The following is a 230292-nucleotide window of genomic DNA, read 5'->3' as shown; positions in this document are numbered from 1 at the left end:
GCCAGAGCAAGAATGGCTATTGGAGCCGGGGGATATGCTTTACCTACCACCTCAATACGCCCATAACGGGGTAGCACTTGAGCCTGGAATGACATATTCGATTGGTTTTCGAGATCCTGATCATCGGCCTGGGCTTGGCCAGTCTGTTTCGTGCATTCTCTGAACTGTTGTTGTCCCGTCAAGAGCTACAGCATGCCAGTGCCCTGTATACCTGGAGCGCCGGCAGCCTGGCGGGGCGCGATCTGACAGCAGCTTTTCCGCTGGCAGTCGGGGTGGTGGCGTTATTGCCATTGGCCTGGTTGAGCGTGCGGCGTCTGTCCTTGCTGCGTTTTGATGCCGACATGGCCGCAACCCTTGGCTTGGCAAGGCAATGGACACAATGGCAAGCCTTGCTGACTGCCGTGGTGCTGGCTGGCCTGGCCATTGGCATTTGCGGCCCGATTGCCTTTGTGGCATTGTCCGCCCCCGTGTTTGCCAGCCGGCTGGCAGGAGAAGGCCGGATGGGGTTGTTACCTGCCGGTTTGATCGGCAGTGTGCTGGTGGTGACCGCTGATACGATCGGGCGCGTGGTGCTGGGGCATGCTGAATTGCCAGCCGGTGTGATTTGTAACCTGCTCGGTGGGCCGTTCCTGTTATGGCTGCTGCTGAGCGATCGTAAAGAGGGTGTGGCATGAGTCGCCTGACCATTCAAGGATTGTGTGCCCATCATCAGCAGCGGCAAGTGCTGCACCAGGTTTCGCTGCAGGTGCTGGCAGGTGAGGTGGCAGTGATCGTGGGCCCCAACGGCTGTGGCAAATCCACCTTGCTGCGTTGCATTGCACGGCTGCACAAACCCAGTCAGGGGAGTGTGCAGATTGATGGCCAGGATGTGTGGCAGTTGCGGCCCAAACAGGCCGCACAGCACTTGGCATTGTTGCCCCAATCACCGCAGGCCCCTGAGGGAATGACGGTCAGCAGCTTGATTCGTCATGGCCGCCATCCGCATCAGGGCTGGTTCCGGCAGTGGTCGACAGATGATGAACGAGCGGTACGAGCAGTGATGCAGGCCACCGGCGTGCTGGAACTGGCGCAACGTCCGCTGGAAGCACTTTCCGGTGGGCAACGACAGCGTTGTTGGCTGGCCATGGCCTTGGCGCAGGAAACCCCGCTGCTGTTGCTGGATGAGCCGACCAGCATGCTGGATCTGGGGCATCAGGTCGAGGTGTTGAACCTGGTGAAAAAGCTGGCTGCGGATGGACGCAGCATCATCATTGTGTTGCATGATCTGATTGCTGCCGCTCGCCATGCTGACCGCCTGATTGCGATGCGTGATGGGCGTATTGTGGCAGCAGGCAATCCACGCGATATCGTGACACCAATGTTGGTCAAGCAGCTTTACGATGTCGAGGCTGATGTGCTGACTGCACCGTCAGACGGTGCACCGGTTGTCGTCCCCGTTTCGTCCAGAATGCAGTCCGGACTGGGATTGGCCAGCTCCATGGTCGCCGATGTGTGCAAATGAACATATCTGCCTACTGACGCCCGCCATCACCCGTCTTGCCTGGAGGTTGCTGGGTTTGGATGCGCTGGTGATCTGTCTGCAATATCTGGTGTGCTGCCACCCCAGGCAGTCGTCCCGATTGACCGCCAACCCGCATGTCAACGGAGCCTGAGGTTGACCAATTCTGTCGGGGCTGGTGATACTGTTGCCCATGCCGTCGGATCGCCTGATTCCGATCACTTCCCATCCTGCCGATTTTCACGGAGCCAACTAGATGAAGCCTTGCCGGTTGTTCGCCTCGTCACTGCTGCTGTCAATTGTTCTATGCCACACCGCCACGGCGGCTACGCTGAAAAAACCTGAGTTGGATGCGCTGATCAGTGCACAGCAAGCCCAACCCGATACCAATCTAATGGCTATGCTGACCGAAGCGGCCAAGGCAGACCCGGCGCTGGCGGCCAGCGTCAAAGGGTATCGAGCCAAAGCGGCATTGGCTGGCGATGATCTGATCAATATCGGCCGCCTGTTGGGGGTGTATAACCGGGTGGTGAATCAAGAGCTGGTCATTCGCACCATCGACAAGATGGTGGCCTTGCGTACGGTACGCAGCGACAAAATTCCACCGCATGAAGATCCCGCGATCATCGAGTTTGGCAAGTTGGTCGAGACGATGGCCAAGGATTTCGGACTATCCTTTCGTAATGCCGATAACCGGGTGTTCGAAGTGAGACTGCCAGGCAAAGGTAAGGAAGAATTCGGTATCCTGACCCATGCCGACGTGGTGCCGGTGGTGGCGGATGAATGGGTGCTGGAAGATGGCACCAGGCTGGACCCGTTCAAGATGACCCGTATCGGTGACAAGTTGTATGGCCGAGGTACGATTGATGACAAAGGCTCGGTGGCGGCCGTGCTGTATGCGATGAAAGTGGTGAAGGAAAGCGGCCTGCCGCTGGAACGCACCATTCGGCTGATGATTGATACCACCGAAGAAACCGGTGGTGATGCGATCAAGTATTATCGTGAGCGAAACGCGTTGCCGGAATACAACATTGTGCTGGACAGCAAATACCCAGCAGTCGTCGCCGAAAAAGGTGCTGGCAATCTGAAGGTCTATTTCCCCATCGAAGCGACCACCGGCCAAGAGACGGCGGTGATTGCCATGACTGCCGCTGCGTCGGCTAACACGGTGCCGGAAACGGCTACTGCACTGTTGCAAGGTGGTGATTTGTCTGCCATCGCCAGCAAACTGGCGGCGGCACGCGACCCATTCATTGCTCGTTACACGCCGCAGGGTGGGGCTTTCCGAATTGATTTCAAACCGGTGGGCGACAGCCTGGAAGTGAAAATGACCGGTGTTTCTGCTCATGGCTCGCGCCCGGAAGAGGGGGTAAATCCTGTCCCCCGGTTGGCCATGTTCCTGCTGTCGTCTGGTATCAAGCTGGAGCCCAACCATTACAGCAAGGCGATTCAGTATATTCACGATCTATATGGCCTGGGTTATCGCGGCGAGAAAATGGGCGTGGCGTATTCGGACGATTTCATGGGGCCGTTGACCATGTCGCCAAACCAGTTACGTGAGCAGGATGGCAAGTTGGAAGTCACCACCAATGTCCGCATGCCGCGTGGCCAGACGCCGGTGGCACTGAGTAAGGCGGTATCGGCAAGGGTGAATCGTTGGGCTGAATCCTACCGGGTCAATCTCGACATCAACCATTCCCAGGGCAACTGGATGGCACGTGATCCGAACGGACCCTGGCTGGCGACATTGCTTAACATCTTTGGCGATACCACCGGGCTGGAAGCCAAACCTGTCTCCACGGCAGGGAGCACCACGGCCAAGCAGATGCCCAACGCAATCAACTTTGGCCCGGCCATGCCCGGCAAGAAGTACACCGCTCATAATGCCAGGGAGTACAAGGAAATCAGCGATCTCGGTACAGATCTGCAAATGTTCACTGAAATGCTGGTGCGGATCGGTAATCTGCAGAAAATGCAATGACCCGGCAGGTGACACCACCCGCAGCGATGGTGGCGGGTGATGTCGGTTGATATGGCATCATAGCTGGCGCTAAGCAGCCACCAGATCGTGATAATGTCGGTTGGCGACATCCGGATGTGAGCGCAGCCGGCCTTTCAGTACATTGCGACCTACCTCATAGAACAAGGCGTTATGTGGATCGCTGGCCGGGCCACGGGCTTCGGCTGCAAGCTGGGGGGGCAGGGTCAGCAGTGGTACCGTGGCATCAAGCTGCGCGGCCATGAAAAATGCACACGATAGCCGTTCTGTTCCCGCAGGTGGTGTGACCACGCGGTGGAGTGTGGCCCGCAAATAGCCATCGGAAGCCAGTTCCAGCAGCTCCCCAATATTCACCACAAATGACCCTGGCTTTGGCGTGGCAGGTACCCACTGTTCGTCAATCAGCACTTCCAGGCCGGGTTGTTCATCTTGTAATACCAATGTCAGATACCCTGAATCCTTGTGCGCACCAACCCCTTGATTGCTGCCTGCCTGATCGCGCCCCGGGTAGCGGATCAGCTTCAGATGCTGAAATGCACCATCGCGAACAGTCTGTTCAAAAGCCCCTTCGGGTTGCGCCAGTGCCAGCGCAAATGCGCGCAGCAAGGTAAGGGTGACCTGGGTCAGCTGGTCTTGCCAGGACAGAATGATCCGCTTCATCTCTGGTAAGGCTGCTGGCCATTGGTTGGGCCCTTGCAATCGGCGCCATGGTTCATGTGGATCATGCTGCGGCCATGCAATGGACTCACGCATCACATCAAATTGTTCGCGCCAGTCTTGTTGTCCACGCGTCAACTCACCGCCAATGCGGGTATAGCCGCGAAAGTGGGGTGAATTGGCCATTTGTACCTGCAGCTTTTCCGATGTGGGTAGCAAAAAGAACTGGCGGCTGATGGCCAGTGCCTGTTGCTGCAAGTCGTCATCGACACCATGACCAGTCAAGTAAAAGAACCCGATGTCACGAGCTGCCGCCCGCAGTTCGGCCAAAAAGCGTGGCCGGGTGGCAGCATGTTGGAAATCAGCAAGATTGAGTGTTGGCAGGTGATGTATCGACATGGTGAATCGTGTTGGATGCAAAGACTTATAGATCATAATGCGATAATAAATAATGTTATAAATAATAATTTGGAATATTAAAAGCGTGGTTGGTTTGCGTGCATCCATCGCTGAGCCGCCAAGTCGGCTACGCCCCAACAATTCAGCGGGTTGGTTGTCGATCACAATGATGGTCGTGAAAAAGCAGCGAACTCCAGCTAGATTGAATAGGGGACATGGCGCTGGTTCATGCGCCAACCCGCTGTTGTGGTAAGGGAGCAAGGCTGACGGCTCAGTCCCGGACCATGTCGCATTCCGTGCCAGGAGAGCAGACAATGCTGGATAACATGTCGGTAAAAAGCCGTTTGGCGGTATTGGTCGCGTTGTTGTCTGTTGTGATGATACTGGTGGGTGTGATTGGTCTCAGGGGCATGATGCAGACTCGTGATCGTCTGCAGACGGTCTATGCCGATCGGGCGGTACCTTTGGTTCAGCTGGCCTCCATTCTTGATAACCTGCACCTGGCCCGTGGCCGGGTGTTGATGTCAACGTTGGCCGAGGACCCAGGCAAGGCAGCGCAGGAGATGGGCGGCGTGCCAGCATTTGTGGCCGGTATCGACAAGGAATGGTCGACTTATATGGCTACCTATCTAACAGAAGAAGAAAAACGATTGGCAGCCAATTTTGCCGAGAATTACAAAAACTTTCGGGGGGCGCTGGATGCAACGATTCCCGCTGCCAACGCAGGTGACCGGGCTGCCACCTTACAGTCGATGGTACAAAGCAAATTTCGTGAACACTTTGATGCCACACGCGATAGCCTGTCCAAATTGATTGAATTGCAGGCAACCGTAGCCAAGGCAGAATATGAGGCAGCCACTGAGGATTATGCCTGGGCACGTAATTTGTCCAGCGGTAGTATTGTGCTGGGCCTGTTGACGGGTCTGGGATTGGCCTGGTGGATCATTCGTTCCATCACGACACCATTGGGCTTGGCGGTCGGCATTGCCCAGCGTATTGCGGCGGGTGAGTTGACCAATACCATTCCAAAGGGGGCCTTGAGTGAACCGGGGCAACTACTGACAGCGCTGAACCATATGCAGGATGAGTTGAAACAGGTTGCAGGCCAGATCAAGCACAGTGCGGATGATTTGGCGGTGGCCTCGGGTGAGCTGGCCACTTCCTCGGTCGAGATCTCGAAATCGGCCACGGTACAAAGCGAGGCATCTTCCTCAATTGCGGCGGCGGTTGAACAGATGACTGTCAGCATCAGTCATATCCACAATACCGCAGATGACACCCGGCGCGTCACTGTTGAAGCTGGCGAGTTATCGGCGCAGGGGGCCAATGTGACCGACCAGGCGGCGGGCCGGATGCGGTTGATCGCTGATACGGTCAATCGATCCTCCGGCCAGTTGGAGGAATTAAGCCGTTTGATTGATCAGGTTTCCGGTATTGTCACGGTCATCAAATCGGTGGCGGACCAAACCAATCTGCTGGCACTGAATGCAGCCATCGAAGCTGCCCGTGCGGGTGAGCACGGGCGCGGTTTCGCCGTGGTTGCGGATGAAGTGCGTAGTCTGGCTGAACGGACTGCCGGCGCCACCAAAGAGATCGGTGGCATGATTCGCCAGATTCTGGATAGTGTTGCGGTGGTAGTTGCCAGCATGCAGGAAAGCGTAGAGCTGGTTGATCACGGTGTAGCGTTGTCTGCAGAGGCTGGCCAGGTGATTGCGGATATCTTGAACAGCACACGGCAGGTGGTCAGTGCCGTGAACGATATCTCTGCGGCATTGAGTGAGCAGAGCGTAGCCAGTCAGGATATTGCTCGCCAGATTGAACGTATCGCGCAGTCCACTGAGGAAAACAATGCAGCCATCGGGCAGATGGCCAGTTCCTCCAAGCATCTGAACCAATTGGGGGCCTCGCTACTACAGTCGGCATCCCGGTTCAAATTCAATTGAAGCGAGTGTAACGGAAAACGAACAGGCGGCCCGGTCGGCCGCCTGTGCAAACCATCAAACGATGTTCATGCATTGCATGGAAGATCGCAGTCAGTGTTTGCCTTTTGAGGCCACTACTGTTTTGGGTTGAGTAATGAACGGTGTGGCAGGTACCACCGCCTGTTTCGGTTTCTTGGGTTTCTTCGGCTCACGATTGCCGCGCAGTTGGCCTTTTGCCATGGTGGTCTCCTTGCGATGTCGGCATGTTGAAAAACGGATCACCTGAAACGTGGATGACCGGCCGGATCGGCTTGAGGCATCGGCCAGCAACCATGATTGATCATAGGCCGATTGGGTAGGAAAGCCAGTCTTTTCTCCGCCTTTGCGTGCCGCCATCACAATGTCAGTTCAGTTTGACCAGATAATCCTCGACTTCACCAGAGATGGTGCCATTGCAGCCGGGCACTGCACCGCCATGATTCATGATGACCCGCATCCGGTAGCTGCCAGCGGGTCTGGATGAGAAAATATTCAGCGCTGTTTTCAGCGGCCCTGTGCCTTGGGTGGCGGTCACGATTTCGTCCTGACTGAATCTGCCGTCACGATTGAAATCGATCCAGACCTGCCATGATTCACTCGCGGTAGGTTGTCTTGTCCAGTAACCCGGTGTCAGCACCATCGAGTTATGACCACGTTGCAAATTCAGCGCAGGGTGTGCAATGACGCCATCGAAATACCCCCAGTCATTCCCAGCTGCCCGCCCTTGGCCATTCACTGTCACACTTTGAATATGTTCATGCTGGATATTGCCAACGGCACTGCAGGCGGCAATCGCCGGCTTCACTTGCACGGTGGTACTTGTCATGCTTGTCTGGCCTGCTTGATCTGTCACTTGAGCCTTGAGTACATGCAGGCCCACCGGCAAACTGACATTCACTGCGCCACCTGTACCCAAGTTGTCTGTTTGATCATCCAAAGACCAGCGAATCAGGCTGGACAGGTCGCTGTCTTCCCGATCTGTTGCGACGGCAATCAACGTTGCGGGTGCATTTTCCTGCAGCAATGCGCCAGTTGTCGGAGCCTGGATTTGAACAATGGGATGATAGTTTGTCGGCATGTCATTGTATTGCACGCGCAGCCTTACCGGTGAGCCAATGTTCACCATATCGTTCCAGTAAGTCATGCCCAGTAGAAAGCCAATCGATGTATTGGCGCCACCGCGCATGGCCTTGATAGCAGATGTCACATCAACCGGAAAGGTTGCATTGACGGTCATCTTGTTGGGATCGATGACGATGGCGGAGTGCTGGGTCTTTGCAAAATCAGCCAGTTCCACTTTGTCGTTACCGCTAAATGGATGTAGCAACATCTGACTCAGCAGGCCGGTGTCGCCGCCCCATTTGCCGATGATGGGCAATTCAAGCGTGGCGCTTGCAATCTGGGTATCGTTGCTGATCAATATTGCAGGCAGCTTGAATTCGTAAACGCTACGACGGTCTGTCAATTGTGTGAAGTTGAGCGACCGGACTTTGCGAACATAGGCAATGCCTTTGGTCTGTTGTGCGGGGATAAGCAAATCGAACTTGCCATCTGCCTTCCAGTTACCTGCTTCGCCACCATCAATGCCATCTGCGGCAGCACTGGGGCTCAAAGCCAATTCAGCGGCATTACCTGGCAAGGAAAAGAGGGCGGTCATCAAACCAGTAATGAGGAGATAGGCAGGAGAGGGTTTTGGCATCAAGGGTTCCTTCAAGGTTGATAGGGAATGCAACAAAAGGAACAACCATGATAGTGATTGGCTGTAAATAAATATAGTAAAGAGATTTAAGAAATGATGTGGCTACCAGCTGTCAGCGAGGTGAAGTGCGGTGCAAAAACCAGAAGATATGGGTGAAACCTGAGGATGTTGAGCAGCACGTGAGCCCCGATCGCGGTCGCGCAATAAGACATTGAACAGGTCTTAAGAACCTGGGCTGCGATTCGCCAGACCTTGTAGCCGGATCGTCAGTACTTGGGCTAGGTGGGCGTCGGCCTCCATACCAACAGGTTACCTTGCGGGAACGCAGCCTTGCCCCATCCACAAGGCCAATAGCCGGCAGCATAGGCTGCCATGATCGTTTCCCAAAGCGCATCGCCCACCTTGAAATGGTGGTTGACGCAGCCATGAAACAGGTCTGCCTCCACGTCTGCGATCAGTTCTGGATGGCCTTTGGATGTCAAATAGTCTTCCAGCACGTCATAATCATGTGTGCTCCAATGCTCGTATGCGCCTACCAGATCAGGCAGCATCGCAGCATGTTTTTCACGCAGGTCAGTCCATACTTCGACCAATGTTTCATCAGCATGCCAAGCATGGTGTTTTGCCTGCCTGATATCGACCAGATATTGCCAGATGTCTGGTTGTGCAGGCGAGGTATGGCGCGTATCCAGCAGCCTTCCTTGCTCAACCAGGGATCGAGCGGGTTGGAAAAGGGTGTCAAATTCGTTCATATTGTGCTGCCTCCTTTGGCGCCAACGGTGTAGGGAAGGTATGAAAGAGTGCGTGTATTGGCGGCAGTCACGTGATCAGATCTTAACAATGAGTGCAATATAGGGTGGTCATGGATAGTTTTCGCGAATTATACGAACAAGCTGTCAATTATGATGGCGATACCTTGTTTACGGATATCTTGCTACCCAACCTGAGCACTGCAAAGGATTGGATGCAATCGCTCGATCATTGCCGAGCGCTTCGCCATGCGCTGCCGGGGCAGGTTGCAGCAGAAGACTTGTGGTCCTGGTTTGCGTTGTCGGTGCTGAATGATCACTTGTTGACACCGTTGCGGGTATCGCTGGGGGAGTATCGACGTTTTTTCACCGAGTTGGGTTTTGAATGTTTTGATGGCCAGTCAGGCTTCAACCCTGTGCTGTGTGAAATAGTGGGTATGGGTAATTGGCCTGCCCTGGCCGAAGGCATTGTTGTGGGCACCACGCACTGGCCAGGTTTGCGTTTGGGCGAGCTGGTGTTCTCAAGATGCGCTGTCGATGTGTATGCCCATCCATCCTGGGGCATGATTGAAGGCATCGCGGATCGCAGCACGCTTTATTTCACTCATCACCGGTTCCGCCGCAAGACCAATCATCCGGCCCATGGGTGGGGTTCCAATTCAAGATGGCGCTCCCGTTTCTATCGAAACTATCTGACGGACCGGTTTGCCTTGCTCAACGTCGATGGCAGCTTCGATCTGGCGACTGCAGAGCCGACCGCCATCGAACTGGATGACGTTACGGTCGAGACTGCTCAGGAACTGCTCATCCATCGTGGCCTGGTGCAAACGCCAGACCACGCAGATCACTACCCATACGACTGGAAAATGGCCATCCGGCATACCTCGTCACTCTGGCCAATTGATCCGACACATGTCATTCCTTTCGATCATGCCTTGCAAGCATTACAGATCTGACACCGTGACCGTTATCGGCCAAGCGGTGGTGTCATGTTGAAAAGCAGACAGGGCGCCAGTATTTCATGCATGGACGGCATAGTGCGACTGCATTGATCGACTGGTGTTGCGATGCTGCCCAGGAGCGGGCGATGGACATTGCCGCATTGCCTGGGGCCAGGTTGATGTGGGCACCCCAAATCAATCAGGGGCTGTTGCGTTTTACACCCCAGCTACCCTGCAGTGATGAAGCCGTATTCAGTAACGCGACCAGGCTTGGTCGGCGCTGCAAGCAGGTGTCCATCTGTCATTGGCAGACCAGCTCGCGTTGTGTGGCACGTGCTGTAGCTGCCCTTGCACAGGTCTTGCGAGCACTCAAGCGCCAGGCACTGAGACTACGCGCCCACTTCACTGCTGAATGATGAGTTGTTTGTCACCACTCGTCCACTCAATAGCCTATTCTGGTATCCGCTTTTCTGTTTAAACATGGTTTTCGATGTTGAATTGCCGGTCATTTCTGCCTGAATTGATGTTCTGCTCCGTTTTGTCTGCTGTCGATTTATTCTTGTTGTGGAAAATGTGTGTGCGACATGACTATTTGTGATCGACCGTATTTGATGATTCATGATTGGTGTTGATGGATGCTTTGACGCTTGGGTTGGGTGGAATTTTTTATTTTCATGGTTTTGAATGGAGGTAAGTCATTTATCATCGCTGTATATTCACCAGGTCATGCCGGTTGTGGATGGCAGGTGGCTTGTCAGACCCGATCTGAATGGTTGAGCTGATTTTTCTTGATGGGGCTGAGGGTATGATGGATTTGGCATTGATGACTGCCGTATATCGTAATATTGATCGTGCATAGATTGGTTTTTGTGGTCGTGGATATTTGGGCTTGGTATTGTTTTGTGCTGTTGCAATCGTGATTACATGTATCTATGATGCATTCGGAAATTTTAAAGGTGTAATCGTTTTTTTGGTTGTGAATTGTTGGTTTTGTAAATTGCATGGGCTGGTGTTTGTAAATTCTGAATCATTTTTTCTAATTTGCTTGGAAGGAAATGAAGTGACGAAAGTATCAACTCGCCGTCTTATCCAACATGCATTGATCGTGCTGGCAGGCAGTGCGGTGTCGGCGACAGCTTTTGCTGCTGACACTCGACTGTTATGGGAGGATCTTCCCGCACAGCACGGTGCCCGTTCGCTCAATAAAAATGTCGGCCCGCAGCCAGCCCGTTTTCGGGCCGTGTCGCTTGATTTCGCCGGCCTGAAGGCGGAAATCGCCGCCATTCCCATCAGCGCCGGTGATACGCTTGACAAGGTGGCAGGCCCGAACGTTCGATTATCATTGCCGTTGCCGGAAGGGGGCTTCACCGAATTCATCCTAACCGATTCCGGTGTATTGCCACCCTCGTTGGCACAGCGTTACCCGGAAATTCGCAGCCTGAAAGGAACGGATGGCAAAGGCCGCCATTTGCGTCTGGATGTTTCACCGCAAGGGATGAAAGCCATCGTGTATGAGAAGGATGGCGCTTGGTTGGTGCAACCAGTGGAAACGCTGAGTGGCAAAGCGCTCATCGCGCCACTCAACGGGGCTCAATACTGGAGCTTCCGTCGCAGTGCGTTGCCCGCATCGGTACAGCCATTTCATGAGAAGGGGTTGGAGCGCCTCGCCAACCAACCGGAGTTCGTTGCAAAGACCCGTGACAGACAGGCGATGGCCGCCAGTGGCAACATCCGTCGCAACTACCGTATTGCCGTTGCAGCAACCAGCGCCTATACCAGCAAGTTTGGCGGCACGGTGCCTGGCGGATTGGCTGCAGTCAGCTTCATGATCAATCGTGTCAACGAGATATTCGAAAAGGACATTGGCGTGCATTTGACGCTGGTCGTCAACAATGACCAGATCATTTATACCGATCCCGCCACCGACCCTTACCAGCAGCCGGGCGACATTCTGCTGCAAAACGTTGAAAACGTGAACAAGGTCATTGGTGCCCCCAATTTTGATATCGGCCATGTGGTCGATCTGGGCAGCGGTGGTGTCGTTGGCCGTATCGGCAGTACCTGCATGGATAATCCTGGCCTCGACAACAAGGCTGCCGGTACTACGGGAAGAAACAATCCAGTGGGCGACGCGTTCTATGTCGATTATGTAGCACATGAATTAGGACACCAGTTTGGCGCATGGCACAGCTTCAACCGTTGCAATGGCCGTCGGTCCACGCTGGAGCGTTCCGCGCTGGAGCCAGGTAGTGGTTCTACCATCATGGGGTATGCGGGTATATGTGGGGTGAAGGAAAATCTGCAAAGCAATTCCGATCCTTATTTCCATGCGGTGAATCAGGATCAGATTCAAGCCTGGATCGCATCAAAAGGTGGGGCATGTGCAGTGAAAAGCATCAATGCCAACGATGCGCCGTGGATCGATCCGCAGACCATGCCAGGGGGTGGATTCAAGACATTGACGATTCCAGCGGGCACACCTTTTGTATTGCAAGGCAAGGCAACGGGTAACCCTGACGCTACCTTGACCTACGCTTGGGAGCAACTGGACGCAGGACCAGTACAAGGGGAAGTACTCAAAGACGATGGCAAAGGCCCCCTGTTCCGGTCCTATCTGCCCAATACCAGTGGTGAGCGGGTCTTCCCTCGTCTGGCTGCGGTACTGGGTGACGAACCACTCGGGAATGGCGAAGCCTACCCGGCAATGGATCGCAAGCTGACCTTCCGCCTGACCGTGCGTGACAACTTTGATACACAGGCCACGACTGCCACCGCTGATACGGTACTGGCCGTGCGTAACACGGGCAGCGCGTTTGCCGTCACATTGCCGAAAAAGTTTGATGTACTGACGGGTGGTTCGGTGCAAACGGTTGGATGGGATGTGGCAAAGACCGATGAGGCACCGATCTCATGCAAACAGGTGCGTATCGATCTGTCGTTGAATGGCGGCTATACCTATTTGCCTGATCCGCTGCTTGCTGCAGCACCTAACATCGGGAGCGCGAGCGTCATGTTGCCATCCGTTCCTGATGGAACCTCTCGAGCCAGGATCAAGGTCAGCTGCGCGAACCATGTATTCTTTGCCGTTTCGCCAGGTAACTTCATCATTCGATAAGCATCATCTTGTGGCTGGGCCGGTTCGTTGCCATCGACAGGTAACGGCACATGGTTCAGTATCCAAATCGGTAGCGCCAAGCAGCAAAGCCTCGCAATGCGAGGCCTTTCTGCTGAAGCGGTGAAGTGGCTGCATGAATCACGCAATGTGGTCTGGCCGCTTTCAGTGCCTGTTCAATGTCTGATTGCGCAAACGCGATCAGGGCTGATGTGCTGCTCAACATCTTCATGTGTCACACACCTGTATTCCGGTTTTTGTGTGGCGCATCACCCCGCTGGCAGCCGTTCATGACAGACCTTGAACAGGTTCTCAGAACATGATGCCGTCACCTGGTTAGTTGCGGTGGTCATCATGCTATGCGAGCGTCACTGTCGGGGCCTGGGGGGCTGGGCCTTGACGTGGTGTGAACACAACCCGGCCTGCTTGACGAAGCAGCTCCAAACGCCAGAACAGGAAGCTGTCTGGCACCATGCCCGGATGCTGACCCATGATTTCACCCACCACACGACTGGAGGATTGCGGGCTCAGTTCAGCTGTTTTGGCCAGCAATACTGCATCCAGATGATCCAGCGGGTAATCCACAATCCGGCCATCTGCGTCGATTTCCCGCCAGCCCAATCCCTTTGATTTCCAGTCCGCCCATAGCTGCCCAAGCTCGGTGCGTTCTGTGTCAGAAAGCGGCCGGGGGGCGAGCGGCATGAGCGATTCCGGTGGGCACATGGCGACAGCGTATTGCCCTTCATGATGATAGGGTACGTGTCCGGTGACATCCACGATCGACAGCGGGGTCTGCTCTGGTGTCAGGCTTGCAATCATGGCCAACATGAGTCGGTCATGCGCGTTGTTGCCAATCCAGATGGTAATGGGTTCTGGGGTGGCCAGGGCCGACAGCAGGTGGTGTTGAGATTCGGCGAAATACGCCACCAATTCCGCTTCATATTCTGCTTCGTTGTACCACCATTGCGCGGACCACACGGCTTTCCACCAGTCGGTGCGTAGGGTAGGGGATAACTGGTCCGCGTCCGACAATGGCCCCATCCGGAAATCATCCAGAACTGCAATGATGGCATGGGATTGTCCGGTCAATTTATTCAATTGCTTCAGATTGCCTACAGCACTGTCACCCCAGGCGATGTAACGAGAATGTGTCATGAAACCCAATCAGTCATGGAAATGAAGGGGAGCCTCCCGTTCCGTCAACTTTACATTGCGGATGGGAATGCACGATACGAGCAACAAGTGACACCGCCCGATGTGGAACGTTCGCCATGACGGTCATTTCTCCGATCAAACTTGACCGGGTGTTTCCGATTCGTTCGTGTCTGTAGAATGGGTCGCCTGATTGACTGATGGTGCATAGTAAAGCACGCCCAGTTTGATCCGCTCCCGACCCATCGCAACCCGATGTTGATTGGTATCTCTCAGTGAATAGACGCAGCCACAGTACTCTTGCTGGTAGAACGCTTCCCGCTTGCTGATTTCAATCATGCGTGCGGAACCCCCGCCTTTGCGCCAGTTGTAGTCCCAATACATCAAATCCGGATAATGTGCCGCAGCGCGATGCCCACAATCGTTGATCTGTTGCATATTCTTCCAGCGCGAAATCCCCAGTGAGCTGGTGATGACCGGAAAGTCATGCTCATGTGCATACAATGCGGTGCGTTCAAACCGCATGTCGAAACACATGGTGCAGCGAACGCCGCGTTCTGGCTCGTTCTCCATCCCTTTGGCCCGAGCAAACCAATTGTCCCGATCATAGTCGGCATCAATAAACGGCACGCCAAATTGTTCCGCAAAGCGAATATTCTCGTTCTTGCGTAATTCATATTCTTTACGTGGATGGATATTCGGGTTGTAAAAGAAAATCGTAAAATCGATCCCCGATGCCAGCATTGCTTCCATCACCTCACCACTGCAGGGCGCACAGCATGAATGCAGCAACACCTTGCTCTGGCCATTGGGAAGCGGTAGCGGTGAACGCTTGGTTTCAGTCATATCCTTACCTGGAATGTGTGCTCGCTTGGGCGTGGCATCAATACACAAGCAATGCGGCCGTTTTGCGAAACATTGAAACCCTATATTGTAGGGTTATGCGATTCACGTCTTGCAATGTTAGCCACGTGAAATCTTTTAATGATGAGATGAGAATAGTCGATCGCACAATCCACCCTCTCGCCAGATGGTGGTTGGACGGGAAAGACCGCCATGCCCGCAGTATGACCAACCGGCGGTAGCCGACTGGCCGGTGCAGGTCAAGCTAGCCTGTCATTTGCTCAATGTGTTCGCGTAGTGCTGCGTGGGCAGGTCACGGTACAAATCGCCACCTGCCATGAACTGCACACCTTGAACAAGCTTTACAGCTGCAGCGCCTCCGTTAAATCACCCGGGGGCGTGGCACCTCGTGCCAGAAAGGCTTCATTACGCAGTTTGACACCCTCAAGGTCCGGCAGGTCGAAGCGACGTGACAGGAAGCGGATGATCGAGGTAGTGTCATACAGCGTATGGTCGACATAGCCTTTCTTGGCAAACGGCGAAACGATGATGGCCGGAATGCGGCTGCCCGGGCCCCACCGGTCACCTTTGGGTGGGGCAATATGGTCCCACCATCCACCGTTTTCATCAAAAGTAATGATCACGACCATGTTCTTCCACTGCGGGCTGCTCATCAAGTGTTGCAAGACGTTTGCAACGTGATGATCACCACTTTCTACATCGGAATAGCCCGCGTGCAGATTCAGGTTGCCCTGCGGTTTGTAGAACGTGACTGGCGGTAGTTTTCCCGCCACCACATCGGCCAGAAATTTGTTGCTGATCGGGCTATCTCCCACACCACCGTCACGCAGATGGCGTGTGCGAGCGTCGGTATCAGGAGCGTAACGCTTGAAGTAATTGAACGGCTGATGGTGGTATTGGAAGTTAGGCAGGTGGCCGCCACCCTTGCCATTCAACGCGGTTTGCCAGGCACCGCCATACCAGGCCCAGCTGATACCCTTGGCAGATAACCGATCACCAATGGTGTCATAGGTTTGCGGTGGCAGGGTGGACGGGTCGTTTGGATCAGCATAACGGTCGTCGCCGCCTTCAGCCGGGCGGACGAAACTGGGTTGGTATGGCGGTGCCATGGTGTTGACGGCGAAGCCATCCGGTGTGATGGCACCATTGTTGACAAACTTGGGTGGCCCCGCCAGCGCCGAGTCCGGTGACGCGGGATCTACCGTCAGACGATAACCAGTCGGGCCGTCGTCCAATACTGCAATTTTCTTTTTGGCCGCTGTCTCATGGGCATTGAAGTATTCCGGCGTGCGGGCAGAAATCAGAAACTGATGATTCAGATACGAGCCGCCAAATGCAGCCATGAAGAAGTTGTCGCACAGCGTGAACTGCTGGGCAATCGCCCACAAATTCAGATTCTTGTGGGTCTCGCTGTAGTAACCCATCGGCAAGCCGCCTGAATCGGCCCAGGCCACAAAGCTGTCGTTCTTGCCACCGTTGATCTGCATCTGGTTCTGGTAGAACAGATGCCATAGATCGCGCGTGATGATGGATTCAGGCAGTGGCGCATTGTTTTTATCTTTCAAAACCCAAGGTGCATTGGGCAAGCCTGAAATGTCATCCTCCTTGATCAGATAATGTTGGCCACCCACAGACTGACCACGTTGCACCATTCCCCCCCATACCTTGGGCAAGGTCGTGAGTTCGCTACCATCACGATCTTTCTGAGGCTCAATGCTGGCGTCAGAAAGCGGGGACTTCAGGCCAGGGAAGGCAGCAAACAGATTGTTGAAGCTGCGGTTTTCCAGATAGATCACCACAACATGCTTGACCTTCTCCTTCAGTCTGTTATCAAGCGAACCGGTGCGCGATGTCGCAGCTGCATTGGTGGAAAGTGGCAGCATCGTACTGGCACCAATCGCCGCCAAGCCTTCAAACAGGCGGCGGCGGGATGGGTCGGCAGGCGCATCTGGCCTATTGTCGAGCGGATCAGGGTTACCCGTGCTGGACGCTTTGTTTTTCTTCATTGTGGCGTTTCCTTAAGATGTCAAAACGACGGTCGATAATGTACCCCTCTAGGCTTGTTTGGCTCAATGACAGCTTTGTATCGGCATGGATGACATGGCGTGACTGGCAACGACCTGCTCATATCGGTGCCAAGCATGGCCACTTGCCGTGGATGGACACTGTTTGCCGTTGCAACTATTCTGACTGCTTGATTTTCCAGGGGATGCAGCATGGACCGATTCACAGGTGGCTGCCTTTGCGGCAATGTCCGAATAGTGGCATCGGGACGCCCCTACCGGGTCGGCCTTTGTCACTGCCTCGATTGCCGCAAGCATCATGGCGCGCTTTTTCACGCTTCAGCGGTGTTCCCGCAGGAAGCGGTGACGATTGATGGCGAAACACGTGATTACGCCGGACGGTATTTCTGCCCCCGCTGCGGTTCGCCCGTATTCTCACGCACTGCAGATGAAATCGGAGTCAACCTGGGCACCCTGGATACCCCTGATCAACTGACACCCACCTACGAACTCTGGACTGTCCGTCGTGAGTCCTGGTTGCCGCCGTTTCCGATCACGAGGCGATACGAGCGCGATCGTGACGCCAACAACCGTTTCGAGGCATAGCTGGTACAAACTACGGGTTAGTGGTTAGTTGATTGAAAGTAGCACTGCGCTGCTCAATCGCTCGTCTCGGTCAGTATTTCAATCATGGCTCTCGAGGCAGCAGAAAGACGACGATGCGGTGGGTAGATCAACGAGAAGCGGTTGGCGTAACCGCGTAGTTCGGTCAGGACTTCCACGAGCCGGCCGCTATCAATGCATTCCTTCACCACAAAGTCGTAGATCTGGCAAAGCCCTAGCCCTTGTTCTGCCAGTGATACCACACCCAGCACATCTTCTGAGACTGTGATGGTGGCCGGTGGCAGCCATTCAATGTCTTTGCCGTCAGAACGAAATGTCCAAGGGTTTGGGCGTCCCGTGCTGGGCATCAAAAACGACAAGCATGTGTGCCTTTCCAGCGCTTGCAGACTGGTTGGTTGGCCCGCACGCGCAAGATAAGCGGGCGCTGCCACCACGCATTTCGGTGCGTCCTCCAGCTGACGTGCAACCAACCCACTGTCTGGCTGACGGCCCACGCGGATGGCCATGTCAAAACCTTCGGCGACCAGATCGACATTGCGGTTGGCGATGTGTAGTTCTACTTTGACGTTGGGATAGCGCTCGCGGAACCGGCGTAGTTTTGCCGGCAGCCGATAGTGTCCGTAGGTGGTGGGTGCACTGATCCGCACCAGGCCGGTCAATTCACCATCCTGCCCCTGGATTGCACGTTCAACCTCATCAATCGTCGACAGGGCGATTCGGGCTTGCTCCAGATACATTCTACCTGCGTCCGTCAGGCTCAGTTGGCGCGTGGTACGCCGAAGCAACTGCGTCCCAAGCTTGGCTTCAAGCCGGCTGATGGCCCTGCTGGCGACGGATGGCGTTGTGGAAAGGGCAACCGCACCAGCTGTCAACGAGCCATGTTCCATGACGGTCATAAAGACTTCGACGTCGGCGAGGTGATCGAACTTGCGACTCATTTTGTCCTTTGAGGCACAAATGATTTGGTTGGTAGATAGTTTATCGCTGCAGAAGGGCGGAATAAAGTAGCGGACATCGAGCAGCAGCCCAGGACGATCTTCGTTCAACCATGTGAACGAAAAAGAAGTAGGTCAGCATCTGCTGTGATAAACATTCGGCGTCTTCGCTTCAACTTGGTCGCGGGCGCCATTACTCATCAATATTGAAAGGTAACATCATGAAAATGCTACTGGTCCTGACTTCGCACGACCGCCTGGGCGACACTGGCCACAAAACCGGGTTTTGGCTGGAAGAGTTCGCCGCGCCGTACTATGTGTTCAAGGACGCCGGGGCCACCATGACACTGGCCTCGCCAGCTGGCGGGCAGCCACCGCTTGATCCCAAAAGTGACGAGCCAAATGCGCAAACCGCAGCAACCCAACGGTTCCGCCAAGATCCCACAGCACAGCAACACTTGGCATCGACGCTACCGCTCGCATCCGTCTCCGTCGCAGATTACGACGCGGTCTTCTACCCTGGCGGCCATGGCCCGTTGTGGGATTTGGCCAACGACGCCGCCTCGATCGCATTGATCGAAGCTGCCGATCGTACTGGCAAACCGCTTGGCTTGGTCTGCCATGCCCCGGGGGCATTGATCAAAGCACGCAACGTAAATGGGCAACCGCTGATCGCCGGCCGCAAGGTGACGGGTTTCTCCAACAGCGAGGAGGCCGCCGTGGGGTTGGCTGCTGTCGTACCTTTCCTGATTGAAGACGAATTTCAACGGCTTGGTGGTCACTACGAAAAAGGTGCGGACTGGCACCCACACATCGTGACAGATGGGCGCCTTGTCACCGGACAGAATCCTGCCAGCTCCGAAGGTGTAGCCAAAGCCTTGCTCGCACTGCTGGGCTGAATATTACAGAAAGGATGAGCCACAGATGAGCAAGCGCATGCTCCACGTCGTCTCCAACGTCAGCCATGACGACGATGCCGCGCGCCCCGCCGGTCTGCGGCTATCCGAACTGACACACGCCTATGACGAATTCGCCGCCGAAGGATATGAGCAGCACATTGTCAGCCCATCGGGTGGTGCCATTCCAATCGAGCCGCGCTCGCTCAAATGGCCTTATTTTGATAGCTCGGCACGACGAGGGCAGGTAGACCCGGTCTTGTCCAAAGCACTGGCAATGACCGCGTGGCCTGAAGAAGTCAATGCCAAGGATTACGGCATGATCTACTTCGCCGGCGGCCACGGGGTAATGTGGGATTTTCCAAGCAATGAGGCACTATAGGCCATCACCCGCGACATTTATGAACGTGGCGGCATCGTCTCATCCGTTTGTCACGGCTATAGCGGTCTGCTCAATACCATGTTGTCGGGCGGCACCCTGCTGGTCGTGATGTTAGTCATTCAGCTTATCTCTAATTGGTAGTTCTACTGTTGGGGGCTGCATACTGCAGATCAAGAAAGTACCGTTGGCTCTTGATCATCAGTAGAGAAAGTAGCCTCCGCGGACACATGCGCTGGAACGCTCTGTAATCTCAGCAACTAGCGAACCGTGAGCACCAACTTTCCTTGGATATGTCCACGGGCTACTCTCTCGTGCGCTTGGTACGCATCTGCAAGGGGGTAGATACTGTCAATCACGACACGCACTAGTCCTGTATCAAGCAAGTGTGCGAGCTCCGCCAGTTGCATACCGCTAGATCGAACCTGAGTTGCCGATATCTTGATACCCAACCTCGCTGCCTCATCAGCACCGGCGAAGCCTAAGGGGAAAATTGGGAAGAGCGAACCACCACGTTTGAGTGTGCGAAGGAAACGCTCCGAAGAAGGACCACCAACGGAGTCAATGACTAGATCAACGTCGCGGACAAAGTTCTCTGGAGTCGTCGTGGTGTAGTCGACGAATTGATCTGTGCCGAGTTCACGTAGCAAGGCCTCATGTTTACCGGAAGCTACGGCAATTACACGTGCACCTTTCCACTTGGCCAGTTGCACAGCAAAGTGCCCAACACCGCCAGCGGCGCCATTGACTAGGATAGTCTTTCCCTCAAGAGGTACCGGCTCATGTTTGTTTGGCTGAAGGGGATTGGGCTCGTCATGCCCCAGCTCAATCATGAATTGCCATGCGGTTAGCAAAGACATTGGCACCGCGGCAGCATGCACGTGGTCGATACTGGTTGGCTTAAGCGCTACTTCAGATTCCGGGATGCTGATGTATTCCGCATAGCCCCTACTGTCGCCGGCCATCCCGCTTGGAAAGCGAACCATCGCATACACCTCGTCTCCGACAGAAAAGCGGCTGACGTCATTCGCTACAGATACAACAACGCCGGAAACATCGGTCCCAAGGGTGACTGGGAAATTTACCTTCGGTTGCCACTCGGGAGGCAGCATCTTGTAGCCATCGCGCAGATACCAGTCGGGGGGGTTAATGCCTACGGCGTGAACACGAACAAGTACCTCTCCACTTTTCAGCTCGGGCATCGGGGCATCTTCATAGCGCAGCACATCAGGGCCTCCGAACTCATGCAGACGAACTGCTTTCATGGTCTTGGATAACATGACTTCCTCCTTGGGCGAGAATGAACTAACATTAATGGATCACCGCTCCGCTAAAACGGAGCGGTGATCCAAATATACGGAGCGGTGATCCGATTGTAAAGTCCAAACTATGAGAGCTGATGCAAAAAAAAACTACGACCGCTTGCTTGCGGTCGCTCGTGAAGTCTTCAATGAACAAGGTGTCGAAGCCTCATTACGAGATGTAGCTAGGCGGGCGGATGTGGGCCTAGGCACGCTTTATCGCCACTTTCCAACTCGGGAGGCACTGCTAGAAGTTCTACTGCGTGCGAGTTTCGACGAGCTCACGGCCAAAGCCAAAGAACTTGAAACTGCCGATGCAGTGGATGAGGCTCTTGTGTCATGGCTGCGTGAAACCATCGCGGTCGCTCATAGCCACCGTGGCGTTATTGGTTCGATGACGGCAGCGATTGAAGATCCGGATTCGGCACTTCATGCCTCGTGCCTATCAATGCGAGCTTCTGGTGAGCGGCTACTGAACCGTGCTCAAGCTAAGGGGCTTGCTCGTAATGACATAGATGGTGCAGACCTATTTGCCTTAGTTGGCGCCTTGGCTTGGCTCAATGATCAACCCGCACATACCTCACGGATAGATCATCTCTTCGGTGTAATTGCCAGCTCGATACTGACAAATGGAGTGCCCGTTTCCGTATGATTACATCAATTGGACTGTCTCGGCAGTTGTAGAACTCTTTGAATTGTCGGTCATATTGTTGATGTCTCTACTCGACGTTCACGCAGGGCTAGGGCAGCTTGCATCGGTAATGCCGATGCTTTGGCGGCTTCAATGAATATCTTGGCAGGCGCATCCTGCAAAGACTGAAGCGTTGCCATGCGCCTCTGAAGCCGATGCATGCTCAGGTTTACAGTCGCAAATTCATCAGCACTCAAGGGCCTGTCCTCATCAATCTCTCGAGATAGGTCCAAAAGCTGTAGCGAATACTCGGGGTGCTGCGAAAGGTATCGCTCCAGCACTCCGCATTTCCCCGGTTCGAAGTCCATAGCGAACACACCTAGAACATCTTCTCGGGTAGTCGGCGAATTCTCAGCCATTATCTTCTCCCCTTGCGTTCGAGATGTGACCTCAACGTAGTGAAAGCTTTGTCTCGGTGCGTGCGGATGGTCTTCTCGGTCTTGCCCAAAACCTTGCTGATGGACGAAATCGATGGGTCCTTCGACTCAATGGGAATTTCTTGGCGTAACATCTCGACGATTCTCCGTTGGAATTCAGGCAAGCTGTCAATCGCATCGCCGAGCCACAACCGGTAATATTTTTTGTCGAGTTCGTCGACCTCAAAGGGGTCGTAGTCCCCAGCTGCAGCATCCACTCGGTCGGAAACCTCCACCTCGTCAGAGCCAAGTTCATCGTTCCGATTCTCGTGTGTCCAATGACGAGTGCTAGCGTCTTGCCGATCCCAAGCTATGGCCGAGTTGAAGTTGACTTCGTAGTAGTCGAGGCGGTCGTCATACCCATCCTGGTCGCTCAGCAGAAGATCAACAAAATGGTCACCACATCCTCCCGGATGTTCATTTTGGTGAGAGACATTGCATGACCACCTGCGTCCGTACTCGACGAACTACTCGGTTCAGCAGCTGCTCCGTCAATTTGTCCCGACAAATCCCATCCGGCAGGTTTCGAGCGAAGTAAACCAGCGCCTCAGGAGAAATGAACCCCGGTACGGTGCTTGGCCAAAGGGCTGACCGGCGCTCCAGTTCAGCAGCGCTTAGGGCAATAAGCTCCTGAATCTCAGCCTCAACGGACTGGCACCTATGATAAGGCGTACCATCAGGCTTGGTTTTACATAGGGGGTTTACCTGCACCACGCTAATTCCCGAAACAGGCCCACCTTAGGGGCGGGCCTATCAACAGAACAAAATCCATAGGTTTCGCGTTTCTAGCTGCAGATTTCGCGCCACCTAGCTTTATTAGCCCCAGTTGCGAGGCTTATTGTTGGCAACATAATGAAAAATTGTGTGTCGTCGGGTGAAAAATTATGTGTCGCCCGACGACGGTCAAATCAATCCCAGTTCAGGGCTCCACCTGATTGGTACTCGATCACGCGGGTTTCGAAGAAGTTTTTCTCTTTCTTCAGGTCGATCATTTCGCTCATCCACGGGAAGGGGTTGGTGGCACCGGGGAAGAGCGGGTCGAGGCCGATTTGTTGCATGCGGCGGTTGGCGATGAAGCGCAGGTAGTCTTTGAACATGCTGGCGTTCAGGCCCAGTACGCCACGGGGCATGGTGTCTTCGGCGTAGGCGTATTCCAGTTCCACTGCGTGCTTGAACAGCTCGATGATTTCCGCTTTGAAGCTGTCGGTCCACAGCTGTGGGTTTTCCAGCTTGATGGTGTTGATCAGGTCGATGCCGAAGTTACAGTGCATGGATTCATCACGCAGGATGTACTGGTATTGCTCAGCAGCGCCGGTCATCTTGTTTTGACGGCCCAGGGCCAGGATCTGTACGAAGCCGACATAGAAGAACAGGCCTTCCATGATGCAGGCAAAGACGATGATGGACTTCAACAGCGCTTGGTCAGTTTCCAGGGTGCCGGTTTTGAAGGTCGGGTCGGTCAGGGTGTCGATGAACGGGATCAGGAATTCATCCTTGTCGCGGATCGATTTCACTTCGTGATAGGCATTGAATACTTCGCCTTCATCCAGGCCCAGGCTTTCCACGATGTATTGGTAGGCATGGGTGTGGATGGCTTCTTCAAAGGCTTGGCGCAGCAGGAACTGACGGCATTCTGGTGCGGTGATCTGGCGATAGGTGCCCAGGACGATGTTGTTGGCGGCCAGGCTGTCTGCGGTGACGAAAAAACCCAGGTTACGCTTGACCAGGCGGCGTTCGTCGTCGGTCAAACCATTGGGGTTTTTCCACAGTTCGATGTCGCGCTGCATGTTCACTTCCTGCGGCATCCAGTGGTTGGCGCAGGTGGCCAGGTATTTTTCCCAAGCCCATTTGTATTTGAACGGAACCAGTTGGTTGACGTCGGTGGTGCCGTTGATGATGCGTTTGTCGACAGCGGAAACACGGTTGTTATCTGCAGCAACCATGCTGCCGGCGTGGTGTGGCTGGTTGGACGTGCTGGGGCGGGTGGCTGCCGGGTTGTCGTCAAAATTCAACATGTGCGGTATTCCTTTCTTGTCTATGGACTTTGACCAGTTCATCTGGAAAACAATCCAATCGGTGATTCGGTCAAGCCATTCTTTTTGTGTTTAGCCCTCGGTGCTGGCGGGTACTGCCATCATGGCGAGGCTGAATGAGCAATGCCCATGTTGAAACCGGCTTGTCAGTCGGCTTGAAGATGGACATTGTTTGGCCGCGATTGCGGCCTGTGGCGCAGTGAGCCAGATGCAGTGCACCCGGCAGCATGGGGCAGTCGTGCGACACAGCCCCTGATGACTAAACTGGATAGCTAGCCTGGATATTTCATAAATTGACGCGAGTGCTAGCTTGTCTTTTGATCCATATGAAGATTTTCGTTCTGTCGCGCGTAAGAACCACTACGCGACTCCTTCACGAAATCTCCCTATGAATCAAAATCCTGCACCATCATCTCGCGAATTTGCGAAATATCCAGGCTAAAATGGCGAGTTGTATTCGCACCCTAGCAGTGTTGTATCGGGATGTGTGGTGACGTCCGATGCGGTCAACTTACCTACTTTTTTGATTTCCTTGATGAAAAATACCTTGCTGGGTGTTAACTCAAATTTGGCCAGTTTCAGTTTGGCGCCTACGTTCTCCTTGCTTTCGCCCGGTAACATCAAGCTGATGCCATTGCCGGCCAAGACCAGTTGATCAGATTGGTATTGATTGGCGCGAATGGGTTTATCCAGTTGATAGAGCTTAAGGAAAGGGTTTTTGGATTCCAGCTCTTTGATGCCAGGGAGTTGATCTACTGCCGTGGCGAAATCCAGCAGGTCACCGTACTTGCCTTTGCATTCCAATAGGGTGGTCAGCTTTTTCTCTTCTTTGGCATCCAATGCTTGGCAAAATGGGCTGAACAATAGCAGGGCAGTGGCAAGGGCGGGTACGATTTTCACGCTGGGGTCCTCCAGATCAGGCAGTGGCAAGGTGATTCAATCAGTGCCCCCACTGGCCGGGGAGGCCAGTGGGGGCATCAGTGCTTACTGACACGCCTCGCATTCAGGGTTGTCGATCGAGCAGAACTTCGCCCCTTCCGCAGCGTTGTCACCCGCCGAATAGTTGCTGGCAGGGGCCACGGGTGCTGCCGACAATCCACCATCCACAGGGACTGCATTCAGTTCGCCGCCGCGGCCGGTTGATTTCTCGGCACTGGTGGCAGCCAGGGTGCGCAGATAGTAAGTGGTTTTCAGGCCCTTGATCCACGCATGCTTGTACAACTCGTCCAACTTTTTGCCCGATGCGTTGGACATGTACAGGTTGAGCGACTGCGCCTGGTCAATCCATTTCTGGCGGCGAGAGCCGCATTCCACCAGCCATTTCGGGTCCACTTCAAAGGCGGTTGCGTAAAGTTCGCGCAGGTCTTGCGGTACGCGATCAATACGGCCCAGTGTGCCATCAAAGTACTTCAGGTCAGAGATCATGACTTCGTCCCACAGACCACGTTCTTTCAGATCCTTCACCAGGTATTCGTTGACCACGGTGAATTCGCCAGATAGGTTCGATTTCACGAACAGGTTCTGGTAGGTCGGCTCAATGGAAGCCGATACCCCCACGATGTTGGCGATAGTTGCAGTCGGTGCAATCGCCAGGCAGTTGGAATTACGCATACCGTGCTGTTGAATTCGGCTGCGCAGGGCATCCCAATCCAGGGTGGTGGAGCGATCAACATCCAGATAGCCACCACGTTGCATGGCCAGCAGGTCGATCGAATCCTGCGGCAGTACGCCGCGATCCCACAGGCTGCCCGCATAGCTTGGGTATTTGCCGCGCTCTTCTGCCAGCTCGGTCGATGCCCAGTAGGCGTGGTAGGCGATCAGTTCCATTGAGCGATCGGCAAATTCGACGGCGGCATCCGAACCGTAGGCAATGCGCTGAATATGCAGGCAATCCTGGAAGCCCATCAATCCCATGCCAACCGGGCGATGGCGCAGGTTGGAATTGCGTGCCTTCTTCACGGGGTAGAAGTTGATGTCGATCACATTGTCGAGCATCCGCATGGCCGTCTTGATGGTGCGTTTGAGCTTTTCACTATCCAGTTGGCCATCTTTCATGTGGTTGACCAGATTGACCGAGCCCAGATTGCACACGGCGATTTCGTTGTCATTGGTGTTCAGCGTGATCTCGGTACACAGGTTGGAGCTATGTACCACGCCCATATGCTGTTGTGGGCTGCGAATGTTGCATGGGTCCTTGAAGGTGATCCATGGGTGGCCGGTTTCAAACAGCATGGTCAGGATCTTGCGCCACAGTTGCAGTGCCGGGATACGTTTGTGAACACGCATTTCACCACGGGCGGCTTTCTCTTCATAGCGCAGGTAAGCGTCTTCGAACGCTTGGCCGTACAGGTCATGCAGATCGGGCACTTCAGATGGCGAGAACAGCGACCAGTCTGCATTTTCCATGACGCGTTTCATGAACAGGTCAGGGATCCAGTTGGCGGTGTTCATGTCGTGTGTACGACGGCGATCGTCACCCGTGTTCTTGCGCAGCTCCAAGAATTCTTCAACGTCGGCGTGCCAGGTTTCCAGGTAGGCGCAGACAGCGCCTTTGCGCTTGCCACCTTGGTTGACTGCGACGGCCGTATCGTTCACGACTTTCAGGAAGGGGACGATACCTTGCGATTTGCCATTGGTGCCCTTGATGTGGCTGCCCAATGCGCGGACAGGGGTCCAGTCGTTACCCAGGCCGCCTGCAAATTTGGAGAGCAGGGCATTTTCCTTGAGTGCTTCATAGATGCCGTCCAGGTCATCTGCCACGGTGGTCAGATAGCAACTGGAAAGCTGGCTGCGTTGCGAGCCTGAGTTGAACAATGTGGGGGTCGACGACATGAAATCGAAGGTAGACAGCACGTTGTAGAACTCGATAGCGCGGCTTTCGCGGTCGATTTCGTTGATGGCCAGGCCCATGGCCACACGCATGAAGAACGCCTGCGGCAGTTCGATGCGATCGCCGTGGATGTGCAGGAAGTAACGGTCATACAGGGTTTGCAGGCCAAGGTAACCGAACTGATAGTCACGGTCATGTACAATAGCGGCACCCAGGCGGGCTAAATCGAATTGTTGCAGGGCGGGGTCCAGCAGCTCGGCCTCGACGCCTTTTTTGATGAATGACGGGAAGTATTCGGCATAGCGGGTGGCCATGTCCTCATGGGCGACTTCTTCACCCAGCACCTCGCGGCGCAGGCGGTTCAGCAGCAGGCGGGCAGTCACATAGCTATAGGCGGGATCTTTTTCGATCAACTGACGTGCTGACAATTCAGCTGATTTGCGTACTTCTTCAGCAGGCACGCCGTCGTACAGATTCTTTTGCGTTTCAGTCAGGATGTGTTCTGCATCGGTGAACTGTTCCAATCCCTTGCAGGCTGACTTGATCAGTGCGTTCAGTTTGTTGATGTCCAAGGGTTGGCTGATACCGTTTTCCACCACATTGATGGCGGTAGTGACGTCAACTTCACCGCGCTCTGCGCGCTCGCGGGAACGCATCTCACGGTACAGTACATAGGCACGGGCTACGTCATGTTCGCCCGAACGCATCAGCGCCAGTTCGACCTGATCCTGGATCTCTTCAATATGAATGGCGCCACCTTCAGGTTTGCGGCGCATCAGTTGACGGATCACGATGTCAGTCATTTGCGCGACCAGTTCGCGCACGCGGGCCGACGCGGCGCCTTGGCCACCATGCACCGCCAGGAAAGCCTTGGTCATCGCAACCGAAATTTTCATCGGTTCGAACGGCACCACACTGCCATTACGGCGAATGCATTTGTAGGCCTGGTATTCTTGATGCGAGGCGGTTTCCTGTGGATACCCGCCGGCCGTTGGGGGAACGGCGGCGCTGTATGCCGTGTCGGTGGTGGAGTTGAGCATGCCAGATTCTCCGGTTATTAAGTTGTTGATAGACTGTGGATAGGCTGTTAACAACACAATATATAGTGGTTATACGTGTTCTTTAGGGCGAATTCTAGTGTGCTGACGGAAAATTGCAACAAGAAAAAATAATGCTTGGCATATTGATCTGGGGCTGGTTTTTTGCATGGTCAGCGCTTAGGGCCGGCGGGGAAAACCCTAGCCAATGTGGCGCATCCGCATGTGGCGATTCTGCTAGAATCGGGCAAAAACCAATCGAGTGAGAACCATGAAGAACACAGCGACCCTGTTGATTTCGTGCCCTGACCAGCGCGGACTGGTAGCGGCGATTGCTAATTTTTTGTATACCTATGATGCCAATATCCTGCATGCCGACCAGCATCAGGACGGCGATCAGGGTTTGTTTCTGATGCGTGTGGAGTGGGATCTGTCCGACTTCAAGTTGGCAGTGGATGCATTTTCAGCCGCGTTCCAGCCCATTGCCGACCGCTTCAACATGTACTGGCGTCTTAAGTTGTCGCAGAACAAATCCCGGATGGCGATTTTCGTATCCAAGTATGACCATTGCCTGGAAGACTTGTTGTACCGCTTCCAAAGTGGCGAGTTGCAATGTGAGATTCCGCTCATCATCAGCAATCATGAAGACACCCGTCGCATGGTGGAGTTCCATCGTATCCCGTTTCACTATGTGGATGTGACGCATGAGAACAAGGCCGAGGCGGAAGCTCGGCAGCTGGCGTTGCTGGCGGAACACAAGGTTGACCTGATCGTGCTTGCACGTTATATGCAGGTGCTGTCGGCGGATTTCGTGCGGCATTATCCGCAGCAGATCATCAACATCCACCATTCCTTCCTACCCGCATTCGATGGCGCCAAACCCTACCATCGCGCCCATGCGCGTGGTGTGAAGCTGATTGGTGCAACCGGCCATTACGTGACCGAGGTGCTTGACGACGGGCCAATCATCGAGCAAGGTGTGATCCGCATTTCGCACCGGGATTCGGTTGATGACTTGATCCAAAAAGGACGTGACTTGGAGAAGGCTGTCCTGGCGCGATCTGTACGTTGGCATCTGGAACACCGGATTTTGGAGTACGGCAAGAAAACCGTCATTTTTGACTGATCGATGACCTTGACACCTTATCAACTTATTAACGACATGCTTGATCTGGCGCGGTTTCGTGTAAAACCGCTGCCTGAGTATCAATACCCGCTTTGGCAGATCATGCTGGTGGTCACCCTGATGGGTATTTTCAGTGCGGCAGCCGCGACTGATATCGATGCCCCTGTACCAGCCCGCATTGGCTTTTTTGTAATGTTGGAATGGGTGGAATTGCTGCTGATGAACTGGTTTTTCAATTGGTGGATGCGTCAGGGGGACAACTGGCGTGGCGACGGGGATCTGCTTCCGCTATTTGTCGCTGCCAGTGGTGTGAATTTGCTGACACCATTGTTGAGCTGGTTCACCCGCCCGTTGGTCGATGTGTTGGCTGTCGGCTTGTCTGCCTATAGTGTGGCGATTGTGATTCACGCATTGACCCTGTCGACAGGTGTTCGCCGTACACACGTTATCGGCGGTGTATTGTTGTTTTTGCCGATGGCGATCGCAGGTTATCTGGTGGTGGCGACTTTTGCGGTGCAAGCCGGCTGGATCTCCTTGCCCGCCAAATAAGGCAATCCTATGTCAATGAGCGGGCCAGTGGTCCGCTTGTTGCTTGCTTTGTATTTATCTGAAATCCTGCATTTTTATCAGAATCTATCTACTCCAAGCTCGCGGACAGTAGGTCGCCCCATGTATTCTCCATGTGGCGACCGATACCATCATGATTTTTGTAAGAGCAATGAGGTTTATGCGTAACGTGCTATTTGCATGCCTTGGGAGCGAAAACGGTCTGTCAGGGGGCTTCTTGGGCGGGTTCGGTAAGGCGTGCCATTAGCGTGTGCGCCAGGGCCGATCGTGTCATTTCACATTGAAGTTCAGCGTGAAAGTGGCCGTCACGATAGATGAATAATGCAGGTAGATGAAACAGATTGAATTCTCGCCCGATGGCTGGGTCACGTTGCACATCGACTTTTAGCAGGTGTTGAACCAGCTTGTCCGCTACTACGGGTAATTGTTGTTCTACGTGGCGGCAGGTGCCGCATCCAGGTTGCCCAAATAATACGAGTGCAATGCCAGTCAATTGATGGAGTGTTTGATGGAAGTGGCCACCGTGTAGCGTTTGAAATGCAAGCTGGGCGTTGTCAGACATGGTGTGGGCCGTGCTGAATGGGGTAACCCAAGGCTTGCAACTGTTCGCGCCAAGCCTGCATGGCTTGTTCCGCCACCTTGTTGGGGCCGCGGATGCCGAACTCGATCTGCGGTGGGCGATCAGCGGTGGCAAAGCTGGGCAGGCTGGAGAAGCGGATGGTTGGGTATTGGGCAACAAAAGTTTGCATGGCGGGAATCAGATCACCTTCTTTTGCATTGGGCACAATCAGCGTCAATTCAATAGCAGCTTCAGTTGACGGATTGGAGTAAAAGGTTTCCAGTACCCATGCCATCATGGGCCAAGCCATTTGTGGGAATCCGGGCAAAAAATGATGCTGGCCAACGCAAAACCCGGCGACATTGTTGATTGGGTTCGGGATCAGGGTGCAGCCTGCTGGTAATTCACCCATCAATACCCGGTAGGGGTGTGCCTGTTCACCAAACTGTCGTTCTATCAAGGCGACGGCTTCCGGATGGGGGATAAGTGGAACGTTTGCGGCCAAGGCTGCGGCGTGGCGGGTGTGGTCATCAGGCGTGGCGCCAATACCACCAAAGCAGAGCACAACATCGTCTGTTGTCATCGTGAGCTTCAATGTCTCGACGATTTTTGCACGATCATCCCCCAGGTAGTGCGCCCATGCCAGTTCATGGCCATGTTTACCCAGTTCTGTAATGACTTGCCGCAGATGTTTATCCTCTCGCTTGCCGGAAAGGATCTCATCACCAATGATAATGGCACCGAAAACCATGATTGAACTCCGAAGACAAAACGGAAGCAAATTGGCAGGCATGTAACCTGCTAGTGGCTTGCATCCAAGTTGGGATGCCCTGAGAACCTGTTCAAGGTCTGCGATGAGCGGCCACCAGCAGGGTGAAGCGCAGCGCAAAAACCGGAGTGTAGGTGTGATGCATGAGGATTTTGAGCAGCACATGAGCCCCGGTCGTGGTCACGCAGTAAGACATTGAACAAGTTCTTAGGGGGCGCATGTTCGAGACTGACACGGAGTCATCGAGATGGTCAAGCAGCGCCACGCAAGCGATACCAAAGCAGACCAATGGTTTCATGTAGTGCATAGAAGCTGGTGGCGAGTGCTGCGGCACTGGGGACGAAATCTGTGGCGAGCTGATACTTGGATGGATAAGTAAAAGCAGTCGGCGCAGCAAGGACAGTCAGCCCGGTTTGTTGGAAGCTTGCGACTGCACGTGGCATATGCCAGGCAGTTGTGACCAGTAGAATGCGTTGTCGCCTATCCTGCTTCAGGAGCTTGGCGCTGAACGCGGCATTTTCCGCCGTATTGTATGAATGCTCTTCAGTCCATCTGACAGGAACTTTGAAATCCTGACGCAATACTTGGGCCATTGCCGCTGCTTCGCTGATGGCGCCAGGTCTTCCTGGGCTGCCACCTGTCACCAGAATTGGCAGTCCGGAATGCTGCTGTAAGTAGGCAGCATAGCGTGCCCGTTCCAGAGAAATGCGATTGACAGTAACCCCACCGTATTCCATGCCATATTCATTTACCCCGCCGCATAGTACGACGATGGCGTCAGCGGCAGGCAGGGCATTGAGTGAAAGGGCGGGGTAGGGTTGTAAGCGCCCGATCATCCAATTGGCGACAACGGGAAGTGATAACAAGGCCAATGCCAGTGGGCCAAGGACAATCAGGAATTTGCCCAGGCGAGGGCGGTAGGAAAGAAGCCCCCAGCCAATCAGCATCAGAATCAGCAAATTGGCTGGGGGTAACAGCAGGCTGCCAAGCAGCTTGGCGAGCTGCTCGGTCAATTACTCACCAAGGTAGGCTTGGCGGACCTTGTCATTATGCAGCAAGGCTTGTGCGTCATCAGTCAGGGTGATGCGGCCAGATTCCATGACATAGCCACGGTCACTGATCTGCAAGGCCAGTTTGGCATTCTGCTCGACCAGCAGAATAGTGACCCCTTGCTCCGAAACCTGCTGAATCACATCAAAAATCTTCTGTACGATGATTGGCGCCAAGCCCATGGAAGGTTCATCAAGCAGTAACAGTTTGGGACGACCCATCAGGGCGCGAGCAATGGCAACCATTTGTTGTTCGCCACCCGACAGGGTACCTGCCAATTGCTTGAAACGTTCCTTCAGGCGGGGGAAGATGGTGAACATCTTTTCAAGATCGGTGGCAATGTCGGCTTTATCATTACGATAGTAAGCCCCCATTTGCAGGTTCTCCGTTACGGTCAAACGCGCAAAAATACCACGGCCTTCTGGTACCAAGGCCAAACCACGGGCTACCAAGCTATGGTTGGGGACTGAATTGATATCCAATCCACTGTACAGTACCTTGCCTTCAACAGGCTGTAGCATGCCGGCCAGCGTTTTCAGCGTGGTGGTTTTACCCGCGCCATTGGCTCCGATCAGTGAGACCAGTTCACCTTGTTCAATTTTCAGATTAATGCTTTTGACTGCCTGGATGCCGCCATAGGCAACCGACAGGTTGGTTACTTCAAGCAGACTCATGTTGGCGAGGCTCCCAGGTAGGCTTCAATCACGCGCGGGTCTTTCTGTACGACAGCCGGCACACCTTCGGCAATTTTCTTGCCATAGTCCAGTACCGCAATACGGTCGCACAATCCCATCACCAGCTTCACATCATGCTCAATCAACAGAATGGTGACGCCGTCGCGACGAATCTTGTCCATGAGTTCCCGAAGATCTTCGGTTTCCTTCGGGTTCATGCCGGCAGCAGGTTCGTCCAGTGCGATCAACTGTGGGTCAGTTGCCAATGCGCGCGCAATCTCCAATCGACGCTGGTCACCATAGGACAGGTTGCGTGCCACCGCATTGGCGTGACCGGCGATACCAACATAATCCAGTAATTGCATTGCGCGCTGCCGGGTTTCCGCTTCTTCGCGGCGAGTACTTGGCAAGCGCAGCATGGCGCCCCATACGCCCGATTTGGTACGGGCATGGCGGCCAACCATCACGTTTTCTTGTGCAGTCATGTTGGCGAACAGGCGGATGTTCTGGAACGTACGCGCCATGCCATTTTCCACCATGGTGTAAGGCTTGTGGCCGATCAGTTGCTTGCCATTGAAAAATAGCGTACCTGTATCAGCGATATACAAGCCGGTCAGCACGTTAAACAGCGTGGTCTTGCCTGCACCGTTTGGGCCAATCAGGCCGTAGATTTCTTTTTTGTTGATGGTCAGCGAGACATCGGAGAGCGCTTGCAATCCGCCGAATCGCTTATTGATGCCATCGATTTTCAGCAGGACTTCACTCATGTTTTTTCTCCGCATCTTGCAGGTTGGAATCTTCCTGTTGCTTGATTTTCTCGGTTGCTGGCCTTAATTCAGCACGGCGACGCGAACTTGGCCACAGGCCGGCAGGGCGGAACAACATGATGACAACCATGGCCAGACCGAACAGCAGCATGCGCAGATTTTCGGGGTCAACCAATGGGCGGCCGTCCTGGCTGTGCATCATATTGGCGACATCGCGCAACAGTTCTGGCGTAACCGACAACATGAGCGCACCTAGAATCACACCAGGAATGTGGCCCATGCCGCCCAATACGACCATTGCCAGCACCATGATGGATTCCATCAAGGTGAAGCTTTCTGGGCTGACGAAGCCCTGGAAGCCAGCAAACAAGCCACCAGCTACACCACCAAAGCTTGCACCCATTGCGAATGCAGTCAGCTTGACGTTTCGGGTATTGATGCCCATTGCAGTGGCGGCAATTTCGTCTTCACGAATCGCCACCCAGGCACGGCCAATGCGGGAATCCTGCAAGCGGATCGAAATGATGATGATCAGAATCGCCAGTGCAACGAACAGGTAGTAATACAGGTACGTGCTTTCCAGCGTGATGAAGCCCAGATCCAGCGGTTTATGCAGGTTCAGGCCACCAATCTCGATCGAGCCAACGTTGTTGATGCCTTGCGGGCCATTGGTGATGTTGATCGGGCGATCCAGGTTGTTCATGAACAGGCGGATGATTTCACCAAAGCCCAATGTCACAATGGCCAGATAGTCCCCACGCAGCTTCAATGTGGGCGCACCAAGCAGTACGCCAAACACGCATGCCACCAATGCACCTAGCGGCAACAGGATGTATATCGGTAGATGCAGTCCGAAATGCGGGCTGTTCAGCAATGAGTACATGTACGCGCCAACGGCATAGAAGGCGATGTAGCCTAGATCCAATAGGCCTGCGTAACCGACCACGATATTCAAACCCAGTGCCAACATGGCGTACAACAGTGCAAAGTTAAGTGCACGTACCCATGAATTACCAAATGTCTGACCGATGATGATGGGCAACGCCACCAGCACAGCACCCACCACAATCATCGCAATGGTGGCCGCAATGGGCGACTGCTTCAGTTTCTCGATCAGGTATGGAGAATTGCTCATACCACGTCCCCTATATTCTCGTTATGCACGTTCAGCTACGCGTTCGCCCAACAAGCCGGACGGACGGAAGATCAACACGGCGATCAGCATCATGAAGGCAAAGATGTCTTGATAGTTGCTACCCAGCACATCGCCTGTCAGCGGGCCGATATAGCCTGCCCCCAGGCTTTCCACAATACCAAGCAGAATACCACCGACTACTGCGCCGGCGAGGTTGCCAATGCCACCTAATACTGCTGCAGTAAAGGCCTTCAGGCCGATCATAAAGCCCATGTTGGCATGAGCTTGATCGTAGTTGGCCGCAACCATGACACCTGCAATCGCGCCTAGGCCAGCGCCGAGCACGAAGGTCATGGAGATGATGGTGTTGACGTTGACACCCATTAGTGTGGCTACTTCCGGGTTTTGGGACGTGGCACGCATGGCGCGGCCCAATTTGGTCTTCTCCACGATGCCAACCAGAACACCCATGAATACGATCGCCAGGACGACGATGACGATCTGCAGGTTGGTGATGGTTGCGCCGAAAACATCAATGGTTTCAACTTTAATTACAGAAGGGAATACGACATAACGTTTGCCCCAGATGATCATTGCAACTTGTTGCAGAATGATCGAGATACCAATGGCGGTAATCAGTGGGGCCAACCGTGGCGCCTTGCGCAGTGGCCGATAAGCGATTTTCTCGATGCTGAATGAAAGTAGCATACACATGGCAATGGCCGCACAGGTTGCCAAGCTGATGGTCACAATGCCTGGCAGGCCAAGGTTGAGTTGCAGCAAGACGTTAATCGCAGTGATGGCGACCATGGCGCCAATCATGACGACTTCACCATGTGCGAAGTTGATCAATCCCAGAATGCCATACACCATGGTGTATCCCAAGGCAATCAGGGCGTAGATACTGCCGACGACAAGGCCGTTCAGTATTTGTTGAAGAAAAATATCCATGATGGACCCTGTGTTGATGTTGTCGTGTTGTCAGTGTAGAACCGTTTCTGCCAATGTCGGTAACTATCGGCAGTACGGCTTTTTTTATCGCGATCGGCAATGGGGTGGACCAATCGTTGTCGCCACGTTGCCAGATGCGGCCGCGTCTTGACGTTTCATGACCATCAGTCACTTCGGGTTTTTCCCGATTGCAATTGTTAGTCATAAAAATAGCGGCATCATTGCTGATGCCGCTATTCATCGCCACTTGCGGATTTCCCGAATGGCTAAACTGCTATTTCAGCCTTGCATGGCATGCGACTTCAGGCCTTGTCCAACAAGGCTGGCGAAAGCAGATAATTGGCTTTCGCCAGCGGGTTGATCAGCCGGAAGCTGGCGCCTTTATAGGCATGAATGCAATTGTTAGGACTTGGCTTCTTCAGGTTTGGCTTCCGGCGCTGCTGGAGCCGGTTCTGCAGCGCCTTCCTGCTTCATTTCGCCACCGACAAAGGAGGTGGTTTCCCATTTGCCACCCTTGACAGTGTAAATGGTGATCGAGCCAAATTTGATATCGCCTTTTTCATCAAACGAGACAGGGCCGGTTACACCGTTGTACTGGATTTTGGCCAGCTCAGGCAGGTAAACCTTCGGATCGGACGATTTGGCATTCTGCATTGCTTTTGCCATCAGTTTGGTCGCGTCATAGCAATACGGTGCATAGATCTGAACTGGGCCGTACTTGGCTTCGAATTTTTTCAGGAATTCGGCTCCGCCAGGTAGTTTTTCCTTAGGCAGGCCAGGCGATGAGGCAATGACACCGTCAGCATCATTGCCTGCCATCTTCACGAACTCGGCAGTTTGCGTGCCATCGCCGGACATATACTTGGCCTTCAAACCCAAGCGGCGCATCTGCTTGACCATGGGGCCTGCTTGCGCATCCATGCCGCCATAGAATACCAAGTCAGGAGCCTTACCCTTAATGGAGGTCAGAATGGCTTGGAAGTCAGTAGCATTGTTGCTGGTGAACTCACGTTTGACAATTTCACCGCCGGCAGCTTTGGCAGCCTTTTCGAACTCGTCAGCCAAACCTTGGCCGTAAGCGGTACGGTCGTCAATGATGGCAATCTTTTTGGCGCCAGCACCTTTGACAGCATATTCGCCCAATGCCTTACCTTGTTGAGCATCGTTTGACATGACACGGAATGCAGTCTTGTAGCCCTGAGCGGTATAGGCAACGGCGGTTGCAGAAGCGGAAATTTGCGGAATACCTGCATCGTTGTACAGCTTGGAGGCCGGGATGGTCGTGCCCGAGTTCAAGTGACCGATCACACCATTGACTTTCGCATCAACCAAGCGCTGCGCAACGGTCGTCGCCGTTTTCGGGTCAGCTTGGTCATCCTCAGCAATCAGTTCAAATTTGACTGGTTTGCCGTCGATCTGGAAGTTTTCCGCATTCAACTCGTCGATTGCAAGGCGTACCCCGTTTTCATTGTCCTTGCCCAAGTGTGCAATCGGGCCGGTCAACGGGCCAACGTGGCCAATCTTGACGACAGTTGCTTCAGCCGGCTTGGCTGCTGCTGCAGCTTCTTGTTGGGCCGGTTGTGATGCGGATGCAGCAGGTTCTTCTGGTTTTTTGCCACACGCAGCGAGTGTTGCAATCGCTGCAGCGATAATGCTGAGTCGAGCGATAGTCATTTGGTAGTCCCCTTTACCGTTTTTTAAAAAAGGCGAACTGATTATGCGTAGCGCTCTACCCACTGTCAACGACGCACGCGGATTGTTTCCGACATGCGTGTTTATATTGTCAGGTCAATTTGCTGAATGGTGCCGGTTTTTCCTTTATCTGTCAGATAAAAGCCCGTGCTTTTCAATTCGCCCAAATTGCGGTTCTGGTTGCCGTTCAGCGAATATGAATTATCGAGTTTGCCCAGGAATAGTGCGCCAATTCCTGCCTCTTTCAGGGTCAACTGCCGATCCTTTCCGTCCAGGCCGATCAACCAGATGCGTAGTTTGCTGAAGATGGCGTCGGCTTCGTCGATCCATTGATTGCTATCACTGTCGTATTGGCGCAACTCGGTGAATCCGTCACCCGTTAATGCACCGAACAGCTCCTTGCCATTGTTCACCTTGTTATCGTCATTACGATCCAGTGTGAGATAGCCACTGGCAGGGTCCAGTCTTGCAATATTCTCTTTTTTGCCGTCTCCATCTACATCAAATTTCATGGTGTCCTCAAGCAGTCTGGCTGAGGGTACATCCAGATTGATCACCAGTGGGTCCTTGCGCTGTACTGCGTTGCCTAGTTGTAGCCGGACTGAACTTTCTTGATAGAACTCGCGTTCCAGCTTGAATGAAAATCCGACTTCCAGCGATTGTCCATCTGCGGTGTTGACCGTGGCATTCATGCTGAATTCCAGCGATTCGTATTCGTAATGGCTTTCCTGGTATTGATATTCGGCCCCCCAGTTGGGTTCGGGGGTTGTCATTGCCGTGTTGGCCGACTGATTGGCAGGCGTACTTTCACTGCCATCTGGCATTCGAAATAGTTTGATTTTCTGCCCCGTCATGGCTTCGATGGCGAGTTTCAGCAGATAGAGCTTCGGATCTGTCTGCCTGAGGTCTTCATCGCTAAGTTCAATACCCCGTCTCCGTTGAGGAGCATAAGTCTCTATGGGCGACGTACTGGGGGCTGTTCTTTGTGCTGGGGATGGCATGGTTGGTCGAGCTTCAGGGCGTTGCCCTGTCCAGCTGTGTAATGATTCTTGTGTAGTGTGGCGCGTCTGCATCTGATAAGCCGACGAGAAAGCGACATTGGAGGCGGCGATGCGCATGGTGGACCTCCTGCATGAAGAATGTTACCGATTCTTGATGAATTCGACAGGCAATCGGGTTTGGCAAACAAGGTCAACGTTGTGAGTGCCGTGATGCGAATGTTCAAGAGGCCGCGCTAATGTGAAGCCCGACAATCAGGTGACGACACGCAAAAAGAAGGCGTTGGGACCATGGCTACCCGGTGTAATTGATATCGACGGTGCTTGGTGTAACTTGAGGATAAATCAAAAAAAGTTATCCGATTCAGCGGTGGTGAGGTTGATTGAGGTTCATGATGGTGGCTCGGTGCGGGCTTGATATCAATGAGCTGATAACCGTCAGGCCCGCTACTTGTTGATGAGTTGGCTACTGTTTGGCACCCAATTGCAGCGCGCGCTGACGTGAAGTTTGCCGTTGTGTGTCATCAGGGGAAGAGTCAATCCAGCCCTGCAGGTGATGGGTGACGAGTGCTGACAGCGTCTCTATCCAATCGGGACTGTCATTCAGGCAAGGAAGGTAGTGAAATTCCTTGCCACCAGCCGATAAGAAGGTTGCTTTACCTTCCATGGCGACTTCCTCTAAGGTCTCCAGGCAATCTGCAACAAAGCCGGGGCAAATCACGTCAATCCGTCGCACCTTTTGTTTACCCAATTCGACAAGTCGATTTGCCAAGTAAGGTTGCAACCATTCGGCACGACCGAATCGAGACTGAAAACACACTTCGTAACGGGATGCATCCAGTTGTAACGCCTCGGCAAGCAATCGACCAGTCTTAAGGCACTCACAATGATAGGGGTCACCACGTTCCAGTGCGAATTTGGGAATGCCGTGAAAGCTGAGTACCAGCTTGTCAGGTTGCCCATGTTGGGACCAATAACGCCGGACAGACTGTGCAAGTGCATTGATATAGCTGGCATCATCATGAAAATGTTTGATGGTTCGAATATCCGGTTGATTGCGAATTTGCAGCAGCTGGTGATAGCACGCATCCAAAGCTGAACCGGTACTGCTGGCCGCATACTGAGGGTAGAGCGGTAACAGCAGAATTTGTCCACATCCTTTTTCCTTCAGGTGGGTGAGTGCCTTGCCAATCGACGGATTGCCATAGCGCATGGCGTGGGTAACCAGCACCTGCTTCATGCCTTTTTCACCAAGCGAACCTTGTAGTAATTTGGCCAATCGCTCGGTATGGACTCGCAAGGGTGATCCGTCCTTGGTCCAGATCGTGGCGTACTTTTCTGCCGACTTGGCCGGGCGGGTATTCAGAATAACGCCATGTAGCACCGGCCACCATAGCCAGCGAGGAAGTTCAACAATACGTGGGTCGCTGAGAAACTCCCGCAAGTAGGGTTTCAGCGCTTGTTTGGTCGGCGCATCTGGTGAGCCGAGATTGATCAACAGTACCCCGATACGTTGGGCTTGGCCGTGAGTGTACGGCGGCTCAGCAAGGTAATGGTCTTTCATCGTTTTTGAATCCTGGCAGAGTAGGGTTGAGCTAATTGTTGCATGTTTGCAACAATAGCCAATCATTTTGGCATCGCCGACAGCAGTCAGGTTGACCCGCGCTGTGCTCGTCACTAATCATACAGTCAGCAAGCGCCGCCGGGACGGCTTAACGATTCAAGGCGGACGCGGCGCACTTCTGTTTTTCACCTTAGATAGGGAGTTTTTATGAACAAGAAACTCGTAGCAGCACTGGTTGCTGGTGCATTCGTTGCTCCGCTGGCTCAAGCCGCAGAAGGCAGCAACGTGACTCTGTACGGTATCGCTCAGGTTGCTTTCAGCCATTGGGACAATGGTAGCAGCACCAAGAAACATGGTCTGGAAGATACCGGTTCCCGTATCGGCTTCAAAGGTGAAGAAGTTCTGGGCGGTGGCATGAAGGCTTTCTTCCAGATTGAAAGCTCCGCTAGCCTGGATCAAGGTGGTGGTACATTTGCTAGCCGTGAAGGTTGGGTTGGTTTGAAGGGCGGCTTCGGTGGCGTGCAACTGGGCCGTGGTAAGAGTCTGTTCGACCTGGCACAAGAAGCTTTTGATCCGTTCAACTCGAATTCCACGCTGATCAATACATTGCAAGTTGACGGTACCTATTACCGTGTTAACAACACCATCCGTTACACGCTGCCTGCTTTTGCTGGCTTCAGTGGTGGTGTTGAATATGGCGATATGGAAGGTAAAGGTACCCAGGGTACCCAGGGCGTGAAGCCTGCTTTCTACAGCGCATCGCTGCGCTATGAAAACGGCCCGTTGTTTGTTCAGACTGGTTATGAGCATCTGAAAGAAGTCTCCGGTGGCCCGCAGACTGAGACTGCAGGTGCGATCCCTGGTTTGAAGGGTGATTCCTACATCATCGGCGCGGGTTACACCCTGCCTTTCGGTCTGGGTCTGCAAGCCGCTTACCGCCACATGGAGCGCAAGGTAAGTGGTGCGCCTTACGGTATTAGTGGTACAGCCAAGATCAAGCGTGACACCTTCTTGGCAAACGCTCAGCAATCATTTGGCCCAGTGACATTGAAGTTGGGTTTTGTACAAGCGGGTAACCTGAAGGGTTGTGGGAGTGTTTGCTCCACAGATACCATCGCTGCAGACGGTACCCAGTACAACGTAACCAAGGGTGCGCGTTGGTATACTGCTGCTGCAGAATACGCATTCTCGAAGCGTACTTGGGTATATCTGGAGCATGCTACAGCTGACAACAAGAGCAACAGTGGTCTGTTCAAGACTTCGGCTGGCTCGGTTGCAGTTGACACAGTGGGTGGTGTTGGCCTTGGCGGTAAGGACAACAAGACCACATCGCTGGGTATCATCCACCTGTTCTAATCGACTAAGTTCGATTAAACATGGTCAAAAGCGCCTCTTCGGGGGCGCTTTTTTATTATTGGATGATTTGTACTTTGCGAGTTGGATAATTGATCCAATGTACGGACATGGTGCGTCGCTTGGCATAATTTTCGATCAGTTCGATTTTTTCGTGATCAACTTGGTAGGTGTATCGAGATTGATCATTGGTGGAGTGTGTCGGCATGGCACTGCAGCCGCAGAGCAGCAAGCTGGCACCCAGTGTGAAGCAAATCGGGCGCATGGTGATTCTCCTGAAAAAGGACTGGGTCCCTATTTCAGGATAGCAAAAGTAGCATCAGATGCAGTAGGGTCCGCTTGGGACGAAGCTAGGCGTGATCTCGGTACTCAATGGACAGGATTTCCAACTCCTGTGGGCCGGCTGGTGTCATCAGATTGACGATGTCGCCTTCTCGGGCCTTGAGCAATGCTCGGGCAACGGGGGATATCCAGCTGATATGGCCTTTGGACATATCGATTTCATCCATACCAACAATGGTAATACAACGCTGTTCACCTTCTTCAGTGCAATAGGTAACGGTGGCACCAAAGAAGACCTGATCCTTGTTTTGACGAGCGGGATCTACCACTTCGGCAATTTCAAGCCGTTTGGTCAGAAAACGGATACGGCGATCTATCTCCCGCAGTCGTCGCTTGCCATATATGTAATCGCCATTCTCAGATCGATCTCCATTGGATGCAGCCCAAGAGACGACACTGACGACTTCCGGTCTTTCCACTTTGACGAGGTGGTTAAGCTCCTTGAACAGGCGAGCATGTCCGGCTGGGGTCATGTAATTTTTGCTGCCTTTGGGGAGTTTGAGTTCCGCCGGGATGTCGTCATCGTCTTCGTCGGATTCTTTTACAAACGCTTTGTTCATGTTCGCCTACATGGATTAACCGGAATTTTGCCGCTATTTTACAACAGAGCACGACGTGTTAGCGGAATGGTGAACCCGTGTTAAGGTGCGGTAGTTCAGATTATGGGAATTGCATCATATGACTTATCGACTGAGTACCATTACCACACGAACCGGTGATGGAGGGGAAACGGGGTTGGCAGACGGTAGCCGGCTACAAAAGTCGGATCCGCAGATTCACTTGCTGGGAGAAATCGATGAGCTGAACAGTGTCGTCGGTTTGATTCTGGCGGAATTGGGGGAGGATATTCAACGGACACGACTGTTGGCCCTCCAACATGAGCTGTTTGAGTTGGGGGCGGACGTTGCGGTGCCATTGCGACGAAAGATTGGAGAGGCGCACTTGGCTGCATTGGAACAAGACGTGACCGCATGGAATATGGCCTTGTCCCCTTTAAGGGAATTTATTCTGCCTGGTGGATGTAAAGCTGCAGCTTGGGCGCATTTGGCTCGTACCGTATGCCGGCGTGCTGAACGTGGGGTGGTGATGGCTTTTTCAGATCGACCGGATCTGGATCAGGCTCTACGGTATTTGAATCGGTTGTCCGACTGGCTGTTTGTATTGGCTCGAACGTTGAATGCTGCAGCTGCAATGCCAGATGTGCTTTGGCAGCCGATGCTGCAGGTATCGGATAGTGAATAATCAGTGGGGATGAACAAGCAGGGTTTTATCCCGGCTTGTTCATTACTGTTTCCAGCAAGGTCAGACGCCCAGTTCCTCTACCCAGGCCAAGGCTGCAATGTGATCCCGGTTGAGCATTTCCGGTGAGATATGTAGCTTCTCGGCAATAGGTTTCACATTGGTCATTTCCGGGTCTTCGCAGGCTTCTGCCAGTTCCAGGAATGGACCGTAAATGCCGCTACGGGTAAGCAGGGCATCACAAACGGTTTCCGGTAGCAGCAGATTCTCCAGGATCTTCTCCATCGGCATTTCGAGCATGACATCCAATAAAGAGAACACGCCAACGACAAACAAATTGTCGCGGTCATTCCCCTCCAGGAAGTGGTGCCCAAAGAGCTCGACCAAGCGACCACGGGTAACTGCTGTTTTCATCAGTGCCGGTGGTGTTGAGTTTTCTGCGCCAGCAGTAACCAATAGTAGTGTCAGCCAGCGATAAAGTTTTTGATAACCCAGTATGGTTACCGCATGCCTGAAGGAATTGATTTCGCATGACAGGCCAAAACCAGCCGAATTGATGTAACGCAGCAATTTGAACGACAGTGCCACGTCTTTTTTCAGCGCATTCTCGATTTCCTTGATCTCTGCATTGTTGCGCAGCATGTTCAGGAGATTGAGAATATTGGCGTAAGCTGGGTTGATCACCTTGGCAGTCAGCGTTTCCGGATGCGCGAAATAGTAACCTTGGAAGCAATCGAAGCCCATGTCCCAGCAGGCTTTGAATTCTTCCTTGGTTTCTACCTTCTCGGCTACTTGCATGACCGGGTAACGGCGAATGTCCTTCGACAGTTTGGCGACATTGGGCATGCCCAATTGCTGGATGTCGAGTTTGACATAGTTGGCGATTTCCAGAAATGGTGCACTCTGCGGCGTGAACTCGAAATCGTCCAGCGCAATGCCAAAGCCTTGACCGCGCAGTTCTCTGGCGCGCTCCAATAGCTCCGGTGTGGCTTGGACAGATTCAAGGATTTCCAGTACCACGCGCTGAGGATGCAATAATTCCAGAAAATTGCTCTCCAGCATGGCATGGGCCACGTTGATGAAAGCCAGCTTGTTTCCGACGAGCCATTCGGTGCCCATATTGCTCAGGGTATTCACGAGCACATTGGTACCTGCTTGCAGGTCGCTGGAAAACTCTGCGCTGACCGCGTGTTGGTCGAGCCGGAACAACAGTTCATAACCGATGATTTGTTGCTGGCGGTTGAGAACCGGTTGCCGGCCTATAAATGCATGATCTGGCATATCAATCCGTATCTAAACAGCTGATGGTCATGTTTCTGTTCAGCACAACGCCGGTGACACTGACACTTTAACCGATCAGGTCGCCAATTGCATTATGCCAATGCTCTGGAAAGCAGGGCTTGGGATGTTTCGCTGTTCTCGCTTTCCAGCAGGTCTTCCATGTCGAGGACCAGAACAACGGACCCGTCACCCGACAATGTTGCCCCGGCGATACCTTTGGGGCGAATGTTTTGCAGCGGTTTGATCACAACGTCGTCTCGCCCGACGAAACTATCGATCGCCAGCACAAAAGAGTGTTCGGACGATTGCATCAGTACACCGAATGAGGGCGGGCGTTCTTCCACCCAGCCAATCAGACTGGCGAGTGACCTGACAGAGAGAATTTCGTCGCGTACTACGATGGTGGCCTTGCCAGAGACCTCTTGCACGCCATCCGAACGAATCGGGATGATTTCGCGAACCAAGGCCAGTGGCACTGCAAACGGCTGCTCGCACACTCGTACCACTAGCACTGGCAGAATGGCCAGGGTCAATGGCAGTGAGATGCTGAATTTGGTCCCTTCTCCAACAATGGAGTTGATGTCGATCCGCCCATTGAGTCGCTGAATATTGGTTTTGACCACATCCATGCCAACCCCACGACCGGAAACGCTGGAAATCTGGTCTTTGGTGGAGAAGCCAGGTAGAAAGATGAGCTGCAGACTTTGACGCTCATCCAAGCTGTTGGCTGTTTCTGCGTCAATTAGACCTTTCTCGATGGCTTTGCGGCGAATCACGTCGGGCCGCATGCCACGTCCATCGTCCGAGATTTCGATCAGGATGTGATCACCGACCTGGGTTGCACTGAGTTGCACCAGGCACTTCGGATTTTTTCCAGTGGCAATCCGCTCTGGCTGGGTCTCGATACCATGGTCTATGGCGTTACGGACCAAATGCACCAATGGGTCATTGAGGTCCTCCAGCATGGTCTTGTCCAGTTCAGTTTCTTCCCCGCTGAGTACCAGTTCTACATCCTTGCCAAGCTGACGCGCCAGATCCCGTGCCATCCGTGGATATTTCTGGAACAGACGGCCAATTGGCTGCATGCGCGTCTTCATGACCGCATTCTGCAAGTCGCTTACCAGTAGGTCGAGCTGGCTGATGGCTTCATCCAGTGAGCGTAAAGTATTGGTATCAGTCTTGCCTTGCAGGATATCGGTACGCAGGGTGGTCAGACGGTTCTTGGTCAGGCCGATTTCACCAGACAGGTTCAATACCTGATCCAACCGTACGGTATCGATACGGATGGTGGTTTCTTGCGTAGCCAATTGCTGTGGAGCGGACTGGCTTTTCACCGGCATGGCTGAACTGGTGTTGGGACGGAGCGACTGCATGTCAGCAGCGACTGGTGCTGGCGCCAACGGTGCCACTGATGCTGACACCAAATCTGCGACGGGGGCGTGTGCTGCAGGCGGCGGCGCTGGGGCCGCAGCAGCCGGCATGGGGGCTGGTGTGGCAACGGGTGGTGGAGCAGCTGCCGCGGCAGGCACCGGGGCTGCCGGCGTACTACCCAGCAGTGCATGGTAAAGCCCGTTCCAATCAGGTTCGTCGCTACCAGATTGATGGGTGGCTGAGATGGCAGGGCTGGCTGCTGCAGGTTGAGGAGCCGGTGCAGGTGCTGCCGCAGGGGCAGGTGCAGCAGCAGGCATCGTTCCATTGATGACGGCATCCAGCTGGTTCAGCAGATCGGGTTCTGCTGGCGCCGGGGGGCGGCCTTGTGACAACGAACCAAACATGTCCCGAACGACACCGGTAGCTGCCATGATCACGTCCATGATTTCTGGCGTGAGGGTCATTTCGGCATTGCGCAGTTTGTCAAAAAGGTTCTCTGTGCGGTGGCACAGGTTGACCAGTGCATCCACATTCAAAAAACCGGCGCCACCTTTGATGGTATGGAATCCACGGAAAATATCGTTCAGTAGACCGCGATCATTCGGACGTTTCTCAAGGTCAACCAGCTTGTTGTCCACCTCCGACAATAACTCGGAGGCTTCGGTGAGGAAGTCCTGCAGCAGATCTTCCATTCCCGCGAAATCACTCATGGCCGAAATCCTCGATCAATGTTGACTGCACACGCGACAGCTCAGAAGCCGAGGCTTTCGAGCAGGTCGTCGACCTGTTCCTGGCTGGTGACCACATCGGCGCGGCCTTCTGCGTTGACGACTGGCCCGTTCAGCAAGCTACTGTCTGCTCGCCGATTTTGTGATGCAAACTCGACCAGAAAGCCGAGTAGATGTTGTTCCATATCCTTGGCCATGCCGACAATTTTTTTAATCACCTGCCCAGTCAGGTCCTGAAAGTCTTGTGCCATCATGATTTCCAGCAGCTGGGAACTGGTATCTTTACTGTGCTGGTTGGTTTCGTTCAGGAACTGCCGAGTTTCGTGCGCCAGCACTTTGAATTCCTCAACGGAAAGCTGCTTGTTGAAGAGCTTCTCCCATTTTTCAACTAGTTCGCCGGATCGGTCCTGAATTTTTTCCTGCAGTGGCATCGCCGCGTCTACAGCGTTCAGCGCACGTTCGGCAGCTTGCTCAGTCATGGTGGCAACGTAATTGAGGCGATCCCTGGCATCGGGAATGGCTGCCGCTGCTTCTTCCAGCGACTTGTCATAACCCAGCTCACGCAGCGTATCGTGTAAGTGGCGAGTGAGCTGGCCAATTTTCGAGAACATGGAAGATGCCTGGTCACCCATATCGCTCATGTTGAATACAGCCTTGGCCGGTGCACTCTCTTCGGCGGGCGTGGCCGCCGCAGTGGGAACTGGTGCTGGCGTTGCTGCGGGAGGAGGGGGTTCCACGCTGGATTTGTTTGATTCGACGATACTGTCAAACAGCGCTTGCAATTCGTCGGAGTCACCACTGTCCAAGGCTGCGTTATTCACTTTCTAGGCCTCCTACTTTCCGAGCTTCTCGAAAATCTTGTTGAGTTTTTCGTCCAGGGTTGCTGCGGTAAACGGTTTGACAATGTATCCACTGGCACCTGCGCCTGCCGCTTCGATGATGTTCTCTTTTTTGGCCTCAGCGGTGATCATCAGAAAAGGAAGGTCTTTCAACCCCGGATCGGCTCGAACGGCTTTAAGTAGTTCAATACCGGTCATGTTCGGCATGTTCCAGTCGGACACGACAAAGTCGAACTGTGAGTTCTTGAGTTTATGCAGTGCAACTTGGCCATCTTCGGCTTCGTCGACGTTGCCAAAACCCAGCTCCTTGAGCAGGTTGCGGACGATTCTTCGCATCGTGGAAAAATCGTCAACAACCAAGAACCGCATATTTTTGTCAGCCATCGCTTATATCTCCGCTTTACTCGCGTTCCAGCCATGAGCATCGGCCGGGAAGTTCATCTGAATTGGGTAGGTGTATCTCGTCCAGCCTGTCAGCCCAGTAACAGTGGGCCAAGGGTATCTGCCAGAACGATCGGGTCAAATTTTGCCACATACGCATCGACCCCAACACTACTTCCCATCGCGCGGTTGGCCGCGGAGGAAAGCGAGGAATGCATTACAACCGGAATCCCTCGGAAACGGGTGTCGGACTTGATGTACTTGGTCAGTACATATCCGTCCATTTCCGGCATTTCAGCATCCACGAGGATGACTTTCAGATAATCCCTGAGTGCTTCACCATCTTGCAGTACACGGTTGGCGATGTTTTGCAGTTTGTCCCAGGCTTCCTTGCCATTGTTGGCCTGATAGTATTTGACACCAAGCTTGTCGAGAACCGACACGATCTCTTTGCGTGCGATGGCTGAATCGTCGACAAAAAACATGAATGTTTCCTGTGCTGGCTGTACCGACTGAATATCCGGCACGGCTTTTTCGCCGATGACGCTGGCGAGAATCTGTTCGACATCAAGAATCGATACCAGCTTGCCGTCAGGCAATTCGGTCAGCGCAGTGATCAGGCCCTGGTTACCCGCCAGCATGATTTCCGGTGCGCGGACCTTATCCCAATCCACCCTGATGATCCGGTCGACATCTGCGACCAGAAAAGCTTGGGTATGCTTGCTGAATTCGGTGACGATCATGGTGTCCGAGAATTTGCCTTCCGGGTCACCATTGCCCATGAACTTGGCCAGCGAAATGACCGGAATGATATTGCCGCGCAACGAAATCACCCCTTCCACGCCAAATGGCATATTGGGTGTCTTGGTGATCTTGGGGGTTTGCGACACTTCCCTGACTTTGAAGACGTTGATCCCGAATGTTTCTTTGGTGCCTAACGTGAACAACAGGATTTCCATCTTGTTGGAGCCCGCGAGCTTGGTGCGCGCGTCGATATTCTCCATCAGTGATTCATTGGCACTAAAGTTCATGGTCATCGGCAGTTCCTTGTCTGTCGGTGTGTGGGCTCGGGTTGGTCATTCCCTGATGAGCATTTTGGTGACAGCTTCCGACAGCTTTTGTGGTTCGAACTTGGTGACATAGCCATCTACCCCGACTGATTGCCCCAATTTCTGGTTGGATTGCCCCGACAGTGACGAGTGCATCAAGATGGGAATCCCCTGAAAACGTGAGTCTGACTTGATCATCTTAGTCAACATATAGCCATCCATCTCCGGCATTTCAATGTCGGTCAGGATCAGATCAATTTTGAGGGAGACCAGTTCGCCCATTGCTTCGCACTTGTTGGCAATCTTCTGCAGCTCTTCCCATGCCTTTCGGCCATTGATGGCTGACATATGATGGATGCCCATGACATCCAGCGTTTTGGCAATCTGCTTGCGGGCTATCATCGAATCGTCGGCAAAGAACACGGTCTTGCCTTTGACTTCCTGGGACTTGATGGTGTTGATGTGGATATCGTCGTCAGAGCGGGGCGATGTTTCTGCTAGCACTTTTTCGACGTCCATCATCATGATCAATTTGCCACCTTCCAACTCGGTGACGGCGGTGACCAAGCCACCCATTTCACGTTGCAGCATTTCCGGCGGCACGCGCATTGACGACCAATCCAGGCGCAGAATGGTGTCAACGGCTTCCACCAGAAAACCCTGAGTATGGCCGTTGTACTCGGTTACGATCATGATCTCCGGTTTGGCTGATGTCTGTACGCCGGAATATTTGGCAAGATCGACAACGGGCACCAATTGACCACGCAGACTGACCATGCCTTCTACTGCAGAAGGCATGTCTGGTGCACGGGTGATTTCGGGGGTCCGCATGACCTCACGGACCTTGAACACATTGATGCCAAAGTTTTCACGGCGCTTGGTCCGCTCATCCAGACCAAGGGTAAACAACAGGATTTCCAGCTTGTTGGTGCCAGCCAGTTTGGTACGGGCGTCAATGCTTTTCAGCAGATCTGACACGATTGTCACTCCAAGATAAACGTCAGCATTGTTGCAATTTGCGCATTTCGCTGGCTACCACCGTTTTCGGCACGCCGCCAGGATCGCTACATTTAGTGTAGGTCAAGTTCTGTAGCCGTGCCGAGAATTATATTAGAATTTCATTAAATACTATTTAACTTTTCTTTCCGGCATGTCACTTCATTTATAAACCATCAACCTGAATCAAGCCATGCGCCTTGATCTTACTGCGCGAACCGTGCCTAGACTGTGTATAGTCGGTGTTGGCGCGAATGTCACCTTGATATACGGTTCTTCGAGCGTATACCGCCACTGGCAAGCCACGCTGCTTTGCAGGCTGAATCGAAAACATTGAAATTTCATTGTTTTGTCAAAAGCTTTTGAGCGATATTCCATTTGGTGCGTTTGTCGTCAACAAGGCATACGTGACATGACAATGGGGCTTCTGGTGGAGGTGTGGGTAAGACCGAACAGTACGTCCGACTTAACTCTTAAGGTATGCCGTTATGCCGATCACAACACAACCGATGGATCAGGATCGCAGTGAGTTGGAACAAGCATTTGCGATGTTTACCGAGGCCTCTCGGCAATTGACCGATTCTTATGCCGAGCTGCAGCAGCAGGCGCAACGGTTGACAGATGAGTTGGGTGTTGCCAATGGCGAACTGAAGCGGCAATACGCAGAAAAGGCCAGCTTGTCGGAGCGTTTGGTTGCACTGATGCAGGCGCTACCTGCTGGCGTGGTAGAGTTGGATGATCGGCGCCGGATTGTGGCCCTGAATGCGGCTGCCGATGGCATTCTGGGTAGTGACGTAATGGGTCAGACGTGGGATGCCTTATTGTCAACACGCCTGATTGCGTTGGATACACCTGGCGAGTGGCGTTTGAGCGACGTGCATGATCGGATACTGAATGTCGTTGAAAACGGGCTGGCTGGCTCAGGCGGGTTTATTGTGTTGTTACATGATCTATCCGAGCCGTATCAGATGCGTATACAGCTGGCCAAACAGCAACGTCTGGTCGAGATGGGAAGAATGTCGGCCGCGTTGGCTCATCAATTGCGTACCCCCTTGTCGACAGCCATGCTTTACTGTGCCAACCTGACACGTCCAGCATTGGCTGAAGAAGATCGCAAGCGTTTTTCAAACAAAGCCCTTGAGCGAATGCGGGTGCTGGAGCATTTGATTCAGGATATGTTGCGTTTCGTCAAAGGTGCAGCGGTAGCGGGTACTGAGCAAGTGGCCGTGGCCGAATTGCTGGATGAGGTCGATCAGGTTATGGAGCCTCAAGCATCATTGGCCCAACTGATATTTGTGGTGGATCAATCAGTCGGAGGGGCTATGCTGACATGCGATCGGCAGGCACTGTCGGGGGCATTGTTGAATTTGCTGGATAATGCCATTCGCGCTTGTCAGCCAGGACAGCAGGTACGCCTGGAGGCACGTGTTGCCAATAGCTTGCATGTGACGATCTCGGATGGCGGGTGTGGCATGTCCGAAGAAACGCTTGGTCATTTGTTCGAACCTTTTTTCACGACCCGGACAGATGGTACTGGGCTTGGGCTGGCAATTGTCAAACAGGTAGTGGAAGCGCATGGGGGCCACATCACGGTAGAATCACGTCTTGGCTTGGGCACGAGATTTGCAATTGAGTTGCCACTCGTTGACTCGGTGGCTATTGTTAATAGAAATCAAGCGCGACCAAATTGATCCGTCGGGCTGATTGGATCAGGACAACTCGGAAACCATACTGTTTACACTCGTTGCAGCTGAATTCGGCATGTCGTCTTGTGCGATTGATTGTTGGACCGCTTCGCGTGGAATGAGTGAAGAGCCTGGAATGTCATCAGCGCTCGCTGCACAGGCTGTGTGTTCGAGGCTCCCAACAGGTTGCGCCTCTGGTTGATACTTAAGGTGGAATGAATGAGCCCTAAAGTGGAATACGAAGGCAAGGTAGCGAAGGTGATACTGGCTGGCCAGTTCGATTTCAATTCGCATCGCGATTTTCGGCAGTGTTGCGAAACCGTCATTGCCAATCCGGAAGTGAACGAGGTGCAGATTGATTTTCAGCGTGTGACTTATCTGGATTCTTCAGCATTGGGTATGCTGCTGCTGGTGAAAGAAAAGGTCAATGCTGCAAATAAGAGTCTGGCCTTGGTAAATTGCAAGGATACGGTACGCCAAGTGCTTGAGATTGCCTGCTTCGGCAAGATATTCACCATCCGCTGATCAGAGCCAATCGCGTCTATTATGAAAATCCTGATTGTAGATGACGCAGAAATCATGCTTTTGCTGATGCAAAAGTTCGTCACTGCATTAGGGCATCAGACCGTACTGGCACGAGACGGGCAACAGGCTATCGATTTGTTCGTATCCGAAGTGCCCGATATGGTTCTGATGGATATGATGATGCCCATCATGGACGGGCCTGAGGCAGCCACTCGCATCAAATCGTTGGCCAGGGATCGGTGGGTTCCGATTGTGTTCGTGACTGCGATTGGCGAGGAAAATCGGCTGGCAGATGCAATTGAGCAGGGTGCAGACGATTACCTGCTCAAGCCAATCAATTTCCGTATTCTCGAAGCCAAGATCAAGGCCATCGAGCGTTCTATCGAGTTACATCAAAAGGTACGTGAGCAGTCAGCCAAACTGGCGGATTACTACGAGCGCGCCGAAGAAGAAAAACGCGTTGCCCGGCATCTGATGGAACAAATGGTCAATGCCGATCGCTTGGCTGATCCGGCGCTGACCTATTCGATTACGCCAGCAGAAAGCCTGTCCGGTGATTTGATCGCCGCGGCCCGAACGCCGGGGCATCGGTTTTATGTGATGCTGGCCGATGGCATCGGTCATGGTTTGACAGCTGCGCTTAATGTACTGCCGCTTACCCAACCCTTTTATACAATGACGGAAAAAGGGTTTTCGGTTCCTGAAATTCTCTCTGAAATCAATAGCAAGATCCGTCAGGTATTACCAGTTGGCCGCTTTGTCGCGGTGTCGATTGCTTCGGTTGATCCAGTCAATCGTCAGGTCGAAGTCTGGAATGGTGGTATGCCGGATATTCTGTTCTTTGATTCTCGTGGTAACGAACGGGCACGGTGGAAATCCCATCACCTGCCGCTGGGTATCCTGCCCACCAATGAATTCAATGCAACAACGGCGCATATTAGTTATGACGATGAGGGGTGGCTGTTTTTTTGCTCTGATGGTCTGATTGAGGCGCGCCGTGAAGATGGCAGGCTGTTTGGCATCGAGCCGATTTTTGAAGCCTTCCGTACTTCGCCCGGTAAAGATGCATTTATCAAGTTGCAGTCTGATCTGGGTACCTTCATGCAAGGCACAGCTTTTCATGATGATGTTTCGCTGGCCATGGTGCATTGTGCTGCGGGTGAGTTGCAACCGGCGGCCTCCTACTCGATTCGTAATGACATCGACTCCAGTGTGGCGACTGACCTGCATTGGCGGATTGCACTGACTCTGGGGCCCAACGAACTGAGGCGCTGCAGTGTCGTCCCATTGTTGATGGAGTTTGTGAAGCAGATCGATTATTTGAAGCCTGCACTGTCCGATATTTTCCTGATCCTGTCAGAACTGTTCAACAACGCACTTGATCATGGCTTGTTGGAGGTTCCCTCTGCATTGAAAACGGCAGAAGCGGGTATGGACGAATATTTGCGTATTCGTTCGGAGCGTTTGGAAATGTTGAGTCGTGGCGAGATCGAGCTTGAATTGTCGCAGGTGGATATTCAGGGTAAGCGGGCGTTGCGTATCCATATTCGGGATTCGGGCGCCGGTTTTGACTTTTCCTCACTGGAGAAAAGCCAGGGAACCAGTCGCCTGACCCATGGCCGCGGAATTCGACTGGTGAAATCGTTGGTGTCATATATGCAATACTCGGGAACCGGTAATGAAGTGGTACTCTATTTCGTGCCACGTATGGTTGGGGCGGCATGAAGCCGTGTCTACAAAACCTAGTTGCTGCGTGAAATTGGCTGGGTGAGGTCTGCCACGTAGATATTGAGGGGATTGTCATCGAAGTTCTCCCGTCACACAGTGCAGATGTGGTGCTGCCTCGGCGCACTATAACGCCACCACGTATCGAGCCGTTGATTATCGTGGGGGCATCGACTGGTGGGACAGAAGCAATCAAAGAGTTTCTGTTGCCGATGCCACCTGATTCACCACCGATTCTGATTGCGCAGCATATGCCGCAGATGTTTACCAAGTCATTTGCTGAGCGATTGGATGGCCTATGCCGGATTTCGGTGCGCGAAGCAGAGCATCTGCAGGTCGTGCGCCCAGGTTTCGCATACATTGCGCCTGGCCATTCCCACTTGTTGTTGGGTTGGCATGGAGCCCACTATGTTTGTGACCTGAATCAAGGCCCACCCGTCAATCGCCATCGCCCGTCCGTAGATGTATTATTTCGCTCTGCAGCCAACTTGGGTGGGAAGAATTGTGTCGGCGTCATCCTGACCGGGATGGGCAAAGATGGTGCTGCCTGTATGCTGGAAATGCGTCAAGCTGGCGCGCACAACTTTGCGCAGGATGAAGCATCCTGCGTGGTGTTCGGTATGCCTAAGGAAGCCATTGCGCTTGGTGGTGTGCATGAAGTCGTGCCATTGAAGGAAATGGCTGGTCGTGTACTCGCGTATCTGGCGGGTAAAAGTAAAGCACAAGTCAGCCCTGCTGGTTGATTTCCCCAGTTGCCAACCAGGCGCTGCTGGCTTAGATTCCGCAGCCCTTGAGGTGCGACGATACGATGACACCAATGAAACCCTTGCCTGTACTGGTCGTGGAGGATGATGACGCACTGCGCGAAGCATTGCTTGATACGCTGACGTTATCTGGCTATACGGTCCGTGCGGCGGTAGATGGTAGCGATGCTTTATCCATATTAGGCCGGGAGCCAATCGGATTGATCGTATCTGATGTACAGATGCGCCCGATGGATGGTTACGAATTATTGCTGGCGGTGAAGCGGCAACACCCGCAGGTCCCATTTTTGTTGATGACGGCGTATGGTGATATCCAGCGGGCTGTGCAAGCAATGCGTGATGGCGCCGCGCACTATCTGCTCAAACCATTTGAACCGACTGCATTGTTGTCTGAGCTGGCTCGCTTCATGCTGCCTTCTCGTAGCGATGATGAAGTCGGATTGATTGCGGAGGACGCAAAGTCCATCGTACTGCTGGCTTTGGCCAGGCGAGTGGCGACATCGGATGCAACGGTAATGCTGTCCGGTGAGAGTGGCGTGGGTAAAGAGATGTATGCGCGTTATCTGCATGCACATTCCCTCCGCGCCAAAGGGCCGTTTGTTGCAATCAATTGCGCAGCTATTCCCGAGCAGTTGCTGGAATCCACGCTGTTTGGTCATGAAAAGGGCGCCTTCACAGGTGCGGCCCAGGCCCACGCCGGCAAGTTTGAGCAGGCTGAGGGTGGTACATTGTTGCTGGATGAGATTTCCGAGATGCCGCTGGCTTTGCAGGCCAAATTATTACGTGTTCTGCAGGAGCGCCAGCTGGAGCGTGTAGGTGGCACTCGCCAGATCAAGCTGGATATTCGGGTGCTGGCGACCAGTAATCGGGATATGCTAGTTGAAGTTGCCAACCATCGGTTTCGTGAAGATCTCTTCTACCGGCTGAACGTCTTTCCACTGGTGATACCGCCTTTGCGCCAACGTCCACGCGATATTGTACCGCTGGCCAAACACCTGTTGGAACGTTACGCAGCTCGTGATCACCGGATGTCGGTATGTTTCGATAAAACAGCTGAACAGGCCTTGCAGCAGCATGATTGGCCGGGTAACGTACGAGAGCTGGAAAACGTGGTGCAACGTGCGCTGATCCTATCGCCAACCGGTACAATCAGTCTGGAACACCTGCTGCTTCCCGAACGCGTTGGCAAGGTCGTTGTCGATGCGGAACTCAGCTCGATCTCACCTGACGGAGGTGAAGTGGAAGGTGCGGATATGCGAGCCCATCAGAAACGATTGATTCTGGAAACTCTGGCGGCATCCAATGGTGTGCGTAAGGTAGCCGCAGAAAAGTTGGGTATCAGCGAGCGTACCTTGCGTTACAAATTGCAGCAGTTTCGGGAAGAGGGCGAAGATGTATGAGCTTGAAAAACAGGAAAATTGGCTGCTGACTTACTTTTGCAGCCAATTTGGCTATAATCGCCGAAAGAGGCGAGGAAGATGAGTATCAACGGAATCGACAACATGCTCGGTGAGTTACGTGCAATGTCCGCGAAAGCGGCGGGAGGCATTGCTTCGTCAGCCAACGACCCGGCGCAACCGGTCGATTTCGCGGCCTTGTTGAAATCCAGTCTGGATCAGGTCAGTCAGGCCCAGCAGCAATCACGCGAACTGCAGCAACAGTTTGAGTTGGGTAATCCAGATACCAACCTGCAGGATGTGATGATCGCGATGCAGAAGGCCAGCCTCTCGTTCGAAACCATGGTTCAGGTTCGCAATAAACTGGTGTCCGCCTACCAGGAAATAATGAACATCCAAGTATAAAGACCCTGTACCAGCAGGTTAACCGATGCCAGAAGCCCTGCGGCAATTCCTAGAAAATATCCGGCAGCGCTTTAACAGCCTACCCAACAATCAGAAGATCGCGGTCATTGTCGGTTTGGCAACCGCCATCGCCCTGATTGTGGCCGCGCTATTGTGGACCCAGGCTGCGCCTTACAAAGTGCTGTTCAGCAACGTCTCTGATAAGGATGGCGGTGCGATTACCCAGAGCCTGCAACAGCTCAATATCCCCTATAAGCTGGAAGCGGGTGGGACAGTCAGTGTGCCCGCAGAATTGGTTTACGACACCCGCTTGAAACTGGCCGCACAGGGTTTGCCTAAGGGCGGTACGGTGGGCTTCGAGTTGATGGACAACCAGAAACTGGGTGTCAGTCAGTTTGCCGAGCAAGTCAATTACCAGCGTTCGATCGAAGGTGAACTGGCGCGCTCCATAGAAACCTTGTCTTCCGTACAGGCGGCCCGTGTACACTTGGCCATTCCCAGGCAAACGGTCTTTTTGCGCGAGCAGCAAAAGCCCTCGGCCTCTGTATTGGTGACATTGCATCCGGGCCGGGTGCTGGATGGGGCGCAGGTCGCAGCGGTGGTGCATCTGATTTCCAGCAGCGTACCGGATATGCCGGTCAAGAATGTGACTGTGGTGGATCAGAATGGAGACTTGCTGAGCAAGAATCTGGACGGGATCAACTCCAGTGGTTTGGACCCACGGCAGCTCAGCTATGTACGGCAGATTGAACGGGATTACGTCAAGCGTATTGAGGCGATTCTGGAGCCGATTGTTGGTAAGGGCAATGCCAAGGCCGAGGTGACCGCGGACCTGGACTTTGCTGAGACTGAACAGACCTCTGAAACATTCCGACCGAATTCGCCCCCCGAAAAGTCGGCGATTCGAAGTCAGCAGACTGTTGAGACGGTCAATGGCAGCCCGCAGAATGCTGCAGGGGTGCCTGGAGCGTTTTCGAATCAACCACCAGGCAATGCGACTGCGCCGATTACAGCCCAACCCGGTCAGGGCACCACTGGTACTGCCGCATCGGGGCAAGGCACCAGCCATCGCGAATCGACCATCAATTATGAGGTCGATAAGACCGTACAGCATGTCAAGCAATCGTTGGGCAATGTCAAACGTCTGTCTGCTGCTGTTGTGGTCAATTACAAAGGCGAGAAAGCTGCCGATGGCAAGCTGACCTTCAAGGCCCGACCTGCAAATGAAATGACTCAGATCAACAACCTGGTTCGGGAGGCGATGGGTTACAGCCAACAGCGTGGTGACTCGATCAATGTTGTCAATGCCCCTTTTGCTGATGCCAATGTTGAACCGCCAACCTTGGTTGAACGTCTAACGCAAGAAGCGCAGGCCAACTGGCAACAGATCTTCAAGAACGCCCTGATTTCCTTGGTGGTGTTGTACCTGATCTTCGGTGTGATTCGACCTGCCATCAAGTACATGACACGCGTGCCAGAAACGGCGCCGCATGTACCGCATTATGAGCCTGGTTCACCAGAAGAAGCAGCTGCGCTTGAGGCTGAGGCCGCCGCAGCGGAGGAGGAGGCGGAAGTGGCAAGTAGAATGGCGACCTATGCAGACAATCTTCAAATGGCCAAGGATCTGGCTAAGAATGACCCACGACTGGTGGCTAGTGTGGTTCGTACATGGGTGATGTCCGAAGATGAGTGATATCGGCATGCGCAAAAGCGCCATCCTGCTGTTGTGCCTGGGTGAAGAATCTGCTGTTGAGGTATTCAAGTTCCTTGGGCCCAAAGAGGTGCAAAAGCTGGGCTCAACCATGGCTGCGTTGGAAAACGTCAATCGCCAAGAGATCGAAGAGGTATTGGCCGAGTTTCGTGTCGAGGTGGAGAATCGGGCGAGCCTGGGGGCTGCCGACGAATACTTGCGCAGTGTGCTAACCAAGGCACTGGGTACCGACCGTGCCAATAACTTGCTGGATCGAATTTTACAGGGCAATGAAGCCAATACGGGTATTGAAGGCTTGAAATGGATGGACTCGGCCGCAGTGGCTGAATTGATCAAGAACGAGCACCCACAGATCATTGCTACTGTGCTGGTGCATCTGGAGCAGGATCAGGCTTCGGAGGTATTGTCCTATTTTGTCGAACGCTTACGTAACGATGTCCTGTTGCGTATTGCCACGCTGGAAGGGGTGCAACCACAGGCATTGCGCGAATTGAACGAAGTATTGACGCAATTGCTGTCTGGCACTGACAAGATCAAGAAGAGTGCCATGGGCGGGGTACAGATCACGGCGGAGATCCTGAATTTGATGGGTGGGCAGGTGGAGACTTCAGCCTTGGCCTCGATTCGTGAATACGATCCGGAGCTGGCCCAGCGCATCCAGGACAAGATGTTTGTCTTTGACAACCTACTGGCGTTGGACGACCGTTCGATTCAGGTACTGTTACGTGAGGTGCAGTCCGAGTCGTTGATCATTGCCTTGAAAGGTACGAATCAGGAGCTCAAGGACAAGATTTTCCGCAATATGTCTCAACGTGCTGCGGAGATGCTGCGTGATGACCTGGAGGCAAAAGGCCCGGTACGTTTGTCTGAGGTGGAAGCAGAGCAACGCGAAATTCTGAAGATCGTGCGTCGACTGGCAGATGAAGGCCAGATTGTGATTGCAACCGGAGGAGATGAAGGCCTTGTCGAATAACATCATCCCCAAAGAACAACTGACTGCGTACCAGCGATGGGAGTTGGCTGCATTCGACGAGGAGCGCCTTGAGCAGGTTGGAGCTGAGCCCGCCACAGTGTCAGACGAGCTTGTGATGGTGCCTGTTGAGGAGGTTGTTCAGGATGTGGTGGATGCGCCCGTGCAGGAAAATCTGCCTTATCCAACCGCGGAGGAGATCGAGTCGATCCATCAGCAGGCTTATCAGGAGGCTTATCAGGAGGCTTTCGGAGAGGGGCAGAAGGCAGGGTTCGAACAGGGCTTTGAGCAAGGTCTGAGCGAAGGGCGGCTGACGGGGGCGGCCGAGATAGCACAGCTCAAGCAAGTTATTCATCAAATTAATGCAGTGCGCGAGGCATTCGAGAATGATATTGCTCAGGATGTGCTGACCCTGGTGCTGGAAGTAGCACGGCAAGTACTGCGGCAAAGTATCGCGGTCAAGCCTGAGATGCTGGCGGCAGTGATCCGCGAGGCGGTGGCGAGCCTGCCTGCCATTACGCAAACACCACGTATTGTACTGAACCCCGCTGATTTGGCGGCAGTGGAGGTAGTGTTGGGTAACGAGTTGCAAAGTGGTTGGAACTTGATCCCGGACGAAAGTATCAAGGTCGGCGGTTGTCGAATTCTGGCTGGGAACAGCGAGATTGATGCGGAGATTGCAACTCGCTGGCAACGAGTGATTGCGACCCTTGGGCAGCAGACTGATTGGCTGGATTGACGATGACTTACCCGGTATCGATTGCCTGTTGGAAGCAAGGTGATGTCGTGAGTATTGGCTAATATGTCTGATGTCTTGAACAAATGGGTGCAATTCACAGCACAGTGTCGTGATGTACTAGCCGATGCCCGGCCTTGGCAGGTTGCGGGTAGATTGACACGTGCCGCGGGCTTGGTATTGGAGGCGGCTGGTTTGCGCTTGCCTGTGGGTAGTAGCTGTTACATTCTGATGCCCAATGGTTACTCGGTCGAGGCCGAAGTGGTCGGTTTCGCGGGTGATAAACTGTTCCTGATGCCGGTTTCCGATACCTATGGGCTAGAGCCCGGTGCGCCAGTAGTGCCAGTCGATGCAATTGGATACCGCATTCCGGTTTATGGCGAATCATTCCATCCTGCTCGACGTATTGAGGATAAAGGTCGGCAGGTTGCCGTTGGCGAAGGTATGCTTGGCCGGGTGGTGGATGGGGTAGGGCGACCGTTGGATAAGCTGGGCGCACTCGACGTCCATGAGTATGTGCCGTTGACATCCCGCCCGTTCAATCCAATGGACCGAGCCCCAGTAAGAGAGCCGTTGGATGTTGGCGTACGCGCTATCAATGCATTGTTGACAGTGGGGCGCGGACAACGGCTTGGCCTATTTGCGGGCTCGGGCGTGGGTAAAAGTGTGTTGCTTGGCATGATGGCACGATATACCACGGCTGATATTGTGGTAGTTGGCCTGATTGGTGAGCGCGGGCGGGAAGTCAAGGATTTCATCGAGAATATTCTGGGTGAATCCGGTTTGCGACGTTCAGTGGTGGTGGCTGCGCCAGCCGATTCGCCGCCTTTGTTGCGACTGCATGGCGCATCCTACGCGACATCGATTGCTGAGTATTTCCGCAACAAAGGGTATAACGTACTGCTGATCATGGATTCGCTGACACGTTATGCCATGGCTCAGCGTGAGATCGCCTTGGCAGTGGGGGAGCCTCCTGCAACAAAAGGCTATCCGCCATCGGTATTTGCCAAGTTGCCCCAGTTGGTTGAGCGCGCCGGGAATGGTCGTGAGGGAGGCGGTTCCATCACCGCTTTCTATACAGTGCTGACGGAAGGGGATGACCAGCAGGATCCTATCGCAGATAGTGCCCGTGCCATTCTGGATGGCCATTTTGTCCTTTCCCGTAGCCTTGCCGAGCAGGGTCACTATCCGGCAATTGATGTTGAGGCATCCATCAGTCGGGTGATGACCGATATTCTCGCCCCGTCGGAAGTCGATATCGTGCGCCGCTTCAAATATCTTTATTCGCGTTATCAGCGGAATCGCGATTTGATCAGTGTTGGTGCTTATGTGCGTGGAGCGGATCCTGTACTCGACAAGGCAATTGCGTTGCAGCCCCGAATGGAGGCTTTTCTGGTACAGCTGCTGCATGAGCGCGAAGGTTATGATACCAGCCGACAGATGTTGGCTGAGCTGGCGTTGGAAATGGTCTAGACTCAAAGCGAACATGGCTTTGAGCCGTTGTTGTCTTTTCCTAAGTTACTTAAGTTGTGCTCATGGCCAGACCTTTTCAATTCCAGCTTTTGCTGGATCAGGCTGTACGTCAAAGTGAAGATGCATCCAGAGTGATGATGACTTGTCGTGCCGATTGGCTGAATGCGGAACAAAAACTGCAGCAGCTCGAAGGTTTTCGTCAGGAGTATCGATTGCGGCTCTGCCATACGGAGCAGTCCGGTATCAGTGTCAATCAGTGGCGCGATTATCAGGCATTTATTGCCAAGATTGATGTGGCAATCCGTCAACAGCAAGAAGCGATTAATTTTGCCAAAACCTGTTTTGAACAAGCCAGGGATCGCTGGCAGACTTTGGAAAACCAGGTTGGCGCATATCGGAAACTTGAAACCCGGCATCATCATCAGGAGCAACATCGCGAACTGAAGCGTGAGCAAAAAATGAATGATGAGTTCTCCGCGCGGGCTTCAGGGCAAGCCGCAGCTCGACATGATGATATTGATATGTCATAGTTCGGGTCGTTTTTTGCGGTGCATCATACGCCAATTCATTTTTGACATTCAAATCAGTCCGTTTGAGTCTGTATTCATGTAATGCAACTACCAACGCCAGTTTGCATATCATCAGCCACATGCCAATTCATGATGTTTGAGCATGACTGGACATGCTGAATCAAGCATGAATATTCAAAATGAATTGGAATGGATTTTTTTTGCATGCCGATGTTATCATTGTGGGCGTTTCCCCAAGGGGCGTCACAATGTCGGTGTATGCTTCGGTTATGTGAGCCTTGCGGCAGAATTTAGCAGCTGTCATTTGTCTCAATGTCGATGACGCCCGCGCTTGGTGTCAGCCAATAGCTCGGCTGGCTTTGAAACAAAATTTCGGAGTACTGAATGATCCTCGTCACCGGGGGGGCCGGCTTTATCGGTTCCCATTCTGTTGATGCATTGTTGGCTGCTGGTTTTCAAGTGCGTGTACTTGATAATCTATCCAGCGGCAAACTTAGCAACTTACCCCAACATGCAGCTTTGACATTTATCCAGGGTGATATTTCCGACGTGGATGTTGTTGACCGGGCTATGTCCGGTGCGACGGCGGTATTGAATCTGGCTGCACAGGTTTCAGTACAGGCGTCGATTGAAGCACCCGCTTTTTCGGCGCAGAGCAATATCACTGGCTTTATCAATATCATTGAATCAGCACGACGCCATGGTGTGCAGCGCTTGGTATATGCATCCAGTGCTGCTGTGTACGGTTCACCTGCTTATCTGCCATTGGATGAGCAAGCACCTACGTGTCCAATGTCGCCCTATGGGCTCGAAAAGTTGATCAATGATCAGTATGCCGCGTTGTATCGTGAGTTACATGGCTTTTCCAGCCTGGGAATGCGTTATTTCAATGTGTACGGCCCACGTCAGGACCCCAGATCGCCTTATGCCGGTGTAATTAGCAAATTCATTGATCGACTGAAGCAGAATCAGCCCTTGTCTGTCTTTGGTGATGGTCTTCAGACACGTGATTTTGTCTTTGTGAAAGACGTGGCGCGTGCGAATGTCGCTGCACTTCAGTCTCCATTGCAAGGGGTGTGCAATATTGGTACTGGCCATTGTGTCACGTTACTGCAAATGGTGGATGCACTTGCAGCGGTGGCGGGCAAACAACTGCAGGTTGCGCATTTACCGGCCCGGGATGGCGATATTCGTGAATCTGCTACCTATGTTTCGCGAATGAATGATGAGTTAAGTGTTCGAGCGGCTGTATCACTGCCTGATGGCTTGGCTGCACTGCTCGAGTCCTGCTGAAACAGCAGATTGTCAAATCAATTTAGTGACGGAAAAATCAAGTGAATCGGAAAAAAATCCATCTGATAGGTGGGGCACGCCCCAACTTCATGAAGCTGGCGCCCATTGTACGTGCACTGGATAAACAAAGTGATCAATTCGAATACCGGATTGTGCATACCGGCCAGCATTATGATCGCGAGATGAGTGATGTCTTTTTCGAGGAACTTGGCATTCCCAAGCCGGATTTTTACCTCGAAGCCGGCGGCGGTAGCCATGCTCAGCAAACAGCAAAGATCATGGTTGCTTATGAAACGCTGTGCAACGAACAGGATAAGCCTGACCTTTGCTTGGTTGTTGGTGATGTCAATTCCACGATTGCCTGCTCGTTGGTTGCCAAAAAGCTAGGTGTCGCGGTAGCACACGTTGAAGCGGGCTTGCGTAGTGGTGATCGTGCCATGCCCGAGGAAATTAACCGTCTTGCAACTGATGCCATTTCGGATTATTTCTTCGTGACTGAAGAGAGTGGTGAAGTCAACCTTCTGCGAGAGGGCCAGCCACGTGAAAAAGTCTTCTTCGTTGGCCATGTCATGATTGATAATCTATTTTATCAGCGTGACCAATTGCTATCGCAAAATTTGACTGGGCAATCAGTCGAGCTGAAAAGGCAATTCGGCAAGTATGGCGTTGTCACACTGCATCGCCCATCGAACGTTGATGATAAAGAAGTACTGACCAAATTGGTTGGTGCATTACGTGAGGTTGCGACGGAATTACCGTTAATTTTCCCAGTGCACCCGCGTACGCGTGGGAACATTGAGAAATTCGGGATTGAGTTGGGCGATCGCATCATTGCTACCTCGCCATTGTCCTATATGGATTTTCTCAATCTGTGGAAAGATGCCGCTGTAGTGATGACGGACTCTGGCGGACTACAAGAAGAGACGACAGGGCTTGGTGTGCCATGTTTGACGCTGCGTGAGAATACCGAGCGGCCGGTAACCATTAGCGATGGCACCAATACTTTGGTTGGCACATCCCCTGATGCTATTGTGCGGGAAGCCCGTAAAGTGTTGGCTGGGCAAGGTAAGCAGGGACGTCAGCCCAAATATTGGGATGGTAAGGCTGCGGAACGTATTGTCGAAATCTTGTACCAAGAGCTGACGCGGGGATAGTATCGGGTGCCCGTTTGATTTTGGCCCTGGATAAATGTTTGAAATATCAAGTTTGGAAACAAGTAAGGAAACAATAATGAGCGTGATCGCAGTCGTCGGTTTGGGCTATGTTGGCCTGCCATTGGCCGTTGAATTCGGCAAAAAACATCGGACCATTGGTTTTGACTTGTCTGTAGATAAGATTGAAGCCTACAAGCGTTTTGTTGATCCAACTGGTGAGGTGTCAACCGAAGATCTGAAAGCTTCCACGGGCCTTGAGCCCACGACAGACGCCAGCAAACTGGGCGAAGCTGACTTCATCATTGTGGCTGTGCCAACCCCTGTCGATGATGCACATCGTCCCGATTTTTCACCATTGGTTTCCGCCAGTCGAAGCGTCGGCGCTAATATGAAGCGTGGCGCAATTGTGGTGTATGAATCCACTGTCTATCCTGGTGCTACCGAAGAAGAGTGTGTACCTGTTCTTGAGAAGCATTCCGGTATGAAATGGGGTGTGGATTTCCAAGTTGGCTACTCACCGGAGCGGATCAATCCGGGTGATAAGGAGCACACGCTGACACGTATTGTGAAAGTGGTGTCAGGCGACACACCGGAAACCCTGGAAAAGGTTGCAGCGGTTTACGCGTCGGTCATTACCGCAGGTGTTTACAAGGCATCTTCCATCAAGGTCGCTGAAGCAGCGAAAGTCATCGAAAATACGCAGCGCGACTTGAACATTGCATTGATGAACGAGCTGGCACTGATTTTTGACCGTATTGGTATCGATACGCTAGAGGTACTACAGGCGGCAGGTACCAAATGGAACTTCCTGCCATTCCGCCCAGGCCTGGTCGGTGGTCATTGTATTGGTGTTGACCCCTATTACTTGACCTACAAGGCTGACAAGCTGGGCTACCACCCACAAGTGATTCTGGCCGGTCGTCGTATTAATGATGGTATGGGCAAGTTTGTGGCTGAGCAGACGGTCAAGCACATGATTCATAATGGCTCAGGTGTAAAGGGCGCCAAAGTGATTGTGTTTGGGCTCACTTTCAAGGAAAACTGCCCAGATCTTCGTAATTCCAAGGTGGTGGATATTGTTACGGAACTCAAGAGCTATGGCATAGATGTCATTGTTCATGACCCGGTGCCCGTGGCTGCTGAGGCAGAGCATGAATATGGCTTGTCCTTGACTGAATGGGAGGCACTGCCACAGGCTGATGCTGTGGTGATGGCGGTGGCGCATAAGGAATTCCTGGCTCGCCCACTGTCTGATTTCCAGACCAAGCTTAAGGCAGGTGGCGTGTTTGTAGATGTGAAGAGCCAGTTTGATTTGGCCAAGCTGCGTGAAGCGGGGCTGACTGTTTGGCGTCTGTAAGCGAAGGGTCAACAACATGAGGCTACATCCGGTCATTCTCTGTGGTGGAAGTGGTACCCGACTGTGGCCAATGTCCAGGGCAGCACTGCCAAAGCAGTTTCTGCCTTTGGTATCAGATCGGACTATGCTGCAGGAGACCGTGTTACGCCTGACGGGTTTACCTTCACTTGCGTCACCATTGTTGATTTGCAATGAAGAGCACCGCTTCATGGTTGCTGAACAGATGCGGGAAATTCATTGCCAGCCTGAGGCTATTCTGCTGGAGCCGATAGGTCGTAATACCGCGCCAGCGGTAGCCTTGGCAGCGCTGACTATGCTGCAGCGTGATCCCGATGCCATGTTGTTGGTATTGCCTGCCGATCATGTTATTCGTGATGTGATGGCATTTCATACGGCGATTGTTGAGGCGTATGAAGCTGCTATGACTGGTAGCTTGGTTACTTTTGGGATTGCACCGACTTCACCCCATACTGGCTATGGCTATATTCGGCGGGGAGCGCCGCTCTCCGGTAGTGCCAGTGTATTTTCGGTCTCTCAGTTTGTTGAGAAGCCTGATCTGACCACCGCTCAAGGATTCCTGGCAAGCGGGGATTATGCTTGGAATAGTGGTATGTTCTTGTTCAAGGCGGTGCGTTTTGTTGAAGAGTTGACGCGTTTCCGTCCTGATATTTTAGCGGCTTGCCAAGACGCCTTGTCTGACGTATCGACGGATCTTGATTTTTGCCGGATCAAAGCAGACGCTTTTCGGGCTTGTCCATCTGAGTCGATTGATTATGCCGTGATGGAAAGAACTGAACATGCTGCCGTCGTGCCTGCCAATATTGGGTGGAGTGATGTGGGCTCATGGACGGCGTTGTGGGACGTAGCATCACGGGACATGCAGGGAAATGCGTCGCGAGGGGATGTCTACCTGTCTGACGTGAGCAATAGTTATGTTCGCGCGGACAGTCGAATGGTTGCGGTGATTGGCCTTGATGATGTGGTAGTGGTTGAGACCGCGGATGCAGTACTGGTGGCCCATAAAGATCGTGCGCAAGATGTGAAGCAGGTGGTTGCGACACTGAATGCTGAATCGCGTTCCGAATCTACTTTCCATCGGCGAGTATATCGGCCGTGGGGTAGTTATGAGGGAATTGATGCGGGTAACCGCTATCAAGTCAAGCGAATCACCGTCAGTCCAGGGCAGAAGCTCTCGTTGCAGATGCATCATCATCGTGCAGAGCACTGGGTTGTAGTCAGCGGCACTGCCAGGGTGACGTGTGACAATTCCACACGTTTATTGGCTGAGAATCAGTCAACCTATATTCCTTTGGGCTCAACCCACCGACTGGAGAATCCAGGTAAGCTGCCGCTTGAGATTATCGAGGTGCAGTCGGGAGCATATTTGGGTGAGGATGATATCGTTCGCTTCGAGGATGTCTATCATCGTACAGAGTAAATAGTGTGGTTAATTGGCCAAAACACAAGCCCGGCAGAGCCGGGCTTGTGTTTTGTTGACGTCCAGCGAGGGTATTCGAAATCGGTTAAAATAGCAGTTTGCGAGACCAATACAACGAGGAGTGCATTATGTCGATGGCTGATCGTGACGGCCTGATCTGGTACGACGGCAAAATGGTGCAGTGGTGCGATGCGACCACACATGTGCTGACCCATACGCTGCACTATGGCATGGGTGTATTTGAGGGCGTACGTGCATACAAGACGGCAGAAGGCCCGGCTATTTTCCGTTTGCAGGATCACACTGATCGCCTGTTCCGTTCGGCGCACATCCTGGGTATGAAATTGCCCTTCACCAAGGCGCAACTTAATCAGGCCCAGCTGGATGCCATCAAGCAGAACAGTTTGGAATCTGGTTATATTCGACCTATGGCATTTTACGGTGCCGAAGCCATGGGTATCTCCGCCCGTACCTTGTCAACCCACGTGATTGTGGCGGCTTGGCCGTGGGGGGCATACTTGGGTGCTGAGGCTTTGGAAAAGGGTATTCGCGTAAAGACGTCATCATTCACGCGCCACCATGTCAACATTACCATGTGCAAAGCCAAAGCCAATGGAAACTATATGAATTCCATTCTGGCGAATCGTGAGGCTGAACAGGATGGTTATGACGAGGCATTGTTGCTGGATGTCGATGGTTTCGTGGCAGAAGGATCGGGCGAAAATATTTTCATTGTCCGTAAAGGCAAATTGTATACGCCTGATCTGACATCAGCGCTGGAAGGCATTACTCGTGACACCATCGTGCAGTTGGCTGGTGAGTTGGGTATTGAAGTGGTCGAGAAACGGATTACGCGTGATGAAGTTTACACTGCGGATGAGGCGTTCTTTACCGGTACTGCCGCAGAGGTCACGCCTATTCGTGAGCTGGATAATCGGATGATCGGCGAAGGCAATCGGGGCTCGGTTACCACTCGTTTGCAACAACTGTATTTTGACTGTGTTACCGGTAAGGCGGAGCAGCACCGCGACTGGCTAACGTTTGTTAAGTGAGTTCTCATCATGGCTGAAACCAAAGAACTGAATCAACGCGTTGTCGAAGTTACCGATCAGGATCTGCCATTGCACTGCCCGATGCCGGACATGTTGAAATGGAATGCGCACCCACGTGTTTTCCTGGCAATCGAAAAAACGGGTGAAGCCAAGTGTCCTTACTGCGGTACGGATTACAAGCTGAAAGGCGGCCCCAAGGTGGGCGGCCATCACTGATCTGCAATGCCGGCGCCTTGGGCGCCGGTTTCACTTCCTTCCCTTGTTCGTATGACTCGTATTCTTGTTGTCACCCCGTCGTGGGTAGGTGACTGCGTGATGGCGCAGCCTTTGTATCGCTTATTGGCGATACGCTATCCGGATATGGAGCTGGATGTGCTGGCGCCAGCCTGGACATTGCCGTTGCACGCCAGGATGCCGGAGGTTGCCCAGGCACTGGACAACCCTTTTGCACATGGCCAACTACGATTGCTGGACCGGTTTCGTTTAGGGCAGCAACTGCAAGCTCGTCAATATGATCAGGCGATCGTGTTACCCAACTCCCTGAAGTCTGCGTTAGTGCCTTGGTTTGCTCGTATTCCCAAAAGAACCGGATACCTTGGGGAGCAACGCTATGGCTTGTTGAATGACTGGCGTCGTCTGGATGAGGCAGCGATTCCACGGATGGTAGATCGTTTTGCCAGGCTTGCCGCCCCGGAAAATGAATCAGGCTCGGTTGTGACACCCAACCCGCTATTGACGGCTGATGCACAGCAAGTGCAAGCCAGTATGGGGGACAAGCACCTGACCTGTCACCGCCCAGTCGTTGCTTTTTGTCCAGGTGCAGAATATGGCCCTGCCAAACGCTGGCCGGTTGCTCACTTTGCAGATTTGGGTAAATTGGCAGTAGCCGCAGGTGCGCAAGTCTGGATTTTTGGTTCCTCAAAAGAATTGGAAATTGGCGAGGCAATAGCAAGCGGCATTGGTGACCATGTGTTTAATTTGTGTGGCGGAACCTCGTTGGCGCAAGCAATTGATTTGTTGTCCCTGAGCCGTGCGGTGGTAACGAATGATTCGGGCCTGATGCATGTTGCGGCTGCACTGGGTCGACCTGTATTGGCAGTATATGGTTCTTCCAGCCCAATATTTACGCCACCGTTGAGTGACTCAGCGCAAACTATTTCTTTGAATGTGTCATGCAGCCCCTGTTTCAAGCGGGAATGCCCGTTAGGGCATATGAAATGCCTCAATGATTTGACCGCTGATTACGTATGGCCCCAATTGTTTCGTTACTTGAGCTGAATGAATTCGTTGTATAAAAATGCGGTGAGAAATTGCAATGCTATTTATTTATCGAAGGATTGCGTTTAAGATCAGGTTATAGCCTGATAAATAATAATATTCATTTCTCTGCATTCAAATTTCCTGAAATATTTAAGCGGTTCGGTCTTGGTGTCCTGAAAAAAGTAAAACAACCGAATCTTGCTGTGTCGTGAAGGGTTTATTGCTTTGGCAAGTTGGTTGCCTGACCGTTTCGTGTCAAGGGCAGTGATCAGGCTATCCGTTTTATCGCTAAGAGGTGCATGTTGGCAGCAGCGTTTCGCAGTCGATTGTATTCGGCCTGGGCAGGTAACGCCGGGTGGACTGTGCTATTTGCCATCGGTTTGTTGCTCGGAAGCATGCTGGGACATTGCTTCGGTTACGGAGACCAGTCCATTTCGCTGTTGTGGCCACCCTCAGGTATTGCGCTGGCCGGTTTGTTGTTGGGTGGCATGCGCCTGTTGTGGGTCGTGCCACTTGTCTGTCTAGTACTGGGTTGGCATCAAGGTCAGCCGTGGCCCAGTGCAGTGGCTATTGCGTTGGGTTCTACACTGGGTGCGGGACTGAGCGCGCGATTACTGAGTGTCTATACGGCCAAATCACAAATCCTATCTTCACTACGTGATGTGGGTTTGCTGATTCTGATCGGGGCCGTGTTCAATGCAGCTATTTCGGCAAGTTTTGGTGCGTTGGGGTTGTATTCCCCAAGTACACTCAATACCCATTCACTGAATGAAACCTGGTTGATGTGGTGGTTAGCTGAAGTATCCGGTGTATTGCTGATGACACCGCTGATACTTGCCATTGCGGATCGGGATCGCCAGTTCTGGCGTCGCCGCGGCCCAGAACTCTTCTTGCTTGGATTATTGACAACCGTTATCAGTGGCATCGTGTTTGGCGGAATGGGGTGGGTCACATCATCTCATCTGACACTGCAGTTCGTGATCTTTCCATTGATCGTTTGGGGGGCTGTTCGCTTTGGCCATGTCGGTGCGGGTGTGGTGGCGTTATTGGCCTCAACCATTGCAGCTTGGTCGATGCTGATGGGTGATCCAGATGGCATGCCAGGATTTGAGAAGACCTTCTTCCTGTTTGCCTTCATGTCTGTGATGGCCTGTGCTGGCTTGATTCTCGCCGCAACGATCGAGGAGCGCCGACTGACCGTGGACATGTTACATGAGCACCGTTTGCAGGCGCAGTCGGTATTGAACAACTTGCAAACGTTGTTCTACACCAAAGACCTGGAAGGTCGCTATTTGTTGGTCAACCGAGAATTTGCCGAACTGTTCGGTCTGTCAGAGCGAGATGTTGCGGGCTGTACTGCAGCTGACCTGTTCAGTCATGAGGAAGCGCGCAGTCAGCAGGTAAACGATGCATCAGTACTTGGGTCTGGAAAGAACATTCAGTTTGAGGAGAGTTTTGAGCTGGATGACGTCCAATATACCTTCCTGGTCAACAAGTTTCCTCTCTACGACCGTACTGGCAGGTTGGTGGGACTATGTGCCAACGGCATTGACATTACCGAACGGAAGAAGGCCGAAGCGGAGTCGATTGCAGCGCAAGCACGGTTCAGAGCGCTGGTTGAGTCACCCTTGGCTGGTATTGCCATCATCCAGAATGACAACTTGGTTTATGCCAACCCCGAGCTGGCCAATATGGTTGGTTTTAGTGTCGAGGAGCTTTCCGGTCGTGCGTTTGCGTCGCTGATCTGGCCGGAGGACCGGATCATGCTGCATAAGCAACTTGCTGCAGATGCGCATCATCGTGGTCCGGGGCGGCGTATCGGCGTGAAAGTGCGCCATCGAGATGGCAGTTCTATTGATGTTGAGCTACACACCCGTCGATTTGATTACAACGGTAAAGTAGCCACCTTTGGCTTGTTTCTGGATATGCGCCAGCGGTTGGAGACCGAGCGACAACTGGAACTGTATGGTCGAGTTTTCCAGCATTCCACTGATGCCATCTGCGTGGCTGGCGCAGATGAATGCGTGCAGTCTGTAAATGAGGCTTTTCTGCACATCACGGGATATCGTGATGAGGAGATTCGCGGCCAACCACTTTCGGTCATCACACATGCTGTATCGCAGGTTCAGTGCGAGCAAGTGCGTCTCCAGTTACAGGATCAAGGTTACTGGCATGGCGAATATGCAGTTCGTAACAAGTCGGGGGAGGTATTTCCGGTTTGGTTAAGCGTTTTCGTTCTACGGCAATCGGAAGGACTGATCACCAATGTAGTGTCTATCTTCAGTGATATCTCCGAACTGAAGCGGGCTGAGCAAGCCAAGCAGCAGGCCGAAGGAAAGTTTCGGGCCTTGGTCGAGCTATCGTTGGTGGGTTTTTATATCGTACAGGACGACATCCTGCACTATGCCAATCCTACACTGGCTGAGATGGTGGGTTTTGACCAGCACGCCATCATTGGAATGACGGTGATTGATCTGATCGCGCCGGATGATTGGTCTGTCGTGCAGTTGAATCATCGCCGTCGACTGGTGGGTGAAGTGGATCATGTGCGTTATACCTTTCGTGTACGGCATCGAGATGGGCATTTGATTGATGTGGAGGCCCATGGGCGTCGCTTTGAATTCAATGGGCGGCCAGCCATCATTGGTATGTTGATTGATATTAGCGAACGCGTGAAGCAGGAGCGGCAGTTACGATTGGCTGCCAAGGTATTTGACAATGCTCAGGAAGGCATCCTGATTACTGATGCCAATGCCGAAATCATCGCTACCAACCCGGCATTCAGCCGAATTACTGGTTTTGCTGGAAATGAGACAATTGGCAAGGTATCGAGAATGTTCCGGGAGGGGCATGATTCCGGTGACATCAATCGGGACATCCTGATGAGTTTGGAACTCGCGGGTCACTGGCAAGGGGAGTTGATTGATCGCCGAAGTAGCGGCGAGACTTATCCTGCCTGGATGAGTGTCAGTGCTGTCCGTGATGAACAGGGCCGTATTTCGAATTATGTTGGCGTGTTTTCCGACATCACCAGTCGTAAAGAGGCCGAAGAGCGTCTGCATTTTCTTGCCAATCATGATGTGTTGACTCGCTTGCCCAATCGTGCACGCTTGAATGAGCGTTTGGAGCAGTCTTTGGCTCGCCTATATGGGCATGCACATCAATTGGCCGTACTGTTCATCGATTTGGATCGATTCAAAACCATCAATGATACCTTGGGCCATCAGGCGGGGGATTTGCTGCTGCAAGAGGTGGCATTACGGCTCAAGCGTTGCGTTAAAGAGTGGGATTTGATTGCCCGTCTGGGTGGTGATGAGTTCACTATCGTGATGGAAAGCATTACTGATGTACAACATGTGGCCGGCGTGGCAGAGCGCTTGCTTCACGCGTTGGGGCAGCCGTTCGTGCTGGAAGGGCAGGAGTTGTTTGTCACCGCCAGTATCGGTATTGCAATGGGAGCGGAGGATGGTAATGATGCCGCAACCTTGCTCAAGAACGCCGACATCGCCATGTATCGGGCTAAGGAGTTGGGCAAGAACACTTATCAATTCTTTGCATCGGAGATGAATGCACTGGCGCTGGAGCATCTGGTCATGGAGAACAGCTTGCGTTATGCGCTGGAACGGGGCGAATTCGAGCTCCACTACCAAGCCCAGGTTGAGCTGCTGCAACATCGCATCATTGGCATGGAGGCCTTGATCCGTTGGCGGCATCCCGAATTGGGTTTGGTTGCACCTGTCCGTTTCATTCCGTTGGCTGAAGAGAATGGGCTAATTGTACCGATTGGTGAGTGGGTATTGCTAACGGCCTGTCGGCAAGCCAAGAAATGGCAGGATACCGGGTATCCTCCCATTCGTATGGCGGTCAACCTTTCACCACGTCAATTCAGGCCGTTCAGTCTGGTGCAGTCGGTACGCAATGCATTGGCGCAATCTGGGTTGGAACCGCATTGGCTGGAGTTGGAGATTACCGAGAGCATGATTATGCATGATGCCGAGGAGGCGATTGAGATCATGTCTGAGTTGAAGGCAATGGGTGTGCAATTATCAATCGATGACTTTGGTACAGGATACTCATCGTTGAACAATTTGAAGCACTTCCCAATCCATAATCTGAAAATCGATGGTTCCTTTATTGCTGGGGTGCCGAGAGATGGAGAGGATACTGCCATTACTGAAGTGATCATCGCGATGGCGAAGCGGCTTGGTTTAAGTGTTGTGGCCGAGGGGGTGGAGCGGATGGAGCAGTTGGTATTCCTGCGTGAAAATGGTTGTGATCTGGTGCAGGGCTTCATGTTTAGTGAGCCCAAGCCATCAGAAGAAATCGATTTGTTGTTCACCGCGCTTGGCATTTATCAAGACCAGCGTCACAATGACCATCCTCCTGATCTGAAGCCGAAATCGCTGGAACCCGCTTGAACTCAAAACTTATCTTCGGCTTTCATGCCGTCAATGCGCGTCTGCGCCACTTTCCCGATAGTGTGATGGAGCTCTACTTGCTGACACAGCGGCATGACCCTCGTGCCAAAGATGTCGAGCACGCTGCAACACGCGCCGGGGTTCGTATTATTCCTGTTGACATGCAACGTTTGGATGGCTTGGTTGGAGCTGGGCGGCACCAAGGGGTCGCTGCTCTGATTGACGCAGGCAAAAGCCATGTGACACTTGATGATGTTCTGGACAGTTTGGCGGAGCCGCCGTTGCTGCTGGTGCTGGATGGTGTCACGGATCCTCATAACCTGGGTGCCTGCCTGCGTGTGGCCGATGCCATGGGTGCACATGCGGTAGTGGCCCCCAAGGATAAATCGGTCGGGGTTAATGCGACGGTTTCCAAAGTAGCCTGTGGTGCCGCCGAAGTCATGCCGTATGTGACAGTGACCAATCTTGCGCGAACACTTCGCGATCTGAAAGATCGTGGTATTTGGGTTGCAGGAACGGCTGCTGATGGTGAAACCGACCTATTCCATTTCGAACAGACCGGGCCACTGGCTTGGGTGTTGGGGGCGGAAGGAAGTGGTTTGCGCCGGTTAACCCGTGAGCATTGCGATGTCATGGTGAGCATCCCGATGTTTGGCACGGTTGAAAGCCTGAATGTATCAGTGGCATCCGGTTTATGCCTTGCCGAAAGTCGTCGTCAACGTGTAATGGTGAAACCCAACTCGTGACCGGTCGGCAGGTTGGCCGGGCTAATGTCTAGCCATCCATCGAGTAATCAGCTATACTTTCCCGTTTTCCAACCCCTTGCCTTACCGGAACGCATACGGGAGGCTTTTTCCAAAAGGAGTGTTTAATGCGTCATTACGAGATCGTATTCATCGTTCATCCTGATCAAAGCGAGCAGGTGCCGGCGATGGTCGAGCGTTACAAGAACATGGTCGTGAACGGTGGTGGTACGATTCATCGCCTCGAAGACTGGGGCCGTCGTCAATTGGCCTACCCGATTCAAAAAGTTCACAAGGCACATTATGTGTTGATGAACATCGAATGCGGCCAGGATATCCTGGATGAGCTGGAGCATGCATTCAAGTTCAACGACGCTGTTCTGCGCCACCTGACCCTGAAGAAAACCGGTCCGGTGACTGAGCCTTCTCCGATGATGAAAGAAGAGAAGTCGAAGTCCCTGATGAATCAGGAAGGCAAGGGCGACGCCGCTGCGGCGTAACCTGAGTGAGTTGCAATCACGTTGAATTGGAAGGTGTCATCGCCGAATGCGATACGCTTCGGTATACACCGGCAGGTATTCCGATAATCGGTTTCAATCTGTCTCACATATCCCAACAGCAAGAAGCAGGCGTTACTCGTTCTGTGAAATGTATGATGCCTTCATTGGCATTGGGTGATATTGCTTTAGAAGCAAGTCGTCTGCGGGAGAATGTGAGGGTAAAGTTGTCGGGCTTTCTGGCAATGAAAAACCTGAAAAGTACTCAACTTGTATTGCATGTAACCCGAATCGAATACAGTCAAACGAGGTAATCATGTCCCGCAATTTGTTCAAGCGTCGGAAGTTCTGTCGCTTTACCGCTGAAGGCGTCAAGGAAATCGACTACAAAGATATCGATACGCTGAAGGATTTCGTCACTGAAACTGGCAAGATCATTCCTGCCCGTATCACCGGTACCAAGGCTCGCTATCAGCGTCAGCTGTCGGATGCCATCAAGCGCGCGCGCTTCCTGGCTCTGATGCCTTACACTGATCTGCATTAATCTGGGGGAGTTATCACTATGCAAATCATTCTCCTGGAAAAAGTAGCAAATCTGGGTCAGCTGGGTGACGTCGTTAAGGTTAAGGATGGTTACGCACGTAACTTCCTGATCCCGACTGGTCTGGCTAAGCGTGCAACTGACGCTAACCTGAAAGAGTTTGAAGCACGTCGTGTCGAGCTGGAAAAGGCACAAGCCGAGAAGCTGGTTGAAGCACAGGCTCGTGGTGAGAAACTGGTTGGTGCTCGTGTCGAAATCAGCCAGAAGGCTGGTGTTGACGGCCGCCTGTTTGGTTCTGTTACCAATGCTGATATCGCTGAAGCCATCACCAAGTCTGGTATTCAGGTTGCCAAGGCTGAAGTTCGCCTGCCTGAAGGTCCGTTCAAGACGATTGGTGAATACGCGGTTGACGTTGCATTGCACCATGATGTTGTGATTGAAGTAGCTGTTGTGGTTGTGCCTGAAGTGTAAGCTTAAGTACTGCCAATGAAGCAAAAGGGCTGCTATGCAGCCCTTTTGCTTTTTGTTGTTTGCTGTCAGGTATGGGTGCCGTGACGGGGAACTGTAATAGTTGCCGGCATCACCCGGATTCTGCGTTAAAATGACGGTTCGTCCTGTCGCCCCCGTCTCTGGGGGTTTTGTTTTTCCTTGAGTAGTGATGCGCTATGTCAGACTTTGATTTGGTTCCTGAAGACCGTGAATTGCAAATGATCAAGCTGCCGCCCAATTCTGTGGAGGCCGAGCAATCGGTATTGGGTGGCCTGCTGCTTGATAATAAGGCTTGGGATAATGTGGCTGGGCAGATTTCAGAGGTTGACTTCTATCGACATGATCATCGGTTGATCTTCAAGCATATCTTCAAGATGCTTGAGCTTGGGCAGCCTGCCGATGTGGTGACCATCGCAGAATCATTGGAGAAGTCCAATGAATTGCAGCAAGTCGGTGGTTTGGCATATTTGGCCAGCTTGGCGCAAAACACCCCTAGTGCTGCCAATATTGGCCGCTATGCCCACATCGTGCGTGAGCGCTCGATCATGCGGAAATTGGTGGAAGTAGGCACCGAAATTGCTGATTCGGCCTACAACCCGAATGGTCGGGATGCGGCTGAGCTGCTGGATCAGGCTGAGGCCAAGGTTTTCGAGATCGCCGAAAGCAGTGCCAAAGGACGACAGGATTTCCTGACCATGCCGCAATTGGTGTCGGAAGTGGTTGAAAGGATTGATACCCTATATAACCGTGACAATCCAAATGACATTACCGGTATTCCATCGGGCTTTGCAGATCTGGACAATATGACCTCCGGCTTGCAGCGCGGGGACATGATCATTGTGGCGGGTCGTCCATCAATGGGTAAAACCGCTTTCTCCATTAACGTGGCGGAGAATGTGGCCATCAACACTGGGCAGCCGGTCGCCATCTTTAGTATGGAAATGGGTGGGGCTCAACTGGTCATGCGGATGATCGGTTCCGTCGGCAAGCTTGATCAACATAAGATCAAGACGGGACGACTTGAAGATGAAGACTGGCAGAAGTTGACCTACGCAGTGGGTAAGTTGTCCGAGGCTCCTATTTTCATTGATGAATCCGCCGGCCTGTCCGCATTGGAAGTGCGGGCTCGTTCTCGACGATTGGCCCGACAGCACGGGCAGTTGGGCTTGATTGTCATTGACTATATTCAGCTGATGGCGGGAAACAGTAGCGGGGGGCGTGATCAGAATCGTGCGACGGAAGTGGGTGAAATCTCCCGTTCGCTGAAGAGCCTGGCCAAAGAACTGAAAGTGCCGGTTATTGCACTATCGCAACTGTCGCGTAATGTGGAAAGTCGACCGGATAAGCGGCCTATGATGTCTGACCTGCGCGAATCCGGTGCAATTGAACAAGATGCGGATATTATTATCTTCATGTTCCGAGAGGAATATTATTTCCGGGATAAGGAAGAGTTAAAGGGTAAGGCTGAAGCCATCATCAGCAAGCATCGTAATGGCCCAACCGGCAGTGTGCCACTGACATTCCTGGGGCAATTCTCTCGCTTCGAGAATGCGGCATTTACCCGCACCGGCTGGGAGGGGGAGTAATCACTTTGGGTGATTGACCAGCATGGCGTAATTTTAAAAAGCACCTTACATAAAGGTGCTTTTTCTTTGGTTGAATGGGCCGAGCTGAGCCGTAGCATTGATCCGTTATGGACGGCGGCAATTGGCTTTGAATGATGAAATTGCCAGCACAATGGAGGCAGTGGGTTACTCGATAATGACCTTGCCTAATGCCTTGATGGGCTCACCGTTGTTTTCCACCGCGGTCAGCGTTTGGTCACAGGCATACCACCAGTTGATTGGCATTTCACCATCGACTGCATCCAGTGGTAGTTTTCGTTCCAAAATCAATTGTTGTACGGATTCCACCAGTGCCAGAAAGCTGGCAAGAATCTGGTTGCGATTGATTGGATCGGTGGCGTCGTCAAAATGTAATCGAATGCCTTTTTCACGCGATGCGGTCATCAGGAAAGGCTGTGCCTCTTCAAGGGTAACGGGGAATTCTGTCAAATCAACCGGTAGATTGACACGTGAGATATCGGACTCAATATAGCCTAACTTTTTGAGTAGTAAAGAGAAAGTATAGGTTTCGATCTGATTGATAGCTTGATAGACCTGGCTGATCAGGTGACGCGTGACGGATGGGGTAAAGAATGGCTCAACCTCCGATGGCATCCACATTGTGTAGGTGCCTGGCGGCATATTACCCGGGAGTCGTTTTAGGGAGGTAAGAAAGTCGGACATGGTTGCTCCGTGTTGGTAATGCATTGATTCAATAACGTTACTTGGGTGTTGAATCTAGGCGAAATAGGTTTCAGATATCTTGTCGATGAAGTGGGTACTGGCCATCTTACTGCATCCATGTGGCCTCGGTGGAGGGGCCGCCAACCCGAAGTAGTGATGTTCAGCGATCACGTATTTTACTAAGTTGCGCACAAAATACGCGTATTTTTCAGCATATTCTTGATTGAATTGAGTGCCAATTGGTGGGTTTTGGTGGTACAGCGCAACGAGAAGACCCTGGACAAACAGGGTCTGGGAATCAGATTTTCTTGACGTGCAAACCACATTCCTTGTTGGCGGGATCTTCCCACCACCAGCGCCCCGCTCGAATGTCTTCACCCATGGCAATGGCCCGGGTACAGGGAGCGCAGCCAATTGATGGATAATGCTGGTCATGTAGTGCGTTATACGGCACTGCATTGGCGCGAATATATTCCCAGACCTCTTTTTCGGTCCACTCCACCAGTGGGTTGAATTTTTCTAGACCATTGTCTTTGTCAAATTCGTGTTCTGGTAGGTCGGTACGAGTGGTGGATTGCTGCCGGCGCAGGCCTGTAATCCATGCTTTTTTCCCAGCCAAGGCACGTCGTAATGGTTCGATTTTACGGATGTGGCAACAGGACTTACGTAGTTCAACACTTTGATAAAAACCATTGATCCCGTGTTCGTTGACATACTGCTCAACTGAGTCAGTCTTGGGGAAGTAGATTCTGATTGGAACTGAGGGATAGATCTCAGCGGCTTCTTGAATCAAAGCGTAAGTTTCTGCTGGTAAGCGCCCCGTATCCAGGCTGAATACCTCAATAGTGGTGCCAGATTTGGCAATCAGGTCCGTCAGCACCATATCTTCAGCCCCCAAACTATTGGCGAAGACGGCGGGGCTATAGTCGTGGCTGATGCGTTGCAGCAAAGCCAGGGCTGCATCGATTTTGACTTGCAGACTCATTGTGTACTCCAGAAAACACAGTGTTTGAAACGATAATGTCCAAACCCAAAAACTACATCACCAGCTTGGTGCCGACGACGGCGAGCATCAGGGCCAGTGCCGGGCGTAGATAATGATCGGATACTCCACCGGAGAGTTTGCCGCCAAGATAGATGCCAGGTAACGAGCCGATTAGCAATGCCCCCAGTACCTGCCAATCTATATTACCCAAACCTGCATGTCCGATGCCTGCAACCAATGTCAGCGGTACGGCATGGGCGATTTCCGTACCAACCAGGCGTGATGTCGGGATTAATGGATAAAGCAGGAACAGGGCGACAGTCCCCAACGCACCAGCACCAATCGATGACAACGTGACTACGACACCAAGCGACAGCCCTACTGCCAGGGTAATGCCGCGTCGTTCGCTATCGGGTAAGGCAAGCCAGTCGCCGGCGTGGCGCTGTGCGAATTTCAACAATCTCGATTTCAGGATGATGGCCAGGGCCGTAGCAATCAACGCGATACCCAATGCACGCTTGATCAGTGCGTTCAGGCTTTCGATATCGGTATGAATATGATGCATCGCCCACACCGTCAGCAAAGAGGCGGGAACACTACCCAGCGCTAACCAGAGCGTGATGTGCCAGTCGATGTTGCGGTGTTTTTGATGAACATATACCCCACCTGCTTTGGTGATGGCTGCATATAACAAATCGGTTCCGACGGCGGTGGCTGGGTTGATGCCAAAATAGAGCAGGATCGGCGTCATCAGCGAGCCGCCGCCAACTCCCGTCATTCCGACAATGAAACCGACAACAAGGCCTGACAGCGTGTAAATCCATTCCATGGCGGTGCCTACTCTATTGTGGAGTCATGCTATCGCCAGTTCGACAGCAGGTTGATCATCTTAGCAACCGGGTTTATATGCACAAAAGAATAATGTGTTACTATTTTATAACTTGATGATATTAAAAATAGGTGCTGGTAAGATGAAGCTGCAACAACTTCGCTATCTTGTTGAGGTCGCCAAGCAGGGACTGAATGTCTCGGATGCGGCGGAGAAATTGCACACCTCACAACCAGGTATCAGCAAACAAATTCGGTTGCTGGAGGATGAGCTGGGCGTGCAGGTGTTCATTCGCAACGGTAAGCGTGTGGTGGACGTATCGCCACCTGGCCGTGAAATTCTGCGAATTGCCGAGCGAATCCTTCGTGAGGCGGGTAACCTGAAGCGGGTGGGTGAAGAATATGCCAATGAGTCGGTTGGCAGCTTGACCATTGCTACCACACATACCCAGGCGCGTTACGCGCTTCCCAGTGTGATTCACCGCTTTGTCGAGCTATTCCCGAAAGTGAAGTTGTCCATCAAGCAGGGCAGTCCCACACAGATCTGCGAAATGGTAGTGGCGGGTGAAGCGGATATTGCCATCGCAACGGAAGGTATTGAGTTGTACCCTGAGCTTGCCATGTTGCCCTGCTATACCTGGAACCGCAGCGTCGTGGTGCCAGAAGGCCATCCGTTGCTGTCGTTGGGGCACAATGTGGCGCTTGAAGAGATTGCTACTTATCCCATCATCACCTATGACTTTGCCTTTGCCGGCCGCTCCAAGATCAACAAGGCATTCGAAACGCGTGGCATTACCCCGAATGTCGTGCTGACCGCTATCGATACTGATGTCATCAAGACTTATGTGGCATTGGGTTTGGGGGTTGGTTTGATTGCCAGCATGGCATTTGAACCGGAGCGCGACGTTGGTTTGCGGTCCATTGATGCCAGCCACTTGTTCGAGCCAAGTACAACCCGCATTGGCGTACGTCGTGACGCATATTTGCGTGGCTACACTTATGCATTCATCGAGCTGTTTGCCCCGCACCAGACACGCGTAGCGGTGGAAGAGGCAATGGGTCGTCGTGACGACTGATTGTGAGTCATGTTCCATTCGATTGGATGGGACATGATCATCCCGTGATTTTCCATGTGGCATTTCTGCTGCATTGCACGATCGAAAAATCCCGCTTGATAGGCCTTGAAACGTTGACAGAGGCCCGTTAATCCAAGTACAGTTAATTCACATATTACGTTTACGTTAACGTAATAACTGCTGAAACGCCGCGTCAGACGGTGCATGCTGCAATCAACAATAAAATCAAATATATCCACGCCGTAACATGTCGAAAGAAGCATGTTGTAGCAATGAACGTCATGCGAAACCATAATAAAAACTCGCGACGTACCTGACAGCCTGCTACAACGACCTTGATCAGTCCTCGTTCTTCGTGGAGGCCGATTGAGCTGCTTTGCAGAACAAACGGAAGGATGGATGGAGACATGGATATGCAGCAACCAGCAGGGTTTGCCCGGCCTGCATCTGCAGGTCGGGCTGACACGTTTCCCCGCTTGATGCTTGAACTGGCTGTTCAACATGGCAATCATCCTGCCATTCGTGAAAAAGACCTAGGCATCTGGCAAACCTGGACATGGGCTGAAGTGGCGCAGGAAGTGCGTCTGTTAGCCTGCGGCCTACTTGCTCGTGGCTTCCGGCGTGGTGATCGGCTTGGCGTGATCGGCGACAATCGCCCCCGCCTCTATTGGTCGATGCTGGCAGCCCAGTGCCTGGGCGGCATTCCGGTACCGCTGTATCAGGACGCCGTGGCCGATGAAATGGTCTATGTACTGCAAGATGCTGACATTCATATTGCAGTGGTGGAGGATCAGGAGCAGGTCGACAAGCTGCTTGAAATCCGCGATCGCTGTCCAGGTCTACAAGCCATCGTCTATGACAATCCTCGCGGAATGCGGCACTACACCGATGCCATGTTGCTTGATTATGTCGGGCTGCGCGCTGAAGGGGAGCTGAGCTATCAAGTGCAGCCTGAACAGTTCTCACGGGAAGTCGCCCAAGGGCAATCGAGCGACATTGCCATCATGCTTTATACCTCTGGGACGACTGGCCAGCCGAAGGGCGTCTGTCACACCCATCTGGCTTGCATCACCATGGCGCAGGTCGATGCGGAATTCGATGGGCTGGATCGACACGATGCAGCCGTGGCCTATCTGCCGATGGCCTGGGTCGGGGATCACCTGTTTTCCTACGCGCAGGCTTTGGTAACGGGCTTTACCGTGCATTGCCCAGAGTCATCCGACACGGTGATGAGTGACATGCGCGAAGTTGGGCCAACCTATTTCTTTGCTCCACCGCGAATTTACGAAAGTATTCTCACGCAGGTTTCCATCCGCATGGAGGACGCAAGTTGGATCAAGCGCCGGGTATTTCGCTTTTTCATGGATCAAGCCAAGCTGATTGGCCCACAGATGCTGGATGGTCATCGTGTCTCGTTTGGGCAGCGATTGACCTATTGGCTGGGCAATCTACTGGTGTTTGCGCCCTTGAAAAATGTGCTGGGTTTAAGCCGTGTCAAAGTTGCCTACACCGGCGGTGAAGCCATTGGCCCGGATCTGTTTGATTTCTATCGCTCACTGGGGATCAATCTGAAACAGCTTTATGGCATGACTGAAACATTTGTTTCAGTGTGTATGCATCCCAATGGTGGTGTGAAGCTGGGTACGGTTGGGAAACCGATGAAAGGCGTCGAGATCAAGTTGGATGAGAGCGGCGAGATCATGGTCAAAAGCCCGGGATTGTTGAAGGAATATTTCAAGCGACCGGATGCCACGGCGGAGGCGTTCACGCAGGATGGTTTTTTCCATACGGGTGACGCGGGATATTTCGACGATGAGGGCCACCTGCGTATCATCGATCGTGCCAAAGACGTAGGCAAGATGAACGATGGCACGCTCTTCGCACCGAAATTCATTGAAAACAAGCTCAAATTCTTTCCTTATATCAAGGAAGCAGTGGTCTTCGGTGACAAGCGAGACGAAGCTACTGCCTTTATCAATATCGATATGCAGGCAGTCGGCAACTGGGCGGAACGACATGGCCTGCCTTACTCCGGCTACACCGATCTGGCTGGGCAGGTGGCTGTATACGAGCTGATTCGCGAATGTGTGAAAAAGGTCAACAAAGATCTGTCGCACGATTCAAAACTGGGTGGTTCGCAAATCAAGCGTTTCCTGGTTCTGCACAAAGAGCTGGACGCAGATGACGGTGAATTAACTCGCACGCGCAAAGTGCGGCGTCGTTATATTGCTGAAAAGTACCAAGTGCTGATTGATGCGCTCTATGAAGGCCTGGCTCACTGCGAAGTGGATGCCCAAGTACGCTTCGAGGATGGTCGTACCGGTCACATTCGGGCTGATCTGAAGATATGGGAGGTACGTACCTTCCCAGTCGTTGATATGCGGAAGGAGGCTGCCTGATGGGGCAGGCAATCGGCGATGTGATGCTGAAGGTAGACAACATCTCACTATCGTTTGGTGGGGTGAATGCGCTGACCAATATCAGCCTGGATGTCCGGGAGCACGAGATTCTGTCGATCATCGGCCCGAATGGTGCTGGCAAGAGCTCGATGCTGAATGTGATCAATGGTGTCTATCACCCCCAGCAAGGCAGCATTACCTACAAGGGCAAGACCCGCGCGCAAATGAAACCGCATGAGGCAGCAAAGCAGGGCATCGCTCGTACCTTCCAGAATATTGCCTTGTTCAAGGGTATGAGCGTGCTGGACAACATCATGACCGGCCGAAATTTGAAATTGCGCAGCAGCTTTCTGGCACAAGCGCTGTATTGGGGGCGTGCGCAGCGGGAAGAAATCAGCCATCGCCACAAGGTGGAAGAGATCATCGATTTTCTGGAGATCCAGGCTATTCGCAAAACACCGGTAGGCCGCTTGCCCTATGGACTGCAGAAACGGGTTGAACTGGGGCGTGCATTGGCGGCCGAGCCGGATATGTTGCTGCTGGATGAGCCAATGGCAGGCATGAATGTCGAAGAAAAACAGGATATGTGCCGTTTCATTCTGGATGTGAATGATGAGTTCGGCACCACCATTGTACTGATCGAGCATGACATGGGCGTGGTCATGGATATCTCCCATCGCGTCGTGGTGCTGGATTATGGCAAGAAGATCGGGGATGGACCGCCAGACCAGGTGCGTAGTGACCCGGCTGTGATTGCCGCATACCTCGGTACGACACACTGATTGCAGCGTTATCGGGCTGACAGCCTGATTTTGCGGTAGCCAGGGACAAGGGCATCACCACATTCAGCCAGCAGCCGGTCGCTCCAATGCTGGATTGACCCCTTCGGAAAGTGAGGCTGTGCCATGCAGTTTTTCTTTGAAGTACTGATTGGTGGTTTGCTTTCCGGCGTGATGTATTCGCTGGTGGCGATTGGCTTCGTGCTGATTTACAAAGCATCCGGTGTGTTCAACTTTGCGCAGGGCGCCATGGTACTGTTCGCGGCACTGACTTTTGTCAGTATTCTGGCCAAAGGGGTGCCATTCTGGCTGGCGTTGTTGATCACGTTGGGTGTCATGGTGTTACTGGGATTGGCGATTGAGCGGGTAGTGCTACGCAAGTTGGTGAATCAGCCCCCTATCTCGCTGTTCATGGCCACTATTGGGCTGAGTTTCTTTCTGGAAGGCTTTGGCCAGGCGCTGTGGGGTACCGAGGTACATGGGTTGGATCTGGGTATTACCGATGAACCCGTGGGCTGGTTGCTGGATGAATATAACTTGTCGATTTCCAAGTTCGATCTGTTTGCATCTGGTACGGCAGGGGTGCTGGTAACTACACTGGCGTTGTTCTTTAACCGTACACGTATCGGGCGCGCCTTGCGGGCGGTAGCTGATGATCATCAGGCGGCATTGTCGATCGGCATTCCGCTGCAGCACGTGTGGGCGGTGGTGTGGGGAGTAGCCGGCTTGGTGGCGCTGGTGGCTGGGCTATTGTGGGGATCGCGGCTTGGGGTGCAGTTTGCGTTGACGCTGGTGGTACTGAAGGCATTGCCAGTATTGATTCTGGGCGGGTTTGAATCGATACCCGGAGCCATTGTCGGTGGTTTGATTGTCGGGGCGGGTGAAAAGCTGGCTGAAGTGTATATCGGGCCGCATATCGGTGGGGGCATCGAAAACTGGTTCCCTTACGTACTGGCGCTTGCGTTTCTGCTGGTGCGACCAGAGGGTTTGTTTGGCGAACGCCATATCGAACGGGTATGAGGGAGTGTAAACCATGATCTATCGTGAGGCGGGCCAGTTCAAAACCAGTTACGCAGCCGACTCGGCCATTTTCCCCATCGCGCAGGAACGTTATGCCTTGCTGGTGTTGCTGTTGCTTGCATTCATCGCAGTACCAATGTGGGGGAGCGAATACTTCATTGGCTCGATACTGGTTCCGTTTCTGATTTTAAGCCTGGCCGCCTTGGGACTGAACATCCTGACCGGTTATGCCGGCTTGTTATCTCTGGGGTCGGCGGCTTTCATGGCGGTTGGGGCCTTCGCGGCCTACAACTTCATGTTGCGTGTCCCGGGCATGCCGCTATTACTTGCATTTGTGTTGGCAGGCCTGGTCTCGGCTGGGGTGGGGATTGTATTTGGCCTGCCCAGCCTGCGGATCAAAGGCTTCTATCTGGCGGTGGCGACACTGGCCGCCCAGTTCTTCATCGAGTGGGCATTGACTAAGTTTGGCTGGTTTTCCAATTACAGCTCGTCGGGGGTGATCTCAGCGCCGAAGATGCAAGTATTCGGCATGGCCATCGATACCCCGCAGATGCGTTATCTGCTGACGTTGACGGTGGTGGTGGCATTGACTGTGGCGGCCAAGAACATGATACGCAGTAGCACGGGGCGTGCCTGGATGGCGGTACGGGACATGGATGTGGCTGCCGAAGTGATCGGAATTCCTATCCTTAGAACCAAATTGCTGGCTTTTGCCGTCAGTTCGTTCTATTGCGGGGTGGCGGGCGCGCTGTGGGCATTCATCTTTCTGGGGACGGTCGAACCACAGGCATTTGATCTGCGCCGTAGTTTCGAGATTCTGTTCATGATCATTATCGGAGGGATGGGCACGGTGTTGGGTAGCTTTCTGGGGGCGGCCTTCATTGTGTTGTTGCCGATTTTGCTGAATGTAATGGCGGGATGGCTGCATGGGGCGGTCAGCAGCCAGTTACTGTCGAATCTGGAATACATGGTATTCGGTGCACTGATCATGTTCTTTCTGATCGTGGAACCATTGGGCTTGGCACAGTTGTGGCGGATTGCGAAGGAGAAGCTGCGTTTGTGGCCGTTTCCGCATTAAGCAAACCGAAACCGGAGGAGAAGACAATGAAAACAAAGCATCTGGCAGCAGTGGTGGGCTGTAGCGCGGGGTTACTCGCAACCTCGTTGCTGGCGGCAGGTGAGCAGTTCATTCCCATGCCCAGTTATCGTATTGGACCTTATGCAGCAGGCGGTACTGGGGTGTATGGTGGATTCATTGATTATCTCAACTACATCAATATCAAGGAAGGCGGGGTGGGCGGCGTCAAGCTGACATACGAGGAGTGCGAAACCGAATACAAAGTGGATCGCGGTGTAGAGTGTTATGACCGGTTGAAGGGTAAAGGGCCAACCGGTGCCTCGATGTTCAACTTTCTGTCGACCGGCATTACCTATGCTGTGTTGGAGCGAGCTGCCCAGGACAAGATTCCGATCGTGTCGATTGGCTATGGCCGCACTGACGCTTCCGACGGCAGGGTGTTCCCATGGGTATTTCCATTGCTGACCAATTACTGGAGCCAGAGTACCACCAAGATCAAGTTCATTGGCCAGCGTGAAGGTGGAATGGACAAACTGAAGGGCAAGAAGATCGTCAACCTCTATCATGGCTCGGCTTATGGCAAGGAAACCATCCCGGTATTGGAAGCACAGGCCAAGAAATATGGCTTCGAGCTGTCCAATGTCGAAGTACCGGCCCCTGGTAATGAGCAACAGTCGCAATGGCTGCAAATTCGGCAACTGAAGCCGGACTGGGTGATCCTGCGCGGGTGGGGCGTGATGAGTGCTGCGGCAATCAAGGCCGCTGCCAAGGTGGGCTTCCCGCGGGACAAGATGGTGGGGGTATGGTGGGCAGGGGCTGAAGACGATGTTGTGCCAGCCGGTGGCGTGGCAAAGGGCTATATTGCTGCCGCCTTTGCACCTTCGGGTGCGAATTATCCGGTGGTACAAGACATCAAGAAAGTTATCTATGGCGCGGGTAAAGGCAATATGCAGGACTCGAACCGGGTTGGCCACGCCAACTATAACCGCGGGGTAGTGCATGGCATTTTGAATGTGGAAGCCATTCGTGTGGCACAGGGCAAATTCGGCAAGAAACCGCTGACTGGTGAACAAGTCCGTTGGGGGCTAGAGCACCTCAAGATCGACGACAAGCGCCTGAAAGAGCTTGGCGCAGTGGGATTGGTACCGCCACTGGCGACCAGCTGTATGGATCATGAGGGGGCTGGCATGGTGCGTTTTCAGCAATGGGATGGCACACGCTGGATTCCGATCACCGACTGGGTGGCCGCTGACAAAGGTTTGGTACGGCCGATGATCGAGGCATCAGCGGCAGCCTATGCCAAAGAGAAGGGTGTCACGCCACGTGATTGCAGCAAAGAAAACTGACTTTGGCCGTATCCGTCAATCAAGTACAAGGGACTGACACATGGGCATAGCCGAAAACCCGTATTTGCTGTCGGTGAACAACATCGAGGTGATCTACAACCATGTGATCCTGGTGCTGAAAGGCGTCTCATTCGACGTGCATGAGGGCTCGATTGTCGCGTTACTGGGGGCGAATGGGGCTGGCAAGACCACTACCCTGAAGGCGATCAGTAATCTGCTCAAAGCCGAGCGAGGCGAAGTCACCAAAGGCAGTATCGAGTTTCAGGGCGAACGGGTGGATGTGATGACACCGGCGCAGTTGGTGACGCGGGGAGTGATTCAGGTGATGGAAGGGCGGCACTGTTTTCAGCATTTGACGGTTGAGGAAAACCTGCTGACGGGTGCCTATACCAACAGGTCTGGCAGGGCCGCAATTACACAGGATCTGGAGAAGGTCTACACCTATTTCCCTCGATTGAAAGAACGGCGCAAGAGCGTGGCAGGCTATACATCGGGTGGTGAGCAGCAGATGACTGCTATTGGCAGGGCGTTGATGGCCCGCCCCAGAATGATCCTGCTGGATGAGCCTTCCATGGGGCTGGCACCGCAGATCGTCGAGGAGATCTTCGGTATCGTGAAGGATCTCAACCAGCGGGAGCGTGTATCTTTTCTGTTGGCAGAACAGAACACCATGGTGGCGTTGCGTTATGCCCACTTCGGCTACATTCTGGAAAACGGCAGAGTGGTGATGGATGGCGATGCCCAGTCATTGGCAGCGAATGAAGATGTGAAGGAATTCTACCTGGGCTTGGCCGGTGAAGGCCGCAAAAGCTTCAAGGATGTCAAACACTACCGACGCAGAAAGCGATGGCTGACATGAGTATTGATTTTGACCAATGCCGACAAATCTGTGCCGCCTTGCCATTGAGCGAAGTCGATATCAAATGGGGCACCGCCGAATGCCATTGTGTGGTGGGCAAGATGTATGCCATCTTCGGCACGGAGGGCAGTGTACCGCCCAAGCTGTCCATCAAGGTGGACACGCGCCGGTTTCTGGAGCTGACCGAGGTGCCGGGCATCACGCCTGCTCCTTATCTGGCCCGCCATCACTGGGTGACATTGACAGTTGACTGTCAATTGCCGGCAGACGAGATTGCTGCTTTGATACGCGAATCTTTTCAACTGATTGCGGCGAAGCTGCCCGCCAAGACACGTCAAGCAATCGCCAGTCAATCCGCCATGATGGAGACTCCTTCCACATGAGTGAGCATTTTGACACGCTTGAAACCCGGCCGCCTGGGCAACGTGAATCGGCACTGCTCAATCAGTTGCCCAATTATGTTGAACATGCAATCAAGAATACCGCCTATTACCGTGACGTACTGCAGTCATTCGATCCGCAACAGATCAATTCACGCGATGCGCTGGCCAGGTTGCCGTTGACCCGTAAAGCAGCACTGGTCAGCCTGCAGGCGCAGCAAGCTCCATTTGGTGGCCTGGCTGCTATACCGGTATCGTCGATGGTGCGCGTGTTCCAGTCACCCGGTCCTATCTATGAGCCACAGGGTGAGGCGGGTGACCATTGGCGCATGTCACGTGCATTGTTTGCTGCAGGCGTACGTGCCGGTGAGTTGGTGCATGTCGGTTTCAGTTATCACCTGACCCCAGGAGGGTGGATGGCCGATGCTGCGGCACGTGCCCTGGGTTGTGCGGTGTTCCCGGCCGGGACTGGTAATACCGAGCTGCAACTGGCTGCCATGCAACAATTGCAACCTACCGCCTATTGTGGCACGCCATCGTTGTTGAAGATTTTGATCGACAAGGCTGCAGCGCAAAAGCAGAAGCGGCTCAGTGTCCGGCATGCGCTGGTTTCCGGTGAGGCTTGTTCGCCCAGCCTGAAGGCGTGGTTTGCAGAACATGGTGTCGCGGTTTTTGAATGTTATGCCACGGCTGAATTGGGCCTGATTGCCTATGAAACACCCGCCCGCGAAGGGCTGGTTGTGGACGAAGGGGTATTGCTGGAGCTGGTTGACCCACAGACCGGACAACCTGTGCCAGAAGGTGAGACCGGTGAAATTGCTGTCACGCTGTTCAGCCCGGCCTACCCGCTGATTCGCCTGGCCACTGGCGACCTGTCCGCGGCCTTACCAGGGACTTCACCTTGCGGTCGGACCAATATGCGTATCAAGGGCTGGTTGGGCCGTGCTGACCAAACCGTCAAAGTGCGGGGAATGTTCGTCTACCCGCAGCAGGTGGCGCAAGTGATCAGGCGACACCCGGAGCTGACCCGTGCAAGGCTGATTGTCGGGCAGCAGAACCACCTGGATGAATTGGCAATTCACTGTGAAACCATCTACCCCGGCGATACCTTGGCCCAGGCAGTGGTTGGTAGTGTGCGGGACATCTGCAAACTTCGCGCCGAAGTGGTGTTCTGCCCGCCGGGCAGCATGCCAGACGATGGCAAGCTGATTGACGATCAGCGTCAGTTGAATTGAGCGATCCGGTCAAGGCCAGTCAGCTCAGGAGCTGATGTGATAGCCGGTAGCAGTGTGTTCTGCGGTAGACCGATTCACTGGATAAACACCGGACCAGTTTAACTATGGATGCAAGCGGCTGGAATTGACAGTGTTTGCTGACAAAGCCGACAGATCGCGGTCAAATGAACAGTGAACGACATTCTTTTTAAAAGCTCGCCTCGTTCACAAGATGGGGCGAAATGTGAAGGAAGCCCCAACGAGGCTTCATAAGAAGGAGATGGACGTATGAGTACCCCCACCGTCAAACTGCTGATCAATGGCGAGTTTGTGGAATCCCGCAGCACCAAATGGAAAGATGTGGTCAACCCGGCCACGCAGGAAGTCCTGGCTCGCGTTCCATTTGCCACCCCAGAGGAAATCGATGCTGCTGTAGCCGCCGCCAAAGCGGCCTTCAAGACTTGGCGCAAGACGCCGATCGGTGCCCGGGCTCGTATCTTCCTCAAGCTGCAACAGCTGATTCGTGACAATATGGCTGAACTGGCCGCCACGCTGACGGCGGAGCAGGGCAAGACCCTGGCAGATGCCGAAGGAGATGTGTTCCGGGGATTGGAAGTGGTGGAACATGCAGCCAACATCGGTTCGTTGCAGATGGGCGAATTTGTCGAAAACGTCGGCAATGGCATTGATACCTACACCGTATTGCAGCCCCTTGGGGTTTGTGCAGGTATCACCCCATTCAATTTTCCCGCCATGATTCCATTGTGGATGTTCCCGATGGCCATTGTCACGGGTAATACCTTCGTGCTGAAGCCTTCCGAGCAGGATCCGATGGTAACGATGAAACTGGTCAAACTGGCGGTCGAGGCAGGGATTCCCCCTGGAGTGTTGAATGTGGTGCATGGTGGCGAAGATGCAGTGAATGCCATCTGTGATCACCCGGATATCAAGGCGATCAGCTTTGTGGGCTCTACCAAGGTGGGTACCCATGTTTACAATCGCGCCACCCTCAATGGCAAGCGTGCGCAATGCATGATGGGTGCCAAGAATCACGCCATCGTTCTGCCGGATGCCAATAAGGACCAAACACTCAATGCCTTGGTGGGCGCAGGTTTTGGTGCCGCAGGCCAGCGCTGTATGGCGATCTCGGTGGCAGTGCTGGTGGGCGATGCCAATGACTGGATTCCCGAACTGGTCGCCAAGGCGAAGACGCTTAAAGTTGGCCCCGGCAAGGATAACCTGGATTTGGGGCCGTTGATCTCCTGCGCTGCCAAGGACCGCGTCACCACCCTGATTCAAAAAGGTATCGAGCAGGGTGCCACGCTGGAGCTGGATGGCCGTGATGTGAAGGTACCCGGCCATGATCAGGGTAACTTTGTTGGCCCGACCATTTTCAGCAGCGTCAAGCCTGGTATGGCCGTCTACGATCAGGAAATCTTTGGCCCGGTGTTGTGCATCGTGTCGGTCAACACACTGGATGAGGCCATCGAGCTCATCAACGCCAACCCCAATGGCAATGGGACTGCGATCTTTACCCAAAGCGGTGCAGCGGCACGTCGTTTCCAGCAGGATATCGATGTGGGACAGGTCGGGGTCAATGTACCGATTCCAGTACCGGTGCCCTTGTTCAGCTTCACCGGTTCGCGTGGTTCCAAGCTGGGTGATCTGGGGCCTTACGGCAAGCAGGTGGTGATGTTCTATACCCAGACCAAGACCATTACCGAACGCTGGTTCGATGATGCGGTGACCGCTGGCAAGGTGAATACCACCATTTCGCTGCACTGATCCATATGGTGATCACGCCTGCCGATCCACATTTCGAGGCACGTACCCGCAACAGCTTTGCCCGCCAGCAGGCCATGCACCTGCTGGGGGCAAGTATGACGCGGGTGGCGGCTGGCGAGGTGGAAATCATGTTGCCACATCGGCCAGAACTGACGCAGCAGCACGGCTTCTTCCACGGTGGCATTGTTGCAACGATTGCAGACGTTGCCGGGGGTTGCGCTGCCTTCACCCTATTCAAACCAGATGAATCGATTCTCACCGTCGAATTCAAAATCAACCTGGTAGCCCCGGCCGATGGTGAAAGATTGGTTGCCATCGGCACGGTGAAAAAGCCAGGGCGGACATTGACCGTCTGCGAGTTTGAGGTGCTGGCCGACAAAAGTGGGCAACGTAAACCTTGCGCATACGGCTTGCAGACGTTGATGTGTGTGCGGGACAGGCCGGGTATCGCCGAAGCGGATTGATGACCTGTACGTGATCATGGCCCGGGTTTGGCAGGTAAGCCCAGGGCATTGTCCAATCAACGGCAACCATGACCGTTTTCAATTGAAGTCAGAGCTGATATGGATTTTGAACTGAACGAAGACCAACTCGCGTTTCAGCGGACTGCTCGCGAGTTTGCAATGAATGAAATGGCCCCACAGGCAGCCGAGTGGGACGAGGAGTGCATTTTCCCTAAAGCTGCCATTGCCCGCGCGGGTGAGCTGGGTTTCTGCGGTTTGTATACACCGGATAGTGCCGGCGGGTTGGGTTTGTCACGACTGGATTCGGCCATCATTTTTGAAGAACTGGCCGGAGGTTGCACGTCGACCGCTGCTTTCATCACCATTCACAACATGGCGACCTGGATGATTGCCACCTGGGGCACCCCCGACGTGTTGGCGCAATGGTGCCCGGATCTGACCCAAGGTACCCGTTTGGCTTCCTATTGCTTGACCGAGCCAGGTGCCGGTTCAGATGCGGCCAGCCTCAAAACCACGGCCAGGTGCGAGGGTGAGTACTATCTGCTGAATGGCGCCAAGGCATTCATCTCCGGTGCGGGTGACACCGATGTGCTGGTGGTCATGGCCCGTACGGGCGAGGCGGGTGCCAAAGGTATTTCTGCATTCGCGGTGCCGGCGGATCTGCCTGGCATCAGTTATGGCAAGAAAGAACGCAAAATGGGTTGGAACAGCCAGCCCACCCGTGTCATCAATTTTGACAATGTCCAGGTTCCCATTGCCAACCGGCTGGGCTCGGAAGGGGAAGGCTTCCGCATTGCCATGAAAGGCATCGACGGTGGCCGTATCAACATCGGCACCTGCTCGGTGGGGACAGCACAAGCTGCCATCAACGCGGCACAGGCTTATATGCAGGAGCGCAGCCAATTCGGCAGGAAGCTGGCTGATTTTCAGGCGCTGCAATTCAAACTGGCCGACATGGTGACCGAGCTGGTTGCCGCCCGTCAGATGATCCGGCTGGCTGCCTGCAAGCTGGATGCCAACGCCCATAACGCGACCAGCTATTGTGCGATGGCCAAACGGTTTGCAACCGATGCCGCTTTCAGGATATGCGTAGACGCACAGCAGATTTTCGGCGGCTACGGCTATATCAAGGAGTATCCGCTGGAACGTTATGTCCGCGACAGCCGGGTACACCAGATTCTGGAAGGCACCAACGAGATCATGCGGGTCATTATCAGCCGCGAGGTCTTGCGGGATGGGGCGCTGGAGGATTTGCGCTAGTGACGTTGCATTTGGACCAGGCAGTGACGGATGAAGCTGCCTGGCTGATGGAGCTCGATTGTCATGGCAAAACGGCAAAGCGCGTGTAACACATTGAATTAGCCCTGCCAAATCGGCCCGACCTTCGATTCGGCAGGATTCAATTATATGGGGGGTGAAACAGCCAGCCCCCGACTTAGATCGACATGAGGTGACCATGACATCACTACTGACTCTGGAAAAGCTCGGCCATACTGCTTTATTGACCATCAATAATCCACCGGCCAATACCTGGAACGCAGAGAGTCTGACAGCATTGAAGCAGCGCATTCACGAGCTGAATGCAGATCGCAACATCTATGCGCTGGTGCTGACTGGCCAAGGCGAGAAGTTCTTTTCTGCCGGGGCTGATCTCAACCTGTTTGCCGACGGAGATGTGGGTAATGCCCGCAATATGGCGCGGGTATTTGGCGAAGCATTTGAGACGCTGGCGCAATTCCGTGGCGTCTCGATAGCGGCGATCAACGGTTACGCCATGGGCGGTGGTCTGGAGGCTGCATTGGCCTGCGATATTCGAATCGCGGAAGCGCAAGCGGTCATGGCGCTGCCAGAAGCCGCTGTTGGTTTGTTGCCTTGTGCTGGCGGAACACAGAACCTGTCCTGGCTGGTGGGTGAGGGCTGGGCCAAGCGCATGATCCTGTGTGGTGAACGTGTGAATGCAGAGCAGGCGTTGAAGATTGGTTTGGTGGAAGAGGTTGTCGCCAAAGGTACTGCCAAAGATGCAGCGCTGGCGCTGGCCAACAAAGCCGCCAACCAAAGCCCGTCCGCTATTGCCAAGTGCAAACAATTGATTCAACAAGCCCGCTTCCAGCCGATGTTTCATGCCTTGCCGGCGGAACGGGAAGCATTCGCTGATCTATTCCATACCGAAGACCAGAAAGAAGGTGTCAGTGCCTTCCTGCAAAAGCGTAAGCCGGAATGGAAGCATCGCTGATTGCAGTTGGTCGGGTATGAAGGCAGGTTGAGCCTGCCTGTTGCAATGAAAGATGGCATGAAGCTGACAGTAAAAATGGAGAAACAATGAACGACCCCGTTTTGTTTGAGTTGAAGGCGGCGGCGAATGGCAAGCAGGTGGCATTTGCCACGCTGAATGTCGAAAAATCGCTCAATGCGCTGAGCCTGGAAATGATTGACCTGCTGGCTGAGCAATTGGATGTCTGGGAGCTGGATCCCACCATTGCCATGGTCGTGCTGCAAGGGGCCGGTGACAAGGCATTTTGTGCTGGGGGCGATATCGTCAAACTGTATCAGTCGATGGTCAAGCACGGTCATGAACGTAACGCCTATGCCGAGACTTTCTTCGAGAACGAATACCGTCTGGATTATCTGATCCATACCTACACCAAGCCGATTCTATGCTGGGGGCACGGTATTGTGATGGGAGGGGGGCTGGGCCTGATGGCGGGGGCATCACATCGGGTGGTGACTGAAAAATCCCGTATCGCCATGCCAGAAGTCACTATCGGCCTGTACCCGGATGTGGGCGGCTCATGGTTTCTGAACCGCATGCCGGGGCGTGTCGGTTTGTATCTGGGCTTGACTGGTGCCAGCCTGAACGCGGCGGATGCGATGTTTGTAAAGCTGGCAGACCACTATGTCGACAGCAGCCAAAAGCAGGCCGTCTTCGATAACCTGTTAGGGACGGATTGGGCGGATGATTATCGTTCCAACCACCATAAACTGTCGACACTACTGCGGCAGCATCGAGGTCTACAGCCGATGGCCGTATCGCCGGTACGCATGCATCTCGATTTTATCAATGAGGTCACCAACTTCGATAGTGTGGAAGAAATCGCCCAAGCCTTGGCGATGCACCAGCCGGATGATGCGTGGATCAAACGTGGGGCTGAAACTTTGCGCAAAGGCTCACCAACCTCTGCCAAGCTGATCTTCGATATCTACCGTCATGCCATACATATGTCGCTGGAAGAAGTGTTTGCGATGGAGTTGGGTGTATCAGTGCAGTGCTGCCTGCAACATGATCTTCGTGAGGGGGTCAGGGCGTTGCTGATCGATAAGGACAATCAGCCGGTATGGTCACCCGCTACTTGGGAGGAAGTGACCAAAGCACATATCGATCAACACTACGTACCACCATGGGGCGAAGACGCACACCCGTTTGCCGATTGGTAGACAGATCAATTGTGTCGGCGTGACCTACCACTGATTGGTAGTACTAACCCTAAGTCTAAAGCGGCGCCATTGAATGTCGACAGTGCGCCCGACAATAAGTGAGGACAACAACCATGAACACCATTGCATTTATCGGATTGGGCCATATGGGTGGCCCGATGGCATTGAATCTGATCAAGGCGGGTTATATGTTGCAGGTTTTCGATCTGGTGCCTGCATCGTTGGAAATAGCCAAGGCAGCTGGCGCAAAGGTGGCCAGCTCGGCCATGGAGGCAGTCAAGGACGCCAGCGTGGTGATCTCCATGTTGCCAGCCAGTCAGCATGTGGAAGATTTATATTTGGGCCGGGGTAATTTGTTGTCGCATTTGTCGGCGGGTGCCTTGGTAATCGATTGTTCCACCATTGCCACACAAACGGCCATCACTGTTGCCAAAGTGGCGGAGGCCAAGGGTTTTGACATGATCGATGCACCTGTATCGGGCGGTACGGCCGGCGCTGCCGCTGGCACGCTGACGTTCATCGTGGGTGGCAGCCAGTCGGCGCTGGATCGTGCCAGACCATTACTGGAGAAAATGGGCAAGAACATTTTCCATGCCGGGGCACATGGAGCCGGTCAGACTGCGAAAATCTGCAACAACATGCTGCTTGCCATTCATATGATCGGTACCGCTGAGGCATTGAATCTGGGGGTGTCGCTGGGATTGGACCCCAAAGTCCTTTCTGAGATCATTCAGAAAAGCTCCGGCCGTAATTGGAGCACTGAGGTATACAACCCGTGGCCCGGGGTAATGGAAAATGTGCCTGCCAGTCGTGAATACCAAGGGGGGTTCGGTGTCGATCTGATGCTCAAAGACCTGGGGCTGGCCATGGAGGCAGCCTTACATGGCAAGTCGCCAACACCTCTGGGTGCCGTTGCCCGTAATCTCTACCACATACATAGTCAGGCAGGGCAAGGCGGGCTGGATTTCTCTAGCATTCTGACGCTGCTGCAGAAGCATTGATCAGGTAAGCGATCCATCATGACATTGCCACCAAGCATGCAGGTCATCTGCCGGGGTTGGTTGAATGCCAACCATGTGCTGTTTCTGCATGCCGGTGACAATGTATTGATCGATACGGGTTACTGTACCCATGCAGACGAGACGCTGCGTTTATTGCGTCAGCCATCGGCGCTTGGCGATGCGCCCTTGCATCGCATCCTCAATACCCACTGTCATTCTGATCATATGGGTGGCAATGCCCGGTTGCAGCAGGTGTATGGTTGTCGGGTACTGGTACCTGCAGCCGAGGCACAACACATCCAACACTGGGACGGGCGTGCACTTTGGCTGGATGTGGCAGGTCAGCGGGCGGAGTCCTTCGAAGTAGATGGCCTGATTGCACCAGGGGATGAGCTATGGCTGGGAGGAACGCGCTGGCAGGCATTAGCGGCACCGGGGCATCGCATGGAGGCATTGGTCTTTTACTGCCCTGCCTATCGTGTGCTGATTTCTGGGGATGCGCTGTGGGCGAATGGTTTGGGTGTGATCAATATTCAACAGGCCGATGCGCTGGATGCGGCGCTTGCCACGCTGGACATGATCGATGCGCTGCCAATTGACTGGGTGATTCCTGGCCATGGTTGGCCATTTAATGATGCCAAGGCAGCAATTGTTCGAGCCCGACAGCGATTGGAGGCTACCCGGCGTGATCCGGTCAAAGCGGCTTGGGCTATGCTCAAGGCGCTGTTCATATTCAATCTGCTGGAGCATGGCAGTTTAAGCCGTGATGCGGCGGGGCAGCTGTTAGGGCGGGTTGATTTTTATCGTGAGCTGAATCAGTACTATTTGCAGTTATCAAATGATGAGCTGGCGGAGAAATTGCTAGCCGATCTGGTGCGCAGTGGCGCAATCTATTTTCAGCAAGATCACATTTTTACAAATGTGATGGCCTGAATCATTTACTTCAATACATTCGAAATTATTATATTAAATGGTGGGTATGTGAGTGATATCGCCTTTGAGCATGGCTTTGGTAGTCAGTTGATGTATTTTGGCTGCCTGGGACTGGCCGGGTGGGATGAGTGTGAATTTTTATTTAAAACATTCGAAATTAAAGAATTAAATAAATTTGCCTTGATTGAATTTGTGAATGTTCTAACCTAGAGAGGCGTTGTTATATCAATAAAAACAGGGTGGATGGCGATTTATCATATTTGATGAATGGGATGAGATGATGGGCCTATCCAAGTCGTCGATCAATCTTCGGGTGTCGCTGAGTGCCAGTGTACTGGTGGTGATGGTGTTTGTTGTGGTAGCCATTCTGCTTGGGCGCAATGTTGGCAGCCAAATATCAGCCGAAAAAGAGCACGAAGTGGCCTCGGCCCGAGACAGCATGGTGCGGCTACTTTCTGCCTACAACGCGACATTGAAGGAAGATGTCGTCCGTACCGCCAAATTGTTTGTGGATGATTTCAACGGTACCTTTGAGGTGGATGCTGCCGAAATGCCCGCAGGGGATAAGCAAGCACCGACAATCAAAGTGGGTGGGGTTGTAATCAACAATAACTTCACTGTCGTCGATCACTTCGCCTCGCGAACAGGTGGCAATGCCACGGTATTTGTGAAAAAGGGTGAGGATTTTATCCGGGTCAGCACATCGGTCAAAAAAGAGAATGGTGATCGTGCGGTGGGAACCGTTCTGGATCTCCAGTCACCTGCTTATGCTCAGATGCAGGTTGGTCAGCCTTATACGGGCCGGGTGACGCTGTTTGGCAAACAGTTCATGACGCAGTACGAGCCAATCAAGGACGCTGCTGGCAAAGTGATAGGCATCCTTTACATTGGGCTCGACTTTACCCAGTCGCTGGACAACATCAAGCGTGATCTGAAAGCGCAGTACCAGGATGAATTGGGCTTCTCATTTGCCATCGACACACGGCCGGGCAAGCCTTATGGCCAGGTGGAGTTTCACCCGGTGCTTGAGGGCAAGAACATTGTCAGTGACAACAAGCTGGTTTCTGCCACTGCCATTCAGGAAATGCTGCAGGCCAAGCAAGGCACGGGTGTGTATACCTGGCCGAACCAACAGGGGCAGCCCAAGTCCTGGCTGGTTTCCTACAGTATTGTGCCGGATTGGGGCTGGATGGTGGCAGTCGCCCGGGATATGGATGCAATCCGGGCGGTGGGTAATTCAGTACGTAATATTGTGCTGTGGGTTTCCTTGATGGCCGCTGTGCTGTTGTCAGTGGTACTGGCCATGATGCTTAAACGAATGATCACTGTGCCCTTGCAGGGTGTATTGGCTGATTTGTCGGCATTGGCGCAGGGTAATTTCCGCATCAAAGTGACGGTCAATCGAGATGACGAACTCGGCCAGCTACAACGGGCAATTCATGATGTACAGCAAGCCACGTCCAGTGCAATTGCTGACATCACCAGGGCATCAGCCGATGTCGGGAGTGCTGCCGAGCAGATTCATGTTGCCACCGAAACGGTATTGCAGGGTGCTACGGTACAGAGTAATGCGGCCGAGGCAATGGCGGCCACTGTCGAGGAAATGTCAGTCAGTATCAGCCGGATTGCCGATGGAGCGAAGGATGCTGAGCACTTGTCAAGAAGCTCGGGCGACTTGTCTCGCAGCGGTGCAGAGGTGATCAACAAGGCGACCGATGCCATGACCAAGATTGCTGATTCAGTGCGTGATGCGTCGAAGGAAATCCATTTCATGGGTGAGCAATCATCCCGCATTTCGAGCATTGTGAGCGTCATCAACGAGATTGCCGAGCAGACCAACCTGCTGGCTCTCAATGCCGCGATCGAATCGGCCCGTGCTGGTGAGCAGGGACGGGGCTTCTCGGTGGTGGCGGATGAAGTGCGCAAGTTGTCGGAACGTACCGCCCAGTCCACGCGGGAGATCGCTGACATGATCGAGAGTGTGCAGGGTGCCACCAAGCGCGCGGTCGCCATCATGGATCGTGGTGTTTCGATGGTGGAGGATGGTGTCAGTCTGGCCAGTGCTGCAGGGCAGTCCATCAGCAAGATTCGGGACAGCTCGTTCAAGGTGGTGCAGCGGGTGGAGGAGATGACTGCCGCGCTGGACGAGCAGAACACCGGCAGCCAGGATGTCGCACAGCATGTGCAGGGGATTGCCGTAATGGCTTCACAGACCAGTCAGCAGACCAATGAGTTGGAAGCCTTGGTAAACCGTTTGAAGAAGGATGCAGTCATGCTGACCAAGGCTACTGAGCGCTTCTGCGTTTGAGCCTCCATTTGCTGTGCTGTGTCCCTTGCCTTCCCGCTGAACGCACGTTAGCGTGTCAGCGGGAGGAAGCATGGTAACCACACATATCAGTTTTGATCTAAAAGGGCTGGAAGTCTTCACCGCCATTGTCGAAGCCGGTGGGATGACCGCAGCAGGTCAGCGGTTAGGAATGACGCAGTCATCCGTTTCACAAAGCGTCGCCAATCTGGAAACGCAGTTGCACGTCCAGCTTCTGGACCGTTCGCAGCGCCCCCCTATGTTGACCCCGTTGGGTAGGCAATTCTATGAAAGGGCGGTGCGCTTGCTCAATGAAGCTCGCCAAGTCAGCGTGGAGTTTCGCCGCCAGGACTCCACGCCGCTCAAGCATGTTCGTATCGCGTTGGTGGATTCACTGGCGACCAGTGTTGGCAAGGAGCTGGTCGAAGCTGTGAAGCGCCGTACCGCACATTGGTCATTGGTCACCGGACAATCACATCAGCACGCTGAATCGTTGCTGGCACGTAAGGTGGATATCATCATTTCCGACGATGCTGTCATCAACCATCCGGAGCTGTTCCGGCGCCGTTTGATGCGTGAGCCGTTCATTCTGGTGGTGCCGCTGGATTTCAAAGGGCCCGTCAATAGCCTGCGGACGTTGGCTGCAGCTTTTGATTTCATTCGTTATAACACCGCGACGGTAATCGGTCGGACCATCGAGCAGCAGCTGTTGCAATGGGGAATCAACCCGCCGTTACGCATGCAATTGGATAATTCCTATGCGATTTTGCAAATGGTCAAGGCGGGGGTGGGGTGGACGTTGACTACACCATTGTGCCTGCTGCAAAGCGGGCTCAAGACGGGAGAGGTGCAATGCCTGCCTGTGCCGGAAGGCGAGTTTATCCGTGAGCTGACCTTGGTTGCCCGGGCCGATGAGTTGGGCCACTTGCCGCAGCAACTTTCCGATGACAGCGTGACTTTGTTACAACAACGATATTTACCGGTGTTGGCAGAGAGTGCGCCGTGGCTGTTACCAAGAATTCTGCTGGGGCATGACCCAAGATAGGGTAGCACTACAATTGGCTCAGCAAATTGCCGGGCAGTTTGCTTGTATTGTGGGCAGGTTTATGCCATTGCGCTAATCGAGAGTGGCGGGCGGGGTGGGGTGCTAGATAAAAAGGTGAAACAGCCCCCGCAGCAGACATTACACGCCGTGGTTGCAGGGGCAAGGGGACTCGATCAGGCTGAGGCCGACCATTCGGAAATCAGCAGATCATCAATGATCTTGCGGTATTTTCCGGCAACGGCATCCGTCATGGTGGAGTACAGCTCGGTATTGAGCAGATCCTTTTGGGTCGCATGGCGAAACCAGTTCTTGTGGAACTTGTCGGCCAGTTTCTTGGCCTGTTTCTTCATGCCAGGGTCCGGCTTGCGACTATTCAGAAAGTGGGAAAACATTGCCGCACGACCTTGAGCATAATTGGCATCAATGGCTGATACCAATACTTGCTGCGCAAAGCGACGTGCCTCGCTAGACATGGCCATTCTGGTGATGGTCTTGGCGTAGCTGGGCCAAAAATAGGTGAGGATTTCACGGGTTTCCCGGTCATCAAAAACCAGGTCACGTTCGGCCATATCAATAAGACTTCTAATGACGACGCTCACGGTATGTTTCTCTTACTTGTCATATCATTTGTATATGATAAATGAATTAACGTTGTCAGGTCAACGATTTTAGCTACCGTAAAATTACTGAGTTGTCAGGTAGATGCCGACGAGCGTGGCAATTTAGCAGATTTAAGGAAAAGCGGTAGGTGGGTGTGGCAAAGATTGCGCTTTTTTCCATTGCTGATTCAATGGCTTGTTATCAATGTGCCGCAGAATGTCTATCACTGACAACAAATGGCACTATAACGATACAGGTATTTGTCATGTTTGGCTACTATGTCGTTATCAAGCAATTGCTTGGGGGTGATTTGTTGAAGGATGGAGGGATTTGGCGGCTGGAAACAAAAAAGCGTGACCTTGGTCACGCTTTTTTGTTTCCAGCTCAGTGGCTTATTGCCAGTATGCCGTAGAGCGTCCATCACTGCCGATAAACGGCACTGAAGATGTGCAGGTATTGGGAAGACAGCTGCCACCATACAGTGGGTAGTTCTTACTCGGCTGGCCGTCAACCCGTACGGTAAAGCGATAGGTTCGACCGTTGTATAAGGTCTGATCCTGATCACGATACTGTTGGTGGGTACTGAAGTTGCCCACCGGTTGCGGGGTGGTACCACCTGTTGTCGACCCTTCTTGCCAGAATGCACGCACTCTGTTGTCACTGGTGCTGAACGGATACTGGCTGGTGCAATTGCCTGGGTTGCAGCTACCACCATACAGCGCATAGTTGCCATCAGGTTTGCCATCGATCAATACATTGAATGTGTAGCGTTTGCTATTGAGCTGCACCGTATCGTTGTGGCGATACTGCTTGTAGATGTCAAAACCGTTGATAACCGGGCCTGGCGTGCTGTCGACGCTGGTCCAGTATGCGTGAACTCGGCCATCGGTGGAGCGATATTGCTTGCCGGCCGGTGAAACGCTGTCGCCGTACAAGCCGTAACCTGAGGTTTGTTTGCCGTCAATCAGTACTACCAGCTTGTAGCGCTTGCCGTCATACAGGGTTTCGTCGTTCAGGAAATACTGTTTGGTACGGTCGAAGGTAGTTTGGCCGGTCGGATTGGGTTTGGTGTTGTCCGTACCTTTGGCGTTATTGGCGCCGCCGGCGTATCGAGCACCTGCAAAGGAGCCGCCGACATCGACAGTATCCAGCCAGCGGTTGAATTCATCGTCATAACGGGTACCGATGCGTTCAAACAGCAGTTTGCCATATTCATCATATTTGCCTGCACGCAGCGCGACGGCTACCTGTTCGATATCGGCGCGATGACGTTCGAACATGAAACGCATGGCCAGATAGCCCCACTTGTAACAGCGGTTCTGGTAGTCGGCCATATCATAGGTATTGCGGAAAATGGTGCTCAGCGGATAAGTCTTCAGACGTGCCGCTTCAACAGCTTCCGTATAGTTGTTTTCATATGCGAAGTATTCACCCAGGCCTTCCATCCACCAGACGATCGGCTGGCCTGACCAATAAGCCTTGCCATAGTTCTCGATGTTGTAGATGTTATCGATGTAGTGAATGAACTCGTGCTTCAGGTTCCAAATCAGCGGCTGGCCCTCTTTGTGATAGGCGTAAAAGCGCTGAACGTTGCCAGGCTGACTGGGGTCGCCCTCCATGGTGATGCCACCATTGTTGGTGTCGATACCGTAGATCGGGCCACCATATTTGCTGTAGTCATCCTTGCTCTTGAATGCGATGACTTCCAGGCCGGCATTGAATTTGGTCGGGATAATGTTGGCATCGCTCGGTGCAACGCCGAACATAGAGTAGGTAAACAGCTTCTCTTCGTCCAGCAGCAGCTGGCACGCCTTGATCAAATCTGCTTGGGAGTAGCCCTGTGAGAGGATCTTGATGGTAGGTGTGCAATTGCGGGTGGACGTCAGTACGGCTGCTTGCCATTTTTCCTTGGCATCACAGGTACCATAGTCATTGCAGTTGCCATTGTCGTGTTCGCGAATCTTCCGGGCGGCGCTCAACCAAATGGCTTCGCCACGTGTGAACAAACCAACACCGTTCAGACCATTACGGATCATTGGGCGGATCTGGGATTTCAGCTCAGGGAATTGCAGCATGTCAGCTACCGTTCCCATGGCATTACTCAGCAAGTATTCGGTTGACGTACCGATCAGTCGGTTATTGTTACGGTACAACGCATAAACGGCGTTGGCATAGCTGATGTCACGCTTGACGACCTCGGTGGCGGGCTTGTCGTAGTAGTACATCGGGCTGAACAGACGCAGGATCTCATTGACTGCAGACGCTGTGCTGGAATAGGCCAGGAACTCTGTATTGGCTTCATACAGCTTGGCTTTGATGACCGGCAGGAAGTAGTTGTAATCCTTGGTATGACTGATCAACTTGTAACCACTTTGCAGGATGTCACCGTTTTCCCACCAGATTTTGCGGGAACCAGATGAGGCGAACAGTTTCTCCAGGCCGGCTCGAATCTCGTGTTTCAAGGTTTCGCTGAAGCCTGTTTCCTTGCTGTTGTTCGATTTGTAGTAGTAACCAGCACGCAGATATTCCTGCAATTCGTTGATATTTTTTGCATTGGTGCCATCGTAATCGCTTGCCGCACGACGGAATTCGCTCGCGACCATCAGCATCTGTTGCTCATCGAACAGGATGGCAGCCTGTGTCGGGGTGGCATCGAATAGCGTGTTGGAGCAGTTGGCTGTCTTGACCTTTTCAACCAGGTCCCAGCCTCGATAGCGGATCAGGTCATTCAATTGGCAGCGTTTGGCCAAGCTCTTGGCTGACATGACGGTCTTGCGCTTGCCGTGGCCGTGATCATGATCTGCGTCAACAGCCGCCTTTTCACGCGGTGGCTTGGGGGCTGCGTTTTTGGGTAAGGCCAGGTCGGCATGTGCCTGACTGACAAGCAGGGTACCCAGTGCAAACAGACATGCTACGGTCGTGCGATTCAGTAGGTGCGACATTTCCAAAGTCATCCTCGATGGTTCGGTCAATTGTTATATGTTCGAATGAATGACGGTCATTTACTCAGCAATGCCGTGAAAATTTCGAACATCGTTACATTCGAATTAAGTGGCGGATGGTATGAGCAATGACATGTGCATGTCAAGGCGCTATGAAAATGTCACATTGTTATTTTTATCAGGGTAATGCCATTGGTGTTTTTTTGTGGTGGTAGCACCACTACGGGGCATCCAGACTGGCTCTGGCGCTGTTGCAGTGCGCCAAGATTAAGAATGCGAATGCGCTGAATAAGTCAAAACGATGTTTGTTGAAGCGTACAAAAACGTAGACATAGACTGTGACGTATCGGATTTGTCGGACATCACCGCCAACAGTGAGACTGGCAGACCCCTTTCAAGGAGAAATTCATCTTGCAGTAACGCAGTGTTTACCTGACCGGCAAGCCGCACGAGGAGAGAAGCATGGCTGAAAAAGTAAAAAGAGAATTGAAACGCTCGCTGAAAACCATCCATCTTTGGGGGATTGCGGTCGGGCTGGTGATTTCCGGTGAATATTTCGGCTGGAGTTACGGCTGGGATAAGGCCGGTACCTTGGGCTTCATGATCACCTCGCTGGTGATCGCTGCCATGTATACCACCTTTATTTTCAGCTATACCGAGCTGACGACTTCCATTCCTCATGCCGGTGGCCCGTTTGCCTATGCACGACGTGCTTTTGGGCCGACTGGTGGTTATATCGCCGGTATGGCTACCTTGATTGAATTCGTGTTTGCCCCACCCGCTATTGCATTGGCAATCGGGGCTTATCTTGGCGTGCAGTTTCCCGGGCTCAATCCCAAGCATGCAGCCTTGGGCGCCTACCTGATCTTCATGGGCTTGAACTTGATCGGTGTCACGATTGCTGCGACCTTCGAACTATTGGTGACCATTCTGGCCATTTTTGAACTGCTGGTGTTCATGGGGGTGGTGGCGCCGGGCTTTTCGGTTGCAAACTTTGTAGCGCATGGTTGGGCCGGGTCAGATACCTTGGGCAGTGCAGCCTATGCGGGGATGTTCGCCGCGGTGCCATTTGCCATCTGGTTTTTTCTGGCCATTGAAGGGGCGGCGATGGCAGCCGAAGAGGCAGAAGACCCGCGCCGTACCATTCCGCGGGCCTACATCATGGGTATTCTGACGCTGGTGTTTCTTGCCATTGGCGTGATGGTGTTCGCGGGTGGCAGTGGTGACTGGCGGCAACTTGCCAATATCAATGAGCCCTTGCCCAAGGCCATGCAGATGGTGGTTGGTACCAATTCAGGCTGGGTGCACATGCTGGTGTGGATCGGGCTGTTCGGTTTGGTGGCTTCTTTTCACGGCATCATCATGGGCTACTCCCGCCAAATCTATGCCTTGGGCCGTGCGGGTTATCTGCCTGGGTTTCTGGCCAGTGTCAATCAACGCTTCCAAACTCCTCATTGGGCGATTCTGGCCGGCGGGGTAGTGGGTATCTGTGCCATCTATGCTGACGAAGCGGTGAAGTTGCAAGGTCAGACACTGACTGCAGCCATCATCACCATGGCGGTATTCGGTGCAATTGTTATGTACATCATGTCGATGGCGTCACTGTTCAAGTTGCGGGCCAGCGAGCCTAGGTTGCAACGACCGTTCCGTGTGCCTTTCTATCCTCTGTTTCCGGGGGTGGCATTGGGGTTGGCGCTGGTAGCACTGACGGCCATGATCTACTTCAATCTGACGATTTTCTGGCTGTTTGTTGGCTTCATGGTGGCGGGGTACCTCTACTTCCTGGCAACCAAGGCCGCCCGGGATAGCGCGCCGCTGGATGAAATGTTGCAGGCCGGTGCGGTGGTAGGGGATTGATCCAACCCGATCAAGCGACCGGCTGCATCCGCCAGACCGCGCCAGCATTAGTGTTAACGATCAACGCAATTAGCGGGATTGATACTGTTTGCGGGTGTCGGTTGGCGTTGATTTAATGGACACACAGCAGGTGCATGTGCAAGACAACCAGCAGGAGACAGCGTGGGAGCGGGGTTCCCGGTCCACGCAGCAAATAGAGGGAAGCAAAATGCAGGCACGTGAAGTCAACACCGCAGAAGATGCCATCGCGCTGGTTGAAGCGCGCGGCTTGAGTCATGTCAAATTGGGGCTGTCGGATATCGATGGTGTGATGCGTGGCAAATACCTGTCCAAGGATAAATTCATCTCCGCATTGAAGGGTGGCATGGGGTTTTGCAATGTGGTCCTGGGTTGGGACTTGAACGATCAACTTTACGATAATGTGCAGTACACCGGCTGGCACACCGCCTATCCGGATGCTACGGTACGTATCGTCCCAGAGACATGTCGGGACTTGCCGCTGGAGATGGTCAACGGGCAGCCGATGTTGTTTTTTCTGGCCGAGTTTGCGGATGACAGCGCCAAACAGATCTGTCCTCGCAATGTGTTGAACCGGATGGTCAGAAAAGCGACGGACATGGGGTTTGATGCCTTTGCCGCGCTGGAATATGAATTCTTCCTGTTCAATGAAACCCCGGAATCGGCGCGTGCCAAGCATTATCAGAACCTGACACCCTGGACGCCCGGTTATTTCGGCTATTCCATCCTGCGCAGTACGGTGCATGCTGATTTCTACCATCAGTTGTTGAAGTTGTCGGAAGGCATGGACATGGTCATCGAGGGGCTGCACACCGAAACGGGCCCAGGTGTGATGGAAGCCGCCTTGGCAGTGGGTGAGGCCAGTCAGGCTGCCGATAAAGCATTCCTGTTCAAGACTTTCTGTAAGGTGCTCGCCCAAAAGAACAATCTGATGGCGACCTTCATGGCCAAATGGTCACATGACTACCCAGGCCAGAGCGGCCACATTCACCTGTCGCTCAAAGACCGCAAGACTGGCAAATCTGCCTTTTTCGACCCCACCCAGCGTCATATGATGAGTCGTACCCAGCGCCAATTCATGGCGGGCGTGCAGCGGCTGCTGCCAGAGCTGATGGCAATGTATGCGCAAACCATCAATAGCTATTCACGGCTGGTCCCGGGCTATTGGGCGCCATTGGATGCGACCTGGGGCCTGGAAAATCGTACCACCGCATTGCGGCTGATCCCGGGCTCCGAAAAATCGCAGCGCATGGAGGTCCGCATCGGATCGGCAGATGCCAACCCTTATCTGGCGCTGGCCGCAGCCTTGGGCGCGGGCCTGTATGGGATCGAGCACGAGTTGGAACCCGAGCCGATGGTGGAGGGGAATGCCTATACCCAGACCTTCCCGTCGCATCTCAAGTTACCCAATACCTTGTGGGATGCCGCACAGCGATTGAAGGCGTCGGAAGCGGCTCGCAACCTGTTCGGCGCCCCCTTCGTCGAGCACTTTGCCGCGACCCGTGAATGGGAAGAGCGCGAATTCCGCCGTCATGTCACGGATTGGGAATTGCAACGCTATTTCGAAATCATTTGAACGAGAATCCAGCATGTCAGAACTGATTACCCTAAGCCCAATCGATGGCAGTGAAGTCGTACGTCGGCCCTATGCCAGTGCAGAGCAGATAGCTGCAACGCTAAGCCGCGCCAAATCATCCCATGCAGCCTGGCGCAATGTGCCGTTGGTGGAGCGGGCCGCCATGGTCAGCAAGGCGATTGACGCATTTGTTGCCAACAAGGATGCCATTGCCAGCGGCATCACCCGCCAAATGGGCCGGCCGATTCGTTACGCCGCCGGGGAAGTGGGCGGCTTTGAAACCCGGGCACGGCACATGATTGCCATTGCGGAAGAGGCATTACGTGACGTGGTGCCGACACCGATCGACGGTTTCAACCGCTTTATTCGTCGTGACCCGGTCGGCGTGGTGTTGGTGATCGCTCCCTGGAACTACCCGCTGCTGACCGCCGTGAATGCCATCGTCCCCGCCTTGTTGGCCGGGAATACGGTCATCCTCAAGCATTCCGCCCAAACGCCACTGTGCGCAGAACAGATCCATGCCGCCTTTATGGCAGCGGGCCTGCCGGACGGCGTGTTCCAATACCTGCATGTGACACATGACGACACCCAGCGCTTGATCAAGGCGGCTGAGGTGAATTTTGTGTGCTTTACCGGGTCGGTTGCGGGCGGTGTGATGGTGGAGCAGGCGGCTGCCGGCCGATTCATCGGCGTGGGGCTGGAGCTGGGCGGGAATGACCCCGGGTATGTGCGTGCAGATGCCAACCTGGATCACGCCGTTGAGACGCTGATCGACGGTGCATTCTTCAATTCCGGTCAAAGTTGTTGCGGCATTCAACGCATCTATGTGCATCAGTCGCTGTATCAGGCCTTCGTGGACAAGGCGGTGGCTCTGACTGAGCAATATGTGCTCGGCAACCCGCTGGATCAGGCCACCACACTGGGCCCGGTGGTGCGTACATCGGCAGCGCAATCAATACGGCAGGTGGTGGCCGATGCAATGGCCAAGGGTGCAACGCAATTGATCGACTCCAGCAGGTTCCGGCTGGACGATGGCCAATCAGCCTATCTTGTCCCTCGCCTGTTCACCAACGTGAACCATGGCATGCAATTAATGGCAGATGAGTGTTTTGGCCCGGTCTGCGGTGTGATGTCGGTCGTCGGTGACCAAGAGGCGATCCAATTGATGAATGACAGCCCATATGGCCTGACCGCCTCAATCTTTACCCAGGACGAAGCGACGGCGCTGTCGTTGGGCGACCGACTGGAGACTGGAACGGTGTTCATGAACCGCTGCGACTACCTGGACCCGGCGCTGGCCTGGACGGGGGTGAAACACACTGGACGTGGTGCCACGTTGTCCAGCATCGGCTTCGAACACCTGACCCGGCCGAAGTCGTTTCATCTGAAGCGGCTTGGGTAGTACTAACCTGGATATTTCATAAATTGACGCGAGTGCTAGCTTGTCTTTTGATCCATATGAAGATTTTCATTCTGTCGCGCGTAAGAACCCCTACGCGACGCCTTCACGAAATCTCCCTATGAATCAAAATCCTGCGCCATCACCTCGCGAATTTGCGAAATATCCAGGCTAATTGGGCAAATGCCACCATTGATGTGATACCGAATGGCACATCATGCTTGATTGGATATGAAGGAAAGTACATGGCCAACCTGAACCATTTTACCGTCAACTGGAACTACCCCACTGCTGTCAAAGCCGGGGTAGGCCGCATCAAGGACTTACCGCAGCTGGCCCGCTCGCTGAGTATGCACAAACCGTTGATGATCACAGACCCCGGCTTGGCGCCGTTGCCGCCAGTGCAGGATACGTTGGAGCTACTGAAAACAGCAGGTTTGCCCTGTGGCTTGTTTCATCAGATCAAGGGCAATCCGACTGGCCAGAACGTGATCGATGGCGTGGCGGCATTCAAGGCTGGCGGGTACGACGGTGTGATTGCGCTGGGGGGTGGTTCGGCACTGGATGCGGCCAAGGCAGTGGCCTTGATGGTGGGGCAGGATCGCCCGCTATGGGATTTTGTGGACGAAGGCGACAATTGGCTGCGCATCAAACCAGCGGGCATGGTGCCGGTGGTCGCTGTCCCGACCACTGCCGGTACCGGGTCGGAAGTGGGGCGCGCCTCGGTGATTACCGACGAAGGGCAACATGCCAAAAAAATCATCTTTCATCCAAAGATGCTACCAGCGGTGGTGATTCTGGACCCCACACTGTGTACGGGACTGCCGGCTAAATTGACAGCGGCGACCGGGATGGATGCCTTGTCACACAGCCTGGAAGCCTACTGCTCGCCGTTTTATCACCCGATGGCGGCTGGCGTAGCGCTGGAGGGCATTCGCCTGGTGAAGGATTGGTTGCCGGTTGCCGTACAGGACGGTCAGCATCTGGAGGCACGTATGCACATGTTGGTTGCATCCAGCATGGGGGCGACGGCGTTTCAACGGGGGCTGGGGGCCATGCATGCACTGGCCCACCCGCTGGGGGCGATGTTCGATGCGCACCATGGCATGCTCAACGCTATCCTGATGCCTTATGTACTGAAGGCCAACCAGCCCGCCATTGATGAACGTATCACTGCCCTGGCGCGTTATCTGAACCTGCCGAATGCATCGTTTGGCGCCTTTCTGGATTGGGTGCTGCGATTGCGTGAAGAAGTCGGTATTCCGCATACCTTGAAGTCGATTGGCATTGGGGATGAGCGGCTGGATGACATTGCCACAGCGGCGGTGGCTGATCCATCGCATGGCACTAACCCAATTCCGTTCACGGTGGCGCAGTATCACGATATTGCACATGCTGCAGTCGCGGGCTTGCTGTAGGGAGATAAGGTTCTGTTCAACCTGTGATCGCTGAGCCACCGATTGACAACCCGACCTGTGACACTAAAAGAGGACACCATGCCACGTGTTGTCGTAGCTGGTTTTCAGCATGAGACCAATACCTTCTCGCCAGTTAGAACGGGTTTTCAGCATTTTGTCGAAGCCGATGCTTGGCCCGGTTTGACCACGGGCGAGGCCGTTGCCATGGCGGTGGCCGGTGCCAATCTGCCGTTGGCTGGTGCGATTGATGCATTGGTGAAGGCTGACTTGCAACCTGTCCCGTTGTTATGGGCCTCGGCGAATCCCAGTGGGCGGGTGACGGATGATGCGTTTGAGGCCGTCTGGTGGTTGTTTGAAGAAGGGTTGCGACAAGCTGGGCGGATTGATGCAGTCTATCTCGATCTGCACGGTGCCATGGTGACCGAATCGCTTGAGGATGGTGAAGGCGAATGGCTGCGTCGTACTCGGCAATGTGTTGGGGATGATATACCGATCGTTGCCTCGCTGGACTTTCACGCCAATGTCAGTCAACAGATGGTGGCTTTGGCGGATGCGCTGGTGGGGTATCGAACCTACCCGCATGTGGACATGGCTGAGACCGGTGCGCGTGCGATTGCGCTGTTGTTGCGCCTGATACGTGGTGAGTTGTGTCATTCAGCCTTTCGCCAACTGCCATTCATCATTGCCATGCCATGGCAGTGCTCGTTGATTGATCCGGTCGCACGATTGATGCGCCAAGCCGAAATTGACGAACAGCAACAGGGCGTTGTCAGCGTCAGCTTTCTGCCCGGTTTTCCGCTGGCTGATATCACCGACAGCGCCCCCAGCATACTGGTCTATGCCGATACGCAAGCTGCAGCAGACACGGTGGCCGATGAGCTGGCCGAAGCCGTGATCAAGGCCGAGCCCGAATTCAATGGCAAGCTCTGGCCGCCTACCGAGGCATTGGCCTACGCCAAACGGAGCCTTGGCCAAGGTGGCCCCGTTATCCTGGCCGATACCTGCGACAACGCTGGCGGGGGGGCGGCCAGTGATGCCGCGGCAATCATTCAGGCCTGCCTGGATGCCGATGCCCAAGGCGCTGTCGTTGGCCTGCTGTGTGATCCAACTGCAGCGGCGGCAGCCCATGCTGCCGGATTGGGCGCGACATTGCACCGAGCGATCGGCCAAACTGAAACAGCGTGTTTGGGCGAATGGCGAGTGGACGCGCTAGGTGACGGTTGTTTCGATGCAACCGGCCCATTCTACGCCGGTTGCAGCATGGAGCTGGGTCCGATGGCCAGGTTGTCTTATCGAAATGTCACGGTGCTGGTTTCCAGCCGTAAACAGCAGGCCGCCGATCAAGCCATGTTTCGGCATTTGGGTATCGAGCCCGCGCAAGTGCCCATTCTGATTCTGAAAAGCAGTGTGCACTTTCGTGCCGATTTTGGGGTATTGGCAAGAGAGATTCTGGTGGTTGAATCTGTGGGTGACCATGTGGCGGACTTGAGCAAACTGGATTATCAATATTGCACTCGCCACCCAGCTGGATGTTTGCCCTGATGTATGGTCGTCACGACATTGTTGCCAAACTGAATGCTTAGCGTGGCTGAGCACCTGTTCAAGCTCTGTCGTGAGCGACTACCAATGGGGTGGCGTGTAACGCAATTACCGGAACGCAGGGCGATGAAGGTGGATGCCCGACATCGCCTCGTTTGTTCAATTCGGTAGCACGTCAGGTTCCATGTCAGCGATACGTCCTGCCTGCAACGGTGTTGCCCCGATTCCACTGTACCGCCATTCGACCGTTGGTCATCGCACCACTCAGGAAGGTGGCATCCCCGGTTTCATTACCACTGGCGAGCAGGGTGGCACTATCCCAGCGGCCATCGGTATTGAAACGAAGGGCGTAGGCGCTGGTGTTGGTGACATTGTCGGTAACCAGCCAGGCAACCAAGCCACCGCCTGCCTCGTCTTGTACGATGGCGATCTGGTTGGGTTCGCGACTGTTGTTGAAGTTGGTCACTGGCGTTTCGGTTGCTTGCCAGGTGTTATTGTTGAACTGGCGAGATAGTAGCTTCCCGTCGACAGCCCAGGCTGCGGTGGCGTCACCATTGGCATTTTTCAGCAGAGCAGGCGTGGTGACGCGTTGACCGGTACCGTTGCCAAGCAAAATGGTTTGCCCTTGGCTGTTGTCGACAGGATAGTTGGCCCCTTTGACGCTGTATGTCACACCTTGCAGGTTATCAGCCAAGGTCACCATCCAGCTCAGTACAGCGTTACCATCCTTGTCCAACGCAATGCCTGGTGTTGTGGTGCGCAAGGCGTTGAATGCGTCAAACTGCTTCGGGCTGTCCCACCGGCTGTCGCTTGCGCGATAGCGGCTGGCGAACAGGGTATAGTCGTCGTTGCCAGTTGGGGTTGCGCTGGTACGTTGTTGCCAGCTGGCGACCAGATTACCTTTGATATCTGCCTTGAGCTGAACATCGCAATCCAGTACGGTGCTGGTACGGTACAGCGTATCGGTACTGGCCCAGCGTTTGGTGGCTGTATCATAACGGGCGGTCATCACTGCATTGCCGGTGTTGTCGGCGGCCCGCCAGATGGCGACGATGTTGCCGTTGCTGTCCACTTGCTGCTTGGCGCAACTGCTGCCATTGGTGGTGCCTGTGCCCAGTTTGACAGGGTCGGTGAGGGTGCCGTTACTGTCCAGTTGACGGGTATAGATGTTGGCCGGATTGCCACTGTTGCGATGGTGCCAGATCAATGCAGCACTGCCGGAGGAGGTCACGGCAATGTCTGCATCGAAGGTATGGGTATCCTGGCCAATGGCTTCGGGGGGGCTCCAGCTACCACCGGCTTTGCTGAAGCGGCTGTAGACAGCGTGGCTGCCGCTGGTAGGCAGCAGCGCAGTGGAGCTGTTCCAGGCAACCAGTGCATCGCCACTGTCCAGTACCTTGATGACAACATGACTGGCTTGTCCGCTGGTGCCGGCATCCATATCGGTCGTACTCCACTGAGCGGTGGATGGGTCAAAGCGGGCAATGGTCAATCCGGTGGTCGTCGATCCTGTTTTGCGCAGGCTGGCGACCACAATGCTGCCATCCTTGCCTGCAGTGCTGGACAAGCTGCTGGCATTGCCGCTGGCGGTCAGGTGGGTACTGGTTGCGCCCCACTGTCCCTGGCGAGTGGTGATGCTGATGGTGGTCTTGCCGGGCAGGCCATTGCCTTTCATGCTGCGGATATCGGCGCTGAGCTCCAGTTGGTAAGGGCTCGCCAGCCCAAGCGGCATGGTAGGGGTAAGCTTGACTTCGGCACCACTCACGACCACGGTTGCCGGTATTTCACCCTGAGCACTGATCAACTTGACGGTGTTGCTGTTGAGGGTGGCTGGATCCATGTCTTCGGAAAACTGCACACTGAAAGTCGTGGCGGGATCAACATTGCTGGCACCCGCAGATGGGGTGGCGGCCGTGACTGATAGCGTCTTGTTGGAATCGCCGCAGGAGGCCAGCAGTGCAAGTGTACAAACCAATAGGGCCTTGGAAAACGGGATAGCGTGCATAAGTTGTCATCCGGTTGAATCGGGAAGTGGTCACACAAACCACCGCTGCATGCGTTCTTGGTGGTAGTGGGCCATAGGTGTACGGTAGCGTCAATCATATCGCTGGGTGAGTGGACAGCTTGGCTGTCATTTTGTTGCATTTGGCATACTATTCGGGTTTTCCGTCCTCTTTTGCCAATCATGTCCCGTTGTCGTTATCCGGAGCTGACCGAGTACCACTCCTTGCTGCAAGCCTATTTACATCACACCTGCTGGCGTCTTGACTGGCAATGTGACGATTCGGTGCGTCTCAATGCAGAGATTCTGCTTCGACCGGCTACAGACGACCAGCCTGATACGCTGGAGCTGACCTTGGAGGCGTTTGACAGCAATGATTGGCAAAACCGGCAGGCATGGCGGCTTGAGTTGGACATCGACCCTGCACAACCCGATGAAGTGCGTTGCGTATTGGAAGAGGATGACCAGTTCCTGTGGCTGGATGAATTGCCGGATGATCATCCGCTGTTTCCTGCCTGGCAGAGGATGTGGCCTGCATTGTGCGCTGATTGCCAGCACTACCTGATGTCATTGCAGCAGGCGGCTCAAGCTGTTCGGCAAGCGGGGCGGTTTACGCAAGTGCTGCAGATCAATACGGATGAATCAGCGCGCGTTGCCTTGCACGTAACTGACCCACGCCTGCCAAGCGGCCATCGTGATATCGCGTTGACCCAACTGTCTCGTCATTTGACCTGGCAACCTGGAGTGGCGTTACATTCGGCCCATGTGCTGGCGCTGGCTGATCATACTGAGCCGCATACCCGTCATATTGCTTTTGTACCGGTCGACGGGGTGGTTGTACCAGTCAATGACAACCCGTGCTCATATCATTTGGGACATGTGGTTACGGATACCTGTTGGCCATTGGTGGAAGACTGGTTGGCTGCAGTCGAGCAATCGCAACGAATGGGGCCGGCATTGCTTGCAGACTATCAGCAACGCATGCCATGGACCGAGCGTGGTTATATCGCCCTGTATGACGCTTTGCAATCACGTATCAGTCATCGGGTAGGTCAGCGCCATGTCAGCGCGATGAATGGCTGGATCAACCTGTCGATGCCCGATGAGGAATATCGGCGCCGGCGAGGGGCCGGCTTACCGTTGACCAGCTACCAGGTGTGCATTCGTCGTTCCGGGTTGTTGGCTGTCGTCAAACGGGTTGAGCCCAGCCGGGTGGAGATGCTGCCGGATAGCGAGGCGGATTGGTCGGAACTCATCACTTTGTTGCAACAAGTCGCAGAATATGCCAATGTTGACCTGCACCTTGTGGGTGGCTCAGTCCCGCGACCGGAGGATTGTCCACCCGAACTGCCGGCCGTTGCGCTGGATACGCTGTTCAAGGAACTGTCCCCAAAGGCCTACCGCAAGAAATTGGTGCGTAGCCAGGCGCTGGATATGTTCCGCATTGCGGAGCCAGACCCGCCATTGGCCAGTGTACGGGATTTTGATGAATTGGCAGGTATGCTGTTCTGGGCACATTATGCGGATCTCGCGCTTCCTGCTGTCTCGTGGCAAAAGGATGACGAACAGGCCACTGCAAATAGTTTACTGGCAGAGCTGGCGCACTTGGCAGATGACTGGTCGATTTCGCTGGATACTTCCATGCTGCTGACGCGAGTGGTACACCTCGAACACAGTTACGATATCTTCGTGACCTTGCTGGCCGAAATAGAAGCGGCAACTGGTGCGCGTTTCGTATGGCTGAGCGACGGGGACGACACCTTGACCGTCTTGTTGGTGCCACCCAAGCGGCTGGCTGCGGTCGAGGCTGCCTTGGTTGAGACCGGACGCGTAATTGATTGGTGGACTACTGATTGATACCGGTCGGCATGCTTTGTCTGTCGGACACGGCGTGGTTTGTTATAGTCAAGTTAATGCCAAGCCTGGTCGATTCGCCAGCTCATACTATCTATCCATGCCGTTCAATATCATCATCATTCAGGGACACCCGGACCCATCCGGTACTCACTTTTGCCATGCGCTGGCGGCAGCGTATCGCGAAGGTGCACTGCTGGCTGGGCATCAGGTGGAGGTGATTGATGTGGCGCGACTGGATTTTCCGCTGCTGCGTACCAAGGCTGACTGGGATCATGGTGAAACCCCGGAGAGCTTGCTGCACGCACAGCAATTGTTGCTGCGCAGTGACCTGCTGGTGCTGTTCTTCCCACTATGGCTGGGGGATATGCCAGCCTTGCTGAAAGGTTTTCTGGAGCAAATATTGCGCCCTGGTACTACCCTGATGCTGCCGGGTAGCCATACTCATCGTCCATTGGCGGGTAAGCGGGCGCGTGTGGTGGTGACCATGGGTATGCCCGCGCTGTTTTATCGATGGTATTACGGCGCGCATAGTATCAAGAATCTCAAACGCAATATCTTGGCGTTTGTGGGAGTGCATCCGGTGGCGGATACATTGATCGGGATGGTGGACACGCTGAGTGAACCCAAGCAGGCAAGCTGGTTACAGCGCATGCGGGATATGGGGGCAACAGCCAGTTGAGGAGGCGGAGGTAACCACCGTCATGAGCTACGTCAGCGTTTGACCGACTGGATGAAACCGCATTCGACCAATTCATCCAGAAGAAAGCCATAATCCTTGGCCCCTTTGCTTTTGGGCGAGAACGAAAAGATGTCCTGATTGTAACCAGCTGATTCGGTGATGGCCGAATTCTCGTGGATGCGCGTCTTGCATAGTTCAACGCCATAGCGTTCCTGCATTTCGGCAATGATGTGGGCCGATAGACGCCGATTGGGCACAAAGCGTGTGACGACAAAGCGCCGTGGAATGCGCTTGTCTGCCAACCTGGACATGGCTTCCAGTGTGTTTTCCAGTTGTGTTGCCCCTTTCATGGCCAGGTACTCGGCCGCAATTGGGATAATCATGCCATCTGCAGCGGCAATGGCATTGATCGATAAAATGCCCAGAAATGGGCAGCAATCCACCAGGATGGGTACCCCAGCCCCGGCCAGCATTTCATCGTAAAGTGCATGTCGTAAACGCATGATTACGCCACCGGTCTTGCGGTAGAGCGTATCCACTTTTGACAGCTCGACATGAGACGGTATCAGGTTGATTCCATTGGGCAGTGGCTTGACCAGTTCGGTTAATGGCCGGTTGTCCTTGTAAAAGGAGTAGATACTTTCTTCTGAGGGCACGGTTACGCCGCAGATGGCAGTCAGGTGGGCTTGGGGGTCCAGATCAATCAGCAAGGGTTCCATGCCGTTGTGGGCCATGGCGGCGGCAAGATTCAGGGCAGTGGTGGTTTTTCCAACGCCGCCTTTCTGGTTGAAAATGGCCAGAATGGTCATATCCCCTCGAATTGACGAGATCGTCTGCGAATGATTATTGTCAGGTATGGGCCTGTGAAAGGTACTGATGACGCTGTTCCATGCTCCGCAGCCGGTCTGCGATCAGGTTTGTAGCCGGTGGGCATAAACCAGCGCGCCGCGCCGACTCTTGGGTTCATTTCGGCGCGGGCGATGAAGCAAGATCAACAGCGCCTTACGGGCCGCTTCTACACCGTTATAGGACTTCCGCAGCGTAATCCGCAAGCCGCGAGCGTTCACCACGTTGCAAGGTGATGTGGCCACTGTGGCCCCAGCCTTTGAAACGATCGACTACATAAGTCAGACCCGAACTGCCTTCGGTCAGATATGGCGTATCGATCTGTGCGATGTTGCCCAGACAAACCACCTTGGTACCGGGGCCGGCACGGGTGATCAGCGTCTTCATCTGCTTTGGAGTCAGGTTCTGCGCTTCATCGATGATCAGGAATTTGTTGATGAAGGTACGTCCGCGCATGAAGTTCAGTGACTTGACCTTGATGCGACTGCGAATCAGATCACGTGTGGCGGCACGGCCCCATTCACCCGCTTCCTGATCATTCTGGTTCAGTACGTCCAGATTGTCTTCCAGCGCCCCCATCCACGGTGCCATTTTTTCTTCTTCCGTACCCGGCAGGAAGCCGATGTCTTCACCGACGGGTACCGTGACACGGGTCATGATGATCTCGCTGAAGACTTTGTGTTCGAGGGTTTGGGCGAGGCTTGCGGCCAGCGTCAGCAGCGTTTTGCCTGTACCGGCCTGACCCAGTAAGGTGATGAAGTCAATGTCCGGGTTCAATAACAGGTTTAATGCAAAGTTCTGTTCGCGGTTGCGGGCGGTGATGCCCCATACATTGTTTTTCTGATGGCTGTAGTCCTTCAGCACTTCCAGCACAGCCTGCTTGGCAGTCTGCTGTTTGACGATGGCGAAGAATGGCTTGTCTCCGCCTTCTTGATACACAAATTGGTTCACCAGCATGGCATTGCACAAAGGGCCGTTGACGCGATAGTAGGCGCGGCCGTTTTCCTGCCAGCTTTCCATGCCTTTGCCATGTTTATCCCAGAAGTCGGCAGGCAATTCCATCACACCGGTGTACAGTAGATCGGTGTCTTCCAGCACCTTGTCGTTGAAGTAGTCCTCCGCCGCAAAGCCCAATGCGCGGGCTTTGATGCGCATGTTGATGTCTTTCGACACCAGGATGACTTCCCGTTTGGGGAATACCTGCTGCAGATACATCACCACGCCCAGAATCTGGTTGTCTGCCTTGCCGACAGGTAGGCGTAACGGCAGTTCGGTATTAATGGCCTGGGTCTGCAGGAACAAATGACCTGTGGCGGCATGTTCGTCACGGCTGGACAGCGGGATGCCATCCTCGATACCAGCATCGTGCCAGCCACTCACCAGTTCATCCAGAAACCGGCTGGCCTGCCGTGCGTTACGTGCTACTTCTGACATACCTTTCTTATTGTTGTCGAGCTCCTCCAGCGTCATCATGGGTAGATAGATATCGTGCTCTTCGAAACGGAACAAGCTGGTTGGGTCGTGCATCAGCACATTGGTGTCGAGCACGAACAGTTTGGTCTGTTGGGTTTTACCCTTGGATTTCTTGGCTGCGGACATTGTTGGTACGCTCCATGTTGGCTCGAACAAGGCAGTCGCCTGCCTGGAATGGTCCATCTGATCTGTAGCTGCGGGCTTGCCTGTTTACCTCCGTTTAACGATCAGGTCCGATCAAGCTGTAAAAAAAGCGGCCAGTGGCCGCCTTGTACTACAACGTTTTGACGAAACTCAGTACTTCGTCGACATGGCCCGGCACCTTGACGCCTCGCCACTCCCGTCGGAGCACGCCATCCTTGTCGATGACAAAGGTGCTACGCTCAATGCCACGCACCTGTTTGCCATACATGTTTTTCATTTTCATGACACCAAACAGCTCACACACGGTTTCGTCCGGGTCGGACAGCAGTTCAAACGGAAAGCTCATCTTCTGTTTGAAGTTTTCATGCGATTTGATGCCATCGCGTGATAGACCGACAACTTCACAGTCTGCCGCCTGGAAGTCCGCATAACGATCACGAAAATCGCTGCCTTCCGTGGTGCAGCCCGGGGTGTTGTCTTTTGGGTAGAAATAGATGACCAGATGTTTGCCGCGTACCGCAGCGAGTTCGAATGTGGTGTTGCCCGTTGCAGGAAGAGAGAAATCAGGAACAGTTTGATTGAGCATTAAGATCAGCCTTGATCGACAGGGTTGAAATTCCATGTCTAAAGCCACCATGATGCATGTTGCCGCTGTGATTCAGCGGCATGGCAGACTTAGAGCTGGAATGGCGAACGTACATGTCCGGAAGTCGGCCAATGCCCGTCCTGGGACGAGCATGATTGCATTGTTGTGCAAACACGTCTGGATGGCAAGTGTGATCTCGTACCCGAGTGGCGCAGGCTAAAGCGGCCATGGCAGGGCCGCTTGGCGTGGTTATTTAATTACGCAAGAAACTCAGGACCTTGGAGTGCCAGTGTGCCAGACCGCCCTTCGATTTCCCCCATGATCACTTTGTGATAGGGCAGAGCCGACAGGTCCAATGATTCAAACAGCTGCAGGGTGGACACCAATTGGTAGCCCTGTGCTTGCCAGCCAGTCAACAGGGTTTCAAAGACCGGGAGCAGTTTGCGGCCTTCCAGCTCGGCATGCAACGTATATACGTGACCGGTGGCGGGCTCTTGCTCTGTCAACTTCAACAGGTGTTGGGCGACATTGTCGGGCGTCAGGTCGCCTACACCGATCAATTCATCCAGTGTTGGCAATGTGGTTGGCACTTGTGGGCAGGCGATGATTTCGCCCTCGTAGACCGGAATGAATGGGTGGGTGCCGCGGGTATCGGAGCAATAAGGATAGTGCTGTGCTTGTTCAAATCGATAGGCATTACGATTCATTTGCCAGCCGGCGGCACCATGGGTGCGGGCGGGTTCGCCAAACACTTTTTCGAAACTGTCGCACGCCAGCCTCATCTGCCGTTGCGTCCAGGTGGCATCCTTGCCGGCTACATAGTCCTGCCACGTAATGTGATCATAAGTGTGGATACCGACTTCGAAACCGGCATCCCGCACGTGGCGCATGATCGGACCGGCGTTCTTGCCAATGTCGGGTCCAGGCAGCAACGTACCGTACAGCAAGGTCTTGATGCCGTAGTGCTCCACTACCGATGTCCGCGAAACCTTCTTCATGAAACCAGGCCGAAACACACGTTTGATGGCTCGACCAGTATGATCGGGTCCCAGGCTGAAGAGGAAAGTGGCATTCGCACCAAAGCATTGCAACACCTTCACCAAGGCTGGGACGCCGATCAGCGTACCGTGGTAGGTGTCAACATCGATTTTCAGTGCGAGCAGCTTCATTGCAATCCGTGAATGAGTAGGTTTCTAGGCAGGGCGCAATTTTGCTGGAAAAGCGGGTATGCCACAAGGCAGGATGTGTGGATTGGTTTATATCTGGCGATGAATTGTTCGTGTCAATCGATCAACAAGGGGGCAATTCAGACAGCACTTCCTGTGCTGCTCGAATCGCATCCATTGCCAAGGGCACACCACAATACACGGCGCCATGCATCAACACTTCGCGGATTTCGTCAATCGTGGCGCCATTGTTGAGTGCACCGCGGACATGCCCTTTCAGCTCCTGGGTACGGCCAAGGGCCAATAGCATGGCCAAGGTGATGAAACTGCGCGTTTTCATGTCCAGCCCGTCACGACACCACACGCTACCCCAGGCGTGTTCGGTGACAAATTGCTGCCAAGGCAGGGTAAACTCATCGGCGTTGGCGAAAGCCTTGTCCACAAAGGTGTCGCCCATGACTTGGCGTCGCTTGGCCTGGCCGTTGTCAAATGCATTGCTCATGGTAGTCGTTCCTATTGGCGGATGAACGGAATTGTATCAGTGTGCAGGGGCGAATCCCGGCGGATTGAGGTTGAAAAAGGTGGATAGAAAGATGATACGTGGTGCAGGATGGATAATGACGGCTTGTTTTCTGATGGGGTCGCTGCCTGGTTGTACCGTGCTGATGCTGACCGGAACCGTTGCTTCAGCCGCAGTGAGTGTTGGTGTGACGGCGGCGAGTGTTGCCACCGATGTGGCTGTGGGAACCGTCAAAGGGGCGGCCAAGGTGACCTCGGCCGCCATTGATATGGCAACGGAAGAAGATGAACCGGTTGCAGATTCCGGTATTGTCGTGAAGCAATCGGCACCCCAGGCCAAGCCGGAATAAGCGTAGTCGACAAAAATCCAGATGCCGGGTTATGTCGCCTTGCCTCAGCCGCTTCGCCAATTGGCTTGATCGCTGTCAGGCTTGTGCGAATACCCAGGTATCGTTCGCAGGGAATTCCACCCAGTACTCACCCGCATCGCGTGGCTCGTGCCCAAAGGCGCGGAAGCGGAGTGAACCCTGATGAAACAGGTATTCCCAGCGATCACCCAGGTACATGGAAGTCACCAGCCGTGCCAGCAGGCGATTGTGCCCAGGGCCGTCTGCTACTTTCAGGCGTTCCAGACGAATCACAGCACGGGCGTTGGCACCGGTTTGCAACGATTGGCGCGCTTTGCCCATCAGTTTCCACTGGTCGACACTGACAATCACATCTTCACCAGCAATGCTGTCCACCTTGGCATCAATCTGATTGTTGGAGCCCATGAATTCAGCGGTATACAAGGTGCGTGGCGAGCCATACAGCTCGGCGGGTGTGCCTTCCTGTTCGATCTTGCCGTTCTTCAACAGCAGAATGCGGTCCGACATGGCCATGGCTTCGGTCTGATCATGGGTGACGCACAGTGCGGACAGTCCCAATTCGACAATCAGCTCACGCAGCCAGGCACGGGCTTCTTCGCGCAGCTTGGCGTCCAGGTTGGATAACGGTTCGTCCAGCAGAATCACGGGTGGGTTGTAGATCAGCGCCCGGGCGATGGCCACCCGTTGCTGCTGGCCGCCCGACAACTGATACGGGAATCGGTCACCCAAATGTCCTAATCCAAGCTGGTTCAGCGCTTGGGTCACGCGGCTGTCGATCTGGTTGTTCGGTACCTTCCGCAACTTCAGGCCATAGCCGACATTCTCTTTCACCGTGCGATGTGGCCACAATGCATACGACTGGAACACCAGCCCCAACGAGCGTTGCTCGACGGCGAGGTTGACGTTGCTGGCGGCGTCATACAGCACATTGCCATCCAGCTTGATACTGCCCCCGCACGGCTGCTCCAACCCGGCAACGGCACGCAGCAGCGTCGTTTTGCCGCTACCAGAGGCGCCCAGCAGGCAGACCACTTCACCCGCATTCAACTGGAACGATACCCCCTTCAGGATGGCTGTGGTGTCATAGTTCAATAACAGATTGTCAACGGTCAGCTTAGTCATGAAGTTTTACTCCGAAACGCAGGGCGACAGCCAAACCGGTGCCGACCATGGCAAGATTGATGACAGACAGGGCCGCAACTTGATCCACCGCACCGGTGGCCCACAGCGACACAATCACAGCACCGATCACCTCGGTGCCGGGGCTCAACAGATAGACAGCGGTTGAATATTCCCGCTCGAAGATCATGAAAATCAGTAGCCAACTGGCCAGCAAGCCAAAGCGGATCAATGGCATGGTCACGTAGCGACTGGTCTGGCCACGGGTGGCGCCCACGCTGCGGGCCGCTTCTTCCAGCTCTGGGCCAACCTGCATCAATGCACTTTGGATCAGGCGCATGCCATAGGCCAGCCACACCACCATGTACGCCAGCCAGATACAGAACATCGAATTCTTGAATTCCTTCAACCCGGGTACAAACAGGAACACCCACAAAAATGCCAGCCCGGCAAGCAAGCCCGGTACCGCACGGGGGACCAGCACCAGATAGTCCATCAAGCGGGCGCCCCAATCATGCCGGCGATGGCTGGCAAAGCCGATGGCGGTGTAACACGCGACTGCCAACGCACCACCGAAGACGCCGATCCCCAGGGTGTTGAGGATGGTCCGCACCATATTGTCCTGCTCGAACAGATCGGTGTAATTGGCCAGCGTCAGGGCGCTGAGCAGTGACACACCTTCCCCCCAGTGCGATACGAAAGACCGCAACACGATGCCGGATAGCGGCACGAACACGGTCAGCAGCAACCATGCCGCGACGATGGCAATCGCCACCCAGCGCCAGGCGCCCAACGGCAGAACGTGCTGGCGGCCGGCTTTACCTTTGACGGTGATGTATTTGCTCGCGCTGCGCAGCAAATACCGCTGCAATAGCACCAGCGGAAAGGTGACGGCCACGATCAGCACCGCGACGACTGCCATCAGGTGATAGGACGGAATCCCCAGTTTATTGGTCAGCTTGTAAAGATAGGTGGTCAAGACCAGATGGCCTTCCGGATCGCCCAGCACCAGCGCCAATCCGAACACCTCGAAGCCCAGGAAAAACACCAGTACGCCCGAGAACAGCAACGATGGCATCACCATCGGCAGGCTGACATCCCGCGCGACCCGAAACGGGCTGGCCCCTGCGACGCGCGCAGCTTCCTCAACATCGGATCCAAGATTGCGCAGGGCAGAGGATGAGTACAGGTAGACGTGTGGCACGTGGGTCAAACCGGCAATGATCACGATGCTAGTCATCGAATAGATGTTCCATGGCACCTGGCCCAACACGCTTTGCCACCAGGTGGAATAGAATCCGGCCGGCCCGGCTGACACGACATAGCCCAGGCCCAATACCATCGGCGAGATGAACACCGGGGTCAGCAACAACGGTTCGAGCCAGCGGCGGCCGGGCAGGTCGGTGCGTACCATCAGGAAGGCGAGGATGCCGCCCAGCGGCAGTGCGATGAACAACATGCCAAAGGCAACGAAAGCAGAGTTCTTGAGGGCAGACCAAAAATCCGAGTCGTCAAATACGAAGCGGTAGGCCTCCAGACTGATGGCCCTGTTGGGCATGAAGAATGGTGCATTCAGGAGGCTTTGATACACGATCAACGTCAAAGGTGTCATGACCGCCAGTGTGACAGCGGCTATGGTCAACCAACGCGCCACGCCAGCGGTGGGGAACCACCGCCGCAGGACAGTCGGCCGTTGGGAAACGGAGGCGACAGGGGGCGCCATCGTCATGTTCGGTGTCATGGATTGCTCCTTGAGGCTGCGGCGGGCGCAGCAGTCCCCTGCGGCAGCGGTGTGTGGGGCACCAGCCGCTGCCGGCGGGGAGGTCAATCGAGAGGATGGCCCGGTTGTCTACCGGGCGGGTCAGCGCGTTACTTCTTGACCGCAGCTTGCCATTGCTTCAGGAAATCCAGTCGCTTGGCCTGATCCAGGTAAACCAGCAAACCAGCACCGATGGGGATCGGTTTCAGGCTGGTGCCCAGTTGCTTGGTCAGCCCGGCGGCAGTGGTTTCGCCAGTCACGTCATGGCGAATCGAGAACAAATCGGATTGATTGGCAAGAATGGTCTGGCCGCGCTTGGAGAGCAGGTAATCCACCCACAGTTTGGCCGCGTTGGGGCTCTTGGCGTTTTTGGCGATAAAGGTGACACGGCTCAATACCAGCGTGTAATCCTTGGGGAACACGTAACCGATGGACGGGTCTTTCTGCGCCTTGGCATGGGCGTAGGAGCCGATGATGTTGTAACCGATCAGATTCTCGCCGGACGAGATCCGTTCCATCATCGTGCCGGTAGAGGATTGCAGCTTCATGCCATTACCGCTCATCGCCTTGACCAGATCCCAGGTGCCCGTGCCGCCAACGCGAAAATCCTGAGTCAGCAGGGTGAAGCCGACACCGGATTTTTCGATGTCATAGGTCGTGACCTTGCCCTGAAACTTGGCTGGGTTGGCCTTCAATACCTTGATGATGTCAGCGTGGGTCTGTGGCACTTCTTCCGGGGTCAACAGGCGCTTGTTGTAGACGATGCCGATCGGTTCATAGGTGGTGCCGTAGGCCTGTTTCTGAAATTCTGCCCAGTCCGGCACGGCGGCGCTTTCCTGAGTGACATAACTCATGGCAAAGCCATCGTTGACCAGCTTGACCTGCAGATCCATCGCGGAACTCCACAGCACATCTGCGCTGGTGCTGCCGGCTGCCGTCTCGGAGATGAAGCGGTTGTACAGTTCAGTGGTGTTCATGTCGTTGTATTCGATCTTCACCCCAGGGTACATGGCTTCGAAATCCTTGATCAGCGGTTTGGCTGCCGCGGCATCGGTGGCCGAATAGATCAGCAGCTTGCCTTCTTTCTTGGCTGCATCGATCACCGCCTGATAGCTGGCCGGGTAGCCCGCTGGTATGTCGGCCCAGGCTGCTGCCGGGATTGCACAGATCGCGGCCGCAATGGCCAAAGTGTTGAAACCTTTCATGTCTGCCTCCGTTATTAGCATGCGCATTGCGCTATGGTTGGGTTGTGGAAGCCATGGTAGGGGATGAAACCTTTCAAAATGCTTTCGCAGGTTTGGCCTGGCATACGGCGACCTATACTGAGATTGTCTGCTCAGACTGATCTGGAGTCATGTCCGTGACCATCACCTCATTCCCCCGCGTCATCAGGCTTGGTTCCTGTATCGGGTTGCTGGCAGCGCTATTGTTGATGCCGTTGGCCGCGTGCAACAAAACACCTTCTGCCCCTGTGGATGTATTGACCAAGGCCAAGCAAGACCGTGATCAGGGGAATACACGTGCTGCCATTATCGAGCTGCGCAATCTGCTGGACAAGGAGCCGAACCATGCCGAGGCTCGTTATACCCTGGGGATGATCTACCGGCAGATGAATGCTCCACGTGCCGCCGAGAAAGAGTTTCGCATGGCACTGAAGGCGGGTTATGACAAGACGGCGGTGATTCCACTATTGGCGGAAACGCTGTTCAAGCAAGGGCAATTCGACAAATTGCTGGAGGAAACCCGTTCCAGTGATCATGGTGAGCTGGTACTGACTGCGCCGATACTGGCGATGCGTGGGCATGCCTATGCATCGCTGGGTAACAATGACGAAGCGGCAGCGTCGTTCGATCACGCATTGAAACGGCAACCCGACCATGCGGAAGCTTTGCTTGGCAAAGCCCGATTGGCCGCTGCTCGTCGCGAACCTGCAGTGGCATCCAGCCTGATCCGTCAGGCGGCCACAGCCAATCCACAAAGTCTGGATGCATTGTTGATGCTGGCGGATACCCAGCATCGTGATGGCGAGGCAGAGGCTGCTTTAGGCAGTTATCTGAAAGCCTATGCGTTGTCGCCTTACAGCGTACCGGTCAATTTGAATCTGGCATCGATCTATTTGCTGAGTAATCGTACCGACGATGCCCGCAAGCATGTTGAAGCCTTGCGCAAGATAGCACCGGAAAACCCGATGGCCTGGTACTTTCAGGCTTTACTCGATTACCGTCGTGGCGATATCGCCGCAGCCGAGGCCGGGGTGAGGCAAGTTCTTAAGTTGGCGCCGAGTCATTTGCCGGGGACTGCATTGGCGGGGATGCTGGCCAGCGCGACTGGTGATTTCACCGGCGCAGAACGGCTTTTGCAGCAAGCCTTGTCACGCGAACCGGATAACCATCAGCTGCGAAAACTGTTGGCGGCGGTACTGATTCGTCATCACCGTGGACGTGAAGCACTGGCAATACTGACTGAGTTGCGTGAGGCGGATCCCGCCGATGTGCGTGTGCTGAGCCTGATGGGGGAGGCCTATCTGGAGGCCAAGGATCTGGACAAAGCCGCTCAGTTTCTGGAATTGGCAATGGCGAAATCGCCAACCAACAAACAGGTTAAAACCAATCTGGGGCTGACCAGGTTAATGGCTGGCGATACACAGCGAGCCCTGAATGACCTGGCATCAATTGCCAATGGGGCGGGGCAGTCGCCAGATGCCTTGCTGGCGAGTTCATTGTTATCTGCCGGGCAATATGATCAGGCATTGAAAGCCGTTGCCCGGATGGAGCAGGTGAACCCAAGGCGCGCCTTGACCTACAATCTGAAGGGCGCAATTCTGCTGGCGCAGCATAATGTGTCAGGAGCCCGTGCTGCCTTTGAACAGGCTTTAGCTATTCAGCCGGCCTATTTGCCGGCAGCATTGAATCTGGCGCAGTTGGATAGCCGGCTTGGGGAGGTTGGATTGGCCCGTAGCCGATTGCAAAAAGTAATTGCTTTGGATGCGGGGAATGTGGATGCGATGCTTGCGTTGGCTGATCTGGAAATCGCCGCCGGCAAACGTGACGATGCACTGCGTTGGTTGGAGCGGGCCAGTGCGGCACAACCTGGAGGCTTGAAGCCGATCTACGCGCAGGCCAGTCTGCTGTTTGGCGCAGGTGACTACGAGCGTGCCATACCGATGTTGGAGGCTGCGCTGAAGTTGGCGCCAGAACATGCTGAAGCGTTGAGCAAGCTGGCCTTCGCCCAGTTACAGACAGGCCGCCATCCGGAAGCGATGTCGAGCTATTCCCGTTTGATCATTTTGAATCCGAAATCTGCACAGGCCTATTATGGGTTGGCACTGGCCCAATCGGCTGCCATCAATTTTGCAGGGGCAGAGATGTCTTTGAAGAAAGCACTGGCCATTGATCCGGCATTTCCGGAGGCGTTAACAGCTTTGGTGGCGTTACAGTTGAAGGCAAACAAGGTGGCCGAGGTTATTCAGTTGGCCGCGCAAGTGCAAAAGCGTTTGCCGACTTCACCGGTCGGTTTTTTGGCCGAAGGGGATGCACGGATGTTGGACAAGCGCTATCGGCAAGCTGCAGTTGCATTCGAGCAGGCACATCGGCGGCAACCAGACTCTGCGTCATTGATCAAGTGGCAATCAGCATTGCGTCAGGATAATCGTGCCGTGGAGGCTGACCGGCTGATGAATACCTGGTTGACGACCCATCCTGACGACATGCAAGTGCGCATGCATGTGGCGGATACCGCCATCAAGCGTCAGCAATTTCAGGAGGCAGCGGCGCAATATGAACTGATACGCAAGCAGCAGCCGGACAATCTTGGGGTTCTGCACAATCTGATCCAGTGTTATCGGCAATTTGATGAAGCCAAGGCGTTGGCAGTGGCGGAGGCCGCTCATCAGCAGGCGCCAACTCATCCGTTGGCCCTGCAGGACTTGGCTGACATGCTGACGCGGGTTGGTAAGCATGAACGGGTGGTAGCACTGTTGCGTAAAGCGGTGGAAGTGGCACCCGATTCCCCATCTACTCGATATCAATTGGTACAGGCGTACTTGCAGACAGGGGAGAAGGCACAGGCTCGTGATGAGCTGGAACGACTGTCGAAAATGCAGCGCGACTTCCCTGAGCGGACTGAGGCAGAAAAGTTGTTGAGCCAGCTCCGTAACTGATTTGGTAAGTTCAAGCGGTACAGAATCATTTTCTAGATATGGATGTCGGTATATCTTACATTCCGAATTATTTATATGGAATTTACTTATTGAAAACAAAGGTTTTTTGTGTTGGTGCAAAATATGCTTATGTATGAGAGTCAACCGCAGAGCAAGGGTAGGCGCCATGAACAAGTCGTACCTTCGTATATTAAGGCAATGCGTGGTGAGCATGCTGGTGTGGTGCGTATCCCAGTTTGCCATGGCTGGTGCGCCATCCAGCTCCACCTGTCCGGGCACGTTCGATGCCAGCGGTAATGTATTGACCACCTGCTATTTCGATTTGACTGCGGCGCCGTCCAGCACACAAACGACACCACCCAATGTCATGCTTAACGGAGGCATTTTCCGAGTGCCTGATCCGGATGGTACGTTGGGGGGCATGGTGGTGGGCACGGGTGTGTTTGATCCGTTTGTTCGCATCCAGACCAGTAAAGGTTATGCGAAGTGTCAACCTAACTGCAGCGAGCAGGGTTTCAATACCGATGGTCGAACCAGCCCGCCAGGGAACGGTACGATTCTGGATAACCACGACAAAGGTGACAGCAACTGGAATCATTCGATCACGCTGGGTCAAATCCCCAAAATCACCGTGTGCGATGGTGGAGGTTCCACAGGTACCAATTGCCAGCAATACTATGAATTTCTGCTGGATATGAATGAAGAGGGTAACGAGAATTCCGGTTTGTCGTTGGACTCGTTCAAGCTGTATGTTGCCGGTAAAGGGGACATTCTCAGTAATTCGGTAACCGATGCAGGTTGTGCCCCAGATACCAGCCCGAATGGCACGTTCAAGTTATGCGATGGTGCGACGGAAGTGTATGACATGGATAACATTCCGGGTGGCGATGCCTCGTTGCTGATGGATTACACGAATTTCAGTGGCAGTGGCAAGGGTGTGGATCTACAGGCGTTGGTTCCAGTGAGCAACTTTGCGGGGTATACCGCTGACAGTTTCGTCTATCTCTACTCGAAGTTTGGTGAGACCGGAAGCAAGTGTACGGTTGCTGCCAACAAGAGCTCTCCTTGCCAAACACCCAACGGTGCGCTCGGTAGTAAGGCTAAATCGTTGACTTACGGCTCTGATGCAGGGTTTGAGGAATGGTCGATTCGTCGATTCAGCGATGTGCCCATTCCCTCTACAGCGTTGTTGATCGGATTGGGAATGATGTTGATCACCCGGTGGCGTCCGACACGCTAGGGTTGGCGCTCCGAAAGCAAACCGCCATGTCCTGGATGGGTATGGCGGTTTTTCATTAGAACCTGCTCAAGGTCTGTGATGAGCGGCCACCAACGGGATGAAGCGCAGCGCAAAAACCGGCGTGTAGGCGTGATACATGCGGATGTTGAGCGGCACATGAGCCCCGATCATGGTCGCGGAATAAGGCATGGAACAGGTTCTTAGCGGTGGGTAGCTGCAACAAAACCGGGTCAATCATGTTTTGAATGCTTGTCCTTTTTCTCTTTCTTAGGCTTATGTGCCTTGTTTCCCTTTCCATAATAGGTAACGACATAATCATGCGCTTCGTATGGCCGGTCGGTGGCCAGCAAGACGCTGACGCCACCCGAAGGTTTACTACCGATGCTGATTGGTAGACGGGCTCCGAATTGCCAGCTTCCGCCATCCAGCCAGAACCAGAGACGTCTTGCCGGTTCAAAATAGATCTCGCGAGCAGGATAATAAATGTATTTACGTTCTTTGGCGCGATGACCATGCGCAGGTGCCCATGGGGGCGGGGCACACCATGCTGGCATGGACAATAGTGTGCCGGTCAGCATGACAAGAGTGAGCATGGTACGAGGCTGGCATCGATTCACGATCGGCTCCTCTTCAGAAAATGTCACTGGCTACCCGGAGGTTTTCGTCTACAGCCCAGCAATCGATGGTAGTAGATTTCTTTGACTATAGGGCATGGTGTTGCAGGTTGCTTTGTACAAGCAGTACGGTCCTGAATAGGTGTCCTCTCGAAAATCGATCTGGGAATGAATACACTGGCAGACAAGCAATTCCTCGCAGTGCTTGATTGATGATGTACCCATGGTAAACAAACACAATGCGTATTCTACTTGTCGAAGATCATCTGCCACTGGCTGAGTCCTTGTACAAAGCGTTGACTCAGGCTGGTTTTGCAGTTGACTGCATGCATAACGGTGAAGACGCGGACCATGTGCTGCGTACTCAGGATTATGCACTGGTGATTCTGGATTTGGCCTTACCCAGGCTGGATGGTTGGGAAGTACTCAAGCGTTTGCGTGGACGACGTAATCGCGTACCTGTTTTGATTTTGACCGCACACGGTTCGGTGGAGGACAGAGTCCGGGGGCTCGATTTGGGCGCCGATGATTATCTGGCCAAACCATTCGATCTGGTTGAGCTGGAAGCCCGGGTGCGGGCGCTGATCCGGCGTAGTCACGGCATGGATTCAGCCCAGATAGGTTGTGGGCCGTTGGCGTACGACAGTGTCAGTCGGGTCTTTTCGCTGGGCAATCAACCCTTGAATCTGACCCCGCGTGAACATGCGGTATTGGAGATCCTGATCCTCAAAGGTGGCAAGCCTGTTGGCAAGGATGCGCTGTCTGAAAAGATATTTGGCCTGGACGAGCTGAGCAGTGCCGATGCAATCGAAATCTATGTTCATCGATTGCGCAAGAAGCTGGATGGTAGCGGGGTGGCCATTGTTACATTGCGTGGTCTGGGTTATCTGCTGGAAGTCAAGTAGCTTGTTGCGATGATCAAACCTAACAGTTTGCGCCTGCACCTGCTTGTCTGGTTATTTGTGCCCTTGCTGGCATTATTGGGACTGGATGCCTGGTTCACCTATCAACGTGCAATGAGCGCAGCCAACGTTGCATTCGACCGCATGCTGTATTCCTCTGCCCGCGCAATCTCAGAAGGCGTACGAGTGCAGGATGGCGATATTGTTGTGGATATTCCGTATTTTGCATTGGAGATGTTCGAAGCCAATGCCGAAGGCCGGGTATTCTATCGGGTCAGTGAAGATAATGGCAGGCAGTTGACAGGCTATCAAGATCTGCCACGACCGGCTGTTGCCAACGCTGAATTCTATCGTCCCTGGTATGCCGATGTTCCATATCGGGATGAAACCATCCGCCTGTTGTCGATTCGCCAGCCCGTGTATGACTTACTGACGGCCAGGAACCGCATTGTTTGGGTACAGGTAGGCGAAACCCCGGAATCGCGCCGTGAATTGGCGCGCGACATTCTGATTGGTGCGATTCAGCAAGAGGCCATCTTGATTGTATTGGCGCTGGCAATCGTGCTGGTGGCAACCAATCGGGGATTGCGGCCATTACGACGGCTGTCTCGACAAGTGGCAAGGCGGGAAGAAGGTGATTTGTCACCCATTGACGAGCGTGAATTGCAGACAGAGCTCAAACCGCTGGTTGAAGCGCTGAATCAGTACATGGCACGCCAAAGCCGGATGCTGACCGCCCGGCGTCGCTTCTTCGTCGATGCGGCCCATCAGCTCAAAACCCCGTTGGCGGTCATGCAGGCCCAGGCGGAATTGGCATTGCGCGAAGAGACGATACCGACGGTTCACCTGCAAGTTCGGCAGCTGTTGACAACACTGGGGCATGCTTCGCATGGCGTCAAGCAGCTGTTGTCGCTATCCCGTCTGGAGCCAGACAGCGGTCTGGTGACCAAGCTGCAACCGGTTGACCTGGTCATGTTGGCGAGAGAGGTCGCGATGGAATGGGTACCTGTTGCGCGGCGGTGGCAGGTCGATCTGGGGTTTGAATGTGACGGCGAGGTAATCGTGTCAGGTCAGCCCGGGTTGTTGCATGAATTGATCGGTAATCTCGTCGACAACGCAATCCGCTATGCAGGGTCAGGTAAACACGTCACGGTACGGGTTTCGGCCACGCCACAGCCATGTTTGGCAGTGGTTGATGATGGGCCGGGTGTACCGGCAACCGAGCGTGAGAATGTTTTCAAGCGCTTTTATCGGGTGGCGGGTGTCAGTGTGGAAGGCAGTGGATTGGGCTTGCCGATTGTCAACGAAATTGCCCGCTTGCATGACGCGGACGTGGATTTGACTGATACGCCTGGTGGTGGCTTGACCGTGATCATCTACTTTCCAGTCTTATCCTGAGTTGTTATCTACCCCGAAAAACGACGCGGGTCAGAATACGGCTTCGTAGCCCAAAACGCTTCTATGTGGGTCAGCACGATGTTGTGTCATGCTTTCATTCACACATCAATTGCTGCTTTGGTAATGTAAATGTTGTTTGTCAATGCGAGATCTGTAATTTACTAATTTCAAATGTATTGTTACTTTGAGTTGTAGACTGGACTTTACATTCATATTGCATGTGCTTCTTTGTATTTTTGATTGAAATTAATGTATGGAATTTGATATGTTGTTGATTAAAATTGCCTTATTTATTTAAATTGGTATTTCGAATATAAGGACGATCAGAAAAATACTACAAATGGTGGTGTCGGGGCAGTAGATTGACACTGGTCTTTATAAGGATGAGGTGCCTGGTAAAACGGGTCTTTTATCTTTCTGGTATGACTTTTGCTGAATGTGTTGATAGTTTTATTGATTTTTTAATTGTCATACATAAGGAGGAGTCATGAAGCTGTGTCAGTACATGAAAATATTGGCTGCCGGTACGGCATTGGTGGCATTGATGCCGAGTGCGAATGCGTTTGCATTGAATGGATTTGGCCCATTTGTTATGAAATTTGGAGGTTATACTGCAAACAGCCAGGATGGTGGGGCCGGAAATGCAGGCTCTGGACGTGAGAGTGTATTTGGTGCAGGCTATCTTGATCAGATCAAAAGCAGGGATGACCCGACAAAATATTTCTGGCAATCTGGCAATAATAATGAAACGATCTCATACATGATTTATGGTGTGTCGGATGCAAGTATCACGCAAGGCGGATCTTTTGGTAAGAATATTTACAACACAGGGTGCAGCAATGTCAGCTTTGGTTGTGATGGAAAAATTCATCTGGATTTCTATCTGGATAAAACAACAGATAAAGGTGGGACCAATCCAAGTTTTACTAGCGCAAACGGCCTGAAAGCATCTGATCGCACAGCTTTTAACAAGCTAAATGGTATAACGGATGGGACCTTATTGATCAGCTTGGTGTTTGATGTCGGTATCGTACCTAATGACGATTCGAGTACGCAATTTGATGAACGGCTGAGTACAATGTTTCAGGATGTAACGAATGATACATTACCTGCATCCGGTAAGGCCGCCTTCTATGCCAGTTGTGTTGCAGGTATCGCATGCTCGATGTTTAACACCAAGGGCCAGAATGGAGGCCTGTCCGATTTCCATGCAATGAATACCTTGATTGCCCTGGATCCTGCGGATGGAGCTGCTAAGAATGGGTGGGGCGGTTTCAATAATGATCCGATCCTCGGTAACGTGAAACAGGTACCGGAGCCGAGTAGCATCATGCTGTTGGCACTTGGATTGTTTGGCGTCGGGCATTTGTTACGTCGTCGATAGAAAGCCGTTGTGCAGGCCGGGTGGTGCCTTGCCTGCACAAGGATCGCTATGGTGGATTTGCATTTGTCCATCAGGTTCTGTTCTTCGTCGAGTCGTGACAGCTTTCGAATCGATTCAGAGATAGGCAAATTTCCGTTCAAAGTCGATTTCCATACCATACGGAAACGAAGAATAAGCATGCATGAAGATTTCGGGTTGTGTGGGCGAATATTTGGCAAGGTGTCCGTGCAGATTATCCAACATCCGATTTGATAGGTTTTTGCCATGCCTTAACTGTAGATCGAGTCGTCCGATGGTATTGGTGCCGGTCAGTCGGAAATTACCGGTTAGCGTTTCAGCAATGGCCGGCTCAGCATAAATCGCCTCCTTTACAGCTTCCGGGTAAAGTGGCCCCGATGTGGTCTGTAGTGCTTTACCTCGCCCATAGACAGCGACGAAGGGTAATTTCAGGTCCGGCTTGATATGGATGTCATGCCGCGCCAGTAAGCCCAGTAACTCGTCGTGGCGGAAGATATTGCCATAGTCCCCAGAGCAGTAACGGAGTAGCGGCAACTTCATTTCCGGGCTAAGCATTGAAATGACGATTTCGGGCCAAGTGGCTCCAACATTGCGTGTTTCTACATAGCAACGATGAGGGTAATACATGAAGAGCATTGGGCAGAATGGCGTGTCAATATGAAATAGCGCCTTACGGAGTGCGGCGTTTTCATGAGCCAGTCGTCGCATTCGGATTGTGTGGGGTGTTTCATGGAAGATATTCAGGTCGAGTTCGGCAACACCCATTGATGACATGATGAGTTTACCGCCTGGTTGGTCAAATTCACTGATGCCAAGCAGAGTCCCAATGTAGCTACGGTAATTTTCGGCAATGCCTTCTTCGCCTGTGACGAGATGAACGCGTAATGTTGGCCAATCAATGCCATGTTGATCCCGGCCATCCTCAATGATGCGTTTTAGGAATGAACCTTCTCCAATCATGACGACTTGATCAAACTCACCAGCAAAGCGTTGGATCAAGGCGTAGACCATGTCGTCCCGGACACTGGTCTCTGCCAGCACTGTAGAGCGTGTGTGTACTTTTACGCCCATCGGCAAGGCATTGATGACCAGCGTACTGAGTTCATCGATGTTGAACAGGTATTGTAAGCCGGCGTCGATCGATTTCGATGAGTTGTCCAGATTGGTGGCGGTATTCACACCGAAGGAAAACACGCCCGAGTGGCCAGAGCTGGTCAGCAACGATCGAACACCTTCCAGATGACCATCGACACAAAGCTCATGTATTGGAAATTGACCAAACGTGTTGTGCTTGTTGAGTAGAGGGGCTCTGCTCAAAAATGCATCAATTGAATCGATGGGTGAAGTTGGTTGACCATGTTGTTGCAGCAATTTTGCAAAGGCTGGCACGCATTTCAGCGCCCTGTTAAATGCGGCAATTGACTCCTGCTCTGAATTCTTCAGTAGTTGGTCGGGGGGGGTCTCACATAGTGATGCCAGAAAGGCTTTGCGACTGGCTTTCTCCTGTTCGGATGCGAAGGTTTTCATGGACTGTCTCCTCGTTTGGAATGAAATGAATGGAAGCAGATCGATGTCAATGGTTTCGCTCTGATGAACCGTTTCAGGTTAGTGCTTATGCGGTTATTGCGTGCCGACGGGGGATGCGCAACAGTCCTGATGTCTTGATCTGGCCATCACGATCTGATGATCAGCATGAATCATTTGCTTTGCTGGCTACTGAATTGGCTGTTGCAAAGATTGAAAGTCTGCATTGACGAAGAATTCCTCATGTAAATCGGGGCGCATCACCCGTAGGCTTCGTTCATATTCGTCAATTGATAGCATGTAAGGCCTGACGGGGCCATAGTAGTCCACCTCAGGGCCGATTGGCATAAAGCCCATCCCCATGCGGTTTAATAACCTGAGTAGACCGCTTTCCATTGCAGCCAGCAGGTATTTGATCTGATGTTGCCGGCAGCACTGGAATACAGCTTTGTACAGCCCCATGACAATTTCCGGACGCATGCGTGCATTGCTTTCCTTCACATGGACTGGCATGGATACGTAGTCATTGCTGGCACCATAATCATCGTCGCTGGCACGGCGACGATAGTTTTTACTGACCGCTAAGCGTGATATTTCGACGGCTGAATGAGGAATGGCAGGGATGCTGAGTTGGCAGTGTTCCTGCAGTGGGTAGCGATGAGTATGTTCACCTACAAGACGAATGGTACCGACCACCTGTTCAAATTGATCGATGGCTGCAAAATGGACCGAATCCCGATCATAGCGATCACATTCCTTGCCATTTTCAAAATGTGAAGCGGATAAGAAATTTTTTTCCAGGCAATAGACTTGGTAGCGGAGTTTAAAGCTTTCTTGCAAGAGTGGTGTGTTGTCTATTTTTCCAAAATAGAAATAACGGCTAAAAAATATATCATACATTGGGGGCGAAGCCATAATGTGTCATCCAAAGCTACTTATCTTGAATTTATAGATGTTTTTGGATGAATTTAAATGATGGTTTTGTTGATATTTATTGAGCGATAAAAACTTATAGTTTACATATTGCATATATTCGTATATTTAAAATTAAATGTAAGTAAAATCTGTTTTGAGTGTCGCGGTGTTGGTGTGTGATGGCCTGTGTAATAATGAAGTAAATAATTAAATTTTGATTCTATATTTTTGTCTTGGCCTAGTTCTTAATTCACTGCTTGAATGAGTGGGATAGTTCAGATACAGGGCTGTGCTGGCGGCGAGGTTATCTATGTGGCACGAATTACATCAGAATAATGAACAATTGATTGAGGCGTTGTATGACAGTGTAGCTTGTCCAGAACGACTTCACGATTTTGTGACGGATTTTTCAAAAAGACAGAACCAGATGTCGGCAGGTTTGCTGATTCTCAATAAGGGGCAGAGGCCAAGGCTGGTTATTGAAAGTAAGTATCCACTTCAAGACGTTGATAATTATATCGACAACTTTTTATCCCAGGATGTTAGAGTTCAGGCGCTGTTGAATCAATCCACCTTGGCTTCCTATGATCAACGTGAGTATATTTCTGACGAGGTATTTTCCAATACGCCGTTTTATCGTGATTTTTTATCAAGAATGAATCTTTTTTACAGCGCGGGAATTCGCGTGATTCATGATCCCAATACAACGGTACTAATGGGGGCCTCGGTGCCCAGATCCGAAGGGGGGGTTGATCCTACGATCGTTGAGCAAATGCTGCAACTGAGGCCACATATTGAGCGTGCAATTCGATTGGGGCAGCAGTTGCATTTCAAGATGGCATTGAATGAGGTGCTTTGTCATTGTTTGGCATGCTGGGATATTGGTATTGCATTACTCGATGTGGATGCTGTTGTTCAGTTCGCCAACCCCGCTTTTGAGCGGATGCTGAATCAATCAAGTAATTTACGATGTCATGACCAACATTTGCAGTTTCGCGAATCGTCACTGAACAGCCGTTTCAAGACGACTGTCAGTAAATTGGCTCGCACCGAGCGTGCGGCACTATTGGACGAATCTGCTGCATATCTGGTTGCCAGGCGTGACGGCAATATGTTTTACCAGTTGGTCTTGATGTCCCTGCCAAAAGGTGCTGCCATTGACACACAAGGTGTGTTGGTGATGTTGAGTGATCCGAGTTATCAGCTTGAAGGGCGTATGGAAATTGCCGGACGGTTGTACGGTTTCACCCGTAGCGAAAAACAGGTGGCAGAACGCATTCTTGCCGGGCAAACTCCCAATGATATTGCATTGTCGCTGACAGTGGCACGCAGCACGGTTGTGTCTCATCTGAAAAAACTGTTTCGCAAAACCGGCACCAATCGGCAGGCTGATCTGACACGGTTGTTGCTGCATCTTCCTGCCATAAGTAGCGAGCAGGCTGCTCGACTCGGCGTGGTAGAAGATGAGAAAGGATTGGATTCAGGGGACTAGCAACCCGTCGAACGAGCACATTGACGGGTTGCTACAGATGATTGCGCAGTCGTTTTAGCGGATGCGCATGCCTGGTTGCGCGCCGCTGTCCGGGCTTAGAATGAAAAGACCGGAGCCCTTGTCTTCAAAGCTGGCTGCTAGCACCATGCCCTCCGACAAGCCAAACTTCATCTTGCGGGGTGCCAAGTTGGCCACCATGACAGTCAGGCGACCTTTCAGGTCTTCCGGTTTGTAGGCCGATTTGATACCGGCAAACACATTCCGGGTTTCCGAGCCGATATCCAATGTCAGCTGTACCAGTTTGTCTGCACCTTCTACCGCCTTGGCATCGACGATCTTGGCGACACGCAGATCGACCTTGCTGAAATCGTCAATCGAAATGGTCTCACCAATGGTTTCGTAGCTTTGATCGACTGCTGCTACCGGTTCTACAGTGGCGGCAGGTGCCAGACTCTGCTTGTTGGCTTCGACCAATGCATCGACTTGCTTGGAGTCGATACGCGTCATCAAATGCTGGTATGGGTTGATGGTATGGCCCAGCAGCAGTGATTTGGAATCCTCCCAAGTCAGCGGCTTGACGTTCAGGAACTGCTCCACCTGTTCGGCCAGCTTGGGTAGCACCGGTTTCAGATAGATGGTCAGCAGGCGGAACAGGTTGATGCAAGTGGTGCACACCTCATGCAGCCTGGTATCCATGCCTTCCTGTTTGGCCAGTTCCCACGGCTTTTGCTCGTCAACGTACTGATTGGCCAGATCCGCCAGTGCCATTACTTCACGTAGCGCACGGCTGTATTCACGGGCTTCGTAAAGTTCGGCAATTTCGGTGCCAGCCACCTGCAGGGATTTCAGCAGTTCGGATTCCGGGAGGCTATCGGCCAGTGTGCCGCCGAAACGTTTGTTCAGGAAACCAGCTGCACGGCTGGCGATGTTGACAAACTTGCCGACCAAGTCGGAATTGACACGGTTGACGAAGTCGTCCAGGGCCAGATCCGCGTCTTCAATACGACTGTTCAGCTTGGCCGCATAGTAGTAACGCAGCCATTCTGGATTCAAGCCTAGCTTCAGGTAGCTGCCGGCGGTGATGAAGGTGCCACGCGACTTGCTCATCTTAGCGCCATCGACGGTCAGGAAGCCGTGCACATTCACTGCATTGGGTGTCTTGAAGCCAGCGTATTCCAATACGGCAGGCCAGAACAGTGCGTGGAAGTACAGAATGTCCTTGCCGATGAAGTGATACAGCTCGGCATCACTATCCTTACCCCAGAACTCCAGCCAGTCACGGCCCAAGCGATCCATCAACAACTTGCTGGATGCCATGTAGCCAATCGGTGCATCCAGCCAGACATAGAAATACTTGCCCGGTGCATCTGGGATCTCGAAACCGAAGTAAGGGGCGTCGCGGGTGATGTCCCAATCCTGCAGGCCGGCTTCAAACCATTCCTGCATCTTGTTGCTGGCTTCCGGTTGCAAGCGTCCGGTTTCACGTGTCCAACCCTTCAGGAAGTCTTCACATTCGGTCAGTCGGAAGAAGTAGTGCTCGGTCTCCTTCATTACCGGTGTAGCACCCGATACCACTGAATAGGGATTGATCAGTTCGGTTGGACTGTAAGTGGTGCCGCATTTTTCACAGTTGTCACCGTATTGCTCCTTTTCGTGGCACTTGGGGCATTCACCTTTGACGAAACGATCAGGCAGGAACATGCCCTTCTCTGGATCGTACAGTTGGCGGATTACACGATTGGCGATCTTGCCGTTGTCTTTCAGGCGCCGATAGATGTTGTAGGCGATTTCGCGGTTTTCTGGCGTATTGGTGTGCGAGTAGTTATCGAAACCAATGTGGAAACCGGCGAAGTCAGCCACGTGTTCGTCATACATCTTGGCGATGAAATCCTCAGGCTGGAGCCCTTGTTTCTCAGCGTTGATCATGATTGGCGTACCGTGGGTATCGTCACCGCAGACATAGTGGCAGTCATGCCCCCGCATCTTCTGGAACCGAACCCAGATGTCGGCTTGGATGTAGCCGACCATATGGCCTAGGTGGATGCTTCCGTTGGCGTAGGGTAGGGCGTAGGTCACCAGAATCTTGCGTTTATCGGACATGGCAGTTCTCATTGAATGTGTTGCACGAAAGACCGACCATTATAGCGGGTGCAAGGCTTGCCGCGAAATCGGTACAGATGGTCTATACCGCATTAAATGGTGCCAACATATGATGACCACCACCACATTGCCAAGTACCGATGACATCGTTTCACGGCTCATGCCGCTATGGAGCCTCGCGTATCGTCAGTCGGGACAGCGTCCCCCATTCGATCATGTTGTGCGCGGCAGGTTAAATGAGCAAACTGTTCCAGAGACTGTCACCACTGTTGCCGATTGCAGTCATCTTGTTAAGCCTTACGCTGAGTGGTATGGCTGCTTGGTTGATTGCGCGCAACAACCAGAAAGTTGTGGCAGATAGCCTTCAGGATGCAGTTGCCCGGTTTGCGAACCAAGTTGAAAACCGGATGGGTCGTTATGAATATGGTTTGCGTGGCATGGCAGGCCAATTTATCCATGATCCTGATCAGGTAACGCTGTTGGCCTTACGACGATATCTCGCCTCGCGTGATCTGGCTCGTGAATTTCCTGGGGCGCTGGGATATGGCGTAATTCGATTTGTCAATGCGTCTGATCGGGATGTTTTTCTGCTGCGCTGGTCTCGTGAGCATGGTCAGCCAATCAGGATTCGCCAGCTGAATGCCCATGCAGGGCCGCACTTCATTATCTTTGCCATTGAGCCACTGGCCCGTAATCAAGCAGCGTTGGGATTGGACATTGCATCGGAGCCGCTGCGTCATGCGGCGGCCTTGCAGGCGTTGCGATCCGGTTCAGTGGTGTTGTCAGCCCCGGTGACGCTAATGCAGGACGAGGCTCGAATGCCGGGTTTTTTGTTCATGCTGCCGATTTATCAGCCAGGTAGGCCACATGACACGCCCACCCAGCGAGAGCAGGCCATTTGGGGGTGGGCGTATGTTCCAGTCCGTATCGATGGTGTGCTGAGTGGGTTGGAAAAAACATTGGCACCTGGCCTGGATGTCAGCATCAGCGATACGGGGGGGAGCAGTGGTCGTTTGGGTATTGTGTATGACTCGGATGGCGTGACTGGCATTACGCATACCAGTTTTGTGAGTATATGGGGGGATATCGATCTGACAATGCGGCGCGATATTCAAATTGGTGGCCGCACTTGGCAAGTGGCCATTGCCGGCTCGCCCCGTTTTGTCAGCCAGCTTCAATTGAAATCGCCCAATTGGGTGGCAGTGCTGGGTATAGCCATGGGATTGTTGCTGGCTGGTGTGATCTGGGCGCTCCAGCGCACCGAAAAGGCTGCTGTGGCACGTGCGGCCAAATTAACGGAAATGGCCCGTGCCAGCGAGGCACGTTTGGCATTGGCATTGTCAGCAACTGGTCTGGGTTTGTGGGACTGGAATATTCAAACCAATACCGTGGTCTACAACGAGCAATGGGCAGCTCAGCTTGGTTATCGTCTGGATGAGGTCACGCCGGAGCTATCAACTTGGGAAAATCTTGTCCACCGGGATGATCTGCCAAAGGCCCATGCCGCGTTGGAGGCTCATTTTTCGGGCAAGACGCCGATGTATCAATGTGATCAGCGTTTACGCACCAAGTCCGGCGAGTGGAAGTGGATACGCGATACTGGCCAGGTGATTGAACGGTCAGCCGACAACAAGCCTTTGCGGGCGATTGGAACCCACCTGGATATCGATGAGATGATGGCCCGCGAAGCGGTATTGCAAGACATGCTGAACATGCACGATGTCATCTTCAATAATGCCAGTGTTGGCATTGCCTTGACGGTCAACCGAGTCTTTCGCCATTGCAGTGCCAAATTGCTGGATATGCTGGGCTATGAGCGATCTGAAATCGAAGGTCAATCCGGTTCGCTGGTTTATGACAGCCAGTCAGCGTATGACGAAGTGGGCCGGGTAGCCGCAGCGGTATTGCCAGCCGGTGGGATGTTAGAGCGGGAGCTTTGGGTTCGCCGCAAGGATGGCAGCCGGTTCTGGGCGAGGCTGTTGGGGCAGGCTGTTGATCCGGGGGACTCGACAAAAGGGACGATCTGGATCGTCGATGATTTCACCGAGCGTAAGCAGCGCGAGGAGCTGCTGTCCAAGGCCCGTGCTGATGCAGAGGCTGCCAATCGTGCCAAGACAGAATTTCTGGCAAACATCAGCCACGAAATCCGTACACCAATGAATGCTGTGCTGGGGTTCACCACCTTACTGATGGATACCCGTTTGAGCGAAGAGCAATATGGCTACGTGAAGTCCATCAGCGATGCTGGGGATGTGCTGATGCGGCTGATCAACGACATGCTGGATCTTTCCAAGGTTGAAGCTGGCAGGCTGGAACTGGAATTGATCGATTTCGATCTGCGCCGGCTCTTTGATGATGTGTTGGGGATGGTGGCAACCAAGGCTGCTGATAAGAAGCTGGAGCTGATCATGTTGACGCAGCCCGAGTTGCCGCGCCGCGTCAATGGTGATCCAGGCAGGATCCGGCAGATTCTGCTCAATCTGATCAGTAATGCAGTGAAATTTACCGAGCAAGGCGAAATCCAGGTACAGGCGGCATTGATGGACGCAACACCAGAAAGCTTCCGGATTCGTGTATCTGTGATTGATACCGGTATTGGTATTGAGCGAGAGGTCATCAATCGTCTATTTCATCCGTTTACCCAGGCGGATGCATCGATGACCCGTCGTTATGGTGGTACGGGTTTGGGTTTATCCATATCCAAGCGTTTGGCTGAAGCCATGCAAGGCGATATGGGGGCCGATAGCCGACCCGGCAAGGGGTCGACATTTTGGTTCGAAGTATCGCTGGGTATGGCATCGGAGGTCACTCCGCCTGCTATCCCGGAAGTGGGGCTGGCTGGTCGACAGGTATTGCTGTGCGGGCGTTCACCCAGTTTGCGTCAAATGTTGCAGGCCATGCTTCGTGATCTGGGTATTGTCGCCACGCCAGTGGGCGATGCCATTCAGGCTTTGCAAGTGTTGAAGCAATCAGAAATGGGCTTTGACTGTGTGATTGTCGATTACCAGCTACCGGATATGACTGGCATTGAGCTGGCAGAAAGGATTCGTGCGGAGGAACGGTTTCGATCCTTGCCCATGATCATGTTGTCGTCACTGGCTTGGCGGGGGCAGGGTAAAGAAGCCAGGCAGGCGCATTTCGCTGCCTATCTCGTGAAACCGGTTCGGGTAGAGCAGTTGGCTGCATGTCTGCGGGCGGTCCTGTCACCAGAGGGTGGTGGGGATGCTGCGATGGTGACATCACAAACCTTGGCCGAGCGGAGGGTGGATGCCAAACATACAATACTGGTGGCGGAAGACAATGTGGTCAATCAACGAGTTGTTGTGCTGATGCTGGAAAAAATGGGGTGTCGTGTGGATGTGGTGGAGAATGGGGAGCAGGCCGTGTCTGCTGCCACACAATATGCGTACGATCTGATCCTGATGGATGGACAGATGCCTGTGATGGACGGGATCGAAGCAGCTAGGCGTATTCGCGCCGCCGGTGTACTGACACCAATTTCGGCGTTGACTGCAAACGTGTTCGAATCTACCCGTCAGGCTTGTATGGCCGCGGGGATGAACGATTTTCTCACCAAGCCAATCACGGCAGACGCATTACAACAAGTCATGGTCAAGTGGATTCCCGAATTGGCTGTATTGGCACCGATCAACGGGCCGCAAGCCGTGAGTACGGTTGCTGATTCTGGTGACGATCCGGATGAAGATCGTATATCTCTACGTAAGGCTCTGGATGAGGTGGCGTCGGTATTGGGTGACGACATTGTTCCGCAATTGATAGATTTGTACCGCCAGGCGGTTGCGGAGGTGATGCCACAGATTGAAGTGTCGCTGGGCGAAAGGGACTGGGACCGATTGGTACGTTCTGCACACCGTTTAAAAGGCTCAGCTGCGCAAATTGGTGCCAGTCGTGTGGCAGATAACTGCAAAGAACTGGAACTGGCTGCCAGGAATCACTTGACTGACAATTGCGCTTACTATTTGGTCAGGCTCAATCTGGAAATCCAGATGCTGGATGGTCTGATCGACAGCGAGAAAGATATTCGAGCAGGATTGCTTGCTGAGCAGAGGACATCATGAACAAGGCCGTCAGAGTAACGATCCACGGAAAGGTTCAAGGTGTTGGATTTCGCTATGCAACTTGCCGACAGGCTGGCGTTATTGGTGTCGACGGGTGGGTACGTAATCTGCTGGGCGGGCAGGTAGAGGCGATGATTCAAGGTGATGGCGAAGCGGTGGACGCCTTGCTGGCATGGTGCCATCGTGGGCCGCCTGGTGCCTTGGTCAGCCGGGTGGAGGTTGAAGAAGCAATGGCCGAAGATTTAAGGGGTTTTGAGCAGCGGGGTACAGCATAAACCAATTTGATCGCACTGATGTTGGCAGCTTGTGCAGGATGTAATTTCGTGAGGTACTGTGACCGTCTGCCCGTCGCGTCTTCAGGCAACAGCGTCTGATGCCAATGCCAGACGTTGTCTGCCGTGAAGCGCTTCGATCACCCCGAAATCAGGCGTTGTAACGTGCTTGAATTTCCGCGAATAGTGGGCGGAACATGGGTTGAATATGGGGTTTGAACAGAGCCAGTACCTGACGGATGCCGCGACGGCCCATTTCCTCTGTCAGTTTGCCCATTGGGTTCTGGGTCTGCTGAAATGCGTACCAGAACTTAATGATCAACCAACAATTGATCACCAGTGATTCGATTTCTTCTGCATCAGTGGCCAGCAAACCAATGGAACTGAATTCGCCAAACAATTTGGTGAGGATGGCAATGATGTCCTCACGAACGAATTTTTGATAAGCCTCGGCAAATTTCTCATTGCGGCCAAGTAGGCCGGCCAGATCATGGAACATGAAGCGATAGCGCCACATGCCGATGAAGGCTGTATCCAAATAGACGATCATGTCTTCGACCATGATTGGTCGATCTACCGGCACTGACAGGCGGTTTTCCATGAACTGCTTGTATTGGAGGAAAATCTGGTAAATGATCTCTTCCTTATTACGGAAGTGATAGTACAAATTACCAGGACTGATGCCGAGATGCGCTGCGATATGGTTGGTCGTGATTGCCCGTTCGCCGTGCTCGTTAAACAATTCCAGGCTTGCCTGTATGATCCGGTCGTATGTTTTCATCGGTCGTGTGTTGTCAGCAGTGGTGGCGGCTTTTCGGCGCTTTTATCTTATTATATTAGAATGATAACTCTTGCTGCAATGCAGCAACTTGCTATTTTGCTGCGGGTTTTCCCTAGTTTTAATGAATTTTTGTGCCAAGTTGGCTTTTTTTTCAAAATTCTTAGAGTTTGCCGTGATGTGGTGTCGAATCCTTTACTTTGCAAGATTGCGTGAAACCTTTGGTTGTGTAGAAGAGCGTGTCGAGCTACCCGCTGAGACACGAGATGTGGCGGCGCTGCTGACTTGGTTGAGCCAGCGTGGTGAGTTGTGGGCCAGTGAGCTTGCCCCTGGGCGGCAATTCCGAGTGGCTGTCAATCAGGAAATGGCCACGCTGGATACGGCCATTCCGGTAGGGGCCGAAGTCGCTATTTTTCCACCGGTGACGGGGGGATGATGGATATTCGCGTGCAAACCGCCGATTTTGACGTTGGTGCGGAATTGGCTGCGTTGAGGGCAGGGAACCCGGCCATTGGTGCGGTAGCCATGTTTGTTGGCTTGGTAAGGGACGTGAATGAAAGTGCGACTGTTGGTGGGATGACGCTGGAGCACTACCCAGGGATGACGGAAAAGTCCTTGGGAGATATCGTTACATTGGCACGGCAACGATGGTCGTTGCAGGCGGTACGTGTGGTACATCGGGTGGGGGCATTATTGCCGCTGGATCAGATCGTATTTGTCGGCGTGGCATCCGCACATCGGGGCGAAGCATTTGCAGCCTGCGAGTTCATCATGGATTTTCTGAAAACCCGCGCACCGTTCTGGAAGCTGGAGCAGACAGCCGAAGGCCCGCGCTGGGTAGATGCCCGGGACACTGATAATCAGGCTGCAGATCGGTGGGCTGAATGACCGTGCTCTCCTCCAGCGCCATGTGGCAAATCGAACTATAGTTTGTGGGGTACCTGGGCGGTAGCTGGCGGCTTGTCGAATGAGGGAGTAATCATCTTGCCTACTATTGCATTCACACGGCATTTACGGCAATACCTGCCAATCACCCTTCAGTCTTTTCCTGGTGAAACGCTGGAAGCTTTACTTGTTCGAGTATTTACCGAATATCCCAGCGGTCGTCTTTATGTATTGGATGAGCAGGGACGGTTGCGTCGTCATATTGCCATTTTTGTTGATGGTGTCATGTTGCAGGATCGCCAATCGCTGAACGTGCCGCTTCGGCCGGATAGCGAAGTTTATGTCATGCAGGCCTTGTCCGGAGGATGAACTGATGACGCCACAATTGTTGGTCGGGACGCGTAAAGGATTGTTCATTTTTCAGCAGGGCACCACTTCGCCAATGTGGCGCCTGCTGGCTCATCATTTTGTCGGTGTACCTGTATCCGCACTCATGGTGGATCCGCGTGACGGTCGTTGGCTGGTGGCGCTGCGTCATGGTCATTTTGGCCCCAAACTGCACTGTTCGGACGATCAGGGAGCTAGCTGGCAAGAGCTGGTTGCGCCTGCGTTTCCGCCTGAATCGGTCAGTGAGGGTAACGAGCCGCCAGCGGTAGATACGATCTGGTCACTGGCTGCAGCGGGTGCCGACATGCCCGGCGTCGTCCTGGCCGGGGCGATTCCAGCTGCGTTGTTTATGTCAGGCGACCATGGGAGTAGTTGGGGATTGGTCGAGTCACTATGGACACTGCCATCAAGGTCGACCTGGTTCGGTGGGGGAACTGATTCGCCTGGATTGCATTCGATCTGTCTTGATCCACAGGATAGTAAGCGGGTTACAGTAGCCATTTCATGCGGTGGGGTATGGCGAAGTGAAGACGGTATGGCAACTTGGCAGCCTCGGACTCAAGGTATGTGTGCGACTTATATGCCGCCTGAGCGCCAAGAGGAGCCGGAGATTCAAGATCCACACCGAATTGTGTCCTGCCATAGCTACCCCGACGTATGGTGGTGCCAACATCATTGCGGCATTTTCCGTTCAACGGATGACATGGCACATTGGCATAGTGTTTTTAGCGGGCATTCCGACTTTGGTTTTGCCGTGGCGGCACATCCCAATGACCCAGACACTGCATGGTTTGTACCTGCTGCATCCGATGAGGCCAGAGTGCCGGATGAAGGGGATTTCTATGTGATGCGAACCCGCGATGGTGGCCAGCATATGGAAAAGCTCTACACTGGTCTGCCGTCAAAGCCTGCTTATCACCTGGTTTATCGGCATGCGCTGGCCGTAGATTCTGTTGGCTGCCAATTGGCTTTTGGTTCGACAACAGGTTCGTTGTGGCTGACTGCAGATGAAGGCGACCATTGGATTCGATTGTCCGCCGAGCTACCCCCTATCTACTGTCTCTGTTTTTGCTGAGGGTGTGGTGTATGTTATGGTCGGTGGTGGGTTGAGCTTCGATGAAGAACAAGCATTTGTTTACAACCGTGTTCTGTTAATAACCATATTCTTGCCAAGGCTTATCTGGTGCGGCTTTGAAGGAAACTTCGATTTGACACCGCAATCCAAGCCAGAGTAGATTTCACCGACTTTTTTCGTCAACTACTTCATCAGGAGATCGCAAATGGCTGTTCTCGTTGGAAAAAGAGCCCCCGATTTTACCGCCGCAGCCGTATTGGGCAATGGCGAGATCACTGAAAAATACAATTTTGCTGAAGCCACCAAAGGCAAGTATGCAGTTGTTTTCTTCTATCCGCTGGACTTCACTTTCGTTTGTCCGTCCGAGCTGATCGCATTCGACCATCGCCTGGAAGAGTTCAAAAAACGCAATGTAGAAGTGATTGGTGTATCGATCGACAGTCAGTTCACTCACGCTGCTTGGCGCAATACACCTGTTGATAAGGGTGGTATTGGTCAGGTTGGCTACACGCTGGTGGCTGACGTGAAACACGAAATCTGCCGCGCATACGATGTGGAAGAGGCGGGTGGTGTGGCGTTACGTGGTTCGTTCTTGGTGGACAAGAATGGCGTGGTTCAACACCAAGTTGTCAACAATCTGCCGTTGGGTCGTGATATTGATGAAATGATCCGTATGGTCGATGCACTGCAATTCCACGAACAGCATGGCGAAGTGTGCCCGGCTGGCTGGAACAAGGGCAAGGCAGGTATGAAGGCTGACGCCAATGGTGTGGCGGCATACCTGGCCTCTCACGCCAAGGAGCTGTAACCCGGTTTAGGCTTGTGTGATAAGGAAAAGCCCAGTCGATTTTGACTGGGCTTTTTTGTGATTGTCATTGTTGATGAAGTGCCCAAGGCGATAGAAACATACCAATACGAATCAGCCCGATCACACCAAAACTGGCCACAATCAATCCTGCCACCATTCTGATTTTGGCTTGTTTCAGCCAGCGCATCATTCGCTCTGCAGATAAGCCAAGTATCAGAAGGTTTGGCAAGGTACCCAGGCCGAATGCCAGCATCACTAGGCCGCCATGAAGTGGGGACCCACTTGCCAAGGCCGACACTAGCGCCGTGTAGACCAACCCACATGGTAACCAGCCCCATAGCATGCCAGCCCACCAGGCGTCCTGAAGTGAACGAATCGGAAGATGCCGAGCCAATTGGGGTTGGATATGTCGCCAGATATGCCCGCCTATTTTTTCAAGGCGGGTCACGGCATTTGATAATCCTGCCAGATATAAACCCAGCCCGATCAGCAACAGGTTGGCCAGCACGTAGAGCACCAGTGCTACAGGTATTAGATGAGCCAACAATAAGCTGCTGGCACCCAAAGCACCGGCAAGAATGCCGGCCAGCATATAGCTTGCGATGCGGCCCAGGTTATAGCCCACAATCAGTGGGAAGCGGTGCTGGGTTGGTAAGTTGATTGACATGGCGCCTACTAGGCCGCCACACATGCCGGCACAGTGGACGCCACCTAGCAAACCGGATAGAAAAAGGGACAACAGGCTGACTTCAAGCATCGGCGAAGCATACCAGCTGTGCAGTCGGAGGTGTGAAGCAAGGGGATAAAAAGACCGCGCCTTGCGGCGCGGGAGGTAAGTGAAGCGCTGTGGCCCCGCAAAGAATGCGGTCAGATCACTTTCGAGTACTTCTGTCGTTCCTCATCATGTCGCAGATAGCGGTCAAACACCATACAGATAGTGCGAATCAGCAGTCGCCCTTTCGGTGTGATGGTCAGCCATCCATCTTTGATTGACAGCAGGCCTACTTTCTCATACTCCCGCAACTGCACCAGTTCAGTTGCAAAATAGCGGTGGAAGTCAACTAGATGGGCAATCTCGAGTGACTCGATAGAGATTTCGAACTGACACATCAGTGCCTGAATGATGGCACGGCGTAGCAGGTCATCCCCAGTCAGCTCAATGCCACGCATGATGGGTAGCTCGTCACGATCCAGGCAATCATAGTATTCGTCGAGCGTGCGATAGTTTTGACTATAAGTCGGGCCGATCTTACCGATTGCGGATACGCCCATTGCGACCAAATCACAGTCTGCATGGGTTGAATAGCCCTGAAAGTTACGATGCAATCGACCTTGCCGCTGCGCAATGGCTAATTCGTCATCTGGTCGGGCAAAATGATCCATCCCGACATAGATGTAACCTGCATCGGCCAACTTGGTGATGGCATGCTTCATGATATCGAGCTTGACCTTGGCTTGTGGAAGGTCAATTACATTGATCCGGCGTTGTGGCTTGAATAGCTGCGGCATGTGCGCATAGTTGTAGATCGACAACCGATTCGGACTCATGGCAATGACTTTGTCCAAGGTGTGATCGAACGACTCGACAGTCTGCAGAGGCAAGCCATAAATCAGATCCACGCTGATCGATTTGAAACCATTGGACCGCGCTGCCTCCATCACTGACTGTGTTTCTTCCTCGGATTGCACACGGTTGACTGCTACCTGTACTGCATGTTCGAAATCCTGCACACCAATGCTCATCCGATTGAAGCCTAACTTGCCCAACAAGGTAACCGTGTCAGTATCGACTTTACGTGGATCGATTTCGATCGAGTATTCGCCGTTGTCCACCAGTTGAAAGTGTTCTCGGGTGGCCGTCATCAACTCGATCATTTGCTCGTGGGGCAGAAAAGTCGGTGTGCCACCGCCCCAATGTAACTGTTCAACACGACGATCTCTGCCCAATAACGAAGCTTGCAACTTCATTTCGTGTACCAGATACCGTACATATTTTGCCGAACGCCCCCGGTCCTTGGTGATCACTTTGTTACAGGCACAGTAGTAACAAACGGTATTGCAGAATGGCAAGTGGAAATATAGCGATAGCGGGCGTGCTAGTGGGCCAATATTGCGTCGGCGCATCCAGGCTGCATAGCCGTCCTGGTTAAAGGCTTCAACGAAGCGATCAGCCGTGGGGTAGGACGTGTATCGCGGGCCGTTGCGATCTAACCGACGAATCAATTCCAGATCAACATCGACCGTGTTGTAGTCGCCCAGGGCTGAGGGAAGGGTGAGAGTGGACATTGTTGAATCTGCCTGGATGGATCGATGTTTGAATCATGCCAGTGCGCAGCGCAATCCCATTTGATTTGGGTCAACATCCGTGTCATAGTGCCACTGTTTTGTCCGTGGCCCGCATCTATGCAGCAATCCACATCCATTCCCATTCGAGATATTTCGTTCAAACAACTGAAGGCTGCATGCTCGACATGTACGCTACAAGAGTTATGTTTACCGTTTGGCATATCACTGGACGAATTGGTGCAACTGGAGCGCCTAGTCAATCAAGGTGTCAAAGTCAAGAAGGGTGAAGCGCTTTACCGTGCTGGTGAGGCGTTCAAATCGCTTTATGCCATTCGCACTGGTTTCTTCAAGACGGTTGTATTGTCGGAGGATGGCCGTGAGCAGGTTACTGGTTTTCACATGTCTGGCGAGCTGATGGGGTTGGATGCGATCAGCTCCGAGAGTCATACCTGTCACGCCATTGCGCTGGAAGACAGTGAAATTTGTGAAATGCCTTATCAACGGCTTGAAGATTTGTGTCGGGCTATTCCTGCACTACAGCGTCACCTTTATAAGGTGATGAGTCGTGAGATTGTGCGTGATCATGGCGTGATGATGTTATTGGGCAATATGAAAGCGGAAGAGCGTCTAGCTGCGTTCCTGCTTAATTTGTCACAGCGTTTTGCAGCGAGAGGTTATTCGGCCAGTGGCTTTCATTTGCGAATGACGCGTGAGGAAATCGGTAGCTTTCTGGGTCTGAAACTGGAAACGGTTAGCCGCACCTTGTCACGCTTTCAGGATGAGGGTTTGATCACAGTGCAGAACAAGCATATCGAACTCAAAAACATGCCAGCACTGAAGAGTTTGCTGAGCGGGTGTGCGGGAAATAACTGATTCCTGGCATCATTGGCGGTGGTATGAAAAAGCCGGTGAAACATCACCGGCTTTTTTTCGGCTGTTCAACACCCAACCCAAGCACTTTGCAGTCGACACGGCTCATCGCGTCAATGGTGAGCCTGATTGGGGTGGTGTGAATCCAGGGTGCAGAAACGATTGACATCGTTGGGGTTGCGTTGAAAGAACAGTGTCAACCAACTGTCACCCATGGCAAACATCCAGAAAACAAAGAAGCCCAATGAATATGTGGCGATGCGGTACTCGGCAAGGGATGTACCGAATATCACCAGGTCGGCCGGATCAAGAAAGGTAAAAAACAATACCGTCATGACGCCAGCCACCAGAAACGACGGCCATAAAATGGATATTGCCTTCTGCATGCAAATCTCTCCTCAATGGATTTGTGGTGAATCGCATGCGACATAACCAATATATGAAAACAACAGGCTATTGATTTGCCGCCGTTTTTAGAGTTATGGCTTTATCTTGATCGCTTTGCCACATGCCTGTCAAGCGCCATCGCTGCAAGGGCTCTTCAATGCTGACGTGCCATTTTCCGTGGATGGGCTTGGGCAAGTTGACCTGATAGTTTGTCCCGGAAATTTGCTTGGCCTTTAGTGCCATGTCCTGGCCTGCCAAGGTGGGATGCATCAATTTAAAGGTCAGCTCAGCTGTTTGGTGCAGCTTTGTGTTTCCGTTCAGGAAAAGACGTATTTCCTGATTGCCAGCGCCGAGCATCAGATCTACTTGCAATCCCAAATCCTTGGCGATCTGATCGCGAGCCAGATCCTGGTTGATTTCCTTGCCTTGTTTGTAATAGTCATCCACCACCAGTGCATCATCATGTTTGATCGCCAGCCAGGCGGTGATGAAGCCGGCGACCACCACGATGGCTGGCCCTGCCATCAACAACCAGGGGGCGCTATAACGGTACCAAGGCTTGTCCTGCTTTGACTGCATTTTGTCTCTTTCAACGTGCGGTAATGAAGCTGCTTTGTTGTTCAACGGTGACATTGGGGTCGTCAGCCGCTTGAATCCGGAAAACGATGGTTTGGGTGCCAATGCTGGCTTCTGCCTTGTTGATTTGTACACTGACCGGCAGAGAGAAGGTACTGGCCGCAGGTATTTCGACCTGTTTTTCACCAATCAGTTGCAATGAAGGTGTGCCATTGGCGCTCACAACATAGCGACGTGCTGATTCGGATGTATTAATGATTTGCAACTGATAAAGGTTTTCCAATTTGCCGTCATCAGTCTCTCGAACCAAGGTGGCCCGATCGCGAATCACATTAAGTTTTACTGGCTCACGTAAAGCGAGTGTAATAATCATGGCAATGGCAACACTCAAGCTGGCCACGGTGTACATCACCACGCGTGGTCTGACCAGTTGTTTCCAGAATTGGTTGTCCGGGTATTTGCCTTCCATGGCATTTTCGGTCGTGTAGCGGATCAGGCCGCGAGGGTAGTTCATCTTGTCCATGACTTGATCACAGGCATCAATACAGGCGGCACAGCCGATGCACTCGTATTGAAGGCCGTGTCGAATGTCGATCCCGGTTGGGCAGACTTGTACACAGATGCCACAATTGATGCAGTCACCTAAGCCCTCGGCTTTGTAATCCGTTTTTCTGCTACGAGAGCCGCGCGGTTCGCCACGAGCTGCATCGTAAGAGATCACCAGTGTGTCCTGATCAAACATGACACTTTGGAAGCGAGCATAGGGGCACATGTATTTGCAGACCTGCTCACGCATGAAGCCTGCGTTGCCATAGGTGGCAAAAGCGTAGAAGCCAATCCAGAATAGTTCCCATGAGCTCAGAGTCCATTGCCAGACCTCGATCCATAAGGTGCGGATTGGGGTGAAGAAGCCAACAAAGGTGAAGCCTGTCCACAGCGACAGCGAAATCCAGATCAAGTGCTTGCCACCGCGTCGCCGCAATTTTTCGAACGACATCGGTGCTTCATCCAGCTTGCGGCGTTTGACATGGTCACCTTCCACCCAGTGTTCAATCCAGAGGAACAGCTCGGTATAAACGGTTTGTGGGCAGGCGTAACCACACCATAACCGGCCGGCAATAGTCGTCCACCAAAATAGGGCAAAGGCACATAAAACAAGCAGTCCGGCCAGCAGGATGAAATCCTGTGGCCAGAAAACCACACCAAAAATGTAGAACTTGCGGTTAGCCAGATCAAACAGCATTGCTTGGCGATTGTTCCAAGTCAGCCAAGGGACACCATAGAAAAACAGCTGCGTGACGATAACCATGGCTACGCGCCAATTATTGAATATGCCGTTGACCCAGCGGGGATGGATTTTTTTGCGGACTTCGTAGAGCTCTTGGATTTCGCCTGATTCGTTGGCGCTGGTGTTCACAACCTTGATTGGAATATTCTTGAGGCGGTCGCCCATAGCGGTTTCCCTGACATCTGACTACGCGGTGTGGTGCGTCATTCCAATTGGCACTGCAAGCAATGCAAATCGGAATCGAATCACATTGTTCCCGGCATTGCACCGGATCGGAAGGGAGGACACGGGCCATTGACCCGTATCCTGTCGCCAAACTACTTGTTTGCTGCTGGAGCGGCTTGTGCTTGGGGGTTATTGCTCAGGCCATAAACATATGACGCGAGTAAGTGGACCTTGGCATCGCCCAGAAATTCCTTCCAGTTTGGCATCACGCCGTTGCGGCCATTTGTCACGGTCTCAATGATGGCTTGTTGGATGGCATCCGGATTGGTTTGTGATGCTGCATACAGCCAGGTTTTGTCAGTCAGGTTCGGCGCGCCCATCGACTGATTGCCCTTGCCATCCGGCCCGTGGCAGGCTGCACAGATAGCAGCAAAGGTTTCCTTGCCACGTGCTGCGCGATCTGAGTTGTGTTGCAAATCAGACAGCGATAGTACGTATTGAGCGACATCCTTCACACCATCTTCACCCAATGCTGCGCCAAAGGGGGGCATCGCGCCCTTGCGGCCAGCCATGATGGACTCCTGGATCTTCTCAGGGTCACCGCCATACAGCCATTCATGGTCGGTCAAATTGGGGAAGCCCTTGGCACCTTTTGCATCTGCACCATGACACTGTACACAATACGTGCCAAACAGGCGCTGACCCATCTGCTTTGCTTCCGGGTCGGCTGCAACCTGCTTGATGTCCATTTTCAGGTATTTGTCGTAGATGGCCTGATAACGTGCTTCAGCTTGTTTTCGTTCAGCTTCGTACTGACCAACGGCTGTCCAGTTCTTGGAGCCAGCATATACGCCCAGGCCAGGGTAGAGCGCCAAGTAGACGATGCCGAAAACGAGTGTCAGCCAAAATAGGCCCATCCACCATTTGGGCATTGGGTTGTTGTACTCTTCCAGGTCTTCATCCCAGACATGGCCGCAAGTCTCAACCTTCTCACCAGGCGCCTTACGCTTGATACGTTGAGATATCAGCAGGTAGCCCAAACCGATAATGCCGCCAAGAACGATGGCTGCAACCCAGTAGCTCCAAAATCCGCTAACGAAATCTTGATTCATCTTCATCACTCCGCTTATGCGTTGCCGAGTTCAGCCATCACGATGATTTATCGGATGGTTTGTCATCATCTTCTACGATTTGCCGAGCAGCATCTTCATAGGTTTTCTTGTTGTGACGGCTGAATGCCCAGATCACAATCACCAGAAAAATGCCGAGCGATATGATGGTGAAGATGGAGTTGAACTCGGACAACGTCATGGCTGTTACCTCTTGTTCTTCAGCGCCAAACCCAGGCCTTGCAGATAGGCAATCAGGGCATCCATTTCAGTCTTGCCTTCTGCGGCGGCCACTGCACCCTTGATGTCCTCGTCGGAATAGGGAACACCAACCTTGCGCAGTGCCTGCATCTTGGCGGGCAGGCTGGCGGCATCAACTGGGTTGCGGGCAAGCCACGGGAAGGCGGGCATGTTGGACTCGGGCACGACATCGCGGGGATTCATCAGGTGGACGCGATGCCAGTCATCGGAATAACGACCACCTACGCGTGCCAGATCCGGGCCGGTCCGCTTGGAGCCCCATTGGAACGGATGGTCGTAGACCGATTCGCCGCCCACCGAATAGTGGCCATAACGCTCGGTTTCTGCGCGGAATGGACGAATCATTTGAGAGTGGCAACCATAACAGCCTTCGCGAATATAGATGTCACGACCAGCCAGTTGCAGTGCTGGGTAAGGTTTTACACCTTCGATTGGCTGAGTGGTCGATTTCGAGAAGAACAGCGGAACGATTTCGACCAAGCCGCCAAAGCTCACGACCAATAGCGTGAAAACGATCAGCGCCAGCGTGTTTTCTTCGATCAGTTTTTGAATTTTTTCCATGATGCGTATTCCTGCTTAGGCGTGAGCGTGGGCAACCGGGGCCGGGATGTTGGCCTCGACAGGTTTACCTTGAACAACGGTCTTGAAGACGTTGTATGCCATTACCAGCATGCCAGACAGGAACAGGAAGCCACCCAGGAAGCGTACGGTCAGATACGGATACTTCGCCGCTACCACTTGTGCAAAGGTGTAGGTCAGCGTGCCATCTGGGTTGACTGCGCGCCACATCAGACCTTCCATCACGCCTGAGATCCACATCGAGGCGATATACAGCACTACGCCGATGGTGGCCATCCAGAAATGGGTTTCGATCAGCTTGATCGAATGCATCTGTTCGCGGCCAAACAGGCGGGGAACCAGATAGTAGATCGAGCCGATGGAAATCATTGCCACCCAGCCTAGAGCGCCAGAATGAACGTGGCCAATGGTCCAGTCAGTGTAGTGGCTGAGCGCGTTGACGGTCTTGATCGACATCATCGGGCCTTCGAAGGTCGACATGCCATAGAACGACAGCGCAGTGATCAAGAACTTGAGGATTGGATCGGTACGCAGCTTATGCCATGCGCCAGACAAGGTCATGATGCCGTTGATCATGCCACCCCAGCTGGGTGCCAGCAGAATCAACGAGAACACCATGCCGACAGATTGCGTCCAGTCTGGTAGTGCGGTGTAGTGTAAGTGGTGTGGACCTGCCCACATATAGGTGAAGATCAGCGCCCAGAAGTGCACAACAGACAAGCGATACGAGTAGACTGGACGGCCAACTTGTTTAGGGATGAAGTAATACATCATGCCCAAGAAGCCTGCAGTCAGGAAGAAGCCCACCGCATTGTGGCCATACCACCACTGAACCATGGCGTCTGCAGCACCAGCATAGACTGAGTAAGACTTCATTGAAGCCAAGCTGACTGGAATAGCCATGCTGTTTACGATGTGCAGCAACGCAACGGTCAGAATGAAGCCACCGTAGAACCAATTAGCCACATAGATATGCTTGATCTTGCGCTTGGCCAGGGTGCCGAAGAATACGATGGCGTAGGATACCCACACCACCGCAATCAGCAGGTCAATCGGCCATTCCAGCTCTGCATATTCTTTACCGGAAGTGAAGCCCATTGGCAAGGTCAGTGCAGCGAGCACGATAACTAGTTGCCATCCCCAGAAGGTGAAGGCTGCGAGCTTGTCGGAGAACAAGCGCGTGTGACAGGTACGTTGAACCACATAATAAGATGTGGCAAACAGGGCGCACCCGCCAAAGGCGAAGATGACGGCATTGGTGTGCAGAGGGCGTAGGCGGCTGTAGGTCAACCATGGCGTATCAAAGTTGAGTGCAGGCCAGACCAGCTGCGCTGCAATCAAGACTCCAACCGCCATGCCTACAATCCCCCAGACGACCGCCATGATGGCGAACTGCCGCACCACTTTATAGTTGTACGTGGATTGCGATTGCATGGACTTCTCCCAGTGTTGCGTAAAAACGTGCGTATTTCGCGATGCATCAAGTGTTCATGCTAACTTGCGCCATACGCGTGATTCTTGATTTGGGTCAAAGGGTGTATGTTGCTTGCTGCAATGCGATAAAAGCGTGCATCGCAACATAAACAAACGATTATACATCACTTCTCCTCCTCGGGCTCGCTCTGGGCTTTGTCGTCATCCATGATGATGCGATGGGCTGGACCCTCGAGATCATCAAGCTGGCCATTCTGTATCGTCCACCAGAACAGGCCGGCAATCAGCAGTACCAGCACCACGCTCAATGGAATGAGTAAGTATAGGATTTCCACAGTTTTTCGCTTTCGGCGGTAAGGCGCTAACTATCTGATTGCTTGGTAAAGTCGGTGGCAATATGCCGAAGGTTGGCATCTTCGGGCTGTGGATTGCACTTGATGGGTGGTTTGAGTAGTCGTAAAGCATTGCCAATCACCAATAAAGAGCTCAAGGCCATGCCGATACTGGCCAGCCATGGGGTCACCAAGCCCGCCATGGCTGCGGGCAATGCAATCAGGTTATAGCAGAGTGCCCACCACAGATTTTGGCGGATGATGCGTTGGCATCGCGTTGCAACACCAAGCGCTTGGTCGATGGCGTGAAGTTGATCATTGATCAGGACCATATCTGCCGAGGCGCGTGCCACATCGGTACCACCGCCCAGTGCGATGGAAAGCTGTGCAGCGCCCAATACCGGGGCGTCATTGACACCATCTCCAATCATAGTGACAGTGGCGCCGCGCCGCTGAATGTCGGTTATTGCATCCAATTTACCTTGTGGGGTCAGGCCGCCTATGGCTTGCTCAAGGCCAAGACGGTCAGCCAATGCCTGAACCGGACCCGGTGCATCGCCGCTCAACAGCAAGCATTGTTTTCCCAATGCATGCAAACGGCGAATCAGCGGTTCAGCATCAGGGCGGATGACATCGCCCAGCTCGAAGCAGGCCAACCAGCGAGTGGGGGTGCCAAGATAAACCGGGGTGCTGTCGTCAGCGGTGGGTGGGTAACTGGGTGGGAGTGGGCCGGCAATGGCTGCGACGTAGTCAAGGCGACCCAGGCGATAGGTTTGTCCGTCGATCTGACCACTGATGCCGTGACCTGTTTGGGCGGTAATCTGAGTGGCATGCAGGATGGATGGGGGGGCTTCATCGCATAGTGCACGTGCAATCGGATGCTCTGACCCGGACTCGAGCGCGGCAGCCAATGCATGGGCATGATCGCGATCAGTGTCCAAAAAGGCAGTCAGCGTACGCAGGCGCATTTTACCGAAGGTTAAGGTGCCGGTTTTGTCAAACGCGAAATGCGTGGTTTGGGCTAAGGTCTCCAGCGCATGGCCACGTGTAACCAGCAAGCCCAGCTTGGACAGCGTGCCGGTTGCGGCGGCCAGTGCGGCCGGGGTGGCCAGTGACAAGGCGCATGGACAACTGATGACCAGCACTGAAATGGTGATGCTGAGTGCACGTGATGGGTCGACCCACCACCAGCAGGCGTAAGTCACAGCGGCCACCAGCAGTAGTGCAGCTACAAAGCGAGCTGAGATGCGATCCGCCAGTTGAGCCAGTTGTGGCTTTTGCGACATGGCCCGATCCAGCAAGCGAACAATGGACGCCAGTGTGCTGTTTTGGCCAACACGTTCAACGGCCATGATCAATGGACTCCCAATGTTGGTGGCACCACCAATCACTACGTCGCCAATAGCTTTCTGAATGGGGCGGCTTTCTCCGGACATCAGTGATTCGTCTACACCGGATTCGCCTTCCAGCACGCGCCCATCGGCCGGAATGGTTTCGCCTGGCTTGACCAGCAGGACCGTGCCAGGTGTCAGGCTGGCCACGACTATTTCCTGCTGTTCGCGGTTGGCTGGGTAGTGTGGGAGGTGATGAGCAAAGGCCGGGATCAGTCGAACCAGGGTATCGACCGCTGCCCCAGCTTTGCGTCGTGCCATGGATTCGAGAAACCGGCCGCCCAGTAGCAGGAACACAAACATTGAAACTGAGTCGAAATACACTTCGCCACTGCCTTGCCAAAGTGCCCAGCAACTGGCTAGAAACGCGATCAGAATACCCAACGTGACGGGTACATCCATACCGACTCGTCGGGCTTTCAGGTCATTGATGGTGCCACGATAGAAAGGGACGGCAGAATAGATGACTGTTGGGATGGTCAATACAAGGCTGGCCCAGCGCATCAGTTGTTCAATGTCGGCGGTCATGTCGCCGTCTGCCAGATAGACTGGTACTGCGTACATCATGACTTGCATCATCGACAAACCTGCTACCCATAGGCGTGCCAGTGCACTCTTGCGTTCTTTTTGTGCTAGCTGGTCCTGCCGTTCCGCATCGAATGGATGCGCTCGATATCCAATATCTGTGATGGCCTGCAGGATGTGGCTGAGCTGTGTGACCTGATTGTTCCAGCGAATGCGGGCACGATGTGTGGCGTAATTGATGTCGACCGACAGGACTCCTGACTGTCGGGTCAGGTGTTGCTCATTCAGCCAGACACAGGCAGCACAGGTGATGCCTTCCAGGATCAACGCCGCCTCGCGGATATGTTCGCTCTCTTGGTGAACAAAGCTACGTTGGATGTCGGGTGAGTCGTACAGACAAATCTGCTGTAACACATCGTCAGGGAGCGGCTCGACTTTACCTGCTTCGACATTGCGGTGGCGGTAGTAATCACCCAGCCCGTTGTCGATAATGGTTTGAGCGACAGCTTGGCATCCGGCACAACAGGCAGGGTGAATTGCCTGATCCAGCTTGATGGTGAACGGACTGTCGTCGGGTACGAAAAGGCCGCAATGAAAGCAGATCGGCCTAGATGCTGCGGTGCGATAATTCATGGCGGAATTGTAAACGAATTCAATCGTGATCGTTTGATGAATGTCAATTGCGAAATTTCGTATGTATTGGCTGGGCTTAGCTTCACTTATAATGTGGAGCTATCATTCAAGCGATACTGATCAAGGTGCCAACGTGGGGATAACAGAACGTCGTCAGCGTGAGAAAGAAGCACTCTCGCAAAAAATCATTGATGCAGCGCGGGAGATCTTCATCAAGGAAGGTTACAGTGCTGTAACCATGCGCCGCATCGCCGACAAGATTGAATATTCGGCAACAGCTATTTATAGCCACTTCAAGGATAAGGACAGCTTGCTGCGTGCCATCACGGCGGCAGATTTTCGTGCGCTGACCACCATGCTGCATGAGTTGGGTAATGTGACGGACCCAATCGAGAAATTGCGGTTGATGGCACATGCCTATGTCGAATTCGGGGTGACTCATCCCAATCAGTACCGACTGATCTTCATGACTCGGCAGCCGCATTACTCAACGCGGGTGGCCGAAGAGCTGCATGGTGACCCGGAGCAGGATCCCTATGCCTGGGTGATACTGGTACTAAAGGAAGCGCTGCGTGAGGGCAATCTGAAGTTTCCGGAGCAAGATCTGGACGTGATGGCACAAACTTTGTGGAGTGCTTTCCACGGCTTGGTTTCCTTGCACATATCACTGGGGGAGGAGCCCTGGGTGGAATGGGCGCCGGTGAAGCAACGTGTGGACGTGATGTTCAAGATGTTGTTGGCAGGTGTGTTGGCTAGCCAGCGCTGATCAGGGAATCTGTATCCCGCCCTTGTTCCAATGCCACACGACTCTATTGATGATGCGCGTCGTGTAAAAAAGCCCGGCACAAGGCCGGGCTAACACGCCGTTGGAACTTCCAACAAAAAACTTGAAACCGATCAGATCACGAACAGGTCGACAAACTCGTTGACTGATGTCGCTTCCAGCTTGGCCTGATCGGCAGTCAAGGCCAGGATTGCTACCTGTTGCTTGGCCGGGAAGCGGCGTGCCAGATTGGTTTTGAACTTGGCTTCCAATACCGGGATGCCCTCTGCGCGGCGGCGACGGTGACCGATCGGGTATTCAACTTCGATACTGTCCGTTTTGCTGCCATCACGGAAGAATACTTGCATGGAATTGGCGATCGAGCGCTTTTCCGGGTCCAGATAGTCTTTGGTGTAACGTGGGTCTTCCACACATACCATCTTGTCACGCAGCACGTCGATACGCGGATCGACCGCGACTTCGTCTTCGTAATCGGCTGCAGTCAGATTGCCCTTGATCAAGCCGATGGCAGTCATGTACTGGATGCAGTGGTCGCGGTCGGCTGGGTTGTTCAGCGGGCCTTTCTTGTCGATGATGCGGATCGCTGATTCATGGGTGGTGATAACCACTTTCTCAATGTCATCCAGGCGGTCCTTGATCAGCGGGTGCAGCTTCAGCGCGCATTCCACAGCAGTTTGTGCATGGAATTCAGCCGGGAAGCTGATCTTGAACAGCACGTGTTCCATTACATAGCTGCCATAGGGGCGCTGGAATTTGAATTCATTGCCCTTGAACAACACGTCATAGAAGCCCCAAGTCTTGGCAGTCAGTACGCTGGGGTAGCCCATTTCACCTTTGAGGGTGAACAGTGCGAGGCGTACAGCGCGGCTGGTAGCATCGCCTGCAGCCCAGCTCTTGCGGGATCCAGTGTTGGGTGCATGGCGATAGGTGCGCATGGCTTGGCCATCTACAAAGGCTTGTGAAACGGCATTGATGATCTCTTCGCGCGTGCCGCCCATCAATTGGGTACATACGGCAGCGGAAGCCACTTTTACCAGAATCACGTGGTCGATGCCCACGCGGTTGAAGCTGTTTTCCAGCGCCAGGCAGCCTTGAATTTCATGTGCCTTGATCATGGCGGTCAGCACGTCTTTCATGGTCAACGGCGCCTTGCCATTGGCCATGCGAGTGCGGCTGATCCAGTCTGCGGTGGCGAGGATGCCGCCCAGATTGTCGGACGGGTGGCCCCATTCTGCGGCGAGCCAAGTGTCGTTGAAATCCAACCAGCGGATCATTGCGCCAATGTTGAAGGCGGCCTGGACCGGGTCCAGCTGGAACTGGGTACCGGGTACCTTGGCACCGTTGGGTACCACAGTGCCAGGTACGATTGGTCCCAGCAACTTGGTGCAAGCCGGGTATTCCAGTGCTTCCAAACCGCAACCGAGCGTATCGATCAGGCACAGGCGGGCGGTATTAAAGGCTTCGCTGGAGTCGATCACTTTGTCGGTGACGTAATTGGCGATGTCAACGAGCACCTGATCGGGATCAGGGCGAATGTTCGAAATATGGGCGGACATGTGGATTGTTCCTTATTCAGAGCATTGATCAATCGAGCAACGCTTCGATCTCCTCTACCAGTCGGTCGGCAAAGAACGGAGTCTTGGCCTTGCCTATCGCCTTGCGAAAATCTTCCAGCAGGCTTCGGAGTTCAGCGGCGTTACTGCATCGTTCTACTTTCAAGGTAAAAAACACCGCTTTTAGGCCAAGGTGCTTGGAAGCGGCTTCATTCATCAGCCGTGTTGCTTCCTGAAAACGGTTGAACACCTGGCCACTGCCACGGCGTTCGACGGGCGGTGGGGCTGCCTGCTGGACGACTGCAGGTGCCGGTGCGCGACTGGAAACGCGGTTGTCCGGCATGGCGATCCTTGGCACGGCAGGCGCTTCGTTGACAATCAAGCCCATCGCCATCAGTTTATCCAGGCTGTCTGCCGGAGCACCCAGTGACACGGCCAGTTTCATCAATTCCGACGCTTGTCGTTTCCCATCAATCTGCAACAGCAGAGTTCGCAAACGTCCATTCAGGTCCGGATAGCGGCTACGGTCCAGCACCGCTTGTTGCCCTGCATCCGTTTTTACCAAGATTGCATTCGACATCGACTGTTTACTCCTTCTCCACGTTTTTTTGTCCCAAGGCTTTGGCGCCTTGATGTAGCGGGGAGGTTAGCACAATCCGAATCGATGTCGAACGCAAAAGAATGGGTGCTTTGTCGGCCGGCTTTTATGCGCGCTGACCGATGTTCACGTGGTTTTAGTGGCGTTCTATCAGCGGTACAAATTTCAGATCTTCCGGCCCGATATAATTGGCGCTTGGGCGGATGATTTTGCCGTCGATGCGTTGTTCGATGACATGTGCACTCCAGCCGGAGGTGCGCGAAATCACAAAGAGCGGCGTGAACATGGCGGTCGGTACACCCATCATGTGATAGCTGACGGCCGAGAACCAATCCAGGTTCGGGAACATCTTCTTGATATCCCACATCACGCTTTCCAGGCGGTCGGCGATATCGAACATCTTGGTGCTGCCAGCAGCTTTACTCAGATTGCGGGCCACTTCCTTGATTACCTTGTTACGTGGGTCGGACACAGTGTAGACCGGGTGGCCGAAACCAATGACCACTTCTTTGCGCTCAACACGAGCACGGATGTCAGCCTCGGCTTCATCCGGGTTGTCATAGCGCTTCTGGATTTCGAAGGCTACTTCATTGGCACCACCATGCTTCGGGCCGCGCAGTGCGCCAATGGCCCCCGTGATGGCGGAATACATGTCCGACCCTGTACCAGCGATGACACGACCTGCAAAGGTAGAAGCATTGAATTCATGCTCGGCATACAGTACCAGCGAAGTATGCATGGCCTTAACCCACAACGCGGATGGCTTCTCGCCATGTAACAGGTGCAGGAAGTGGCCGCCGATCGAATCATCGTCGGTTTCTACATCGATACGCTTGCCATTGTGACTGTAGTGATACCAGTACAGCAGAATGGAGCCGAATGATGCCATCAGCCGGTCAGCAATATCGCGCGCGCCGGCGGTGTTGTGGTCATCCTTTTCGGGCAATATGCAACCGAGTGTGGATGCGCCGGTACGCATCACATCCATCGGATGGGTAGTGGCGGGGAGTTGCTCCAGGACTGCCTTTACCGCAGCGGGTAGGCCGCGTAGTGACTTCAATTTGGTTTTATAAGAAGTTAGCTCGGCACGGTTAGGAAGCTTGCCGTGCACCAGCAGGTAGGCGATTTCCTCGAATTCGCAGTTGTCGGCAACGTCCAGAATGTCATAGCCACGATAGTGCAGATCGTTGCCAGTGCGGCCTACGGTGCACAGTGCTGTGTTACCAGCAGCAACGCCGGACAGGGCGACAGATTTCTTGGGCTTGGGTAGAACTTGTTCGGTCGTTTCGCTCATCGGTTTCCTCCATCTCGCTAACTGCGGTGCAAATGCCGCATGGCATGGTGCCCGCCTGATACATTTAAGGGTGTAGTGACTTCCAGTGGGTGCGGTTGATCCGGTACAGCACGTGTCGCTGCAAGGGATGCCCAGCCGTAACGCGCGGATGGTCGAAATCGTCGGCAGGATTGTGCTGCATGCCGATGCGTGCCATGACAGCCCGAGATGGCAGATTGCCGACGGCCGTTAACGCGACAACTTCGTCCAGCTCAAGTTGCGTGAACCCATGATCCAATGCCAGCCGGGCGGCTTCAGTGGCGTAGCCCTGACCCCAGCAAGAGACTGCGAGCCGCCAACCAATCTCCACGCAAGGGGTGAAATGGGCCGCCCAGCCAGTGCGCAGCAGCCCGACCATACCGGCAAAATGGGTCGTGCCAGGGATTTCCACCGCCCAAAACGTAAACCCATGCTGCTCGGCATGGTCGCGAAGGCGGGCCATTTCACCGGCGGCTTGCTCGCGGTCCGCAACGGACGGGAAGTACTGGCGCACAACGGGGTCCGCATTGATAGCAGCCCACGCGTCCAGATCGTCATCGTGCCAGTCGCGCAACAACACGCGTTTCCCTTGCAGGGTAAACGTCACGATGGCTTGCCACTGGCAAACAGGGCGTCCAGCTTTTGCTCGAAAGCGTGGTAGCCCAGGTGATCGTAAAGCTCCATGCGAGTCTGCATGGCCCCCAGTGCCGGTTGTTGGGTGCCTTGCTGCAGTATGGTTTCGTACACACCCAGCGCAGCTTTGCTCATGGCCCGGAACGCAGACAACGGGTACAGGATCAGGCTGACATTGGCACTGGCCAGCTGCTCGCGGGTAAACAACGGAGTGGCGCCGAATTCGGTAATGTTGGCCAGAACCGGTACTTTGACCGCAGCAGCAAATTCCTTGTACATCGACAGCGCTGTCATCGCTTCCGGAAAGATCATGTCAGCACCTGCTTCCACACACGCGCAGGCACGGTCGATGGCTGCCTGCAGCCCTTCCACGGCCAAGGCATCGGTGCGCGCCATGATGACGAAGTCGGAATCGGTTTTGGCATCGACCGCTGCTTTGACCCGATCGATCATTTCCTCCTGCGACACAATTGCTTTACCGGGGCGATGTCCACAGCGCTTTGCCTGAACCTGATCTTCAATATGCACAGCGGCGGCGCCTGCCTTGATCATGCTTTTGATGGTGCGGCCAATGGTGAAGGCCCCCCCCCAGCCGGTATCGATATCCACCAGCACTGGCAAGTCCGTTACATCGGTCATACGGCGTACATCGATCAGCACGTCTTCCAATGTTGTGATGCCGAGGTCTGGAATGCCGCAGGAGCTGGCTGCCACGCCACCACCCGAAACATAAAGCGCCTTTGCGCCGCTGTGTTCGGCCAACTTGGCGGCATAAGCATTGATGGCACCTAACACCTGCAGGGGTTTGTGGTCGTTGACGGCCTGGCGGAAACGCGCGCCAGGTGAGATCGGTCGGGTCATGGGGTTCTCCTTTTCCTGATTGGGTTGTCAAGACGCAAGATTTGGGCCAGCTGCAGTATCTGACGCCATTTCTGGCGATAGTTCCAATGCAATCAGGCATCTGGTGGCGCATACTGCATGCACGGCGTTTTTCAGGTATGTTTCAGGTTGAAATAAATGTGTTTCAAAGCTGAAACGGATGTGGTGATGAATACAAAGACCCAGTTGGTGGTGGTCGCCACCAAAGGCTTGGCCGACTTGGTGCGGACTCTGTTGGCTGAGTATGCTCCCCACGCGGACATCCGCCTGCTGGACAAGCCATTGGACGAGGCCGTGCCGGATGCAGTGGCACTGCATCGTGCAGGGTTGCTGGACGTGGCGATTGCTGCTGGCGTCACGGCCCAGCGACTACGGGCAGCATTGCCGGTGCCGGCGGTGATGATCAAGGTGGGTGGCTACGACATCATGCAGGCGCTGGTGCGGGCTCGGCGCTTGTCGAGCAAGGTGGCCATTGTGACCCGGCAATCGCTGGCCGGGGAGTTTGATGACATCAAACCTTTGCTCAATCTGGATGTGGTGCAGCTGAATTATCACGACGATACCGAAGCGCGCGCCTTGTTTCATGAATTACATGCGCGCGGTGTCGATGTCGTGATTGGTTCCGCGCAGGTAGCGTGGTTGGCAGAACAGGAGGGTTTGACCGGCATTGTGATCTATTCCGAGGCGGGTATTCGACAGGCATTCGACGATGCACTGGAAATTGCCCGTATCGCCGGAATCGAAGAAGCCAAGCGGGAACGGGTCGGGAATATTCTCTATAGCTTGGTAGAGGGAGTGGCCGCGGTCGATATGCAGGGTTGCATCCAAGCACTGAACCCTGCCATGGAAAAGTTGCTGGGGATATCTGCCGATTGGGCGTTTCAGCAGCCGCTCAGCAAGGTGGCGCCAGGGCTGGCGGTGGAAGACGTACTGGCAACCGGACAGGCCGCAATGGAGCAGGTACAGACCGTCAATGGCCGTACGTTGGTGGTGAACCGGATGCCGATTGTGGAGCGCGGAGAGCAGACCGGTGCAGTGCTGACATTTCAGGATGCGACGCTGATCCAGCGTGCTGACCGAAAATTACGTTCACAAAGTCGACACCACCAATTCGTCGCACGTTACCGGTTTGATGACATTGTTGGTGAATCTGATGTAATGAAGGAGGCCAAGGAATTGGCCCTGCTGTATGCGCGGTCAGATGCGACGGTGCTGATTGCCGGCGAGTCCGGCACAGGTAAGGAGTTGTTTGCACAGAGTATTCACAATGCAGGTAAACGTACCCGGGCGCCGTTTGTGGCCATCAATTGTGCGGCCTTTCCTGAAAGCCTGCTGGAAAGCGAGCTGTTTGGGTATGAGGAAGGCGCGTTTACAGGGGGGCGCAAGGGTGGCAAACCGGGTCTGTTCGAATCAGCTCATACTGGGACCATTTTTCTCGATGAAATCGGCGAGATGCCACTCAGCCTGCAGACCCGTCTGTTACGGGTGCTGCAGGAACGCGAAGTGCTGCGCCTGGGTAGCAATGAGCCGACACCGGTGGATGTCCGGGTGATTGCCGCGACCCATCGTGATTTAAGGCAACTGGTTGCTCAACGCGACTTTCGGGCTGATCTCTTCTTCCGGCTCAATATCTTGAATCTTGGCTTGCCGCCATTGCGTGAGCGGTTGGGCGATATCCCGCACATTTCCCGCTTGCTTGCCACGCAGGCATTGGCGAAGCTTGGCGCCCAGCGTGATGTTGACGGCATGTTGGCGACGTTGCTGCCTTACCTGTTGCAATACCACTGGCTGGGTAACGTGCGAGAGCTGGAGAATCTGATCGAGCGCATATCGGTGTTTTATGACGAAAAGGGACAGCTGGATGAAACCATGGTGTTTCGGTTGGCGCCAGAGCTTCAACTGCAAACCAGCCAAGGTACGCACACCCGTACCGATGGCGATCGCATGCTGGCCGTGCTGGCAGCGTGTGGTGGTGATCATGGCAAGACCGCAGCGCAATTGGGGGTCAGTCGGACTACATTATGGCGGCGCTTGAAGGCTGTAGCGGAACGTGAGCGCTGAAAGCGCTTGGCCGGTGTAGTAGGGTGCATGCCGGCCATGCTGCATGATTCATGAACATTGCTTCGATTCAACTTGTGCAGGTCAAACCCCACAGCCAAATATCACGAGAAGCGCCAAGATCGATTCATTTCCCAGCGCCATGGCCCAGCAACGACAGAATCAACTGCCGTACCAACCATGCCTGATCAAGCTGATCCTGGTGCTGGCCTGTCTAGTCTTAATGGATAGAGCCCGAGCAGATAGTCCCGATATCATGGTGTTAGGGGTGGAAGATGATTGGGCGCCTTATGCTTAGTTGGACAATGGTAAACCCAGTGGCATGGCGGTGGATATTGTCACCCAGGCGCTGGCAGCAGCGAGCAGTCGGGTGCAACTGAACCCGATGCCGTGCTCAAGGTGCATGCAACTGACTCGAATCGGGCGGTTGACCGGTTGTTTTGATACAGTGCGGGATCGTAGCCTAGAGACTGAGTACCTATTCCACCGGCAGTCGTTGTTTCAAGCAAATGCCAATATCTACACACGAGTACATGCCAAGCAAATCAGCCGACAGTCCAAATTGACAACGCAGGATCTGGAAGGGCGGCGGGGCGGCGTTACCAATGGTTATACCTATGGTGACGAATTCGACTTCAATACCAATATCAACAAGGATATCTCGACTCACGACGTGGATAGCCTGCACAAGTTGATGCTGGGCCGGGTCGATTATGTGGTGATGTTTGAAAAGGTTGCTACATATCTGGCTCGTCGTTACCCGGATACGTTTGGTGACATGATTCGTCAGGTTGGTCTGATACGACCCATGTCATTGTATGTGTCCTTCAGCAAACGTCATCCGCTGGCGCCAAGTTACATGGCCGCACTTGACAGAGGTTTGGTCATCATCCGCCAGAATGGCGAGTATGCAGTGATTGAGGCGCGTTGACGGTAGCGCGCTGAGCACCTGGATGCTCATTTGTTGCCACGCATACTACCAATTATATTTTCGGATTTAATTGAATGTGAATTGGTTATTTATTAAAAAAATCTTGTTTGTTTAGTAATCATTTCCTATATTGCCGGCTATTCAGGTAATTTGTGATGAGTGTTGATTTGTTCTGATTGGTGGTGTGGGTTGAAGTAAGTATTTCGTTAATTGATATGGGTGAATTCAGTGAAATGTGCTGGGTGTTTATGGGGCAGTTGGCGGTGCGATTTGTATTTTGATTGGATGGTGGCATTCGTTGCCGAGTCTGATGGCTAGCCGGGTAACGAATATCGAGCCTGATGGCAGCGGGTCAGATTGGGGTCAGTCTGATTTGGATCTGCTATTAGGCTAGGTGATTTTCTGCATGATTTAGTTGAATGGCTCATGCTGTTTGAGCTGAAAATAAGTTTTTTGATATGGGTCAATAAAATTGAATCATTGATAGTTAAGAATTTGTGGCGTTGGCTCTTATGAGTAAATGAAATGATAGGGTAAGTGGATTAACTGTCCGGTTCCGGGATGTTGCGGGCTGTCAGTATGAGCCGGCGTGACGCGGGTGCAAGCTGACTTGTGTTGTTTGGGCTTGACGATTGATGTGTTGGCTTGACTGCCTGACCATTGGCCAGGCAGAGGTATGTGACTGTTCCTCTCTCTTCTCCAAGCGATTGCCGGCATGTAACCCATGCCGGCTTTTTTTATGCTGTCTACTGTCCTGCTGGCAAACTGTAATGGTTGACTTCAGGCCAATCTGGCAGGCGCCGAAACAGGCTGAATGCACTACAATCGTCAGATGCCCAAGCAGCAGGCGATCCCTGCCAGGGCGAATCCCAATACAGGTAATCGCCGTTATCCCCTGCGATTGCAATCCCGGCTGGTGCTGGCCTGGCGCAATTGATTTGCGCAGGCACGCTCGTCTGTTCGATGATTGTGGCGCAGCAGCGGTGCTGCCGATGACAGCCATATACGGACCGTGAAGGAGACTCACCCATGCCAGCTAATCTGCTCGACCACCTCCGCGAGCAAATCGATACCCTGCACCACGAAGGCTATTACAAGCCGGAGCGCATCATTGCTAGCCACCAGCGTCCAGATATCCGGCTTCAAGATGGCAAGCCAGTTCTCAATTTCTGCGCCAACAACTATCTTGGTCTGGCAGACGATCGACGTCTGATCGAAGCGGCCAAACAAGGGGTGGAACATTACGGATATGGTGTGGCTTCGGTAAGGTTCATTTGCGGTACGCAAACCGTGCATAAAGAACTGGAACAGGCTATCAGCCGTTTTCTGGGAACGGATGACACCATTTTGTATTCCAGTTGCTTCGATGCCAATGGCGGCGTATTTGAAACATTGCTGGGTGAAGAGGATGCCGTGATTTCGGATGAACTGAATCACGCCAGCATCATTGATGGTATCCGTCTGTGCAAGGCCAAGCGGTTCCGTTATCACAACAATGACATGGTCGATCTGGAAGCCCAGTTGCAAGCGGCCGACGCAGCTGGTAGCCGTTTCAAGCTGATTGTGACCGATGGCGTGTTCTCGATGGATGGCATCATCGCCGATCTTAAGTCCATCTGCGCCCTGGCTGACAAGTATGGCGCGCTGGTGATGGTGGACGACAGTCATGCAGTCGGTTTTATCGGTGAGAATGGCCGTGGTACACCGGAATTGTGTGGCGTGGCGGATCGAGTCGATATTTATACCGGCACACTTGGCAAGGCACTGGGTGGTGCATCTGGCGGTTATGTGGCGGCGCGTGCGCCGATTGTTGAGTGGTTGAGACAACGTTCCCGACCCTATCTGTTCTCCAATTCATTGGCCCCAGTCATCACGGCGGCCAGCCTTGAAGTATTGCGAATTCTGGAAAGCGATGGTGCTCGCTTGCGCGCACGTTTGCAGGAAAATGCCCAGCACTTCCGACGTGAAATGGGCAAGTTGGGCTTCAATCTGGTGCCCGGTCAGCATCCGATTGTTCCTGTGATGTTGGGTGAAGCAAAATTGGCAGGTGATATGGCTGCAAAGCTATTGGCGGAGGGTGTTTATGTGATCGGCTTTTCGTTCCCGGTCGTCCCCAAAGGCAAAGCCCGTATCCGGACTCAAATGTGCGCAGCTCATACTCCGGAACAGATCGACCAGGCTGTGGCCGCTTTTGCCAAGGTAGGGCGTGAACTGGGTGTGATCAATTAAAATTCAATATTGGGCCGGCTGCGCCCGGTCCACACTAAAAACAGGATGTTGGAGGATAGTAGTATGAAAGCACTCGCCAAACTTGAACGCGCCCCTGGCTTGACCATGACTCGTGTCAAGAAACCGGAGATCGGGCATAACGACCTGCTGATCAAAATCCGCAAGACGGCTATTTGCGGTACGGATATCCATATCTGGAACTGGGATGAATGGGCGCAGGCCACCATTCCTGTCCCCATGCATGTTGGCCATGAATATGTCGGTGAAGTGGTGGACATGGGTGTTGAAGTACGTGGCTTTGCAACGGGTGATCGTGTCAGTGGTGAGGGGCATATCACCTGTGGCTATTGCCGCAACTGCCGGGCTGGGCGCCGCCATTTGTGCCGCAATACGGTGGGTGTAGGGGTGAATCGTGAAGGTGCATTTGCGGAATACCTGGTTATCCCTGCCTTCAATGCGTTCAAGATTCCTGATGACATTCCAGATGAAATCGCCTCAATTCTTGATCCGTTCGGCAATGCGACTCATACGGCCCTGAGCTTCAATCTGGTAGGGGAGGACGTCCTGATTACCGGTGCTGGCCCGATTGGTATCATGGCTGTGGCCATTGCTCGCCATGTTGGCGCCCGCCATGTGGTGATTACCGATGTCAATGATTACCGACTGGAACTTGCCCGCAAGATGGGGGCAACCCGCGCCGTCAATGTGTCACGTGAGAGTCTGAAAGACGTCATGCGTGATCTGCACATGACGGAAGGTTTCGATGTTGGTATGGAAATGTCCGGGAACCCGGCAGCATTCCGTGATCTGCTGGAAAGTATGAATCACGGCGGCAAGGTTGCCCTGCTGGGAATTCCGCCGAAAAATACATCCATTGATTGGAACCAGGTCATTTTCAAAGGGCTGGAAATCAAAGGCATTTACGGCCGCGAGATGTTTGAAACCTGGTACAAGATGGCAGCAATGCTGCAATCGGGTTTGGACATCAGTCCGATCATTACACATCGTTTCTCTGTAGACCAGTATGAGACCGGTTTCCTGGCCATGTTGTCCGGGCAATCCGGGAAGGTCATTCTGGATTGGACTGGGGCCTGACGTGAGGGAATGGGCATTTGCTGAATCGGTGATATGCCCAGACGCTTAACATAAAAGATGGAACCGAATGCAGCCTGAGTTGACCAATCCATTTTCTGTGCCGGCATATGCTTTGGTACTTCTATAGATCAGTCAGAGGGGAAGCTTATGCCCGTACCACGATATGGCTTGATTGTGCTGCTGGCCGCTAATGCACTTACCTTGTCAGCTAACAGCATGGCGGAATATATTGGCCCGGCTGCGCAAGTGGTCGCCACATCCGTCAAAGCGATTCTTGCGAACCCCGTGGATGATCAACAAGTGGTTGCTCGCGGTCATATTCTGCGGCAAGTGTCGAAAGACAAATACATTTTTTCGGATGGTACGGCTGAGATCCGGGTGGATATTGATGCCAAGTATTTCCCGGCCGAGAAGATCAGTGACAAGACGATTGTTGAGATTCGTGGCGAAGTGGAAAAAGATTTTCTGGAATCCCCTGAAATCGATGTTCATGCCGTGACGGTAGTTCGTTGACGTTGAACGGGGATAGGGTGAGGAAGCGACCGTCAGCTCTGGCAAAAAAGACATGTCGGGCCAGATTCGTCTAGCCCGACGTTTTTTTCTATCAACGCTTCCGGTAGACGCGTACCCAATCCAGCTCCAGCCGTTGTGGGAAGACGGTATTGCTGTCCGGGCTGCCTGGCCAGTTGCCCCCCACCGCCAGATTCAATACCCAATGGAAGCGCTTGTCAAATGGGGCTGGGAATGCACCATTTGGTGTCCACCAGCTGGTGTACTTGGCGTAAAGGGTGTCGTTGACATAGATGCGGATTTCTCTCGGATCCCACTCCATTGCATAGGTATGGAAGTTGCGGGAGACGCTGGATGACGGCGAAATGCCTTTGGTCTGATGCTGGTTGTTCGGCCAGGCAGGGCCGTAGTGCAGGGAACCGTAGACATTGTTACCCCCGGCAGTATCGGTATTGACGGCTTCCATGATATCGATTTCGCCGCTCATCGGCCAACCGCCATATGCCCAGTCAGTTGGTAGCATCCAGATTGCCGGCCAGATGCCTTGGCCGCGGGGCAACTTGGCGCGGGCTTCAAAGCGACCATAAAGCCAGTCGCCCTTGTGATCGCTGTTCAGGCGGGCTGAAGTGTAGTCACGGCAACCATCCGTACTGCAATAACGTTCACGTAGGGCCTGGATGACCAATATGCCATCCTGAATGAAAGCATTTTGGTTACGGTCGGTGTAGTACTGCAGCTCATTATTGCCGCCACCGCCACCGTTCACTTCAAAATTCCATTTGCTGGGGTCAATATTGGGGCCATTGAATTCATCGGCCCAGACCAACTCCCACCCGGGCTTCGGGCCGCCATTACTGCCATCTGCGACCAGGGCCCACTTTTGATTGGGCTGACTGTTACCGCAAGACCATTGAATCACATTGCCACCATCGACCATGCTGCGCTTGTCGACATCCAGGCACTTGTTGGCATGTTTGCTGTGAACTTCATATTGCCCGTTCCCCTTATCGATAAGGAAGAAGCGTTGATAATCAGTGTTCAGGACATTGCCTTGCTGTACGTTGGCCCCATTTACAGTGGCACCTCCACTGACTTCTACCGGCTTGCCACTGTTGATATTCAGCAATTGGTAATAGCCGGCCTTCGTTATCAGGTCAAATGACTGTGCAGCCGTGCTGTTGCATGTCCATTGTTGTACGTTGGCACCGGCATCTTTGCTGGCGCCCGCCACATCCAGGCACAATTCGCTGTGTACGGCCTTGAGCGTGTAGCGGCCGACTGGTACTGCATTACCAGCATTGACCAGCGGGATGAAGCGAAAGCGCTGATTGTTGCTTTGTGCGCAGGACCATTGCTGAATATTGGCGCCATCCTGTGTGCCGTGCTCGGCAACGTCCACACATTTGTTGCTGACTTTGGAAACGATTACATATTCATTGCCGGAAAAACGGCGAATCGCAAAACGCTGTGCATCTGTTCCATTGTCGCTGTATTGCTGAATATTGGCCCCATCGGCGGTTGACGCGCCGGCCACATCCATCACCTTGTTGCTGTTGATATTGACCAACTTGTACCAACCATTGCCCATATCGTTGATATCGAACACTTGAGCTGTATTGCCATTGCAAGTGGCTTGCTGAATGTTGACACTATCACCCGTGCCAGCTCCTGCCACATCAACACACTTACCACTGTGAACCGCTACTGCAATATATCGGCCATTTGGCAGTTCACCTGCTTGAGCCAGATTGCCCAGTGCTAGTCCGACCGCCAGCACAATGACCTGTTTGTAAGGTAGTGTCCTCATTGATTTCTCCGGTTTGTGTTGTGATGAGTGTGAGGGGAGGTGTGAGCGTCATCCCCCGCAGCCCGGATCATAATAGGCCAATGTCATGAGTGGGGGAATAGTCAAGATTGCTTATTCGATGCCAATGATCAAATCAGCTTGAAAGACATATGTATCTGATTGGGATTCGTACATTTATGGTGCCAGACAGCGATCGCACCAATATTCTGGCTGACATTGTTAGCGGTTGGTCATTAGGGGGTGATTCTGTTGTTATGTGCTCCTGTCGGAATCAACGCCCAGTTGATTGGTGCTTGATCAAGCGCACAAAAAAGCCAAGCCACTGAACGTGACTTGGCTTTGGGCTGGCGAATAGGATGGCGTGATCAGACGCGGTTGAAGTCTTCTTTGCGTAACAGGAATACGAAGCCATCACCCCCACTGGTTTCCAACCAGGTAAAAGGTAGGTCGGGAAACTCTTCCTCCAGTATGTCGCGATTATGGCCAATCTCGACAACCAGAATGCCGTGCGGGTTGAGCAGGGTGGGGGCTTCTTCCAGGATCACGCGGGTTGCATCTAGGCCGTCGTCACCTGATCCGAGTGCAAGTTCTGGTTCTTGCAGGTATTCTCTGGGTAATGTAGCGACCGACTCGGCATCCACGTAAGGCGGATTACTGACGATCAGGTCGTAGTGGCGTGATTGGACACTGGCAAACATGTCTGATTGGAGCAAGTTGACCCGATAGCCAAGTTGGTAGGCTTCGACGTTGCGTGCAGCCACAGCGAGCGCATCTGGTGACAGGTCGACGGCATCGATTTCCGCATCAGGGAAAGCATCGGCCATCATGATGGCCAAGCAACCGGAGCCGGTGCACAGATCCAGCCCGCTATGGATCAGTTCCGGATATTCAACCCAGGGTACCAGGTGTTGTCGCAACAGTTCTGCAATGAACGAGCGCGGTACGATCACTCGTTCATCCACATAAAAACGGTAATCTCCCAACCACGCTTCATTGGTCAGGTAGGCGGATGGTTTGCGTTCTTCTACTCGGCGACGCAATACCGCCAACACTTTGGAGACTTCTTCGGGTAACAGGCGGGCGTCCAGAAACGGTTCCAAGCGTTCTAGCGGCAGGTTCAGGCTATGCAGAATCAGATAGACCGCTTCATCATAGGCATTATCGGTACCATGGCCAAAGTGGAGTTGTGCTTCGTTGAAGCGGCTGACAGCAAAGCGGATCAGATCGCGAATGGAATGCAGGTGCGGTGTAGCGGTTTCGAACATGAAAGTTTCCGTTATTTGGCCAGGCCGGGTAGCAGTTCTACCAGCCCGGCGCAGATGAATTCGATGCCAACCGCTGACAGTAACAAGCCCATCAGTCGGGTCGATATATTGATGCCAGTGCGACCGACCAGGCGACTGATCGGGTCGGCAAGGTTCAGCGCAGCAAAGGTGATCAGGCCAATGACGACACCGGCGCCAATCATATAACTGTATTCCCACCAATGGCGGATGCGGTCGGTGTAAATGATCACCGTACTGATTGCACCTGGCCCGGTCAGTAATGGAATAGCTAACGGTACCACACCAATGCTGTGCTTGTGCTCAGCCTCATCGGTTTCTTCCGGAGTCTGCCTGGCTGGGGCCAGTTGTGCATTCAGCATTGAAATGGCCAGCAACAGCAACAAAATACCGCCGCCGGTACGGAAGCTTGCCATGCTGATACCGAACAGCTTGATCACGAATTCGCCAATGAAGGCAGAAGTGATGATGACCAAGGCCACAGCAATGGCAGCCACGCGGATGGTACGCTTCTTTTCAATCTTGGATTGGGCGTGTGTCAGGCTGATGAACAGCGGGATGGCTCCCACGGGATTGATCAGCACCAGTAGCGAGATAAAAGCTTTGAGGAATTCCATGTTGTTCCCTTGGCGGGTGATGTGTTCAGTGTAGGCGCTGTTGTCACGCGTTGCAGGATTGCGTTCATACGTGCATTACGCGCTACGCCTTGTTTTTGACCTGTTGGAAGACCACCATGGCGACCGCGATCAGAATCGCCCCCATTGCAGCCAACTCATGAAATCCGATATGTTCGTTACCGATCCACCACCCCAGAAACACAGCCACCAGTGGATTCACGTAGGCATAGCTGGAGGCCAAGGCCGGCCGTACATGCAAAATCAGGTAAGAGAATGCGCTATAGGCAATCATCGAACCAGCAATGGTCAGGTAGAGCAGGGCGGCGATCGATGTGCCCGATGGCATCTGGGTGAGTCGCTCGCCATGTAGCAAGCTCATCAACGTCAGCACCGCGCCAGCAGCCATCATTTGAATCGCACTCGACATCGTGCCGGATGGCATGTCCAGGTATTTGCTCCAGACTGTTGCAACCGCCCAGATGCTGGTCGCGAACAGAATCAAACCGGCCCCCGTTGGGCTGGCGCTTAGGTCTGCACCGAAGTTGAGCGTGATGATGCCAGTCATGCCAATTCCGATGCCAATCCATTCGGCTTTGCTGGCGTGGTGTCCCCAAAATCGGGCGACAATGACGGTCAGCAACGGAACAATCGCCACACCCAGTGCAGCCACGGCGGATGAGATTTCCTGTTCGGCATAGGTGATCGCGCCATTACCGCCAGCCAGCATCATGGTGCCGATGATGGCGGCGTTGCGCAGTTGAATTCTCGATGGTATCGCCACGCCACGCCATTTCAACCATATAAACAATACCCCGCCAGCCAGCCAGAATCGGATTGCGGCTGCCATGAACGGCGGAATATCGAAAACGACAAAACGGATCGCCAGATAAGTCGATCCCCAGATCAGCCAGGTTGAAATGAGGGCCATAGCCAGGCCGGCGCGGGAAGGTGCGGACACGTTGGACTCGCGTGAAGAAAAGCGGCTCATTATAAGCGGAATTGTGCAAATTCCTTGTTTAAAGGAAAGCCACAGTTAGCCAACAGGGCTATCACCATGTAAAATGAAGAGTTTTCCGTCCCACATAAAAACCCGGTCTGTCTACCGGGTTCGACTTAGGAATGCCGCATGGCCCGCTACGACAATATTCTGGAAATCGAGCCGAACCGTAACGGTGAAGGCTTGCGCATTGGCATTGTGATGTGCCGTTTCAATACTGATGTCTGCGAAGGCTTGCTTGCCGCCTGCACCGCCGAACTGCTGCGTTTGGGTGTTGCATCACAAGACATTCTGATTGCCACTATTCCTGGTGCGCTGGAAGCGCCGCTGACACTGAAAACCATGGCCCAGAGCGGCAAGTTTGATGGTTTGGTGGCGTTGGGAGCTGTCATTCGCGGCGAAACGTATCATTTCGAAGTGGTCTCCAATGAATCTGCTGCTGGCATCAGTGACGTTGGTCTGGAAACGGACGTGCCCATCGCCAACGCGATCCTGACCACGGAAAACGATGATCAGGCGCTGGTGCGCATGCAGGAAAAAGGTACCGACGCGGCACAGGTCGTTGTTGAAATGATCAATCTGTTGAAAAGGCTGAGTAGATAATGAAAAGCGCACGTCGCAAGGCACGTGAATTCGCCGTGCAGGGCCTGTATCAATGGCAGCTGACCAATGACCCTGCCACGATGATCGAAAAAAATCTGGCGGAAAACCAAGCGTTTGCCAAATGTGATCTGAATCTGTTCCGCACGGTATTGTTTGGTGCCATTTCGCATGTCGATACGCTGCGTTCAGCCATGGCGCCTTACCTGGAGCGTAACTGGGATGATGTGAGCCCGGTTGAGCGAGGCGTGTTGCTGGTGGCGGGTTATGAGTTGGTACACATGCCGGATACTCCTTTCCCGGTCATCATCAATGAAGCCATTGAGCTCTCGAAAACCTTTGGCGGCAATGAAGGCCATAAATTCATCAATGGTGTGCTCGACAAATTCGTGGAGCAGGTGCGCGCGGTGGAGGCACAGAATGTACGTAGTCAACGCCACAGCCGCAAGAACTGATCAACAGGTGGCCAGTAGCCAACTGGCGTTGTAAGCTATATACAGAATGATCGGGGGCGTAAGCCCCCGATGTCGTTCATACAGGTGCCCTAGCACCAGTGATGGTGCAGCGGCTGCAAGGTCGTGCTAACTCGAATACCCGAACTGGTGGCACCCTGTAAGCATCGTGTCGTGGTACTAAGAGCTGCTAACAAAGCCCAGCGAAGTGATTCTGGTTAGGCGTGCAAATGAAGGCAGTACGTGAGTACGACAAGTTTGCACAACAACACCAGAAGGGTTTTGTTAGCGGCTCTAACTAGGTTGGCTATGCTGATAGGCCCCAGCTTTGTAGCTGAACCGAATCGAAGTACCGGCATTGCCTCGGTGACTCAAGAGGTTGGTTCCATGATGGGCATGACTTGTGGCTTGTGTTTCCCGACCAGCAATGTGTAAGCGGTGGGGATGACGAACAAAGTCAGTAAGGTGCCAAACATCAAGCCACCCATAATCACCCAGCCAATGGGTTGCCGTGCCTCCGCCCCGGCCCCAGTGGCCATGGCCAGCGGTAGAGAGCCCAATACCATGGCACCGGTTGTCATCAGAATCGGCCGCAGACGTAGCGTGGCTGCTTCCGTCACGGCATCGAACTTGTCTCGTCCCTGGTCTCGTAACTGATTGGCAAATTCCACAATCAGGATGCCATGCTTGGTAATCAATCCCACCAGCATCACCAGACCGATCTGGCTGTACACATTCAGCGACCCATTTGTTAATCGCAATGCCAGCAAGGCGCCTGCCATGGCCAGTGGTACGGTCAGCATGATTACCAGGGGGCTGATGAAGCTTTCAAATTGGGCGGACAGCACCAAATAGATAAAGGCCAGTGCCAGTACAAAGGTCAGCATCATTGCACCACCGGATTCGCGAAACTCGCGCGATTGACCATCCAGTGCTGTTTGGGTGTTATCGCCCAATTCAGTCTTGGTAATCTTGTCCAGCTCATCCAGCACTTGTCCAAGTGTATAACCGGGGGACACATTGGCAGAGATGATGGCGGCACGTTGCCGATTGAAGTGGTTCAACTCCTTGGGTGCGACTGTTTCGCTGACCGTGACCAAGTTGGATAATTGTATTAGTTGTCCGCCGGCATTACGGACATAGATGGCAGCCAGGTCATCCGGCCGGGCGCGACTGTCGGCGTCCATCTGTACAATCACGTCATATTGCTTGCCCTCAAATTTGAAGCGTGTCACTTGGCGGCCGCCCAAAAGGCTTTCCATGGTGCGGCCGATCGATTCCACCTCCACCCCGATGCTGGCCGCTTTGTCACGGTCAACTGTCACGGCTAACTGCGGTTTGTTCAGCTTCAAATCGGTATCCGGGTTGGCAATGCCAGGGTACTGGCGAAGTTTGCTCATCAGCTTGTCGACATTCTTCTCTAGTGCTTCATAGCTGTTGCCGGTCAGGACAAATTGTACGGCCGGATTGCGGAAACTTTGTCCTAAGGATGGTGGGTTGATGGCAAAAGCCAATACGCCAGGAAGGCCACCAAACAACTGACCTCCCAGGGCTTTGGTGATGTCCTGTTGCTTGGCTTGGCGTTGATCCCATGGTTTCAGCTGAACAAACCCCAAAGCCGAATTGACTGGATTGGGCCGCTCCAGGCCAGGGGCGACGATAGTAAAATAACCTTGTGCCTCCGGGATGCCGGCAAGAATGCCTTCCAACTGCCTCGTGTAACGATCGGTATAGTCGAAGCTGGCCCCATCAGGCGCAACAACGACAGTAATGAAAAAACCTCGATCTTCGGTGGGAGAAAGCTCAGATGGCAGTTGCAGATACAGCCAGCCGGCGCCGCCCAAGCAACCTGCAAACAAATATGCCGTGACCCAGCGTTGACGCAGGCTGGCGGCCAGCATGGTGCGATAGCCATCATGCAACCTGACCAGGACCTGTTCGATGGCATTATAGATGGCACCATGTCGTGCCTCATGTTTCAGCAGGCGCGAGCACATCATGGGTGTCAGTGTCAGGGCAATAAAGCCGGATACCAGTACCGCGGCAGCAACAGTCAGTGCAAATTCGCCAAACAGCTTGCCAGTATTGCCTTGCATGAAGGCCAGTGGTGTAAAGACTGCTGCCAGCGTAACGGTCATGGCGATGACCGCAAAGGCAATCTCGCGGCTGCCGCGAAATGCGGCCTGGATGGGGGGCATGCCTGCTTCGATATGGCGGTGAATATTCTCGAGCACGACGATGGCGTCATCCACCACCAGGCCAATGGCCAGCACAATGCCTAGCAAGGTCAGCACATTGATGGTGAAACCGAATAGCTGCAGAAAAATGAATGCGCCAATCAGTGACACCGGGATGGTCACAAACGGAATCAAGGTTGCGCGGAAGCTTCGCAGGAATAGGAATACCACCAGAATCACCAGGATCAGTGCTTCCAGCATGGCGTGATAGACCGCATCAATCGATCTCTCGATGAAAATTGAGCTATCAAAGGTGACTTGCAGTCGCATTCCCTGAGGGAGATTTGCACGCATGGTGGGCAACAGATTCTTTACGGCCTGGGCCACGGCCAGCGTATTGGCAGTTGATTGCTTGACCACCCCCATGCCGATGGCGGGCTGGCCCTTGTAACGAATGGTATTGCGCTCATCCTGTGCACCCACTTCGGCACGGCCGATGCCTCCTAGGCGCAATGGGTAGCCATTCGCTTCGCTGATGACCATGTCGGTAAACTGTTGGGGTGTTTGCAAGTCGGTTTCGGCCAATACTGTGAACTCACGTTGCTGGCTTTCAATGCGGCCGGATGGGATTTCAACGTTCTGTTTACGCAGTGCATTTTCGACATCCTGTACGGTCAGTCCGTTGGCCGCCAGCTTGTCACGGTCCAGCCATAAACGCATGGCGCGTCGACGCTCGCCACCAATGATCACGGAAGCTACCCCTGGCAGGGTTTTGATCTGATCGGCCAAGGTGCGGTCCGCATAATCCGACAAATCAATCGAAGAATGTAGATCGCTGGATAGACCGATCCAGATGATAGCCTGGGCATCTGCTTCAATCTTGGCAACAACTGAATCATCGGCTGCTTCGGGCAGGCGGCCTTTGACGCGGGCAACCCGATCACGCACGTCATTGGCTGCAGAGTCAACGTCACGATTACCAATGAATTCGACAGTGATCTGGCTGACCTCCTCTCGGCTGACTGATTTGATGGTCCTGATGCCCTCGATGCCTGACAACGAGTCTTCCAGTGGCTGGGTAACCTGTGATTCAATGACTTGCGGACTGGCCCCTTTATATACGGTACGGACGGATACGATTGGTGTATCGATGTTGGGGTACTCACGTACTGATAAACGCAAGAAAGACATGATGCCGACCAGGATAATGGCCAGGCTCATCACCGTAGCCAGTACTGGGCGTTTGATGGAGAGATCGGACAGGGTCATTGGATTCCCTTCACGACTTCTTTACCGGGGCTGTGTCAGCTTCTGTCACGGCAGCGCCGGGCTGCAGCTTGATCTGGCCTTCAACCACCACACGTTCACCTGCTTTCAGTCCTTGTGTTACCTCGACTTCACCGGGGCGACGATTGCCGAGTGTGACTTTTGCTGGCACTGCTTTGCCATCCACAACACGGAAAACCAGACTGGAACCGCCTTTGGCGACAATGGCCTGTTCCGGCACAATCACCGCCATTGGTCTTGCCAGTGGGATACGTATGCGTGCGAACATACCTGGTTTCAGCTGGCCGGTGATGTTGAGGGTGCTGGCTCGTACCAGCAGGCTCCGGGTTTTTTCGTCGACCGTGGTGTCAAATGCACTGATACTACCGGTGAATTCCTGGCCTGGGGCCGCGTCCACAACAATCTGAATGGCTTTGCCGGCGCCCAATTGGTTGATGAAAGCCTCAGGTACCCGAAAGTCCACTTTTAAAACTGAGTCGTCTTCCAGTTTCACCAGCTCTTGTCCCGGTTGCACATAGGCGCCGGGGCTGACTTGCCGTAATCCCAGCACCCCATCAAACGGGGCGGCGATACGGGTTTTGGCCAATCGAGCTCTGTCCAGTGCAATTTTGGCACGAGCCTGTTGATCGCTGGATTGCTGTTCATCCAGTGCCTGTTGGCTGACATAATTGTCCTGTTTCAGCGATTGCAGACGTTTCAGGCGATCCTTGGCTAATTCGCCATCAACCTGAGTCGCTTTCAATTGCGCTTCCTGTTCACTGGCATCCAGTGAAAACAACAATGCTCCCCGCTTGACCTGTTGCCCTTCACGAAAGTGGATCTGAGTGATGCGCCCAGCCACTTCCGGACGTAGCACAACCGATTCGTTGGCGCGCAGACTTCCGATTGCTGTCAATGCTTGGGCGATTTGGCCTGATTGGACAACAGCGGTTCGAACGGGCACCGCTTTGCCGGATGGTGATGCAGCCTTGATCGGTAAGGGAAAAAGTAACAGGGAACCTAGCAGGGCATGTGAGAACAGGCTGGCATTCATGCAGGGGCGCATCCAGACGGGTATACGAGAATGATAGATGCTAACCGATATTTCTGACGTCGCTAAGTTGTGATAAGGCACGGCGCCCGCACTGGGCTTAATTTGCAGCACTTGAAGGATGGGCTGCCACGGGACGTTACTCACCGGGGTGCAATGGCTGTCGTCGGGTAAGTATCGTGAGCCGTGAGCGGGTCAGGGGAACAGCTGCGAGCCCGATAGTTTTTCGGCGCGTTGCTTGAGTGCCCGTGTGCGGTTATCCAGTTTGATGATGAACGTCTGGTTGGGCAGCAATGTGTTGGGGGTGATGGTATGAGGGTTGACACTTCTCGCCTGCGTAGTGTTTTGTAGCAGCATCAGATAAAGCGATCGTTCCGGAAAATCTGTCACACTCCGTCGGAGCAACCAGGCTTGTTCCACAAAAGGATCATTGGCCAAATCACGGCTGAGCGCATCGGCCTGTTGTGGTGGCAGGTCGTGTGGTAGCAGTGGGATATCGGCCTTGGGGGTGCCATCATCCCGATGCTCGGTGGCCAGCACAAATTCGCAGGCAAGGCGGAAGTAGCTTTCTGCGCCTCGGTCATCGCCTCTATCTTGCAGATAGCAATATGCCTGGCGAGCACAAATCGTAGTCAGCCTGGGGTCATGACGTAGCGCTTGGTCCAGATGATCCAATCCACGATGGTCGTTTTGCGATAGCCATAGTTGCCCAAGCAGCTGATGCGCTGGCGCGAATTCCGGATGTTCTCGGGTAAGGTATTCGCAGCTGGCAATGGCCAGTTTGTGCTTGCCCAGTGCATTGGCCAGTTCTGCCAAGCGCCATGCACGCGGCAGACTGAGTGGGACGGTGTTGGCCTCTTGTTGCAATTCGTCCAGTTCACGACGCCCCTCCTGTACTTGACGATGTCGTGCCTGCCAGCTGCTGCGGATCTGCTGGCGCCAAGCCTCATCCAGGGTATCCTGCAATGCGTCAAGGTCGTTACCAAGCAGTCTGCGGGCTGCGTTGATACTGATTGGCTCGGGCAATGCGGGTGGATGGCCCAGGTGCTCAAGCCGATCACGCAGGGATGGGTGGGTATCAAAGTGACCGGTTTCGTGTGTCAAGGCACTCTGTAACCATGTGGCCAGATCGTGTTGTTGCATGCCAAGTGTAATTGCTTGTTCCAGCGCGCGATGTGGAGAGGGCGTGGGCTCTGGTGTGTCTTCTGCATTGCGTAGCAGGGCAGGCCAGTAATGCTGTTCCAGCCAGCGGCTGGCCAATTGCGAAAGGACCAGCGCTTCCATCGTGACGCGCTTACCGCACATGGTGACGGAGGCTTGGTCGGCTTCATATTCGTTTTGTCGCGCCAGCACAAAAGAATAGGCATTGAAGTAATGAACGAATCGGTGTAGCCATTGCATTGGCAGCGACTGTTGCGTGTCGACGAGGTTATGACGCTCCAAGGCTCGTTGCCAGGTATTGCGCAGTCGATAGACCCAGCAGGCAAAACGCCCATGTTGGGCGGACAAGTGGCCGAACTCGTGTGCCAGTACAGCGGCAAAATGTCGGGTTGATAATGCCAGCATGAGCGGTAAACCCAACAGCAGAATATTATGGTGCCAACCTACAGCTCCCAGTCTGGGCTGTTGAATGATTGCGGCATTGAAATCTACGGTCAGCAAAACTTGATTGACCGTCGGACTCCCAACCTTGGTGGCTACCTTGTCAATCAGCCGGAACAGGTTGGGTGCATTGTCGCGAGTCAGCAGCTCGCCCCGTGGTGTGGCAGGTGTTATACGGCATAACATTATTAGCAGCGCGGCCAGAATGCTTAAAACCGTGGCCACGATGAACCAGCTGGGGTGCAGTGGATAGGACAATGCAGCGGATATCGCCAGCATGGCAGCCGCGACCAGCAACAGGCCCGCCAGCAGTTGTCCGGCATGGCCGATCATCGCGAGTGCCAGTACGCGGGCACGGTACCACGTGGGATGGCGGATCGCTTCGGCTTCCAGTCGCGCAATCAATTCCGTGTATTCGCTGGATGGGTGGTTGTGGGGATTTGTCATATTCCGGTGTGCATTACTTAATGACTGACGATTTTATGCAAGTGGCAAGCAATTGACAAAGCAGGATGAAGATCGACTTATATCTGTATTGTGCAGTATGTATGGGGATTGCGCAGTGGTATTGCCCGTGGACGCTGGTAGCGGTGCTCGGTAACATGGCGGTTTGCTCTATGACAGGCTTTGAAGGCAACCATGTTTTCTGCTGACGATCATCGTTTCATGGCGCGCGCGTTGCAACTTGCTGTTCAAGGGGCGTGGCTGACGACCCCCAATCCATCGGTGGGTTGTGTGCTGGTACGCGATGGGCACATCCTCGGTGAGGGGCATACCCTGCCGGCCGGTCAGGATCATGCCGAAATTCAGGCAATCAAGGATTGCTTGCAACGTGGCGATACACCAAAAGGCGCGACGGCCTACGTTACCCTGGAACCCTGTAGCCATCATGGGCGGACCCCACCTTGCGCAGATAAACTGGCCGAGGCGGGTATTGCCCGGGTCGTGGCGGCATTGACTGACCCGAATCCGCAGGTGTCCGGTCGCGGTTTGCAACGACTAAAGGCTGCAGGTATTCGGGCGGAGGTTGGGTTGCTGGGCGAGGCGGCACGCGTGCATCATATTGGATTCATTTCAAGGATGGAGCGTGGCCAGCCGTGGACACGGGTCAAGCTGGCTGCCAGTCTGGATGGCAAAACAGCACTGAACAATGGCATCAGCCAATGGATCACTGGGCCGGCTGCTCGGGTGGATGTGCATCGGCTGCGAGCCAGATCCTGTGCTATGTTGACCGGTATTGGTACCGTGTTGGCTGATAACCCGCAATTGAATGTACGTGAAGTGCTATGTAGTCGCCAGCCTGCTCGTGTGGTGGTGGATAGCCAGTTGCGCTTGCCAGTTGATGCTCGTCTGCTGGAAGGGGGGGGGGTGATGGTTGCCCATGCCATTGCGGATTCGCCCCGGGCCGCTGCGTTACAGGCTATGGGCGTTACGCTGTTGCATCTACCTACTACGTCAGGTCAGGTGGATTTGTCGGCCCTGATGACTGCGCTAGGTAGCGCCGGCATGAATGAAGTCACGGTGGAGGCAGGTAGCCAGCTGTGCGGTGCGTTGTTGAATGCTGGTTTGGTGGATGAGCTGGTGCTGTATTTGGCCCCCGTGCTGCTGGGGCAGCATGCACGGGGGCTGTTCGAGTTGCCAGAGTTGACGGCAATGGCAGGTCGGCACGATTTGAAATGGGTTGACCAGCGTATGGTTGGCCAGGATTTGCGTTTAACGGCACATCTTCATCCCGCCTGATCATTGTCCTATCTATTCAATACTCAATCATGAAAGTTTTTGACATCATGTTCACAGGCATTATTCAAGCAACGGGTACCATTCGCCAGGCTACGCTACAGGGTGATGATTTGCGTCTTGAAATTCACGCGCCAGGGCTCGATTTCAGCGACGTCAAGCTGGGCGACAGTATTGCGGTCAATGGCGTGTGTCTGACCGCTATTGAACTCAGCCCGGATGGTTTTGTAGCGGATGTGTCCAAGGAATCGCTGGACTGTACGACTGGCCTGGATCAGGCGGGGCTGGAAGTGAATCTGGAAAAGGCGATGCGTCCCATTGACCGGCTTGGCGGGCATCTGGTATCTGGGCATGTGGATGGCGTGGGTGAGGTGATGGCGTTCGATGCGGTTGGAGACTGTTTCGAGTTGGTAATTCATGCACCGACGGCATTGGCCAAATATTTTGCGGCAAAAGGCTCTGCAACGATCAATGGCGTCAGCCTGACTACCAATCGCGTCGAGGGTGACTGCTTTTCGATCAATCTGATTCCGCATACACTGCAAGAAACCAATCTGAAGCACCTCAAAGTAGGGAGTCGAGTCAATCTCGAGGTCGACTTGATCGCCCGTTATTGTGAGCGTCTGCTGAGCTTCCGCTGATTTGGCGTTGCATGATCGCCTGCCGATCGTACGGCTTTCGAGGCCCCCTTGCATTCGTGCGGTGGTCTGTTACAGATCGATCTGCGACAATAACGCGGCTGAAGCTATCGGTGACCAAGCACCACCTGTTGATGAAGGGATCGTTACATGTTTACTGGCCATTACCCGCAGTTGATGGCGGAGTACAACTGCTGGATGAATGAAAGGTTGTATGAGGCCTGTCGTCAGCTGGGTGACGAGCTGCTGAAAGCGGATCGCGGTGCATTCTTTGGTTCCATCCACCATACTTTGAATCATATTTTGTGGGGGGATCGAGTCTGGTTGGCACGATTCAATGGAAAGACCTATGACGTCAAGGCGATGGGTGAGCCGCTTTACGAGGACTTTTCGCAGCTGCATGCCGCACGTGTTGCAATGGACCAGGATTTTCTCGATTGGGCTGCCGGTATTGATCAGGCGTGGCTAAGTGAGCCAATGACCTGGACCAGCAAGCTGTATGGTATGAGCCAGACCGTGCCACGGTGGATACTGGTCACACAGATGTTCAATCATCAAACCCACCATCGAGGGCAGATTTCCACCTTGTTGTCGCAGCTGGGTGTGGATATCGGTATTACTGATATCCCGATGCTGCCAGTGTTGAATGCTTAACCGCACGCTGACTTGCCGTTAGGGTAGGGTGGTATGCAGAAAGAATGGATTATGAATATTTCCCCGATTCAGGACATTATCGCCGACATGCGTGCGGGCCGGATGGTCATTCTGGTCGATGATGAAGATCGTGAAAACGAGGGCGACCTGATTCTGGCATCGGATTTTGTTACCCCGGAAGCCATCAATTTCATGGCCAAGCATGGCCGAGGTTTGATTTGCTTGACATTGACGCGTGAGCGCTGCCGCCAGCTTGATCTGCAACTGATGGTATCTCGTAATGGGACGCCTCATGGCACCAATTTCACAGTGTCGGTCGAAGCGGCAGAAGGGGTATCTACCGGCATCTCGGCAGCAGATCGTGCGCGTACGGTCAGGGTGGCGGTGGCTAAGCATGCAAAGCCGGAGGACCTGGTTCAGCCTGGTCATATTTTTCCGCTTATGGCGCAGGATGGTGGTGTGCTGGTACGGGCCGGACATACCGAAGCCGGCTGTGATCTGGCGCAGCTGGCGGGGTTGACGCCGTCGTCAGTGATCTGCGAGATCATGAATGATGACGGGACCATGGCACGTTTGCCGGAGTTGCTGCAATTTGCTGAGGTACATGGCTTGAAGGTAGGCACCATTGCGGACCTGATTCAATACCGCCATCAGCATGAGCGCTTGGTGGAACGAGTGGTGGAGCGTGCAATCAATACTATCGCAGGAGATTTTCAGTTGATTGTGTATCGAGACTTGACAGCTAATACATTGCAACTCGCGTTGGTCAAGGGTGATATTCAGCCGGGTGATGATGTATTGGTGCGCGTGCATGAGCCGTTGAGTGTGATGGATCTGTTGGACGTGTCTGACAAGGCGCATTCCTGGGGGGTCTATCCAGCCTTGAAAAAGATAGCGGATGCAGGTAAAGGGGTGGTGCTGTTGTTACATCGGGCGGAAACGGCCGAGGATCTACTGGCCCGATTGATGCCAACACAGGAAAACCGAACCCGTAGCAAATGGGATCTGCGTAACTATGGCATCGGCGCGCAGATACTGCGCGATCTGAATGTGACGCGCATGACTGTGATGGCGCCACAACGCAAAATGCCCAGTATGGCGGGGTTTGATCTGGCATTATTGGGTAATGTGCTTCCTGACTAATTCGTTGACACCCGCAGTGGTCGGGGCAGTGTTGTTGATGTCGACCGCCAAGAGTCGACACCTATAAATGCAGGTATCGTGAACTATTTCTTAACCCCAAGGTCAGTACTGGCAAACCTGTCGGGGACCATCCGTCAGGCGGGCATAATCTGTTGAAACATGGCTTAATTGCTGTGGAACCAATGTCCGCAGAAAACGACAAAACAGGGAGTGATATTGAATGGGCGATCGTGAGGTCGACCAGCAACTGGTCGAACGAGCGCAGCAAGGCGACAAGCGGGCATTCGAGCTGCTGGTCAGCAAGTACCAGCGTAAGCTGGCACGTTTGCTCTCGCGCTTCATCCGCGATCCCGGCGAAGTCGAGGATGTGGCGCAGGAAGCCTTCATCAAGGCTTATCGGGCGTTACCCACGTTCCGCGGTGAGAGTGCGTTCTATACCTGGCTTTACCGAATCGGCATCAACACAGCCAAGAACTATCTGGTGTCGATGGGTCGCCGAGCGCCGGTGAATGCCGAGGTGATGGATGAGGAAGACGAGGGGCCGACGCTATCGGATCGCATTCCGGATATGAATACGCCGGAAACAGAACTGATGAACCGGCAGATAGTCGATACCGTCAACCAAGCTGTTGAGGCATTGCCAGACGAGTTGCGTACCGCCATCACGCTGCGCGAGATGGAAGGGCTGAGTTACGAAGATATTGCATCGATCATGGACTGTCCGATCGGGACGGTCAGATCACGGATATTCCGCGCTCGCGAGGCTATCGCGGCGCAATTGCGACCTTTGCTTGATACCGGGAAAAACAAGAGGTGGTAACCAAATGAACGAACAACTCTCCCAATTAATCGACAGCGAACTCGATGAAGAGTCGGTCGGAAGAATGCTTGCCGCATTCAAGTCCGAACAGGGGCTGCGTGACGAATGGCATGTCTATCATCTGATTGGTGATGCAATGCGCGATGAGGCGCCGCCATTGTCGACAGATTTCATCTCCCGGTTTGGCGAGCGCTTGGCGCAAGAGCCGATTGTTTTTGCTCCCAAGGCGATCCCGAAAAATCGCACTGGTTTCTCGCGTCGGTATGTTGCGATGTCTGCCGCCGCATCCGTTGCGGCGGTTGCTATGGTCGGTTGGTTCGCGCTAAATGGCATGCAGCTTGGCAATGTCAGCCCATCTGTGCAGCCCATTGCGGCTGCGAATGATCCGTCGCTGCATCAGGTAGCAGTTTCCAACGGTGCCAGTATCGACGGTATGCAGGATTATCTGGTGGTGCATCGTGAGATGACCGGCCTGCATTCCGCCAATTTCACCACTCCAGGTCAATCCAAAGGGCGTTGAGCACATGAGGGTGTTCCTGAGCGTACTGCTGCTGACCGCGGCGAGCAGTGTGTGTGTGGCTGAAACCGTGTTGCCACCTGCCGATGCGGCAGCATTGCTGAAGAAGATCGCAACAGCTGTGCGAAAGCAGAGCTATGCCGGCATGTATGTCTATCAGCATGATGGTGAAGTGGAAACCTTCCGCATGATGCATTTGCTGGAAGGGGACAATGAACTGGAAAAGCGCGAATCGCTGGATGGTCCGGTGCGTGAGTTTATTCGATCTAACGATCAAGTAAATTGCTATTTGCCGGAACTGCCTACCAACCCGGTTGAGCTCAGGCGTCGTGTCAGTATCAAGCTTTTTCCGGCTTTGTTGCCGGACGATCCTGCCGAAATTGTCAATCTCTATCACTTCAAAAAACAGGATGTAGAGCGTGTCGCCGGTATCGATAGCTCCGTTCTGGTGATGGAACCCAAAGACACGCTGCGTTATGGTCGCAAGCTTTGGTATGACCCCAATTCGGGGTTGCTGTTGCGTATTGGTACCTACAACAGTAAGCGGGAACCAGTTGAGCAGTTTTCGTTCATTCAGCTCAACATCGGCGGACAGCTCGATCGCAAGTCGCTGAAGCCCCGTTTTGCCAATAAGATTCCATTGCGACCCGGTGACGTGATTGCTGCGGAGGGTAGTCGTCCGGATTCTGGCTTCGAGATCCGACCCCTGCCGCCCGGTTATCGGTTGTTGCAGGAAGGCAAGCGAATGCTGGGGCACCGAAATGTGCAGGTGTCACACCTCATGCTGGGGGATGGCATGGCAGCAGTTTCTGTTTTCGTCGAGCCACAGCAATCGCAAGGTAAGCAAGGCAGCATGATGGTGAATCATGGTGCTATCAATATTTATACGCGTTATACGACAGATGCGCGGATCACCGCCTTGGGAGATGTACCTGAGGCGGCACTGATGTTGATCGGTGGCTCGGTCACGCAAAAGCCGTCCCGGGCAGCCCAGTAATGGAAATGCGAGTGGTCGTGTGTAAGGTGGCAGCAGGCTCCGCTCAGGTGGAGGCTGTTGGCTTCGGGCGGTGTGGCCAATGCCAGGGGCAGTGTTCCAGTCAGGCTGCGTTTACCCATCTGTTTCGCCGTGCTCCGCGCCATCTCGCAATTTCTGCGAACAACTGTCAGCCTGGTGACATGCTGACTCTGGGTGTTGATGCTGGTGTACTACGACGTGTGGCTGCTGCCGCCTATGGTACGCCACTGCTTAGTCTCATGCTGGGTGCTCTGCTAGGGGCATTGATTGGCGAGCAAGTTTCCATATTGGGTGCATCGGTTGGTTTGTTGCTTGGTATTTTGCTGGGCGGCAGATTGGCAAGACGTATCCGCTTGGCTGTCGATTTTTCACAGCCACAATCAGTTGATTGTTCTGCTTCCTCATCGCTCATCAAACAAAGGTAATCCACTTATGAAGAAATTGTTGTCAGCAACCGCATTGCTGTTGGCATCGATTCACGTTGCGCATGCTGCGATTGCTTCGCCGGATATCGCGGCGTTGGTTGAAAAAGAAGGGCCGGCTGTCGTCAACATCAGCACTACCCAGACGGTTGTCAATAATCAGGGTGGCCCTGGTATGTCTGAAGATGACCCGTTTTACGAATTTTTCCGTCGGTTCCAGCCACGACAGCAGCCGCCGCGTGAATTCCAGGCGCGTAGCCTGGGTTCTGGCTTCATTATCAGTAATGATGGCTACATCATGACTAATGCCCATGTAGTGGGCAATGCTGATGAAATCACGGTCAAGTTGACTGACAAGCGTGAGTTCAAAGCTAAAGTAATCGGCACGGATGAACGCACTGATGTGGCATTGATCAAGATTGACGCCAAGCAACTGCCAACAGTTCGGTTGGGGGAGCCTGCCAGATTACGAGTGGGGGAGCCTGTGGTTGCCATTGGTTCGCCATTTGGTTTCGATAATACCGTGACATCTGGAATCGTCAGTGCCAAGGGTCGTCAGCTGCCAGACGAGAGTTTTGTGCCTTTCATTCAGACTGACGCGGCAGTCAATCCTGGGAATTCAGGCGGCCCCTTGTTCAATATGAATGGTGAGGTGGTTGGGATCAATTCCCAGATCTATAGCCGGACGGGTGGCTTCATGGGGTTGTCATTTGCCATTCCCATTGACGTTGCAATGGACGTATCCGCACAGCTGAAAGCCAGTGGTAAGGTCACGCGTGGTCGTATTGGCGTATCAATTCAGGAGATGTCCAAAGATCTGGCCGAGTCATTTGGCTTGAATAAGCCGCAAGGAGCATTGATCAGTGGCGTCGAGAAGGATGGTCCAGCAGACAAGGCGGGTATGCTGCCATCGGACATCGTGATGAAATTTGCTGATAAGCCAATCAACACCAATGCTGATTTAGTGCGTATGGTTGGTGCGACCAAGCCAGGTGCCAAGGTGACATTGCAGGTATGGCGTAACAGAGCTATCAAGGAACTGACAGTCACGGTCAGTGAAGTGCCGGAGCAGGCAGGTGGTGTCAAGCAAGGCCGGCGCAGCAATGCCAACGTTGGTCAGGTTGGATTGTTGGTTGGGGATTTGACACCGGCTCAGCGTAAGCAATTGGGTGTGGAGTATGGATTGCTGGTGCAAGCGGCGCATGGCGCAGCGGCGCGTGCGGGTATTCAGGCTGGTGATGTAATTGTTGGGATTGGTGGCGAGGACCTCAAAAATTACCAGCAGCTGGCGCGCGCGATTGAAGAGGCTAAGTCCAGCAACAGGTCTGTCACCTTACGTATCTATCGTAACGGGGGTTATCAGTTCATCCCGTTGAAGTTGTCTGGCAAGACGGATGAATAAACCTGTTCTGACCGTGCTGTTCCGCGACTATTGCAGTTTGTGTCATGCGATGGTCGCGGCATTGGACGCATATCCGGCTCGTGCCCGTTTCGACTTGAAGATTGTTGATGTGGATGCAGATGCCGCGCTGGAGGACAAATGGGGGGATTGGGTACCAGTGTTGTTGGCTGGAGACATCGAAATCTGCCATTACCATTTTGATCCTGCGGCTTTAGATGCGCATTTGGCTGCGTTCGGGTAGAATCCCCAGCTGGCTCAGTTTGATGAGGGGCACGCAGGGCGTGCCCTTAATTTTTTGCAAGACGTATGGAACATATCCGCAATTTCTCGATCATCGCTCATATCGATCACGGCAAGTCAACGCTCGCAGATCGCTTCATTCAATTTTGTGGCGGCCTGGAGGCTCGCGAGATGTCCGAGCAGGTGCTCGACTCGATGGATATCGAGAAAGAGCGGGGCATCACAATTAAAGCCCAGACTGCTGCCCTGCACTACAAGGCGCGTGACGGTAAGGTGTATAACTTGAACCTGATCGACACCCCAGGACACGTCGACTTCTCCTATGAGGTCAGCCGCTCTCTGGCTGCATGTGAAGGCGCCTTGCTTGTGGTTGATGCTTCACAGGGGGTCGAAGCTCAGACTGTTGCCAATTGCTATACCGCAATCGAACAGGGTGTGGAGGTGGTGCCGGTCTTGAACAAGATCGACTTGCCTGCCGCTGATCCGGATCGTGTGATTCAAGAGGTGGAAGACATCATTGGTATTGAAGCCGGTGATGCAGTTCGAGCCTCCGCCAAGAATGGCATTGGTATCGAAGACATTCTCGAGGCAGTTGTCAGTAAGGTGCCGTCGCCAAAAGGTAATGCCGCTGGACCCTTAAAGGCTCTGATCATCGACTCCTGGTTTGACAACTATGTTGGTGTGGTCATGCTGGTACGTGTGGTCGATGGGCAGGTCAAACCAAAAGACAAGTTGTTGTTCATGTCTACCAAAGCGCAGCATCTGTGCGAGCAGGTGGGGGTATTCACACCTAAGTCGCTGCAACGCGACGCGTTAAAAGCTGGTGAAGTGGGCTTTATTATTGCCGGGATCAAAGAACTGGCCTCTGCCAAGGTGGGTGACACTATCACGCTGGCAGCCAATCCTGCTGCGGAAGCATTGCCAGGCTTTAAAGAGGTGAAATCCCAGGTATTTGCTGGCCTCTATCCAGTGGAATCGCACGATTACGATGCACTACGTGATTCACTTGAGAAACTCAAGTTGAACGATGCAAGCTTGCATTTTGAACCTGAAGTTTCTCAGGCATTGGGTTTTGGCTTCCGTTGCGGTTTTTTGGGCTTGTTGCATCTTGAGATTGTTCAAGAGCGGCTGGAACGTGAATTCGATATGGACCTTATCACTACGGCACCGACCGTCGTGTATGAGGTATTGATGAAGGATGGCACCCTCATCGATGTCGAAAACCCGTCCAAGTTGCCGGATCTATCAAAGATCCAGGAAATTCGTGAACCCATTATCACTGCAACTATTCTAGTGCCGCAGGAATACGTTGGTTCTGTGATGACGCTGTGTAATCAAAAACGCGGCGCACAACGCAACATGCAGTACATGGGTCGGCAAGTTATGTTGACCTACGATATGCCGATGAACGAAGTGGTGATGGATTTTTTTGACAAGCTCAAATCTACCTCTCGCGGCTATGCGTCTCTGGACTATGAATTCAAGGAATTCCAGGTGGCGGACTTGGTCAAGCTGGATATTATGGTCAATGGGGAAAAAGTCGATGCCCTGAGCTTGATCGTACACCGCCTGAATGCCCTGTATCGTGGGCGGGAACTTGCGGCCAAAATGCGCGAACTGATCCCACGTCAGATGTTTGATATTGCTGTTCAAGCCGCCATCGGTTCCAACATTATTGCTCGTGAAACCATCAAAGCTTTGCGCAAGAACGTACTTGCCAAGTGTTATGGTGGTGATATCAGTCGTAAGCGCAAACTGCTGGAGAAGCAGAAGGCAGGTAAGAAGCGCATGAAGCAAGTGGGCAATGTCGAAATTCCGCAAGAAGCTTTCCTCGCCATTTTGCAAGTGAGTGATAAATAAATATGAACTGGCTCTATTTCTTTGCATTCGTGACTTTTATCGGTGTCATGCTGGCAGCGGCTAATCGTGACCCTATCGAGCCGGGAGAAGAGCCGCCGGTGATATTGCAAGCAGGTTACCTAGGTATTTTTGTCGGCATTTTTGGTTTGCTGGCACAGTTCGCAAGCCTGTCCGTTGCCATGTTACTGTTTGTGGTATTGATCGGTATCGTAGCGTATGGCTATAAAGTGTTTGAAGCCAAGGAAGATGCAGGAGAGGCGGGCAGGAAGAGAATCCCTATCTCTGTTGAATACGCACGTGATTTTTTTCCGATCTTGTTAGTGGTATTCCTGTTACGTTCTTTTCTGGTTGAGCCTTTTCAGATCCCATCCAGTTCCATGCGGCCAGGTTTGATCGTTGGTGATTTTATTCTGGTAAATAAGTTTGCCTATGGTCTGCGGATGCCTGTTACCAATCAGGTAGTAGTGCCTATAGGTACACCTGCTCGTGGCGACGTGATGGTGTTCCACTTCCCGGAAGACGAGAAGATTGATTACATCAAGCGGGTCGTTGGTTTGCCAGGGGATAAGGTGGAATACCGAAATAAGCGTTTAACCATTAACGATGAGCCAGTTTCTCAACAAGAGAATGGTACCTACCAATATGTGGCAGATGAAGTATTGAGTGTGCTGACAACCGCCCGGAAGCTAGAACAGCTTGGTCAGCATTCCCACCCCATCATTGTTGATGAAAGTAAACCGACTGTCACGACGATGAATGTGAAGGATTTTCCGAATCGTGATGCTTGTGTCTATAGTGATGAGGGATTCGTGTGTAAAGTGCCTGAGGGACATTACTTCATGATGGGTGATAATCGGGATAATTCAGCCGATAGCCGTTATTGGGGTTTTGTGCCAGAACGTAATATTGTTGGTAAGGCATTTCTGGTGTGGATGAATTTCCGCGATCTGAAGCGAATTGGTACATTGATCAACTAGGAGCAAAATAAATGCACAAGCAATATGGCATGAGCCTGTTTGGATTTTTGATTATCGCTGCTGTTGTCGGTTTTTTTGCATTGCTGGGAGTTCGTGCCATTCCTGCTTATTCGGAATACTTTAGTGTCAAAAAAATAGTGAAGGCTTTGATTCAGGAAAATGCGGGTAGTACACCGCAGGAGATTCGTGCAAATTTCGAAAAACGTGCGACTATTGATTACATTTCATCGGTCAAGGGTGATGATTTGGATATTGAGCAAATTGGTGGCACAACGACTATTGGTCTTGAATATTCAAAGGAAGTCCCAGTCGTTGCGAATGTCAGCTTGAAATTCGCATTCAAGGTCTCTGAAACAAATGGTAGTAAAACGCCGGATGCGGCTCAATAGTAATTGAATGCGATATCAACGTCTTATAAACCAATTAAATTATGAGTTTACTGACGCCTCATTATTGCGTCAGGCATTGACGCATAGAAGCTTCGGTACGCCAAATAACGAGCGACTTGAGTTTTTGGGTGATTCCGTCCTTAATTGCTCTGTAGCTCGCTTATTGTTCGATCATTTTCCTCGACTGACCGAGGGTGAGCTCAGTCGTGTACGAGCCAGTCTCGTCAAACAGCAGGCGCTGGCAGAAATTGCCAATCAACTTCAGTTGGGTGATTATCTGATGCTGGGTGAGGGGGAGCTGAAAAGTGGTGGCTTTCGGAGACCTTCAATTCTGGCCGATGCGTTAGAGGCGCTGCTGGGTGCGGTTATGTTGGATCGAGGGTTTGAAGCTGCATTCGGCGTGATTTCACAGCTTTATCAACCGATGCTAACAGCGTTGGATCCCAATGCCGTATCCAAGGACCCTAAAACCCGTCTTCAGGAGTGGTTGCAAGGTCGACGTTTCCAATTGCCGCAGTATGCTTTACTGGCAGTGCAGGGTGAGGCACATGATCAGCATTTTGATGTTGAGTGCCGAGTCGTCGAATTGGATTTGGCGGCCAAGGGTAGTGGCTGTAGTCGACGCGCAGCGGAGCAAGAGGCTGCTCAGCAGGTTTATGATTTGATTCTCAAGCAACAGCAAGGACGCAAGTGAGCGACAATTCTTTCCATACCGGCTTCGTCGCCATTGTTGGGCGTCCGAATGTAGGCAAATCCACACTGCTCAATCAAATGATTGGGCAAAAAATCAGTATTACCTCTCGTAAAGCGCAGACGACACGTCATCGCGTAACTGGCATCTATACCGATGATGTGTCACAGTTTGTGTTTGTTGATACGCCAGGTTTTCAGACGCGTCATCGCAATGCTATGAATGATGCGTTGAATCAGAGCGTCAAAACCACACTCGGTGATGTGGATGCTGTACTGTTTGTTGTGGAGGCTATGAAATATGGTCCGGCTGATGCAGAGGTTCTGGCATTGTTGCCTAAACATCGACCTGTTTGGTTGGTGATCAACAAAATCGATAAACAGACTGATAAGGCGGTGTTGTTGCCGTTCATTCAAAATCTGGCCCAGCAATTTGCTTTTGCAGGCATCGTGCCAGTGAGCGCCGAACGCGGTACGCAGATTAAGGCATTGCTGGATGATGTTCGTCCGCATCTACCGGAAGGCGAATTATTGTACCCGGAAGACCAGATTACCGATCGGAACGAACGTTTTCTTGCCGCAGAGATTGTTCGTGAGAAATTGTTTCGCTTATTGGGTGAAGAGCTACCCTATTCCATCAATGTTGAAATCGAAAAATTTGATGTTGATGGTGCGTTACGGCGCATCTATGCAGCGGTATTTGTCGACAAGCCCAACCAGAAGGCCATCATTATCGGAAAAGGTGGTGAAAAGTTAAAACGGGTCTCCTCTGAAGCGCGTGTTGATATGGAGCAGATGTTCGATGGCAAGGTTTATCTTGAAGTGTGGGTCAAGGTGAAGAGTGGTTGGGCAGATGATGTCCGCTTTTTAAAACAGTTGACCGGGGAGTAAGATGTCGCTGGTTGTCGGACCAAAGCCTTGTTGGTGTGCTTGGTTTGATAGGCAGCGCAACTTTGCCCTGCGTCTGATTCGCAATAGAGCATGGAGCCGCACTACAAGGGGTGATGATTCTGCCTTGTATATTGCTTGGGCTAAACATCTTACTCAATTTATCCCACTTCTTTCATGAGCGAGTCACGTCGCGTTGAGGCGCAGCCTGCCTTTGTGCTGCACACCTATCCCTATCGTGAAACCAGTTTGATTGTTGAGGCGTTTTCGCGCGATTATGGTCGCGTGGCAATCGTGGCGCGTGGCGCACGTCGGCCGAAATCTGCGGTACGTGGCATATTGATGGGATTCCAGCCGATTTTGCTATCCTGGTTTGGTAAAAATGAGCTGAAAACGCTGCATAGCGCTGAATGGCAGGGGGGAATGCCGCAGCTAACTGGCTTACCATTGATTTGCGGTTTTTATCTCAACGAATTGCTGTTGCATATGCTGGCACGCGAGGATGCTCATCCTCAATTATTTGTCAGTTACTTCGATACCTTGCGGGATCTGGGACATTTGATTGACCCCTCGCCTGTATTGCGCCGCTTTGAGTTGCGTATGTTGGCTGATCTAGGTTACGGCTTGAATCTAACGCAGGCCGCTGATGGTACGTCCATTGAACCAGGTCGGTGGTATGTTTTTCAAGCTGGAAATGGTCTGTTACCGATTCAAACGCAGGAAGAAGGTGCTCTTCAAGGCAGTACATTGTTGGCTATGCATGCAGATCGGTTTGATGAGCCAGCCGTTCTGCAACAAAGTAAAGGATTGATGCGACAAGCTATCCAGCATTTGCTGGGTGATCGTCAACTTTACACACGGCGATTGTTGCGCGATTTGAATCAGCTTTGATCGGGGCAATTATCGCCCTGTCGTCCGGAGAATAGAATGATCCAACTTGGTGTGAATATTGATCATGTCGCGACATTGCGCCAAGCGCGCGGTACGCGTTACCCGAGCCCGATCCAGGCCGCAGTGATTGCAGAATCCGCTGGAGCAGATGCCATCACTTTGCACCTTCGTGAAGATCGTCGTCATATTCAGGATCGCGATGTAGCCATTCTGCGCGAGGTACTGCAAACCCGTATGAATCTCGAAACTGCAGTGACGGATGAGATGTTGGCTCATGCATTGAAAATCCGTCCGCAAGATGCCTGCCTAGTGCCAGAACGTCGGGAAGAATTGACGACGGAGGGTGGATTGGATGTAATCGCCAATCGAAGCAGGGTCAAAGCGGCGATTGATATGTTGACCGAAGCTGGTTCACGGGTTTCGCTTTTCATCGATCCGGACCTAAAGCAAATCGATGCAGCCAAGGAACTAGGTGCACCAGTAGTGGAAATTCATACCGGGCGCTATGCCGATGCGGAAGATCCGGCTACGGTGCAATTGGAGCTGGAGCGTATCCGTATTGCTGTTGCGCATGGTACCAGGCTCGGTCTGCGTGTGAATGCGGGTCACGGGTTGCACTACCATAATGTACAAAAGATTGCGGCAATTCCAGGTGTAAAGGAATTGAACATTGGGCACGCCATTGTTGCGCAAGCATTGTTTGTAGGTTTTAAAGAGGCGGTACAGGAGATGAAACAGCTAATTGAGGTTTCTTCGCGCCTAGCCACAGGCTGAGGCAGTGTGATCTACGGAATTGGCACCGACATCGTGAAAATAGCGCGTGTGGCTCGGCCGTTGGCACGGTATGGTCAGCGTTTCGCCATGCATATACTGTCTTGTGCCGAATTGCCGGAACTAGCCATGCAGCCAAATCCGGCTGTTTGGCTGGCTAAGCGCTTTGCAGCCAAAGAGGCGTTCGTCAAGGCGTTGGGAACAGGCATCGTCAGCCCCGCAAATCTCACCAATTTGACTATTACGCATGATGCGGTTGGTAAGCCAGGTTTTGAATTGGCACCTGAGCTTGCATCCTTGCTGATGGCACGTGGGATTCGAAATATTCACCTGAGTATTGCAGATGAGCGGGATGTGGCCTGCGCTTTCGTTATTCTGGAAAGTTAAACAAGACTGAGATGACGACTCCTACCTATACGCTTGGTCAATTAGGGCCGTTGATGGTTGATGTCACTGGTCCCAGTTTGACAGACGTTGAACGTGAACGCTTGCAGCATCCACTGGTCGGGGGGGTGATCCTGTTTACGCGCAATTACCAGTCTCCTGCTCAGTTGGCAGCGCTGTGTTCAGAGATCCATGCGCTACGTCATCCTAAGTTGCTGATTGGTGTCGATCACGAGGGTGGGCGTGTGCAGCGATTTCGTGAGGGCTTCACGCGGATTCCTCCGATGCAGGTGTTGGGCGAATTTTGGAATCGACATGGCTCACATCATGCCAATACACTGGCACGGCAGGTTGGGTGGGTGATGGCCGCAGAATTGCGGTCTTGTGGGGTGGATTTCAGCTTTGCACCTGTGCTGGATCTGGACCATGGGTGCTGCGCTGTCATTGGCAATCGTGCCTTTCATGCTAATCCGGATGTCGTGGCACATTTGGCTCATTCACTGCAATTGGGTATGAAGCAGGCTGGTATGGCGGCCGTAGGAAAGCACTTTCCCGGCCATGGCTTCGTGAACGAGGATTCTCATCATGCGATACCCGTTGATCCGCGCTCACTGGCTGAAATTGCTCAACATGATCTGATTGCTTTCAAGAGTATGGTTCAGCAAGGACTGAATGCCGTGATGCCCGCTCACGTCATCTACCCGAAAGTGGATTCTGCGACAGCTGGATTTTCTCGCATTTGGCTGCAGGACATTTTGCGGGGGGAGTTGGCTTTTGATGGTGCGATCTTTAGTGATGATCTGGGGATGGCTGGTGCCGGCACTGTCGGTGATATGCTGAGTAGGGTCAATGCAGCTTTGGATGCTGGGTGTGATATGGCTTTGATCTGTAATCAGCCCGAACAGGCAGACCATGTATTGAAACATTTACATCGCCCTGCCTCTGCAGCCAGTTTGGCACGGTTTGCAAGAATGCATGGGCGCACCAATCCGCCAGATTTGACATCGTTGCGTGCGCAGCCAAAATTTGTGGCGGCTGTTCATTTGGTCGGGGCGATTGGCATGAGTGAGGTAGATCTGCCTTTTCCGCCGGTTGGCGAGCCCTATTCACCAGGTAATTAACGATTGGAAAGTTGGCGACTTATACATCAAAGGCTTGCCAAGTATAAGGCATCAGTCTTTAATTGCCGGTTCAATAGCATTTGAATTGAAAGCATTGGCGCAAGATGGGGTCAAATTGGTAAGAACGACCTGATCGAACTGGTTGGTCCTCGGTTTATTGTGAATACCTCTGATCAAGTGGCTTGACAGCTCAACACTGGTTGGGTTTTCGGAATCCTTACTTCGGGCGTGATGTCGAGATACGTTGCGACAAACTTCGGAATGTGGTGAAACAGTGTTCGGGCTACTGTACTTCTTTGATGGCATCACGAAAGTCATCAATGTCCTGAAAGCTTCGATAAACAGAAGCAAAGCGGATATATGCTACTTTGTCCAATTTATGTAGTTCCGTCATGACCATTTCACCAATTTGTCGAGAAGGAATTTCACGTTCTGCCAAGCTCAACACTTTTTGTACAATGCGTTCAATTGCTTCGTCCACCAATGTAGTAGGAACAGGGCGCTTGTGCAGGGCGCGCATGAAGCTGACACGCAACTTCTCACGATCAAATTCGATACGATGACCATTGGTTTTGACCACCTGAGGCATCCGTAATTCTGCTGTTTCAAAGGTGGTAAAGCGTTTCTGGCAAGTGGCGCACTTACGGCGGCGGCGAACTGAATTGCCTTCCTCGTTGACGCGTGAGTCGATCACTTGGGTGTCGGCTGCGCCGCAGAATGGGCATTTCATGGGGGCATCTCCTCGTTTTTTTGCAATTCTAGCTTGTTATGTTGTTGTACGTCACGTGCCAAGGCCCGTTCAGACAAGGTGTGCAGCATTTTGGCACGTTCTGCAGGTGTCTGCTTGCTGATCTTGCGAGCTTGCTTGTAGAAACGCTGCCAGTTTCTATCATTTTCCCAAAATAGCTGCCGAAATGCCGGTACGAAAGCATGGTAGGTGGCTTGGCTTGCCAAGTGAGCATTTCCAGGAAACGGAGAGAACCAGTGATCATAGCCACTATAACCTTGCCAATTCGCTTTGAAGGCGTGATAACGGCTGAGGTATTCGGCTTGAATATGATGTTTGGCCATTCGTTTTTCGGCTGTGCTCTGGGGGCTGGCATAGGTGCTTGTCAGGGATTGGCGAAAACCGTGTAACAATGTTTGAAATGCTTGTCGTCGTTGCTCTGCAATAGCAATCTGACTGTTCGCGGTTTGGTGTTGCCCAAATTGATTCAGCCATTGGTTGGTACCTTCCAGTTCGACGGCCGTTGCGAAGGCTTCATTAAAGGCGGTATCGTCTTTTATATAGATCAGTTGATGTGATAATTCGTGAAAAATCAATCGTGCCAGTTCTATGTCGTGATAGCCTAGGAAAGTGTTCACTAAGGGATCATGGAACCAGCCCAGTGTCGAATAGGCTGGGACGCCATAGATAAACACGTCATGGCCGCCTTGTTCCTTCTGTGCGGCGTAGTCCTTTGCGGCTTGTTCGTTAAAAAAACCGCGATATGTCAGGCAGCCGGCAATCGGAAAGCATTCTGTTATCGGAATAAGAGATAGTTCTGGAGTCGTGACTACGTTCCAGATCAAGTATCGACGGCCAATATCTGCATAGCTGCGGTAGCTTTTGTTGTCTGGTAGGCCAAGCTCATGGCTGGCATAGTTTCGTAAGGTACTGGCCAGTTTCAGCTTACGTTTGACGTGCTCAGATGTGTTTGGGTCTTCAAGAATGGATGCGATTGGACGTGCCCGGTTGAGTACGGTGAAGTGCCCGATGGCAGCCTGACTATAATAGGCAAGCGTACTGCAGCCATAGAGTAGCGAAGTCAGGCACACGGTAGCAAGCAGTCGTGCAAGCATGAGCATGGTTAGGGGTGAAAAAAAGAGGGCTGCCCCTCTTTTTTAAGTATATGCCTTTGCACTAAGACTACAACGGCATATTTATTGCGATCCCGTTAGTGATTTTTACTCGCTGTAGACTGGGAAGCGCTTGGTCAGTGCATGTACCTTGTCACGGGTTGCAGCAATGGCGGCTTCATTGGTGGGTGCGTCCAGCACGTCGGCAACCAAGTGGGCGACCTGACGTGCTTCATCTTCCTTGAAGCCACGTGTAGTGATGGCCGGAGAACCGATGCGGATGCCAGATGTTACAAACGGGCTTTCCGGATCATTTGGAATGGCATTTTTGTTAACTGTAATATGCGCCAGACCCAGGGCTGCATCGGCGACCTTGCCTGTCAAGCTCTTGGGGCGAAGGTCAACCAGAAACAAATGTGACTCAGTGCGGCCGGAGATGATGCGTACACCACGCTCAGCCAGAGTGCGGGCCATGGTGTCAGCATTTTTCAATACTTGTTGTTGGTAGGTCTTAAATTCGGGTTTGAGCGCTTCGCCAAACGCAACCGCTTTGGCTGCAATGACGTGTTCCAGCGGACCACCTTGTAGGCTTGGGAAGACGCTGGAGTTCAGGATCTTCTCATGTTCGACCTTGGCCAGAATGATGCCACCACGTGGACCGCGAAGTGTCTTGTGAGTGGTGGAGGTCACGAAATCGGCATGAGGTACTGGGTTAGGGTATACACCAGCAGCTATCAGGCCGGCATAGTGTGCCATATCAACCATGAAATACGCACCGGTTTTCTTGGCAATGGCGGCCATGCGCTCGAAGTCAAAACGAAGTGCATAGGCAGAGGCGCCACCAATCAACAGCTTCGGCTTGGTCTCCAGTGCAATGCGCTCCATTTCATCATAATCGATCTCTTCTTTGTCGTTCAGGCCGTAAGGAACGATTTTGAACATTTTACCAGACAGATTGGCGGGTGAGCCGTGGGTAAGATGGCCGCCATGGCCCAGATTCATACCCATAATGGTATCGCCTGGTTTCAGGATGGAGAAATATACGCCTTGGTTGGCTTGTGAGCCTGAATGTGGTTGCACGTTGGCATACTCTGCGCCGAACAGCTCTTTGACGCGATCAATGGCTAATTGCTCAACTTTGTCAACAAACTCGCAACCACCATAAAAGCGCTTGCCCGGATAGCCTTCCGCATACTTGTTGGTCAGCTGCGAGCCTTGTGCTTGCATGACTGCAGGGCTGGTGTAGTTTTCGGAGGCAATCAGTTCGATGTGCTCTTCCTGGCGCTGGCGTTCGCCTTCCATATGTTGCCAGAGTTCAGGGTCAAGCGATGCAATCGTCTGCTTATAGGAAAACATGGGATCTCTTTCCGGGCAAAAGGTTGAGGTGAATCAAGGTCGAGATTTTATCAGATCACCGCTGCAACCGTATGGGTGATTTTCCATGTACTAATGAAGAAAATTAATGATGCCGTATGTTGGTGTTTGAACATGCGCAAAGCGGGGTCTGTAGCGCATTGGCATTATGTCGGGATAAAGAGTGATGAAATTGGATAGATCGCTGGATGGCGTCCCCACGGGGATTCGAACCCCGGTTATCGCCGTGAAAGGGCGGTGTCCTAGGCCTCTAGACGATGGGGACGCTGACGCAGAGGTAGCGTTTAGGTTTTGTGGCGTCCCCACGGGGATTCGAACCCCGGTTATCGCCGTGAAAGGGCGGTGTCCTAGGCCTCTAGACGATGGGGACGCTGACGCAGAGGTAGCGTTAGGTTTTGTGGCGTCCCCACGGGGATTCGAACCCCGGTTATCGCCGTGAAAGGGCGGTGTCCTAGGCCTCTAGACGATGGGGACGCTACGGTCTGTCGCTGTGCTGCAACGAAAGAGGCGCGGATTCTATTCCTGAGTATGGCTAGATGTCAACCGTTTTTTGCTAGTTCTTGAAAATAGGTTTGGTCTGGGTTGCATTGTCATAAATAGCGGGGCTGATTGTGGCATGTTTGGGTACGTTCTGGATTTGCCAATGTGCTTTGGCCCATGCCCAGATGGTTACTACTGGCGCATTCATCATGTCTGTCGGGAGCGGCTGCCCAAGAAAGGTGAGTGCATCACCTAGTGCGGTATTGATCGCTTGATTGGCCAGGCATTTGGCCAGATTCTGTTTACTTAGTTTGTCGCCTTGTCGGTTGAGTGCCAATGGCAGATGCGCGTAACGTGGGCTTGGCAAGCCCAGGGTTTGTTGGAGAAAGAGTTGGCGTGGTGTGGAAAGTAGCAGATCTGCCCCACGCACAATGTCGGTGATATTGGCATCTGCGTCATCCACGACGACAGCAATTTGGTAAGAGAATAGGCCATCGGCCCGCTTCAGAATGAAGTCGCCGATGTCGCGTTTTAAATGTTGATTGATTGATCCGACAACGCGGTCACGAAAATTGATTGGATGATCCGGTACCCGAATGCGCCAAGCTCTGGCTTGCTTGCCAGGGGGCAAGCCCGGACTGCATGTGCCTGGGTAAATCAGACCATCCAGGCCCTGTATGGCCGAATCAGCGATTTCTTTGCGAGAGCAGGCACAGCCATAAATCAACCCCAGCCTATTCAGTTTATCAAGCGCAGCCTGATAAGCATTAGATCGCTGGTGTTGATAGGTGATCGGACCATCCCATTCGAAGCCAAAGCGCGCCAGCGTCCGAATGATCTCGTCTGCTGCTCCAGGTATGGCACGAGGCGGGTCCAGGTCTTCAATGCGTAATAGCCATTCGCCTTGATGTGCCTTGGCATCCAGATAGCTACCAACAGCGGCAATCAACGAGCCGAAATGCAAGGGGCCAGACGGAGTGGGAGCAAAGCGGCCGCGATAGTAAGTTGATTGGGGTGGGGTAGGCATATTGAGCGGATTTAGATTGGCAGGTAATTAGCAAATAACCATGAGGTACCGCCGCCAGCGCTTGCATCTGCTAGAATTGCGGCCTATCTCTTGAGTATGCTCGACAAGGAATCAGTAAGATGGCTTACGTTGTAACCGAATCCTGTATCAAGTGCAAATACACTGACTGTGTGGATGTGTGTCCAGTTGATTGTTTCCGTGAAGGGCCAAATTTTCTGGTCATTGACCCTGATGAGTGTATTGATTGTACTTTGTGTGTGGCAGAGTGTCCGGTTGAGGCAATTTATGCTGAAGATGATGTACCGGCTGACCAGCAACATTTCATTGAAATCAACGCCGAACTGTCGCGTAATCCGAAATGGAAGCCGATCGTGGAGAAGAAGGACCCACTGCCGGATCACGAGCAATGGGCATCGGTAAAAGGAAAGACCCAGTATCTAGATCGGGACGAATAACTGCGTCGTCGATTAAGTACTTGAGAAAACCGCCGTAATGGCGGTTTTTGTTTATTGTCTTAAAGCACTACCCAGTAGTTTCACTTGACCATGTTTACTTATGGTCCAGGCAACTGTGGAGTAAAGGTACTAGGCGACCCATGAAGGTGTGGGAGAGTAGCATGCCGAGAATGGCCCCTAATGCATTGGTAGCCATGTCATATTGGTCAAAGCTGCGGTAACCAGTGGCATCCTGTGCATATTCGATGGCGACGCCCATGGCGATGAAACTGCTCATGATACTGAGTCGTTTGGCTCGGGCTGGATAAAGTTGTGCAAACCACAGCATTAATAGCAAATAGGTACCAGTGTGCTGCAACTTGTCGCCGTAGTTGATATGCAGTTGGGGAGGGGCTGGCATTAGACATAGATACCAGACCAAAATGATTAAGCACCAGCCTATAATAAGCCAGATGCGTGCTAGTGTGTTATAAGACATGATTCCGATATCATAGCTTGATTTATCCCTTTTTCGCATGTTCCAATCATTTCGTTTATCCCTTTCCATATTATTGGCATCCGTGGCGATAGCGGCCCCGGTGGCAGCAGAAGAGCGCATTGTTCCGGTGTTACTCGACCGGCCCGAGGTGGTGTCATTCATTGAGCGTGTGGTGGATCAGCACCAATTTGATCGCCAGCAACTTTACAATTTGTTCAGTGAAGCCATCTTCAAGCCTACCATTCTGACGGTGCTGGATCGTCCGTCTACTTCACGTCCGTGGCATCAGTTTCAAATATCCTTCTTGACGGACGCCAAAGTCAGAGACGGGGTGGCATATTGGCAAAAGCATCGCCCCTGGCTGGATAAAGCGGCCAAGGATTTTGGTGTGCCGGCGGAAGTGATCGTGGCAATCATTGGGGTGGAAACCAATTATGGTCGAAACGCTGGCAGTTTCCGGGCATGGGATGCGTTGACGACTATCGCCTTTGATTACCCTCGACGTGCTGAATACTTTCAGCAAGAACTGGAGCAGTTCCTATTGCTGGCACGGGAAGAGAGTAAGGATCCGTTGTCACTGAAAAGCTCTTACGCTGGCGCGTTAGGTGTGCCGCAATTCATGCCAAGTAGCTTCCGGAAGTATTCAATTGATCTGGATGGTGATGGTAAGCGGGATATCTGGACCAATCCTGCTGATATTGTCGGTAGTGTTGCTGCCTATTTCAATCAGTTTGGTTGGCAGCCCAAAGGTATGGTGGCCGTTCGGGCCAAGGTTGAAGGAAATCAGATTGATACGTTGTTGGCTGACAAATTCAATCTGCACTATACCGTTGATGACTTGGCAGGCTTTGGCGTGAAGCCGGTGAATGCGCTACCAGGCAATGAGCCGGCCGTTGTGTTTGCATTGGAGACCGAGCCAGGTGTGAATGAATATTGGTTAGGATTGACCAATTTCTATGCCATTACCCGTTACAACCGTAGTGTGAACTATGCGATGGTGGTCAATTTGTTGTCGCAACGATTGCGGTTGGCCTTCGATGAGCCGACTGAAGAGATTCCCGTTCGCTCACGTCCTGCTTCAAACAGACGAATCAGTAAGTACCGTAGTTGAAGGTTGAAGACTGTGCATTCTCACCAGATTTTGGCTGGGGATGCACAATTAAAGTTGTTTCCTGCCTTGATTCATTCTTGATTCATTCCCTTGCTGGTTTGTTGCTGAGACTAGCCTGCCTAACTCAGGCCCCTTGTGCTGGACCTATGGTTGCTGACATCCCTCCGGATCATATAGTGCGAGTCGCAAGATATTTGCTGATGGCCGTGCTTGCGGTTATGCGAAATCCAGGTGTGATGTGATGCTGCTCTGAATTGGAGATGGTCCTTTTGCTTGCTAGCACAATCTGTCTTTGTTTGTTCCAACTGGTTCGATTTCCGATATGTGCATGATTGATTCATTGCGGATGTAACTCAACATCTTGCTGGTATTGAATAGCGGGGAAAATGCTGGATTACAGTGTTCGGCCGACGTAATGCATTGAATTGCATTATCCATTTTATAGAGTATTTGCTCTTTACTTTCGAAAATGTTGGTTCTAATCTGATATCGCAATACATAAATTACCAACAAAAGTAACGAGGAGATCAACATGAAACGCATACACTTTGCCGGTGCTGTTACCTTGGCCTGCGCCATGATTGTGCCTCACGCTAGTCAGGCTGCTGGGTATACACAAACGAAATACCCCATCTTGTTGGTGCATGGTATTTTCGGTTTTGATAATTTCCTGGGAGCCGATTACTTCTACAAAGTGCCAGGAGAGCTTGCCAGAGATGGAGCACGTGTATTTGTCTCGACTGTATCGGCTGCCAACAGTAATGAAGTCAGGGGCGAACAATTGCTGGCAGAGGTCAAACGAATATTGGCGCAGACTGGCGCGACTAAAATCAATATCGTTGGGCATAGCCAAGGCAGCCCGACAGCCCGTTATGTGGCGTCAGTGCGACCTGATCTGGTGGCGTCAGTTACCAGTGTTGGCGGGGTCAATAAGGGATCGAGGGTAGCTGACATTGTGCGGCAAGTTGCCCCGCCTGGGTCTGTCTCGGAATCTGTGGCATCTACGGTAGCCAATGCCTTTGCAAGGTTGTTGAGTTTTGCTACTGGGGGAAACGGATTGCCCCAAAACACCATTGCGGCACTGGATAGCTTGACCACGCCAGGGCTTACCAAATTCAACGCCAAGCATCCGGGTGGGGTGCCCAGTGCTTGTGATGAGGGGGCGTACGTCACGAACGGGGTACGTTACTACTCTTGGGGGGGTGGACATTCTGTCACCAACATACTGGATCCTGCTGACGGGCCGCTGGGTCTGTTGTCGCTGGCGCATGGTCAGTCCAACGACGGCTTGGTGGATACCTGCTCACAACGACTAGGGCAGGTAATTCGGGTGGACTATAAGATGAACCATCTGGACCAGATCAATGGATTCTTTGGCATTACCCATCTGTTTGAAACCAGCCCCTTGACGGTCTATCGCCAACACGCCAACCGGTTACGCAATGCGGGTGTGTGATGAAAGCGGCCTGGATAGGCGTGGCAGCCCTCGTCAGTGCGGGGGCTGTTGCCGGATTACTTTTTCACACTGATTCGATTGGTGCTCCTGAAATGCCAATTGGCCAGCAGGTTGCAAGGGAAAAGCCATTTGCGCCGTCTTTGCGTGGGACAAATGTAGACGGCCAGATTCAGCAAGGGCAGGGGGAATTGGTGATTGGTCCTGCCTTGTTGCAACGCTTTGACTACTATCTTGCAACTTATGGTGAGCGCCCCTTGCCGGATATTCGACAAGCCATTGAAAGGGATTTGGACAAATCATTGAAACCAGAGCATGCCACACGTGCAAAAGCCATTCTGGCACGCTATCTGGATTTCAAGGCTGCACTTGCGACTTTGGCCAAGCAAGCGATTGGCCACGATGATGAGCTGACCCTCGCTGGGACGCGCACGCGACTGGCCGCAATCAAGCAACTGCGTGATCGCTTTTTCTCTCCGCGAGAAAGTGAAGCATTGTTTGGTGAAGATGATGTGATCAACGATTTATCACTGACAAGACTGGAAGTAACGCACAATCCACAATTATCGCCAGCAGAAAAAGCAGGCAAGTTGGCGGAGATTGAATCACAGCTGCCTGCAACACAGCGGACTGCACAGGCCGCTGCAGTCTCGCATGCCGTATTGGCGGATAAGGTGGCTGCGGCACGTAATCAAGGGGCGAGTGATGCGCAGATCTTTGCATTGCGAAGTGTCGAAGTGGGCCCGGAGGCTGCTACACGGTTGGCTGCAGTTGATCAGGAGGAAGCGGAGTGGAAACAGCGTATCACGGCTTATCTGGCAGAGCGGGGCCAGATATTGGCCAGTTCATTGGCGGATGCTGATAAACAGGCGGCAATTTTGCAAGCACAACATCGCCGGTTCAACGAAATGGAGCGGTTACGGCTTGCTGCTTATGAGTAGCGCATTGTGGCCGTCATGCCCGCTGTGCTTTGATTCACAGCTGAAATAGTAAGCCAACTAGGCTGCGTTTTGAAAGGCTCACACCGCATTCGCTGGGGTGTGGGCTTGCTGGTGCACATTGCTTTTCAGTAGCCTGCATCCCTATTGCCCTACCGCATTGCTTGAGGTAGCACTATGGGGCCTGCGTTTCGATATGCCACGGTATGGCATCGACCCTTCCTGTTACCGCCTTGCTCATTTAGATACCTTTGTCTCGCTGGAATCCTTACGGTCCTTATCGGTTTTTCTTTTTCATCGGCTTGGCACCATGGGTTGTCTGGTCTGCTGTAGCAACGGCTGCTGTTGCGTTGATGGCTACCACATCGCTGATTACACTGGTTTTTACCATGATGTTGCCACTTGGCCCACTGCTGACTTGGTTGTGTCCAACTCCTGGGGTGCAGTTCAAACACAGGGTGGTTCAGTACGCAAAATTGAAGGCTTTTCCCCTTGTAATAGCTAAGCCTTGTACTAGCTTTAGGATGCTGTTTGTAATCCCGTTTTGCTAGGTACCCGTTATGTTCTAGATATCAAATTTAGGAGGCAACTATGTCTGATGATAAAAGTAAGACACATCCGTTGGATGCCCAACGAATTGATATACATGATAAGAATGAAGTAAAGAGCTGGTCCAAGTCGTTAGGATGCAGTGAGGCCCAGCTGAAAGCAGCAGTAGGCAAGGTGGGTACATCTGGTAAAGCGGTACGTCAGCACCTTCAAGGCAACGCATAGGTATGTCACAATGCAATGCTCATATCAGTGGGCATTGTGTCAAATCCCCCGCAAAATCCCCTGTCGTGGCCTGTGACAAAATCATCGCAAATTAATGCCAATTCGGCCGCAGTCGTACAGAACGCTGCTCAGGCTGCGGCATTGTTGGACTATCTGGAGGCTCAAGGTATTGATGTGCCTGGTGCTCGGCAATGGGTTTCTGGGCAAGCCCAATAAATTGTCTGGGGCGATCATCTAAAAAGCCCTGATGCCGTGTTGTGCTAACTTGTAGTTGAACAAGCAACCAATTTGGGCGACAGAAGTACCAATGCGGATGTTGGCGATGTCGTAGTCCGATCTAGAGGGCGAATCAATATACTCTTGGGATGGTAGACGATTGATATTGGGTGGGGTGCTGGATTATGATAAATGGATTTTTGGGCTGGATAAAATAAAGCGATGTTTGTGAAAAAAGTACTAGCAGTGTCTGCAATTCTGTCTGCAGCAAATGCACATGCCATTAATGCAAGTGCATCAATAGATTGGTCGACCTTACGATTCGTTGTAGAAGATACCGCTCCGGATGATGGGGTTACTCCTGTACTTTCGATTGTTCCGACGGAAAGTTATGGCTTATTAACAGGCCCAAATCCGATTGGCAGGGATTCCACATCCGGCAAATGGGATGGCAATTGGAACTTAACGCATAAATCATCTGATTCGTCTAAGCCGGGAGTAACGCTGTCGGCTGAATATGGCACAGTTGCCAAGGCTAATATTGTTACTGATGCTGGCATTGCCGAGGGAATTTATGGTGTTTCTGTGGGCCGCAACGGTGGTTTTCAATTGAGTGGGGCTGGACGAGTAGATGTATATGTTGATTACAACTACAGTTTTAGTGATTTGGTACCTAAAGAACGATCCTATCTTTATTCTGGGTTGAAGCTTGACTGGTGGGGCGGCGGGCAGGATGGGGGATATACATTTACTGATGCCGTATTGGGACACGGGCATGGGCAAATGAAAGCATCTATTTGGAGCCCAGTAGGCGGTACGCATGGGCTATTCAAAATAGGGCTCGGCTTTACCTCACATGCGCCTGCAGTGCCGGAACCGGAGACATATGCAATGTTGCTGGCTGGAGTTGGGGTTGTGGCGTGTCTTTCGAAGCGACGTAAACGAAATCAAGTGCAATAAACATAGTCTTAACCAGATAGGAAAAGAGCCATTGCTTAGCCCATTAAGGCTTAGATATTGAGTTTTCCATTAGTGATAAAAAGAGGCTGCCTATTAGTAGGCAGCCTCTTTTTCATCGGAAGCTGAAAGACTTATAGCAGGGCTGCTGAAGCATTACACATCAAACTTGATACCTTGCGCCAGCGGCAATGCATTGCCGTAGTTCACCGTGTTGGTTGTACGACGCATATAGTTCTTCCAGGAATCTGAGCCAGATTCCCGACCACCGCCTGTTTCTTTTTCGCCACCAAATGCGCCGCCAATCTCTGCTCCGGAAGTACCGATATTGACGTTGGCAATACCGCAGTCTGATCCGGAAGGTGAAACAAAGCGCTCTGCTTCCTGCATGCGATCGGTAAAGATCGCGGATGACAGGCCTTGTGGCACGCCATTTTGCAATGCGATAGCCTCATCCAGCGTTTTGTAAGTCATGACGTACAAAATCGGCGCGAAGGTTTCGTGGCATACCACGGGCAGATTACCATTGACCCGGACAACGGCTGGGCGCACGTAGAAACCGTTGGCTGGGACGCCTTCAGTGACGCGTTCGCCACCATAAATCACTTCGCCACCTTGTGCCTTGGCATCGGCCAGTGCTTGTTGCTGTGCCTTGAAAGACAGTTCGTCGATCAATGGGCCAACCAGTTTGCCTGATTCGCGTGGATCACCAATCGGTAATGTGCCATATGCCTTGGCAATGCGGGGGATCAGTTTCTCGACAACAGACTCCTGAACGATCAGGCGGCGCAGTGTGGTACAACGTTGACCGGCTGTACCCGCTGCGGAGAACACGATGGCGCGCAAGGCCAATTCCAGATCAGCGGTTTCGGTGACGATCATCGCGTTGTTGCCACCCAGCTCTAGCAGTGAGCGGCCAAGGCGGCCGCCAACTGTTGCAGCAACAGCCTTGCCCATGCGGACTGAACCGGTAGCGGAAACCAGTGGCAGCAAGGACGATTCGGCCATTTGCTTACCTGTATCCACTTCGCCAATCACGATTTGAGACAGGCCACGTGGCGCGCCATCGAAGTTGGCAATGACTTCATCAACAACCGATTGAATCGCCAATGCGCACAGTGGAGCCTTTTCAGACGGTTTCCAGACGACAGGGTCGCCACACACGAAGGCCAGCATGGCATTCCATGCCCACACGGCTTGTGGGAAGTTGAATGCGGTGATGATGCCCACGGTACCCAGCGGGTGCCACTGCTCCATCATACGGTGCTCGGGGCGTTCCGATACGATGCTCAGGCCGTGCAATTGACGGGACAGGCCGACAGCGAAATCGCAAATGTCGATCCACTCCTGCACTTCGCCTTCCGCTTCGGCCACGATCTTGCCAGCTTCCAGGGTGATGACCTGAGCCAGTTCCTTTTTCTTGGCACGAACCTTTTCACCAATCAGTCGTACCAGCTCGCCACGGCGTGGTGCTGGTACAGTGCGCCATTTCAGGAAAGCGGCATGGGCTTCTTTGATGGCCTGTTCGGTAATCGCTGCAGGTGCGTTGACGTAGCTACCTAGGGACGCATGATCAATCGGTGAGCGTAGCGATTTGGCCGGACCATTGTCGAACACGGCTTCGCCATTGATGATGGCGCTGGCCCACTGTTCACCCTTCAGGTATTTGCCGAGGCTCAGTGCCTCGATTAATTTCGGATCGAGTTTCATACCTTGACCTTTTCAGCATGGTTGGAGTCGGTCGAGTAATACTTGCCAAAGCGGTTGGACAGGAACTGGTCGAGATCGACTTGCTCTTGGCTGACAAAACCCTTGCTTGGCAATTGGCCACTGCGATGCAGGTCAATGACTGCGGTAGCGCCAGCGGATGTGGTCAATTGGATGGACGACCAGTGTTCGCCGTGGATGTCTTGATGGTAGATCTTACGTGCATCGGTTTCCTGCATGTAGAAACCGTCTTTCCAGCCAGAAGCGGAAACGTATACCAGCACCACGTCTTGGCGGGTGATGGGCAGTGCATTTTCCATGATTTCTTTCAACTGCTTGCGACGCGCCACTTCGGAGCCCATCTTCAAACCGTTGATCAGGAAATCCATCAGGTATTGGTGGCCAGGATAACGAACGGTCTTGTAGTTCAGATCGTTGATCTTGCCTTCCAGTGTTTCACACAAAGTCCCCAGGCCGCCAGAGGTGTTGAATGCTTCGTACTCCAGGCCATCCAGCGAGAAGTGTTCCAAGCCTTCCAGTGCCAGTACTTCAATGGGCTTGCCGCTGACGATGGCTTCGCAAGGATTACAGTATTCGTTGATCAACCCATCGGTAGACCAGGTCAGGTTGTACTTCAGGTGGTTATGCGGATATTGCGGCAGGGCGCCAACGCGCATTTTGACGCTGTCCAGCTTGTCAAAACGTTTGGCCAGCGCATAGCCCAGGATACCGATGAAGCCGGGTGCCAAGCCACATTGCGGCATGAAGATCTGGCCTTCTTTGGCTTCCTTCGCCAGTTCGCGAATGCGGCGGGTCGTTTCCACATCTTCTGTCAGGTCGAAGTAGGATACGCCAGCGTGCAGCGCGGCTTCAGCAATGCCAGGGTTGATATCGAACGAGCAAGCGGACAGAACGCCTTTCTTGCCATCCAGTGCACGTGCCAGATCCTGCGGCGACTTCACATCCAGCACAGTGGTCTCAACCGGGACATACTTGGCGAGGCGGTCTAGGGCTGCCGGATCACGGTCAGCCACAGTGACCTTGTAGTCACCGCTGTGGTGCAGCAGCTTGGCGATGCTGGCGCCGATTTTGCCGGCACCTACGATAAGGATCGGGTACATGTGTTGTCTCCTGTTACTGTTTAAAGCGAGTGCAGTGAGGCGGGGCATCTGATACCAAGCCGAAGGTCAGCTTGTTGGATGTGCCCATTAACTGCCTGCAGCCACACCTGCGACGTTCACGTTGGTTGATTCGAAAATCTTGTCCGCGCTGGCGGCAATAAAACCTTGGTACAAATCGCCATCGGCTGTGGGGTAACGCTTGGCGAATTCGTAATAGCAAGTTGGAATGCTGTGTGTGCTGCCATCACCAAAGGTCACAGGCATGCGGTCCGCCAGGGTGGAGCCTTGCTCCAGCAGCTGTGTCGGTGTGCCCTTGATCTTGCCGCCGGCAGCGTTAATGGCAAAGCCCGCGGTTTCAACACGATCGATCACAGCAGCCAATGTTGTGGGGCGTTCCAGGTGGTCGACCGAAATGGTGAAGTGATTGACACGCATACCGATGGCGGCCATCCAGGCAGCGTATTCGCTTTCGGCCAGCAGCGTCTGGTATTCATCCCAAGTGGGCATATCCCACAACAAGCCGGACCAGAATACATCGATGGTGTCGACTTTGGATTCGTCAATTTGTCTACACAATTTGTCGATGATGGTTTGGGCCGCCGGGCTGAGTTGTTCTACCAGCAATTCGGAGAGGAAAATGCGCGGTTGCTTGGGGTCGTCATGAACGTATCCCCATGCATAAAGTTTTTTCTCTTCAAAGATATAGGGCTCAAGTCGGCGATAGCCAAGCTTGAAGAAATGTTGTTCTAGGCGTGCCAGATTGATCGGGGCACGGTTGAATGTACGGAAAGCGACGTGGTCATTGTAGACTTCGGTATTGTCGGCCTTGAACAGGGCATGGATTTTCTCTGCCTGTGGCGCCATATGAACGTAGTCTTGCCATAGCAGCTGATAAAACGTATTCAAATTCATGGATATTGATCTCGATTCCTTGGGACGCAGGCCCCTGCCGGTTGATGACGAATTGCAGCGCCGGACCGGTCTAAATGTATATACAATTCACGTTGTAAAGTTTGTGCTCGGCTGAGCGCTTTGTCAACCCCTCCATACATATGGCTATAGGGACTTACCATGAGAGTTGTGATTGCACCGGATTCATTCAAGGGCAGCTTGCCTGCCTGCGTTGTAGCTAACGCAATCGAAAAAGGTCTGCGGCGAGTGTGGTTGGACGCGGAATGCCGTTTGTATCCGATGGCGGATGGGGGGGAGGGCACGCTGGATGCCATTGCTGCAACCCGACAGGGTTCAATTTGCTGGTATTCGACAGTGAATTCGGAAGGGCGACCTATCGAGGCACCTATTTGGTTTGATGGCAGTGGGCATGCTTTGATCGAAGTGGCGCAAATCATTGGCCTGCCTGCCGTCACTGATAGCGCCCTGGTACACCGAACCACTGTGGGTGTGGGGTTGTTGTTGAAACATGCGTTGGAGGCGGGTGCAAACCGGATCAGCATTGCATTGGGGGGGACGGCTACAAATGACGGTGGGGTTGGCATGATGCAGGCGCTGGGTTGCCGCCTGATGAATCAACATGAAGAAGTGATTCCTGCAACTCTGGATGGGCTGCAACATCTCGCAAGGGTAGATTGGCAGGGGCTGGATGTCCGCTTGACCAAGCTACCATTGGTAGCGTTGACGGATGTGAATAACCCATTATGTGGAGAGCGGGGCGCCACACGCATATTTGGGCGGCAAAAAGGGGTGCCCGAATCCAGCATGGCTGAATTTGATGCACGCTTGGCTGCTTGGGCCAGACTGGCGGAAGCTGGGGGTATTCGCCAAGGGTTGGCCAATTCCGAAGGGGCGGGTGCGGCGGGTGGGTTGGGCTATGCCTTGAAATTACTGGGTGCCAGCCAGCAGGCTGGGGCACAGACGATTGCGGAGTGGATTGGTTTACCTGCAGTCATCGCTGGGGCGGACTGGGTTATTACTGGAGAAGGGCGATCAGACCGACAGACGTTGGCTGGCAAAGCGCCGTATGAAGTGGCGCAACTGGCCAGGCGGCATGGGGTGCCGGTGACTTTGTTGTCGGGCGGGGTGGTTGCTGCAGATCTGGCAGCGTTGACACCGCACTTTGATGGGGTATTTTCGTTGGTCTGCGGGCCGATGACACTTGAGGCGGCCAAGCGTGATGCAGCTACATTGCTGGCCAATCAGGCCGAACAGTTGGCAAGGTTGTTCGGCCGTGCAAGATAGTAATATTGACAAGTGGCAGCGCCAGTTACCTCCTGTTGATCAGCACTCAGTTACGTTGACCGCCAGGCCGCCTTGGGAAGTTTCCTTGTAACGTTGCTGCATGTCTTTGCCAGTCTCCAGCATGGTGTGAATCACGGTATCCAATGATACTTTGTGCTCGCCATCTTCCAGTAGTGCCAATTGAGCAATCTTGATTGCTTTCTCAGCTGCAATGCCGTTGCGTTCGATACAGGGGATTTGCACGAGTCCGCCAACTGGGTCACAGGTCATGCCCAAATGGTGCTCCATGGCAATTTCCGCCGCGTTCTCTACTTGCGCAAGGGTACCACCCATGACCGCTGCCAGTGCGCCGGCCGCCATTGAGCAGGCGACGCCTACCTCGCCTTGGCATCCCACTTCGGCACCTGAGATCGATGCATTCATTTTGTACAGCAAGCCAATTGCCCCGGCTGTCAGCAGGAACTCGACAATGCGATCGTCGTTGGCGCCGGGAATGAAGTTGCGGTAATACTCCAGTACTGCAGGGACGATACCAGCTGCGCCGTTGGTGGGGGCAGTCACTACCCGGCCACCGGCTGCATTCTCTTCGTTGACTGCCATGGCATACAGCATTGGCCATAGCATGGTGTTGTGTTGACCAGCACCGTTCTGTGAGGACAGTTTTTTATACAGCGACGGGGCGCGGCGACGTACATTCAATCCGCCAGGCAGAATGCCTTCATGGCGGCAGCCAGCCAGGATGCATTCATGCATTACATTCGCAATATCCAGCCCTCTGGCGCGAATTTCGTCGCCACTTGCCCGTGCGCGCTCATTCTCCCAGATCAGGGTAGCAATCGATTTACCCTGTTTGCGGCAGTGGGCCAGCAATTCGTCAGCATTGGCGAATGGGAAAGGTACAGCAACGGTGGGCTGATCAATACCGAATTCTTCTTCCTGGACGATGAACCCACCGCCAATGGAGTACCACGTCTGTAGTAACAGTGGTTTACCCTGGGCGTCAAACGCAGAAAAGCGCATTCCATTGGCGTGTTTGGGCAGGAATTCATGTTTGTGCAGTAGCAGATCCTGACTGAAATCAAATGAGATCGGATGCGTACCGCCCAGCATCATGGCATGTTCTTGCTGAATGGACTGTGCGCGGGGTGCAACGCTGGCCGGCTCGACAGTGCGTGGATGCTTGCCTTCAAGGCCAAGCAGGACAGCATTGACTGTGCCATGGCCATGGCCGGTGAGCGCTAGTGAGCCGTACAGATCGGCTTTTACCCGGACGGTGATGGTCAATTGCTGTTGTTGCCGGAGCTGCTCGATGAAGGCCAATGCAGCCTTCATCGGGCCGACGGTATGAGAGCTGGAAGGCCCGATACCAATGGAGAACAGGTCAAAGACGCTGATCATGATTGAGTCCCCTCGATTCTGTATATACACCACATCGAGCACGGCATAGCCAGCTCACCTTGCTTGTCGCCAGGTTGGGCAGAGGCTGTCGTGCACTGAATGTGGACTCGCTCCGGTCTGGCGCCGGGGTCTGCACGTTATTCTGGGTGGTGTGCCACATAGAATAACGGCAGAATCCCCATTGTATAGACAAAAGTTGATGAAGTTAAATCTGGGAAAGCCTGTAAGCCTACTGGCAAAAGGTCTTTAATTGAATCAGGTTATTCGGAACAAAAAAAGCCGCGCTGTTGGCGCGGCAAATATCAAGGAAGAGGGTGGTACGGACAACAGTTCAATCGTCGTGGTGGTGACGATGATGACGATGTCCGCGCCCACGGCCACGGTGGCCCTTGCGGTCGACATACACCACTTCACGTTCACGCACAACACGGGCCTCTCGACGCTTCGACACGTTGGAGCCGACTGCAGCGCCAGTGGCACCACCAATCGCACCACCGATGATTGCGCCATCTCGGCCACCAACCTGGCTGCCGATTGCAGTACCCAAGGCACCGCCGACTGCGCCGCCGATCACAGCGGTCCCGTCAATTTCGCCCGCACTGGCGACTGTGCTGGCCATCAGGCCAACGGTGGCTAAGACGCATGCAAGCTGTTTGAACATGGAAACTCCTGGCTATCGTTGCGAAGAAACTGGCGTCAGTTTAGCGGCATTGCCTGAACCCAAACTTAACATGCCGTTGAAATGATCCCGTTTTGACATGCAAGGTGGCATGCTTGGCTGATTGATGGCAGTGTGCACCATGCAAGACGCCTTTGTTAGGGGAGAGCTGCTCGGCGACGGAACAATGGGATTGATTGGGTTGCAGAAACTTGATAGGCATCGGTGAAATCACTCAAGCCTTTCAATGCTTCTACAATATCTTTGTCTTGCCGCACAGCAAAGGCATCAAATCCGCAGCGTGCAAGGTAGAACAACGTATCCTTGAACACATCACCAACTGCGCGTAATTCGCCCTGGTAACCGTAACGTTCACGTAGCAGCCTAGCAGTAGAGTAGCCCCGGCCATCGGTAAAGGCAGGAAAATCCACTGCCACGACAGCAAAGTGTGATAAATCTGCCACGATCTCTGATGGATCATCATCCGGTGCCAGCCACACACCGATCAGGTCCTTGCGCGATGTCAGTTGATCACGCTCGGATTGCCAGCAGGTCAGCGGTACGATGATGTCGCCTGCAGCTGGGATGGCCGGCAAGCTGCCATCGTCGGCAGGTCGTAATAGTGTGAACCGATCGTCGACAATGGTGAGTTGTTTAATGAGCTTTGGCATAGACATGTTCCTTGAATGGCTCGATACCGACACGGCGGACGGTATCGATGAACCGTTCATCTTCGTGACGCTTGTTCAGATAAACATGAATCAGCTTTTCAATGACATCGGGCATGTCAGCACGGGCAAAGCTGGGGCCGATCACCTTGCCTAACGAAGCGCGATTGCCTTGGGCGCCGCCAATTGAAACCTGGTACCACTCTTCTCCATTTTTATCGACACCGAGAATGCCAATGTGACCAATATGATGATGACCGCAGGAGTTCATACAGCCGGAAATGTTCAGATCCAGGTCACCAATGTCATACAGGTAATCCAGATCTTCAAAACGTTGCTGAATGGCTTCAGCCACGGGGATGGACTTGGCATTGGCCAGTGAGCAGAAATCCCCCCCCGGGCAGCAGATCATGTCAGTCAGCAAGCCGATATTGGGGGTAGCAAAACCGATGGCTTTGGCCTTTTCCCATAAAGTGAGCAGGTCTGCTTGTTTGACATCGGCCAGAATCAGGTTCTGCTCGTGGCTGACGCGCAATTCGCCAAAACTGTATTGATCTGCCAAGTCTGCAACGGTGTCCAGTTGATCGGCGGTGGCATCACCTGGGGCAGGGCCGGTGGCTTTCAATGATAAGGTCACGGCTGCATAGCCGGGTACTTTATGGGCTCGTACGTTACGTTCAACCCACTTGCTGAAAGCCTTGTTCGATGCAACGGCCGTGCGGAACCCTACATCTTCCACCGGTAATTTTTCGTAAGCGGGTCCTTGGAAGAACGACATCAGGCGATCGAATTCATCCTGCGGTACCGTGGCTGGACCGTCCTTGAGATGTGCCCACTCCTCTTCGACTTTTTGCGCAAAGACTTCGGGGCTGAGTGCCTTGACCAGAATCTTGATGCGGGCTTTGTACTTGTTGTCCCGTCTGCCAAACCGGTTATAGACGCGCAATACAGCATCCAGATAAGTCAGCAGGTGCTCCCGTGGCAGGAATTCGCGAATAGCGGAACCGATGATGGGTGTACGGCCCAAGCCGCCGCCTACGATGACCTGAAAACCAACCTTGCCATCGGAATCCTTGTGCAGGTTCAACCCGATATCGTGTACCCATACTGCTGCACGATCATCGACGGCTCCATTGACTGCGATCTTGAACTTTCGCGGCAAATGGGCGAATTCGGGGTGAAAAGTCGACCATTGGCGAATCAGTTCACAGTAAGGGCGCGGATCAATGAGCTCATCTGCCGTTACGCCGGCGAACTGATCGGTCGTGGTGTTGCGGATACAGTTACCCGACGTCTGGATTGCATGCATCTGCACTGTGGCCAGTTCGGCCAGAATGTCCGGTACTGCCTCCAGCGCAGGCCAGTTGAATTGAATGTTCTGGCGGGTGCTGAAATGGCCATAGCCACGGTCATAGGTTCGTGCAATGTGAGCCAGTTTGCGCAACTGGTGGGTGTTCAACTCACCATATGGAATGGCAACCCGCAGCATCGGGGCATGACGCTGAATGTAAAGGCCATTTTGTAAGCGCAACGGGCGGAACTCGTCATCAGTCAGTTCACCACTCAGATAGCGGCGAGTCTGATCTCGAAATTGGGCGACGCGTTCATCGACGATTCGCTGATCGATTTCGTCGTAGATGTACATGGTGTGATATCCCCAGTATTAGGGTGCCGCATCTGGAAAGGGCAGCAAAGAAGCATTGCCCTGGCGACACCGGCTGCAGTATCTGATTGATATCGCAACCTATTTGTAGTGATGGGGCAGCATACCATAGCTGGCATATGCAAAATAATGATAATTCCGAATATGGTTAGCGGAAAAAGTTATTAGCTTGCGGTGAAATGTGTCGGTGAATGACGGAAAGTCAGGCTATCTCGGTTGGCTGCGGGTTGATCCAGCCACGGCGTTGCAGATGGCACACGCTGGTACATAGTAGTGCGGGTACGAGTAAATTGATTATCGGGATAGCCATCAATACAAAGTGAAACAGCCCCAGCATCAATACAACTTTCGATTGCTGTTGATATAGCTCATCACACTGGATGTCGGTCAGGCTGCTTTGGGCAGCGGGCTGATATAGCAATCGGATTGGGCAGGCAAACATCAATTTCAGTACATAGAAAAACGCATAGATGGGGATGCACAGCTTCAGCAAAGCAACCAGTGTGGTCTTGATTGAACTGCGTGGGGGTGGCGTTATCAGGGAGGCAGCGGGTTGCACCCAGTCAGGATAATGTTTGGCAACCACCGTTTGGGCTCGTTGCAGAAATAGCCAGCGAATTGGCAGCTGTATCGTGACCAGTACCCCCAACAGGAACAGCAACACATAGAATGCGATGGCGATGGCCAATGCTGCCAGTACGGCCTGAATAAAAGGTCCCAGACTGGCAAGCCCGGATGCCAGATTGGAGGCCAGTGCGCCAGGTATATTGCCCATTGCCACAACACTGCCACCGGTACCGCCGAACCCGGCCAAAGTCGTACCAAACAGGCCGAAGAACGATACCAGCGCCACCACCCCACTGAGTTCGAGGAAAATGCCAGCCTGTTTCACATACAGCCAAAGCCAACCGATTGTGACCAGCACACACCATAACGCGGACCGCCACCAGAGGCCCTGGCGGCAGGCATCCAGTAATCCATATTGCATACAGCTACCAGCTTCTTTGGCTGCATTCATCCAAATCAGACTTTGGATTTTGAGTTTTTTCATTTGTATTGATCATTCAGCAAAGGGTGGTTTGACAAGGGATATCGTCACTAGGGTAGCGTTCTGCCATTTTTCCCCTCCTGACATGAAAGCACAGCGGCCCATCGTGGGTATCAACAACCCTTGCTTGGCGGGCAGGGGTTGTTGCTATTCTTGGTGCGATCATCCACCTGTTCAGTGTTGTTGAACTGTCAGCAGAACGGCTGTAATTGCAGTGCCGATGCCGGTTGTCATTGTGATAATGGCAATCCTGAATAGGGGTCAACGTGATTTGTTCAATGCTTGATCGATATCGGCCAATAGATCCTCGATGTGTTCGATACCAATCGATAGTCGTACCATGTCAGGGCTGACACCCGCCTTCTTCAGCTCATCTGGCGACAATTGACGGTGGGTGGTGCTGGCAGGGTGGCAGGCGAGCGATTTGGCATCGCCGATGTTGACCAGACGGGTGACCAGCTGCAACGCATCGATAAAACGCCCGCCGGCTTCCGCCCCTCCTTTGATGCCAAAGCTGAGTACGCCCGATGCCTTGCCACCTAAGTAACGATCCACCAGATGCTTGGATGGATTGTCTGGCAGCGCGGCGTACTGCACCCATTCCACTTGGCGATGCTGTGCCAGGTGTCTGGCGATGGCCAGAGTATTGTCATTGATACGATCCATGCGTAATGCCAGGGTTTCGATACCTTGCAGGATCAGGAAGCTGTTGAACGGGCTGAGGGCGGCACCCATATTCCGTAGTGGTACAACCCGCGCACGACCGATGTAGGCAGCGGTACCAAGCGCTTCGGTATAGACTACGCCGTGGTAGCTGACATCCGGCTCATTCAGTCGTTTGAAGCGTTGTTTGTGCTTTGCCCATGGGAACTTGCCGGAATCGACGATGGCACCGCCAATGCTGTTACCGTGACCACCCAGATATTTAGTCAGGGAGTGAACGACTATATCAGCGCCATGTTCGAATGGCCGACATAGGTAGGGTGTGGCAACTGTATTGTCGATGATCAGCGGAATGCCGTGTCGATGGGCGATGTCAGCCAGGGCGCCAATATCCACGACGTTACCCAGTGGGTTACCAATGGATTCGGCATAAATTGCCTTCGTGTGCTCGTCAATCAGTCTTTCAAAGCTGGCGGGTTCACGATAATCGGCAAACCGGGTTTGAATGCCATACTGCGGCAAGGTGTGGGCCAGCAGATTGTAAGTGCCGCCATACAACGTGCTGGTCGCGATGATGTTGTCACCGGATTCGGCAATGGTGAGGATGGCATAGGTAATGGCCGCCTGGCCGGACGCCAGCGCCAAGGCGCCAACGCCGCCTTCCAATGCTGTCATCCGTTTTTCCAGAACATCGGTGGTGGGGTTCATGATGCGGGTGTAGATGTTGCCCTGCACTTTGAGATCGAACAAATCGGCGCCGTGCTGAGTACTATCGAAGGCATAACTGGTGGTCTGGTAGATCGGGACGGCAACCGCCTTGGTGGTGGGGTCGGGGCTGTAACCACCGTGGACGGCCAGGGTTTCAATACGCATTGCTTCTCCTCGGTTGTGGAAAAAGGCGGCCTTTGACAGGCTGTCTGTTCGATACGGACATTGATCTGAATGAGGCTTGACCAATTCGACCATGTCGGTAGACATCAATCTGGATACTGCGTCGCGCATCATGCCACAGGCGCGGGTCGATTATTTGACGCCATAGATCTGATCGAACACGCCGCCGTCGGTAAAGTGGGTTTTCTGGGCCTTTCGCCAGCCGCCAAATAGCTCATCGATTTTGAACAGGGTGACTGCCGGGAATTGTTTGACGTATTTCTCTGCCACTTTGGCGTCAATCGGGCGATAGTAGTTCTGGGCAGCGATTTCCTGGCCGGTTGGCGTATAGAGATAGTCCAGATAGGCTTTGGCAACGGCTGTGGTACCGTGTTTTGCGGTGTTTTTGTCTACTACCGAGACGGGTGGTTCTGCCAGAATTGACAGTGGAGGGGCGACGATATCGAATTTATTGGGGCCTAATTCCTTGATCGCCAACAGGGCCTCGTTTTCCCAGGCCAGCAAGACGTCGCCAATACCTCGCTCGACAAATGTGGTGGTTGACCCGCGTGCACCTGAATCCAGCACGGGTACGTTCTTATACAATTTTTGTACGAAATCCTTAGCCTTTGCATCGCTTCCACCAGGTTGCTTCAAGGCAAAGCCCCATGCAGCAAGGTAGTTCCAGCGCGCTCCACCAGAGGTTTTCGGATTGGGGGTGATCACCTGCACACCTGGTTTCACCAGATCGGGCCAATCCTTGATTTGCTTGGGATTGCCTTTTCGTACCAGAAACACAATGGTGGACGTGTAAGGTGAGGCATTGTGTGGCAGGCGCTTTTGCCAGGCGGGATCAATCAGTTTGGCGCGTTCGGCAATTTCGTCGATGTCATAAGCCAGTGCTAGCGTGACCACATCGGCTTCCAAGCCGTCGATGACTGCCCGTCCTTGTTTCCCTGAACCACCGTGTGATGTTTTCACCGAAACGTCGTCACCGGTTTTTTGCTTGTAATGCTGTGCAAATGCCTTGTTGAAATCTTGATACAACTCACGTGTCGGGTCATAGGAGACATTCAATAGCGAGACACTGGCGGCAATGGCAGATTGCGTTAGCAGCGTGGCAGATAGGGCAAGTGCAGTGAACCAGTGGTGGTGCGTCATGGGGAGTCCTCTCTCAGTCTGATTGGATGTATATCGACCGAGAATGGAACCGGGTCGAGTCATGAGCGCAGTCTAGGGGTAAGTGTTATATATCCACAAATAATGAAATATGATTTTTATATAACTTTTTGTCCGACATTGCTAAGCTATAGTCGCGATAGGAAGTCTGATCTAAAATAACTAAAAAGAATAAATGTTCGATTCAATATTCTTTTGATGAATTCTGACTGTCGCGTAATCTGGTTTGCACGTTTGCCGTCATTGCACAGCACCATCACATATCCAGGAGAATCCACCATGAGTTTGCGTTTAGGCGATACCGCACCGGATTTTACTCAAGACTCCAGCGAAGGTCCGATCAAGTTCCACCAATGGTTGGGTGACAGCTGGGGCGTGCTATTCTCGCATCCCGCTGATTTTACACCGGTTTGCACGACTGAGCTGGGTACAGTAGCAAAGCTGAAGCAGGAGTTTACCCGTCGCAATGTGAAGGTGATCGCACTGTCGATTGATCCTGTCCCATCGCATCATGAGTGGATTAAAGACATCAATGAAACCCAGCAGACCACGGTCAATTTCCCCATTCTGGCAGATGATGACCGCAAGGTGTCGCTGCTGTATGACCTGATCCATCCTAATGCCAGTGCCACGGCGACGGTACGGTCAGTTTTCGTGATTGACCCTGCCAAGAAGGTTCGCCTGATCATCACCTACCCAGCCAGCACGGGTCGTAATTTTGATGAATTGCTGCGGGTGATCGATTCGCTGCAATTGACCGAATATCACAGCGTGGCAACACCGGCCAACTGGAAGGATGGTGAGGATGTAGTGATTGTGCCTTCACTGCAGGATCCGGCCGTGATTGCCGAGAAGTTCCCGAAAGGGCACAAGGTGATCAAGCCTTATCTGCGTATTACGCCCCAACCGAATCGCTGAGATTTTGTAGACGGCCCGTACCGCTTTGGGCACGGGCTTTTTTATGTGGGGGGCGCACTACCTGATTCAGTCATCAGCGATGCCGCCAAGTATATGAATGGGGAGCCGCTGGTTTCGGCATGCTGCTGTGAGCCCATGTTGCAAACACTGGTGTGGTCAGTTGCGACATGAGGCATCGATTGAACCTGCTGGGTGACCCAGTTTCAATCGATGCCATCATTACATGTAACGCATGGCGCTGTATTGGCGGTGCTTTATCGGGCAGTCAGCAAGGGCTGGGTTGCGGTGTATGCCGCATCTCCCCAATTGCTGGCTGGCACCCAACGTTTTGCAGCTGTAGCCACAATCTGTCGCTTGGTCGGGTCAGCCAGGGTAGCCTGATTACGGGCAAGTGCCTGGATCAGCTTGGCTGTCAGGTCGTCCAGGCGTGGGCGAATTTCGGTTTTCAGATCTGGAATATCCTCGAATCGGCCTGGTTGGCTTTGGCGCCAATCATCAATCAATTTGCGCTGGATCACCTTGGCGGCTTCGATCTGGGCGCGGAAAAAGGTGGTCGCCAGCTCCGGCGCAACCTTGGCTTCCGCTGCCTGTTTCACCAAGCCATCCAGAATTATTTTTTCACGTGGCAAATCCTCTACCGGGGACTGGTCATTCCACTTGTAGCGGGCGACATCGGGCATCAGCTTCAGGCGTTCGTTCATCAGCGCCAACAACTGGTCCAATTCGCCCTGTGGGGTTTGGGCCAGCCAAGGCCAATTCAGCCAGCGTTCCTGTAGTCGGGTCAGGGCGCCACGTTCCTGTACCTGGTGCAAAAACTGATCAACCCAGGCTTTCCAGCGAAAATCATTCGGCAACAGAAAAGCCTTTTCCGAGAAAGTAAATGGCTGGCTGGGATGAATGGCACAGAGTGTGGGGCGCAATTTGGCCTGCAAACGGGTTTCAATGGCATCGGTGATCATCACATCTGCCTTGCCGGCTTCAATTTGCTCAAAGATGGTGGTGTTGTCTGGATGTACAGTCAGCTTGGCCTGACGCAGGTTGGTTTTGGCAAAGCGTTCGTTAGTGCCACCAGGGTTGACGATCACGTTGACCTCTGGATGATCGATCTGGGACAAGGTCTGAAAACGGTCAGCCTGAGCGCAACGGGCAATTGGTGTTTTGCCATCGCGTAAATAGGGAATGGAGAACAGTGCTTTCTTCTGCCGATCCAGGCTGATGGATACGCCACTCATGGCGATGTCGAATTTGCCGGCCTCGTAGTCGGGCATCAGCTTGGGCCAAGTGGTCGGTACCCATTCCAGCTTGACTCCCAACTCTTTGGCCAACTGTCGGCCCAGATCAATATCCAGTCCCTCATAATCGCCAGTGAGCGGGTTTTTGTAACTGAACGGCTGATAGTCGCCGGTGGTGGCGATGCGCAGCGTGCCACGTGCCAGGATCTCTGCCAGACGATCATCGGCCGCGAAGGTGGGTGTGGCCAGACAAGCCAGCAAAGGCAGGGTGAGTTGCGGTTTCATGCAGCTCCTTTTCTTGAAAATGGGTAGGTCCGGCAAGTCACCGGATATGCACAACGGTTTGGCCAAAGGCCGGCTGAATTCGATGTTGGCGGTAGTGAGCTGAGGTGGTTTCAGCGAACTGTCTTGGTACGACATCAATCCAGCGGATCTCGGCCAGGATGATTGCTTGACCACATTTGTCAGATCGGGTTCCCAAACCGGTTTCAGTAAGATTGCATTTGCAGTGGGCATCAAGCTGTTCAACGTGAGATTGGTCTTGGCGTAATGGGCGCAGATAGCGTGTCCTAGATGTTTGATGTCTTATTGCGTGACCATGATCGGGGCTCATGTGCTGCTCAACATCCTCATGCATCGCACATGCACCACGGTTTTTGCGCTGCGCTTCATTCCGCTGATTACCGCTCATCACAGATTTTGAACAGGCTCTTGGATCCAGTCACCAAAACCCATCGGCATTGTGAATCCTGCGCCACTGCAAGACAACCACTATAGCCTGGATCAAAGCGTGAGATGATTTTGTGGTGGCAGTATCAGGTAGCCTGATGGCTGGCCTGTGATGTGCAGAATACCCAAGGGACTCAAATCTTTTGTTGGGATGCATAGGCTCTGTTGCATAAATCCAGTGCAGGATGAGTTTCCCCTTTCCCCAACAGATTGATGCCACCGCCACCGTGTATGGACGGCCCAGCCAAGTCGCTTGGTGGCGCCTAGCATCTCGTTCCGAGCCAGCACGCCCAGCGAGCTTCCTTTCCACGGCCGAGCATGCTTGCGCGTGGGGATGCACCCAATCGCGCCCCGTGCCGCAATCGCCTCATGGCAAGCCTGGGTATCGAAAGCGCCATCGCCCAGCATTTTGATGCCGGTACTATCGACCGACAGGTGCAGCGCACCTGAGCTTTTCTGGAAGGGAATGTTGACTTGCAACGTCTGCTGATGCCGGCACGGCGTGCTGTCGTCCGGGGCGCTCCAGTCCTGCCAGCTTGAGCAGACTTTGGATGAAGCCAATGGTTTGTCGCAACGCCAGGCCGAACAGGTTCTTGATGGTCAAACAGAATTGAATGGCCGCATCGTTGTGGGTTGGTGCCCGACCTCGCTTTCCTTGCGGCCTTGCCTGTCATGTCATGCCCGTGTCCAGCCAGATGGACAGGGCGCCGCACTGGATCAGGACTTGGTTATAGGCTTTCCAGTTGGTAGTTCGGTACTGCTTCGGCGTGGCTTGGTCATGTGACTAGCTTACCAGTCCCACTACGCGCACGGATTTGTGCAACAGCGCCAGATCGATGTAAAACACCCCTCACTGATTGCAAATGGTGAGGGGTGTTTTTCTAAATAACAATAGCAACTGCAAAACTTGATTTCATTTCACTCCATCTTAATATTCGGTTTTAAGTGTCCGATTGGTCACGCAAATCCTTGCCCATCGACTCAATCAACCTGCTTGGCCATGCTGATTTTTCCATATTGTATTCAATGGTATGTGGGTGTTGTTACCCCTGCTGGTGAATAGCCATTCATTAATTTACTGAAACACGATATTCAGAAATTAATGATTAATTGATAATTTCATTGATTTGAATGTCTTTGCATCAAACTTCGGCATTGCTTATAGTGCATGCCCACTCGAATTGCTGACTATTTTTGCGGAAATCTCACTCAGCCAATCAATTTCATCTTGCTGAATATCAATTTTCAGGCAAGTGGTAAATATATGCCAATTCAAATTCTAAATGTGCTGATCAAGCTGCCGTCCATTTTGCTGATGACTAGCCCATGACCTGATCCGCCCCCTGCTGGTTGGCCGTCATCTGCGGCCGACCAGATCTGTACGCAATCGACCAACACACTCATGACACAGCCAGCTGGCGTGACGG

At 53.2% G+C, this 230292-nt stretch carries 206 protein-coding genes, 3 tRNA genes and 6 pseudogenes; 118 read left to right on the top strand and 97 right to left on the bottom strand.

Annotation, left to right across the window (positions count from 1 at the left end; all coding sequences use genetic code 11):
* The 4 genes and pseudogenes from FFS57_RS03640 to FFS57_RS03625 all read left to right on the top strand — a co-directional run.
* Positions 1-127, top strand: a pseudogene (locus tag FFS57_RS03640) (JmjC domain-containing protein); the annotation flags it as partial.
* The gene (locus FFS57_RS03635) at positions 102-674 is read left to right on the top strand and encodes an iron chelate uptake ABC transporter family permease subunit (RefSeq protein ID WP_171013555.1); all 573 of its coding nucleotides are present in this window, start codon (positions 102-104) and stop codon (positions 672-674) included. The pseudogene FFS57_RS03640 and the gene FFS57_RS03635, both read left to right, overlap by 26 nt.
* Positions 671-1501 (top strand): ABC transporter ATP-binding protein, encoded by an 831-nt coding sequence (locus tag FFS57_RS03630; protein WP_137936395.1) that lies wholly within the window; start codon positions 671-673, stop codon positions 1499-1501. Before FFS57_RS03635 ends, FFS57_RS03630 begins: the two co-directional genes overlap by 4 nt.
* A 253-nt stretch (positions 1502-1754) precedes the next feature.
* A complete protein-coding gene (locus FFS57_RS03625; RefSeq protein ID WP_137936394.1) occupies positions 1755-3479 on the top strand; it encodes a dipeptidase in 1725 nt (574 codons plus the stop codon).
* A gap of 69 nt (positions 3480-3548) precedes the next feature.
* Here the strand turns inward: FFS57_RS03625 and FFS57_RS03620 are convergent, their stop codons facing one another.
* Positions 3549-4553 carry an isopenicillin N synthase family dioxygenase gene (locus tag FFS57_RS03620; RefSeq protein ID WP_137936393.1) on the bottom strand — a complete coding sequence of 335 codons (1005 nt, stop codon included), beginning with the start codon at positions 4551-4553 and terminating at the stop codon, positions 3549-3551.
* 314 nt (positions 4554-4867) lie between these two features.
* Between FFS57_RS03620 and FFS57_RS03615 the strand changes: the two genes are divergently transcribed.
* Positions 4868-6496: a methyl-accepting chemotaxis protein gene (locus FFS57_RS03615; RefSeq protein ID WP_171013553.1), complete on the top strand. Its 1629-nt coding sequence runs from the start codon at positions 4868-4870 to the stop codon at positions 6494-6496.
* A 90-nt stretch (positions 6497-6586) separates the two neighbouring features.
* Here the strand turns inward: FFS57_RS03615 and FFS57_RS03610 are convergent, their stop codons facing one another.
* The 3 genes from FFS57_RS03610 to FFS57_RS03600 all read right to left on the bottom strand — a co-directional run bounded on the left by FFS57_RS03610 (position 6587) and on the right by FFS57_RS03600 (position 8965).
* Positions 6587-6871 (bottom strand): hypothetical protein, encoded by a 285-nt coding sequence (locus FFS57_RS03610; protein ID WP_137936391.1) that lies wholly within the window; start codon positions 6869-6871, stop codon positions 6587-6589.
* 7 nt (positions 6872-6878) lie between these two features.
* The gene (locus FFS57_RS03605) at positions 6879-8213 is read right to left on the bottom strand and encodes a GEVED domain-containing protein (protein ID WP_137936390.1); all 1335 of its coding nucleotides are present in this window, start codon (positions 8211-8213) and stop codon (positions 6879-6881) included.
* 278 nt (positions 8214-8491) lie between these two features.
* Complete coding sequence (locus FFS57_RS03600) at positions 8492-8965, bottom strand: hypothetical protein (RefSeq protein WP_137936389.1); 474 nt, start codon at positions 8963-8965, stop codon at positions 8492-8494.
* Between the two features lie 110 nt (positions 8966-9075).
* On the opposite strand from FFS57_RS03600, the gene FFS57_RS03595 reads away from it, so the two are divergent.
* The 3 genes from FFS57_RS03595 (at position 9076) to FFS57_RS03585 (ending at position 13018) form a co-directional block, all read left to right on the top strand.
* A complete protein-coding gene (locus FFS57_RS03595) occupies positions 9076-9918 on the top strand; it encodes a hypothetical protein (RefSeq protein ID WP_137936388.1) in 843 nt (280 codons plus the stop codon).
* Positions 9919-9983: 65 nt separating this feature from the next.
* Positions 9984-10319 carry a hypothetical protein gene (locus FFS57_RS03590; protein WP_137936387.1) on the top strand — a complete coding sequence of 112 codons (336 nt, stop codon included), beginning with the start codon at positions 9984-9986 and terminating at the stop codon, positions 10317-10319.
* 644 nt (positions 10320-10963) lie between these two features.
* On the top strand, positions 10964-13018 hold the full coding sequence (locus FFS57_RS03585; RefSeq protein ID WP_137936386.1) for a reprolysin-like metallopeptidase: 2055 nt from the start codon (positions 10964-10966) through the stop codon (positions 13016-13018).
* Positions 13019-13073: 55 nt separating this feature from the next.
* Here FFS57_RS03585 and FFS57_RS25105 read toward each other — a convergent pair whose 3' ends face one another.
* The 4 genes from FFS57_RS25105 to FFS57_RS03570 form a co-directional block, all read right to left on the bottom strand.
* Positions 13074-13247 (bottom strand): hypothetical protein, encoded by a 174-nt coding sequence (locus tag FFS57_RS25105; protein ID WP_171013551.1) that lies wholly within the window; start codon positions 13245-13247, stop codon positions 13074-13076.
* A 125-nt stretch (positions 13248-13372) separates the two neighbouring features.
* On the bottom strand, positions 13373-14170 hold the full coding sequence (locus FFS57_RS03580; RefSeq protein WP_137936385.1) for a DUF1835 domain-containing protein: 798 nt from the start codon (positions 14168-14170) through the stop codon (positions 13373-13375).
* A 135-nt stretch (positions 14171-14305) separates the two neighbouring features.
* Positions 14306-15013, bottom strand: coding sequence for an epoxyqueuosine reductase QueH (locus FFS57_RS03575; RefSeq protein WP_249383864.1), 708 nt, complete (start codon positions 15011-15013; stop codon positions 14306-14308).
* Positions 15014-15372: 359 nt separating this feature from the next.
* Complete coding sequence (locus tag FFS57_RS03570; protein ID WP_137936384.1) at positions 15373-17037, bottom strand: acid phosphatase; 1665 nt, start codon at positions 17035-17037, stop codon at positions 15373-15375.
* 210 nt (positions 17038-17247) lie between these two features.
* Between FFS57_RS03570 and FFS57_RS03565 the strand changes: the two genes are divergently transcribed.
* Complete coding sequence (locus FFS57_RS03565) at positions 17248-17640, top strand: GFA family protein (RefSeq protein WP_137936383.1); 393 nt, start codon at positions 17248-17250, stop codon at positions 17638-17640.
* A 53-nt stretch (positions 17641-17693) separates the two neighbouring features.
* Here the strand turns inward: FFS57_RS03565 and FFS57_RS03560 are convergent, their stop codons facing one another.
* Complete coding sequence (locus FFS57_RS03560; RefSeq protein WP_137936382.1) at positions 17694-18596, bottom strand: LysR family transcriptional regulator; 903 nt, start codon at positions 18594-18596, stop codon at positions 17694-17696.
* A gap of 218 nt (positions 18597-18814) precedes the next feature.
* Between FFS57_RS03560 and FFS57_RS03555 the strand changes: the two genes are divergently transcribed.
* Together FFS57_RS03555 and FFS57_RS03550 are read left to right on the top strand one after the other, a co-directional pair.
* Positions 18815-19492 carry a type 1 glutamine amidotransferase domain-containing protein gene (locus FFS57_RS03555; RefSeq protein ID WP_137936381.1) on the top strand — a complete coding sequence of 226 codons (678 nt, stop codon included), beginning with the start codon at positions 18815-18817 and terminating at the stop codon, positions 19490-19492.
* A gap of 25 nt (positions 19493-19517) precedes the next feature.
* Positions 19518-19973: pseudogene (locus FFS57_RS03550) on the top strand (type 1 glutamine amidotransferase domain-containing protein); the annotation flags it as partial.
* A gap of 155 nt (positions 19974-20128) precedes the next feature.
* Here the strand turns inward: FFS57_RS03550 and FFS57_RS03545 are convergent.
* On the bottom strand, positions 20129-21148 hold the full coding sequence (locus FFS57_RS03545; RefSeq protein ID WP_137936379.1) for an NADP-dependent oxidoreductase: 1020 nt from the start codon (positions 21146-21148) through the stop codon (positions 20129-20131).
* 109 nt (positions 21149-21257) lie between these two features.
* Between FFS57_RS03545 and FFS57_RS03540 the strand changes: the two genes are divergently transcribed.
* On the top strand, positions 21258-21821 hold the full coding sequence (locus FFS57_RS03540) for a TetR/AcrR family transcriptional regulator (protein ID WP_137936378.1): 564 nt from the start codon (positions 21258-21260) through the stop codon (positions 21819-21821).
* 50 nt (positions 21822-21871) lie between these two features.
* On the opposite strand, the gene FFS57_RS03535 is transcribed toward FFS57_RS03540, so the two are convergent.
* The 5 genes from FFS57_RS03535 to FFS57_RS03515 form a co-directional block, all read right to left on the bottom strand.
* Positions 21872-22219, bottom strand: coding sequence for a hypothetical protein (locus FFS57_RS03535; RefSeq protein ID WP_137936377.1), 348 nt, complete (start codon positions 22217-22219; stop codon positions 21872-21874).
* Entirely contained in the window at positions 22219-22512 is a 294-nt protein-coding gene (locus tag FFS57_RS25690) for an RNA polymerase sigma factor (protein ID WP_249383863.1), read from the bottom strand. Before FFS57_RS25690 ends, FFS57_RS03535 begins: the two co-directional genes overlap by 1 nt.
* A 672-nt stretch (positions 22513-23184) precedes the next feature.
* The gene (locus FFS57_RS03525) at positions 23185-24291 is read right to left on the bottom strand and encodes a ribonucleotide-diphosphate reductase subunit beta (protein WP_137936376.1); all 1107 of its coding nucleotides are present in this window, start codon (positions 24289-24291) and stop codon (positions 23185-23187) included.
* A gap of 456 nt (positions 24292-24747) precedes the next feature.
* Complete coding sequence (locus tag FFS57_RS03520; protein WP_137936375.1) at positions 24748-25209, bottom strand: hypothetical protein; 462 nt, start codon at positions 25207-25209, stop codon at positions 24748-24750.
* 84 nt (positions 25210-25293) lie between these two features.
* Entirely contained in the window at positions 25294-28179 is a 2886-nt protein-coding gene (locus FFS57_RS03515) for a ribonucleoside-diphosphate reductase subunit alpha (RefSeq protein ID WP_137936374.1), read from the bottom strand.
* Between the two features lie 268 nt (positions 28180-28447).
* On the opposite strand from FFS57_RS03515, the gene purU reads away from it, so the two are divergent.
* Positions 28448-29302, top strand: coding sequence for a formyltetrahydrofolate deformylase (gene purU, locus FFS57_RS03510; RefSeq protein WP_137936373.1), 855 nt, complete (start codon positions 28448-28450; stop codon positions 29300-29302).
* 3 nt (positions 29303-29305) lie between these two features.
* The gene (locus tag FFS57_RS03505) at positions 29306-29851 is read left to right on the top strand and encodes a hypothetical protein (protein WP_137936372.1); all 546 of its coding nucleotides are present in this window, start codon (positions 29306-29308) and stop codon (positions 29849-29851) included.
* Positions 29852-30074: 223 nt separating this feature from the next.
* Here the strand turns inward: FFS57_RS03505 and FFS57_RS03500 are convergent, their stop codons facing one another.
* From FFS57_RS03500 to hemH, 10 genes are all read right to left on the bottom strand, one after another.
* On the bottom strand, positions 30075-30431 hold the full coding sequence (locus FFS57_RS03500; protein WP_137936371.1) for a thioredoxin family protein: 357 nt from the start codon (positions 30429-30431) through the stop codon (positions 30075-30077).
* The gene (locus FFS57_RS03495; RefSeq protein WP_137936370.1) at positions 30424-31179 is read right to left on the bottom strand and encodes a competence/damage-inducible protein A; all 756 of its coding nucleotides are present in this window, start codon (positions 31177-31179) and stop codon (positions 30424-30426) included. The genes FFS57_RS03500 and FFS57_RS03495 overlap by 8 nt, the downstream gene beginning before the upstream one ends.
* 269 nt (positions 31180-31448) lie before the next feature.
* A complete protein-coding gene (locus FFS57_RS03490; protein WP_249383862.1) occupies positions 31449-32210 on the bottom strand; it encodes a YdcF family protein in 762 nt (253 codons plus the stop codon).
* On the bottom strand, positions 32211-32921 hold the full coding sequence (locus FFS57_RS03485; protein ID WP_137936369.1) for an ABC transporter ATP-binding protein: 711 nt from the start codon (positions 32919-32921) through the stop codon (positions 32211-32213).
* Positions 32918-33688 carry an ABC transporter ATP-binding protein gene (locus FFS57_RS03480; RefSeq protein WP_137936368.1) on the bottom strand — a complete coding sequence of 257 codons (771 nt, stop codon included), beginning with the start codon at positions 33686-33688 and terminating at the stop codon, positions 32918-32920. The genes FFS57_RS03485 and FFS57_RS03480 overlap by 4 nt, the downstream gene beginning before the upstream one ends.
* Entirely contained in the window at positions 33681-34823 is a 1143-nt protein-coding gene (locus FFS57_RS03475) for an ABC transporter permease subunit (RefSeq protein WP_137936367.1), read from the bottom strand. The genes FFS57_RS03480 and FFS57_RS03475 overlap by 8 nt, the downstream gene beginning before the upstream one ends.
* Before the next feature lie 21 nt (positions 34824-34844).
* A complete protein-coding gene (locus FFS57_RS03470; protein ID WP_137936366.1) occupies positions 34845-35774 on the bottom strand; it encodes a branched-chain amino acid ABC transporter permease in 930 nt (309 codons plus the stop codon).
* A 402-nt stretch (positions 35775-36176) separates the two neighbouring features.
* Entirely contained in the window at positions 36177-37448 is a 1272-nt protein-coding gene (locus FFS57_RS03465) for a branched-chain amino acid ABC transporter substrate-binding protein (RefSeq protein WP_137936365.1), read from the bottom strand.
* Between the two features lie 101 nt (positions 37449-37549).
* Positions 37550-38584 (bottom strand): SPM autocatalytic domain-containing protein, encoded by a 1035-nt coding sequence (locus FFS57_RS03460; protein ID WP_137936364.1) that lies wholly within the window; start codon positions 38582-38584, stop codon positions 37550-37552.
* A gap of 346 nt (positions 38585-38930) precedes the next feature.
* On the bottom strand, positions 38931-40028 hold the full coding sequence (gene hemH / locus FFS57_RS03455; RefSeq protein WP_137936363.1) for a ferrochelatase: 1098 nt from the start codon (positions 40026-40028) through the stop codon (positions 38931-38933).
* 207 nt (positions 40029-40235) lie between these two features.
* On the opposite strand from hemH, the gene FFS57_RS03450 reads away from it, so the two are divergent.
* The gene (locus tag FFS57_RS03450) at positions 40236-41384 is read left to right on the top strand and encodes a porin (RefSeq protein ID WP_137936362.1); all 1149 of its coding nucleotides are present in this window, start codon (positions 40236-40238) and stop codon (positions 41382-41384) included.
* A 55-nt stretch (positions 41385-41439) separates the two neighbouring features.
* Here FFS57_RS03450 and FFS57_RS03445 read toward each other — a convergent pair whose 3' ends face one another.
* Positions 41440-41646, bottom strand: coding sequence for a hypothetical protein (locus tag FFS57_RS03445; protein ID WP_137936361.1), 207 nt, complete (start codon positions 41644-41646; stop codon positions 41440-41442).
* An 85-nt stretch (positions 41647-41731) separates the two neighbouring features.
* A complete protein-coding gene (gene greB / locus FFS57_RS03440) occupies positions 41732-42283 on the bottom strand; it encodes a transcription elongation factor GreB (RefSeq protein ID WP_137936360.1) in 552 nt (183 codons plus the stop codon).
* 118 nt (positions 42284-42401) lie between these two features.
* Here greB and FFS57_RS03435 point away from each other — a divergent pair, with 118 nt between their 5' ends.
* A complete protein-coding gene (locus tag FFS57_RS03435; protein ID WP_137936359.1) occupies positions 42402-42965 on the top strand; it encodes a cob(I)yrinic acid a,c-diamide adenosyltransferase in 564 nt (187 codons plus the stop codon).
* Positions 42966-43025: 60 nt separating this feature from the next.
* Here FFS57_RS03435 and FFS57_RS03430 read toward each other — a convergent pair whose 3' ends face one another.
* The 6 genes from FFS57_RS03430 to FFS57_RS03405 form a co-directional block, all read right to left on the bottom strand.
* Positions 43026-44243 (bottom strand): EAL and HDOD domain-containing protein, encoded by a 1218-nt coding sequence (locus FFS57_RS03430; RefSeq protein ID WP_137936358.1) that lies wholly within the window; start codon positions 44241-44243, stop codon positions 43026-43028.
* Between the two features lie 92 nt (positions 44244-44335).
* A complete protein-coding gene (locus FFS57_RS03425; RefSeq protein WP_137936357.1) occupies positions 44336-46324 on the bottom strand; it encodes a chemotaxis protein CheA in 1989 nt (662 codons plus the stop codon).
* Between the two features lie 41 nt (positions 46325-46365).
* Positions 46366-47163 (bottom strand): protein phosphatase CheZ, encoded by a 798-nt coding sequence (gene cheZ, locus FFS57_RS03420; protein WP_137936356.1) that lies wholly within the window; start codon positions 47161-47163, stop codon positions 46366-46368.
* Positions 47164-47175: 12 nt separating this feature from the next.
* Positions 47176-47565, bottom strand: coding sequence for a chemotaxis response regulator CheY (gene cheY / locus FFS57_RS03415; protein WP_137936355.1), 390 nt, complete (start codon positions 47563-47565; stop codon positions 47176-47178).
* 89 nt (positions 47566-47654) lie between these two features.
* A complete protein-coding gene (locus FFS57_RS03410; protein ID WP_137936407.1) occupies positions 47655-48593 on the bottom strand; it encodes a chemotaxis protein in 939 nt (312 codons plus the stop codon).
* Positions 48594-48638: 45 nt separating this feature from the next.
* Positions 48639-49589, bottom strand: coding sequence for a chemotaxis protein (locus tag FFS57_RS03405; RefSeq protein ID WP_137936354.1), 951 nt, complete (start codon positions 49587-49589; stop codon positions 48639-48641).
* Positions 49590-50095: 506 nt separating this feature from the next.
* Here FFS57_RS03405 and FFS57_RS03400 point away from each other — a divergent pair.
* The 25 genes and pseudogenes from FFS57_RS03400 to dnaB all read left to right on the top strand — a co-directional run bounded on the left by FFS57_RS03400 (position 50096) and on the right by dnaB (position 77356).
* The gene (locus FFS57_RS03400; protein WP_137936353.1) at positions 50096-51298 is read left to right on the top strand and encodes a sensor histidine kinase; all 1203 of its coding nucleotides are present in this window, start codon (positions 50096-50098) and stop codon (positions 51296-51298) included.
* 213 nt (positions 51299-51511) lie between these two features.
* Complete coding sequence (locus tag FFS57_RS03395) at positions 51512-51817, top strand: STAS domain-containing protein (protein ID WP_137936352.1); 306 nt, start codon at positions 51512-51514, stop codon at positions 51815-51817.
* Between the two features lie 21 nt (positions 51818-51838).
* On the top strand, positions 51839-53542 hold the full coding sequence (locus FFS57_RS03390) for an ATP-binding SpoIIE family protein phosphatase (protein ID WP_137936351.1): 1704 nt from the start codon (positions 51839-51841) through the stop codon (positions 53540-53542).
* A 101-nt stretch (positions 53543-53643) separates the two neighbouring features.
* A pseudogene (locus FFS57_RS03385) lies at positions 53644-54285 on the top strand (chemotaxis protein CheB); the annotation flags it as partial.
* 74 nt (positions 54286-54359) lie between these two features.
* The gene (locus tag FFS57_RS03380; RefSeq protein WP_137936349.1) at positions 54360-55706 is read left to right on the top strand and encodes a sigma-54-dependent transcriptional regulator; all 1347 of its coding nucleotides are present in this window, start codon (positions 54360-54362) and stop codon (positions 55704-55706) included.
* 78 nt (positions 55707-55784) lie between these two features.
* Positions 55785-56108 carry a flagellar hook-basal body complex protein FliE gene (gene fliE, locus FFS57_RS03375; protein ID WP_137936348.1) on the top strand — a complete coding sequence of 108 codons (324 nt, stop codon included), beginning with the start codon at positions 55785-55787 and terminating at the stop codon, positions 56106-56108.
* A gap of 25 nt (positions 56109-56133) precedes the next feature.
* Positions 56134-57801 carry a flagellar basal-body MS-ring/collar protein FliF gene (gene fliF / locus FFS57_RS03370; RefSeq protein WP_137936347.1) on the top strand — a complete coding sequence of 556 codons (1668 nt, stop codon included), beginning with the start codon at positions 56134-56136 and terminating at the stop codon, positions 57799-57801.
* Positions 57794-58792 carry a flagellar motor switch protein FliG gene (gene fliG, locus FFS57_RS03365; protein WP_137936346.1) on the top strand — a complete coding sequence of 333 codons (999 nt, stop codon included), beginning with the start codon at positions 57794-57796 and terminating at the stop codon, positions 58790-58792. Before fliF ends, fliG begins: the two co-directional genes overlap by 8 nt.
* Positions 58782-59528: a flagellar assembly protein FliH gene (locus FFS57_RS03360; RefSeq protein WP_171013548.1), complete on the top strand. Its 747-nt coding sequence runs from the start codon at positions 58782-58784 to the stop codon at positions 59526-59528. The genes fliG and FFS57_RS03360 overlap by 11 nt, the downstream gene beginning before the upstream one ends.
* A gap of 63 nt (positions 59529-59591) precedes the next feature.
* On the top strand, positions 59592-60998 hold the full coding sequence (fliI, locus tag FFS57_RS03355) for a flagellar protein export ATPase FliI (RefSeq protein WP_137936344.1): 1407 nt from the start codon (positions 59592-59594) through the stop codon (positions 60996-60998).
* Positions 60999-61060: 62 nt separating this feature from the next.
* Positions 61061-61528 carry a flagellar export protein FliJ gene (gene fliJ / locus FFS57_RS03350; protein ID WP_137936343.1) on the top strand — a complete coding sequence of 156 codons (468 nt, stop codon included), beginning with the start codon at positions 61061-61063 and terminating at the stop codon, positions 61526-61528.
* 384 nt (positions 61529-61912) lie between these two features.
* Positions 61913-62821 carry an NAD-dependent epimerase/dehydratase family protein gene (locus FFS57_RS03345; RefSeq protein ID WP_137936342.1) on the top strand — a complete coding sequence of 303 codons (909 nt, stop codon included), beginning with the start codon at positions 61913-61915 and terminating at the stop codon, positions 62819-62821.
* Positions 62822-62862: 41 nt separating this feature from the next.
* Positions 62863-63975 carry a non-hydrolyzing UDP-N-acetylglucosamine 2-epimerase gene (gene wecB, locus FFS57_RS03340; RefSeq protein ID WP_283204898.1) on the top strand — a complete coding sequence of 371 codons (1113 nt, stop codon included), beginning with the start codon at positions 62863-62865 and terminating at the stop codon, positions 63973-63975.
* A gap of 76 nt (positions 63976-64051) precedes the next feature.
* Complete coding sequence (locus FFS57_RS03335; protein WP_137936341.1) at positions 64052-65332, top strand: nucleotide sugar dehydrogenase; 1281 nt, start codon at positions 64052-64054, stop codon at positions 65330-65332.
* Between the two features lie 16 nt (positions 65333-65348).
* Positions 65349-66770: a mannose-1-phosphate guanylyltransferase/mannose-6-phosphate isomerase gene (locus FFS57_RS03330; RefSeq protein WP_137936340.1), complete on the top strand. Its 1422-nt coding sequence runs from the start codon at positions 65349-65351 to the stop codon at positions 66768-66770.
* A 128-nt stretch (positions 66771-66898) separates the two neighbouring features.
* Positions 66899-67822 (top strand): branched-chain amino acid transaminase, encoded by a 924-nt coding sequence (locus FFS57_RS03325; RefSeq protein WP_137936339.1) that lies wholly within the window; start codon positions 66899-66901, stop codon positions 67820-67822.
* Between the two features lie 9 nt (positions 67823-67831).
* Entirely contained in the window at positions 67832-68038 is a 207-nt protein-coding gene (locus FFS57_RS03320) for a zinc-finger domain-containing protein (protein WP_137936338.1), read from the top strand.
* A 6-nt stretch (positions 68039-68044) separates the two neighbouring features.
* Entirely contained in the window at positions 68045-69100 is a 1056-nt protein-coding gene (gene waaF, locus FFS57_RS03315; protein WP_349306714.1) for a lipopolysaccharide heptosyltransferase II, read from the top strand.
* 281 nt (positions 69101-69381) lie between these two features.
* On the top strand, positions 69382-73500 hold the full coding sequence (locus tag FFS57_RS26070; protein ID WP_137936336.1) for a bifunctional diguanylate cyclase/phosphodiesterase: 4119 nt from the start codon (positions 69382-69384) through the stop codon (positions 73498-73500).
* Positions 73497-74246: a 23S rRNA (guanosine(2251)-2'-O)-methyltransferase RlmB gene (rlmB, locus tag FFS57_RS03305; RefSeq protein WP_137936335.1), complete on the top strand. Its 750-nt coding sequence runs from the start codon at positions 73497-73499 to the stop codon at positions 74244-74246. The genes FFS57_RS26070 and rlmB overlap by 4 nt, the downstream gene beginning before the upstream one ends.
* 125 nt (positions 74247-74371) lie before the next feature.
* Positions 74372-74743 (top strand): 30S ribosomal protein S6, encoded by a 372-nt coding sequence (gene rpsF / locus FFS57_RS03300; RefSeq protein WP_137936334.1) that lies wholly within the window; start codon positions 74372-74374, stop codon positions 74741-74743.
* 5 nt (positions 74744-74748) lie between these two features.
* The gene (gene priB, locus FFS57_RS03295) at positions 74749-75054 is read left to right on the top strand and encodes a primosomal replication protein N (RefSeq protein WP_137936333.1); all 306 of its coding nucleotides are present in this window, start codon (positions 74749-74751) and stop codon (positions 75052-75054) included.
* A 2-nt stretch (positions 75055-75056) separates the two neighbouring features.
* Positions 75057-75284 (top strand): 30S ribosomal protein S18, encoded by a 228-nt coding sequence (gene rpsR, locus FFS57_RS03290; protein ID WP_137936332.1) that lies wholly within the window; start codon positions 75057-75059, stop codon positions 75282-75284.
* Between the two features lie 18 nt (positions 75285-75302).
* On the top strand, positions 75303-75752 hold the full coding sequence (gene rplI / locus FFS57_RS03285) for a 50S ribosomal protein L9 (RefSeq protein WP_137936331.1): 450 nt from the start codon (positions 75303-75305) through the stop codon (positions 75750-75752).
* A 194-nt stretch (positions 75753-75946) separates the two neighbouring features.
* Entirely contained in the window at positions 75947-77356 is a 1410-nt protein-coding gene (dnaB, locus tag FFS57_RS03280) for a replicative DNA helicase (RefSeq protein ID WP_137936330.1), read from the top strand.
* Positions 77357-77521: 165 nt separating this feature from the next.
* Here dnaB and FFS57_RS03275 read toward each other — a convergent pair whose 3' ends face one another.
* From FFS57_RS03275 to FFS57_RS03265, 3 genes are all read right to left on the bottom strand, one after another.
* On the bottom strand, positions 77522-78058 hold the full coding sequence (locus FFS57_RS03275) for a hypothetical protein (protein WP_137936329.1): 537 nt from the start codon (positions 78056-78058) through the stop codon (positions 77522-77524).
* 298 nt (positions 78059-78356) lie between these two features.
* Positions 78357-79043 (bottom strand): phosphoadenylyl-sulfate reductase, encoded by a 687-nt coding sequence (locus tag FFS57_RS03270; protein ID WP_137936328.1) that lies wholly within the window; start codon positions 79041-79043, stop codon positions 78357-78359.
* A gap of 52 nt (positions 79044-79095) precedes the next feature.
* Entirely contained in the window at positions 79096-79872 is a 777-nt protein-coding gene (locus FFS57_RS03265; protein ID WP_137936327.1) for a sulfite exporter TauE/SafE family protein, read from the bottom strand.
* Positions 79873-80014: 142 nt separating this feature from the next.
* On the opposite strand from FFS57_RS03265, the gene cysB reads away from it, so the two are divergent.
* The 19 genes from cysB (at position 80015) to FFS57_RS03175 (ending at position 100987) form a co-directional block, all read left to right on the top strand.
* Positions 80015-80947, top strand: a complete 933-nt coding sequence (gene cysB / locus FFS57_RS03260) for an HTH-type transcriptional regulator CysB (RefSeq protein ID WP_137936326.1) — start codon at positions 80015-80017, stop codon at positions 80945-80947.
* A gap of 413 nt (positions 80948-81360) precedes the next feature.
* Complete coding sequence (locus FFS57_RS03255) at positions 81361-83346, top strand: AMP-binding protein (protein WP_137936405.1); 1986 nt, start codon at positions 81361-81363, stop codon at positions 83344-83346.
* Positions 83346-84128 (top strand): ABC transporter ATP-binding protein, encoded by a 783-nt coding sequence (locus FFS57_RS03250; RefSeq protein ID WP_137936325.1) that lies wholly within the window; start codon positions 83346-83348, stop codon positions 84126-84128. Before FFS57_RS03255 ends, FFS57_RS03250 begins: the two co-directional genes overlap by 1 nt.
* Positions 84129-84251: 123 nt before the next feature.
* Positions 84252-85145, top strand: coding sequence for a branched-chain amino acid ABC transporter permease (locus FFS57_RS03245; RefSeq protein ID WP_137936324.1), 894 nt, complete (start codon positions 84252-84254; stop codon positions 85143-85145).
* Positions 85146-85158: 13 nt separating this feature from the next.
* Entirely contained in the window at positions 85159-86223 is a 1065-nt protein-coding gene (locus FFS57_RS03240; protein WP_137936323.1) for a branched-chain amino acid ABC transporter permease, read from the top strand.
* A gap of 26 nt (positions 86224-86249) precedes the next feature.
* The gene (locus tag FFS57_RS03235; protein ID WP_137936322.1) at positions 86250-87569 is read left to right on the top strand and encodes an ABC transporter substrate-binding protein; all 1320 of its coding nucleotides are present in this window, start codon (positions 86250-86252) and stop codon (positions 87567-87569) included.
* Between the two features lie 40 nt (positions 87570-87609).
* On the top strand, positions 87610-88428 hold the full coding sequence (locus FFS57_RS03230) for an ABC transporter ATP-binding protein (RefSeq protein WP_137936321.1): 819 nt from the start codon (positions 87610-87612) through the stop codon (positions 88426-88428).
* Positions 88425-88811: an MmcQ/YjbR family DNA-binding protein gene (locus tag FFS57_RS03225; RefSeq protein ID WP_171013546.1), complete on the top strand. Its 387-nt coding sequence runs from the start codon at positions 88425-88427 to the stop codon at positions 88809-88811. The genes FFS57_RS03230 and FFS57_RS03225 overlap by 4 nt, the downstream gene beginning before the upstream one ends.
* On the top strand, positions 88808-90043 hold the full coding sequence (locus tag FFS57_RS03220; RefSeq protein WP_137936319.1) for a phenylacetate--CoA ligase family protein: 1236 nt from the start codon (positions 88808-88810) through the stop codon (positions 90041-90043). Before FFS57_RS03225 ends, FFS57_RS03220 begins: the two co-directional genes overlap by 4 nt.
* Before the next feature lie 267 nt (positions 90044-90310).
* The gene (locus FFS57_RS03215; protein ID WP_137936318.1) at positions 90311-91807 is read left to right on the top strand and encodes a CoA-acylating methylmalonate-semialdehyde dehydrogenase; all 1497 of its coding nucleotides are present in this window, start codon (positions 90311-90313) and stop codon (positions 91805-91807) included.
* A 5-nt stretch (positions 91808-91812) separates the two neighbouring features.
* On the top strand, positions 91813-92271 hold the full coding sequence (locus FFS57_RS03210; protein WP_137936317.1) for a PaaI family thioesterase: 459 nt from the start codon (positions 91813-91815) through the stop codon (positions 92269-92271).
* Between the two features lie 99 nt (positions 92272-92370).
* Positions 92371-93531, top strand: a complete 1161-nt coding sequence (locus tag FFS57_RS03205) for an acyl-CoA dehydrogenase family protein (RefSeq protein WP_137936316.1) — start codon at positions 92371-92373, stop codon at positions 93529-93531.
* Between the two features lie 196 nt (positions 93532-93727).
* Positions 93728-94504 carry an enoyl-CoA hydratase gene (locus FFS57_RS03200; RefSeq protein WP_137936315.1) on the top strand — a complete coding sequence of 259 codons (777 nt, stop codon included), beginning with the start codon at positions 93728-93730 and terminating at the stop codon, positions 94502-94504.
* Positions 94505-94590: 86 nt separating this feature from the next.
* On the top strand, positions 94591-95703 hold the full coding sequence (locus FFS57_RS03195; RefSeq protein ID WP_137936314.1) for an enoyl-CoA hydratase/isomerase family protein: 1113 nt from the start codon (positions 94591-94593) through the stop codon (positions 95701-95703).
* Positions 95704-95816: 113 nt separating this feature from the next.
* Positions 95817-96704 carry a 3-hydroxyisobutyrate dehydrogenase gene (gene mmsB, locus FFS57_RS03190; protein WP_137936313.1) on the top strand — a complete coding sequence of 296 codons (888 nt, stop codon included), beginning with the start codon at positions 95817-95819 and terminating at the stop codon, positions 96702-96704.
* Between the two features lie 18 nt (positions 96705-96722).
* Positions 96723-97637, top strand: coding sequence for an MBL fold metallo-hydrolase (locus FFS57_RS03185; RefSeq protein ID WP_137936312.1), 915 nt, complete (start codon positions 96723-96725; stop codon positions 97635-97637).
* A gap of 48 nt (positions 97638-97685) precedes the next feature.
* Positions 97686-97847: a hypothetical protein gene (locus FFS57_RS25100; protein ID WP_171013544.1), complete on the top strand. Its 162-nt coding sequence runs from the start codon at positions 97686-97688 to the stop codon at positions 97845-97847.
* A gap of 67 nt (positions 97848-97914) precedes the next feature.
* Complete coding sequence (locus FFS57_RS03180) at positions 97915-99945, top strand: methyl-accepting chemotaxis protein (RefSeq protein ID WP_137936311.1); 2031 nt, start codon at positions 97915-97917, stop codon at positions 99943-99945.
* 70 nt (positions 99946-100015) lie between these two features.
* Positions 100016-100987, top strand: coding sequence for a LysR family transcriptional regulator (locus FFS57_RS03175; RefSeq protein ID WP_137936310.1), 972 nt, complete (start codon positions 100016-100018; stop codon positions 100985-100987).
* Between the two features lie 173 nt (positions 100988-101160).
* Here the strand turns inward: FFS57_RS03175 and FFS57_RS03170 are convergent, their stop codons facing one another.
* Positions 101161-101556, bottom strand: coding sequence for a hypothetical protein (locus FFS57_RS03170; RefSeq protein ID WP_137936309.1), 396 nt, complete (start codon positions 101554-101556; stop codon positions 101161-101163).
* 185 nt (positions 101557-101741) lie between these two features.
* Here FFS57_RS03170 and FFS57_RS03165 point away from each other — a divergent pair, with 185 nt between their 5' ends.
* Entirely contained in the window at positions 101742-101999 is a 258-nt protein-coding gene (locus FFS57_RS03165; protein WP_137936308.1) for a hypothetical protein, read from the top strand.
* Here the strand turns inward: FFS57_RS03165 and FFS57_RS03160 are convergent.
* Positions 101980-104529, bottom strand: a complete 2550-nt coding sequence (locus FFS57_RS03160) for a collagenase (RefSeq protein WP_171013542.1) — start codon at positions 104527-104529, stop codon at positions 101980-101982. The two genes, FFS57_RS03165 and FFS57_RS03160, sit on opposite strands and share 20 nt — an antisense overlap.
* Before the next feature lie 462 nt (positions 104530-104991).
* Here FFS57_RS03160 and eat point away from each other — a divergent pair, with 462 nt between their 5' ends.
* The 5 genes from eat to FFS57_RS03135 all read left to right on the top strand — a co-directional run bounded on the left by eat (position 104992) and on the right by FFS57_RS03135 (position 112339).
* Positions 104992-106386, top strand: a complete 1395-nt coding sequence (gene eat, locus FFS57_RS03155) for an ethanolamine permease (protein WP_137936306.1) — start codon at positions 104992-104994, stop codon at positions 106384-106386.
* Between the two features lie 208 nt (positions 106387-106594).
* Entirely contained in the window at positions 106595-107980 is a 1386-nt protein-coding gene (locus FFS57_RS03150) for a glutamine synthetase family protein (RefSeq protein ID WP_137936404.1), read from the top strand.
* Between the two features lie 13 nt (positions 107981-107993).
* Positions 107994-109382 carry an aldehyde dehydrogenase family protein gene (locus tag FFS57_RS03145; RefSeq protein WP_137936305.1) on the top strand — a complete coding sequence of 463 codons (1389 nt, stop codon included), beginning with the start codon at positions 107994-107996 and terminating at the stop codon, positions 109380-109382.
* Between the two features lie 242 nt (positions 109383-109624).
* A complete protein-coding gene (locus FFS57_RS03140; RefSeq protein WP_171013540.1) occupies positions 109625-110797 on the top strand; it encodes an iron-containing alcohol dehydrogenase in 1173 nt (390 codons plus the stop codon).
* Between the two features lie 78 nt (positions 110798-110875).
* Positions 110876-112339: a M81 family metallopeptidase gene (locus FFS57_RS03135; protein WP_137936304.1), complete on the top strand. Its 1464-nt coding sequence runs from the start codon at positions 110876-110878 to the stop codon at positions 112337-112339.
* Between the two features lie 184 nt (positions 112340-112523).
* Here FFS57_RS03135 and FFS57_RS03130 read toward each other — a convergent pair whose 3' ends face one another.
* Positions 112524-114341 (bottom strand): Ig-like domain-containing domain, encoded by a 1818-nt coding sequence (locus FFS57_RS03130; RefSeq protein WP_137936303.1) that lies wholly within the window; start codon positions 114339-114341, stop codon positions 112524-112526.
* A gap of 180 nt (positions 114342-114521) precedes the next feature.
* Between FFS57_RS03130 and FFS57_RS03125 the strand changes: the two genes are divergently transcribed.
* Together FFS57_RS03125 and FFS57_RS03120 are read left to right on the top strand one after the other, a co-directional pair.
* The gene (locus tag FFS57_RS03125; protein WP_137936302.1) at positions 114522-116195 is read left to right on the top strand and encodes a hypothetical protein; all 1674 of its coding nucleotides are present in this window, start codon (positions 114522-114524) and stop codon (positions 116193-116195) included.
* Positions 116196-116292: 97 nt separating this feature from the next.
* Positions 116293-116874 (top strand): NAD(P)H-dependent oxidoreductase, encoded by a 582-nt coding sequence (locus tag FFS57_RS03120; RefSeq protein WP_137936301.1) that lies wholly within the window; start codon positions 116293-116295, stop codon positions 116872-116874.
* Positions 116875-116906: 32 nt separating this feature from the next.
* On the opposite strand, the gene FFS57_RS03115 is transcribed toward FFS57_RS03120, so the two are convergent.
* From FFS57_RS03115 to pcaC, 5 genes are all read right to left on the bottom strand, one after another.
* Entirely contained in the window at positions 116907-117683 is a 777-nt protein-coding gene (locus tag FFS57_RS03115) for a ParA family protein (RefSeq protein WP_137936300.1), read from the bottom strand.
* 214 nt (positions 117684-117897) lie between these two features.
* The gene (locus FFS57_RS03110) at positions 117898-119319 is read right to left on the bottom strand and encodes a PhoH family protein (RefSeq protein ID WP_137936299.1); all 1422 of its coding nucleotides are present in this window, start codon (positions 119317-119319) and stop codon (positions 117898-117900) included.
* A 148-nt stretch (positions 119320-119467) separates the two neighbouring features.
* The gene (locus FFS57_RS03105; RefSeq protein WP_137936298.1) at positions 119468-119923 is read right to left on the bottom strand and encodes a peroxiredoxin; all 456 of its coding nucleotides are present in this window, start codon (positions 119921-119923) and stop codon (positions 119468-119470) included.
* Positions 119924-120180: 257 nt separating this feature from the next.
* Complete coding sequence (locus tag FFS57_RS03100; protein WP_137936297.1) at positions 120181-121092, bottom strand: polysaccharide deacetylase family protein; 912 nt, start codon at positions 121090-121092, stop codon at positions 120181-120183.
* Positions 121093-121213: 121 nt separating this feature from the next.
* Positions 121214-121591: a 4-carboxymuconolactone decarboxylase gene (pcaC, locus tag FFS57_RS03095; RefSeq protein ID WP_137936296.1), complete on the bottom strand. Its 378-nt coding sequence runs from the start codon at positions 121589-121591 to the stop codon at positions 121214-121216.
* Positions 121592-121706: 115 nt separating this feature from the next.
* Between pcaC and FFS57_RS03090 the strand changes: the two genes are divergently transcribed.
* The gene (locus FFS57_RS03090; RefSeq protein WP_137936295.1) at positions 121707-121958 is read left to right on the top strand and encodes a hypothetical protein; all 252 of its coding nucleotides are present in this window, start codon (positions 121707-121709) and stop codon (positions 121956-121958) included.
* A 75-nt stretch (positions 121959-122033) separates the two neighbouring features.
* On the opposite strand, the gene FFS57_RS03085 is transcribed toward FFS57_RS03090, so the two are convergent.
* The 3 genes from FFS57_RS03085 to FFS57_RS03075 form a co-directional block, all read right to left on the bottom strand.
* Entirely contained in the window at positions 122034-123098 is a 1065-nt protein-coding gene (locus FFS57_RS03085) for an ABC transporter ATP-binding protein (RefSeq protein WP_137936294.1), read from the bottom strand.
* Positions 123091-124818, bottom strand: coding sequence for an ABC transporter permease (locus tag FFS57_RS03080; protein ID WP_249383867.1), 1728 nt, complete (start codon positions 124816-124818; stop codon positions 123091-123093). Before FFS57_RS03080 ends, FFS57_RS03085 begins: the two co-directional genes overlap by 8 nt.
* Positions 124819-124964: 146 nt before the next feature.
* Entirely contained in the window at positions 124965-126059 is a 1095-nt protein-coding gene (locus tag FFS57_RS03075) for an ABC transporter substrate-binding protein (protein WP_137936292.1), read from the bottom strand.
* 155 nt (positions 126060-126214) lie between these two features.
* Here FFS57_RS03075 and prsT point away from each other — a divergent pair, with 155 nt between their 5' ends.
* Positions 126215-129013 (top strand): XrtA/PEP-CTERM system TPR-repeat protein PrsT, encoded by a 2799-nt coding sequence (prsT, locus tag FFS57_RS03070; protein WP_171013538.1) that lies wholly within the window; start codon positions 126215-126217, stop codon positions 129011-129013.
* A gap of 166 nt (positions 129014-129179) precedes the next feature.
* Positions 129180-130253 carry a hypothetical protein gene (locus FFS57_RS03065; RefSeq protein WP_137936290.1) on the top strand — a complete coding sequence of 358 codons (1074 nt, stop codon included), beginning with the start codon at positions 129180-129182 and terminating at the stop codon, positions 130251-130253.
* A gap of 66 nt (positions 130254-130319) precedes the next feature.
* On the opposite strand, the gene FFS57_RS26065 is transcribed toward FFS57_RS03065, so the two are convergent.
* Positions 130320-130442, bottom strand: coding sequence for a hypothetical protein (locus FFS57_RS26065; RefSeq protein ID WP_283204897.1), 123 nt, complete (start codon positions 130440-130442; stop codon positions 130320-130322).
* Positions 130443-130483: 41 nt separating this feature from the next.
* Complete coding sequence (locus tag FFS57_RS03060) at positions 130484-130870, bottom strand: hypothetical protein (protein ID WP_137936289.1); 387 nt, start codon at positions 130868-130870, stop codon at positions 130484-130486.
* A gap of 236 nt (positions 130871-131106) precedes the next feature.
* Between FFS57_RS03060 and FFS57_RS03055 the strand changes: the two genes are divergently transcribed.
* The 3 genes from FFS57_RS03055 to FFS57_RS03045 all read left to right on the top strand — a co-directional run bounded on the left by FFS57_RS03055 (position 131107) and on the right by FFS57_RS03045 (position 134551).
* The gene (locus tag FFS57_RS03055) at positions 131107-131772 is read left to right on the top strand and encodes a response regulator (RefSeq protein WP_137936288.1); all 666 of its coding nucleotides are present in this window, start codon (positions 131107-131109) and stop codon (positions 131770-131772) included.
* Between the two features lie 9 nt (positions 131773-131781).
* Entirely contained in the window at positions 131782-133167 is a 1386-nt protein-coding gene (locus tag FFS57_RS03050; protein WP_137936287.1) for a sensor histidine kinase, read from the top strand.
* A gap of 487 nt (positions 133168-133654) precedes the next feature.
* Complete coding sequence (locus FFS57_RS03045; protein ID WP_137936286.1) at positions 133655-134551, top strand: PEP-CTERM sorting domain-containing protein; 897 nt, start codon at positions 133655-133657, stop codon at positions 134549-134551.
* Between the two features lie 114 nt (positions 134552-134665).
* Here the strand turns inward: FFS57_RS03045 and FFS57_RS03040 are convergent, their stop codons facing one another.
* Positions 134666-136096, bottom strand: coding sequence for a phenylacetate--CoA ligase family protein (locus tag FFS57_RS03040; RefSeq protein WP_137936285.1), 1431 nt, complete (start codon positions 136094-136096; stop codon positions 134666-134668).
* 186 nt (positions 136097-136282) lie between these two features.
* On the bottom strand, positions 136283-137008 hold the full coding sequence (locus tag FFS57_RS03035) for a PEP-CTERM/exosortase system-associated acyltransferase (RefSeq protein ID WP_137936284.1): 726 nt from the start codon (positions 137006-137008) through the stop codon (positions 136283-136285).
* A 727-nt stretch (positions 137009-137735) separates the two neighbouring features.
* Between FFS57_RS03035 and FFS57_RS25095 the strand changes: the two genes are divergently transcribed.
* Complete coding sequence (locus FFS57_RS25095) at positions 137736-138500, top strand: helix-turn-helix transcriptional regulator (RefSeq protein ID WP_171013536.1); 765 nt, start codon at positions 137736-137738, stop codon at positions 138498-138500.
* A 54-nt stretch (positions 138501-138554) separates the two neighbouring features.
* On the opposite strand, the gene metG is transcribed toward FFS57_RS25095, so the two are convergent.
* Positions 138555-140612: a methionine--tRNA ligase gene (metG, locus tag FFS57_RS03025; protein ID WP_349306713.1), complete on the bottom strand. Its 2058-nt coding sequence runs from the start codon at positions 140610-140612 to the stop codon at positions 138555-138557.
* Positions 140613-140836: 224 nt separating this feature from the next.
* Between metG and FFS57_RS03020 the strand changes: the two genes are divergently transcribed.
* Positions 140837-144679 carry a CHASE domain-containing hybrid sensor histidine kinase/response regulator family protein gene (locus FFS57_RS03020; protein ID WP_137936281.1) on the top strand — a complete coding sequence of 1281 codons (3843 nt, stop codon included), beginning with the start codon at positions 140837-140839 and terminating at the stop codon, positions 144677-144679.
* Positions 144676-144954 carry an acylphosphatase gene (locus FFS57_RS03015; RefSeq protein ID WP_137936280.1) on the top strand — a complete coding sequence of 93 codons (279 nt, stop codon included), beginning with the start codon at positions 144676-144678 and terminating at the stop codon, positions 144952-144954. Before FFS57_RS03020 ends, FFS57_RS03015 begins: the two co-directional genes overlap by 4 nt.
* Before the next feature lie 148 nt (positions 144955-145102).
* Here FFS57_RS03015 and FFS57_RS03010 read toward each other — a convergent pair whose 3' ends face one another.
* A complete protein-coding gene (locus FFS57_RS03010) occupies positions 145103-145732 on the bottom strand; it encodes a TetR/AcrR family transcriptional regulator (RefSeq protein ID WP_137936279.1) in 630 nt (209 codons plus the stop codon).
* A gap of 175 nt (positions 145733-145907) precedes the next feature.
* Here FFS57_RS03010 and moaD point away from each other — a divergent pair, with 175 nt between their 5' ends.
* From moaD to FFS57_RS02985, 5 genes are all read left to right on the top strand, one after another.
* Positions 145908-146165 carry a molybdopterin converting factor subunit 1 gene (moaD, locus tag FFS57_RS03005; RefSeq protein ID WP_137936278.1) on the top strand — a complete coding sequence of 86 codons (258 nt, stop codon included), beginning with the start codon at positions 145908-145910 and terminating at the stop codon, positions 146163-146165.
* Positions 146165-146617 (top strand): molybdopterin synthase catalytic subunit MoaE, encoded by a 453-nt coding sequence (gene moaE, locus FFS57_RS03000; RefSeq protein WP_137936402.1) that lies wholly within the window; start codon positions 146165-146167, stop codon positions 146615-146617. The genes moaD and moaE overlap by 1 nt, the downstream gene beginning before the upstream one ends.
* Before the next feature lie 96 nt (positions 146618-146713).
* A complete protein-coding gene (locus tag FFS57_RS02995) occupies positions 146714-146983 on the top strand; it encodes a ubiquitin family protein (RefSeq protein ID WP_137936277.1) in 270 nt (89 codons plus the stop codon).
* Positions 146984-146987: 4 nt separating this feature from the next.
* Complete coding sequence (locus FFS57_RS02990) at positions 146988-148076, top strand: WD40/YVTN/BNR-like repeat-containing protein (protein WP_137936276.1); 1089 nt, start codon at positions 146988-146990, stop codon at positions 148074-148076.
* Positions 148077-148281: 205 nt separating this feature from the next.
* Complete coding sequence (locus tag FFS57_RS02985; RefSeq protein WP_137936275.1) at positions 148282-148884, top strand: peroxiredoxin; 603 nt, start codon at positions 148282-148284, stop codon at positions 148882-148884.
* A gap of 64 nt (positions 148885-148948) precedes the next feature.
* On the opposite strand, the gene FFS57_RS02980 is transcribed toward FFS57_RS02985, so the two are convergent.
* The gene (locus FFS57_RS02980; protein ID WP_137936274.1) at positions 148949-149641 is read right to left on the bottom strand and encodes a sulfite exporter TauE/SafE family protein; all 693 of its coding nucleotides are present in this window, start codon (positions 149639-149641) and stop codon (positions 148949-148951) included.
* Positions 149642-149751: 110 nt separating this feature from the next.
* Positions 149752-151170, bottom strand: a complete 1419-nt coding sequence (gene hemN, locus FFS57_RS02975; RefSeq protein ID WP_137936273.1) for an oxygen-independent coproporphyrinogen III oxidase — start codon at positions 151168-151170, stop codon at positions 149752-149754.
* 117 nt (positions 151171-151287) lie between these two features.
* On the opposite strand from hemN, the gene fnr reads away from it, so the two are divergent.
* Entirely contained in the window at positions 151288-152043 is a 756-nt protein-coding gene (gene fnr / locus FFS57_RS02970; protein WP_137936272.1) for a fumarate/nitrate reduction transcriptional regulator Fnr, read from the top strand.
* Between the two features lie 110 nt (positions 152044-152153).
* On the opposite strand, the gene FFS57_RS02965 is transcribed toward fnr, so the two are convergent.
* The 9 genes from FFS57_RS02965 to FFS57_RS02925 all read right to left on the bottom strand — a co-directional run bounded on the left by FFS57_RS02965 (position 152154) and on the right by FFS57_RS02925 (position 160720).
* Positions 152154-152426 carry a hypothetical protein gene (locus FFS57_RS02965; RefSeq protein ID WP_137936271.1) on the bottom strand — a complete coding sequence of 91 codons (273 nt, stop codon included), beginning with the start codon at positions 152424-152426 and terminating at the stop codon, positions 152154-152156.
* Between the two features lie 67 nt (positions 152427-152493).
* Positions 152494-153006 carry a FixH family protein gene (locus tag FFS57_RS02960; RefSeq protein WP_171013534.1) on the bottom strand — a complete coding sequence of 171 codons (513 nt, stop codon included), beginning with the start codon at positions 153004-153006 and terminating at the stop codon, positions 152494-152496.
* A 10-nt stretch (positions 153007-153016) separates the two neighbouring features.
* Positions 153017-154456: a cytochrome c oxidase accessory protein CcoG gene (gene ccoG / locus FFS57_RS02955; RefSeq protein WP_137936269.1), complete on the bottom strand. Its 1440-nt coding sequence runs from the start codon at positions 154454-154456 to the stop codon at positions 153017-153019.
* Positions 154457-154608: 152 nt separating this feature from the next.
* Positions 154609-155568: a cytochrome-c oxidase, cbb3-type subunit III gene (ccoP, locus tag FFS57_RS02950; protein ID WP_137936268.1), complete on the bottom strand. Its 960-nt coding sequence runs from the start codon at positions 155566-155568 to the stop codon at positions 154609-154611.
* A 37-nt stretch (positions 155569-155605) separates the two neighbouring features.
* Positions 155606-155767 (bottom strand): cbb3-type cytochrome oxidase subunit 3, encoded by a 162-nt coding sequence (locus FFS57_RS02945; RefSeq protein ID WP_137936267.1) that lies wholly within the window; start codon positions 155765-155767, stop codon positions 155606-155608.
* Between the two features lie 5 nt (positions 155768-155772).
* Positions 155773-156387: a cytochrome-c oxidase, cbb3-type subunit II gene (ccoO, locus tag FFS57_RS02940; protein ID WP_137936266.1), complete on the bottom strand. Its 615-nt coding sequence runs from the start codon at positions 156385-156387 to the stop codon at positions 155773-155775.
* Positions 156388-156402: 15 nt separating this feature from the next.
* Positions 156403-157839: a cytochrome-c oxidase, cbb3-type subunit I gene (ccoN, locus tag FFS57_RS02935; RefSeq protein WP_137936265.1), complete on the bottom strand. Its 1437-nt coding sequence runs from the start codon at positions 157837-157839 to the stop codon at positions 156403-156405.
* 164 nt (positions 157840-158003) lie between these two features.
* A complete protein-coding gene (gene ccoS / locus FFS57_RS02930) occupies positions 158004-158174 on the bottom strand; it encodes a cbb3-type cytochrome oxidase assembly protein CcoS (RefSeq protein WP_137936264.1) in 171 nt (56 codons plus the stop codon).
* A 26-nt stretch (positions 158175-158200) separates the two neighbouring features.
* Positions 158201-160720 (bottom strand): heavy metal translocating P-type ATPase, encoded by a 2520-nt coding sequence (locus FFS57_RS02925; RefSeq protein ID WP_137936263.1) that lies wholly within the window; start codon positions 160718-160720, stop codon positions 158201-158203.
* A gap of 133 nt (positions 160721-160853) precedes the next feature.
* Here FFS57_RS02925 and FFS57_RS02920 point away from each other — a divergent pair, with 133 nt between their 5' ends.
* The gene (locus FFS57_RS02920) at positions 160854-161486 is read left to right on the top strand and encodes a TetR/AcrR family transcriptional regulator (RefSeq protein ID WP_171013532.1); all 633 of its coding nucleotides are present in this window, start codon (positions 160854-160856) and stop codon (positions 161484-161486) included.
* A gap of 131 nt (positions 161487-161617) precedes the next feature.
* Here FFS57_RS02920 and FFS57_RS02915 read toward each other — a convergent pair whose 3' ends face one another.
* From FFS57_RS02915 to prpB, 5 genes are all read right to left on the bottom strand, one after another.
* On the bottom strand, positions 161618-163060 hold the full coding sequence (locus tag FFS57_RS02915) for a bifunctional 2-methylcitrate dehydratase/aconitate hydratase (protein ID WP_137936261.1): 1443 nt from the start codon (positions 163058-163060) through the stop codon (positions 161618-161620).
* 28 nt (positions 163061-163088) lie between these two features.
* Positions 163089-163637, bottom strand: a complete 549-nt coding sequence (locus FFS57_RS02910) for a hypothetical protein (RefSeq protein ID WP_137936260.1) — start codon at positions 163635-163637, stop codon at positions 163089-163091.
* A 154-nt stretch (positions 163638-163791) separates the two neighbouring features.
* Positions 163792-164949, bottom strand: a complete 1158-nt coding sequence (gene prpC, locus FFS57_RS02905) for a bifunctional 2-methylcitrate synthase/citrate synthase (RefSeq protein WP_137936259.1) — start codon at positions 164947-164949, stop codon at positions 163792-163794.
* Between the two features lie 64 nt (positions 164950-165013).
* A complete protein-coding gene (locus FFS57_RS02900) occupies positions 165014-165577 on the bottom strand; it encodes a GNAT family N-acetyltransferase (protein WP_137936258.1) in 564 nt (187 codons plus the stop codon).
* Positions 165571-166461, bottom strand: a complete 891-nt coding sequence (gene prpB, locus FFS57_RS02895; protein WP_137936257.1) for a methylisocitrate lyase — start codon at positions 166459-166461, stop codon at positions 165571-165573. The genes FFS57_RS02900 and prpB overlap by 7 nt, the downstream gene beginning before the upstream one ends.
* Positions 166462-166647: 186 nt before the next feature.
* Between prpB and prpR the strand changes: the two genes are divergently transcribed.
* The 5 genes from prpR to FFS57_RS02870 all read left to right on the top strand — a co-directional run bounded on the left by prpR (position 166648) and on the right by FFS57_RS02870 (position 173305).
* A complete protein-coding gene (gene prpR / locus FFS57_RS02890) occupies positions 166648-168540 on the top strand; it encodes a propionate catabolism operon regulatory protein PrpR (RefSeq protein ID WP_137936256.1) in 1893 nt (630 codons plus the stop codon).
* 319 nt (positions 168541-168859) lie between these two features.
* Positions 168860-169468, top strand: coding sequence for a type 2 periplasmic-binding domain-containing protein (locus FFS57_RS02885; protein ID WP_137936255.1), 609 nt, complete (start codon positions 168860-168862; stop codon positions 169466-169468).
* 1029 nt (positions 169469-170497) lie between these two features.
* Positions 170498-171697, top strand: coding sequence for a glycine C-acetyltransferase (locus tag FFS57_RS02880; protein ID WP_137936254.1), 1200 nt, complete (start codon positions 170498-170500; stop codon positions 171695-171697).
* A gap of 63 nt (positions 171698-171760) precedes the next feature.
* Positions 171761-172792, top strand: a complete 1032-nt coding sequence (gene tdh, locus FFS57_RS02875; protein ID WP_137936253.1) for an L-threonine 3-dehydrogenase — start codon at positions 171761-171763, stop codon at positions 172790-172792.
* A gap of 147 nt (positions 172793-172939) precedes the next feature.
* Positions 172940-173305 carry a NirD/YgiW/YdeI family stress tolerance protein gene (locus FFS57_RS02870; RefSeq protein ID WP_137936252.1) on the top strand — a complete coding sequence of 122 codons (366 nt, stop codon included), beginning with the start codon at positions 172940-172942 and terminating at the stop codon, positions 173303-173305.
* A 91-nt stretch (positions 173306-173396) separates the two neighbouring features.
* Here FFS57_RS02870 and FFS57_RS02865 read toward each other — a convergent pair whose 3' ends face one another.
* The 4 genes from FFS57_RS02865 to yedA form a co-directional block, all read right to left on the bottom strand.
* On the bottom strand, positions 173397-175109 hold the full coding sequence (locus FFS57_RS02865) for an RICIN domain-containing protein (RefSeq protein ID WP_137936251.1): 1713 nt from the start codon (positions 175107-175109) through the stop codon (positions 173397-173399).
* Positions 175110-175474: 365 nt separating this feature from the next.
* A complete protein-coding gene (gene prmB, locus FFS57_RS02860; RefSeq protein WP_137936250.1) occupies positions 175475-176374 on the bottom strand; it encodes a 50S ribosomal protein L3 N(5)-glutamine methyltransferase in 900 nt (299 codons plus the stop codon).
* Between the two features lie 11 nt (positions 176375-176385).
* Positions 176386-177009, bottom strand: a complete 624-nt coding sequence (locus FFS57_RS02855) for a YchE family NAAT transporter (protein ID WP_137936249.1) — start codon at positions 177007-177009, stop codon at positions 176386-176388.
* Positions 177010-177091: 82 nt separating this feature from the next.
* Positions 177092-177967 (bottom strand): drug/metabolite exporter YedA, encoded by an 876-nt coding sequence (gene yedA / locus FFS57_RS02850; RefSeq protein WP_249383860.1) that lies wholly within the window; start codon positions 177965-177967, stop codon positions 177092-177094.
* Between the two features lie 168 nt (positions 177968-178135).
* Here yedA and ribH point away from each other — a divergent pair, with 168 nt between their 5' ends.
* Both ribH and nusB read left to right on the top strand, forming a co-directional pair.
* Positions 178136-178609 carry a 6,7-dimethyl-8-ribityllumazine synthase gene (gene ribH, locus FFS57_RS02845; protein WP_137936248.1) on the top strand — a complete coding sequence of 158 codons (474 nt, stop codon included), beginning with the start codon at positions 178136-178138 and terminating at the stop codon, positions 178607-178609.
* The gene (gene nusB / locus FFS57_RS02840) at positions 178609-179061 is read left to right on the top strand and encodes a transcription antitermination factor NusB (protein ID WP_137936247.1); all 453 of its coding nucleotides are present in this window, start codon (positions 178609-178611) and stop codon (positions 179059-179061) included. The genes ribH and nusB overlap by 1 nt, the downstream gene beginning before the upstream one ends.
* A 368-nt stretch (positions 179062-179429) precedes the next feature.
* Here nusB and FFS57_RS02835 read toward each other — a convergent pair whose 3' ends face one another.
* From FFS57_RS02835 to FFS57_RS02825, 3 genes are all read right to left on the bottom strand, one after another.
* Complete coding sequence (locus tag FFS57_RS02835) at positions 179430-182504, bottom strand: efflux RND transporter permease subunit (protein ID WP_137936246.1); 3075 nt, start codon at positions 182502-182504, stop codon at positions 179430-179432.
* Between the two features lie 10 nt (positions 182505-182514).
* The gene (locus FFS57_RS02830) at positions 182515-183555 is read right to left on the bottom strand and encodes an efflux RND transporter periplasmic adaptor subunit (protein WP_171013530.1); all 1041 of its coding nucleotides are present in this window, start codon (positions 183553-183555) and stop codon (positions 182515-182517) included.
* 192 nt (positions 183556-183747) lie between these two features.
* Complete coding sequence (locus FFS57_RS02825) at positions 183748-185601, bottom strand: M48 family metallopeptidase (RefSeq protein ID WP_137936244.1); 1854 nt, start codon at positions 185599-185601, stop codon at positions 183748-183750.
* A gap of 192 nt (positions 185602-185793) precedes the next feature.
* Between FFS57_RS02825 and ribD the strand changes: the two genes are divergently transcribed.
* The 19 genes and pseudogenes from ribD to nagZ all read left to right on the top strand — a co-directional run bounded on the left by ribD (position 185794) and on the right by nagZ (position 201713).
* Positions 185794-186894, top strand: coding sequence for a bifunctional diaminohydroxyphosphoribosylaminopyrimidine deaminase/5-amino-6-(5-phosphoribosylamino)uracil reductase RibD (gene ribD / locus FFS57_RS02820; protein WP_137936243.1), 1101 nt, complete (start codon positions 185794-185796; stop codon positions 186892-186894).
* A gap of 47 nt (positions 186895-186941) precedes the next feature.
* Positions 186942-187532 (top strand): riboflavin synthase, encoded by a 591-nt coding sequence (locus FFS57_RS02815; RefSeq protein WP_137936400.1) that lies wholly within the window; start codon positions 186942-186944, stop codon positions 187530-187532.
* A gap of 147 nt (positions 187533-187679) precedes the next feature.
* Positions 187680-188183: a DinB family protein gene (locus tag FFS57_RS02810; protein ID WP_137936242.1), complete on the top strand. Its 504-nt coding sequence runs from the start codon at positions 187680-187682 to the stop codon at positions 188181-188183.
* 51 nt (positions 188184-188234) lie between these two features.
* Positions 188235-189326, top strand: a complete 1092-nt coding sequence (gene ribBA / locus FFS57_RS02805; protein ID WP_137936241.1) for a bifunctional 3,4-dihydroxy-2-butanone-4-phosphate synthase/GTP cyclohydrolase II — start codon at positions 188235-188237, stop codon at positions 189324-189326.
* A gap of 220 nt (positions 189327-189546) precedes the next feature.
* On the top strand, positions 189547-190146 hold the full coding sequence (rpoE, locus tag FFS57_RS02800; RefSeq protein WP_137936240.1) for an RNA polymerase sigma factor RpoE: 600 nt from the start codon (positions 189547-189549) through the stop codon (positions 190144-190146).
* A gap of 4 nt (positions 190147-190150) precedes the next feature.
* Positions 190151-190666 carry a sigma-E factor negative regulatory protein gene (locus tag FFS57_RS02795; RefSeq protein WP_137936239.1) on the top strand — a complete coding sequence of 172 codons (516 nt, stop codon included), beginning with the start codon at positions 190151-190153 and terminating at the stop codon, positions 190664-190666.
* Between the two features lie 4 nt (positions 190667-190670).
* Positions 190671-191660, top strand: coding sequence for a MucB/RseB C-terminal domain-containing protein (locus FFS57_RS02790; RefSeq protein ID WP_137936238.1), 990 nt, complete (start codon positions 190671-190673; stop codon positions 191658-191660).
* Positions 191660-192103, top strand: a complete 444-nt coding sequence (locus FFS57_RS02785; RefSeq protein ID WP_137936237.1) for a SoxR reducing system RseC family protein — start codon at positions 191660-191662, stop codon at positions 192101-192103. The genes FFS57_RS02790 and FFS57_RS02785 overlap by 1 nt, the downstream gene beginning before the upstream one ends.
* 7 nt (positions 192104-192110) lie before the next feature.
* Entirely contained in the window at positions 192111-193502 is a 1392-nt protein-coding gene (locus tag FFS57_RS02780) for a DegQ family serine endoprotease (protein ID WP_137936236.1), read from the top strand.
* Positions 193495-193743: a glutaredoxin family protein gene (locus tag FFS57_RS02775; RefSeq protein WP_137936235.1), complete on the top strand. Its 249-nt coding sequence runs from the start codon at positions 193495-193497 to the stop codon at positions 193741-193743. The genes FFS57_RS02780 and FFS57_RS02775 overlap by 8 nt, the downstream gene beginning before the upstream one ends.
* A gap of 65 nt (positions 193744-193808) precedes the next feature.
* Positions 193809-195602 (top strand): translation elongation factor 4, encoded by a 1794-nt coding sequence (gene lepA, locus FFS57_RS02770; RefSeq protein WP_137936234.1) that lies wholly within the window; start codon positions 193809-193811, stop codon positions 195600-195602.
* 2 nt (positions 195603-195604) lie between these two features.
* Positions 195605-196579 (top strand): signal peptidase I, encoded by a 975-nt coding sequence (gene lepB / locus FFS57_RS02765; protein WP_249383859.1) that lies wholly within the window; start codon positions 195605-195607, stop codon positions 196577-196579.
* An 11-nt stretch (positions 196580-196590) separates the two neighbouring features.
* Positions 196591-196968, top strand: coding sequence for a DUF4845 domain-containing protein (locus FFS57_RS02760; protein ID WP_137936232.1), 378 nt, complete (start codon positions 196591-196593; stop codon positions 196966-196968).
* A 7-nt stretch (positions 196969-196975) separates the two neighbouring features.
* Positions 196976-197629, top strand: a pseudogene (rnc, locus tag FFS57_RS02755) (ribonuclease III); the annotation flags it as partial.
* Between the two features lie 29 nt (positions 197630-197658).
* Positions 197659-198549, top strand: coding sequence for a GTPase Era (gene era, locus FFS57_RS02750; protein WP_137936230.1), 891 nt, complete (start codon positions 197659-197661; stop codon positions 198547-198549).
* Positions 198550-198723: 174 nt separating this feature from the next.
* On the top strand, positions 198724-199437 hold the full coding sequence (gene recO / locus FFS57_RS02745) for a DNA repair protein RecO (protein ID WP_137936229.1): 714 nt from the start codon (positions 198724-198726) through the stop codon (positions 199435-199437).
* Positions 199438-199473: 36 nt separating this feature from the next.
* On the top strand, positions 199474-200211 hold the full coding sequence (gene pdxJ / locus FFS57_RS02740) for a pyridoxine 5'-phosphate synthase (RefSeq protein ID WP_137936228.1): 738 nt from the start codon (positions 199474-199476) through the stop codon (positions 200209-200211).
* Positions 200212-200217: 6 nt separating this feature from the next.
* The gene (gene acpS / locus FFS57_RS02735) at positions 200218-200595 is read left to right on the top strand and encodes a holo-ACP synthase (RefSeq protein ID WP_137936227.1); all 378 of its coding nucleotides are present in this window, start codon (positions 200218-200220) and stop codon (positions 200593-200595) included.
* 11 nt (positions 200596-200606) lie between these two features.
* Complete coding sequence (nagZ, locus tag FFS57_RS02730) at positions 200607-201713, top strand: beta-N-acetylhexosaminidase (protein WP_137936226.1); 1107 nt, start codon at positions 200607-200609, stop codon at positions 201711-201713.
* Positions 201714-201996: 283 nt separating this feature from the next.
* Here nagZ and nrdR read toward each other — a convergent pair whose 3' ends face one another.
* The 7 genes from nrdR to gluQRS all read right to left on the bottom strand — a co-directional run bounded on the left by nrdR (position 201997) and on the right by gluQRS (position 206433).
* On the bottom strand, positions 201997-202443 hold the full coding sequence (gene nrdR / locus FFS57_RS02725) for a transcriptional regulator NrdR (RefSeq protein WP_137936225.1): 447 nt from the start codon (positions 202441-202443) through the stop codon (positions 201997-201999).
* Positions 202440-203555, bottom strand: coding sequence for an aminopeptidase (locus tag FFS57_RS02720; protein ID WP_171013528.1), 1116 nt, complete (start codon positions 203553-203555; stop codon positions 202440-202442). Before FFS57_RS02720 ends, nrdR begins: the two co-directional genes overlap by 4 nt.
* Positions 203556-203660: 105 nt before the next feature.
* Complete coding sequence (gene glyA / locus FFS57_RS02715; protein WP_137936223.1) at positions 203661-204908, bottom strand: serine hydroxymethyltransferase; 1248 nt, start codon at positions 204906-204908, stop codon at positions 203661-203663.
* Positions 204909-205115: 207 nt separating this feature from the next.
* Positions 205116-205191 (bottom strand) — tRNA-Glu (locus FFS57_RS02710).
* 29 nt (positions 205192-205220) lie between these two features.
* Positions 205221-205296: transfer RNA gene (locus FFS57_RS02705), tRNA-Glu, on the bottom strand.
* A 28-nt stretch (positions 205297-205324) separates the two neighbouring features.
* A tRNA-Glu gene (locus tag FFS57_RS02700) sits at positions 205325-205400 on the bottom strand.
* A gap of 79 nt (positions 205401-205479) precedes the next feature.
* Positions 205480-206433: a tRNA glutamyl-Q(34) synthetase GluQRS gene (gene gluQRS / locus FFS57_RS02695; RefSeq protein WP_137936222.1), complete on the bottom strand. Its 954-nt coding sequence runs from the start codon at positions 206431-206433 to the stop codon at positions 205480-205482.
* 119 nt (positions 206434-206552) lie between these two features.
* On the opposite strand from gluQRS, the gene fdxA reads away from it, so the two are divergent.
* Positions 206553-206888 carry a ferredoxin FdxA gene (fdxA, locus tag FFS57_RS02690; RefSeq protein WP_137936221.1) on the top strand — a complete coding sequence of 112 codons (336 nt, stop codon included), beginning with the start codon at positions 206553-206555 and terminating at the stop codon, positions 206886-206888.
* Between the two features lie 94 nt (positions 206889-206982).
* Here fdxA and FFS57_RS25090 read toward each other — a convergent pair whose 3' ends face one another.
* Positions 206983-207288, bottom strand: coding sequence for a VanZ family protein (locus FFS57_RS25090; protein WP_171013526.1), 306 nt, complete (start codon positions 207286-207288; stop codon positions 206983-206985).
* A 160-nt stretch (positions 207289-207448) separates the two neighbouring features.
* Here FFS57_RS25090 and mltB point away from each other — a divergent pair, with 160 nt between their 5' ends.
* The 5 genes from mltB (at position 207449) to FFS57_RS25670 (ending at position 212818) form a co-directional block, all read left to right on the top strand.
* Positions 207449-208477: a lytic murein transglycosylase B gene (gene mltB / locus FFS57_RS02680; protein ID WP_249383858.1), complete on the top strand. Its 1029-nt coding sequence runs from the start codon at positions 207449-207451 to the stop codon at positions 208475-208477.
* A 577-nt stretch (positions 208478-209054) separates the two neighbouring features.
* Complete coding sequence (locus tag FFS57_RS02675) at positions 209055-209933, top strand: esterase/lipase family protein (RefSeq protein WP_249383866.1); 879 nt, start codon at positions 209055-209057, stop codon at positions 209931-209933.
* A gap of 20 nt (positions 209934-209953) precedes the next feature.
* Positions 209954-210871, top strand: coding sequence for a lipase secretion chaperone (locus tag FFS57_RS02670; RefSeq protein WP_171013524.1), 918 nt, complete (start codon positions 209954-209956; stop codon positions 210869-210871).
* A gap of 588 nt (positions 210872-211459) precedes the next feature.
* A complete protein-coding gene (locus FFS57_RS02665) occupies positions 211460-211642 on the top strand; it encodes a DUF3606 domain-containing protein (protein ID WP_137936216.1) in 183 nt (60 codons plus the stop codon).
* A gap of 438 nt (positions 211643-212080) precedes the next feature.
* Positions 212081-212818: a PEP-CTERM sorting domain-containing protein gene (locus FFS57_RS25670; RefSeq protein ID WP_249383857.1), complete on the top strand. Its 738-nt coding sequence runs from the start codon at positions 212081-212083 to the stop codon at positions 212816-212818.
* 153 nt (positions 212819-212971) lie between these two features.
* Here FFS57_RS25670 and amaB read toward each other — a convergent pair whose 3' ends face one another.
* From amaB to FFS57_RS02645, 3 genes are all read right to left on the bottom strand, one after another.
* Positions 212972-214525 carry an L-piperidine-6-carboxylate dehydrogenase gene (gene amaB, locus FFS57_RS02655; protein WP_137936215.1) on the bottom strand — a complete coding sequence of 518 codons (1554 nt, stop codon included), beginning with the start codon at positions 214523-214525 and terminating at the stop codon, positions 212972-212974.
* The gene (locus FFS57_RS02650; protein WP_137936214.1) at positions 214522-215643 is read right to left on the bottom strand and encodes a saccharopine dehydrogenase family protein; all 1122 of its coding nucleotides are present in this window, start codon (positions 215641-215643) and stop codon (positions 214522-214524) included. Before FFS57_RS02650 ends, amaB begins: the two co-directional genes overlap by 4 nt.
* Before the next feature lie 87 nt (positions 215644-215730).
* On the bottom strand, positions 215731-216561 hold the full coding sequence (locus FFS57_RS02645) for a DUF1338 domain-containing protein (RefSeq protein WP_137936213.1): 831 nt from the start codon (positions 216559-216561) through the stop codon (positions 215731-215733).
* Positions 216562-216714: 153 nt separating this feature from the next.
* Between FFS57_RS02645 and FFS57_RS02640 the strand changes: the two genes are divergently transcribed.
* Positions 216715-217839, top strand: a complete 1125-nt coding sequence (locus FFS57_RS02640) for a glycerate kinase (protein WP_137936212.1) — start codon at positions 216715-216717, stop codon at positions 217837-217839.
* 39 nt (positions 217840-217878) lie between these two features.
* On the opposite strand, the gene FFS57_RS02635 is transcribed toward FFS57_RS02640, so the two are convergent.
* From FFS57_RS02635 to FFS57_RS02605, 7 genes are all read right to left on the bottom strand, one after another.
* Positions 217879-219240, bottom strand: coding sequence for an L-serine ammonia-lyase (locus FFS57_RS02635; protein ID WP_137936398.1), 1362 nt, complete (start codon positions 219238-219240; stop codon positions 217879-217881).
* Positions 219241-219568: 328 nt separating this feature from the next.
* Positions 219569-219898 (bottom strand): glycine zipper domain-containing protein, encoded by a 330-nt coding sequence (locus tag FFS57_RS02630; protein ID WP_249383856.1) that lies wholly within the window; start codon positions 219896-219898, stop codon positions 219569-219571.
* A gap of 155 nt (positions 219899-220053) precedes the next feature.
* A complete protein-coding gene (locus tag FFS57_RS02625) occupies positions 220054-220566 on the bottom strand; it encodes a DUF934 domain-containing protein (protein WP_137936211.1) in 513 nt (170 codons plus the stop codon).
* Positions 220550-222208 (bottom strand): nitrite/sulfite reductase, encoded by a 1659-nt coding sequence (locus tag FFS57_RS02620; protein ID WP_137936210.1) that lies wholly within the window; start codon positions 222206-222208, stop codon positions 220550-220552. Before FFS57_RS02620 ends, FFS57_RS02625 begins: the two co-directional genes overlap by 17 nt.
* A gap of 220 nt (positions 222209-222428) precedes the next feature.
* Positions 222429-223277 carry a hypothetical protein gene (locus FFS57_RS02615; protein ID WP_137936209.1) on the bottom strand — a complete coding sequence of 283 codons (849 nt, stop codon included), beginning with the start codon at positions 223275-223277 and terminating at the stop codon, positions 222429-222431.
* A 258-nt stretch (positions 223278-223535) separates the two neighbouring features.
* A complete protein-coding gene (locus tag FFS57_RS02610; protein ID WP_137936208.1) occupies positions 223536-224810 on the bottom strand; it encodes an O-acetylhomoserine aminocarboxypropyltransferase/cysteine synthase family protein in 1275 nt (424 codons plus the stop codon).
* 150 nt (positions 224811-224960) lie between these two features.
* Positions 224961-225968, bottom strand: coding sequence for a sulfate ABC transporter substrate-binding protein (locus tag FFS57_RS02605; RefSeq protein WP_137936207.1), 1008 nt, complete (start codon positions 225966-225968; stop codon positions 224961-224963).
* Positions 225969-226265: 297 nt separating this feature from the next.
* On the opposite strand from FFS57_RS02605, the gene FFS57_RS02600 reads away from it, so the two are divergent.
* Entirely contained in the window at positions 226266-226904 is a 639-nt protein-coding gene (locus FFS57_RS02600; RefSeq protein ID WP_137936206.1) for a peroxiredoxin, read from the top strand.
* Positions 226905-227158: 254 nt separating this feature from the next.
* Here the strand turns inward: FFS57_RS02600 and aroQ are convergent, their stop codons facing one another.
* From aroQ to FFS57_RS02590, 3 genes and pseudogenes are all read right to left on the bottom strand, one after another.
* Positions 227159-227617 carry a gamma subclass chorismate mutase AroQ gene (gene aroQ / locus FFS57_RS26165; RefSeq protein ID WP_349306715.1) on the bottom strand — a complete coding sequence of 153 codons (459 nt, stop codon included), beginning with the start codon at positions 227615-227617 and terminating at the stop codon, positions 227159-227161.
* 27 nt (positions 227618-227644) lie between these two features.
* Positions 227645-228421 (bottom strand): annotated as a pseudogene (locus FFS57_RS26160) (transporter substrate-binding domain-containing protein); the annotation flags it as partial.
* A 666-nt stretch (positions 228422-229087) separates the two neighbouring features.
* Positions 229088-229645, bottom strand: a pseudogene (locus tag FFS57_RS02590) (transposase); the annotation flags it as partial.
* Positions 229646-230292 lie beyond the last annotated feature (647 nt).

The sequence above is a fragment of the Chitinivorax sp. B genome, assembly GCF_005503445.1.
GTDB lineage: Bacteria > Pseudomonadota > Gammaproteobacteria > Burkholderiales > SCOH01 > Chitinivorax.
The sequence above is the reverse complement of the archived record's forward strand: the minus strand, read 5'-3'. Positions and strand labels throughout refer to the sequence as shown.

Excerpts from the sequence above, each read along its gene's own strand:
- fliJ (WP_137936343.1), top strand. The coding sequence starts at position 61,061 with ATGGCCAGACCTTTTCAATTCCAGCTTTTGCTGGATCAGGCTGTACGT.
- FFS57_RS03565 (WP_137936383.1), top strand. The coding sequence starts at position 17,248 with ATGGACCGATTCACAGGTGGCTGCCTTTGCGGCAATGTCCGAATAGTG.
- FFS57_RS03445 (WP_137936361.1), bottom strand. The coding sequence starts at position 41,646 with ATGCGCCCGATTTGCTTCACACTGGGTGCCAGCTTGCTGCTCTGCGGC.
- fdxA (WP_137936221.1), top strand. The coding sequence starts at position 206,553 with ATGGCTTACGTTGTAACCGAATCCTGTATCAAGTGCAAATACACTGAC.
- FFS57_RS02835 (WP_137936246.1), bottom strand. The coding sequence starts at position 182,504 with ATGACCCTGTCCGATCTCTCCATCAAACGCCCAGTACTGGCTACGGTG.
- FFS57_RS02815 (WP_137936400.1), top strand. The coding sequence starts at position 186,942 with ATGTTCACAGGCATTATTCAAGCAACGGGTACCATTCGCCAGGCTACG.
- FFS57_RS25670 (WP_249383857.1), top strand. The coding sequence starts at position 212,081 with ATGTTTGTGAAAAAAGTACTAGCAGTGTCTGCAATTCTGTCTGCAGCA.
- FFS57_RS03560 (WP_137936382.1), bottom strand. The coding sequence starts at position 18,596 with ATGAGTCGCAAGTTCGATCACCTCGCCGACGTCGAAGTCTTTATGACC.
- FFS57_RS03240 (WP_137936323.1), top strand. The coding sequence starts at position 85,159 with ATGATCTATCGTGAGGCGGGCCAGTTCAAAACCAGTTACGCAGCCGAC.
- FFS57_RS03275 (WP_137936329.1), bottom strand. The coding sequence starts at position 78,058 with ATGTCCGACTTTCTTACCTCCCTAAAACGACTCCCGGGTAATATGCCG.
- dnaB (WP_137936330.1), top strand. The coding sequence starts at position 75,947 with ATGTCAGACTTTGATTTGGTTCCTGAAGACCGTGAATTGCAAATGATC.
- FFS57_RS02775 (WP_137936235.1), top strand. The coding sequence starts at position 193,495 with ATGAATAAACCTGTTCTGACCGTGCTGTTCCGCGACTATTGCAGTTTG.
- FFS57_RS03485 (WP_137936369.1), bottom strand. The coding sequence starts at position 32,921 with ATGAGTCTGCTTGAAGTAACCAACCTGTCGGTTGCCTATGGCGGCATC.
- FFS57_RS03175 (WP_137936310.1), top strand. The coding sequence starts at position 100,016 with ATGGTAACCACACATATCAGTTTTGATCTAAAAGGGCTGGAAGTCTTC.
- FFS57_RS03250 (WP_137936325.1), top strand. The coding sequence starts at position 83,346 with ATGGGGCAGGCAATCGGCGATGTGATGCTGAAGGTAGACAACATCTCA.
- FFS57_RS02825 (WP_137936244.1), bottom strand. The coding sequence starts at position 185,601 with ATGACAAATCCCCACAACCACCCATCCAGCGAATACACGGAATTGATT.
- FFS57_RS03500 (WP_137936371.1), bottom strand. The coding sequence starts at position 30,431 with ATGTCTGACAACGCCCAGCTTGCATTTCAAACGCTACACGGTGGCCAC.
- FFS57_RS03390 (WP_137936351.1), top strand. The coding sequence starts at position 51,839 with ATGAAAATCCTGATTGTAGATGACGCAGAAATCATGCTTTTGCTGATG.
- prpC (WP_137936259.1), bottom strand. The coding sequence starts at position 164,949 with ATGAGCGAAACGACCGAACAAGTTCTACCCAAGCCCAAGAAATCTGTC.
- FFS57_RS02965 (WP_137936271.1), bottom strand. The coding sequence starts at position 152,426 with ATGCAGAAGGCAATATCCATTTTATGGCCGTCGTTTCTGGTGGCTGGC.
- FFS57_RS03430 (WP_137936358.1), bottom strand. The coding sequence starts at position 44,243 with ATGCCAGATCATGCATTTATAGGCCGGCAACCGGTTCTCAACCGCCAG.
- FFS57_RS03220 (WP_137936319.1), top strand. The coding sequence starts at position 88,808 with ATGAGTGAGCATTTTGACACGCTTGAAACCCGGCCGCCTGGGCAACGT.
- FFS57_RS03505 (WP_137936372.1), top strand. The coding sequence starts at position 29,306 with ATGACCTTGACACCTTATCAACTTATTAACGACATGCTTGATCTGGCG.
- cheY (WP_137936355.1), bottom strand. The coding sequence starts at position 47,565 with ATGGCTGACAAAAATATGCGGTTCTTGGTTGTTGACGATTTTTCCACG.
- FFS57_RS03325 (WP_137936339.1), top strand. The coding sequence starts at position 66,899 with ATGTCGATGGCTGATCGTGACGGCCTGATCTGGTACGACGGCAAAATG.
- ribBA (WP_137936241.1), top strand. The coding sequence starts at position 188,235 with ATGAATATTTCCCCGATTCAGGACATTATCGCCGACATGCGTGCGGGC.
- FFS57_RS25105 (WP_171013551.1), bottom strand. The coding sequence starts at position 13,247 with ATGAAGATGTTGAGCAGCACATCAGCCCTGATCGCGTTTGCGCAATCA.
- FFS57_RS03425 (WP_137936357.1), bottom strand. The coding sequence starts at position 46,324 with ATGAGTGATTTCGCGGGAATGGAAGATCTGCTGCAGGACTTCCTCACC.
- tdh (WP_137936253.1), top strand. The coding sequence starts at position 171,761 with ATGAAAGCACTCGCCAAACTTGAACGCGCCCCTGGCTTGACCATGACT.
- FFS57_RS03570 (WP_137936384.1), bottom strand. The coding sequence starts at position 17,037 with ATGAAGAAAAACAAAGCGTCCAGCACGGGTAACCCTGATCCGCTCGAC.
- lepB (WP_249383859.1), top strand. The coding sequence starts at position 195,605 with ATGAACTGGCTCTATTTCTTTGCATTCGTGACTTTTATCGGTGTCATG.
- prpB (WP_137936257.1), bottom strand. The coding sequence starts at position 166,461 with ATGACCCGACCGATCTCACCTGGCGCGCGTTTCCGCCAGGCCGTCAAC.
- FFS57_RS02865 (WP_137936251.1), bottom strand. The coding sequence starts at position 175,109 with ATGAGGACACTACCTTACAAACAGGTCATTGTGCTGGCGGTCGGACTA.
- pdxJ (WP_137936228.1), top strand. The coding sequence starts at position 199,474 with ATGATCCAACTTGGTGTGAATATTGATCATGTCGCGACATTGCGCCAA.
- rpsR (WP_137936332.1), top strand. The coding sequence starts at position 75,057 with ATGTCCCGCAATTTGTTCAAGCGTCGGAAGTTCTGTCGCTTTACCGCT.
- FFS57_RS03465 (WP_137936365.1), bottom strand. The coding sequence starts at position 37,448 with ATGACTATCGCTCGACTCAGCATTATCGCTGCAGCGATTGCAACACTC.
- FFS57_RS02880 (WP_137936254.1), top strand. The coding sequence starts at position 170,498 with ATGCCAGCTAATCTGCTCGACCACCTCCGCGAGCAAATCGATACCCTG.
- FFS57_RS02620 (WP_137936210.1), bottom strand. The coding sequence starts at position 222,208 with ATGTACATCTACGACGAAATCGATCAGCGAATCGTCGATGAACGCGTC.
- FFS57_RS02785 (WP_137936237.1), top strand. The coding sequence starts at position 191,660 with ATGGAAATGCGAGTGGTCGTGTGTAAGGTGGCAGCAGGCTCCGCTCAG.
- ribD (WP_137936243.1), top strand. The coding sequence starts at position 185,794 with ATGTTTTCTGCTGACGATCATCGTTTCATGGCGCGCGCGTTGCAACTT.
- prpR (WP_137936256.1), top strand. The coding sequence starts at position 166,648 with ATGAATACAAAGACCCAGTTGGTGGTGGTCGCCACCAAAGGCTTGGCC.
- FFS57_RS02615 (WP_137936209.1), bottom strand. The coding sequence starts at position 223,277 with ATGAAAAAACTCAAAATCCAAAGTCTGATTTGGATGAATGCAGCCAAA.
- FFS57_RS03330 (WP_137936340.1), top strand. The coding sequence starts at position 65,349 with ATGAGGCTACATCCGGTCATTCTCTGTGGTGGAAGTGGTACCCGACTG.
- FFS57_RS03575 (WP_249383864.1), bottom strand. The coding sequence starts at position 15,013 with ATGACTGAAACCAAGCGTTCACCGCTACCGCTTCCCAATGGCCAGAGC.
- FFS57_RS02830 (WP_171013530.1), bottom strand. The coding sequence starts at position 183,555 with ATGAATGCCAGCCTGTTCTCACATGCCCTGCTAGGTTCCCTGTTACTT.
- moaD (WP_137936278.1), top strand. The coding sequence starts at position 145,908 with ATGTGGTGTCGAATCCTTTACTTTGCAAGATTGCGTGAAACCTTTGGT.
- amaB (WP_137936215.1), bottom strand. The coding sequence starts at position 214,525 with ATGAAACTCGATCCGAAATTAATCGAGGCACTGAGCCTCGGCAAATAC.
- FFS57_RS03180 (WP_137936311.1), top strand. The coding sequence starts at position 97,915 with ATGATGGGCCTATCCAAGTCGTCGATCAATCTTCGGGTGTCGCTGAGT.
- FFS57_RS03535 (WP_137936377.1), bottom strand. The coding sequence starts at position 22,219 with ATGGCTGAGAATTCGCCGACTACCCGAGAAGATGTTCTAGGTGTGTTC.
- FFS57_RS02945 (WP_137936267.1), bottom strand. The coding sequence starts at position 155,767 with ATGACGTTGTCCGAGTTCAACTCCATCTTCACCATCATATCGCTCGGC.
- FFS57_RS03215 (WP_137936318.1), top strand. The coding sequence starts at position 90,311 with ATGAGTACCCCCACCGTCAAACTGCTGATCAATGGCGAGTTTGTGGAA.
- FFS57_RS02855 (WP_137936249.1), bottom strand. The coding sequence starts at position 177,009 with ATGGAATTCCTCAAAGCTTTTATCTCGCTACTGGTGCTGATCAATCCC.
- ccoG (WP_137936269.1), bottom strand. The coding sequence starts at position 154,456 with ATGGGCGACCGCCTCAAGAATATTCCAATCAAGGTTGTGAACACCAGC.
- FFS57_RS02790 (WP_137936238.1), top strand. The coding sequence starts at position 190,671 with ATGAGGGTGTTCCTGAGCGTACTGCTGCTGACCGCGGCGAGCAGTGTG.
- fliG (WP_137936346.1), top strand. The coding sequence starts at position 57,794 with ATGAGTGATATCGGCATGCGCAAAAGCGCCATCCTGCTGTTGTGCCTG.
- ccoP (WP_137936268.1), bottom strand. The coding sequence starts at position 155,568 with ATGAATCAAGATTTCGTTAGCGGATTTTGGAGCTACTGGGTTGCAGCC.
- FFS57_RS03135 (WP_137936304.1), top strand. The coding sequence starts at position 110,876 with ATGCCACGTGTTGTCGTAGCTGGTTTTCAGCATGAGACCAATACCTTC.
- FFS57_RS03255 (WP_137936405.1), top strand. The coding sequence starts at position 81,361 with ATGCAGCAACCAGCAGGGTTTGCCCGGCCTGCATCTGCAGGTCGGGCT.
- FFS57_RS03410 (WP_137936407.1), bottom strand. The coding sequence starts at position 48,593 with ATGAACTTTAGTGCCAATGAATCACTGATGGAGAATATCGACGCGCGC.
- FFS57_RS02610 (WP_137936208.1), bottom strand. The coding sequence starts at position 224,810 with ATGCGTATTGAAACCCTGGCCGTCCACGGTGGTTACAGCCCCGACCCC.
- FFS57_RS03105 (WP_137936298.1), bottom strand. The coding sequence starts at position 119,923 with ATGCTCAATCAAACTGTTCCTGATTTCTCTCTTCCTGCAACGGGCAAC.
- FFS57_RS03540 (WP_137936378.1), top strand. The coding sequence starts at position 21,258 with ATGAGAGCTGATGCAAAAAAAAACTACGACCGCTTGCTTGCGGTCGCT.
- FFS57_RS03470 (WP_137936366.1), bottom strand. The coding sequence starts at position 35,774 with ATGGATATTTTTCTTCAACAAATACTGAACGGCCTTGTCGTCGGCAGT.
- ribH (WP_137936248.1), top strand. The coding sequence starts at position 178,136 with ATGGCCCGCTACGACAATATTCTGGAAATCGAGCCGAACCGTAACGGT.
- FFS57_RS03400 (WP_137936353.1), top strand. The coding sequence starts at position 50,096 with ATGCCGATCACAACACAACCGATGGATCAGGATCGCAGTGAGTTGGAA.
- FFS57_RS03230 (WP_137936321.1), top strand. The coding sequence starts at position 87,610 with ATGGGCATAGCCGAAAACCCGTATTTGCTGTCGGTGAACAACATCGAG.
- FFS57_RS02630 (WP_249383856.1), bottom strand. The coding sequence starts at position 219,898 with ATGTTCAAACAGCTTGCATGCGTCTTAGCCACCGTTGGCCTGATGGCC.
- purU (WP_137936373.1), top strand. The coding sequence starts at position 28,448 with ATGAAGAACACAGCGACCCTGTTGATTTCGTGCCCTGACCAGCGCGGA.
- FFS57_RS03610 (WP_137936391.1), bottom strand. The coding sequence starts at position 6,871 with ATGGCGGCACGCAAAGGCGGAGAAAAGACTGGCTTTCCTACCCAATCG.
- FFS57_RS25090 (WP_171013526.1), bottom strand. The coding sequence starts at position 207,288 with ATGCCAGCCCCTCCCCAACTGCATATCAACTACGGCGACAAGTTGCAG.
- FFS57_RS03580 (WP_137936385.1), bottom strand. The coding sequence starts at position 14,170 with ATGACACATTCTCGTTACATCGCCTGGGGTGACAGTGCTGTAGGCAAT.
- FFS57_RS03475 (WP_137936367.1), bottom strand. The coding sequence starts at position 34,823 with ATGAGCAATTCTCCATACCTGATCGAGAAACTGAAGCAGTCGCCCATT.
- FFS57_RS03195 (WP_137936314.1), top strand. The coding sequence starts at position 94,591 with ATGAACGACCCCGTTTTGTTTGAGTTGAAGGCGGCGGCGAATGGCAAG.
- FFS57_RS03080 (WP_249383867.1), bottom strand. The coding sequence starts at position 124,818 with ATGGCGCCCCCTGTCGCCTCCGTTTCCCAACGGCCGACTGTCCTGCGG.
- FFS57_RS02925 (WP_137936263.1), bottom strand. The coding sequence starts at position 160,720 with ATGAATTATCGCACCGCAGCATCTAGGCCGATCTGCTTTCATTGCGGC.
- FFS57_RS03055 (WP_137936288.1), top strand. The coding sequence starts at position 131,107 with ATGCGTATTCTACTTGTCGAAGATCATCTGCCACTGGCTGAGTCCTTG.
- FFS57_RS03225 (WP_171013546.1), top strand. The coding sequence starts at position 88,425 with ATGAGTATTGATTTTGACCAATGCCGACAAATCTGTGCCGCCTTGCCA.
- FFS57_RS03620 (WP_137936393.1), bottom strand. The coding sequence starts at position 4,553 with ATGTCGATACATCACCTGCCAACACTCAATCTTGCTGATTTCCAACAT.
- cysB (WP_137936326.1), top strand. The coding sequence starts at position 80,015 with ATGAAGCTGCAACAACTTCGCTATCTTGTTGAGGTCGCCAAGCAGGGA.
- mmsB (WP_137936313.1), top strand. The coding sequence starts at position 95,817 with ATGAACACCATTGCATTTATCGGATTGGGCCATATGGGTGGCCCGATG.
- FFS57_RS02960 (WP_171013534.1), bottom strand. The coding sequence starts at position 153,006 with ATGCAGTCAAAGCAGGACAAGCCTTGGTACCGTTATAGCGCCCCCTGG.
- FFS57_RS03235 (WP_137936322.1), top strand. The coding sequence starts at position 86,250 with ATGAAAACAAAGCATCTGGCAGCAGTGGTGGGCTGTAGCGCGGGGTTA.
- FFS57_RS02625 (WP_137936211.1), bottom strand. The coding sequence starts at position 220,566 with ATGCCAAAGCTCATTAAACAACTCACCATTGTCGACGATCGGTTCACA.
- moaE (WP_137936402.1), top strand. The coding sequence starts at position 146,165 with ATGGATATTCGCGTGCAAACCGCCGATTTTGACGTTGGTGCGGAATTG.
- FFS57_RS03495 (WP_137936370.1), bottom strand. The coding sequence starts at position 31,179 with ATGGTTTTCGGTGCCATTATCATTGGTGATGAGATCCTTTCCGGCAAG.
- FFS57_RS02650 (WP_137936214.1), bottom strand. The coding sequence starts at position 215,643 with ATGTACCCGATCCTTATCGTAGGTGCCGGCAAAATCGGCGCCAGCATC.
- FFS57_RS03110 (WP_137936299.1), bottom strand. The coding sequence starts at position 119,319 with ATGTCCGCAGCCAAGAAATCCAAGGGTAAAACCCAACAGACCAAACTG.
- FFS57_RS02985 (WP_137936275.1), top strand. The coding sequence starts at position 148,282 with ATGGCTGTTCTCGTTGGAAAAAGAGCCCCCGATTTTACCGCCGCAGCC.
- FFS57_RS03525 (WP_137936376.1), bottom strand. The coding sequence starts at position 24,291 with ATGTTGAATTTTGACGACAACCCGGCAGCCACCCGCCCCAGCACGTCC.
- FFS57_RS02605 (WP_137936207.1), bottom strand. The coding sequence starts at position 225,968 with ATGACGCACCACCACTGGTTCACTGCACTTGCCCTATCTGCCACGCTG.
- FFS57_RS02885 (WP_137936255.1), top strand. The coding sequence starts at position 168,860 with ATGGCGGTGGATATTGTCACCCAGGCGCTGGCAGCAGCGAGCAGTCGG.
- fnr (WP_137936272.1), top strand. The coding sequence starts at position 151,288 with ATGCAGCAATCCACATCCATTCCCATTCGAGATATTTCGTTCAAACAA.
- greB (WP_137936360.1), bottom strand. The coding sequence starts at position 42,283 with ATGAACAAAGCGTTTGTAAAAGAATCCGACGAAGACGATGACGACATC.
- FFS57_RS03120 (WP_137936301.1), top strand. The coding sequence starts at position 116,293 with ATGCCGTTCAATATCATCATCATTCAGGGACACCCGGACCCATCCGGT.
- FFS57_RS03090 (WP_137936295.1), top strand. The coding sequence starts at position 121,707 with ATGACGGCTTGTTTTCTGATGGGGTCGCTGCCTGGTTGTACCGTGCTG.
- FFS57_RS03160 (WP_171013542.1), bottom strand. The coding sequence starts at position 104,529 with ATGTCGCACCTACTGAATCGCACGACCGTAGCATGTCTGTTTGCACTG.
- fliF (WP_137936347.1), top strand. The coding sequence starts at position 56,134 with ATGCCAGAAGCCCTGCGGCAATTCCTAGAAAATATCCGGCAGCGCTTT.
- FFS57_RS03130 (WP_137936303.1), bottom strand. The coding sequence starts at position 114,341 with ATGCACGCTATCCCGTTTTCCAAGGCCCTATTGGTTTGTACACTTGCA.
- metG (WP_349306713.1), bottom strand. The coding sequence starts at position 140,612 with ATGAGAACTGCCATGTCCGATAAACGCAAGATTCTGGTGACCTACGCC.
- FFS57_RS03630 (WP_137936395.1), top strand. The coding sequence starts at position 671 with ATGAGTCGCCTGACCATTCAAGGATTGTGTGCCCATCATCAGCAGCGG.
- hemH (WP_137936363.1), bottom strand. The coding sequence starts at position 40,028 with ATGAAAGACCATTACCTTGCTGAGCCGCCGTACACTCACGGCCAAGCC.
- ccoN (WP_137936265.1), bottom strand. The coding sequence starts at position 157,839 with ATGCAATCGCAATCCACGTACAACTATAAAGTGGTGCGGCAGTTCGCC.
- FFS57_RS03210 (WP_137936317.1), top strand. The coding sequence starts at position 91,813 with ATGGTGATCACGCCTGCCGATCCACATTTCGAGGCACGTACCCGCAAC.
- FFS57_RS02600 (WP_137936206.1), top strand. The coding sequence starts at position 226,266 with ATGAGTTTGCGTTTAGGCGATACCGCACCGGATTTTACTCAAGACTCC.
- FFS57_RS03270 (WP_137936328.1), bottom strand. The coding sequence starts at position 79,043 with ATGAGTCTGCAAGTCAAAATCGATGCAGCCCTGGCTTTGCTGCAACGC.
- recO (WP_137936229.1), top strand. The coding sequence starts at position 198,724 with ATGAGCGAGTCACGTCGCGTTGAGGCGCAGCCTGCCTTTGTGCTGCAC.
- lepA (WP_137936234.1), top strand. The coding sequence starts at position 193,809 with ATGGAACATATCCGCAATTTCTCGATCATCGCTCATATCGATCACGGC.
- FFS57_RS03035 (WP_137936284.1), bottom strand. The coding sequence starts at position 137,008 with ATGGCTTCGCCCCCAATGTATGATATATTTTTTAGCCGTTATTTCTAT.
- FFS57_RS02980 (WP_137936274.1), bottom strand. The coding sequence starts at position 149,641 with ATGCTTGAAGTCAGCCTGTTGTCCCTTTTTCTATCCGGTTTGCTAGGT.
- FFS57_RS02915 (WP_137936261.1), bottom strand. The coding sequence starts at position 163,060 with ATGTCCGCCCATATTTCGAACATTCGCCCTGATCCCGATCAGGTGCTC.
- FFS57_RS03010 (WP_137936279.1), bottom strand. The coding sequence starts at position 145,732 with ATGAAAACATACGACCGGATCATACAGGCAAGCCTGGAATTGTTTAAC.
- fliE (WP_137936348.1), top strand. The coding sequence starts at position 55,785 with ATGAGTATCAACGGAATCGACAACATGCTCGGTGAGTTACGTGCAATG.
- FFS57_RS03040 (WP_137936285.1), bottom strand. The coding sequence starts at position 136,096 with ATGAAAACCTTCGCATCCGAACAGGAGAAAGCCAGTCGCAAAGCCTTT.
- FFS57_RS26065 (WP_283204897.1), bottom strand. The coding sequence starts at position 130,442 with ATGCCTTATTCCGCGACCATGATCGGGGCTCATGTGCCGCTCAACATC.
- FFS57_RS03625 (WP_137936394.1), top strand. The coding sequence starts at position 1,755 with ATGAAGCCTTGCCGGTTGTTCGCCTCGTCACTGCTGCTGTCAATTGTT.
- FFS57_RS03335 (WP_137936341.1), top strand. The coding sequence starts at position 64,052 with ATGAGCGTGATCGCAGTCGTCGGTTTGGGCTATGTTGGCCTGCCATTG.
- FFS57_RS03015 (WP_137936280.1), top strand. The coding sequence starts at position 144,676 with ATGAACAAGGCCGTCAGAGTAACGATCCACGGAAAGGTTCAAGGTGTT.
- nrdR (WP_137936225.1), bottom strand. The coding sequence starts at position 202,443 with ATGAAATGCCCATTCTGCGGCGCAGCCGACACCCAAGTGATCGACTCA.
- FFS57_RS03065 (WP_137936290.1), top strand. The coding sequence starts at position 129,180 with ATGAACAAGTCGTACCTTCGTATATTAAGGCAATGCGTGGTGAGCATG.
- pcaC (WP_137936296.1), bottom strand. The coding sequence starts at position 121,591 with ATGAGCAATGCATTTGACAACGGCCAGGCCAAGCGACGCCAAGTCATG.
- FFS57_RS03590 (WP_137936387.1), top strand. The coding sequence starts at position 9,984 with ATGCATGGACGGCATAGTGCGACTGCATTGATCGACTGGTGTTGCGAT.
- FFS57_RS03320 (WP_137936338.1), top strand. The coding sequence starts at position 67,832 with ATGGCTGAAACCAAAGAACTGAATCAACGCGTTGTCGAAGTTACCGAT.
- FFS57_RS03245 (WP_137936324.1), top strand. The coding sequence starts at position 84,252 with ATGCAGTTTTTCTTTGAAGTACTGATTGGTGGTTTGCTTTCCGGCGTG.
- FFS57_RS03380 (WP_137936349.1), top strand. The coding sequence starts at position 54,360 with ATGAAACCCTTGCCTGTACTGGTCGTGGAGGATGATGACGCACTGCGC.
- FFS57_RS03595 (WP_137936388.1), top strand. The coding sequence starts at position 9,076 with ATGGATAGTTTTCGCGAATTATACGAACAAGCTGTCAATTATGATGGC.
- FFS57_RS03460 (WP_137936364.1), bottom strand. The coding sequence starts at position 38,584 with ATGCGCATCGCCGCCTCCAATGTCGCTTTCTCGTCGGCTTATCAGATG.
- FFS57_RS03020 (WP_137936281.1), top strand. The coding sequence starts at position 140,837 with ATGAGCAAACTGTTCCAGAGACTGTCACCACTGTTGCCGATTGCAGTC.
- FFS57_RS03100 (WP_137936297.1), bottom strand. The coding sequence starts at position 121,092 with ATGAAGCTGCTCGCACTGAAAATCGATGTTGACACCTACCACGGTACG.
- FFS57_RS02795 (WP_137936239.1), top strand. The coding sequence starts at position 190,151 with ATGAACGAACAACTCTCCCAATTAATCGACAGCGAACTCGATGAAGAG.
- FFS57_RS02760 (WP_137936232.1), top strand. The coding sequence starts at position 196,591 with ATGCACAAGCAATATGGCATGAGCCTGTTTGGATTTTTGATTATCGCT.
- FFS57_RS03545 (WP_137936379.1), bottom strand. The coding sequence starts at position 21,148 with ATGTTATCCAAGACCATGAAAGCAGTTCGTCTGCATGAGTTCGGAGGC.
- gluQRS (WP_137936222.1), bottom strand. The coding sequence starts at position 206,433 with ATGCCTACCCCACCCCAATCAACTTACTATCGCGGCCGCTTTGCTCCC.
- rpoE (WP_137936240.1), top strand. The coding sequence starts at position 189,547 with ATGGGCGATCGTGAGGTCGACCAGCAACTGGTCGAACGAGCGCAGCAA.
- hemN (WP_137936273.1), bottom strand. The coding sequence starts at position 151,170 with ATGTCCACTCTCACCCTTCCCTCAGCCCTGGGCGACTACAACACGGTC.
- FFS57_RS03555 (WP_137936381.1), top strand. The coding sequence starts at position 18,815 with ATGAAAATGCTACTGGTCCTGACTTCGCACGACCGCCTGGGCGACACT.
- FFS57_RS02720 (WP_171013528.1), bottom strand. The coding sequence starts at position 203,555 with ATGCTTGCACGACTGCTTGCTACCGTGTGCCTGACTTCGCTACTCTAT.
- FFS57_RS02780 (WP_137936236.1), top strand. The coding sequence starts at position 192,111 with ATGAAGAAATTGTTGTCAGCAACCGCATTGCTGTTGGCATCGATTCAC.
- FFS57_RS03205 (WP_137936316.1), top strand. The coding sequence starts at position 92,371 with ATGGATTTTGAACTGAACGAAGACCAACTCGCGTTTCAGCGGACTGCT.
- FFS57_RS03615 (WP_171013553.1), top strand. The coding sequence starts at position 4,868 with ATGCTGGATAACATGTCGGTAAAAAGCCGTTTGGCGGTATTGGTCGCG.
- FFS57_RS03450 (WP_137936362.1), top strand. The coding sequence starts at position 40,236 with ATGAACAAGAAACTCGTAGCAGCACTGGTTGCTGGTGCATTCGTTGCT.
- prmB (WP_137936250.1), bottom strand. The coding sequence starts at position 176,374 with ATGTTCGAAACCGCTACACCGCACCTGCATTCCATTCGCGATCTGATC.
- FFS57_RS03170 (WP_137936309.1), bottom strand. The coding sequence starts at position 101,556 with ATGGCCGAACGTGACCTGGTTTTTGATGACCGGGAAACCCGTGAAATC.
- FFS57_RS03605 (WP_137936390.1), bottom strand. The coding sequence starts at position 8,213 with ATGCCAAAACCCTCTCCTGCCTATCTCCTCATTACTGGTTTGATGACC.
- FFS57_RS03085 (WP_137936294.1), bottom strand. The coding sequence starts at position 123,098 with ATGACTAAGCTGACCGTTGACAATCTGTTATTGAACTATGACACCACA.
- nagZ (WP_137936226.1), top strand. The coding sequence starts at position 200,607 with ATGACGACTCCTACCTATACGCTTGGTCAATTAGGGCCGTTGATGGTT.
- FFS57_RS03600 (WP_137936389.1), bottom strand. The coding sequence starts at position 8,965 with ATGAACGAATTTGACACCCTTTTCCAACCCGCTCGATCCCTGGTTGAG.
- FFS57_RS03515 (WP_137936374.1), bottom strand. The coding sequence starts at position 28,179 with ATGCTCAACTCCACCACCGACACGGCATACAGCGCCGCCGTTCCCCCA.
- rplI (WP_137936331.1), top strand. The coding sequence starts at position 75,303 with ATGCAAATCATTCTCCTGGAAAAAGTAGCAAATCTGGGTCAGCTGGGT.
- FFS57_RS03395 (WP_137936352.1), top strand. The coding sequence starts at position 51,512 with ATGAGCCCTAAAGTGGAATACGAAGGCAAGGTAGCGAAGGTGATACTG.
- FFS57_RS26070 (WP_137936336.1), top strand. The coding sequence starts at position 69,382 with ATGTTGGCAGCAGCGTTTCGCAGTCGATTGTATTCGGCCTGGGCAGGT.
- ccoO (WP_137936266.1), bottom strand. The coding sequence starts at position 156,387 with ATGGAAAAAATTCAAAAACTGATCGAAGAAAACACGCTGGCGCTGATC.
- nusB (WP_137936247.1), top strand. The coding sequence starts at position 178,609 with ATGAAAAGCGCACGTCGCAAGGCACGTGAATTCGCCGTGCAGGGCCTG.
- FFS57_RS03345 (WP_137936342.1), top strand. The coding sequence starts at position 61,913 with ATGATCCTCGTCACCGGGGGGGCCGGCTTTATCGGTTCCCATTCTGTT.
- FFS57_RS03480 (WP_137936368.1), bottom strand. The coding sequence starts at position 33,688 with ATGAGTGAAGTCCTGCTGAAAATCGATGGCATCAATAAGCGATTCGGC.
- rpsF (WP_137936334.1), top strand. The coding sequence starts at position 74,372 with ATGCGTCATTACGAGATCGTATTCATCGTTCATCCTGATCAAAGCGAG.
- FFS57_RS03050 (WP_137936287.1), top strand. The coding sequence starts at position 131,782 with ATGATCAAACCTAACAGTTTGCGCCTGCACCTGCTTGTCTGGTTATTT.
- FFS57_RS03125 (WP_137936302.1), top strand. The coding sequence starts at position 114,522 with ATGTCCCGTTGTCGTTATCCGGAGCTGACCGAGTACCACTCCTTGCTG.
- waaF (WP_349306714.1), top strand. The coding sequence starts at position 68,045 with ATGCCGGCGCCTTGGGCGCCGGTTTCACTTCCTTCCCTTGTTCGTATG.
- FFS57_RS03115 (WP_137936300.1), bottom strand. The coding sequence starts at position 117,683 with ATGACCATTCTGGCCATTTTCAACCAGAAAGGCGGCGTTGGAAAAACC.
- FFS57_RS02810 (WP_137936242.1), top strand. The coding sequence starts at position 187,680 with ATGTTTACTGGCCATTACCCGCAGTTGATGGCGGAGTACAACTGCTGG.
- FFS57_RS02675 (WP_249383866.1), top strand. The coding sequence starts at position 209,055 with ATGATTGTGCCTCACGCTAGTCAGGCTGCTGGGTATACACAAACGAAA.
- FFS57_RS03265 (WP_137936327.1), bottom strand. The coding sequence starts at position 79,872 with ATGGAATGGATTTACACGCTGTCAGGCCTTGTTGTCGGTTTCATTGTC.
- FFS57_RS03145 (WP_137936305.1), top strand. The coding sequence starts at position 107,994 with ATGTCAGAACTGATTACCCTAAGCCCAATCGATGGCAGTGAAGTCGTA.
- FFS57_RS03045 (WP_137936286.1), top strand. The coding sequence starts at position 133,655 with ATGAAGCTGTGTCAGTACATGAAAATATTGGCTGCCGGTACGGCATTG.
- glyA (WP_137936223.1), bottom strand. The coding sequence starts at position 204,908 with ATGTTTTCCTATAAGCAGACGATTGCATCGCTTGACCCTGAACTCTGG.
- FFS57_RS03200 (WP_137936315.1), top strand. The coding sequence starts at position 93,728 with ATGACATCACTACTGACTCTGGAAAAGCTCGGCCATACTGCTTTATTG.
- FFS57_RS03435 (WP_137936359.1), top strand. The coding sequence starts at position 42,402 with ATGACTTATCGACTGAGTACCATTACCACACGAACCGGTGATGGAGGG.
- FFS57_RS02910 (WP_137936260.1), bottom strand. The coding sequence starts at position 163,637 with ATGTCGAATGCAATCTTGGTAAAAACGGATGCAGGGCAACAAGCGGTG.
- FFS57_RS02990 (WP_137936276.1), top strand. The coding sequence starts at position 146,988 with ATGACGCCACAATTGTTGGTCGGGACGCGTAAAGGATTGTTCATTTTT.
- fliI (WP_137936344.1), top strand. The coding sequence starts at position 59,592 with ATGTCTGATGTCTTGAACAAATGGGTGCAATTCACAGCACAGTGTCGT.
- FFS57_RS02870 (WP_137936252.1), top strand. The coding sequence starts at position 172,940 with ATGCCCGTACCACGATATGGCTTGATTGTGCTGCTGGCCGCTAATGCA.
- FFS57_RS03075 (WP_137936292.1), bottom strand. The coding sequence starts at position 126,059 with ATGAAAGGTTTCAACACTTTGGCCATTGCGGCCGCGATCTGTGCAATC.
- FFS57_RS03150 (WP_137936404.1), top strand. The coding sequence starts at position 106,595 with ATGCAGGCACGTGAAGTCAACACCGCAGAAGATGCCATCGCGCTGGTT.
- FFS57_RS02640 (WP_137936212.1), top strand. The coding sequence starts at position 216,715 with ATGAGAGTTGTGATTGCACCGGATTCATTCAAGGGCAGCTTGCCTGCC.
- FFS57_RS03185 (WP_137936312.1), top strand. The coding sequence starts at position 96,723 with ATGACATTGCCACCAAGCATGCAGGTCATCTGCCGGGGTTGGTTGAAT.
- FFS57_RS02665 (WP_137936216.1), top strand. The coding sequence starts at position 211,460 with ATGTCTGATGATAAAAGTAAGACACATCCGTTGGATGCCCAACGAATT.
- FFS57_RS03140 (WP_171013540.1), top strand. The coding sequence starts at position 109,625 with ATGGCCAACCTGAACCATTTTACCGTCAACTGGAACTACCCCACTGCT.
- eat (WP_137936306.1), top strand. The coding sequence starts at position 104,992 with ATGGCTGAAAAAGTAAAAAGAGAATTGAAACGCTCGCTGAAAACCATC.